Raw genomic sequence first — 228071 nt, 5'->3', positions numbered from 1 at the left:
GAGCCGGCGTCCGGCCGCGTACTCGAACAGGGTCTGGTGGAAGTACGTGTAGCGCTCCGCGGCCCCGGCGCCCTGCCGTTCGACAACACCGCGCGATACGAGCCCCTGGACGTCGTCGACCAGTTCGGCGACGGCGTCCGGGGTCCGGGACGGCGTACGCAGACCGGCGCCGACCTCCGTGGCCGTCAGGTCCAGCCGGCCCTCCTGGAGCATCAGCTGGGCCAGTGCCTCGCCGGACTCGGAGAGGTCGAACGGGCGCGCCGTACCGGGCTGCGGCGCGTCGCCGGCCCGCCGGTCCCGGCCCACGCGGTGGGTCCAGTACAGGTCGTACAGCGTCGTCGCGTCGATCTCCTTGAGCGTCGGCTGCTGTGACTCGAAGGTCTCGAACAGCATGCGCAGGGTGAGGGGAGCGCGGCACACCTCACGCATCGGCAGGCCCCGCACCGCGGCGTTGGCGACGGTGCGGCAGACCTCGGCCACGGAGACCTCGGGCTGTCCCGCGTAGAAGTACCGGGCGTGCGAACGGATGGCCGCGTCCTGCTCGCGCGGGCTGTACGGGCCGAGTTGCTTCCACTCCAGAGCGAAGTCGCTCACGTACGGCCGAAGCGTGCGCGCCTCCCTTTCCCGGCAGGTCATCAGGACCCGTACGGAGTGCTCGGCGGCGATCGTGAGCAGTTCCTGCACCAGGATCCGGCCCGACGTGTCGGAGACCAACAGGTCGGCGGTGTCGAAGAGGAAGACGGCGGGGCCGGGCAGGACACGGCACGCGGCACGCACCGTCTCCAGGGTGAGTCCGGAGCCGGGCACCGTGTTCCAGAGGTCGCCGGCCCTCAGGAAGTAGGGCCGCGGGCCTTCGGGGACCGAGGCGAGCTCGCGGTGGAGCCGCCACAGCAGCGTTGTCTTGCCCGTGCCGGGCGCGCCGGTGACGCACGCCGAGCCTCCCTTGTCCAGCACCCCGAGGAGCGACCATTCGAGGTCTCTGGGGACGGCGAGCGCGGCCAGGTTCAGCGGCTGGGCACCGGCGCCCGAGCCGCCCTGGTGCCCCGCGGCGACGAATGCCGTACGGCTGTAGGCCTCAAGTCGGCGGAGTTCCTCGGGCCGTTGGGTGACGACGGGGTCGGAGCCGGAGCGGCCGTCGGCCCGGGTGTCGGGCGCTCGCCGGGCGTGTTGCGGGTCGGCTCCTGTGCTCGTCGGCGCGGTGATCGGCTGTCCGGTGGGGCGCGGCCGGTCCTCGTGCCGTTTCAGCAGTTCCCCGCCGGCGTGCGCGGCGAGCCGGAAGAACCACCACCGGCCGGTGTCTCCCACGTCGTTGTAGGTGCTGAAGCGCAGGGCCGTGGCCAGGAGGGAGAGCAGGAACTGGTCGGCCCAGACGTCGTACCAGCCGTCGGTGACGGCGTCGGTGCAGGCCTGCCGCACGGCGTGCACCAGGCGGCTCGTCTCCGGCACGATCCGGTCCGGGTGGCTCGTCCGTGGGCTCACGAGGTGGCGCAGCAGGGCGTGGCCGTGCTCGGGCGACTGCGCCTCGCGGACCTGTGGGACCAGGGCGGACAGGAGCAGCGTCGCCACGTCCCGGGACAGGAGGGCGTTCTGCGAGAACGTCGCCGGGTCGATGAGCTCGAACTTCTCGTACTGGGCTCGCCCTTCCCGGTACGGCAGCATGATGTTCTGCAGGTGCAGATCGCCGTGTGCCCGGCCACGTACGACGTCGAACGCCGGGTTGGGGAGCCCGGCGGCACCCGTGGCCATCGCGAGGGGATTGGGCAGGTCCAGGTCGTCGACGCGGATCCAGGGGGTGTTCGCCTCCAGGCCGTCGATCCGCGAGCCGTAGGCGAGGGCGGAGCCGCCGCGGGCGACGAGTTCGCCGAGTTCGTCGCGCAACAGGTCGGCGGCGGCGAGCGTGACGGCCTCGTTGCCGCCCAGGCCGTCGTTCCATTCCGTCAGCAGCCACCTTGTGACACGGGCGCAGGCGTCCGGCAGTTCGTCCGCGTCGAGGCGGGCCATCGTGTCCACGTCGCGCAGGCTCTTGCCCGCCGGGGACTGGAACGTCAGCAGCCGGTCGTCTCCCACCGGCCATGGCGCGAACACCTGCCGGGCCAGGCGTCCGCCCGCGGTCCGCTCGGCCAGGGTGTGGGTCTGCCCCTCGTCCCGTCGGCCGGGCGCCGACACCTTGACCACCACGGCGCCCGGACCGGGGGTGACCAGTACCGCGGCCAGCAGGGCTCCGCTGGCGCTCTTCCCGGACGGCCGCCAACGGGGTGTGAGGGGCCGGACTTTGCCGCCGTGCCCTCCGTATCGGGCCCATGCCTGCAGCGCGCGTGAGGCCGACTCGTCGTCGAACAGGTCCCCGAGGCTCTCGCTCTCCACCGCGCCTTCCCCCGTCCACGCCCGCTTCCGCGCGCAGCCCTGACCGGAAGGGGGCCGGGCCGCGCGCCGATGCGAGCCGGTGCTGACGGCACATCAGTCTGTCAGACCCGCGCCGCCGAGGCATCGTGAGCGGATGCTCAAGTCCGTTGCGGCCGGCCTCCACCAGGGCCCTCCGTGGTCGGAACCAGGTGTGCCTTACTCAGGTGGGGGATCAGCCCGCCGAGCGCCGCCTCGGCCTCGATGCGGGCGAGGGGTGCGCCGTAGCACAGGTGGATGCCGCTGCCGAAGCCGAGGTGTTCGATGTCCGGTCGGGTGAGGTCGAAGCGGTCGGGCTCGTGGAACCGCTCGGGGTCACCCCCAGTCCAGCTCGGGCCCTCGCTTGTCGCCGGGGAAGATCACCAGTGCGCGGCGGGCGCGGTCTGCGCCATCTGTTCGAGCTGCGCCTGTGCGGCTTGGGTGAGTTCGGCGCGGCCGAACAGCAGCGCGTAGCCGGAGGGAAGCTGGTGCAGGATGTCGGTGAGTAGGGCGGGGCCGGCCAGGGCTGCGACGACGCAGAGGACGGATCCGGTGTCCCAGCGGGTGGTGCCCAGGGTGGCGCCGGTGCGGGCGGCGAGGTCCTCGGCGAAGGCCCAGCCGGTCAGCGGCTGGGTGTCGGGGATCTGTGCGGTGAGGATCGTTGCGGCTTCGAAGGGGAGGCGGGCGGCCAGTTCGACGCGTTCGTCGCCGGTCAGCTGGCGTCCGAGCCCTGCGAGGACCAGGCGGACGGCTTCCTCGGCCTTCTCCCGGGTGGGGTATGCGCCTTCGTAGCGGACCTTCTCCAGCATCTGCTCGTACGTCATCACGGGCGTGTGCTGGAGGGGTGGACGCCTGTCGGACATCACTGCGGTGATTGCCTTTCTGTCGTCGTGCCGGTGCGCGGGCACCGGCTGTGTGGGTGGTCCCGTCAGGCGGGCTGGGGGTGGCCGAAGAGGAGGTCGTAGCCCGCGGGGAGCTGGAGCAGGATCTGCCCCAGCAGGTCGTCGCCGGCGGCGTCGGCGACCGTGCTGAGGACGGCGCTGACGTCCCAGGTGGCGGTCTGCTCGGTGGCCCCCTCGATCCAGGCCGCCGTCGCCCGCACGAACCGCTCCGGTGGCAGGGGCTCCCTGCTCTGGAGCGGGTTGAGGAGGATCAGGGCGAAGTCTTCCGGCAGACGTGCCGCCAGCTGGGCGCGGACCTCGCCGACCAGGTGCGCGCCCAGCAGGGCGAGCACCACACGGGCCGCGCGCTCTGCCTCCTGCAGGCTGTTGTACTCGCCGCGTTCGTTCACGCGGTCGAGGAACGCTTCCCATCGCAGGGTCACCTCGGCCGCCACCCTTCTTCCGTCCAGTGGGGGCGGAGGACGGGGTGAGGGGGAGATCAGGTGCCCGTCCTCCGCCGCTGTTCGGCCCGCGTCGCCCGGTTCAGCCGGCGATCTCCTTGCGGTCGGATCCGACGCCGATGGAGATCTTGCGGGGCTTGGCGCGCTCGGCGATCGGGATGCGCAGGGTGAGCACGCCTGCGTCGTAGTCGGCCTTGATGTGCTCGGTGTCCAGCGTGTCGGCCAACACGATCTGCCGGGAGAAGACGCCCAGCGGCCGCTCGGAGAGTTCCATCTGCACGTCGTCGGCCTTCGCGACCGGGCGGCGTTCAGCCTTGACGGTCAGCATGTTCCGCTCGACGTCGATGTCGATCGCGTCCGCGCTGACGCCGGGGATGTCGAAGGCCACCACGTACTCGTCGCCCTCGCGGTAGGCGTCCATCGCCATCGCGGCCGGCCGCGACCAGGTGCCCGGGCCCATCAGCTGCTGAGCCAGCCGGTCGAGCTCACGGAAGGGGTCAGTGCGCATCAACATCACGAAACACCTCCAGCAGGTTCGGGCAGTTGCTGCCAATGCGCTGCACTGAAACCGTTGTAACATGTCATCCAAAGGATGACAAACACAGTGTCGTCCAATGGATGACGAGCCGAGGGAGGTGCCCGTGACAGCAGCCGACCAGCCAGCCTCTTCCAGCGCCGACGCCCAGAGCCCGGCCTCGTTTCTCGCCGCCGCGGCGGCACTGAAAGCCATAGACGACGCCCTGCACGCAGCCCAGCACGAGACGCCCGAGGCCTCCGGCGCTCCCGGCGTCGGCCCGGAGCAGGCCCTGGCCTCCCTCCTGCTGCTGCGGCAGGTACGCGAGCAGCTCGCCGGATGGGAAACCGGCCTGATCGAAACCGCCCGCCACGCAGGCGCCAGCTGGGCCGACCTCGCCCATCCCCTCGGCGTCGCCAGCCGCCAGGCCGCCGAACGCCGCTACCTGCGGGGCAGGCCCGGCCCCGCAGGAACCACCGGCGAACAACGCGTCCAGGCCACCCGCGAACGCCGCGCCGCCAGGCGCACCACCGCCACCTGGGCCCGCCGCAACGCCGGCGACCTGCGCCGACTCGCCGGCCAGATCAGCGCCCTCACCGACCTGCCCACCGCGGCCAGTCACCCGCTCGGCGAACTTCACGCGGCCCTCGCCCACGACGACCCCGCCGAACTCATCCACCCCCTCAACGCCACCCGCCCCCACCTGGCAGCCGCCCATCCCGACCTCGCCGCCCAACTCGACACCCTCACGAACTCCGGCACGTTCCCGGCAGCCCCCGACTGACCGAAGTCCGGACGTGTTCTTGAGCAGCCGTTCACCCGTCATGCCTCAGTTGCACCAGACGCCCCCTCCGTCACTTCGGGCTACCGCCCCTGGCGGAGAGCAGACGGAGAGAGAATGGGAATATGGTCTTCCGTTTCCGTAACGGCGGAGCAATCTCCTGGCGGGTGCGAACCGTATATACGGGTATGTCGAGATTTCGGTTCCCCGTGGGCCGCCTCCCGGATGAGGCTCTGCTGTCCGGGCTGGCCACCGGAGATCCGGAGCTCGCCGTCACCTTCGTCCGGAGGTTCCAGCACACGGTCTTCGGTGTGGCCATCGCCGTCACCGGGGATCCGCAGCTCGCCGAGGACATCGCCCAGCAGACGTTCGAGCGCGCCTGGCGCCACGCACAGATATACGACGCACGGCGCGGCTCGGTACGGACCTGGCTCACGGCGATCGCCCACAACCTCGCCGTCGACGCCGTCCGCTCGCGGCAGCCGGAGCCGGTGGCACCCGAGGATCTCGAGTCGATCCTCGGCGTCGTCAGCGACACGCCGGAGCAGCACGCGCTGGCCGACGAGGCGTCCTCACGGCTGCGGGAAGCCGTGGCGGAGCTGCCGCCCGAACAGGGCCGTGCCCTGGTGATGGCGGGCATCTACGGCATGACCGCCCAGCAGATCGCCGACTCGGAGAAGATCCCGCTGGGCACCGCCAAGACACGCATCAGGACGGCGATGGGCAAACTGCGGTCCACGCTCGCGTCTCCGAAACGAGGCGACCATGTCAAGTGATGTGAGCTGCGAGAAGCTTCGGGAGGTCGGTCCCGAGCTGGCACTGGGCGTGCTGCCCGGCCGTGAGCGGGCCGGGGCCGTGGCCCATCTGGACGCGTGCGCGGACTGCCGGGAGTACATCGAGCAGCTGACCCTCGTGGGCGACGGACTCATCGGGCTGCTGCCGGGAAGCGAACCGCCGGTCGGGTTCGAGACGCGGGTGGCACAGTCCCTGACGCAGGTCACGCCGGTGCATGAGGGGAACGCACGGGAGAACGCCGTCCCGCGCAAGGGCCGCCGTGGACGGGCACGGCTGCGCATCGTCTCCGCGACGGCCGCGGCCGTCGTCGCGATCGGGTTCAGCGGCTGGGCGGTCGGTTCGGCCATCGAGAACGTCGTGGCCGGCCCCTCCACCTCCACCGTGCCGGTCGCGGACATGCTGTCCGGCGATCTGACCTCAGTCGGCGCCAACGGGAAGCCGGTCGGCGAGGTCTATGCCCATGCCGATCCCAAGGGCTGGGTCTATATGACGCTGAACCTCCCCCATGCCGGCACCAGCTACAACGGCAAGGTCGTCTGCTTCCTGGAGCGCAAGGACGGCAGCATGGTTCCCGTCGGCACCTTCTCCATCCGCGACGGCAGCGGCTCCTGGGGTGCCCCGGCCCCCGTCGATCTCTCGGCGCTCTCCGGCGCCCGGGTGACCACGCTCGACGGCACCATGCTCGCGAGGGCGCCCCTGGGCCAGGCCAATCCGAACAGTAGCGAGTAGGGGGTCGGTGGCCTGGCGAGGCCGCGCGGAGGACGGCCCCCCTCGGAGCGCCCTGGCATGCCTTCAGGCTCGGGCGGCCTGTGGCCCCTCGCCGGGGCGCGTCGCGCCGAGGGCCCCGGCCAGTTCGGGGATCGTGAGCCGGGCCGCCGGGTCCGCCCGCAGACACCCGTCGATCGCCGCGGCCAGAGCGCGGGGCAGACGCCGCCGTGACGCGATGGGCGGCACCTCGCCCATCTCCTCGGACTCACCGGCTCCGGCACGGACGAACGTGACATTGCCCGCGGCCACCTCGTACAGCGTGATGCCGATGCCCCATACGTCGGCCGGTGTCGACAGCTCCCCGCCGTGTTCCTGTTCCGGTGCGCGGTAGCAGCGCGTGCCCAGTCCGGCGGGAGCGCGGCCGGGCGGCCGGGCCACGCTGAGGTCGAACACCTTGGCGTGCCCGCGTTCCACCACGACGTTGGACGGCTTGAGGTCCAGATGCAGCAGACCCTGGGCGTGCAGATAGTGAATCGCGGAACACAGCTGCGCGCCGAGGAGCGCCACGTCCGCGGCGGACGGCCGGCGCCGCAACCGGTGGACGATGTGTGCCAGCGTCTCCCCGGTCAGCGTCTCCAGGACGACGAGCGGCTCCGGCAGGGTGAAGGTCTCATAGGCCCGGACCAGGTGCGGATGGCTGAAATCCCGCAGCCACCGGCCCTCGCGCAGCAGGCGGTCGTGCAGGCCCGTGTCGCCGCGCCGGTCCGGCCGCAGTGCCTTGAGCACGCAGCGGCAGGCCCGCTCCTCGCTCCAGGAGTCGTACACGTCCACCCAGCTCGTACGCGTCACATGGCCCAGGACCTGGTATCCGGGAACCGGACGGGTGCCGGGCGCCATCGGCGGGGCGGGTTCCGCTTCCGCGCCGTTCATGACAGCACCGTCCCGGACGGGGCGGACTCCGGCAGGGCGAGGCGTCCGGCCGCGGGGCTCATCCGGTGCAGCCGGGCGTAGGTGCCGTCCCGGGCGAGCAGTTCGTCGTGGGTCCCCGACTCGACGACCCGTCCGCCGTCGAGCACCACGATCCGGGTGGCGTCCCGGACGGTGAGCAGGTCGTGGGAGATGACCACGGTGGTGCGCCCGGCCATGAGGCGGCGCAGCGGGCCCATGATCCTCAGGCCGGACCGTGCGTCGAGGGCGGTGGTCGGTTCGTCCAGGAGCAGGACGGGCGCGTCCCTGATCATCGCGCGCGCGATCGCCAGGCGCTGGCGCTGCCCGCCCGACAGGGTCCGGCCACGCTGGCCGACCACGGTGTCATAGCCGTCCGGGAGCAGCTCGATGAACTCATGGGCGTCCGCGGCACGCGCCGCCGCGACGATCTCGGCCTCGCTCGCCCCGGGACGGCCGTAGGCGATGTTGTCCCGCACCGTGCCGTGGAAGACCAACGTCTCCTGGAGGACCACCGAGACGCTCTCCCGTACGTCGGACAGGAGCAGGGTGCGCACATCCTTCCCGTCGAGACGGACCGCGCCCCAGTCGGGGTCGTAGAACCGCAGCAGCAGTTTGGCGACCGTGGACTTGCCGGCCCCGCTGGCCCCGACCAGCGCCAGCACCTCTCCCGGAGCGACGTGCAGGGACACCTCCGACAGGGCCGGGCGCGCGGTCCCGGGGTAGCGGAAGGACACGCCGTCGAGCTCGATGTCGCCCCGCGCCCGGCCGATCGGCCGCGCGTCGGCGGCCTCGACGACCTGGGGCCGCTGGTCGAGCAGCTCGATGATCCGTTCCGCGGAGGCCGACGCGGCGTAGAAGGTGTTGCCCAGCCGGGACAGTCCGCGGATCGGGCTGTACAGCTTCCCGATCAGGGCGAGGAAGACCAGCAGTCCGCCGAGGGTGAGCTGGCCCTGGGCCAGCTTCCAGGTGCCGAGGCCCATGACGGCGAGTCCGCCGGCCACCTCGATGACCTCGACGAGCGAACCGTAGACGGCGTGGATCCGCGCCGAGGCCATCGTCGCGTGGAACCTGCCGAGGCTCTCCTGCTCGAAGCGACGCTCCTCCCAGTCCTGCCGGTTGTAGGCCTGCACCAGGGTCACATTGCCCAGCGACTCCTCGGCGACCGCGCTCAGCGAACCGCTGCGGCGTCTGCGCTCCCGGGACGCCTCCTTGATCAGCCGGGAGAAGTGCCGGGCGGCGCGCCAGAACAGCGGCACGATGAAGAGCGCGAGGAGCGTCAGGTCCCAGCGCAGATAGAAGAGCAGGCCGACGAAGACACCCAGCCGGACCACGTAGTAGAGGCCGTCCGCCACACCCGAGAGCATGAATGTCTCGACGGCGTCCACGTCGCCCGTGACACGCGAGAGCACGTCCCCGAGCCGCCGTCGTTCGAAGAATCCGAGCGACAGCCCCTGGACGTGCCGGAAGACGTCGGCGCGCACGGCCAGCAGGAACCGCTCGCCCACCCAGGTGGAGGTCACGTCGTCGGCGAACCTGAGAGCGCCGGAGGCGACGACGAGCCCCAGATAGGTGGGCGCGATCCAGATGAAGGGCCGAAGATCGCGCGGTACGAGCACATCGTCCACCACGATCTTGAACAGCCAGAGTTCGGCGGCGTCGGCTAGGGGCCCGATCAGGCTGAAGAGAACAACGGGCACCAGCCAGCGCCGGCGGCCGCGGGTGTAGGGCCAGAAGCGCCGGAACACCTCGCGCGGCGGCAACGGCGGCGCGGCCGCGACAACGGCGTTCGCGGCGTCGTCATCCCCGCCCACCTCCAGCAGGCGCTGCAGAAAACGCCGGGGGACAGCCACCATGGCACGGCTCCGTCGCAGACCGACGGCGGAACGGACCGGCTCCCCCGGTCACCGGCCCGCTCAGCCTGCTTTCACCTGCGGTGATCGGAGTGGTCACCCTTGTGGTGGTCTTCACGACCCTCGTGGTCACGGTTCCTCTCGCCGTGCCCGTGCCCCGATTCCCTTTCGTGGTCGCCGTGGCCGCTGCTGTCACCGTGGTCGCGGTGACTGGCCGGGAAGAGCTTGCTGAAGATTGCCATGCCGTTCCTCCTGTCGAAAAATCCCTCGTATCACATACGGTGTGGGACGGGAATTGGATGGCAGTAGCGGACAAAAGCCGCAAATTTCGCCCTCGGTAGACCTCATGAACACACTGGGTACCGGGTACCGGATGTCACCGGCGCTTCGAACCGGGTTCGCAATGGTCGCACGGCGATCGGGGACACGGAGCGTGCACCCCTTCCGCAGGTCAGCCGTCCGCGCCCTGCAGCAGATCGGCATAGGTGCGGGCCTGCTGGGAGGCATTGCGGTGCCAGTCGGCCTGCATGCGGTGTTCCTCCGCCAACGGGGGCTCGGCCGTGACGAGTTGGTCGTACACGTCGGCGATCTCCTGGTGCACCGCCGCGATGGCGAGCCGGTTGGCGCGCACCGCGTCGGCGTGTCCCCGGTAGGCCGCGATCACCAGCGGGTCCCCGCCGACGGGCGCGGCCGCGGGACCCTGCGCGTGCAGGGTGCCGTACGCGTCGTTCAACCGCGTTGCACGCGCGTCCAGTTCGGTACGACGGCCGTGCAGGGCGGAGCCGCGGGTGCGCAGACTGGCCTCGTACGCATGGGATCCGGGGAAGCGGACCGCGTCCAGGCCTGATGTGACCGCGTGCGGCCGGTCCGGCCGCAGCCTGGCATAACGGGCGTCCGCCTCCGCCGCCACATCGAGCGTCCTCAACTCCGGCGGCAGCGCGCTGCGTCCGGTGGCCGCCCACGCGTGGACGTCGCCGTACCACTTCTCGTGCGCGGACTGCCGTGTCATGCCCGCGGCTTCGCCGATCTGGTACCACGTGGTGCCCCGCTCCCGCTCGGCGACCACCGCCTCGCGTATCACGTCCTCCACCCTGCGCTGCAGCCGAAGTGCCGTACACAGCAGGTCCCCCGGCGCGGGATCCGGCTCGACCGGCACGGCGTCCAGGACGGCGTCGGCGAGTTGACGGAGTGTCAGTGCGAGGGCGACTCGGGCTTCGTCACGGGGTGAGAGCCGGCGGAGCTCGTCCGCGTCCGGAGCGGCGGGGGTGCCTGCGACGTCGGTCATTGCGTCAGGCTATCCCTGACACATCCGATCATGGGACCCCGACAACGACATCCGGGCCGCGGCAGGCAGCCGAGCGGGACGTGGGTCAAAAGGCCGTGTGGGCAAACCAATTGTCGAGCGGCGCGGTGTCTCCCGACACCTCGAAGGCGTCGTCCTGGTACGTACGCCGCCCGTACAGCAGCAACAGCAGGTCAGCTGCCCGCCCGCGCACCACCGACTGCGCCTCGGAAGGTACGGCGTCGGTGGCCGGCCGCGGCATCAGGCGGAAGCCGTCGGGGTCCAGGCGTACGCGCCACTCCTCACCGGTTCCACGTGTGTGGTCCGAGCACTGGAAGGCGATCGTCTCGCCGCCGCCGTGCAGCTTCGTCACGGCCGGGGCGAAGAGACCGGCGTAGGGGAGGTTGACCAGGAACTCGTCGACTCCGTCCGCCGCGAGTACGGGGTCGATGCCGGAGTCCCGGCCCACGGCACGCTCCGCGTCGACCCGGTGCACCAGAGTTTCGAAGAGCATCCGCCGGGCCCAGAACCGCGCGTGCTGGTCCTCGCCCCAGGCCCACATCGGCGCCCGGGGGTCCGTGTCACGCAGCACCGCGGCCACGGCGGGCACGCCCGCCGCCACCCAGTCGGGATACTCCCGCGCGGCTTCCGGCAGCCCCAGCTCCAGCTCACGGCTGCGTGGCGGCTCCTGCACCAGCCGGGTCAGCAGCGTGCTGAACCAGCGCTGGAGCGCGCCCACGTGCCGGGTGAGGTCGGCCAGCGTCCAGTCCGGGCAGGAGGGCACGGCGGTCTCGGGGTCCATGCCTCTGGCGACGTCGGCGAAATGCAGCGTCTCGCGCTCGATCGCCTCACGGTAGGTGTCGTACGGCAGAGGGTGCCCCGCCCCGTTCGTCGTCTCCATCTGCTGCCGCCATTTCTTCCCCAGCACGGATACCGTCGCGATCAGTGTGGATGCTGGAGTGCACTCGAAGGCAAATCCGGGGGCATGCCCGCGGTGCCCGCACGCGGTGCCCGTCCCGCACCCGTCCCACGTGGTCAGGGGCGCCCGGTGGTGCGACGCTGGGGGATGAGAGGTGTCCGAGGAGGGGAACCCGGGAGGGCCGATGGGACGCGACGTCCCGGCGATGGTCTTCACCCGCGAGGACCGGCGCCGGTACCGGATCAAGATGCACGACTGCCTCGACGCGTTCGCGCAGATGCTGCGCGAGGAGCGGTTCGAGTCCGAGCGGCCCCAGGTGGGGCTGGAGATCGAGCTCAACCTGGTCGACGACCGGGCGGAGCCGGCGATGCGCAACAGCGATGTGCTCCAGGCGATCGCGGACCCCGCCTGGTCCACGGAGCTGGGCCGGTTCAATCTGGAGATCAACGTTCCGCCGCGCCGTCTGACGGCGGGCGGTCCCGACGCCTGGGAGTCGGAGATCCGTGACGCGCTGAATCACGCGGAGCAGCGCGCCATGTCGGTCGACGCGCATCTGATCATGGTCGGCATCCTTCCCACCCTGCGGGAGGAGGACATCGGCGAGGCCGCGCTGTCGGAGAACCCGCGCTATCGCCTGATCAACGACCAGGTCTTCGCGGCCCGGGGCGAGGATCTGCTCCTCGAGGTGGACGGTGTCGACCGGCTGCGGACCTACGCGGACACGATCAGCCCGGAGGCCGCGTGCACCAGCACCCAGTTCCACCTCCAGGTGTCCCCGGACGAGTTCGCGGACTACTGGAACGCGGCGCAGGCCATCGCCGGGGTCCAGGTCGCGCTGGCGGCCAACGCCCCGTTCCTGTTCGGCAAGGAACTGTGGCACGAAACCCGTATCCCGCTGTTCGAGCAGGCCACCGACACACGCCCGCAGGAGATCAAGGTGCAGGGGGTACGGCCCCGGGTGTGGTTCGGAGAGCGGTGGATCAACAGCGTCTTCGACCTCTTCGAGGAGAACCTGCGCTACTTCCCGGCACTGCTGCCCCTGTGCGACGAGCAGGACCCCGCGCAGACGCTGGACCGCGGTGACATCCCGGAACTGGCCGAACTGACCCTGCACAACGGCACGATCTACCGCTGGAACCGCCCGGTCTACGCCGTCTCCCACGACAAACCGCATGTCAGGGTGGAGAACCGGGTGCTGCCGGCCGGCCCGACCGTCGCCGACACCCTCGCCAACGGCGCCTTCTACTACGGGCTCACCCGCGCCCTGGTGGAGGAGGACCGGCCCGTGTGGTCGCGGATGTCCTTCTCCGCCGCCGAGGACAATCTGCACACGGCGGCGCGCAACGGCATCGAGGCACTGCTGTACTGGCCCGGCATGGGCGAGGTGCCGGTGCCCGAACTCGTCCTGCGGCGCCTGCTTCCGCTGGCGCACCGGGGGCTGGAGCACTCCGGCATGGACGCGGCCTGGCGGGAACCGCTCCTCGGTGTCATCGAGCAGCGATGTGTCACCGCCCGCAACGGAGCCGTGTGGCAGAAGGAGATGTTCCACCGCATCGACGAGTCCACGCACAGCGGCCGCCATGAGGCCCTGCGCCGGATGACGCAGCTGTACATCGACTACATGCACCTCAACGCCCCGGCTCACACCTGGCCGGTCGACTGAGCCATGGCCGGTCGGCAGAGCCCCGGACGGGCGCCGCCCTCACTCGTCCGGGGCACCGGTCGGGGCGTCTGCCCGCGTCGGCATGCGCGGGCGGCGAAGCGTGCGCAGGCTGATACCGACGGGTCCTGTGACAGCAGTGAGGGGCGATGATCGTATCGGTGGTTTCGATGCCGGAAGGGATCGTCACTCGCACCGACGTGTCGGAGGCACGTGAGCGACTCGCCGTGTCCGACTTCCTGCTCGTCGACATCGAACTGCCGGACGGGGAGACGGCCGACGAACAGCCCGTCGCCCACCAGCTCGGCCTGGAGGCCGAGAACATCCACTGGTTCGGCCGGGCCGGCGAACATGCGCGGGCCGACTTCCTCGGGGACGTGGCAGGCCTCGTCGTGCCCGTCGTCGCAGGCGTACGGGTCAGTCATTTCCATGCCCTGGTGACCGACCGGCATCTGATCACGGTTCACCGGGGGCCGCCCGGACCGCTGGACAACCTCGCCGTGCAGCTGCGGTTCGAGAGCCCCTCCGATGCCGTGGCCATGCTGTTCCTGCTGCTCCAGGACGCCTTGGAGACCTTTCGCCGGGCCGCGGTGTCGGACCTGCTGCTGGTGGAGGAGCTGGAGGACGAGATGTTCGACCGACGGCGTCCCGACCAGGTCTACCGTCTGTCACAACTGCGCCGGCACTCCGCCCTGCTGCATCACTCCCTGCTCCCCTACCTTCAGGTGACGGACGAGATCCTCACCCGGCGGATGCTGAGCGGCACCTTCCCGGCGGAGCGTCAGCGCCTCGCCCGTCAGTTTCAGCACGCGGGCAGGCTGGCTCTCGCGGACATCGAGTCCCTCCAGGACGCCAGCCGTCGCGCCTTCGCCAGCTACTCCTCCCTCGTCTCGGGCGAGCAGAACGGAGTGATCAACCGCCTGGCCATCGTCTCGACGATCTTTCTGCCCCTGTCGTTCCTCACCGGGTACTTCGGCATGAACTTCACGTACATGACCGACGAGTTGGAGAGCTCCGCGGTGTTCTGGCTGCTGGCCGTCGGTCTGCAGGTCGCCGTCGTGTCCGTGGCCCTCTACGTCCTGCACCGCACCAGGATCTGGCGACGGCTCCGGGACGACGAGGGGGTGGAGGACCGGTGAGCCGGGCCGGTGCACGACTGCTCCGACTGCTCCGACTGCTCCGACGGGCCCGAAGCGCCCGCCCGGCTTAGCCTGAACGGGTGGGGGGTCAGGCATCCGGGCACCGTCGCATGCCGGAGCACCGTCGCATGCCGGAAGGGACTCCGTATGGATGACTACCCGATGATCGAGAACCATGGCCTGATCGGGGATCTGCAGACCGCGGCACTCGTGACCACCGACGGAACGGTCGACTGGTTCTGCTGCCCGCGCATCGACTCACCCAGTGTGTTCGGTGCGCTGCTGGACAAGCGCAGGGGCGGGCACTGCACGGTACGTCCCGCGCACGCCACCTACGCCACCAAGCAGCTGTACCTGCCCGACACCGCCGTGCTGGTGACCCGGTTCATGACCGAGGCGGGCGCGGGCGAGGTCGTGGACTTCATGCCGGTGACCGGAACGACGGTCACCGCCCGCCATCGCCTGGTCCGCATGGTGCGTTGTGTGCGCGGCACCATGACCTTCGAGGTCGACGTCGCCCCACGGTTCGACTACGGGCGCCGGCCCCACAAGGTCGAACTCACCGACTACGGGGCGGTCTTCGCGTCGGACGGGCTGGAGCTGACCGTCCACACGGTCCGCGAACCGGACGACGCGCGACTGCCCACGACGGTCGGCGGGGAGAACGACCTGCACCTGTCCGTGACCCTCCAGGCGGGCCAGCAGCGCGGCTTCGTCATCGAGTCGGCCGCCGACGGCCCGCCCCGGCAGATCCGGGTGGCGGAGTTCCAGCAGCTCTTCGAGGACACCATCCGGTTCTGGCGGACATGGCTCAGCCAGTCGCGGTACACCGGCCGGTGGCGGGAGATGCTGGAACGCTCAGCGGTGACGCTGAAACTGATGACCTACGCGCCCAGCGGCGGACTGGTGGCCGCGCCCACCGCCGCCCTGCCGGAGCAGTTGGGCGGAGAGCGCAACTGGGACTACCGGTTCACCTGGATCCGCGACGCCGCCTTCTCCGTGTACGCCCTGCTGGGAATGGGGTTCGTCGACGAGGCGAGGGCGTTCATCGACTGGCTGGCCGACCGGGCCCAGGACAAGGCGGGCTGCGACAGCGGCACCGGACCGCTGAACATCATGTACCGGGTCGACGGCTCGGCCGACCTCGACGAGGAGATCCTGGATCACTGGGAGGGCTACGAGGGATCCGGCCCGGTGCGCATCGGCAACGGCGCGGCGACACAGCTGCAACTGGACATCTACGGGGAGGCGCTGGACAGCATCTCCTTCGCGCACCGGCACGGCTTCCACCTCGGGCACCGGGGCTGGAACTCGATGCGCACCGTCCTCGACTGGCTCGCCGACAACTGGAACCAGGCCGAAGAGGGCCTGTGGGAGACGCGCGGCGGACGCCAGAACTTCACCTACGGACGGGTGATGTCCTGGGTCGCGTTCGACCGCGCCCTACGGCTCGCGCAGGAGAACGGCAGACCGGCGGCGACCGACCGCTGGAGCACCGCCCGGGACCAGATCTACGACCAGGTCTGGACGAAGGGCTGGAACGGCGAGCGCGCGGCCTTCGTCCAGCACTACGGAAGCGAAGTCCTGGACTCCTCGCTGCTGCGCATGCCGACCGTCGGCTTCCTCACGCCCGGGGACCCGGCGTGGGCCACGACCATGGACGCGATGGAGCAGGAACTGGTCAGCGACAGCCTGGTCTACCGGTACAACCCGGAGGCCTCGCCCGACGGGCTGCGGGGCTCCGAGGGCACGTTCTCGCTGTGCACGTTCCTGTACGTCGACGCGCTGGCGCGCGCGGGCCGCCTCGACCGGGCCCGGCTGGTCCTGGAGAAGATGCTCGGGTACGCCAACCATCTGGGCCTGTACTCCGAGGAGATCGACCCGACCGGCCGCCAACTGGGCAACTTCCCCCAGGCCTTCACACACTTGGCGCTCATCGACGCGGCCATCACTCTCGACAGCGCCCTCAACGCCCGGCGTTAGGCGATGCGGGGCGCAGGCCCCCTGCGTCAGGCGTCGTCACCCGCGCTGCTGCGCAGATCGGCGTCGGTGAGGGGTTCGAGTGCGCCATGGGTGTCCAGCCAGTACAGGTAGGCGACGGCGGGGAACACCAGCACCACGGCCACGACGGTGACCAGCATCAGCCAGCGCAGTGTGGTCGTGGCTCCCGCGCCGTCGGCGACGGTCAGCGAGACCGGGACGAGATACGGCCGCTGCGCCAGGCCCCAGGCGAAGACCCCCGCGGCCACCGCGACGACGGCCGAACTGCGCGACCACCGGGCCTCGGCCGTACCCAGGAGCGACCAGCCCGTGGCGAGTGCGGCCACGGCCGCCAGGACGACCAGGGCGAGCCCGACGCCGTGCGTGAGGCCGTGCCACACATGGGGCGCGTCGCCGTGGGTGACGAACAGCATGACCACTGTCAGTACGGCGACGGCGGCGAGGGCGAAGAGCGCACGCCGGCGGAAATGGCCGTCGAGGTCCGGTGCGCCGAAGCGGCGGGCGTCCCCGGCCAGGAACACCGCGCCCAGGAACGCGGTCATGGCGATGGCGAGCAGCCCGAACAGGAGGGAGGTGGGGTTGGCCCAGTTGGCCACCGAAGCCGCGGTGCCCGGGGAGACCCGGCCGGAGGCGATCCCGCCCACGGCCGCGCCCAGGAAGAACGGCGTGAGGAGCGAGGCGATCGCGAACACAGCGCCGTACAGGCGTCGTCCGGCCAGCCGGCGGGCCGGCTTGCGCAGGGCGAAGCCCGCGCCGCGCAGCACGATGCCCACGATGGCGAGCGCCAGGGGCAGCCACATCGCGACGAACACGGTACGGAAGAAGACCGGGAACCCGGTCCACATGATGACCAGGACGAAGATCAGCCAGACGTTGTTGACCTCCCACACGGGCGCCATGGCGTGGTCGATCAGCCACCGGGGGCGTTTGCCTCGCTCGGCTCCGCCCGCGGTCAGATCCCAGAAGCCGGCCCCGTAGTCGGTGCCGCCGGCGCAGGCGTAGGCGGCGATCGCGAGCAGCAGGACCAGGGCGACGACACCGGCGGCGGTCATGACCGGTCCTCCTCGCCGGCGGAGGCTCCCGGCCCCGGGGCGGGGCCGCTGCCCACGAGGGCGGAGCGGGGGCCGTAGGGACTGTCCGTCTCCGGTGCACCCCGCCCCGCCGCGTCCGAAGCGTCGGCGAGCCGCCAGCGGGTGCGCATCTTCAGCAGGACGACGAGGAAGGAGCCGAACACGAACACGTAGACGAGGACGACCAGGCCGAACATGGTCCACAGGGCGGGGGCGCGCGTCGCGGTGACCGCGTCGGCGACCCGCATGTACTGGTAGACGATCCACGGCTGGCGGCCCACCTCGGTGGTGATCCAGCCGCACTCCACCGCGAGCACGGAGGCCACGCCCGCGCATGCCGCGCCCCGGTAGAACCAGACGGAGGCGGGCAGTCGGCGGCGGCGCAGCCACACCAGGCCGTACCAGAGCGCGAGCAGGAGCAGCAGGGAGCCGATGCCGACCATGGTGTCGAAGGCGAAGTGCGTGATGGTGGCCTGGGTGGCGGTGGGCCGGGCATCGGCCGGCACCGAGGTCAGGCCGGTCACCTGGGTGTCCGGGCGGAAGCCGGCGAGGATGGAGTCGAGTTGGGGGACCTTGATGCCGCCGGAGATGGAGCCGTCGGGGTGGAGTCGGCCGTACAGGTACTCCGGCACATGGGTGTCGGTGTTCCAGACGATCTCCATCGCGGCGAACTTCACCGGCTGCTTGTGGTAGACCTGCCGGGCGATGTTGTCGCCCAGCATGAACTGGATCGGTGTGCACACCGCGGCGAGGGTGAAGGGCACGGTGAATCCGAGCCGGTGGTACCGGTCGCGGCGCCCGCGCAGCCGGCCCATGGCGTAGACGCCCGCCACGACATAGCCCGCGGTCATCAGCATGGCGACCACGAAGTGCCAGTACTCCGGTCCGAAGATGGGTGTGAAGACGGCCTTGCGGACGTCCACGCCGGTGGGGTTGCCCGCGGAGTCGAGGACGAAGCCCCGCGGTGTGTTCATCCAGGAGTTGGCCGCCAGGATGCCGAAGGCGCCGAGCAGGGCGGCGGCCGGCAGGGGCAGTCCGAGCAGGAAGTGGGTGCGGGTGGGCAGCCTGCGCCAGCCGTAGAGGTAGATGGCGATGAGGACGGCCTCCAGGAAGAAGGCCCAGGCCTCGATGCCGAACCCGAGGCCGAACACATCGCCCCACCGGCCCATCATGCCCGGCCACAGCAGTCCGAACTCGAAGGACAGCACGGTCCCGGTGACGATGCCGATGGCGAACTGCACCGCCATGACCGCCGACCAGCGCCGGGCCAGCAGCAGCGCGGTGGCGTCGTTACGGCGCAGGCCGTAGCCGTGCATGATGAGGGTGATGAGCGGCAGCGCCACGCCCAGGGGCACCAGGATGATGTGCGCCGCGAGCGTGAACGCCATCTGCGATCGGGCCGGCAGCATCTGGGGTGGTGGGTCCGCCAGCAGGTGGATCATGGTGTGCACAGGTGTCCCCCCGGGGGCCGACAGGGATGTGAGGGTCGGTCAGCCGCCGGTGGCGAAGCCCGGGAAGAGGGTCATGCCGCCGTCCACGTAGAGAGTGGCTCCCACGACGTAGTCCATGAGGTCGGAGGCGAGGCCGACGGCGGCGTGGGCGATGTCCTCGGGCTCACCGACGCGGTCGTAGGGGATGAGCTGCAGCAGGTCGCGTTCGGCTTCCGCGGTCTCCCAGGCCTGGCGGTTGATCGGTGTCTTGATGGCCCCGGGCGCGACCGCGTTGACGCGGATCTTCTTCGGCGCGAGTTCCTGGGCCAGGGTCTGCATCATCATCAGCACGCCGCCCTTGGAGCTGGCGTAGTTGACGTGCCCGGCCCACGGGATGATCTGGTGCACCGAGCTCATGCAGATGATCTTGCCCGCCGAACGTGACACCTCGGGGACCACACCGCGGCGCAGGAACTCCTTGGTCGCCTCGCGGGCGCACAGGAACTGCCCGGTGAGATTGACGTCCAGCACCTTGCGCCACTGGGCGAGGGTCATCTCCGTGATCGGGGCGTCCCGTTGCAGCCCGGCGTTGGCGACGAGGATGTCGATCGTCCCGAACTCCTCGATCATCCGGTCCGTCATGGCGACGACCTGGTCCTCCTGGGACACGTCCGCCTCGTAGGCCGCCGCCTTCACGCCCATCGCCTTGATCTCGTCGACGACCTGCTCGGCTTCCTCGCGGCCGGCCACGTAATTGACGACGACATCGCACCCGGCCCGGCCCAGTCCGATGGCGGTCGCCTTGCCGATGCCCGAGTTGGCTCCCGTGACCAGCGCCTTCTGTCCCTTGAGCAGGTGGGCGGGGATCACGTTCCGCGACGTGCCTCCGGTGGAACTCACGATCGACAGCCTCCTCCGCTGCGGACCCCGGGTCGGCCGTACCGCAACCCGCACAGGTCGAAGGACACGCAATCACCGCGGCGGCCGAGCGGCGCGCGTGACGCCTTGGTCTTACGCCGCCCGGCTGATCATCTTCGCCCACCCGGACGCCCGCCGCGCGTCGGCGCCCGGTCGCGCGCCTGCCGGGGTCACAGGACGGCGATCGGGTTCACCGGGGAGCCCGTGGCCCCGGGCAGCCGCAAGGGGGCGATGGCGCAGAGGAAGGACCAGCGGCCAGCGCTCTCGCAGGCCGGGGCCAGTTCCTCGAACTGGAGGTAGTCCATCAGGTAGATCCCCAGCGCGTGGATCGCCAGCACATGTACGGGGAAACCGATCCCGTCGACGGCGCTGGGGGCGGTGTCGTTGTTCCCGTCCCCGCCCAGCACCGCGACCTCGCGGTCGGCCAGGAACCGTACGGCCGTCGGATGGAGACCCGCGCGTGCCTCGGCCACGTTCCACGCCCCCAGCTCCAGCCGCCTGAGCCGGTGACCGACCCGGACGAACAGCAGGTCTCCCGGCCCGACCCGGACGCCCTGTGCCTCCTCGGCGGCGGTCAGGTCCTCCCGGGTCACATGGTCGCCGGGTTCCAGCCAGGGGACTCCGCGCAGCCTGGGCACGTCCAGGAGCACACCCCGCCCGACGATGCCGTTGCGGACGAGGTCCACGGACAGCGCGCCGGCCCCGTCCGGAGTCAGGGTGTGGGCCGGGACCCCGCCGAAGAGTTCACCGTCGACGATCACATGGCACAGCGCGTCCAGATGGCTGTCCACGTCTCCGTGGACGTTCATCGCGAGCCGGTCGCGGGCGAAGTGCAGGCCTGGCGCGTCGAGGTCGCCGGCGGCCGGCCCGGTCATGCGGTGGTCGGCGGGATCGGGGCTGTCCGGTCCCCGGTGTGTCTCGATGGGGGCGGCGAGCGACAGCGTGCGCCCGGAACGGACCTCGGCCACGGCCGCCCTCACCCGCTCGGGCGTCAGATGACGCAGGGACCCCCCCGGCGGACCGCTGACGGGCCGTGTGTCGGCGCTCAGCCGCTCGTACAGCGCCCGGAACGCCGCTTCACTCATGTGCGGAGCGGACGGGGACCCGGAGGCGGCACAGGGAGGCATGCTGACCTCCTCGCTGTCGGATGGCGGCCGTCGCGGTCGGGTGGCGGCCGGTCCGCCCATGACACCCCGGCCCATTGCAGCACGCGGCGTGCGCGGTCGCAGCCCGGACTCATTCCATACGTTTCCCATAGGAAAACTCCGTACGGTTCACGGCATGGATCTCAACGGCCCGATCATCCTCGCGGGTGCCCTGGTGGGCTTCGCGGTGGGACTCACCGGCATGGGCGGCGGCGCCCTCATGACACCGATCATGGTCATGGTGTTCGGGGTGAACCCCACCGCGGCCATCGGCAGCGACCTGGCCGCGTCGGTGTTCATGAAGCCGTTCGGCGCCCTGGTGCACCAGTGGGCCGGCACGGTCCGCCGGGACATCGTGCGTTGGCTGCTGCCCAGCGCCGTACCGGCCGCGTTCGGCGGTGTCTTCCTGCTGCGGGCGCTCGGCGACGGCGACGTGCTCCAGCAACGCGTCGAGTACGTCGTCGGTACGGCGCTCATGCTCGCGGTCGCCGGCATGCTCGTCCGCCTCTGGCTGGACCGCCGCCGCGCCGCCATGGACGTCGAGGACGCGCATGTTCCCGTACGACCCGTGGCAACCCTCCTGATCGGCGTCGTCGGCGGCCTCGTCGTGGGGATGACCTCGGTCGGCTCGGGCTCGCTGATCATCGTGATGCTGATGCTGGCTCATCCCCGTCTCAAGGCCAACCACCTCGTGGGCACAGACCTGGTGCAGGCCATCCCCATGGTGTCCGCCGCGGCCCTCGGACACCTGATCGTCGGGGACGCGGACCTCGGGCTCGCGGCGACCCTCCTGATCGGTGCGATTCCCGGGGTCGTCCTGGGCGCCCTCGTATCCAGCCGGGTCAGCGGCCCGGCGGTGCGCTGGGCCCTGGTGGTGCTGCTGACCGGATCCGGGCTGGCGATGCTGAAGGCGTCGTCCACCGTCGTCGTGCTCGCCTGTCTCGCCATGGCGGCCCTCGGCACGTTCGCCACCGTGCGCGGCCGGACGCCGCCACGCACGACGAGCACGGCCGAGGAACCGCGGGCCGAGCAGGCCGCCGTGTGAACAAGAACCGTCAGCGGACCGCAACACCGGGGGCTCGGGCCGCTCCCGTGGCCTCGCGCCTGAACGCGGGCTCCATCTCCGGCTCCATCGTGAACCGGAACAGGCGCCGCACGGGCGGCGTGCACAGGACGGTCACCACCGCGGCGGCCACGACGCTGACCGTGGCCACACCCAGCGGCCGGTGCACCCACGCCGGGTCGTACCAGCCCCAGAACTTCGATCCCTGGGCGAGGAAGCCGTGCAGCAGATAGCCGTAGAGCGTTCCCGCGCCCAGCACGGTGAACCACGTCCGGCGCCCCGGCACCCATGCCAGGAAGCAGGCCACCAGGACCACCGAGCAGCCGAAGGAGGCCAGCGCCATGACGGGCCCGTACCAGTCGGGCGCCCCGAGTTCCGCCGCGCTGTCCCGGTGGTAGAACCAGGCCTGGGTCATCCGCGGCACCAGCCAGTACGACACGGCGAGCGCGCCGGCGAAGACGGGTACGGCCACGATGCGCACCGACCGGCGGCGCACCAGCCGGAAGTGCTCGGGCTTCAGACACAGGCCCAGGACGAAGTACGGCAGGAACTGCAGGACCCGCTGCAGGTCGAGGTCGTTGCCGATGGACGGCGCGAGGGTGCCCAGCATGGCGAGGACCAGCGCGAGCGGCAGCGGCCACCGCACGAGCCTCCAGATCGGTGTGGTCAGCCGCCAGATGAACAGCGCGGCCAGGAACCAGGTCAGATACAGGGGGTCCTGCAGGCTGATCTCGCGGTCCGGGACGCCGTCGGTCCACCGGGTGAAGTAGGTGTACGCCGTCTCGAAGACGACGTACGGGACGGCAACGCCCGTGATCAGCCGCTTGATCCGCGCGGGACTCGCGTCGAAACCGCGCGAGAAGTAACCGGAGATGACGATGAACGCCGGCATGTGGAAGGCGTAGACGAGCATGTAGAGCGCGCTGACGGTCCGGCTGCCGTCGCGCAGCGGCTCCCAGGCGTGGCCCATCGCCACCAGCACGATCGCGAGGTATTTCGCATTGTCGAAGAACGCGTCGCGCGTGGGTCCGGGCGACGGGACCCGTGCCTCCTCGGCACTGCGCGACGGCAGCGCGTCGTTCACGATTGCTTCCTGGCGGTACCCGGACAGACCAGAACACCTCATTACGCAGTTGCCGGCGACGGTGGCGAAGCTCACGGTGGCGAAGCTCTTCAGGCGCGACTCACCCGCAGGACGCCGCGTAAACCTCGGCCGCCACGACCGTGACCCGGGCCACACGCCGAGCCTGTGCGGACGGGCTCGCGGCTTGGCGATAGGTTGATCTCCATGAGCGACAACGTGTACTTCGACATCACCATCGACGACCAGCCGGCCGGCCGGATCGTGTTCAACCTCTTCGACGACGTGGTGCCCCGGACCACCAAGAACTTCCGGGAGCTGGCCACGGGTCAGCACGGCTTCGGCTACGCCGGTTCCGGTTTCCACCGGGTCATCCCCGAGTTCATGCTGCAGGGCGGCGACTTCACCGCGGGCAACGGCACCGGTGGCAAGAGCATCTACGGTGAGAAGTTCGCGGACGAGAACTTCACCCTCAAGCACGACCGTCCGTACCTGCTGAGCATGGCGAACGCGGGCCCGAACACCAACGGCTCGCAGTTCTTCATCACCACGATCGTGACGAGCTGGCTGGACGGCAAGCACGTGGTCTTCGGCGAGGTCGTCGAGGGCAAGGACATCGTCGACCAGATCGAGAAGCTCGGCAGCCAGAGCGGCCGCCCCAAGGCCTCGGTCAAGATCGCGGCCAGCGGCACGGTCTGACCGCCCACAGTGAAGGGCGGCGCCACTCCCGGCGCCGCCCGTCGCGGAGGAGTAAACCCGTCGTCGTCGGTCACCTCCACCCGGCACACGGCAGGCAGCACGAAGGACAGTGCGTCCTCGTCACTGCCGAACTCGGCCTCGGCGAGCACCAAGCCCAGGAGCTCGCCGTCGAAGACGTCGATGCCCAACGAGGGCACGCTGAGACGGGTCTTGGACAGGACCCGCGCGGGCAGGGTGGAGAGCACGTCGTATTCGGCCGGCGTCAGGTACATATTGGTGATCAGGCCCTGGACCGCGCCCGGCCGGGAGACCGGCACCTTCTGGGTGAGCCTTATCTCGCAGCGGCCATCGGTGAATTCCACGCGCCGCAACCTCAACAGCAACGAGTACGCACCGATCAGCCTGACGTCATCATGATGAGTTGATGGACCCACTGCTCGACCAACTCCCCACTGCCTACTGGACCGTGCCCTACCGCGGCTCCCGGTTTCCGGGTTCGCCTTCTGTGATGGCTCGTCCCGGGTTGGCGATGGGTGCCAACTGCCAACTGTTCGCGTACGAGGTTCTGCGGCACTTCGGCTTCGCTCCCCCGGCTCTGCGATCGAGTGAGCTGTGGGCCGATACGGAAGCCACGGTTCGGGTGGCGGTTGCTCAGCCGCTCGATCTGCTGCTGTTCAACGCCGGCGACGACGCCTACGGCGCCCATGTAGGGCTCTGGGTGGACGAGGGACGGGTGTTGCACCTGTGCGCGGAGGCAGGCCGCCCGGCAGTCTGGGAGATGACGGAGTTCGCCGCGCGGCCGCGCTACCAGGTGCTCATCGGCATCAAGCGGGTGATGGCGTAGGAGACGAGCGCCTGCCTCCCCGTTGCCTCCATTCGAATGAGGATCCGAGCGGCGCATCGCCGGGCCTGTGGCCGATGTGCTGATGATGTTCGGTCTTCGCGCCTCCCGCAGTCATCCAGCCCATTCCGACGGGCTGCTGTGCCCTGCGCGAATTCGGAAGGAGATGGCTGTGTCCGACCGACAGGACGAGAAGGCGGAGCAGAGCGTCGGAGCGTTCACGCTCGCCGATCCGCTGAGCTCCGCGCCGCCGGTCCCGCTGCCGTATCCGGTCCCGGAGCCGGACGAGGAGTAGCAGCTGCCGCACGGCTTCGCGCATGTCTTCTACGGCGACCGCAACCGTGGCATCACACGACCGGTGATCATGGCCGACGGGTTCAACCTCGGCCGGAGCGACCTGAAGTGGCTGTACGCCGGGCTCGACCGTGACCATCCTTTCCTGAGCGAACTGCGCCGCCGCGGCCGTGACGTCGTCCTCGTGGGCTTCGACGAGCGCACCGCCTCGATCATGACCAACGCCGAGACCGCGATCGCCGCGATCCTGCGGACCCAGGCCGAGCAGCTGGGCGGCGCGTCGCTGACGGTGGGCGGCTTCAGCATGGGCGGCATGATCACCCGCTTCGCGCTGGCCAAGCTGGAAGCGCAGGGGATGGACCACCGCACCCGGTTGTACTTCTCGTACGACAGCCCGCACCGCGGCGGCGTCGTGCCGATCGGCCTCCAGGCGTTCTCGCACTTCATCCCGGTCCCGAACGACTTCGCCCGGCAGATGAACAGCCCTGCCGCCCGGCAGATGCTCTGGCGGCACTACGACCCGATGACCGGCCAGATCGGGATCGCACCGGAGCGCAAGGAGTTCCTCAGGATGATGGAGGAGCTCGGTGGCTGGCCGCGCATCCCCCGCATCCTCGCGCTCGCCAACGGCCGCGGCGACGGCACGGGCCTCGCGATCCCGCCGGGCGGGACCGCGCTCAAGGTCGAGAGGATCTACCCCGGCACCACCTTCTACAGCCAGGCACAGGGCAAGGACGTCGTCGTGGCCGAGCTGAAGCGGCGGTTCCCCGAGGCCGAGAAGACGGTGAAGACGAGCGGCTTCCCCGAGCTGGACGGCGCCCCCGGCGGCACCCTCCGCTCCTACGGCATCCTCGCCGACATGCTGAAGAAGTTCGGCGCCCAGGTCGACCTGCGCCACGAGGAGATCTGCTTCGTGCCCTCCGTCAGCGCGGTCGCGATCCGCGACATCGACCAGCAGAAAGATCTGTACACGGACATCGACAGCCTCGACCCGTCGGAGAGCGAGGTCGACGACTTCATCTGCTCCTCGACGACGACGGCGCACACCGCCATCACCGAGGAACTGTGCGGGTGGCTGCTGGACCGGCTGCCCGACTGAACCCCCGGGCCTCCCGGGGCGGGCCGTCTCACCTGAGCACCGCCTCCTTCGTCCCCGGTTGCGGGGGTGCACAGCTGTCGCAACGCTGGGAGCGGCAGTCCGGGGGTGAGGAGGCGGTGTGGCTCCAGCACGGAACCCGGCACACGGCGCCGAGCCCGGCATGTCGCGTCGACGGCTCCTGTGTCTGTGCGCGGGCGTGGGCCTCGGCGCGGCCGCCTGCGACCATGTGCCCGGCCGTCGCCCGCCCGGCGCCGGCGACGGCAGTCACCTGCCGGAGGCGGAACGCGACGCCGCGGGTACCCCCGATTGGCGGATCGCGTCCCCAGGCCCGCCCGACGCGATAGCGGGGTACGCCGATCGAGTGAGTGTGACACCGGGGCAGGAGTTCGGGCTGTTCGTGTCGACGACGGCGGCCTCCTTTCGGGTGTCGGCGTTCCGCGTGGGCTGGTACGGCGGTGCGCTGGCCCGGCGTGTGTGGACCTCGCCCCCGATCCGCGGCCGCGTCCAGCAGGCCCCGCGGATCGCGCCCGAGACCCGCACCGTCCACGCGAACTGGCAGCGCACCCTGGCCCTCGACACCGCGAGTTGGCCGGAGGGCGCGTACCTGCTCCGGCTGGAGGCGGCCACCGGGCACCAGCGTTATGTGCCTCTGATCGTGCGCTCGGTGCGCGGAACGGGGCGCACGGTACTGCTGCACGCCCCGGCCACCTGGCAGGCCTACAACCGGTGGGGCGGGTCGAGCCTGTACGCCGGTGCGACGGGGTCGTACGAGACCCGGTCCCTGGCGGTGAGCTTCGACCGGCCCTACGACATGGACGGGGCCGAGAAGTTCCGCGTGTACGAGTGGGCCGCGGTCGTGCTGGCGGAGCGGCTGGGCATACCGCTCGCCTACAGCACCGGCCTCGACGTCCATGCCGCCCCGGCGGTGCTGGACGGCGCCGCCGCCGTCGTATGTCTCGGGCACGACGAGTACTGGACACCCCAGCAGCGCGCACATGTCACACAGGCCCGTGACGCGGGCACCAATGTCGCGTTCCTCGGTGCCAACACATGTTTCCGCAGGATCCGCCTTGAGCCCGGCAGGAGCGCGGACGACCGCACCGTGGTCTGCTACAAGTCCGCCTACCGTGCCGACCCCTGCTATCCCGCGCAACCGGCCCTCGTCACCACGGACTTCCGTACCGAGCCGGCCCCGGATCCCGAGTCATCCCTCACCGGAGTGCTCTACGAGGGCTACCCGGTGGACGCCCCCTACGTCGTCCACTCCGCCGGCCACTGGCTCCACGAGGGCACCGGAGTGCGCGCCGGTGACGCCTTTCCGCACCTGGTGGGCGTCGAGTACGACCGGGTCATGCCCGGCGCCGGCACTCCGCGGCTCCTGGAGATCACCGCCCACTCGCCGCTCGTGTGCGCGGGCCGCCCGAGCCACAGCGACTCGGCGTACTACACCGTCCCCAGCGGAGCGGGTGTGTTCGCGTCCGGCACCATGCGCTGGGTGGAGGCGCTGGTGGCGGGCACCGGCGAACTCGGCCGCGACCACGGCATGGACGCCCGCACCCGCGCCTTCGTCACCCGCACGACGGAGAATCTCCTACGAGCCTTCGCCGAGGGTCCCGCCGCCCGACGCCGTCCGGCACCCAGTCCCAACGCCCTTGATTTGTACGCGACTTGACTAGACCGGTGGATCGTTGGAGAGCTCCAGCAGCCAGCGGACGCTTTCCGCGGCGCCGAGGGCGTCGGCGGCGTCCGACGCGGCTGGAAACAGGCGGCCCCAGGAGCAGGCACGGCCGAGTGCACCGAGTCGCCAGGCGAGGCTCACCGCACGTCGTAGGTCCGCGGTTGTCCGGCCGGTGCCCTTCCACGGTTCCAGATAGGCGTCTCGCAGGCGCGGCAGTACGTCGTGCCCGTATCGCTCGCAGGCCGTGCGGGCAGGGACCAGCAGGCTGCAGAAGGGATGGGAGACGGCGGCGTCGCCCCAGTCGAAGAAGGTGAAGCGGCCCGGTTGTGGGTGGAACAGCTGGCCGTCGTGCAGGTCCGAGTGGTCGAGGGTGTCCTCGATGCCGAGGGCCGCCAGCTCCGCGCACCAGTCCACGAGGCGTGGCCTGAGGTCGTCGAGTCTTCTGCGGTCGTCCGGCCGCAGTGTTGAGTTCTCCTCGACCAGCCTGTCGAAGACGTCGGGCAGGGCGGTGGTACGTGCACCGGGGACACCCAGCTGTTCGATCTCCTGTGTGTAGGGGGTCAGGGCGTGCTGCATGTCCGCGTACTGGCCGAGGAACGCTTCCCACGTGCTGGGCTCGACCGGCTCCCTTTCGAGGACGCTCCTGAAGAGCTCACCCCCGTCGGGCAGTAGCGACCAACCGCGGGCGGCGTCGACGGCGATCGGTTCCAGTACATGTTCCGGCACCCATCGCGCCAACGCCGCGGTGAGCGGGCCCTCGAAGGCGCTGGCCGGCGGGTTCGCCTTGAACCAGACCGCGTCTCGCCCCTGGACGGACACCCGCACCAGGACGGACCAGGGCCGCAGCCGTACCCGCAAGTCGCCGGTCATGCGCAGGCCGCGTGCGGCCAGCTCACCCTCCACCCAGCCGAGGGCCGCGTCCCGCCAGGGCTCCTCTTCCCAGGGTGTTACCGCGCTCTGATACTGACCCCGGTCCTCGACCACTGATGACTCATGTCGCATCGCACCATCTCAGCATCGCTCGCACCTTCGACCGGGCAGCAGTTGTTCCCACTGATTCTTTCAGGATGTGTGTCGGCCAAATTGACCGGCCCAGGAGTCCGACAGGGGCTTTCGGCACGGTGCGCCGACAACTACCTTTCAAACAAGTTGAGTTGGCAACATGGTCGCACAGGCAACGCACGCGGCGATGGCATGTTCAGTGCTGTGTCCCCAGTTGAGCCAGGAAGGATCACGGGAGCAACAACTTGCTCCGTACCATGTCTCAAGGCAGGGTGTCTGACCACAGATGCGGCCCGGCACCCGGGAGCACCAGCCGAGGCAGTGCCTTCACGTCCGGCGGCCGCCGCGGTAGGTCCTGGTACACAACCGGGAACCGAAGAAGGGTGAACAGTATGTCCGAGAGCACGGTCCCCGTCACCGAGCTGGCGTCGCAGTACATTGCCCAGGTCACCGGTGACCTTGAGCGCAACATGAAGGAGCAGGAGCGCATCGGCACGGAAATCGCCGCGCTCCAGGAGCAGTTGGCAGTCCTGCAGCACGACCACACGGTGCTGGCGAACATGCACCAGGCGCTCGGTTTCGAGGCCGGTGCTCCGGCGGTGACCGACCCGGCGCCCGACAGTGCCGTCGTGCCTTCTCCCCGGCAGAAGTCCGCCGCCGAGCCCGCACCGAGCAAGCCGGCGCGGGCGCGTAAGTCCTCCGCCTCAGCGGGCCGCACATCACCCCGGAAGCAGGCCGCCAAGAAGAAGCCGGCCGCCCCGTCGGCCTCGCCCGCCCCGTCGGCCCAGCCGACACTGGTCGAACTCGTCCGCCGCCACCTCTCCGAGCAGAGCGAGCCCCGCTCCGCCGCGGAGGTCACCACCGCACTGGATCAGGCACATCCCGAGCGGAGCATCAAGACCACCGTCGTACGGACGACGCTGGAGGGTCTCGTGGCCAAGAACCACGCCCAGCGCACCAAGCAGGGCACGTCGGTCTTCTACACGGCGAGCGAGGCATCGGAGAAGAGCCCGGCCGCGGAGGCCAAGAAGCCTTCCGAGGCCGTCGACAACTGAGCCGACGACAGGGCGGCCGATACAGGGCCGGACGCAGTGAGGGGGAGAGGGCGGGCGTACGGTCGTACGCTCGCCCCTCCCCCACCGCGCGCAAATTGTCCGATCCGCGTATCCCTGCATTCCGGTATGAGTAGGGAAAGAAGCGCGATTCCTGATTGCACCTTTGGCGGCGTATGCCCAAGGTCGGAGGGTGAGCACGTCTTCCGCTCCCCGGTCCGGTCCCGCCACCCAGGACAAGCCCGGCCGCCGCGCCACGACCCGGCGCCCATGGCACGACGCACGCCACGGCCTGCTCCGGGCCCTGGTGCTGTTCGTGGGCGTCCGCCTCGCCGGGGCCGCGGTGACGGTCGTGATGAACCACCTGACTCATCGCCCACTGATGAAGAGCCTGGCTCACTCCTGGGACTCGGACTGGTACCTGCACATCGCCGCACACGGCTACGGGACCCGCATCTGGATCACGCCGTCGGGTGCCGTGCAGACCGACTGGGCCTTCTTTCCGCTCTACCCCGGACTCATCAGGGCCGTGACGACAGTCCTGCCGCTCACACCGGGAGAGGCCGCGCTGCTGGTCGCCTGGACCGCCGCGGTCGTGGCCGCATGGGGTATCTACACGATCGGCCACGATCTCTACGGACGTGGGGTCGCCACCGTGCTCGTCGCCCTGTGGGCCGTACTGCCGCACTCGGTCGTGCTGGGTATCGCGTACACCGAGTCCGTCTTCTCCGCCCTCGCGGCCTGGTCGCTGTACTGCGTGCAGAAGGGCCGCTGGCTGTGGGCCGGGGCCCTCGCCGCCCTCGCGGGACTGTCCCGCCCCAGTGGCTTCGCGGTCGCCGTGGCCGTGGCCGCCGCGGGGGTGCACGAAGCGATCAGACGGCGCGGCCGCGTCCGTCCCGGTGTGTGGGTCGCCGTGGTCCTGGGTCCACTGGGCTGGATCGGCTATGTCCTGTGGGTGGGCGAGCAGACGGGCGATCTCCTGCGGGGTTACTTCAAGGTGCAGGACGCGTGGACCTCGCGCTTCGACTTCGGGGTCGAATCCCTTCACTTCCTCAAGGCGCTGTTCCTCCACGGCGGGCGCTTCGTCTACCCCATGGCCCTGGTGATCGTCGTCATCGGCGTTCTGCTGTTCGGCCTGCTGTGCCTGGACCGTGCGCCGCTGCCGCTGGTGGTCTTCGCCGGCGTCCTCGTCCTGCTCGTCGTGGGTGCCTCGGGTTCGTTCTCGTCGAAGCCGCGCTTCCTGGTTCCGGCGTTCCCGTTGCTCATTCCCTGCGCGCGTGCGCTGGTCCGGGCATGGCGTGCGCGACCGGCACAGGCCCTGCTGGTGGGGGGCACGCTGACCGCGGTGTCCCTGCTGTACGGGGCGTACCTGACGACCGTCGCGCACTCTCCGCTCTGAGCGGGGACACCCCGGGCCGCTCGGTCGGTTCATCGCACCTTTCCTATGGTTCCGTGACATCCATCACAGGTTGTCCGGGAACTAGCCGGGTCGGATAGTAGACGGCGCCCTGGCGACATATGGGATTTGTCCGTCTTGGCGTGGGCGAACATCATGTCTGGATTCGCGGTATTCCGTCCGCGCGGCACTTTCGCCCGTTCTGCGGCCACAGAGGGTTTCTGACGATGCGTCATGGATTCGCCATGGTCGCAGGGTCCCGTCCAGCACGCCCCCACCCCCATGACAAGGATTGCCGAACCTACGAGGCGACCTAGTACGGGAGCCCTTTGCGCTCCATGTGAACGGCTCCTAAGAATGACGGTCCGCAGGGCATCGCCGCAGTTCAGTGGCGGGTTCTGTACAGAGCCAGCCGCACAAGGAGCGCTCGGCGATTACCGGGTGAGGTCACACATGGGTAAGCACCGCAAAAGCACTCAATACCGGCGAATAGTCATCGCTGCCGTTGCCATGGGCGCCGTGGGCGTACCGTCCGTCGCCATGGCCTGCACCGACTGGAACGACGGCGGGCGATCCCACCGCCCCAGCCATCGGGAGACCGAGGCCAAGGGTTGGTGGAAGAACGCCGACTGGGGTCGACCCTGGAACGGCTACCCGGACCAGAGCAGCCAGGCCACCCCGGCACCCGCCAAAACGCCGAGCGCCTCCGCGAGCCCCACGCAGACCACACCGCCGAAGCCGAAGCCGAGGGTCATCGCGCCCAGGCACACGGCGAAGGCCATCGTGCCCTCCCGCACGGTGCGGACCACCGCCCCCAAGGCCAAGATCACCACCGCTCCCAGCGCCCCCAAGGCCACCACCGCCGCGCCCGCGGCCCCCGCCACGCCGAGCGCCCCGAAGGCCACCGCCACCGCGTCCGGGGTCGTCGCCCGCATCGTGCAGCTCGTGAACGCCGAGCGCGCCAAGGTGGGCTGCTCGGCGCTGACGCTCAACGCGACCCTCAGCAAGGCCGCGCAGGCACACAGCGACGACATGGCCGCCCACCAGAACATGTCGCACACCGGGTCCGACGGCTCCTCCCCCGGCGACCGGATCACCAGCGCCGGCTACACATGGAGCGCCTACGGCGAGAACGTCGCGTACGGCTACTCGACTCCGGAGCAGGTCATGGCCGGCTGGATGGCCAGCCCCGGCCACAAGGAGAACATCCTCAACTGCTCGTTCAAGGAGATCGGCGTCGGTCTCGCGCAGCCCAACAGCTTCTGGACCCAGGACTTCGGAACGGCGCGATAGGCGCCGCCCCCGGCCCTGGCCGAATTCCTGAGGACACCCGGCTTCCACTATGTTCGGTCTGAACATCAGACGTACGGAGCCGGTGTGCAGACAACAGACGAACTGGCGGAGGAGGCGGCCACCACAGGCCGCTCCGAAGCCGAGGAAGCGCCGGCGGGCGAATTGCCCCGATTTTGGCCACTCCTGTTGGTGGCGGCGGCCGTCCTTCCCGGCGCGGCGCTCGTCCTCCTGGGCCAGTCGATCAGCAAACCGGCCCTCCAGGCATGGCAGACCGTCTGTCTGTCCGTCACCGTCCAGGCACTGCCGTTCCTGCTCCTCGGGACGGCTCTGTCCGGAGCCATCAACGCCTTCGTCCCGGCGCGGGTGTTCCACCGCATCCTGCCCAAGCGGCCCGTGTTCGCGGTCCCGGTCGCCGGGGCCGCCGGGGTCGTCCTGCCCGGCTGTGAATGCGCGTCGGTGCCCGTCGCCAACAGTCTGATCGGCCGGGGTGTCACCCCGGCCGCCGCCTTCGCGTTCCTGCTCTCGGCGCCCGCGATCAACCCGGTCGTGCTGACCGCCACGGCCATCGCCTTCCCCGGACGTCCCGCCATGGTGCTGGCCCGGCTGCTGGCCTCGCTCGCCACCGCCACGGTGATGGGCTGGCTGTGGCTCTGGCTCGGCCGCGCCGAGTGGCTCAAGCCGGCCGTACGGCACACCGGGCACCACCCCGGGCACAGCCGCTGGAGCGAGTTCCGGCGCGCCTTCCAGCACGACTTCCTGCATGCGGGCGGCTTCCTGGTCGTCGGGGCCATGGCGGCGGCCACCTTCAACGTGGCCGTGCCGCCCTCCGTGCTCGACACCTTCTCCTCCTCGCCCTGGCTGTCGGTGCTGTTCCTGGCCGCGCTCGCCATCCTGCTCGCGGTGTGCTCCGAGGCCGACGCGTTCGTCGCGTCCTCCCTCACCGGCTTCTCGCCGCTCGCCCGGCTGACGTTCATGGTGGTGGGCCCGATGGTCGACCTGAAGCTGATCGCCCTGCAGGCGGGCACCTTCGGCCGCGCCTTCGCGGTCCGCTTCTCCGCGGCGACGACCGCCGTCGCCATCCTGTGCAGCGCGCTGATCGGAGGCATCCTGCTGTGAAGCGGCCCATCCAGGCGATCCTGCTCGTCCTCAGCGGCCTCGGCCTGCTGCACATCTCGCTCTTCACCGACCTGTGCCTGAGGTACGTCAAGGAAGGCATGCGACCGATGCTGATCGCGTCGGGCGCGGTGCTGCTGATACTCGGCGTCGCGGAGGCGTGGAACCAGCGCCGGCCGGGCCGAGGCGACGAAGACGCACCCCACCACGACCACACCCACGACGACAGCGGTCACGGACACGACCACTCCGCCGTGCCCCGCGTCGCCTGGCTGTTGCTGCTGCCCGCGCTGAGCCTGCTCTTCTACGCCCCACCGGCGCTCGGCGCCTACACCGCCGCCCGCCAGGCCCCCAGGGCCGTACCGGAACAGTCGCACTTCGACCCGCTGCCCTCGGCCTCGCCCCTCCCGATGACCCTCACGGACTTCACCACCCGTGTGCAGCAGGACCGCAAGCAGGCCATCAAGGGGCGCAGCATCCAGATGACCGGCTTCGTCACCCCCGACAAGCAGTCCGGCAGCTGGTACCTGACCCGGATCATCCTCACCTGCTGTGCGGCGGACGCGCAGTCCATCAAGATACGGATCTACGGGCGCCCGGCCCTGCCCCCCAACACCTGGGTGAGCGTCACCGGAACATGGCACCCGGGCGGGACGCTGGGCACGAAGTCCGCACCGGTCGCCCTCGACGCCCGTACCGTCAAGAAGATCACCCGGCCGTCCAACGGCTACACGGACAATCTTCCCTTCCCCGCTCCCTGACGGGCGATGGGAGTCGGTCATTCGCCTTGCCGGCCAGGTGAGTTCCGGGGGTCTGTCGCGGAACGTCCGCGGAATTGTCCGTGATCTGTAACAGCGGGATCCCCTGGTCGCCCTACTCCGTCCTGACAGGTGATCGGGATCCCAACGACACGGCAAGGAACGAGGCGGACATGGCGCGGCATGGCGGGCGGGGATGGTACGGCCGGGTGCTCGGGGCAGCGGTCGGAGTGACTGCGCTGGCCGCAGCCACCTCGGTATGGACCGCGCAGGCCGGTCCCGTCGGCGGGCACTCGGCGGCGAAACCCTCCTCGCAGGGCCGCGCGGCGGCGCCGGTGTCGGTGGAGATCGCCCATGCCTCGGACCGCGGTGCCCAGGGTGTCAACATCACCATCGACGACGGTCCGGACCCGGTCTGGACGCCGCAGGTGCTGCAAGTGCTGAAGGACAACGGCGTGAAGGCCACGTTCTGCATGGTGGGCACCCAGGCCCAGGCCCACCCGGACCTGGTCAAGGCCGTGGTGGCGGCCGGGCACCGGCTGTGCGACCACACGGTGTCCCACGACACCACCATGGACAAGAAGTCCGACGCCTACCAGTCGCAGCAGATCATGGACGCCGAGCGCATGATCACCAAGGCGTCCGGTGGTGTACGGCCGCTCTACTACCGTGCCCCGGGCGGCGCCTTCACCCCGTACAGCCGGAAGCTCGCGGCCTCCCACGGCATGCGCCCGCTCGGCTGGAACGTGGACTCCAAGGACTTCGAGCGGCCCGGCACGGCCGCCCTCGTCTCCACCGTCAAGAGCGAGATATCCAACGGCCCGACCGTCCTCTTCCACGACGCGGGCGGCGACCGCTCCCAGACCGTGGCGGCCCTGCGCGAGCTACTGCCGTGGCTGAAGCAGCAGGGCTACTCCTTCGGTTTCCCGGTCCGTTGAGCGCATGACCGGTCGTTGAGCGCATAACCGATTGCCGTGCAGACCCTGCCCCGGTACGGTCCGCACATGTTCACCACGCCCCGTGTCTCTTAGCTCGGACACCAGCTTCGACGCCATCCTTGTGTCCTAGAGCTGTTACGGAGCGTAACTCCCATGAAGACTCCGCGCGGTTCCGGCCTGTTCCGGAACCGGGACTTCTCGCTGCTGCTGAGCGGCCAACTGATCTCCTCCATCGGCGACCAGGCCCAGTCCATGGCCCTGCCGCTGACCGTGCTGGCCCTCACCGGGTCGGCCGGCGAAGCCGGGCTCGTCCTGGGTCTCGGCACGATTTCCTATCTGGTGTTCGGACTGGTCGCCGGCGCCCTCGTCGACCGGTGGGACCGCAAGACCACCATGATCTGGTGCGAGTCGGGCCGGACCGTTCTCACCGCCGGCGTCGCCGTCGCGCTGTGGTTCGAGTCGCTGACGATGACTCAGCTGTACGCGACGGCCGTGCTCGGCGGCATCCTGACCACGCTCTTCCAGGTGGCGAACACGGCCGCGCTGCCCAATGTCGTCGGTCCTCGGCAGTTGTCCGCCGCGCTCGGCCGCTCACAGTCCGCCGCAGGTGCGGTGGGCATCTTCGGGGCCCCGCTCGCCGGTGTGCTCTACGCCCTCGGGCGAACCGTGCCGTACGCCGTCAACGCCGTGTCCTTCGCGGTGTCCGCGGCGTCGCTGCGCCTGATGCGTGCCCGGTTCCAGGTGGACCGGCAGGGGGCGCGGACGAAGGCCCGGGTCACCACCGAGATCCGTGAGGGGCTCGGTTGGCTGTGGCGTCAGCCTGTCATCCGCTTCCTGACTCTGGTGTCGGCGGCCGACAAGGTGCGCTACGGCGCCGGGTATCTGTTGATCATCACCCTCGCGCGGCAACTCGGCGCCTCACCCCTGTGGATCGGCGTCGTCTTCAGCGGAGCGGCACTCGGCGCGATGGCGGGGGCACTGGTCTCGGACCGGGCCACACGGCGGTTCCCGCTCGGGCTGATCGCGGTGGTGATGCTGTGGCTGGAGGCACTCATGTTCCCGCTGTACGCGCTCGCACCCGATCCGCTGACGCTGGCGGCGGTCGCGGCGGCCGAGTCGTTGGTCGCTCCCGTGTACATGGTGGCCATGACGACTCACCAACTCGCCATCACCCCTGATGGGTTGCGCGGCCGGACCACGAGTGCGGTCTGGACGCTCACCACGGGCGCCCTGTCGATCGGTACGCTCGCCGGCGGCGCGCTGATCACCGCCGTGGGCGCAGAGACCCTGGTGTGGCTGTGCGGGGCATGGCTGCTCGCCCTGGCGGTCCTCACCACCGCCAACCGGGCCGTACGCCAGGCACCACCGGCAGGCACGACCGCGCCGCACGGGGAGGCCACCCTCGCGATCGAGACCACGGACGCGGCCCGCTGAGCGGTGCCCGCGTCAGGACCGCGCGTCCCCCTCCAGCAGCCCGGAACGTGCCACGCGGAACCCGACGTCGTCGACGCGGAACGTGGGGTGGCTGCGGCGCCTCACTGAGGCTCGGCAGCTCCAGTGCTCGTCGAACCAGCCGCCGCCGCGCAGTACCCGGTAACTGCCGTAGACCTGGGCGTCGTAGATGTCCCAGCACCACTCCCACACGTCACCGAGCATGTCGTAAAGGCCCCATGGATTGGGGCCCTTGCGGCCGACCTCATGGATCCGCTCGTGCGAGTTGCCGCGGTACCAGGCGATGTCGTCGAGGGGGCCGTAACGCGGTCCCGCCGTACCGGCCCGGCAGGCGTGCTCCCACTCCGCCTCGGTCGGCAGCCGGTACCCGTCGGCAGACGCGTCCCACTCGATGTCCTCGCCGCGGGGCGGCAGGCGGTACGCCGGCGTGAGCCCTTCCCGTTCGGACAGCGCGTTGCAGAACCGCACCGCGTCCCACCAGGAGACGCCCTCGACGGGCAACCTGTCCCCCGTGGAGGTGCTCGGCCGAAGATCGGTGATCCGCGCGTACAACTCCTGAGTGACGGGGAAGGCCCCGATCTCGTACGCCGGGACGCCGACCGCCCAACTGCGCTGCGTCCGCCGGTCCGACAACGTGACCTGCCCCGACGGAACGGCGATCATCTTGTGCTCGGCTGTCGCGTTCATGGAGGGACGATCTTACCGGTGGGGTGTTCCCACGATCCTTCACGCAGGCTCGGGAAGAGGGCGCCTGGGCGGTCGGGTCGGGCGATACGAAGACGCCGCCCGCGGTGACCGCGGCGGCGGGGGTATCCGTACCGGCGGCGGCGCGGGCCCAGCCCATCAGTTCGTCGAGCGGCATGGCACTCATACCGCCATGGCCGTAGCCCGGCGGGCCTTCGTGTGCGACGCCCAGCGTGCACCGGCCGACGATGCCGTCGGGCGCGGCCGGTCATTGTTCGGTGCGTACGAAGACCGGCTTCAGGTGCTTCTCCGGGAGGGCGTCGGGGAGTTGTTCCCAGTCGATGACATGGGAGACGATCCGGGCGGGGTCGACCGTGCCGGAGCCGGCGAGTTCGAGGGCGTCGGGGATGTGTGCGCGTACGTTGTCGCGGGCGATGCGCAGGGTGACGCCGGTGAGGTACATGTCGAGCAGGGGCAGCTCGCCGGGGCGGAAGTGGTTGCCGGCGGACTCGCAGAAGCCTTCCGGTGCCAGGGACTTGAGGGCGAGGGCGAGCTGGTCGACGCGCCCGGTGGCCTCGACGGCGAGGTCGAAGCCCTGGTGGACGGGTTCGACGGCCTCGGCGGTACGGGCGCCGTAGCTCTCGGCGAGCTCACGGTGGTGCGGGTCGGGGTCGACGTACAGGACGTCGCGGGCGCCCAGCGCGCGGGCGATGTCGCACACGTACAGGCCGATGCTCCCACGGGCGACGACCAGGACGCGCGCTCCGGGGCGGGCCTTCAGCTGGGGGGCGGTCAGCCGCCAGGACAGGGACCAGTTGTCGCCGGCGGAGGCCATGGCGACCGGGTCGAGGCCGCTCGGCAGCGGCACCAGCATGGCGTCCGCCCAGGGGACGCGGACCAGGTCGGAGAAGAGCCCGCCCCAACTGCCGCCGATGGGTGCGCCGTACATGGCCATGTGCGGCACCGAGGTGCAGTGCGCGGTCAGTCCGGCGCGGCAGGCGTCGCAGCTGCCGCAGTTGATGGACCAGGGCACGACCACCAGGTCACCGGGGGTCACCCCGGTCACCGCGTCGCCGGTCTCCACGACCTTCGCCACGCACTCGTGGCCGAGGGCGAAGGGCGGGTCGATGAAGCCGTGTCCGGCCAGGATGGCCGAGTCCACGTCGCAGGGGGTCGCGGCGACCGGGACGACGATCGCCTCCTGGTCGGACTGGAGTTCGGGGTCGGGCGCCTCGCGCCACTCGACACTGTGCCGTCCGACAAAGGTCAGTTCACGCATCGTTCCGCCGGCCCTTCGCGAGGGCGACCAGGTCCGCGTGGCGGACGACGGAGCCGCCCGCGCCCCAGGTGCCGTCGGCCTGCTCGTGCACCAGCACCCAGACGCGCAGTGCCTCGTCCGGGCCGAGGCCGGCGGCGTTGAGCACGGTGTGGGTCACCTCCTCGACCAGGCCCGCCCTGCGCCGCTCGGACAGGGCCCCCTCCGGCACCGTGACGTCCACGAGGAACCGCGGCGCGTCGTCCTCCGCGGTGACCTGCGCGCCTTCGGGCAGCTCGACGAGGTAGCTCCACGCCTGGGCCCGGAAGAAGGCCGTGTCGGGCGCGCCCTCCCAGCGGAGCAGCACGGCGGCGAGGTCCTGCTGGACACTGCGGCGGCCTTGTTCGGTGAGGGAACCGACCGGGCTGGTGAGCCGGATCATGGGCATGGCAATACCTCGCTTCGGGTGACTACCGACGCGTCTTATGACGGTCGTTATAGGCGAGTGCCACGGTAGACTATGACGATCGTTATAGCCAGCGGTTGGGGATGTGTGCGGGCGTCACCCGTGTCGCTCAGCGGGCGGCCGCCGAGGCGACGGCGGCCCGGGCCGCGCGCTCCACGAGTGCGACCCCGTCCTTCATCGACTTGCTGCCGTCCGACAGGACGGCGACGAGGTAGTGGTGTCCGCCCGCCGTGATCCGTCCGACGCTGTTGACGTCCCACAGCTCGGTCGTGTTGCGCTGCAGCCAGCCGTTCTTCAACGCGGATCCAGAGCCGGCGGCAGCCGAGACGCCCCAGGACTGCTCGTCGACGACGCCGCCCATCAGGGTGCGGATGTACGTCCGGGACGCCTCGTCGAGCGGGGTGGCGGCCGCGTGTGCGGCCGTGCCGGTGTCGTACACCGCACGCAGCAGCCGTATCTGGTCCCTGGCCGTGGTCCGGGTGAGCCCCCACTTGGCGTCCGGGCCGCCCTTCGTCTCGGTCAGACCCAGTCGCTTGTTCGCCGCGTCCAGGCCCTTGGCCCGGCCGATGGTCCGCCACAGGTGGTTCGCCGCGTCGTTGTCACTGCGCTCGATCATCACCTCGGCGTCGGCGCGCTCCTTCTCGGTCAGGCCGTGCTTGGCGTCCTGCCCCTGGAGCAGTGCCGCGGCGAGGATGTCGACCTTCACGATGCTCGCCGTGTCGTACGGGGTGTCGTCGCCGTACACCGTGGCTTCACGGCCGGTCCCGTCCAGGTCGAGCACCGCCGCGCTCACGCGCTCCTTCCCCTGGGGCTTCACCCGTGCGAGGAAGTCGGCCGTCGCGGCGTCGGGCCGCGTCGCCGCCGTGGCCGCGGCCGCGGGCGTCGGGTGGAGCGCGCCGGCCGAGAGGAGCGTCGCCACGCAGGCCGTGAGAACGCCGAGGCTGACCGCACCGCGCCTGCCGCGGGGGCTCCGGGCGGACATCAGGAGGGACTGTCGATGCTGCATGGTGAGGGGCCTCGGCAGTTCATGTGGGAGGGACACAGAACTGCGAAGCTAAACAAAACGGCCTTATCGCGACGTGACCGCTGCCACGAGAAGACCGATTCCTTCGCATTTGTGCGAAGAGTCACAGCTGTCCGAGTGGCTGGGGTCACACAGGCACAGCGTGCTTCGCTGATGATCGCCGAAGCACCACGAGATGTGGTCCCGGCGGTCCCTGCCTACTCTCGTGGTGTCCGACACCACGGGGGCGCCATGGTTCTCGATCTGCTTCTCATCGCCCTGGCCATCACCCTCGACCCGCTGCCCCTCATGGCCTTCGTCCTGGTCGTGGCGTCGGAGCGGGGCGTGTGGAAGGGCCTGGCCTTCATCCTGAGCTGGCTGGCATGTCTCATCGTCGTGATCGGGATCGTCCTGGCACTGACCGGCGGGCAGCCCCCGCCGCCCCGGTCCCCGCCCTCGACGGCCGTGCTGGCGGCCAAGCTGGCCATCGGTGTGTCGCTCGTCCTCTACGGCGAACACCGGCGCCGGCGGTTCGTAGCCGCCCGGACACGGGCCGATGGGGCCTCGGCGAAGCCGGACCACGAAGCGAACGGCACATCGGGGACGGAGCTGACCTCCCAGATGGACCGCACCACGGCGTGGGCCGCCGCCGGACTCGCCGTGCTCCTGCAGCCCTGGGGCATGGTCGCCGCCGCCGCGACGGCGGTGGTGGAGGCGGACCTGTCCCACTTCTCGTCCTGGCTCGCGCTGTCCGCCTTCTGCGTGCTCGCCACGGCGAGCCTGCTGGCCACCGAGCTGTATGTGGTGTTCGCCCCGACCGCGGCGAAGGCGCGGCTGCTGAGGCTGCGCTCATGGATGCAGGATCACCAGGAGCAGGCCATCGTGACCCTGTGCCTGGTCCTGGGTTTCTGGCTCATGGGAAGGAGCATCTACGAACTCACCGGCTGACGGCGCACCCCGTGCCGATGCCGCGGCCCGCGGACATGCGGGGCCCTTGGGCGCGTGGTGGAATGGGCGCTGGAGGCTGACGACCGCGGGCGGTCAGGCGACCGGTCCCGACTCCCATTCCGCTCCCGAGGAGTGGCCATGAACGATGTCGAAGAAATGGGCCCCGTCGACTACTTGGTCATCGAGTTCCCCGGGAACCGCATGACGGGCGAGGCCTTTCCGCTGTTGGTCGATCTCGTCGAGAGAGGCATCGTACGGATCCTCGACCTGACCTTCGTCCGCAAGGAGGGCGACGGTTCGGTCACCGGGCTGGAACTGCAGGATCTCGGTGACGAGGTCGATCTGTCCGTCTTCGCGGGCGCCTCCTCCGGACTGCTGGACCAAGGTGACATCGAGGAGGCCGGCAACGCACTGGAGCCCGGCAACTCCGCCGCGGTCCTGGTGTACGAGAACGTGTGGGCCGCGCCCCTGGCCCGTGCGCTCAGGCGCAGCGGCGCGCAGCTCGTGGCCGGCGGCCGCATCCCCGTCCAGGCCCTGCTGGCCTCGCTGGACGCGGTCGAGGGCACGACACCGCCGGGTGGATCGGCAGCGGCCTGACGCACACAGCAGGGGAGATGAGAGACCATGCCCGGACTCCTGAGGGGTGTCGCGCGCACCGCAGTCGTCGCCGGAACCGCCACCGCGGTGTCCAACCGGGTGTCCCGGCGGCAGGCAGGGCGCTGGGCACAGCAGGACTACGAACAGCAACAGCAAGCGGCCCCGCAGCAGGCGGCCGCCCCGCCCCCGCCTCCGCCGCCGGCACCGCCGTCCACCGAGGACGACATGACCCGCAAGATCGACCAGCTCAAGCAGCTGGGTGAGCTGAAGGCCCAGGGAGTGCTGACGGACGCGGAGTTCGAGGCGCAGAAGCAGCAGCTCCTCAGCTGACGCCGCTCGACGCGCACCTCGGCGAGCGCGCGGAGCGAAGGCGGCTGTCGCCCCGGGCCGCGGGAAGCGCCCCGGGGCGACAGCCTCCGTGGAGCGGACGGCTCAGGGAGTCAGCTGCCACTGCTCGATGTAGCCGACGTCGAGCCCGGCGCGGTCCTGGACACGCAGGATCCAGGTCCCGGAGACGGGCTGGGCGGAGGCGTCGACGGTGAAGGTCTGGTCGACGTTGTCGGCGGAGCCGCCGCTGCGGTTCAGCAGTGAGTAGACGGTGCCGTCCGGGCCGACGAGATCGACGGTCAGATCACCCCGGTAGGTGTGGACGATCTTGACATAGACCTGGGTGGTGGCCGAGGCGTTGCCGGTCCGGCCGGTGACGGTGATCGGGGACTCCACCGCGGCACCGGCGTCGGGGATGTCGACGCGGGTGGCGTTGGCGTAGATGTTCGCCACCCGCCAGGTGAAGCGCACACTGGCCGACGCGCCCGTGTCGTCGGTGACCGTCACCGTGACGTCACTGGTCCCGACCGTGGTCGTGGTGCCGGAGATCAGGCCGCTGGAGTTGATCGTCAGACCGTCCGGCAGGCCCGTCGCCGCATACGTCAGACCCGCGCCGGAGTTGGTGGTGTACGCGTCCGTCTGCAGGGAAACCGCCTGCCCGACCCCGCTGGTCCGGTCGGCGATCGGGGCCACGTTGACGCCCAGCGCGATCCGGTTCCCCACGTTGATCGCCGCCCAGGCGTCGGCCACGGCGAGGTAGGTCGGGCTGTAGGCGCCGAAGAGGTCGGCCGCGGCCTGGAGCGTCGCGGTGCGGGCGCCCGCGTAGTCGGTGGTCGAGGTCATGTACGTGGTGAGCGCCCGGTACCAGATGCGCTGGGCGTTCCCGATGCCGATGCCGGTCACGGACTGGCCGTCGTAGGTGGGGCTGTCGTAGGAGACGCCGTTGACGGTCTTCGCGCCGCTGCCCTCGGACAGCAGGTAGAAGAAGTGGTTCGCCGGGCCCGAGGAGTAGTGGACGTCGATGCCGCCCAGGGACGAGCTCCAGTAGTCGCGGGAGGCGCCGTCCTTCGAGGGCTTGTCCATGTAGCGCAGCGGTGTGCCGTCGCCGTTGATGTCGATCTTCTCGCCGACCAGGTAGTCGGGGACGTCGGCGGGCAGGTCGGCGTGGAACTCCACCGCGGCGGCGAAGATGTCGGAGGTCGCCTCGTTGAGGCCGCCCGACTCGCCGGAGTAGTCGAGACCGGCGGTCGCGCTGGTGACGCCGTGGCTCATCTCGTGCGCCGCCACGTCGAGCGCGGTCAGGGGGTGCGTGTTGCCCGACCCGTCGCCGTAGGTCATGCAGAAGCAGGTGTCGGACCAGAAGGCGTTGACGTAGTTGTTGCCGTAGTGGGCCCTGCTGTAGGCGGCCACTCCGTCGTTGCGTATGCCGTTGCGGCCGAAGACGTCCTTGTAGTAGTCCCAGGTCGCCGCGGCACCGAAGGCGACGTCCACGCCCGCGGTCTGACGGTTGCTCTGGGTACCGTCGCCCCAGACATCGTTGTCGTCCGTGAACAGCGTGCCCGTGCCGGAGGTGCCCTGGTTCAGGTCGTAGGTGTGGTGTCCGGCGCGGTCGCCGTCGACGAGCTGGTACGTGGAGCCGGAGAGCGTGGTGCCGAGCGGCACCGTTCCGCTGAACTGCCCTGTGCCGGTACCCGTCTCGATGCCCTGGAACCGGAAGAGGGACTTGCCCGAGGCGGCGTCGGTGATCACATGGAGTTCGCTGGGTGTTCCGTCGTCCTGGAAGCCACCGACCACCGTCTCCCAGGCCAGGACGGGCTCCGTGGCGGCGGCCCAGACGACGAGACGCGGAGCGCGGTCCGCCTTGGCCTGCTTGCCGCCGGCCTGCACCGCGACCGCGAGGGCCTTGGCCTTCACCGCGGCCGGGGAGACCTTCGGCGTGGTGGTGGGCAGGGTGAGGGTGGCCTTCGTGGCCCTCGACGTGGTGAGACGGCCGCCCCGGGCGTGGACGACCAGATCGCCGCCGAGGACCGGCAGTCCGGCGTAGGTCCGTTCGTACCGTGTGTGGGTGGTGCCGTCGGCGTCCTGGGAGACGTCCTTGACGACGAGCTTCTCCTTGGCGCCGAGGTGAAGGCTCTTCGCCGTGCTCGCGGTGGCCGCGGCGGCTCTCCTGACCAGCGCGGTGCGCTTCGCCGGCGAGAGCCGCACGGGGGCCGCGCCGGCCCGGGGAGTGGCCTGGATCTTCGCGTGGCCGTGGACGTCGGGGGCCGCGGCGGCGGTGCCGGCCTGGACACCGGCCGCGAGCAGTGCGCTCACCGCGGTGAGCACCAGGGCTGCGGTGTATCGGGGTCGATGGGGGTAACGGTCCTGCCGGAACAAGGCGTTCTCCTTCTGTGGGGTGATCGGACCCGATGGGGTCCGGGAGAGCGGGTCGGGCCGGTGCGGCCCTCCGGCGGCGTGCGGGTGCGAGTGGGATATGTGAGGGATCCGTGAGCATGTGGTGAACGGATGGACAGCAGGGTGATACCCCGGTCGTGGAGTTGTCATGACTGCAACAAAACATCGGCTCAAATTGGCGGTTGCCCGGCCGCGGTTCAGCCGCTCCAGCGGCAGATTTCGGCCGCGAGGCCACTTCACGCACATGGACGGCCAACCGGCATGCATGGCACGGGCGTTGACCCGCGCGACCCACAACAGCAGAATGAGCGCGCACTCTTGAGAGCGCTCTCAGAACCACGGCCCCGCGCCCCGCACCTCCCGAGGAGACCCATGACCGGCAGTCGACGCCAGGCGCTCAGCCGCCGCACGCTCATCGGTGCCGGCCTCGGCATCGGTGCCGCGGCCTTCACCACGGCCGCCGGCTCCGGCACGGCCCGCGCGGCAGTCGCCAAGGGTGCCGCAGGCAACTCCGGCGAACGTCGTGCGTACACCTTCCTCGCGGCCGCCCAGGACGCCTACCCCCAGCACGGAGCGATCCGGCTGGCCCAGAGCTACACCGACCAGGCAGGCCTGTTCAGCACCGCGTTCACCTATGACAACGCCCTCGCGATCCTGGCCCTTCTGGCCGTCCGCACCAAGGACGGCCAGGCCCGGGCCATGGCACTCGGAGACGCCCTCCTCTTCGCGCAGGCCCATGACCCCGGGTACGACGACGGCAGGCTGCGGCAGGCATACAACGTCGGGCCGTACACCTTCTACGACGGCTCGCCGCAGCCCGACGGGTTCGTACGGACGGACGGCAGGGCCAACGTCGGCACCCAGTTCGGCTTCACCGGCACGGCCGTCGGCGACATGGCCTGGGCCGGTATCGCCCTGAGCGCACTCGCCGAGCGCACCGGTGCCCGGCGCTTCCTCGCCGGCGCGCTGCGGATCGGCACCTGGATCGAGCGCAACGGCCGCACCGAAGAGCCCCTCGGCGGCTACAAGTTCGGGGTCGACGGGGCCGGCAAGGCACTGCCCTACACCTCCACCGAGCACAACACCGACCTCATCGGCCTCTTCGGGCGCCTCGCCCGGCTCACCGGGGACCCGGTGTGGCTGGAGCGGCGCGCACGTGCCAAGGCCTTCGTCGGGAGGATGTGGGAGCCCTCCGGAGGTTTCTTCTACACCGGCACGAACGACGGCGTCACGATCAACAGATCACCGATTCCCGAGGACACCCAGACCTGGACCCACCTCGCCCTCGCCTCCCCCGCCCACGCCCGCTCCCTGGACTGGGCAACGTCCGAACTGGCGGTCCTGGACACCGCCGACCGCCGCAACAGCACCGTGCCCGCGGGCCAGTCCTACGAAGGAGTCACCTTCAGCTCCGCCAGTCTCCTGGCCGACGAGGACGCACCGATCGCGCCGAGCCAGCCCAAGCCCGATCGACATGGTGTGTGGTTCGAGGGGACGGCCCACCTCGCCCTCGCCCTGCGCACCCGGCACGCACCGGGTGACGAGGCGCGCGCCCGACGACTGCTCGCCTCCCTCGAAAGGGCCCAGGACCTGCTCGGCCAGGACCAGACCGTCGGCGGCAGGGCACTCACCGCGCGCTGTGGCGTCGTATCGGCGAGCAGCCCGCTCGACACGGGTTTCGGCTTCGGCTACTACCCGTACCGGCACACCGGGGCCACCGCCTGGTACCTCCTGGCAGCGAGCCGCACCAACCCCTTGCGAGCCTGATACCGCCCGGTCGCCGAGGCACCTCGGCACCCGTGCGCCGGACGGGCACCCGTTCCCCTCGGCGACGGACCGGCCCGGGCGCGTTGCACCGCGTCCCCCGCCCGGCGCGCTTACCTTGCTCTAGACATGACCGACAGTCAGAAACGGCGAGGTGGCGTGGGACGTGGTGGCCGGTACGGGCGGTCGATCGGCCGGGCGGGGGCGCGGACGCCGGGCGGGTGACGTGGTGCTGGGCAGCCGTCCGGCGCACTCCGTACGGCTCCCGCCGCGCACGCGCTACGGCCCACGGGACACCGCGCCCCCGATCGGTTCGGTGGCCGAGCGGACCGTACCGTGGCTGCGCGTCGCCGCTGCCTACGCCTGGCGCGTCCTGGTCGTCGGCATCGTCGTCTACGGCGTCTTCACCGTCCTCGGCCGCTTCCAACTCATCGCCGTGGCCCTGTTCCTCGCCTTTGTCATCACCTCGGTGCTGCGCCCCCTGGCCGACCTGCTGAACCGCGTGCTCCCGAGGTCGCTGAGCGTTGCCGTCGCCGTGGTCGGCAGCCTGCTGCTCCTGATGGCCCTGCTCGCTCTCGTGGGCAACGCGGTGGCGGGCGAGTCCGCGAAACTGGCGGGCGAGTTCCGCGGCGGCATCCACCGGATCGAACTGTGGCTCCAGCGACCGCCGTTCCGGCTCAGTCCCGGCAAGCTGGAGGATCTGCAGCGCCAGGTGGTGAACTACCTCAACACGCACCGGGCGAATCTGCTCAGCAGCGCCGTCAGCGGTCTCGGCAGGATCGTCGAGCTGATCACCGGAGCGGTGCTGGCCCTCTTCGCGTCCGTCTTCTTCATCCACTCGGGCGAGCGCCTGTGGCGCTGGATGCGCGACCAGTTGCTGCCCAGTGGCGCCCGCCCGGTGTGGGACCGGACCGGGCGGGCGGCCTGGCGGACGTTCGCCGGGTACACACGCGGCATCATCATCGTGGCCGCCACCAACGCCGTACTCGTCGGAGTCGCGCTGTTCATCCTGCGGGTACCGCTCGCGCTGCCGCTGACCATCCTGGAGTTCTTCGCCACGTTCGTACCGCTGGTGGGCTCGCCGATCGCGCTCAGTGTGGCCACGGTGGTCGCCCTCGCCGGGCGCGGCCCGCTCACGGCGGCCGCCGTGCTCGTGCTCATCGTGGTCATCGGCCAGCTGGAGGGACATGTGCTGCACCCGCTGGTGATGAGCTGGGCGGTCAGTCTGCACCCGCTCGTCGTCGCGGTGTCCGTCATCGGGGGAAGCATCGTCGCGGGCGTGATCGGCGCCGTCGTCGCGGTCCCGTTCATCTCGGTCGTCTGGTCGGTGCTGCGCGCGCTGCGGACCGCACCGACCTAGCCGGCCGTGCGGTGACTGCCCGAGCGGGTTTCTGCCGCGCCGTCACGAGGACGTCGCGGGCTCGTATGCGCTGATGACGTACCGGGCTTCGTCGTCGACGGCGTTCTCGTCCCGGTCCAGCGTGATGCGCAGCGGATGTCCGTCGGCCGCGTACTGTGCCTCCGCCGTGTCCGCGTCGTCGCGCCGCGCCTGCGCGAGTTCCTTCAGCAGTCCACCGATGGTGGGGACGACACCGGGCGAGCGCCGGACCACGCGGCGGCTCTCCTCGTCGAGGCCGACCGCCTTCGCCACCTTCCCGTCGCGCACGGTCACCCGGAAGGTGCCGATGAGGGCCCGCTCTCCCTCGGTCGAGTTCAGCGTGTACGTGTACGAGGCCGGTTCCTCCCAGGCCGTACCGCTCTGCGTGGACGACTTCTCCTCCGCCGCTTCGGTGGACGTGCCCGCTCCCGCACAGGCGGCGGTCGCCCAGAGGAGACCGCCGATCAGGACGACGCGCGGCAGCGAGGAACGAGGAGTGACACGTACGGCTGTCATGTGGGCCCTTTCGTGAGCTCTTTGTCCCTGGACGCCGACGGCGCTGCGAACGTTCGCGGCCGGCCCACATGTCACGGGGCCGCAACGATGGAGAACCGGTGAAACTGCAGCCGACCGTGGATCGTCCCTCCTCCCGAATCGCATCGCCCGCACCAGGGCGGTCACCACCCGAGGGGGGACCCACCATGGCACCGACCACGAAGACCGGCCGTCGCAGACCCGGCGCGCTCCGCCCGACCGCAGCGAGCGTGTGCGCCGCGGCCGCACTGGCCCTGGCGCTCAGCGGCTGCGCCGGCCACGACGGCAAGAGCGCGACTGAGAGCGCGGCGTCCTCGAACACCGCGGCGGACGCGGGAGGCGGTGCCACCGCGGCCGGCGCCAAGCCCGCCGCCAAGTCCTCGGCCGGTACGGGCGGCGGGAGCGCGGCCACCGGGGCCGCACCGGCCGCCACTGCCTCCGCCTCCGCTTCCTCGGCCACGAAGACGCCCATCGCCGCGGGCTCCGGCGGCAAGGACGACGGCTGCGACCACAAGATGCCCATCTCCCCCGACGAGATCGCGGTCTACCGCTACACCCCCGAGGGCGGCTCACTCAGCCTGATCGTCAAGCACGGCAACTGGGGCTGCCCCACGGCGGATTCCGACGGCGCGCCCTTCGTGACCGTCGGCAAGGAGACGTACCTGCCCATGGACCAGGCCGCCTACGTCACCGCCACCAACCCCATCGTGGAGAGCACCGAGAACCAGCGCATCGGCGTCCAGGAGTTCCTGGACTGGATCGAGGCGCACCCGAACAGCGGCCTGGTCTTCAAGTACCACCTCGGTGGCAACGGGGCCATCGACAGCCTCGAAGAGGTCTTCACCCCCTGATTCGAAGGCCGAGGGCTCAGCCGCCGAGGTCGCTGGTGTCCCGCTGCGGGCCGGACGGGCCCTGGCAGTCCGGGCAGAGCTCGAAACGGCCGTGGCGGACGACGCTTCCCCAGCCGAGGCAGGTGTCGCAGTCACGGGCGAGGGCGATGTCGACGAGGTGGGCGGGAGCATGGGGGTGGGCTCCATGGATCATGCTGCGGGCTCCGTGGGTAGGGGACTCGCGTGGGATGAATATGACATATCTCGCATATGTATTCAAGAGGCGCGGAGCCCTTCGCGCCGTCACGCACCGTCCGGAAGCTGCTGCTCCGTCCAGATCGTCTTGCCCGCGGCGCCGCGGCGGGTGCCCCAGCGCTGCGCGAGCTGTGCCACCAGGAAGAGGCCTCGTCCTCCTTCGTCCGTGCTCGCGGCCCGTCTGAGGTGCGGGGAGGTGTTGCTGGCGTCCGAGACCTCGCAGATCAGCGCCCGCTCGTGAATGAGCCGCAGACTGATCGGGCCGTACGCGTGCTTGATCGCGTTGGTGACGAGCTCGCTCACGATCAGCTCCGTGGTGAAGGCCAGGTCGTCCAGACCCCACAGGGACAGCTGCCGGTCGACGTCGTTGCGCACCACGTGCACGGCCGACGGGTCCGCGGGGACGTCCCAGGAGACCACCCGGTCGGGACTCAGCGTGTGCGTCCGCGCGATCAGGAAGGCGACGTCGTCCCGGGGGCGGTCCGGCAGCAGGGTGCGGACCATGATGTCGCAGATCTCCTCCAGCGGCCGGTCCGGGTGGGCCAGGGTGAAGCACAGGCGTTCCATGCCGACGTCGACGTCCCGGTCCGACGCTTCGATCAACCCGTCGGTGTAGAGGGCGATGATGCTCCCCTCCTCCACCGCGATCTCGGCCGATTCGAAGGGCAGGCCACCCAGGCCCAGCGGCGGTCCGGCGGGGATGTCGGGGAACTCGACCGGCTCGGTCAGATGGGCGATCGCGGGGCTGGGGTGCCCCGCACGGGCCACGACGATGGTGCGGGCGACCGGGTCGTAGATCGCGTACACACAGGTCGCCCCGACCACCGTGGGCCCCTCCGCAGCCGCCTCGGCCTCTTCCGAGAGGCGTACGACCAGGTCGTCGACGTGGGTCAGCAGCTCGTCCGGGGGAAGATCCAGATCGGCCAGCGTCTGGACGGCGGCCCGCAGACGCCCCATGCTCGCCGCGGCGTGGAGCCCATGGCCCACCACGTCACCCACGACGAGCGCGACCCTGGCGCCCGAGAGCGGGATGACGTCGAACCAGTCACCGCCCACCCCGGACTCGATGTCGGCCGGCAGATAGCGGTAGGCGACCTCGACCGCGTTGAGCTCGGGCAGGTCGGGCGGCAGCAGGCTCGTCTGCAGGGTCAGCGCCGCCTGGCGCTCCCGGGCGAAACGCCTGGCGTTGTCGACGCACACCGCGGCGCGCGCCACCAACTCCTCGACGAGGAGCAGATCGTCCTCGTCGAACGGGTCGGGATTCTTCCAGCGCAGCAGCGTCACCATGCCCATGGTGATGTCGCGTGCCCGCAGCGGAACCACCAGGTGCGTGTGCACACCCAGGCGGATCAGCCGGTTCCAGCGCACGGGGTCGTCGAGGACCCATGAGGTCGCCGCGTCGACGACCTCGCAGATCGGCTTGCCCGTGGCCAGGCTCCGTTCCTGAGGGGAACGGGCCGGATAGTGCGTGGGGACACCGATCTCGATGACCACCTCGGGGTGGTCCTCCTGGATCGACAGATGGGCGGCGCGGCGCAGCGTCTTCTCACCACCGTGCGCCGCGTCCGAGGACGGGTCCGCGGTCGCCCGTACCGCGTCCAGGAGGTCGATCGCGACGAAGTCGGCGACCCGCGGCACCATGACCTCCGCCAGTTCGCCCACCGTGCGGCCGAGATCGAGCGTGGTGCCGATGTGTTCGCTGGCCTCGTTCAGCAGGGCGAGCCGATCACGCGCCGAGTCCTGGCCGGCGGCGTGGACGGCGACGAGGCAGATGCCCAGCGTTTCGCCCGCGGGGTTGCCCACGGGAAAGAAGGTACGCAGCTCGACACGCCTCCGGGTCCGGCTGTGCGGCATGTGGTGGTGCGGCGGCGAGTGCTCCAGGGTCACCTGCGGCCGTCCGGTGACGAGCGCCCGCTTGGCGTACCGGCTCACCAGGGACGACGCCTCAGCCGTGTCCGTTCCGGCTCCGCCCTCGTCGTCCTCGGCCGCGCCGTACGCCTCCATGTCGGCCAGCGCGCGGTTCGCCCATTTCCGGTGCAGTTGCGTGTCCAGTACGGCGATGCCGATGGGCGACCGCTCCAGCAGGGAGCGCGCGACCGAGTCGTGGAACTCGTACTCCGCCTGTTCCCGCGCGTCACAGGCGACGACGAGCCAGGCATGGCGGCCGCCGGCGGCGACGAGGGGGCACACCCGGACCGCGACTTCGACGAGGTGACCGGCGCGGTGCCGGGCGGCGAGCACACCGTTCCAGCCGTGGCCCGTCCGGCGCAGCCGGGACACGGCGCTGATCAGGTTCCGGTCCGCCAGGACGGATTCCACCGGCTGCCCCACCGCGTCACGGGACGCGTGGCCGAGCAGGCTCTCGGCGCCCGGGCTCCAGTAGGCGATCTGCTTCCTGGCATCGATGATCACCACGGCCGCGGACCCGATGTCGAACGGATCGGCCGGATCTGCACTGCCGAGCGCACCGATGACGCCCATACCTTCGCACCATCCCGGGGCCGGGCCCCACGGAGCCCATTGTTGCACCGAGGGTCACCCACCGCCGCTCCGCCGTTGTCACGAAACCGGGCCCACGGGGGCCGCGCCTCTAGGAAGAACTCGCCCGGTACTCCCTCGCGTACCGGTGGGCCAGTGCGTGGAAGGCCTGCTTGGGTTCCCAGTGCCAGTCGGAGCCGGGGTCGTCGGGATGGTCCTTGATCGTCTTGGTGAGGGAGTAGCTCGCCATGTCGAGGTCGTGGCGCGGGTCGTCGGGGCGGTGCGGGGCGTCCGGGGTGACGAACTCGAACGCCATCGCCGCGTAGAGGTTCATCGACGAGAACACGTCCACCACATGGGCGGCCTGTGTGCATTCGCTGCGCACCGGGTGGCCCTTGATCTCCTCGGGGTGCTTGTCGTGGTCGACGACGTCCCAGGCCATACCGCCCGCCTCGGGGGCGCCGACGTACGCGCAGGTGCCGAACTCGGTGATCGCCAGGGGTTTGCCCCGGCGCAGATACCGGCGCAGCTCCGCGGCGTGGTCGGCGCGGCGACGGAAGTACGAGTAGTAGTCGATGCCCACGATGTCGAAGAGGCTCCAGTCGACCTGGTCGTCCTGGGCAGCGGCGTAGCTCAGAGGGCCCCGGAAGACGGAGCGGCCGGCTGCCGCCGCCTTCCTGGTGAAGCGGTCCAGTCGGCGCTGCGTCCTGGCGTGGTCGACACGTCCCTCCAACAGGTTCCGTACGCGTTCCAGGACGGTCGCCCCCGGGACGATCCCCGGCACGAACAGCCAGAACTCGCAGCCCACGCTGAAGTCGACGCTCGCGCCCTGCCGGCGCAGCCGCTCGGCGAACCGGCCGGTCTCGGCCAGGTGCTCCAGGATGTCCCGTTCCGGGACGTCGCCGAGGGTCGGCTGGAGCCAGATGTGCAGGCCGCGCTCCGCGGCCTCGGCGGCGGTGGCCGTGAGACGTTCCACGCCGTCGCCGGTCACCTCCACGGTGTCGGCGTGCAGCTCGTCGCGGATGACCCGGATGTCCTTGCGCATCCGGGCGGTGCTGAAGGCCGTACCAGGTGTCTCGCCGTCGCCCACGGTGTAGACGACGCCTCGGTGACACAGCCCGCGCCGAGGCTCCGTCGCCCGCGCCGGCCCTGCGGGCAGCAGCGCCGCCGCGAGCCCGGCGGACGCCGTCCCGGCAAGGAACTGTGCCCTGTTGATCCCCTTCGTCTTCTCCCTGCGCTCACTCATGCGCTCACTCTGCCGAGGGGGCGTTCGCTCCGCTGTCCGTCGACGGTCCACGGCAGCGCGACGAAGGGATGGGATCCGGCGTCGAAAGCCGCAAGTTCCGTCGGCCCGGGGCGACTTCAGTGTCCGCGGGACTCGGCTCCCCCTTGGACGGCTTAGATGAAGCTTGTACCACATTGGCGAATTGGCCATCACGGACGATCCCGCGGTGCTAGAAAGTGACCACGCAGGCGCACATCGTGACCCGCCTGTCTCACCTGAACCACACCGCAGACCGCCCCCGTCGAGAGAGTGCCCGGCGAGCGCCGCGCACGAGGCGGTCCGGAAACGATGGGACGACCTTGTCGAACACCTCACCCCCCACCCGTCGTCAGGCCCGCGCAGAAAGCGCTTCCCCCGCCCTGCCGACAAGCGGCCGACGAAGATCCCTGACCCGCAACTGGCGTGTGGGCAGAAAGCTCCGGGCCGTCCTGCTGATCCCGGTGCTCGTCGCACTCGCCTTCGGCGGCGTGCGGGTGAAACGGTCCGTGGACACCTTGCAGGCAGCCGACGAAGCGGTGCGGGTGGCCGAGTTGGTCCAGGCGGCGAACAAGTACGCAAGCGACGCGATCAACGAGCGCGACGTCTCGGTCATCCCACTGCTGGAAGGAAAGAGGGACGCCGGCCCGGTCGTACAGGCCCGCCGGATCACCGACGAGGACGCGAAGGCGTTCGACAAAGCGGTCGGCCGCGTACCGGACACCGCCGGCCTCCTCAGGCGGATCGAGCTGGTCCGCAACGGCGAGAAGCAGCTTGCGACGGTCCGGGCCAACGCGTTCAGCACAAAGGCGTCGGGTGTGCAGACCGAGGAGAGCTACCACCTCGTCCAGCATCCGCTGATGGAGCTGTCGAACGAACTGGGCTTCGGCAGCAGCAATCAGGCCAGCTTCGGCCGGACGCTCTACGCCATCTCCCTGACGCAGGCCGCCGAGTCCCTGATCCGGTCCATCGGCACGCATCTGCTGGTGGAGGACCGCGACTCCCTCGCTCCGGGCGAACTGGAGGCCCAGCTGGCCTCGTTCCGTTCGTACGCCTATCTCGAACAGGTCGCGCTCCAGGAGTACGCGGGCGCCGGCACCACCGGGGACATGGCGAGGCTGCGCAAGGCGCTGGCCGACGCGGAGCAGAAGGGCCGGCGGCAGACCACCGAGGCCGCCCGACGGGCCAGGGCGGCCGGCCGGACCTTCGTCGCCCCGCCCGGCACCGCCAAGATGACCAGCGAGATCGCCTCGGGGAAGACGACCGCCGAACTGGCCGCGGAGGGCATCACCCCCGAATCGTTCTTCGCCGCGTCCACACTCGGCTTCGACGCCTACCGCGGCATCCAGATCCACCTCACCGACAGCGCGCTCACGGACGCCCACGCCATCGCCGACACCGCACGCCGTGACGCGATCACCAATGCCGCGCTGGTCCTCGCGGCCGTGCTCACCGCGTTCCTGCTCGCCGCGTGGGTGGCCCGTTCGATGAGCCGCGGCATGCGCCGGCTGAGCGGCTCCGCCATCGAGATCGCCGAGCAACGGCTGCCGGCCGTCATCACCCAGCTGTCCCAGGCCGTGCCCGGACAGGTCGACACCCGGGTCGCCGCCATCCCCATCACCACCACGGACGAGATCGGCGAGGTCGCCCGCGCCTTCGACCATGTGCACCGCGAGGCCGTACGGCTCGCCGCCGAGCAGGCCGCGCTGCGCGGCAACATCAACACGATCTTCACCAACCTGTCGCGCCGCAACCAGTCACTGATCGAGCGTCAACTGGCCCTGATCACCGACCTGGAGGACCACGAGACCGACCCCGACCAGTTGGAGAACCTGTTCAGGCTGGACCATCTCGCCACCCGGGCGCGCCGCAACGGTGAGAACCTTCTGGTGCTCGGCGGGGAGAAGCCTGCCCAGCAGTGGGACCGCTCGCTGCCGCTGGTCGACGTCATCCGTGCGGCCTCCTCCGAGGTGGAGCAGTACGAGCGCATCGAGTTCGCCGGTGTCCCGGAGGCCGAGATCCAGGGCCGTGCCGTGACCGACCTCGTGCATCTGCTCGCCGAACTCCTGGAGAACGCCACCGCGTTCTCGTCCCCGCGCTCGACGGTCCGGGTGACGGCGACCCGGCTCCCCGACACCAGGATCATGATCGAGATCCACGACGAGGGAATCGGGCTGATGCCCGAGGACTTCGCGGTGATCAACCACAAGCTGGCCAACCCGCCGACCGCCGACACCGATGTGTACCAGCACATGGGGCTCTTCGTGGTCGGCAGACTGGCCGACCGGCACGGCATCCACGTCCAACTGCGGCCGTCCGGTGAGCAGTCCGGTACGACCTCGCTCGTCATGCTGCCCGGCACGATCACGTTCCGGGCCGCGGGGGCCGAGCCCGACGCCGACACCCTCACCCTGGCCGCGGTCGGCACGATTCCCGCGTCGCGTCGCGAGGCCGCGTTGTCCGCGCTGGCGGCCGCGGCCGCCGAGGACCGCTTCAGCTCGTACGAGGCGTGGTCGGACGAGCCGACGGCTGCCGGGGCCCCGGGTGAGAGCGACGGGCCGCCCGGGAAGGGACGCGGCCGTGGGCCCGCGGCGGACGGCGGGCGACGGCAGAAATAGCGCCGAACGCGTCCGGGCCGGCCCGTGCGGGCCGGCCCGTGCGGGCCGGCCCGGACGTCGGGGTCAGACGAGGTCGAACCGGTCGAGGTTCGAGACCTTGACCCACGCCGCGACGAAGTCGTTCACGAACTTCTCCTTCGCGTCGTCGCTCGCGTAGACCTCCGCGAGGGCCCGCAGCTCGGAGTTCGAGCCGAAGACGAGGTCGGCACGGGTGCCGGTCCACTTGACCTCGCCGGTGGCGTCGTCGCGGCCCTCGAAGGTGGTCTGGTCCTCGGAGGTCGCCGACCACGTCGTGCCCAGGTCGAGCAGGTTGACGAAGAAGTCGTTCGTCAGCTTGCCCGGGGTCTCGGTGAGGACACCGAGCGACGTCTGCTGGTGGTTGGCGCCCAGCACGCGCAGACCGCCGACCAGGGCCGTCATCTCGGGCGCGCTCAGGCCCAGCAGGTTCGCCCTGTCGAGCAGCAGGTACTCGGCCGGCAGCCGGTTGCCCTTGCCCTGGTAGTTGCGGAAGCCGTCGGCGGTGGGCTCCAGCGCGGCGAAGGACTCCGCATCGGTGTGCTCGTCCGTGGCGTCCACGCGGCCCGGCGCGAAGGGCACCTCGACGTCGTACCCGGCGTCCTTGGCGGCCTTCTCGACCCCGGCGGCGCCGCCGAGGACGATCAGGTCGGCGAGGGAGACCTTCTTGGCTCCGGAGTTGAACTCTGACTGGATGCCCCCCAGGACACGCAGCACCTGCGCCAGCTCGTCGGGCTCGTTGACCTCCCAGCCGGCCTGCGGCTGCACACGGATGCGGGCGCCGTTGGCGCCGCCGCGCTTGTCGCTGGTGCGGAAGGTGGAGGCCGAGGCCCACGCAGTGGACACCAGCTGCGCGACGCTCAGGCCCGAGTCGAGCAGCTTGGCCTTCAGGGCCGCGATGTCGGCGGCGTCGACGGCCTCGCCCTCGGCCTGCGGCAGCGGGTCCTGCCAGACCAGGGTCTCCTGAGGGACCTCCGGGCCGAGGTACAGCGACTTCGGGCCCATGTCGCGGTGGGTCAGCTTGTACCAGGCGCGGGCGAAGGCGTCCGCGAACTCCTCGGGGTTCTCGTAGAAGCGCCGCGAGATGGGACCGTAGACCGGGTCGAAGCGGAGCGACAGGTCGGTGGTGAGCATCGTCGGGAGGTGCTTCTTCGACGGGTCGTGCGCGTCGGGGACGGTCGCCTCGGCGTCCTTCGCGACCCACTGGTTGGCGCCGGCCGGGCTCTGCGTGAGCTCGTACTCGTACTCGAAGAGGTTCTTGAAGAACCCGTTGCTCCACTGGGTCGGCGTGCTGGTCCAGGTGACCTCCAGGCCACTGGTGATCGCGTCGCCGCCCTTGCCGGTGCCGTAGGTGCTCTTCCAGCCGAGGCCCTGCTGCTCGATCGGGGCGGCCTCGGGGTCCGCGCCGACGTTCTCGGCCGGGCCCGCGCCGTGGGTCTTGCCGAAGGTGTGACCGCCCGCGATCAGGGCGACCGTCTCCTCGTCGTTCATCGCCATGCGGCGGAAGGTCTCGCGGATGTCGCGGGCCGCGGCGATCGGGTCCGGATTGCCGTTCGGGCCCTCCGGGTTGACGTAGATGAGGCCCATCTGCACCGCGCCGAGCGGGTTCTCCAGCTCACGGTCGCCGGTGTAGCGCTGGTCGTCGAGCCAGGTGGTCTCGGGACCCCAGTAGACGTCCTCCTCCGACTCCCAGACGTCCTCACGGCCACCGCCGAAGCCGAAGGTCTTGAAGCCCATCGATTCCAGGGCGACATTGCCGGCGAGGATCATGAGGTCGGCCCACGACAGGCTCTTGCCGTACTTCTTCTTCACCGGCCACAGCAGACGGCGGGCCTTGTCGAGGTTGCCGTTGTCGGGCCAGCTGTTGAGCGGGGCGAAGCGCTGCTGACCGGCGCCGGCGCCGCCACGGCCGTCGCTGATGCGGTAGGTGCCCGCGCTGTGCCAGGCCATACGGATCATGAGGGGGCCGTAGTTGCCGAAGTCGGCCGGCCACCAGTCCTTGGAATCCGTCAGCACCTCGGCGATGTCCCGTTTCACGGCCGGGAGGTCGAGGCTCTGGAACGCCGCGGCATAGTCGAACTCCTCACCGAGGGGGTTCGCCACGGCCGGGTTCTTCGCAAGGATCTTCAGATTGAGCCGCTCCGGCCACCACTGGCGGTTTCCGCCGCCCTGAGTCGGGTGCAGGGCGCGCTCGTGCGCGACGGGGCAGCCGCCCGCGCCCTCCGTCTTCGCGTCTACGACGATTGCATCATGGTTCTCAGACATGGGAATCCTTCCGAACTGGGCGGATCGCATTGCTCAGGAACTGCGGGCGGTGGAACAGTCGGCGCACAGGCCCCAGTAGATGACCTCCGCCTCGACGACCGAGAAGCCGTGGTCGTCGGAGGCCGTCAGGCAGGGGGCCTCACCGACCGCGCAGTCGACGTCCGCGACGACGCCGCACGACCGGCACACGACATGGTGGTGGTTGTCCCCGACTCGTCCCTCGAACCGCGCCGGACTGCCGGCCGGTTCGATACGGCGTATGAGACCCGCGGCGGTGAGTGCGTGGAGGGCTTCATACACGGCTTGCAGGGAAATGTGGCCTACGCGATCCCGCACCCCGGAGGCGATCGCCTCGACACCGAGGTGATCACCGCCCCGGACGGTCTCGAGCAGCGCGACGCGGGCGGCCGTCACCCGCAGGCCGGCACCGCGGAGCTCCTCGGCGGTGGTCGGGGGCTGGGATGCGGTCATGGCCGCCAACCTACCCGCACAAACACGAATGATTCAAGAAAACGAGCAAGCCAAGTCTGGGAGCCCAGGTGAGGCAGGTTTTGTCACATCATGTAGGGACATACCGACCCACCGTGTCAGGCGTATTCCGTCGCCGCGTCCAGCAGCCAGTCCGTGAGGTAGCCGGCGAAGGACGAGCGCACCAGCACCCAGAACCCGGCCCTGGGCTCGTCGCGTGCGACCAGGACGACCTGGCTCCGTGCCAGTGTCGTCTGGGCGCAGCGGCCGGGACCGAAGGCGCGCGGGTGGAGGTCCAGCGCGCAGCCGTGGGAGAGCAGGTCGCGGGCGCGGTGGCCCGTGACGAGAAGTGTGGTGCGCTGGGCGGAGACGTCACAGACGGACACGGGTTCGTCCCCGGCCGCCGAACGGATCCGGCTCTCGAGGTCCCGCTGCGTGCCGGGCCGGCCCACCACCAGCCATTCGTCGGGGCCGAGCCACAGCACGGTCAGCTCCCCGGTGCGTACGACGGTGCCGGGTTCCAGGGGCAGTTGGAGCCCCAGGGCGAGTCCCACCGCGTCCGCGGCCGGTCCCTTGGCGTCGAGGCGGACGTCGACCTGCGCCAGGAAGGGGAGTTCGGCCAGCCGGATCGCGCCCCCGGAGGACCGGGTCACGGCCGCCAGCCGGTGGGCGGTGGAGGCCAGGGGGCTGCGCTGCTGCGCGGTCGGGGCGGTGTCAGCCATCGCGGCGGGCTCCCTCGGGGTCGTAGAGGACGGGGCTGGCGACGGTCACCGGGAGCAGCCGGTCGCCCACGGGTGCGTAGAGACGCTCGCCGATGCGCTCCCGGCCGCCCTTGACCAGGGCGAGGGCGAAGGTCCGGCCCAGTGCCGCGCTGCGGTAGCTGGAGGTGACATGGCCGAGCATCGGGACGGGCGGGGCGGGCAGTTCGCTGTCGGCGACCAGCTGGGTGCCCTCGGGCAGGAAGGCGGCCGGGTCCTCGGGGAGCAGGCCGACCAGGTGCTTGCGGTCGGGGCGGACGGTGTCGGCGCGGGCGTAGGAGCGCTTGCCGATGAAGTCGGGCTTCTTCTTCGACACCGCCCAGCTCATGCCCAGGTCCTGCGGGGTGACCGTGCCGTCGGTGTCCTGGCCGATGATCGGGTAGCCCTTCTCGGCGCGCAGGACGTGCATGGTCTCGGTGCCGTACGGGGTGATGCCGTACGGGGCACCGGCCTCGTGCAGCGCCTCCCACAGGGCGAGGGCGTGCCACGGCGACACATTGATCTCGTAGGCGAGTTCGCCGGAGAAGCTGATCCGGCACACCCTGGCCCCGATGCCCGCCACGGTCGTCTCCCGCCACGCCATGAACGGGAAGTCCTCGTTGGACACGGCCAGTTGCGGCGCCAGTGCGCCGAGGACCTCACGGGAGCGGGGGCCGACCAGGGCGACGGTGGCCCACTGCTCGGTGACGGAGGTGCAGTGGACGCGCAGCCCGGGCCACTCGGTCTGCAGCCACTCCTCCATCCAGTCCAGTACGGCGGCCGCGTTGCCGGTCGTGGTGGTGACCAGGAAGCGGTCCTGGGCGAGGCGGATGACGGTGCCGTCGTCGAAGACCATGCCATCCGGGCGGCACATCACGCCGTAGCGGATCATGCCGACCTTCAGGGTGCTCATCATGTTGGTGTAGAGCAGGTCGAGGAAGGCCGCGGCGTCCGGGCCCTGTACGTCGATCTTGCCGAGGGTGGAGGCGTCCATGAACGCGACGCCCTCCCGGGCGGCGCGGCATTCGCGCAGCACCGCGGCCTCCATGTCCTCGCCGTCGTGCGGGTAGTACCAGGGGCGCTTCCACTGGCCGACGTTCTCGAACAGCGCGCCGTGCGCGGCATGCCAGTCGTGCAGGGCGGTCACCCGGACCGGGTCGTGCAGCGCGCCCCGGTCGCGGCCCGCCAGGGTGGCGAAGGAGACGGGGGTGTAGGGCGGGCGGAACGTCGGCAGGCCCAGCGCGGAGATGTCCACGCCGAGGAGTTCCGCGACGACTCCGCTGGCGAGGACGCCCGCGGTCTTGCCCTGGTCGTTGGCGGTGCCGGCCGTGGTGTAGCGCTTGGTGTGCTCCACCGAGCGCAGCCCGGCTCCGGTCGCACGGGCCAGGTCGTCGACGGTCACATCGCGCTGGAGGTCGACGAAGCGGGGGGCGCCGGCGGGGGCGGGCAGGGTGAACACCTGCATGGCCGGGGTGTCCGGTCCCTTGGCCACGGCGGGCAGGGCGGGCGCCTCGGCGGTGTAGCCCTCGGCCTCGATCGCGCGGGCGCCCGCGGCCGCGCCCTGGGCGAGCACCGCGGCCAGGGCCGGCTCACCGTTCGCGCTGCCCGCGACCTCGACCGCCTGGCGGCAGGTGTCGGGGACGAAGGCGCCGAGCGCCTCGTCGTGGCGGAGCCTGCCGCCCGCCTGGCTGAACAGGTGCGCCACCGGGTTCCAGCCGCCCGAGACCAGGAGGAGGTCGACGGCGAACTCCCGCCGTCCGGCGGACTCGCCGTACGGGGCGACCCGCACGGCGGTGAGCCGTGCCCCGCCGTCCGTGCCGGTCACGGCGTGGCCGGCCAGCACCTCGATCCCGGCCTCGCGGGCGCGGTCGGCCCACTCCCCCGGCTCGGACCGGGTGTCGACGACGGCGGCGACCTCGATGCCTGCCGCGGCCACGTCCAGCGCGGCGGCGTACGCGCTGTCGTTGGTGGTGAGGACGACCGCGCGGCGGCCGGGCAGGACTCCGTACCGGTTGACGTAGGTGCGGGCCGAGGCGGCCAGCATCACTCCGGGGCGGTCGTTGTCCGCGAAGGCCAGGGAGCGCTCGTGGGCGCCGGTCGCGAGGACCACGCGGCGGGCGCGGATGCGCCAGACGCGCTCGCGGGAGACGTTGTCCGGCGCCTCGGCGCCCAGGTGGTTGGTGCGCCGCTCGACGGCGAGGAGGTGGTTGTCGTCGTAGTAGCCGAACACGGTGGTACGACGCAGTACGCGCACCTCGGCGGCGGCGTCCAGGCGGGCCGCGGTCGCCGTCACCCAGTCGAGGTGTTCGCCCGTGCCGAGCAGGCTGCCACCGGGCTCCGGCTGGTCGTCGGCGAGGATGACGCGCGCGCCGGAGCGGGCGGCTGCCGCCGCGGCAGCGAGACCGGCCGGGCCTGCGCCGACGATCAGGAGGTCGCAGTGGGCGTGCACGGCGTCGTAGCGGGCGGGGTCGGGGGTCGTGGCGAGGCGGCCCTGGCCGGGGAGGCTGGTCGCGACGAGGCCGTCGTGGAGTTCGACGGTCGTGGCCGGGAGCATCGGCTCGGGGAAGGGCTCCTCGATCTGGACGACCGCGTTGGGTTCCTCTGCACCTGCCGAGAAGATGCCGCGGGGGCGGCCGAGTCTGATGCTGGTCGCTGCCGCGATGACGCCGTTGGCGAGGAGGGCGGAGGCGAGGGTGTCGCCTCGGTGGCCCTGGTATTCGATGCCGTCGAAGGTGAAGGTGAGGGCGGTGTCGCGGTCTATGCGGCCGCCGGTGGGGGTGCGGAACGTGCGAGTCTCGCCCCCGCCGCCCTTACCCGCTCCCATCCCCAGGGGCTCTGCCCCTTCGACCCCGCTGGGGGCTGTGCCCCCAGACCCCCCTTCGGCCTGAACGGCCTCGTCCTCAGACGCCGGACGACCTGGTGGTGCCGGCCGTGGCCGAGAAGTGACCGGCGCCGGTTCAACCTCGGAAGGACGCGGCTCCCCGGCCCGATACACGGCCAGGACCTCGTTGGTCGCCGTGTCCCGTACCGCGTTGAACCAGCGGCGGCAGCCCGCCGCGTGGCTCCACCGCTCGGCGAACGGGCCCTTCGGGTTGTCGCGGAAGAAGAGGTACCGCGCCCACTCCTCGTCGGTGAGGGCCGAGGGGTCCTCGGGGTAGGGCACATGTGCCTGGCCGCCGTAGTGGAACTCGGCCTCGTCGCGGGGCCCGCACCACGGGCAGGGGATGAGCAGCATGTCGTTCGGCTCCCTTGAGGATCCCTAGTGGGCCACCGCGGCCGCGCCGTGCTCGTCGACGAGCGCGCCGGTGGTGAAACGGTCGAGCGAGAAGGGGGCGTTGAGGGCGTGCGGGGTGTCGTGGGCGATGGTGTGGGCGTAGACCCAGCCCACGCCCGGGGTGGCCTTGAAACCGCCCGTTCCCCAGCCGCAGTTGAGATAGAGGTTGTCGACCGGGCTGAGGCCGACGATGGGCGAGGCGTCGGGGCTGACGTCCACGATGCCGCCCCAGGTGCGCAGCACATGGGCGCGGGCGAAGACCGGGAAGAGTTCGAGTGCGGCGGACATCTGGTGTTCGATGATGTGGAACGCGCCGCGCTGGGTGTAGGAGTTGTACGCGTCGATGCCCGCGCCCATGACCAGTTCGCCCTTGTGGGCCTGGCTGACGTAGACGTGGACCGCGTTGGACATGACGACCGTCGGGTGCACCGGCTCCAGGAGTTCGGAGACGAGTGCCTGCAAGGGGTGGCTCTGCAGCGGGAGTTCGATGCCCGCCATGGCGGCGAGGACCGAGGTGTGGCCGGCCGAGCACAGGGCCACCTTGCCGGCCGCGATCGGGCCGAGCGTGGTCCGTACGCCGACCACCCGGCCGTCGACCACGTCCAGGCCGGTGACCTCGCAGTTCTGGATGATGTCGATCCCGGCGGCGTCGGCGGAGCGGGCGAAGCCCCAGGCCACGTAGTCGTGCTTGGCGATGCCGGCGCGCGGCTGGTAGGTGCCGCCGAGGACCGGGTAGCGCACGTCGGGCGAGATGTTGACGATCGGGCAGACCTCTTCGACCTGCTCGGCGTCGAGCCATTCGGCGTCCACGCCGTTGAGCCGGTTGGCCTCGACGCGGCGCACGCTGTCGCGGACGTCCTGCAGGCTGTGGGCGAGGTTCAGCACACCGCGCTGGGAGAAGAGGATCGGGTAGTCGAGCTCCTCCTCCAGTCCCTCCCAGAGTTTCAGGGCGTGCTCGTAGATGCCGGCGCTCTCGTCCCACAGGTAGTTGGAGCGGATGATGGTGGTGTTGCGGGCCATGTTGCCGCCCGCGAGCCAGCCCTTCTCCAGCACGGCGACATTGGTGATGCCGTGGTTCTTCGCCAGGTAGTGGGCGGTGGCGAGGCCGTGTCCGCCGCCGCCCACGATCACCACGTCGTACGACCGCTTGGGCTCGGGTGTGCGCCACAGCCAGTCCGGGTGGTCGGGGAGGTCGGCGCCGGGAGTGCTGGGGCTCATCGGACGTCTCCGTCTTCCGAAAGGTGCGGGTAGAGCGGGTGCTTGGCCGCCAGTGCCTCGGTGCGGGCGCGCAGCGCGGGCAGGTCGGGTTCGGGCTGGAGGGCGAGGGCGATGACGTCGGCGACCTCGGCGAAGTCCTCCTCGGTGAAGCCGCGGGTGGCCAGGGCGGGGGTGCCGATGCGCAGGCCCGAGGTGACCATGGGCGGGCGCGGGTCGAACGGGACGGCGTTGCGGTTGACGGTGATGCCGATCTCGTGGAGCAGGTCCTCCGCCTGCCGGCCGTCGAGTTCGGAGTGGCGCAGGTCGACCAGGACCAGATGGACGTCCGTGCCTCCGGTGAGCACCCGCACTCCGGCCGCGGCGGTGTCCGGACGGGTGAGGCGGTCGGCGAGGATACGGGCGCCGGCGAGCGTGCGGGCCTGGCGTTCGGCGAACTCGGGCGACGCGGCCACCTTGAAGGAGACCGCCTTCGCGGCGATGACGTGCTCCAGCGGGCCGCCCTGCATGCCGGGGAACACCGCCGAGTTGATCTTCTTGGCGAGGTCGGCGTCATTGGTGAGGACGACCCCGCCGCGCGGGCCGCCGAGGGTCTTGTGCGTGGTGGTGGTGACCACGTGCGCGTGCGGGACCGGGCTGGGGTGCAGTCCGGCGGCGACCAGGCCCGCGAAGTGCGCCATGTCCACCATGAGGAGCGCGCCGACCTCGTCGGCGATGCGCCGGAAGGCCGCGAAGTCGAGCTGCCTCGGATACGCCGACCAGCCCGCGATGATCATCTTGGGGCGGTGTTCCTTGGCGAGGCGTTCCACCTCGTCCAGGTCGACCAGATGGTCGGTCTCGGTGACGTGGTACGGCACGACATTGAACATCCTGCCGCTGTAGTTGATGCGCATGCCGTGGGTGAGATGTCCGCCGTGGGCGAGGTCGAGGCCGAGGATCGTGTCGCCGGGGTTGAGGAGCGCGAAGAAGACGGCGGTGTTGGCCTGGGCGCCCGAGTGCGGCTGCACATTGGCGTATCCCGCGCCGAACAGGTCCTTGACGCGCTGGATGGCCAGGCGCTCGGTGACGTCGACGTGTTCGCAGCCGCCGTAGTAGCGACGGCCGGGGTAGCCTTCGGCGTACTTGTTGGTCAGGACCGAGCCCTGGGCCTCCAGCACGGCGGAGGGCGCGAAGTTCTCGGAGGCGATCATTTCGAGCGTGGACTGCTGGCGGTGCAGTTCGGCGCGGAGCGCGGCGTGGACCTCGGGGTCCAGCTCGGCCAGCGGGGTGTTCAGCGCGTTCATACGGGGTTCGCGTTCCTCTCGGCGGCCTCGACGACGTTGGCGAGCAGCATCGCGCGGGTCATGGGGCCCACGCCGCCGGGCATCGGCGCGAGCCATCCGGCGACCTGGGCGGCGTCCGGGTGCACATCGCCGACCAGCCCCTGGTCGGTGCGGGTGATGCCGACGTCCAGGACCGCCGCGCCGGGGCGCAGCATGTCCTTGGTGATCAGTCCGGGCGAGCCGGCGGCCGCGACGACGATGTCCGCCTCGCGGACGTGCCAGGCCAGGCCCTTGGTTCCGGTGTGGCAGAGGGTGACGGTGGCGTTCTCGGAGCGGCGGGTCAGCAGGAGCCCGAGGGGACGGCCGACCGTGATGCCGCGGCCTATCACGCACACCCGGGCCCCGGCGATCGGTACCTCGTGGCGGCGCAGGAGTTCCACGATGCCGCGCGGGGTGCACGGCAGCGGGGCCTGTGTGCCCAGGGTGAGCCGGCCGAGGCTGACGGGGTGCAGTCCGTCGGCGTCCTTGGCGGGGTTCATGCGTTCCAGGACGGCGTTCGCGTCCAGGTGGCGCGGGAGCGGCAGCTGGACGATGTAGCCGGTGCAGGCCGGGTCGGCGTTGAGTTCGTCGATGACGTCCTCGACCTGCCGCTGCGTCGCGTCGGCGGGCAGTTCGCGGCGGATGGAGGCGATGCCGGCCTGCGCGCAGTCGCGGTGCTTTCCGGCGACGTAGGCACGGCTGCCGGGGTCGTCGCCGACCAGTACGGTGCCGAGGCCCGGCGGCCGGCCGTCGATGGCGGTCAGCTTGGCGACGCGCTCGGCGAGTTCACGGCGGATCTCGGCGGCGGTGGCCTTGCCGTCGAGCTTCTGTGCGGTCACCGGCGGTGTTCCTTCCCTCGAAGCTCGCGCGACGCACTAGCCGCGCAGTCGGGACATGGTCGGGTCGAACAGGGGCTCCTCGGCTACGACCGCCTCGATGCGCCGGTCGAAGTAGCCGATGTGCACGGTGGTGCCGGGTGTGGTGAGTTCGGCCGGGAGCCAGGCGTAGGCGATGCCCTTGCCGATCGTGTAGCCGTAGGCGGCGCTGGTGACGTAGCCGACGGCGCGGTCGCCGTCGTACACCGGCTCCTTGCCCATGACGACGGATCGGGGGTCGTCGATGGTGAGGCAGGTCAGCTTGCGGCGGACGTCGGCCCTGCGGCGTTCGAGTGCGGCCTTGCCGATGAAGTCGTCCTTGTCGGGCTTGACGGCGAAGCCGACACCGGCCTCGTAGGGGTCGTGCTCGTAGGTCATGTCGGTGCCGAAGGAGCGGTAACCCTTCTCCAGGCGGAGGCTGTTGAAGGCGCCGCGGCCCGCGATGACGCCGCCGAGCGGCTCGGCCGCGGCCCAGAGGGTGTCCCAGAGCTTCTGGCCCAGGTCGGCGGTGGTGTACAGCTCCCAGCCGAGTTCACCGACGTACGACAGCCGCATCGCGGTGACGGGGACGCTGCCGATGTGGGCGCGCTTGGCGCGGAAGTATTTGAGGCCGTCGTTGGAGAAGTCGGCGTCCGTGAGCGGCTGCAGGACCTTGCGGGCGAGCGGTCCCCACAGGCCGATGCAGCAGGTGCCGGGGGTGATGTCGCGGACCTGGACCGTGCCGTCGGCGGGGAGGTGGCGGGTGAACCAGTCGAGGTCGAGGTTGCCGTTGGCGCCGACCTGGAAGAGGTCGCGGGCGAGGCGGGCGACGGTGATGTCGCTGCGGATGCCGCCGTCGTGGTCCAGGAGCAGGGTGTACGTCACGGAGCCGACGGACTTGTCGACCTTGCCGGTGGCCAGCCGTTCCAGGAAGGCGGCGGCGCCGGGGCCGGTGACTTCGAGGCGCTTGAGGGCCGTCATGTCGTACATCGCCACGGTCTCACGGGTGGCCTGGGCCTCGGCGCCGACGATGGGCGACCAGTACTGTGCGGCCCAGTCGTTGGGGGTGGGGATGGAGCGGCCCTCGACCAGGCCCGCGTTGGCCTCGTACCACTGCGGGCGCTCCCAGCCGTTCGCCTCCAGGAAGAACGCGCCGTGTTCCTCCTGGCGGGCGTGGAAGGGGCTGGTGCGGATGGGGCGCGGCTTTCCGGAGGGCTGGAGCGGGTGCAGAATGTCGTAGACCTCGACGAAGTTCTGGCAGTCGCGGGCCAGTACGTACTCCGGGGAGAGCTGGTGCGGCTCGAAGCGGTTGACGTCGCACTCGTGCAGGTCGAAGGACGAGCAGTAGCCGTCGACCAGCCATTCGGCGACGGCACGTCCGACACCGGCGGAGTGGGTGACCCAGACGGCCTCCGCGACCCAGAAGCCCTTGACCTCCGGTGACTCGCCGAGGAGCGGGTAGCCGTCGGTGGTGAAGGAGAACAGGCCGTTGATGCCCTCCTCCACCTTGGCCTCCTTGGTCGAGGGCAGGAGGGACCGGGTCTCGGTCCAGGCGTCCTCGAAGTCCTCCTCGGTGAACTTCAGGACCGAGGGCATCTGGTCGGCCTCGTCCACGGAGAGGATGTCGTCGGCGGAGACGGGCATGGGGCGGTGGCCGTAGTAGCCGATGCCGATGCCGTCGAAGCGGTCGCGGTAGTAGAGGTCGGCGTCCTGGTGGCGCAGGATCGGGCGCACCGCCTCCTCGGTCTGGCCGGCGAGGGCCGGAACCGGGCCGGTCCAGGCGAGTTGGTGGGCGAGCGGGGTGAGCGGGAGGTTCATCCCGACCATGCGGGCGATCTTGGGGCCCCAGATGCCGGCGCAGCACACGACGATGTCGGCGGGGATCTCGCCCTGGTCGGTCATGACGCCGGTGACGCGGCCCTCGCTCTGCCGTACGTCGAGGACCTCGTGGCGGGCGAGGAAGCGGACGCCGCGTTCAGTGGCCCGGCGGATCTGGGCCTCTACGGCGAGGACGGCCTTGGCGAGGCCGTCGGTGGGGACGAGGAGGCCGCCGAGGACGCGGTCGCGGTTGACGAGCGGGTGCTGCTCCACGCACTCCTCGGGGGTGAGCAGGCGGGCCTCGATGCCCCAGGCGGTGATCCAGCCGTGGCGGCGGTGGAGTTCGGCGAGGCGCGCCGGGGTGGTCGCCACCTCCAGGCCGCCGACTTGCAGGAAGCAGGGCTTGCCGTCGACGTCGAGGGAGCAGAACTTCTCGACGGTGTAGCGGGCCAGCTCCGTCATGGTCTTGGAGGGGTTCGTCTGGAAGACCAGGCCCGGGGCGTGCGAGGAGGAACCCCCGGTTGCCGGAAGGGGGCCCTGGTCGACCACGGTCACTTCGGTCCAGCCTCGTGCGGAGATCTCGTCGGCGAGGGCCGCTCCCACGACGCCCGCTCCGATGATGACCACTCGGGGTCCCGCCATCGCCCAACCTCCGAACTCGAAGCAGTCCAGTTGCTGTCTACGCAACATGATTCAGGTTGCGCAACTCAATGTGCCTGGCTCCGAGGAGGGGTGTCAAGGGGGTGCAGTACGTCGGTGAACAGCCCGGAAACGGGGGGTGGGAGCGGGGCCGGACGTGCCGGGGCCCGGCGGGCGGTGACTGCACCCTGCCGGGCCTCGAGAAGGTTTTCGCCCCCGCCGCCCCTACCCGTCCCATCCCTGGGGGCTGCCGCCCCCAGCCCCCCGCTTCGGCCCGAACGGCCACGTCCTCAAACGCCGGACGGGCTGAAGGAATCAGCGCGTCCCGGGTCTGACAGGCGGGGCAAGCCCCAGGAGGGGTGCTACGGGGGGCCAAGCCCCGCGAACGGCGGTACAGGGAACACAGCTCCCGCCAGGCGCCGTCGACGGGCCCAGCAGAGCACGCAGGCGAAGCTCGTCCACGAACAAAGTCGACGCGCCCCCGCCAGGGACCGCAGTCCGAGCCCCACCAGAGCAGAGAGGCAACGCCCCACGACGTATCCAGGGGCCACAGTCCCCGCCGTAAGGGCAAGACCCCGGCAGAGCACGGGGGCGAAGGCTCGCGCCGCGTGCAGGGGACACAGCCCCCGCCGGAAACCTCGAGCCAACCTCGACAGGGCACGGGGGCGAACCCGCACCGGATGCAGGGAACGCAGCCCCCGCCGGGATCCGCAGACGGGAGACCCGGCGTGGCACGTGGGCAAAGCCCCTCCAGGGATACAGGCACCCCAGCCCCAAGGGACCACAGGCCACGCCCCGTCAGGGGTGCAGCAGACTCCCCGCTGGCAACCGCGAGCCCAGCCCCGGCAGAGCACGGAGGCGAACCCCGCGCCGGATGTAGGGGACGCAGCCCCCGCCGGGATCCGCAGACGGGAGACCCGGCGTGGCACGTGGGCAAAGCCCCTCCAGGGATACAGGCACCCCAGCCCCAAGGGACCACAGGCCAAACCCCGGCAAGGTACGCCGGCGACGCCCCGTCAGGGGTGCAGCAGACTCCCCGCTGGCAACCGCGAGCCCAGCCCCGGCAGAGCACGGAGGTGATGCCCCACCAAGGGTGGGGGGACCCAGCCCCCGCCAGGACCGCAGGCCGAACCCCAGCGGAGTACGGAGGCCCCCACGAAGAGCGCACGGGAAGCCATCCCCACCGGGAGCCGCAGGCGGAAACCCGCCTGCGTACCCAGGCAAAACCCCGCCAGAGCTACAGGCGACCCAACCCCCACCAGCAGCCACAGACCGAACCCCAGCAGGCCACGCAAGCCACGCCACACCAAAGGCAGAAGTGACCCAACCCCCACCAGGGACCACAGGCCGAACCCCAGCAGATGTACAGACGCCCCCACCAAGAACACACGGGAAGCCATCCCCACCGGGAGCCGCAGGCCGAAACCCGCCCGCGCACCCAGGCAAAACCCCGCCAGAGCTACAGGCGACCCAACCCCCACCAGCAGCCACAGTCCGAGCCCAGCAGGCACGCAAGCCAAGCCACACCAAAGGCAGAAGTGACCCAGCCCCCACCAGGGACCACAGGCCCAACCCCAGCAGGGCGCGCAGGCGGAGCCCCGGCAGGGGTGCAGGGGGCGCAGTCCCCGCCGGGGGTGAGGGGGCGGAGCCCCTGGGGATGGGATGGGTAGGGGCGGCGGGGGCGGAAGAAACGCGCCGCCCGCCCCGGCAGCTACCTCCACCCGTCGAAGTCAGCCGGCCCTACTTCAGCCACGCATCCACCTTGTCTCGGTTCGCCTCCACCCACTTCTTCGCTGCCGCCTCGTCGGACAGCTTGTCCACCGCGATGTACTTGGCCACGGTGTTCTGGTCGTCGTTCGTCCAGTTGAACTTCTTCACCAGGTCGTACGCCGGACTGCCGGACTTGGCGAACTTCGCGCTGACGATCTTGTTCAGGTCGTAGACGGGATAGTCGCACGCGACCTTGGCCGCATCCGCGTCGCAGCCCGTCTTGTACGCGGGCAGGTTGACCTTCACCAGCGGGACCTCGGATAGGAACCACTGCGGCTCGTAGAAGTAGCCGATCACCCACTGCTTGTTCTTCTCGGCCGTGCGGAAGGCCTGGATGAGCGCGGTCTCGCTGCCCGCGTACACCACCTTGTAGTCCAGCTTCAGGTTCTTCACCAGCGCCGCGTCGTTGGTGACGTACGACGGGTCGCCATCGAGCAACTGGCCCTTGCCGCCCGACTCGGACGTCTTGAAGTTGGAGGCGTACTTGTCGAGGTTCTTGTAGTCGGTGATGTCCGGGTGGGCCTTGGCCAGCCACGGCGGCACGTACCAGCCGATGATGCCCTTGTTGCCGGTCTGCCCGGCGTCCACGGCGGTCTTCTGCTGGGTGATGTACTTCTTCTTCAGATCGTCGTGGCCCCAGTTCTCCAGGACGGCGTCGACCTCACCGGTCCCGAAGCCCTGCCAGGCGATCTCTTCCTTCAGGTCCTTCTTGTTGACCGTACAGCCGAGGTCGTGCTGCGCGACGTACGCGACGACCGCCGCGTCCGCCTCGTAGCCCACCCACGGGTTGACCGCGAGGTTGAACGTGCCGCACTTGCCGCCCGAGCCCTTCGATCCGCCCTCGGACGAGCTGTCGCCGACCTTCGCCCCTCCGCAGGCCGTGAGGGTGAGGCCGAGTACGGCCAGGCCGGCCGCGCCGGCTCGCCAGTGTCTTGCCATGGTGTCCTGCTCCTTATGCCCTGGTCCTATGCCCTGGTGCGTCGCGCCGCAGCCTGGGTGATCCGGTCGAACATGACTCCGAGCAGTACGATGGCGAGTCCCGCCGCCAGTCCCTTCCCGTACAGCTCTCCCTGCGAGAATCCGGCCACGACGTCGTAGCCGAGGGCGCCGGCCCCTACCAGGCCGCCCACAACAACCATCGACAGCACGTAGATCAGCCCCTGGTTGGTCGCGAGAGTCAGGGCGCTGCGTGCCATCGGCAGTTGGACCTTGGTGATGATCTGCCAGGTGTTGCACCCGGCGGAGGAGGCCGCCTCCACGGTGGTCTCCGGTACGTTCCGCACCCCGTCCGCGATGATCTTGATCGCGACGGGCGCCGCGTAGACGACGGCCGCGACGATGGCGGTGAAGCGGGTGGCGCCGAAGAGCGCGAGGAACGGCACGAGATAGACGAACGGCGGCATGACCTGCGCCGCGTCCAGCGTGGGCCGGATGACCCGGTCGACCAGCGCGCTGCGGCCCATCCATACGCCGAAGGCGACGCCGAGCAGCATCACCAGTACGGTCGCGACCACGGTCGAGGCCAGCGTCGTCATGCTGTCCGACCACAGGCCCGTACCGACCAGCAGGCCCACGCACACGGCCGCGGTCACCCCGGCGCGCCAGCCGCCGAGCACCGCGCCGAGCCCGACCAGGGCGGCCGCGACGAGCCACCACGGGGAGTCGGTGAGCAGCGTCTGGAACGGGTTGAGCAGACCGTTGGTGATGGCGTCCCGGAAGGCGTTGGTGAGGCCCGAGAGATGGTCCTGCATCCAGGTGGTGGCCGTGTCGGCCGCACTCGCGATGTTGCTTCCGGTGCTGCCCTCGCCGGGGAACTCGGCCGCCCAGATGTAGGTGTGCGAGAGATAGACCAGGACGGCCGCGGCGACTCCGCCCGCCGCCAGCAGCGGCCGGCGCCACTTCAGGAAGCGGTCGCCCGAGCGCCGGGCCGCCTCGTCGCGTGCGGCCGCCGCCGTGGTGACCCGGTCCAGGACGATGGCCATGACGACGATGGCGAGACCGGCGTTGAAGGCCGTACCGACATCGAGCGACTGCAGTGCCTGCACGACGGTCTTGCCGAGTCCGGGAGCGTCGATCAGGGCGGCGATGGTCACCATGGCCAGGGCGGCCATGATGGTCTGGTTGATGCCCATGACCACGGTGCGCTTGGACAACGGCAGCAGAACCTTCAGTAGTTGCTGGGTTCGCGTCGTGCCCAGTGAGTCGGCCGCCTCCGCGGTGGTCTGCGGTACGGAGCGGATGGCGTGCGCGGTGATGCGGATGGCGGGCGGTGCCGCGTAGATCACCGTGGTGATGGTGGCGGAGGCGCCGCCGATGAGGAAGAACAGGGTCAGCGGGGCGAGGTAGACGAAGGTCGGCATCGTCTGCATGAAGTCCAGGAAGGGCGTCATGATCCGGTTGAACCGGTCGGAGAGGCCCGCCCACACGCCGAGCGGGATGCCGATGAGCAGGGCCACGAAGACCGCCGACAGGGTCAGCGCCAGTGTGTCCATGCTCTCCTGCCACAGGCCCTGGAGCCCGAGGAAGGTGAAGCCGGCCACGGCCAGCAGGGCGACCCTCCAGTTGCCCACGGCCCAGGAGACATAGCCGGTGAGTCCGACGACGCCGAGCCAGCCGATCTGCGGGACCGGACGGCCGTCGGTGGGCTGGGAGATCAGCGACTGGATGAAGGTCACCAGGTTGTCGATGACCAGGCGGATCTCATTGAAGAAGTAGAGGAAGAGCGGGTTGGAGTCGCGGTTGGCGCCGATCGTGTCGTTGACGTCGTTCAGCCAGCGGTGCAGACCCGTGAGGTCGGCGGCGGCGAGGGTCATCGTCTGCCGGCCGCGCAGCGCGGCGAACAGCACCAGCCAGACGAGCAGGATCGCCGCCAGCACCATGGGCCGGCTGACCTTCCTGCGCAGGTGTGCGACCGGCGCGGTCGCGTCGGCGGCGACGGCCATCACGCACCGCCCTGCTGACCGGCGACGACGGCGAGGATCTCCTCGTCGCCGACGATGCCGAGCAGTTTGCCGTTCTCGACGACCTTGACCGGCTTCTCGGCGGCCAGGACCGCGCGGGTGGCCTCGCGCACCACTACGTCCGGGCCCAGTTCGGGTCCGTCGAGGGCGTCGTCCGGCTCGGCGCGGCGCATGATCCAGCGCAGGGTGAGGACGTCGCCGCGTGGCACGTCCTGGACGAAGTCCCGTACGTAGTCGTCGGCGGGGGCCCCGACGAGTTCGTCGCCGGTGCCGCACTGGACCATCTTGCCGTCGCGCATGATGAGGATGCGGTCGCCGAGCTTGAGGGCCTCGGAGAGGTCGTGGGTGATGAACACCATGGTCTTGCCGACCTCGTGGTGCAGCCGGATGACCTCGTTCTGCATGTCGCGGCGGATCAGCGGGTCGAGCGCGGAGAACGGCTCGTCGAAGAAGAGGACGTCCGGGTCGCCGGCGAGGGCGCGGGCGAGGCCGACGCGCTGCTGCATACCGCCGGAGAGCTGGTCGGGGTAGGAGTTCTCGTATCCGGCCAGGCCGACCAGTTCGACGACCTCCATGGCCCGCTTGATGCGCTCCGCCTTGCCCATGCCGCGGATCTCCAGGCCGAAGGCCACGTTGTCGACGACCCTGCGGTGGGGCAGCAGACCGAAGTGCTGGAAGACCATGGAGAACTTGTTGCGCCGCAGTTCGCGCAGCCGCCCGGGGTCGGCGCCGCGGATGTCCTCGCCCTCGAAGACGATCTCGCCCGCGGTGGGTTCGATCAGCCGGGTGAGGCAGCGCACCAGGGTGGACTTGCCGGAGCCGGACAGACCCATGACGACGAAGACCTCACCGGGCGACACCTCGAAGTTCACATCGCGCACGGCGGCGGTGCATCCGGTGCGGTCCATGAGCTCGCGGCGGGTGAGGCCGCACAGTTCCTCGGAGTCCGGCACCTGGTCGGCCTTCGGCCCGAACACCTTCCACAGCCGGCGCACGGAGATGACCGGGGTGCGGTCCTCGGGGTCCTGGGACGTGTCGCGCCGCTGCGACACCTCGGTCTGTGCTGGGGTCACGATCGACCTCTTTTCGGCGTTCAGCCGCGGAACCAGTGCTGCGGCCGGGGTTGGATGTTCTGCCAGACGTGCTTGGGCTCTCGGTATTCGTCCAGACCGGTCGGTCCCAGCTCCCGGCCCACGCCCGAGTGCCCGAACCCACCCCACTCCGCCTGCGGCACATAGGGGTGGTAGTCGTTGATCCACACGGTGCCGTGGCGCAGCCTGCGCGCGACCCGCTGGGCCTTGCCCGCGTCCTGCGTCCAGACGGCTCCGGCGAGTCCGTATTCCGTGTCGTTGGCGATCCGGACGGCGTCGTCCTCGCCGGAGAACCGCTCGACGGTGAGCACGGGACCGAAGGACTCCTCGTGCACCACGCTCATGTCCTGCCGGCACTCGTCGAGGACGGTGGGCGGGTAGTAGAAGCCGTTCGCCAGCGCGGGGTCGTCGGGGCGCTCGCCGCCGCAGCGCAGTACGGCGCCCTCGGCGAGGCCCGCCGCGACGTAGGCCTCGACCTTCTCCCGGTGCTGTGCGGAGATCAGCGCACCGGTCTCGGCCTCGGCGTCGAAGGGCCCGCCGAGGCGGATCTGCCGGGCGCGGCGTACGAGTTCGTCGACGAAGTCGTCGTGCAGGCGGTCCTCGACGATCAGCCGGGCGCCGGCCGAGCAGACCTGCCCGGAGTGCAGGAAGACCGCGGTGAGCGCGAAGTCCACGGCGGTCTCGAAGTCCGCGTCGGCGAAGACGACGTTCGGGTTCTTGCCGCCGAGCTCCAGCGCGACCTTCTTCACCGTCGCGGCGGCGGTGGCCATGATGTGCCGTCCGGTCCGGAGGCCTCCGGTGAAGGACACCATGTCCACGGCCGGGTCCTCGGCCAGCGGCGCGCCGGCCTCGGCTCCGGCGCCCAGCACCAGATTGGCGGCGCCGGCCGGGAGTCCGGCCTCGTGCAGGGCCCGCATCAGCAGGATCGAGGTGGAGGGCGTCAGCTCGCTGGGCTTGAGCACGATCGTGTTGCCGGCGAGGAGGGCGGGGGCGACCTTCCAGGAGGCCTGCAGCAGCGGGTAGTTCCACGGGGTGATCAGTCCGCAGACGCCGACGGGCTCGTAGGTGACCCGGCTGAGGGCGTCGTCGCGGCCGGTGTCGACCACCCGGCCGGAGCTGGTGCCGGCGATGCCGCCGTAGTAGCGGAAGCAGGAGACGACATCGGCGATGTCGTACTCGCTCTCCACCAGACGCTTGCCGGTGTCGAGCGACTCGGCGCGGGCGAACTCCTTGGCGTCCCGCTCGATGAGGTCGGCGGTGCGCAACAGCAGTGCGCCGCGCTCACGTTCGGGGGTGTGCGGCCAGGGGCCCTCGTCGAAGGCCCGGCGGGCCGCGGCGATCGCGGCCCCGGTGTCGGCGCGGGTCGCTTCGGACACCGTCGCCACCAGCGTGCCGTCCGCCGGACAGCGGATCTCCCGGTGGCCTCCGGCCACCGCTTCGCGCCATTCTCCGTCCACATACAGGTCTGCCACGAGCGGAGCCCTTCGACCGAAATTCGTTGCGCATCGTGCATCGAATTGCTTGTGGGGGAACCCTGACCGACGCTGAGAGATACGTCAAGGGGTCCCGGCGTTTTCGCAAGGGCCGAATGCCCCTCTCTTGACCGCCGACAGTCCCAGGCTGAACTATGTTGCGTATCGCTCACCCAGTTGTGTATTACGCATCAACGGAGGCCTGCGTATGTCCCCTAGACCGCAATCCGGCCGTGAGTACGTCCTCACCCTCTCCTGTCCCGACCGGGCCGGACTGGTCCACGCAGTGAGCGGCTACCTCGTCAGGAACTCGGGAAACATCCTGGAGAGCCAGCAGTTCGACGACCGGATCCAGGGCCGCTTCTTCATGAGGGTCCACTTCGACGTGTCCGATCCGGACACCCGCCTGGAACAGTTGCGTTACCGATTCGGGCCCGTCGCCGAGGCCTACGGGATCTCCTGGACCCTCCGGGACGCCGCGACGCCGACCCGGACGCTCATCATGGTGTCCCGGTTCGGACACTGCCTGAACGACCTGCTCTTCCGCTGCCGCACCGGCGCCCTCAACATCGAGATCCCGGCGATCGTCTCCAACCACCGTGACTTCGAGTCCCTGGCGGAGACCTACGGCATCCCCTTCCACCACATCCCGGTGACCCGGGAGACCAAGCCCGAGGCGGAGGCACGCCTGCTGGAGCTGATGCGGGAGCTGAACGTCGACCTCGTGGTGCTGGCCCGTTACATGCAGGTCCTCTCCGACGACCTGTGCAAGGAGCTGGAGGGCCGCGCCATCAACATCCACCACTCCTTCCTGCCGAGCTTCAAGGGCGCGAAGCCCTACCAGCAGGCGTACGAGCGAGGGGTGAAGCTGGTCGGCGCGACCGCGCACTATGTGACGCCGGAGCTGGACGAGGGCCAGATCATCGAGCAGGACGTGGTCCGGGTGGACCACTCCCTCGACCCGGACGACCTGGTCACGGTCGGCCGCGACGTGGAGGCACAGGTCCTGGCCCACGCGGTGAAGTGGCACACGGAGAGCCGCGTGATGGTCGACGGGAACCGCACGGTGGTCTTCCGCTGAGCGGCGGCGCGCGCACACCGGGCGGGGCTGGAATCACCGGATTCCAGCCCCGCCCGGGCGTTCGTACACAGGTGCCGGCCCTCAGCCGAGCCGGTCGAGCAGGGCCCGGCGCCACCTCTCCGTCTCCGCGACCTGGTTGAACGTGAAGACGTGCAGGCCCGCCACGCCCGCCGAGGGCGCGGCCAGCGCGTCCGCGCCGCGCTCCAGGAGCCGTTCGGGCACATAACCCCCGGGTGTCGCGAACCGCAGGAACCACGACGCGTGTCTGCTCAGGAAGCGTGCGGACTCCCCCACCCCGATCTTCGTCGCCATGGACAGCAGCTTCGCGCGCTGCACGGGCCCGGCGACGCCCACGTACAGGGGCAGCGTGACGTCGCGGCGCCGTATCCGGGCGATCCAGTCGCCCAGCACGCGCGGATCGAAGCACAGATTGCTGACGATGTACGTGGCGTGCGCGCGCTTGTCCCACATCGCCTGGATGGTGATGTCGTCGTGGATGAGCGGATGGCTCTCCGGGTAGCCGGTGATCCCCAGCCGTGCGAAGGGGCTGCCCAGTTCGCTCAGTCTGCGCAGCGCGGGCAGCGCCCCGTCGTACGGCCCGGCGGGCGGGTCAGCGTCGCCCGCGGGCACGAAGACGTCGTCGACGCCCGCCGCGAGCAGCCGCTCCACCGTGTCCTTGAGGTGCGTGTCGTCCCGCAACAGCCGCGCGGGCACGTGCGGGACGACCCGGTAGCCGTGCGCCGTGAGCCGCTCGGTGAGGCCGAGCGTCGGCTCCAGGCCCTTGACCGGCGACGCCGTGACGGTGACGACGACCTCGCGCGGGACATGGGCAAGGACCTTCTCCTCCGTCGCCCTGGCCGGCAGCACCTCGTAGCGGACGCGGTCCAGCAGCGTCCGCAGGACCTCGGCGCCCAAGGCCTACCCGGCCTGCTTCTGGGCGTCGCGGTGGCGGTAGTAGGCGGCCTTGGAGGGCGCCGCCGGCTCCTTGCCGAGGATCAGGTCGGCCGCCTTCTCCGCGATCATCATCACCGGCGCGTAGATGTTGCCGTTGGTGACGTAGGGCATGACCGAGGCGTCGACGACCCGCAGCCCGTCGAGGCCGTGCACCCGCATGCTCAGCGGGTCGACCACGGACATCTCGTCGGTGCCCATCTTGCAGGTGCACGAGGGGTGCAGGGCGGTCTCGCCCTCCTTGGCGACCCAGGCGAGGATCTCCTCGTCCGTCTCGACGGAGGGACCGGGCGAGACCTCGCCGGCGTTGTACGGGGCGAGTGCGGGCTGGTCGAGGATCCGGCGGGCCACGCGGATCGCCTCGACCCACTCCCGGCGATCCTGCTCGGTGGAGAGGTAGTTGAAGCGCAGCGCGGGGTGCTCGCGCGGGTCCTTGCTCTTGATCTTCACGGAGCCGATGGCATCGGAGTACATGGGCCCGACGTGCACCTGATAGCCATGGCCGCCGGCCGGCGAGGAGCCGTCGTAGCGGACCGCGACGGGCAGGAAGTGGAACATCAGGTTGGGGTAGTCGACGTCCTCGTTGCTGCGGGCGAAGCCGCCGGCCTCGAAGTGGTTGGTGGCCGCCGGGCCCTTGCGCAGCAGCCACTGGAGCCCGATGAAGGGGGCGCGCCACTTCGCCATGTACGGCTGCATGGAGACGGGCTGCTTGCAGCCGTACTGGACGTACACCTCCAGGTGGTCCTGCAGGTTCTCGCCGACGCCCGGCAGATCGTGCACGACGTCGATACCGAGGGCGGACAGTTCGGCGGCGTTGCCCACACCGGAGAGCTGGAGCAGCTGCGGGGAGTTGATGGCGCCGCCGCACAGGATGACCTCACGGGCCCGCACCTGCTGCGGCGCACCGCGTCCGCGCCGGTACTCGACGCCGACGGCACGCTTGCCCTCGAAGAGGACCCGGTCGACGAAGGCGCGGGTCTTCACGGTGAGGTTGGGCCGCTTGCGGACCGGCTTCAGGTACGCCTTGGACGCCGAGAGACGCCGTCCGCGGTGGACATTCCGGTCGAACTTCGCAAAGCCCTCCTGGCGATAGCCGTTGACATCGTCCGTGGGCGCGTAGCCCGCCTCCTCGGTGGCCTTGAGGAACGCGCCGAACAGGGGGCTGGTGGCGGGGCCGCGCTCCAGGACGAGAGGGCCGTCGTGACCGCGGAACTCGTCGTCGGGGTCGGCCGCGAGACAGTTCTCCATGCGCCGGAAGTACGGCAGACAGTGGGCGTAGTCCCAGGTCTCCATGCCGGGGTCGGCGGCCCAGCGCTCGTAGTCCATGGGGTTGCCGCGCTGGAAGATCATGCCGTTGATGCTGCTGGAGCCGCCCAGCACCTTGCCGCGGGCGTGGTAGACGCGCCGGCCGCCCATGTGGGGTTCGGGCTCGGACTCGTACTTCCAGTCGTAGAAACGGCTGCCGATGGGATAGGTCAGCGCCGCGGGCATGTGGATGAACACGTCCCAGGGGTAGTCCGGCCTCCCCGCCTCCAGGACCAGCACCCGGTTCGCCGGGTCGGCCGAGAGCCGGTTGGCCAGTGCGCTGCCGGCTGATCCACCGCCGACGATGACGAAGTCGTAGTGCAGAGGAGCCATGGTGCCTCGTCTCGCTCGCTCGCGCTGTCAATACGCGAGGCATGCTAATACGGGTGTCGCTATACGCACCAGGTTGCGAACAACGCAACTTGCAGGCTCCGTGTTTCCGCACGGTTAGTTGCAAGACTGTTGTTTACTGCGCGTATAGTTTCGCTATGAGCAACTACAGTCCAGATACCGAAACAAACGGTGCGCCGGCCGGCGGGGTGCAGTCCGTCGACCGCGCCATCAGCGTCCTGGAGATCCTGGCCCAGCGCGGCGAGGCGGGCGTCAGTGAAGTGGCCGCAGAGATCGATGTTCACAAGTCCACCGCGTTCCGGCTGCTCGGCGCCCTGGAGGCGCGCGGGCTGGTGGAGCAGGCGGGCGAGCGCGGCAAGTACCGGCTCGGCTTCGGCATCGTACGCCTGGCCGGTGCCGTCACGGGGCGACTCGACATCACACAGCAGGGCCGCCCCGTCTGCGAGCGGCTCGCCGAGGAGATCGGCGAGACGGTGAACATCGCCGTGATGCAGGAGCACTACGCGATCAACCTCTACCAGGTACGCGGCCCGTCCGCCGTCGCCGCACACAACTGGGTCGGTGAGCTGACCCCGCTGCACGCCACGTCCAGCGGCAAGATCCTGCTCGCCCATCTGCCGGCCCAGGAGCGCGCCACGCTGCTGTCGGAATCCGGTCTGAAGAAGATGACGCCCCACACCCTGACGGCCAAGGCGAAGCTGGAGAAGAACCTCGCCGAGGCCCGGGAGCGGGGCTACGCCGCCACGCTGGAGGAACTTGAGATCGGACTGCACGCCATGGCCGCACCGGTGCGTGACCGGGACGGCGAGGTGATCGCCGCGATCAGCGCCTCCGGGCCCTCGTACCGGTTCACCGAGCAGCGCATGCACGAACTCGCCCCCGTGCTCCTCAAGGGCGCGGAGGAGATCAGCCACCGGATGGGCTACCTGGGCTGAGCGGCCCGCGCCTGCTCCGGACCTCGGGGCCGGAGCGCAGGCCGCGGGCCCACGCCCTTGCGTCACTGCGGCCGGTGCGTGCCGAGGCGCTCGTGCACCCAGTCGTGGAAGGCGCCGATGTGGTGCTCGCTGGGCACGAGGACACCGCCCTTGGCGTACAGCCGTGAGCTCATGCCGGGCTGGGTCCGCTCGCAGGCGTCGAAGTCCTGGCGGTTGACCCGGTCGAAGAGCTCCACCGAGCGGCTGACGTCCTTGCCGCTCTCCACCACCCCTGGCAGATAGAGCCAGTCGCACTCGACGACCGTGCGGTCGACGGCCACCGGGTACATACGGTGGAAGATCACATGGTCGGGCACGAGGTTGATGAAGACCTGCGGCTTGATGGTGATCGCGTAGTAGCGGCGGTCCTGGTCCTGGGACACGCCGGGGATGCGGTCCAGGCCCTCGGAGCCGTCGACCGTGAAGCCCTGGACCTCCGCACCGAACTCGGCACCGTGGCCCACGTAGTACTGGGCGGCGTAGCCGTCGGCGAACTCCGGGAGCACCTCGGTCAGTTCGGGGTGGATCGTGGCGCAGTGGTAGCACTCCATGAAGTTCTCGATGATGAGCTTCCAGTTCGCCCTGACGTCGTAGACGATCCGCTTGCCCACCGCGAGGTTGTCGATGTCGTAGTGCTCGATCGACTCCATGTCCCCGAGGCGGTTGACGACCTCGCCGAGGACGTCCTCCTCGAAGGAGGGCGGGTTCTCCGCCAGACAGACCCAGACGTAGCCGAGCCATTCGCGCACCGCCACGCCCACCAGGCCGTACTCGGTGCGGCCGACGTCGGGCATCTTGGTGAGGTTGGGCGCCGCGACGAGCTTGCCGTCGAGGTCGTAGGTCCAGGCGTGGTACGGGCACTGGAAGGCGCGCCTGACCTCGCCGGTCTCCTCGGTGCAGAGCTTGGCTCCACGGTGCCGGCACACATTGAAGTAGGCCCGGATCGAGTGGTCGCGCGCCCGGGTGACGAGGATGCTCTCGCGGCCCACGTCGACGGTGCGGAAGGCGCCGGGCTTCGGCAGATCGGAGGCTCGGGCGACGCAGAACCACATCGTCTCGAAGATGCGCTCCTGCTCCTGGGCGAAGATGCCCGGATCGGTGTAGGAGGAGCCGGGGAGGGTGGCGATCAGGCTGTCCGGCAGGTTTGTCGAGGTCACGCTGCACTCCTCGGGAACGTCGTGGATCGGTCATTCACCCGCCGGGAAGAGCGACTTCGGACGGCGTTGGGTATCGGGCGTCGGGTGTGGTCAGGGCGCGGCGGCACTGAGCTGCTTGCGCCAGCGGGTGAACAGCCGGGGCTGGTTCATCCCGAGTGCGGCGACCGGCCGGCCGGCGCGCCGGTAGACGGCCAGGAAACTGCGGTCGTCGGTGGCGCCGTCCTCGACCGTGACGCTGTCGGCACCGGCGGCGTGGCCGACGAACTGGATCTTCACGCCGTACTGGTCGGACCAGAAGTACGGCGGCCGGGGCACGCCCGGTTCCGTCGCGCCGTGCGCGAGCAGCGTGGCCACGGCGGCATCGGGACGTTCCAGCGCGCCGGTCCAGTGCTCGACGCGCCGGTGGGTGCCGGTGTACGGGTCGTACCAGTTGGCGCAGTCGCCCACGGCAACCACACCGGCCAGGCTGGTGCGGCCGTCGGCGCCGCACTTCACCCCGTTGTCGAGCTCAACGCCGGATCCCTCCAGCCAGTCGACACAGGGGCGCGCCCCCACCCCGACGACGACCGTGTCGGCGGGCACGCTGCGGCCGTCCTCCAGCAGTACGGCGTCGACGCGCCGTTCCCCGCTCAGGCCCTTGACCCCGACACCGCACAGCAGCCGTACGCCGTGGTCGGCGTGGAGGGCGGAGACGATGCCCCCCATGACCTCGCCGAGCGGCCCGGCCAGCGGTGTCGGCGCCGCCTCGACGACCGTGACGTCGAGTCCGAGCGCGTACGCGGTGGAGGCGACCTCGGCGCCGATGAAGCCGCCGCCGATCACCACCAGGCGGCCGCCCCGGGCGAGTTCGTCGCGCAGGGCGCGGGCGTCGTCCAGGGTGCGCAGGACGTGCACGCCCGTGAGGCCTTCGGAACCGGGGAGCGTGCGCGCGGCGGCGCCGGTCGCGAGGACCACGCCGTCGGCCCGGATCCGGCGGCCGTCGGCGAGCCGGATCGCCCGCTCGGTGCGGTCGAGGCCGGTGGCGCGGGTGCCGAGCACCCACTCCGCCGCCAGGTCCTCGTCGTCCCGCTCCAGCGCCAGATCCGCTTCGCCGATGGCGCCGGTCAGGAACTCCTTGGACAGGGGCGGCCTGTCGTACGGGCGGTGCGGCTCGTCGCCGATGAGGACGAGCCGTCCGTCGTACCCCCGCTTCCGCAGCGAGCGCGCGGCCGACAGACCGGCCAGCGAGGCGCCCACCACGGCGACGGTCCTCACGCGGGGCCTCCGGCCAGGCGGGAGGCGACGCAGGGCGGCAGGTTGGGAGCCTCCGTGGACACCCGCACATAGATCATGCCGTCCTCGACGACGACCTCGTGGGTGCGGACCGGGAGCTTGGCCGGCGGGGCATCGACGGCACCGGTCCTCAGGTCGAACTTCGAGGCGTGCAGCGGGCATTCCACCTCGCAGCCCTCCAGCCAGCCGTCGGCGAGCGAGGCGTCCTGGTGGGTGCAGGTGTCGTCGATGGCGAAGAGCTCGCCGTCATCGGTGTGGAACACCGAGACCGGCGGGTCGATGTCGAGCCGGTGGGCCTCGCCTCGCGGCAGATCCGCGAGTCGGCACGCGGGAATCATCATGACACCTCGGTGCGTATAGCGAAACGGATTGCGATTAGCGCAACGCCAGTCTGCGGGCCGCGCTGAACCCTTGTCAAGGTGTCCAGGGACCGGTTCGAGGCGGTTGCGAGGGCCTGTTTCCGGGCATGCCGAAGCACCCCGGACAACAGGGCTGAGCAGGCGGAACGGGCGCCGCGCAGGGGGTGCGACGGCGGTCAGAAGCCGCGGTCGATCCACTCCTGGAGGTGCGGCGCCTCGGCGCCGACGGTGGTGGTGTCCCCATGGCCCGTATGGACGACGGTCTCGTGCGGCAGCGCGAGCAGGCGCTCCCTGATCGAGTCGATGATGGTGGGGAAGTCGCTGTACGACCGTCCCGTCGCCCCGGGTCCGCCCGCGAAGAGGGTGTCGCCGCTGAACAGCGCCATCAGGTCGGGCGCGTACAGACAGACGGCTCCCGGGGCGTGACCGGGGGTGTGCAGCACGGTCAGCGGTGTCCCCGCGACCATGACGGTCTGCCCGTCGGTCAGTTCACCGTCCGGCGCCCGCTCGGGGTGGGTCTGCTTCCACAGCGGCAGGTCGCCGGCGTGCAGCAGGATCGGGGCGCCGGTGCGGGCGGCCAGCTCGGGTGCGGCGTCGATGTGGTCGTTGTGGGCGTGGGTGCACAGGATCGCGCGCAGGGCGCGTCCGCCGAGGGCCTGCACGACGGCGTCCGCGTCATGGGCGGCGTCGATGACGACCGCCTCGCTGTCGTCGCCCACGATCCACACGTTGTTGTCGACGTCCCAGGTGCCGCCGTCCAGGGCGAACGTCCCCGAGGTGATGAGGCGTTCGATGCGCGCGGCGGCCATCAGAAGACCACCACCGAGCGCAGGACGTCACCGTGGTGCATGCGCTCGAAGGCCTTCTCGACCTCGTCCAGGGCGATGGTCTCCGTCACGAACGCGTCGAGGTCGAGGCGGCCCTGCAGATGGAGGTCGATGAGCATCGGGAAGTCACGGGAGGGCAGGCAGTCGCCGTACCAGGACGACTTCAGCGACCCGCCCCGGCCGAACACGTCCAGCAGCGGCAGTTCCAGCTTCATCTCCGGGGTGGGCACGCCGACGAGCACGACCGTGCCGGCCAGATCGCGGGCGTAGAAGGCCTGCCGGTACGTCTCCGGCCGCCCCACCGCCTCGATCACCACGTCCGCGCCGAAGCCGCCGGTCAGCTCACGGACCGCCTCGACCGGATCGGTCTCCTTGGAGTTGACCGTGTGGGTCGCGCCCAGCCTCCTGGCGGTCTCCAGCTTGCGGTCGTCGATGTCCACGGCGATGATCCTCGCCGCCCCGGCGAGCCGCGCCCCGGCGATGGCGGCGTCCCCGACGCCGCCGCATCCGATGACGGCCACGCTGTCACCGCGTCCGACGTCGCCGGTATTGATCGCGGCGCCGATGCCCGCCATCACCCCGCACCCCAGGAGCCCGGCGACGGCAGCGGACGCCGCCCGGTCCACCTTGGTGCACTGCCCGGCCGCGACCAGCGTCTTCTCGGCGAAGGCCCCGATGCCGAGGGCCGGCGAGAGTTCCGTGCCGTCGGTCAGGGTCATCTTCCGCTCGGCGTTGTGCGTGTTGAAGCAGTACCAGGGCCGGCCGCGCAGACAGGCCCGGCACTGGCCGCACACCGCTCGCCAGTTCAGGATCACGAAGTCCCCCGGCGCCACCTCCGTGACCCCTTCGCCCACGGACTCCACCACGCCGGCCGCCTCGTGCCCCAGAAGAAAGGGGAAGTCGTCGTTGATGCCGCCCTCGCGGTAGTGCAGATCGGTGTGGCAGACGCCGCAGGCCTCGACCTTGACCAGGGCCTCCCCGGGGCCGGGGTCGGGCACGACGATCGTCTCCAGGCTGACAGGGGCGCCCTTGCCCCGCGCGACAACGGCACGAACCTGGTGGGTCATGGCCACTCCTCGGCTGATACGAGTCGGGATGTTGCTCATTACGGCACACATCTCACGTGTCGCAACACAGCATCGTGGAGCACCGTGCCCCGGTCAAGGATCGGGATGCGCCTCTCGCAAACGGGCGCCCGGACGTGGCCCGCAGCAACCCCGTGCCTACGATCCCGGTATCGGGAAGGGGATCAATGGACCGGGACATCCGCACCGTGGAGGACGTACTCAGGCTCCTGGACGGCCTGTTCGCGTCGGAGGCCGACCGCTGGACCGCCCGGGCGGCCTCCTGGTGGGACGGCTTCTACGCGGACCGGAGCAAGCCGGTGCCGTTCTTCGCGACGAAACCGGACGAGAACCTGGTCTCGTACCTGGACCGCGGCCTGATCGCCCCAGGTCGCGCCCTGGACCTGGGGTGCGGCCCGGGCCGTAACGCGCTGCATCTCGCCTCGCTGGGCTTCGCGGTGGACGCGGTCGACCTCTCCCCGGCGGCCATCGCCTGGGCCCGCGACCGTGCCCACGAGACGGGTGCCGACGTCCGCTTCCACTGCGGCGACGCCTTCGCCTCGACGGGCGCCGCGCTCGACGGCCCGTACGACCTCATCTACGACTCCGGCTGCTTCCACCACCTGCCGCCGCACCGCCGTATCAGCTATCTCGCCCTCCTGGACCGGCTCCTCGCACCCGGCGGCCTGTTCGCCCTCACCTGTTTCGCGGCTGGTGCCATGGGGTCCGAGCTGTCCGACACCGAGCTGTACCACCGCGCCGGCCTCCAGGGCGGCCTCGCCTACACACCGGAGTCCCTGCGCTGGGTCTTCTCCGACCTGGCGGCCGTCGAGCTGCGCCGCATGCGCGACGAGCCCTCCGACTCCCCCCGCTTCGGGGAGCCCTTCCTCTGGACGGCACTGTTCCGCCGCGACGCGCAGCCGTGCGCGGACGCGGACGCGGGCCGATGGTCGATCCGATGACCGCTCTCGCTGTCGATCCGGGACGATGGCGGTTACCTGCCGGGTAATCGCCCACGCGGCCACGCCATGACACGATCTTCGGTGTACGGAGCCCGACCGACCGGAAGGACACCATGCCCGCCTACGCGATAGCCCACCTCCAGGAAGCCACCCCGAACCCGGAGATCGCCGAGTACATCGAGCGGATCCCCGCGACCTTCGAGCCGTACGGCGGCCGCTTCCTCGTGCACGCCGCACAGCACGAGGTGAAGGAGGGCAGTTGGCCGGGGCACGTGGTGGTGATCGCCTTCCCCGGCATGGCCGAGGCGCAGGCGTGGTGGGACTCACCCGCGTACCAGGAGATCGCACCGCTGCGCTCCCGCCACATCGAGGGCGACATCATCCTCGTCCCGGGCGTCCCGGAGAACTACGACCCGGCGACCACCGCCAAGGCGATGCGCGAGGCGATGGCCGCCGAGTAGCCGACGGATCATCCGGGGGCCCGTTCCGGCCCCCGCCCCCGTGGGTCAGACGCGGTCCAGCGGCCGATGTGGTTCGTCCGGCAGCTTCGCCTCGATCGTGTCGCCCGGGCGCACCACACCGCCCTGCTTCACGATGCTCATGATTCCGGCCTTGCGCACGACGTTGCCGGCATCGTCGCGGCCGACGACCCGCTTCAGCAGCCCCTGGCGGAAGTTGTCGATCTGTACGCACGGGTTGCGCAGGCCGGTCACCTCGACCACCGCCTCCTCGCCGATGCACAGCAGTGTGCCCACCGGCAGGCTCAGCAGGTCGATGCCACGGGTGGTGACGTTCTCACCCAGCTGACCGGGCGCCACCTCGAAGCCCGCCTCACCCACCTCGTCGAAGAGTTCCTCGTGAATGAGGTGGACCTGGCGCAGATTCGGCTGCGTGGGATCGACCGCGACGCGCGAGCGGTGCTTGACGGTCACGCCTGCGTGCACATCTCCCTCCACACCGAGCCCGGCGAGCAAGGTGATGCTCGCGCGGTTCGGCTTCGTGAACGAGTACTGACCGTTGCTGCTGACCGCTGCCACGATTCCGTTCAACTCCGGACCCCCTCCTCGAAGTGTCGACCTTCAAGATCCTAACGAGGGCCCGCGACCAAATCCCTTCCATCTCCCACGTCGTGAACAACACACGGCACTCATGCGCCCCCGGTCACATCTGCGCAGGAGCGTCACACAGACTGCACACAGCCCCGCGAAAGCCTCGCTAGCGTTGCTGATCGATCGATTCCCACGTGCGAACACGACCAGGTCGCGGCCGAGCGGGCCGACGGCGCAGCCAACCCAGGAAGACCGCAGATGGACTACTGCTCCTCGTGTCGTCGGCATCTCAACGGCGCCCTGGTGTGTCCCGGATGCGGCGCCTATGCGCCGGACATAGCCCCGCCCTCGGCCCCGCGTCCCGCCGTCCCGTCGTGGGAGAACCCGGCCGCGGCCCATGACCGGCCGGACTTCGGCCCCGGTGACACGGCCCCCGTCGCGGCCCCTGCGGACGAGATCGCGGCCGACACGGCCGCGGAGGCACCCGCCGCGGCGCAGGGCCGGGCCGCGCGCCGTCGCCAGCTGGCCCGGTGGAAGAAGAACAAGCGCCGGGCCGCCGTCGCCACGGCCGTCGCGATCGTCGGCGGCGGCCTGACCGTCGCCTCCCTGGACCGTCACGCCGCCGACCGGGCACAGGCCGCCACGGCACCGGAGAACAACCCGACCGGTTCAGCCCAGAAACCGACCGTGGAGCAGAGCCGCCCGGCGTCGACGCCGCCGCCCGGCAGGCATCGGTCCGCGCACCCCACACCCCCCGCACAGCCGCTCCCCGTCAACACCCCGCACCAGCAGTCCGCCGCCGGACCGGACCGCACCTCGCCGACGATCACGCGTCCGGACGCCGCCACCACGCCCCGGTCGGCGACCACATCGGCTCCGAAGGCGCGGTCCGCCTCTCCGGCCACCGGCTCGGCGACGACCGGAGACACCGGCACCACGGCTCAGCAGCCGTCCACGCCGGCTCCCACGAAGACCGGCGGCAGCGGCTCGGGCACCTCGCAGACGAGCCCTTCACCGGCGGCGACGTCGCCCTCCGAGCTGTGTCTCCTGGTGGTGTGCATCGGCTGAGGCGGGCGCCTCCTTCTTGCTCAGGAAGCGCTTGAGCCGTGTCCGGGGCCAGGTGTTGATCACGTCGTCCTCGGTGAGCCAGCCGCGCTGTGCCGTGCCCACCCCGTAGCGCATGTTGGCCAGGTGGAGGGCGGCGTGGGCGTCGCTGTCCACGGCGAACTTCACCCCGTACCGCCGGGCCCGCAGGATGTCCTCGTCCCGCAGGTCGAGCCGGTGGGGGTGGGCGTTGATCTCCAGGGCGGTGCCGGTGCGCGCGCAGGCGGCGAAGATCTCGTCGAGGTCGGCGTCGACGCCCGGCCGTTTGCCGACGATGCGGGTGGTGGGGTGGCCGATGATGTTGACGTAGGGGTTCTCACAGGCCCGTACGATCCGGCGGGTCATCGCCTCGCGGCCCTGGTTGAAGTGCGAGTGCACCGAGGCCACGCACAGATCGAAGCCGGCCAGGAACTCCTCCGGCCAGTCCACCCCGCCGTCCGGGTCGATGTTCAGCTCCACACCGTGCAGCAGCCACATCCCGCCCCGCCGCCCCCGCGCGCCGTAGCCGTCGAGCTCCCGTACGCGCTCGCGCTGCGCCAGCATCCGCTCGTCGGTCATGCGCTGCATGTACAGGTTCGGTCCGTGATCGGTGATCGCGTAGTAGGCGTAGCCGCGCTCGGCGGCCGCCGCGACCATCTCCTCCAGCGGGGCGAGACCGTCGGTGAGGTCGGTGTGCGTGTGCAGGTCGCCCCGGATGTCCGCCTCGCTCACCAGGTCGGGCAGTTCGCCGCGCAGTCCGGCCTCGATCTCCCCGCGGTCCTCGCGCAGTGTCGGCGGGATCCAGGGCAGGCCGAGCCGGGCGTAGACGTCCTCCTCCGTCTCGGAGACGATCTTCGCTCCGCTCTCGGCGTCGAAGAGCCCGTACTCGGAGAGCTTCAGTCCCTGGTGCACGGCCAGTTCCCGGGTGCGGATGTTGTGCGCCTTGGAGCCGGTGAAGTACTGCAGCGCGGCTCCCCAGGAGTCCGGCGGGACGACGCGCAGATCGACGGAGAGGCCCTTGGTGGTGCGGATGGACGTCTTGGTCCCGCCGTGCGCGATGACCTCGGTGACGTACGGCAGCTCGGTGAACGCCCGCATGAGCGGCGCCGAGTCCTCGGCCGTGGCGAGGACGTCGATGTCGCCGATGGTCTCGCGGACGCGGCGCAGCGAGCCGGCGTAGGCGCAGCGCCGGCAGCCGGTCACCTCGGACAGCGCAGCGGTGATCTCCTCGGCGAGGTCCATGGCGACGTCGAGCAGGACACGGTCCCCGGTGGAGTGCAGCAGCTCTATGCCGTGGAGGATGTTCTCCTCCGTTCGCGGTCCGAAGCCCTTGAGGTCGCGCAGCCGCTCGGCGTGGATGGCCTCGGTGAGCTCGTCGACCGACGAGATGCCCAGCTCCTCGTAGAGCAGGTGCGCCTTCCTCGGTCCGAGGGTGGGAATGGCGGTCAACTGCCGTACTCCGGCCGGGATCCGCGCCCGTAGCTCCTCCACGGCGGAGATGCGGCCGGTGCGGAAGTACTCGACGACCTTCTCGGCGATCGACTTGCCCACGCCGGGGATGTCCCGCAGGCCCTTGGCGTCGAGGCCCCGGACGTCGGCGTGGTGGCCGCCGATCGCGCGGGCAGCCTTCTCGTAGACGCGTGCCTTGAACGCGTCTCCTCCGGTGATCGAGATCAGGTCGGCGTACTCCTGGAGCAGCGCGGCGACCTCGTCATTGGACCGGGCCACTCCTCCAGGGTAGGCACGGTCGTCCTACCGTGGAGACATGAACGGCGGCGGCACGGTGACGCTGTTCCTGTGCGGCGACGTGATGCTGGGGCGCGGAGTGGACCAGATACTCCCGCACCCGGGCGATCCGGCCCTGCAGGAGGGATACGTCGGCGACGCCCTCGGCTATGTCCGGAGCGCGGAGGCCGTGAACGGCCCGATCCCCGCTCCCGTCATCCCCGCCTGGCCGTGGGGCGAGGCGCTCGGGGTGCTGGAGGAGGAGTCACCGGACGTCCGGATCGTCAACCTGGAGACGTCCGTCACCCGCAGCGACGCGTTCGCCCCGGGCAAGGGGGTCCACTACCGCATGAGCCCGGCGAACATCCCCGCGCTGCTGGTGGCCCGGCCCGATGTCTGTGTCCTGGCCAACAACCACGTGCTGGACTTCGGGCGGGCGGGGCTGACGGAGACCCTGGACACCCTCTCCCGCGCGGGGCTGCGTACGGCGGGCGCCGGGCGGGACGCGCAGCAGGCGCGCGCTCCCGTGGCGGTCCCGGTGGGCCGTGGCGGGCGCGTGCTGGTGTTCGCGCTGGGCGCGTCGTGCAGCGGCATCCCGTCCGACTGGGCGGCGGGCCCGGACCGGCCGGGCGTCGCGTTCGTCCCCGCGCTCACCCGGGCCCAGGCCGACGGGGTCGTGGAGCGGGTACGCCGGGTCAGGCGCCCGGGGGACATCGTCGTCGTCTCCGTGCACTGGGGCTCCAACTGGGGTTACCGCGTCCCCGAGCGGCAGGTCCGCTTCGCGCACGCCCTGGTCGACGGCGGTGTGGACGTGGTCCACGGTCACTCCTCGCACCATCCGCGTCCAGTCGAGGTGTACCACGAGCGGCTGGTGCTGCACGGCTGCGGCGACTTCGTCGACGACTACGAGGGCATCACGGGGTACGAGGCGTACCGCGACGACCTCCGGCTGGCGTTCCTGGTCTCGGTCGACGCGGCCACCGGACGCCTCACCGGCCTGCGCATGGTGCCGCTGCGGGCCCGTCGGATGCGGCTGGAGCCCGCTTCCCTTGAGGATCGCGACTGGCTGCGCGAGACGCTGGAGCGGGTCAGCAAGGGTGTGTCCATCGCCGTGGCGGCCGACGGGGCGCTGACGCTGGAACTCCCGGGCCGGTCCGCTCTGGACCGGGGGCCCGGCGGGGCGCAGCCTGAGGAGTAGGGGCAACGACGGGGGGATCAGCCGCACGGAGGTGATCACGGTGGAAGCGAAGCAGTGGACCGTGGAGATCTACATCACCGAGGAAGGCGACGACACGCAGGCGCGTGCCGTGCTGACCACCCGCGACACGTCGACCGTCACCGGCCGGGGTGTGGCGCGGCGGAATCCGGTCGACCGGCCGGTGCCGGAGATAGGGGACGAACTGGCCGCCAGCCGCGCGCTGGAGGACCTCGCCATCCGGCTGCACGACGTGGCCGCCGACGACATCGTCCAGCTGGCCGGTCCCGTCGAGGCGTGAGCGGGCATTGGGTCCCGTCGCGGGTCCCGCCCGGTGCTGTCGGCCGTGCGGGAGCCGCGACCGGCCGCCGCGGCTGAGGGCCCGGCGGGCGTCACGCGTGGGGCACGACGGCCACGGGGCAGTAGATGTGGTGGATGGCGGAGTGAGTGGTGGGCCCGGTGCGCGGGCCGATCCTCCGCTGGGTGAGGTGGTGCCCCACGACCAGGAGGCTCGCCCCGGTCGCCGCGCGCAGGAGTGCGTTGGCGGGCTTGTCCTCGACCACCGTCTCCAGGACCTCCACCTCGGGATACTTGTCGCGCCACACCTGGAGCACCGCCTTGAGGAAGCCGAGCCACTCCTCGGCCCGCCGGGGATCGTCGATCAGACCGATGTCGCCCTCGCCCAGGCCCAGCGGCCCCGGCGGCTGCCAGGCGTGCACCGCCCGTAGCCGGGCCCGCCGCAGCCGGGCCGCCTCGAAGGCGAACTCGATGACCTCGTCGCACGGCTCGCTCAGGTCGACGCCCAGCACCACGTCCCGGTATGCGGTCGTGGTCGAGGCGCTGCCGTCGGGGGCGGGCAGATGCTTGTCCGCGGTCTCCTCACCGGCCCGCACCAGGACCACCGGCCGCAACGCCCGCGCCACCACACCGAGAGCGACCGAACCCACCAGGAACCCGGTGAAGCCGCTCAGTCCCCGCGATCCGAGCACCAGCAGTTCGGCCCCCTCGGCCGCCTCCCGCAGCACCTCGACCGCGGGGCCCTCGACCAGTTCGTCGTGCAGCCGGACCGCGGGACACGCGGCGCGCACCCCTTCCTCCGCCTGACGCAGTGTGCGCTGGGCGAGGTAGCGGCGGCCGGCGGCGGCCGTGGCCTCCTCCTTCGCGCTCGGCGGCGGGTTCCAGGCATGGACCAGACGCAGTGGCCGCTCGCGGCGTGCGGCCTCACGGGCCGCCCATTCCGCGGCGGCAAGGCTCTCGGCGGATCCGTCCACTCCGACGACGACGGGCGGAAGCATCATGCCACCTCCAGGTGTTGGGCCTGCTTCCCGATGCCAGCGTCCTGCGTCCGGCGCCGGACCGGGAGGGGCTGTCAGGGCCTCATCGGGGACCAACCGGCCCACGTCCGGGTTCTGTTGGCAGCCAGCAGGTCTCCCCGGGCTGCAACCGGACCGAGCGGCCGGGCAGCCGGAGGTCGATCGGGGCGCGGTCGGACGACGGCACGGTGACCTCCAACTGGCGGCGCTCCAGCCGCAGTCGTACGCCCCAGTGGCCGTGGAAGCGCAGGACGAAACCGTACGACGACAGCTCGGGCAGCGGCACGGGGTCGAGCCACAGCGCCCCGTCGCGGGTCTCCAGGCCGGTCAGGCCGCGCTGGACCAGGTCGAGGGTGCCGGCCATGGCGCCCAGGTGGATGCCCTCACCGGTGGTGCCGCCCTGCAGATCGGCGATGTCGCCGCGCAGGGCCTCCTGGCAGTACGCCCATGCCTCGGCCCGTCGGGCACGCGCCAGGATCCAGCCGTGCACCAGACCGCTGAGGGTCGAGCCATGGCTGGTGCGGCAGAGGTAGTGGTCGACGGTGCGCCGCCAGGTCTCCTCGTTCAGCCGGTAGCCCAACCGGTCGAAGAGGGACCGGAGTTCGGCTGGTGAGAAGAGGTAGCCGAGCATCAGTACGTCGGCCTGTTTGGACGCCCGGTAGCGGTTGACCGTGTCGCCCTCCGCCTCCAGGATCCGGTCCAGGCGCCGGATGTCGCCGTAGTGCTTCCGGTACCCGTCCCAGTCGAGTTCGGCGAGATCGCCGTAGCCGTCGAACTGGCTGATGACGCCTTCATGGAAGGGCACGTGGAGAGTGCGGGACACGTCCTCCCACTGCTGGAGTTCGGCGTGGTCGAGGCCGGTGCGCTCGACGAGTTCGAGGCGGCGCGGCTCGGGCAGGGTGCTCAGCAGTTCCAGGGCGCGGGCGAGCACCCAGGCGGCGGTCACGTTGGTGTACGTGTTGTCGTCGAGTCCGGGCTCGGGCCGGTCGGGGTAGGCGTCGTGGTACTCGTCGGGGCCCATTACGCCCCGGATCCGGTGCCGGCCGAGACGGTCGTCGTAGAGGGCCGAGTCAGCCCAGAAGCGCGCGATCTGCAGCAGCATCTCGGCGCCCTTGGTGTGCCGGAACTCGGCGTCGCCGCTGGCCTCGCAGTACTGCCAGACGTTGTACGCCACCGCCGAGCCGACGTGCCGCTGGAGCCGGGAGTGGTCGGGCAGCCAGCGTCCCGAGCGGGGGTTGAGATGCAGCGCCTGTGTCTCCTCGCGCCCCTCGCTGCCGCTCTGCCACGGGTACAGCGCGCCACGCCGGCCCAGGGCAGAGGCCGCGGAGCAGGCCTGGTCCAGGCGGCGGTGGCGGTAGCGGAGCAGGGCGCGGGAGACCTCGGGGAAGTGCAGGTTGAGGTAGGGCAGGACGAACAGCTCGTCCCAGAAGACATGGCCGCGGTAGGCCTCGCCGTTGAGCCCCCGGGCCGGTACCCCGACGTCCAGGTCGGCCGTGTGCGGGGAGAGGGTCTGGAGCACATGGAAGAGGTGCAGCCGCAGGATGCGTCCGGCCTCCCCGGGGACGTCGAGTTCGGCCCTGCGCCACAGCTGGTCCCAGGCCCTCAGATGGGAGTCGAGCAACTCGTCGAATCCGGGCGCGGCGCCCACCCGGTCGACGGCGGCGCGCAGGGGGTCGCTGATCGCCGGGTCGCGCGAGGTGTGGAGGGCGACGGTCTTGTCGACGGTGACGGTGCGGCCCGCGGTGAGCGGCAGCGTCAGCCGCTGGACGGCGCGCGGAGGTTCGTGCCGGTCCGACACCGGTGCCAAGGCGGTGAGACGGGCCGCCATGCCGATGCGGATGTCCGAGGTGCGGGTACGGCAGCGCAGCCACACCGTGTCGGGCGCGGCCGTGCCCGTGTCCACATGGATGAGGTGACGGCCGTCCAGGTCCCGGTAGCGCGCCACCCCGGCGTTGGTGACACCGCCGTCCAGCGCGGCCTCGACCTCCAGCTCACCGGTGAAGCCCTCGGCGGTGAACTCGGTGCGCAGGGCCGCCAGGTGCGGGTCGGCCATGTGGACGATGCGCAGCTGGCGCACGCGCAGGGCCCGCCCGTCGCCGAGCCCGTAGCGGGTCAGGCGTTCCAGCAGGCCCGAGTCCAGGTGGAGGACCATCCGGTGGTCGAGGACCTCGGCGGTGTCCGGCGTCAGCCAGTCCGCTCCGGTGGGCCACTGTGGCCCGGTGGGGCGAAAGCGCAGCGGCAGCCAGTTCGGGAGGTTGACCATGTCCTCGTTCTCGACGCGGCGTCCGGCCAAGTCCGAGGTGAGCCGGTTGTAGCAGCCGGCCGCATAGGTGCCCGGATAGTGCACGTCGTCCGCGGCGCACTCGGGCAGCGCCCCGCGCGTGGCGGCATAGCCGTTGCCCAGTGCGCACAGCGACTCCCTGAGACGCTCGTCCGCGGGCTCGTAGCCGTCGTACTCCCACGTCCAGCCCGTCACGCCGGCGGTCCCCCTTCGGCTTGTCGTGCGAGGTCGGGTACGACGGTGCCGGCGCGACGGCGCGCGGCGGGAATTCCGCGCCCGCAAAGCGTCCGGTTGGCACCTGTCGTGGGGCCGCGGTCCACGAGACAGTGGAGACAGGAGCGGCACCGATCCCCCGCGGTGTCGCTCCGCCCGTGCGCCCCGTCGAAGCGGGGCAGGACCCGGCTCAGACGCTGATCCTGCGGCCCGTGACCGTGTCGGGGGCGATGCGCACCCACAGGTCGCGCGGGCCGCCCGTCCACGGTGTGCTGTAGGCCTCGGCATCGAGCCGGCTCCGCTCGTCGGGGTCCGTCACCGTGCGCGCCCGTCCACGCACGAGCACGCTCCAGCCGCGGCTGAACGCGTCGTCGATGCGGTCGACTTCGAAGGCGACCTGGTGGCCCGCCGCCAGCGACGGCGTCGTACCGGCTCCGGTCCTGAAGACGACGGCGCCGTCGACGACGCTGTAGTTGACGGGCACGATCACGGGCCCCGACTCCGTGGACACCGCGAGCCGGCCCACGCCGTGGGTCGACAGCAGCTCCCCGCACTCGCGCGGTCCCAGTTCGGTGAACTCGGGTGCGCGCCCGGCGCGTCCGGGACCGGGAGGCAAGTCGGTGTCGCCGCCGGTGAGTTCGGACACCGTGGTCTCCAGCACCTCGGCCAGCCGGACCAGGAGGCCCGAGCCCGGTGCGGCACCGGGTTGCCCCTCCAGGTATCTGAGGTAGCTGGGGGCGACGCCCGCGCGTTCGGCCGTCTCCGCGCGGGTCAGGCCGAGTCGGGTGCGCCGGGCGACGAGCCGGCGGCCCAGGTCGCCGACCGGCGCTCCTTCCGGCCCGTTCGCCTTCGTGCGTTCGGCCATCAGCGCTCACATCCTCTCGTCGGGTCGCCTCAGTCCGTGCGCACGGCCACTTCGTGCTGCTCCCCGCCGAGGACCACCTTGAGCGCGCCGGTCTCGGCGGCCCCGGCGAAGACCTCGTACGCCTCCTCCATGCGGTCGAGCGGGAAGATGTGGGTGACCATCTGCTCGGTCGGCAGCCGTCCGGCGGCCGCCATCCGCAGCAGGGTGGGGGTGGAGAACGTGTCGACCAGCCCGGTGGTGATGGTCACGTTCTTGATCCACAGTTCTTCGAGGTGCAGGGTCGCGGGCTTGCCGTGCACACCGACGTTGGCCACGTGCCCGCCCGGCCGCACCATGCGGGTGCACAGCTCGAAGCTCTCCGGCACGCCGACCGCCTCGATGACGACGTCCGCGCCGAGCCCGTCGGTGAGGTCGTCGACCAGCTGTCCGGGGGCCTCGTGGACGTCGGCGACGGCATCGGCGCCGAACCGCCTGGCCGCCTCCAGCCGGGCGGGTGCCAGGTCCACGGCGATGATCCGTTCGGGCGCGAACAGGCCCGCCGTGGTGATCGCCGCGAGCCCGATCGGGCCGGCCCCGACGACGGCGACGGTGTCCCCGGGGCGTACGTGCCCGTTGAGCACGCCCACCTCGTAGGCGGTCGGGTAGATGTCCGCGAGCAGGACCGCGTCCCTGCTCGCCACGCCGGCGGGCAGCGCGTGCACGGACAGGTCGGCGTAGGGGACGCGCACGTACTCGGCCTGGGTGCCGTCGATCAGGTGCCCGAGGATCCAGCCTCCGCCGCCCCGGCACTGGCCGTACGAACTCTCACGGCAGTAACGGCAGCGGCCGCAGGCGCTGATGCAGGACACCAGGACCCGGTCTCCGGGCCGTACGGTCCGTACGTCGCTGCCCACCTCGACGATCTCACCGACGGCCTCGTGCCCCAGCACGGTGCCGGGCTGCACCTCGGGTACGTCGCCCTTGAGGATGTGGAGGTCCGTCCCGCAGATGGTGACCTCGCCGATCTGCACGATCGCGTCGGTGGGCTCCTTGATGGCGGGGTCGGGGACCTCCTCCCAGGCGGACTGTCCCGGGCCGTGGAAGACGAAGCCTTTCATGACGCCCTCACCCTCCTTTCCGGTCGGGCGGTACAAGGGCAGGGAAAAACCTCTTTGCCCCGTAGATCCAGCTTGCCCTGCCCTGACGGGTTCCGCTTGGGCCGTACGGCCCCCAGGGCCCGCCGGACGGGGCCCACCCGGCGCCTGGTCGGCCCATGTCGTACCGCCGCGCGTGCTGTCACCTTCGGAACTGTCACGAGGAACGTGAGGACGAGGAGGGGGTGCGCGGCGATGCGCGAAGGCAGATCCGCACGGCGGCGGCGGTGGCTGTGGCGCTGGCGGAGCAACCCGTTGCGACGGCACGACGACATCGTCGAGGCCTGGATCGTGCTGGCCGTATGGACGCTCGTCGTGCTGGGCGGCGCGGTCGCCGGCCTGGTGACGGCGCATGCCGCGGACGAGGTGTTCGCACGGCAGCGCGCCGAGCGGCAGCCCGTGCGGGCTGTGCTCCTCGCCGACACCCCCGCCGGCACGCTTGCGACCTGGGGCAGGGGCGACCGGGCCTGGTCCACGGTGCGCTGGACCGCGCCGGACGGCACCACCCGTACCGGCCGGACCCTGGTGGGCACCGATCTGGCCGCCGGAGCCTCGGTCACGATCTGGCAGGACCGGCAGGGTGGGCTCACCGACCGGCCGACCGATCGTACGGAGGCGTCCGTCGAGGCCGGCGTCCTCGGGGCGGGGGCCGCGTTGGCCCTGACCGGGGCCGTCGTCGGCGCCGGCGCCGTCGTCCGGTGGCGGCTCGACCGGCGGCGTATCGACGCGTGGGGCCGGGAGTGGGCTCTGGTCGGCCCGCGCTGGGGGCACAAGACGGGCTGACCCGTCCCGCTGCCGACTCGGCCCGATCGCGCTGCAATGGAAGGGGGCGGTTCACCGCCGGCGGCTGGTGTGAGGAGGTGCCGTATGCGATTCGACGACCGTACGGACGCCGGGCGCCGCCTGGCCCGGCGACTGGAGAATCTGCGCGGCGCGGACGTGGTGGTGCTCGGGCTGCCCCGGGGCGGGGTCCCGGTGGCGTACGAGGTGGCGCGGGCGCTCGGCGCGCCGCTGGACGTGCTGGTGGTCCGCAAGCTGGGCGTGCCGTGGCAGCCGGAGCTGGGCTTCGGCGCGATCGGCGAGCAGGACGTCCGGGTGCTCAACGAGGACGTGATCCGCGACACCGGGCTGGAGCCGGCCGAGCTGGCGGCCGTGGAGGCGGACGAGCGTATCGAACTGGAGCGGCGGGTGCGCGAGTACCGGGCCGGCCGCGATCCCGTACCGCTCGCCGGACGGACCGTCGTGGTCGTGGACGACGGACTGGCCACCGGTGCCACCGCGCAGGCCGCGTGCCGTGTCGTACGGGGCAGGGGCGCGGCCCGGATCGTGCTCGCCGTCCCGGTCGGGGCGGGGCGGGCGCTCCCACTGCTGCGTGCGGTGGCCGACGAGGTCGTGTGTCTGCACAGCCCGGCCTACTTCGGCGCCGTCGGCGCCTGGTACCGCGTCTTCGACCAGACCGGCGACGACGAGGTCACCGCCCTGCTGTCGCGCACCGCGTCCGGCTCGCCCGCCCCTCCCGACGCGCCCGCGCCGAACCGCGAGGTCGAGGTGCCGGCCGGGCGGGTACGGCTGGCCGCGCGCTTCGTGCTTCCGGAACCGGCCGGGGCCGTGGTGGCGTTCGCGCACGGCAGCGGCAGCGGCCGGCACAGCCCGCGCAACCGGTACGTGGCCGCCGTGCTCAACCGGGCCGGTCTGGGCACGCTGCTGCTCGACCTGCTCACCGAGGACGAGGAACGCGACCGGCGGAACGTGTTCGACATCGACCTGCTGGCCCGGCGGCTGCAGGCCGCGGCCCTCTGGCTGCGCCGGGAGACCGACCTGCCCGTGGGCTACTTCGGCGCCAGCACGGGTGCCGGCGCGGCGCTGGAGGCCGCCGCCGACGACTCCGGCATCGGCGCGGTCGTCTCCCGAGGCGGCCGCCCCGACCTGGCCTCCCCCGCCTCGCTGGCCCGGGTGCGGGCACCGACGCTCCTCGTCGTCGGCAGTCTCGACACCCAGGTGCTCAGCCTGAACCGGCTGGCCGCCGACCGGCTGCAGTGCGAGCACCGCCTGGCGGTCATACCCGGCGCGAGCCATCTCTTCGCCGAGCCGGGCACTCTGCCTGTCGTCGCCGGACTGGCCCGCGACTGGTTCACCACCCATCTGACGTCCCCGGACGGAACCGGTCCGGAACACCCGGACGAAACCGGCTGACGCGCTCCGCACGCGCAGGACCCTGGCCCCAACTGCCCACGGTTCGGGGCCGTTCGGCCCCTGAACCGGCACGGCGGCAGGCGTCAGGGTGGAGGGCGCGTGGGGGGACACGCTCCCTCGTGGCGGAGAGGTGGACGGTCATGCAGCGAGTGATCCTTGCCGGAGTCGATCCCGCGGCGGGCGGCCGGGCCGCGGCGAACTGGGCGGAGGACGAGGCGATACTGCGCGATCTGCCGCTGCGCGTGCTCCGCGCCGGGCCTCGGAACCCGGGCGAGGCCGGGGTGACCGTCACGGGCCCGGGCCTCGGCCCGGAGGACATGACAGCCGACGCCGAGACTCTGACCCGCCCACTGATCCTGGTCCCGGACGCTCCGGCCCGCTCGAACCACACCGGCGGGGTCACGCTCGGCGTCGACGCCCGCCGTCCGGCCGACGCCGCGATCGACTTCGCCTTCGAGAGCGCCCGGCTGCGAGGCCTGCGGCTGCACGCCGTGCACGCCTGGGCGCTGCCGCCGAGCGCCGCCGAGTTGCTCTTCGCCGTACCGGAGGAGGACCGCGCCACCTGGGAGGACCACGAGGTCCAGCTGCTGGCGGACGCTCTGCGCCCCTGGCGCGCGAAGTACCCGGACGTACCCGTGCTCCAGGACGTCGTCCTGTTCACCCCGTCCGAGGCCCTGCTCCATCACTGCGCACACGCCGCCCTGGTCGTGGTGGGACACAGGCGGGGCTCCGCGTGGGGAGACACCACGCGGAGCCTGCTGCGGGCCGGCACGTGCCCGGTCGCCGTCGTACCGTCCTAGGCGCTGCCGGGCGCCCCTGCCGACGCACCCGCCCGCTCAGTCGGTCAGGAGATCCGGTCGGACCAGGGTCCCCGACCTGCCGTGGGCGATCTCGTACGCCGCGTCCAGCGCTCCGATCGCCGCCAGTGCGCCGGTGTTCTCGACGAACCGGGCGACCGCCTCCGCCTTGGGGCCCATGGAGCCGTCGGGGAAGCCGCCGCGGCGCAGCTGGAGGGGGGTCACGTCCGAGAGGGGCCGCTGCTCGGGGGTGCCGTAACCCTCGTAGACGTACGGCACGTCGGTGAGGACGAGCAGGAAGTCCGCCTTCAGGTGCTCGGCGAGCAGGGCCGCGGAGAGGTCCTTGTCGACGACGGCTTCGACGCCGGTGAGCGCGCCCGTGACGGGATCGGCGGTGACGGGGATCCCTCCTCCGCCGGCGCAGATGACCAGGGCGCCGCCGCCGAGCAGTTCGTGGATCGTCTCGGTCTCGACGATCCGCCAGGGGTCCGGTGAGGGCACGACCCGCCGCCAGCCCCCCGTGTCCTCGGCGATGTGCCAGCCCCGCTCGCGGGCGAGGGACCGGGCCAGGTCACCGGGGTAGACCTGGCCGACGAACTTGGTGGGCCGGTCGAAGGCCGGATCGTCGGCCCGTACCAGGGTGTGGGTGACGAGGGTGGCGATCCGGCGGCCGGGCAGGGCGTTGTGCAGGGTGCAGGCCAGCAGCGACCCGATCATGCCCTGCGTCTGGGCGCCGAGCAGATGCAGCGGGTACGGGGCGCTCAGGTCCGGGTCGGCGGCGCTCTCCATGGCGAGCAGGCCGATCTGGGGGCCGTTGCCGTGGGTGATGACCAGCTCGTGCTCATGGGCGAGGGCGGCCAGCGCGGTGGCGACCCGGTCGATGTTGGCCTGCTGGACCGCGGCGTCGGGGCGTTCGCCACGGTGGAGCAGGGCGTTGCCGCCGAGGGCGACGACGATGCGCATGGCTTCAGTCCTCCAGAGTGGCGACGAGCACGGCCTTGATGGTGTGCAGCCGGTTCTCCGCCTGGTCGAAGACGATCGACGCCGGAGAGGAGAAGACCTCGTCGGTGACCTCCAGGCCGTCCAGTCCATGGGTGTCGAACAGGTCCCGGCCGAGGCGGGTACTGCGGTCGTGCAGCGAGGGGAGGCAGTGCATGAACTTTACGTCCGGGTTCCCGGTGAGGGCGAGCGTCTTGCCGTTGACCTGGTACGGGAGCAGCAGCTCGATGCGCTCGCCCCAGGTGTCGGCGGGCTCGCCCATGGAGACCCAGACGTCGGTGTGGAGGAAGTCGGCACCGCGTACGGCGGTCGCGACGTCCTCGGTGAGGGTGATGCGGGCGCCGCTGCGGTCGGCCAGGGTGCGGCAGGTGATGACGAGTTCCGGGTCGGGCCACAGCTGCCGGGGAGCGGCGATGCGTACGTCCATGCCGAGCAGGGCGCCCATGGAGAGCAGGGAGTTGCCCATGTTGTTGCGGGCGTCGCCGAGGTAGCAGTAGGCGATGTCCGGCAGCGGCTTGGGGCTGTGCTCGTGCATGGTCAGCACGTCGCACAGGCTCTGGGTGGGGTGTGCCGTGTCGGTCAGGCCGTTGTAGACGGGCACGCCGGAGTGGGCGGCGAGTTCGGTGACGATCGACTGGGCGGAGCCCCGGTACTCGATGGCGTCGAACATGCGGCCGAGGACGCGGGCGGTGTCGGCGATGGACTCCTTGGCGCCGATGTGGGTGTCGCCGGGGCCGAGGTAGGTGGTGGCGGCTCCCTGGTCGGCGGCGGCGACCTCGAAGGCGCAGCGGGTGCGGGTGGAGGTCTTCTCGAAGATCAGCGCGAGGTGCTTGCCGGTCAGCCGGGGCCGCTCGGTGCCCGCGCGCCTGGCCGCCTTGAGGCCGGCCGCGAGGTCGAGGAGGTGGTGGATCCCGGCGGAGGTGAAGTCGAGTTCGCTCAGGTAGGAGCGGCCTCGCAGGTCGACGGTCATGGTGGTTCCCCTTGCTTGATCGGTGCTCGATCAGACGGCCGGGTCGCGTTCGATGGGGCAGCTCATGCAGCGCGGGCCGCCGCGGCCGCGGCCGAGTTCACCGCCGGCGATGGTGACGATCTCGAGGCCCTGCTTGCGCAGATAGGTGTTGGTGGTGACATTGCGCTCGTAGCCGACGATCACTCCGGGGGCGATCGCGAGGAAGTTGTTGCCGTCGTCCCACTGCTCGCGTTCGGCGTTGCGGATGTCCTGGGGCGCGCAGAGCATGCGGACCTTGTCCAGGTCGAGGGCTTCGGCGAGGGCGCTCGCGAGGTCGGAGTTCGCCGCGACGTCGAAGCCGGCCTCGCGCGTGTCGCTGGGTGTGAGCGTCCACGAGCGCAGGGAGTCGGCGAGGCCGGGATAGATGGTGAAGGCGTCGCGGTCGACCATGGTGAGGACCGTGTCGAGGTGCATGTAGGCGCGTGCGGACGGCAGTTGGACGGCGATCAGCCGTCTGGCCGTGCCGCCGGCGAAGAGCCGTGCCGCCAGGTTCTCCACCGCCTGGGCGGTGGTGCGCTCGCCCATGCCGACCATCACGGCTCCGTTGCCGAGGACGTGGACGTCGCCGCCCTCCAGGGTGCCCACGACGCCGTCGAGGATCGGTTCGGTGATGTGGCCGGCGAACCTGGGGTGGAAGCGGTAGATGGCCTCGGCGTGCAGGCTCTCGCGCCGGCGGGCGGTCTTGGCCATCGGGTTGACCGACAGACGGTCGTACATCCAGCACGAGTTGTCGCGCGGGAAGAGATGGTTGGGCAGCGGGGTGAGTGCGAAGTCGTCCCGGTCGAGGGCGTTCCAGACCAGGCTGTGCGGTGCGGCGATCGGCAGGTCGCTCATGAGGAGCCCGCCGATGAGATAGCCGGCCAGGGTCTCCCCGTCGAGGTCGGCGCACAGCGCGCGCACCGGGTCGATCAGGGCCGGGCCCACGGTGGCCGGAGTGATGGCGCGGTCGAGCAGCCAGTCGCGGGCCTCGGGGACGTCGAGGGTCTGGGCCAGCAGGTCGGAGAAGTAGTGGACGCGTGTGCCGTAGTCCCTGAGGACCTGGGCGAAGGCGTCGTGCTCCTCGCGGGCGCGCTTGGCCCACAGGATGTCGTCGAAGAGCAGGGCGTCGACGTTGCGCGGGGTGAGGCGGGAGAGTTCGAGGCCGGGGCGGTGCAGGATCACCTGGCGCAGGGGGCCGACCTCGGAGTCGACGTGGAAGGTGTTCATGGTGGGAGTTCCTTTGTGCTGTGGTTCGGTCAGTCGTGGTGGCCGAGGCCGTTGCGCTTGCGGGTGCCGCCGGTACGGTTGGTCCGGAGCCCGCGGGAGATCCGCTGGGTGGGCGGGGGTGTCTCGGGTGCCCGGTCCTCCTGGGCCGGGATCGTCACGGCCGTGGGGACGGTCGGCTCGCCGTAGCTGCCCTGGCCCCGCTTGAGCCAGACGTAGACCGGGATGCCGAGCAGCAGGACGAACAGGCCGTAGTAGACGGTCTGGTAGCCGCTGCCCTGGATCGACCAGTACGAGAAGACGAGGGCGAGCGAGGCGATGGTGATGTCGCGGGCCAGCCGGCCGGGGCTGAGGCTGTCGCGGCCGCGGACCAGCAGCCAGTACAGCTGGGCGGCGGCGGAGAACAGGTAGGGGATCACGGCGGTGAGCACGCTCAGCAGCACGATCTTCGTGAAGACGTCCTCGAAGCGCGTGTAGCTGAACACGGTGATCAGCGAGGCCAGCACGGTGGAGGCGATGATGCCGAAGGCCGGGACCCCGCTCTCACCGCGCAGCTTGGCGAAGACGCCGGGGAAGAGGCCGTCGCGGGCGGCGGCGTAGGGCATCTCCGCGCACAGCATGGTCCAGCCGTTCAGGGCGCCGATGCCGGAGATGATGGCGGCCGCGGCGACGATGTCGCCGGCCCAGGTGCCGCCGAAGATGTTGTTCGCGGCGTCGGTGAACGGCGCGGTGGAGGAGCCCAGATCGGCGTGCGAGACGGTGCCGAACACCGCGAGGGTGCCGAGGATGTAGATGAGGGCGCAGGCGAGCGTGCCGTACACGGTGGCGCGCGGCACGTTGCGTCCGGGCTCGCGGACCCGCCCGGCGACCACCGAGGCCGCTTCCAGGCCGAGGTAGCTGAACAGGGCGATGGCCCCGGCCGCGGAGATCGCGCCGAGCGCCGACTGGCCGCTGGCGTTGAAGGCGCCGAAGTTGCCGGCGTCGATGAAGAGCAGCCCGACGGTCGCCATGAAGACCAGGGGGACGAACTTCAGCACGGTCGTGATCACCTGGAAGGCGCCGATGTTGCGCACACCGGTGAGGTTGATCGCGGCCGGTATCCACAGCCCGATCAGAGCGATGAGTACCGATATGCCTGTTCTGTGGCCGGTGTTGACGAAGACCTCGACATAGCCGACCCAGGCCACCACGATCGCCGCGTTCCCGGCCCATGCCGTGATCCAGTAGGACCAGGCGTTGAGGAACCCGGCGAACTCACCGAAGGCCTCACGGGCATAGACGTACGGTCCGCCGCTCGCCGGGACGCGCTTCGACAGGGCCCCGAAGGTGTGTGCCAGCGCGAGGGCGCCGAGGGTCACGACGACGAAGGCGACGAGGGAGATGGGGCCGTAGGGGGCGAGCGCGGAGGGGAGGGCGAACACTCCGGTGCCGATGATGCTGCCGATCACGAGCGCGGACGCGGCCGGCAGACCGAGGGCGGCCGTGGGCGCCGCTCGGTCTCCTCTGCGCGTGGTACTGGCCATGGCTGTGCTCCTTGTGCGGTCCGATACGGAGGGGTCGGCCCAACAGCCATGCTTCTGTGGCGCGCAGAGGTGCGGACAGCGGCCGGATGGCCCGGAGGGGGTCCGATGGTCCTCTTGTACCGGGCCCGCTCAGCCCAGGTGAGCGTGCGGTCGTCCGGGTGTCAGTAGCTGCTGCCGAGGGTCCGCGTCGTGTAGGCGCACTCCGTGTAGATGTAGCCGGAGCGGAGCTTGGCGGTGTCGGAGGCGGGGGTCGCCGTGCTGAGGTCCCGCGGCTTGTGCACGAAGTAGGTGGTGCCGGGCGGCAGGCTGATCGTGCGCTGTGGGTAGTGCCTGCCGCTGTCGCTGCAGGGCTTGAATCCGATCGTGATCGAGGCGGCGAAGGAGTAGGCCTTGCAGCTGCCGCAGGCCTTGAGCGAGAAGCTTCCGGTGACCGGGCCGGTGTAGTAGACCGTGATGGGGTCGGGACTGTCGTTCTTGACGGTGACGGAGATGCTGCCGCCGGAGGCGGTGGTGGGCAGCCGTTTCCCGGCGGCCGGCAGTGTCTGGGCGACCTCGGCCGCGATGGAGATCTTCTTCGCGCGGGCCCGGTTCTTGTCGTTCTTGTTGTCGGCGACGAACTCGTCCATGGTCTTCTGCGCCGCCTCGAAGTCGCCGTCCTTGTACTGGTCGACTCCGCAGGCGTACTCCCCCGAGTCGGCGCTCCGGCCGGCCCGGTCGGCACTCTTCGTCAGATCAGCTGCGGCGTCACCCGCGCTCCCCGAGAGGTCGGTGATCCGGGTGGTCAGGCCGCGCAACCGCTCGACGGCGGCGCAGGGGTCGGAGCCGCGTACGTCCTTCTCCGTGCCGGTCACCGCGAGGTCGACGGCGGGCGCGACCTTCGTCGTCTGCTCGGACCGGGGGAAGGTGCTCAGCAGTTCACCGAAGTGGGTGACCCAGTCCGCCTCGCCGGAGGACAGGCTGCTCGATCCGCACTCGTAGAGCGAGGTGGCCAGCCGGTCGTCGGGCCACCGGGTCAGCGCGCCGAGCTCCTCCTTCGGCATGGTGCGCGGCACCGTACGCAGGTACTTCAGCGGTGCGATCGCCTCGCAGTAGCGCTTGTGGCCGTAGTCCGCACCGACCGTCGCGTAATAGGTCTCCATGCTGCCGGGGACACGGTCGGCCGCGCGGGAGCCGGAATGGTGGGCCGCGAGGTCCTCGTAGACGTCCAAGGCGGTGCCGTAGTCGGACCTCGCGCTCTCGAAGGACCGTCGGCCGCTCTGCGCCACCAGCTGGTCGGCCTTGTGGAGCCGGTCGAGGAGCTGTTGCTGGATCGCTTCCTCGCGGGCGTCGTCGTACAGCACCGTGCCGCCGACCGGTGCGGCGAGGAGAAGCACCCCCAGCAGCAGCGCGAGGGACGGCCTTCCGGGCCAGGCCAGCGGGGTGCGCAATCCTGCGAACGCGCCGTGGACGGCGGCCAGAGCGAGGAACACGAGGTAGACGGCGAGCGCGAGTCCCGGGACCCCGTCCGCGTCCGCGGGCAGGGCGACGAGCAGCAGGACGGCCGTCGCCGCCCAGCACACGGCCATCAGGACCCAGCGACGGACGAGGGCGTAACCGAGGCCGAGACCGCTGAGATTGAGCAGGGCGACCGCCGCCGCCCGCCAGGCGTCCGGCGGTGCGGGCGGCGGGCTCGACGGCATGGGCGGAACGACGAAGCCATGGCTGGGGCCGTACGGATCACCGGACATGCGGGCTCCCCCCGTCAACACGACCCATATGTCTGCGAGTTGGCAGTGTACGGCCAATGGTGGGGGTTCGACAGGGCTCCCAGCACCCTCGGCGCGGCACGGGCGCGGGGTGTGGCACGGAGGTCAGCACCGCGGAGACGACGCCCTTCGGCGACGCCATGACGTCGGTCACGAAACGCAGCCGTCCGACGCGGAGTTGACTGAGACCGGCGCCGTGGTCGGTGGCCACCGCGAGCAGCACCAGCAGTTCCGTGCCCAGCCCCAGCAGCCGCCGGAGCCGTGCGAAGACCTTGTCGCTCCAGCGGCCCGCGAGCGTCGGCATGCCACCGGCGGCGGGCAGGCCGGCCGGCAGACGGGCGCGGTCCTGTCCCGCGGTGACGAACAGCCGTACCACGTCGGCGTATTCGGGGTTCCCGGCCGCCTCGGCCGTCCCGTCGACGGAACCGTTCCCGCGGGACCGCCGGGGGCGTCAGCCGCCCAGTGCCGTCAGCACCACCGACTTGGCCTCCTCCTGCACCCGGGCGAGGTGGTCGGGGCCGAGGAACGACTCGGCGTAGATCTTGTAGACGTCCTCGGTGCCCGAAGGCCGTGCCGCGAACCAGGCGTTGGCGGTGGTCACCTTGATGCCGCCGATCGAAGCGCCGTTGCCGGGAGCCTCGGTGAGGACCGCGGTGACCTCCTCTCCCGCCAGGCTGCGCGCGGTGACCTGGGCCGGCGAGAGCTTCGCGAGGAGGGCCTTCTCCTCGCGCGTGGCCGGCGCGTCGATGCGCGCGTAGGCGGGCCGGCCGAAGCGGGCGGTGAGTTTGGCGTAGTGCTTGGACGGCGTGCGCTCGGTGACGGCCGTGATCTCGGACGCGAGGAGCGCGAGGAGGATGCCGTCCTTGTCCGTCGTCCACACCGAGCCGTCCCGGCGCAGGAAGGACGCCCCGGCCGACTCCTCGCCGCCGAAGCCGAGCGACCCGTCGAGCAGCCCGTCGACGAACCACTTGAATCCCACGGGCACTTCGACCAGTTCACGGCCGAGGTCGGCGGCGACGCGGTCGATCATCGAGGACGACACCAGCGTCTTGCCGATCCCCGTGCCGGCGGGCCACTGCTCGCGGTGCTCGTAGAGATAGGCGATGGCGACGGCGAGATAGTGGTTGGGGTTCAGGAGACCCGCGTCCGGTGTGACGATGCCATGGCGGTCGGCGTCGGCGTCGTTGCCCGTGGCGATGCGGAAGCGGTCGCGCCGCTCGATGAGCGAGGCCATGGCGTACGGCGACGAGCAGTCCATGCGGATCTGGCCGTCCCAGTCCAGCGTCATGAACCGCCATGTGGGGTCGGTGTGCGGGTTGACCACCGTCAGATCCAGGCCGTGCTGCTCGGCGATACGGCCCCAGTAGGCGACGGACGCCCCGCCCAGCGGGTCGGCGCCGATCCGCACACCTGCCGTGCGGATCGCGTCGATGTCCAGCACACCGGGCAGGTCGGAGACATAGCTGCCGAGGAAGTCGTACCGCTCGGTCGTGGGTGCGGCGAGCGCGCGCGGGTAGCTGATGCGGCGTACGTCCTTGAGACCGCCGGCGATGATCTGGTTGGCCCGGTCCTGGATCCAGGAGGTCGCCTCGGAGGCGGCCGGGCCGCCGTTCGGCGGGTTGTACTTGAAGCCGCCGTCGGCGGGCGGGTTGTGCGACGGGGTGACCACGACGCCGTCCGCGAGGCCGGTGCCACGGCCCCGGTTGTGGGTGAGGATGGCGTGCGAGACCGCCGGGGTGGGGGTGTAGCCGTCCTCGCTGTCGATGAGCACGGTCACGTCGTTGGCGGCGAACACCTCAAGGGCGGTGACCCTCGCGGGCTCCGACAGCGCATGCGTGTCGGCTCCGAGGAAGAGGGGGCCGTCGACGCCCTGGCCGTCGCGGTACTCGCAGATGGCCTGGCTGGTGGCGGCGATGTGGTCCTCGTTGAACGCGGTCGCCAGCGACGATCCGCGGTGTCCGGAGGTGCCGAACGCCACCCGCTGTCCGGGCTCGGCCGGGTCGGGGTGCAGTGCGTAGTACGCCGTGACCAGCCGGGCCACGTCGACAAGGTCCTCGGGACCGGCCGGCTTGCCCGCTCGCTCGTGCGGCATGGGTCCGCTCCTCCGCATCGGTTGATCCGTCGCTCGACGTCTCATCATTCCCCTTCACGGCCGGGGAACGCGAGTGGGCCACGACCTGCTCGCTCCGGCGTGGGGGCACGACCGTGTCCGGCCGTTGCTCATCGTGGAGCGGGCGTGCCCGAGGCGGTCGGCGTCTGGACTCGGGCTCGCACCGCGCACGCGGCGGGCTCCGCCGGCCTCGGCCGCGGCACGCCTTCCGCTCCCGCGCCGTTCGGCGTGGCACCGCGGACCGCGAGGAGCGCCGCGCCCAGGTCCGCCGCCGTTCGCGGGTCCGAGAGGGAACGGCCCGTCAGTTCCTCGATACGGCGCAGCCGGTAGCGGACGGTGTTGGGATGGACGAACAGGCTCCGGGCCGCGTCGGCGGCGGAGCCGGCCGCGGCGAACCAGTGCTCCAGGGTCTCCAGCAGACGGGCGCGTTCCGGCGCCGGGAGGTCGAGGACGGGTCCGAGGGTGACCGTCACCAGGTGAGCGGCTTCCACCGGGGCGGCCGCGACGACCATGGCCAGGGGGTTGTCGTCGAAGCGCGCGACGCCGGGGCCGGTGCCCGGGAGGCCCGCCAGGGCCAACCGGGCGAAGCGCAGGGCCTGCGGGGTGTCGCGCAGTGCGTGGAAGCCGGGGCTGATGCCCACGCGGGCGTGTGTGCGGCGCAGGATGCGCAGACCGGTGCTCTCCGCCGTCGGCGTGGCCAGGGCGACCAGACCGATCTGCTGGTCGGGCAACAGCCGCCAGGCGGACGGAAGCTGGGCCTGGCGCAGCGCGGTCTCGATTCCGGCCAGCGGCTCCGTACCCGGCGCCGTGGACTCGGCGGCGACCACGGCGTAGGGTCCGCGCTCGGGCAGGCCCAGTTCGCGGGCGGCCTCCCACAGGGTGGTGCGGTCGGCGATGGCGCCGGTGAAAAGCGCTTCCACCAGTGCGGAGCGGCGGGCTTGGCGTTGCAGGGTCAGTTCGGCGGTGGTCTCCCGGTGGGCCTCGGCCACGGCCTCGGCAAAGAGGCCGAACAGCGACCAGATCTCGGCGGAGCGGGCCACCAGTTCGGCGTCCGGCACCTCCGGATGGGTGCCGGCCTCCTTGACGATCTCCGACCACAGGAACTCGAAGCCGACCCGGTAGGCGTGCAGGGTGTCGGCGAGGGGCATGCCGTGCTCGGCGCGGATGCGGCCGGTCTCACGGGCGGGTCCGGGGTCCGGGGCGCCCGGGCGGAGGAAGTGTCTGAGGACCAGGTCGGCGTTGGCCGTGCACGAACGGCGCAGCGAGTCGAAGGGGATGAGCGCTTCATCCCCATATGCATCGATGTCGGAGCGTATGCGCTCCGCCAGCCGCTCGCCCAGTTCCGGAAGCCGTGCGTGGATCGCCGCGGCGACACCCGAGAAGTCCATCGGCGCAGTGTAGCGCCCGGTTTTTGTTCCCAGGAACAACGCGGTGAAAGGGAAGCTGTCGCCCCTCCCATAGGTCGTCGCCCTCGGCGGCAGCACCATGTCGTCAACGTGAACGGCGGATTTCGACGGTGACATTCGTGGAGGCGGGGCATGCCCAATCTGGCGGAGTTCTTGGTACGGACGGCGGAGCGGCAGCCGGAGCGGGACGCGCTGCGTCTGGGAACGCAGGTCACCACCTACGCCGAACTGGACGAGCGCAGCGCCCGGGCCGCGGCACTGCTGCGGGCCGAGGGCGTACGACCGGGTGACCGGGTGGCCCTGATGCTGCCGAACGTCCCCGAGTTCGTCGTGCTGTACTACGGCGCGCTGCGCGCCGGGGCGATCGTCGTGCCGATGAACCCGCTGCTGAAGACCCGGGAGACCGAGTACCACCTGAACGACTCCGGGGCGGCGCTGCTGTTCGAGTGGCACCAGGCACCCGGTGAGGGCGCCCAGGGGGCGGCCGCCGCCGGCGTGCGGCACATCGCGGTCGAGCCCTCCCACTTCGCCGGACTGCTGGCCGGTCAGGAGCCGCTGACCGAGGTGACGGAGACGGCCGCCGACGACGTGGCCGTGCTCCTGTACACCTCCGGCACCACGGGACGCCCCAAGGGCGCTGCGCTCACCCATGGGAGCCTGCGGCACAACACCGAGGTCAACGCCGTTCATGTGCAGCGCATCACGTCCGAGGACGTGGTCGTCGGCTGTCTGCCGCTGTTCCACATCTTCGGCCAGATCTGCACGATGAGCGTGGCCGTCCGCAGCGGGGCCTCGCTCACCCTGATCCCGCGCTTCGACCCGCAGGCCGTGCTGGACGCGATCGCCCGCGACCGGGCCACGGTCTTCGAGGGCGTGCCGACGATGTACGCGGCGCTGCTGCAGCATCCGTCGGAGGCGGACGTGTCGACGCTGCGGATGTGCGTCTCGGGCGGAGCCTCGCTGCCCGTGGAGGTGCTGCACGGCTTCGAGCGGCGCTTCGGCTGCATGGTGCTGGAGGGCTTCGGCATGTCCGAGACGAGCCCGGTGGTGTCCTTCAACCACCCCGACCGGCCGCGCAAGCCGGGGTCGGTCGGCACTCCGATCCTGGATGTGGAGGTCCGGCTGCTGGACGAGAAGGGCCAGGACGTGGGCCCCGGCGAGGTCGGCGAACTGGCCGTGCGCGGACCGAACGTGATGAAGGGCTACTGGAACCTGCCCGAGGAGACGGCGACGGCGATCCCGGACGGCTGGCTGCGCAGCGGCGATCTCGCCCGGCGGGACGAGGACGGCTATCTGTACATCGTCGACCGCAAGAAGGACATGATCATCCGCGGTGGCTACAACGTCTACCCGCGCGAGATAGAGGAGATCCTGCACGAGCACCCGGCCGTCGCGCTGGCCGCCGTGGTGGGCCTGGCGCACGAGCATCTCGGCGAGGAGGTAGCGGCCGCGGTCGTCCTGCGCAAGGGCGCCGAGGCGACGCCCGACGAGCTGCGCGAGTTCGTCAAGGACCGGGTGGCGGCGTACAAGTACCCGCGATCGGTCTGGTTCGTGGACGCGCTGCCGACAGGCCCCAGCGGCAAGATCCTCAAGCGGGAGATCACCGCGCCGGCCGGGTGACGACGGTCCGCGCACGCCGAACGCCGTCAACCCCCGCTCCGACCATCAGGGCGGGGGTTCCCGGCGTTCAGGGGGCTGCTCGTCGGCCTCGCCCGCGTCGGCCTCGCCCGCGTCGGCCTCCCCTGTGGCGGCCTCCCCTGTGGCGGCCTCCCCTGTGGCGGTCTCCCCTGTGGCGTCGTCGGTCGGCGCGCGGTTCGGCGGGGTGTCGCCCGCGGTCAGGTGTTCGAGCACCTCGACGAGTTCCTGGCAGGCCTGTTCCACGGACAGCCTGGTGTTGCGCTGCTCGGTGATCACGGCCGACAGGAGCAGGGCGGTCAGGGCCATGGTCCCGTTGAAGGCCTGGAGCTTCATCATGACCTCGACGGGGGTCAGCCGCGCGAACGGCCCGAGGTGCTCCGTCGCCGCGATGGTGGCCAGGACGGACGTGAGGAGGGCGCACAGGATGCTGCCCACGAGCCGGAAGCGCAGCGCCGCCCAGACGAGGAGCGGATAGACCAGGAACAACAGGCTGACGGAGCTGCGCGTGGCCAGGGGTACGAGACCGCAGGCGACCAGCGTGACGACCAGGGCCTCCTTCCACCGCGTCATCCTCAGGGGCCAGGTGATCCTGTGCAGTATCAGCAGGATCGGGGTGACGATCAGGACGCCCATCGCGTCGCCCACCCACCACGCCAGCCAGATGAGTCCGGAGTCGTGCAGGGGGAGCTTGCCCACGAGGACGAGGAGACCGACGCCGACGGTCGCGCTGAGCAGCATGGCGGCCAGCGCACCGAGGAACACCAGTGCGAGGCCGTCCCGTAACCGGTTGAGCTCGGTCCGGAAGCCGACGTGGCGCAGCATGAAGTACGCGCACAGGGGTGCGGCGGTGTTTCCCGCCACGATGCCGGCCGCGTCGCGGCCCGGCGGGCTGATGGAGGCGATGACGAGGAAGGCGCCGAGCGCGATACCGGGCCAGATGCCCACCCCGAGGAGCAGCAGACTGGCCACCGCGAGGCCGGTCGGCGGCCAGATGGGGGTGACCACGGCTCTTTCGACGACGAGCTGGCGAAGGAGTCCGAGCCGCCCTGCCGCGTAGTAGCAGACAGCGACGGCCAGCACCTTGAGGACGTAGACGGCCGTCCGGCGCAGCTCCTGGGTACCCACCACAGCTGCCATCAGACACCGATGCCGCGCCGTCGGCGAGGCGAGAAACGCGGCGACGGGCCCTATGGCCGAAGGCCGGGCCCCTCGTGGCCCACGACGAGCACGGCCGCGTCGTCCTCGTGCCCGACGAGCTCGGCGCCCTTGATCACGGCGGCGGCCAGCGACTCCGCGTCCAGACCCGCGACGGCCGCGCCGCCGGCGAGCCGTACCACGTGGTCGAGCCCCTCGTCGACGCTCAGCCGGGGCCCCTCCACGACGCCGTCGGTGAGGAGGATGAAGACTCCGCCCGTGCTGAGCCGGAAGCGGGCCACCGGATATTCCATGCCCTGCTCGATACCGAGCGGCGGTCCCCCGTAGTCCTCGGCGATCCCGGACCTGCCGTCCGGCGTGGCCCAGACGAAGGGGATGTGGCCGGCCCGCGCGCTCTCCAGCAGCCCGGTGGACGGGTCGAGCCGCACAAAGGTGCAGGTGGCGAAGAGGTCGCTGCCCAGGGACAGGAGCAGGTCGTTGGTGCGGCCGAGCAGCTCGCCCGGCTCGCTGGTGACGGAGGCGAGCGCCCGCAGCCCGGCCCGGACCTGGCCCATGAAGGCGGCCGCCTCGATGTTGTGGCCCTGGACGTCGCCGATGGACAGGCCGATGCGGCCGTCGGGCAGCGCGAAGGCGTCGTACCAGTCGCCGCCCACGTTCAGGCCGTAGCAGGCGGGGGCGTACTGAACGGCCAGGCGGAAGCGGGGGTCGGTGGGCAGGTCCCTGGGCAGCATGCCGCGCTGCAGGGCGATGGCCAGCTCGACCTGTGAGCGCTGCAGCTCCGCGCGCTCGCGCGCCTGCGCGGTGAGCCATCGGAGTCTTTCCAGCAGCTCGTCCGCGTCGGGCATTGAGCGCTTGCGGGGCATGATCACTCCGGCGAGACACTAGTCCCTCGAGACAGCAGTCCCGTATGGATAAACCCCTAGATTTTACCTTTATACGGTCATACGGAACATAAGGGGTGAATCGGCAGAGCTCAGGGGCACCGGGCATCGACACCCGGTACCGGGAGCGCCCTGGCCGGCTCAGGTCCGCTCGGAGCCCGTGCGGGGCGAGGTGCGCAGCGTGCCGACCGTCTTCAGCAGCCGGTCGGCCGGCTCCCGGAGCCGCGGATGGGCCAGCACCGTGTTCCGCAGGCCGCGCACGGGCCTGCGCCACAGCCGGTACCCCGCCGCCACCGGGTGGGTCCGGGCCGCGAACCCCTCCCCCACGCGCAGCTCACGGGTCTTGAGCCAGTCCTTGTACTCCTTGTCGCCGCGCCCCAGGTCGACGAGCGTCACCCCGTTGCGGGCCGCCGCCTCCGCCGTCCGCAGATGCATCATCAGGCCGGGCGAGTAGTAGTGGAGTTCGGGGTCGTACGCGGTGAACCAGGCGGCGAGCACCGTGCTCGAACGGGGCCCGAAGTGCGCGGCGACCGGCCGGTCGCCGGCGTACAGCACGGACAGCACACCCGTGAAGTGCTCCTCGCGGACATGGAACAGATGGTCGACCACATCGACGATCCACGGTCTGGCGAACCGGTCCATCCGTCCGGTCCTGCGGTACTGGGCGGACTTCCAACGCATGAGCGTGCGCAGCATCCGCGGGTCGCGCTCGTCGAACACGAACCGCACCTCGCCCACGTCGCGCCCGATACGGCGCTCCTTCTTCAACGTCGTCTTGGCCAGCCCCGGGTAGGTCCCGCGCAGCCACTCCGCATAGCCGCCGTCGCCCGGCTTGACGTCGATCACCGGCGAGGCGAACCGGCCGGTGACATGTCTGGCGAACGGTCTCTGCTCCTCCACGAGGTGGTCGAACTCGAAGATGGACAGCCCGCATGCGCGCAGCAGGTCCTGGGCGTCCCAGGTGACCCCGGGGCGGTGCACCAGGGCCTGACAGTCCGAGAGACCGAGGCCGATCGCCCGGCCGACGCCCAACGCGTCGCGCTCGTACGGGAAGAAGCCGACGGGCTCCCCCGCCTCGCGCAGGACCGCCACCCTCGCCCCGCCGCGGTGCCTGCCGATCCCGATCGCGAACTCCGGTGCCAGGAAGGGGTTGGCGTACTCCGGTGACTCGTCCATCGCCCGGTGCCAGTCCCGGCGCAGCGACTCGGTCAGCTCGCCCGGCCTGTGGATCGTGACGTCCACTCAGATCGACCGCCCTTCCGCAGCATCCGCGTCGGACGCGACCATGGCGGCACGGGCCGGCCAGGCGTGTAGATCATGGCTGTTGGATCGCATCGGCGACCGCTCCCCCCTATGACGCGATGTCCGCGTCCTGCCACTTCTTGCTGCCACTTCGTTGGAATTCCGACTCCGCATTGCCGGGGCAAGGCTCAAACGTCGCGAAACAGTACGCACGCTGTCAAGGGTGCCTTCCGGAACGGGAGAATGCGGGGCGTTCGAGACGCTCGCCGTCCACGACGATGTCGACAACTTCGTTGTAGAAGGCGAGGAGTCCGCCGACCGCGGCCACCGCGGGAAGCGGATCCGGGTAGCTCCATACGACATCGGGCGGCACGTCGGCCTCGCCGCGCCAGGACCAGTACTCGGCCGTCCCCTTGTACGGGCAGCCGGTGCTGTGGTCGGTGGGGACGAACAGGTCGAGGCGGACGTCCTCACGGGGGATGTAGTAGCGGGTGGGCAGGCCGGTCTCGAACACCAGCACCGGGCGGCGGGTGTCCGCCACGACCGTGCCGTCGATCTCCACCACGACATGGCGGCTGCTGGGCAGGGCGTCCACGCGCTTGTGCGGGTCGCGAGGGTGGACGAAGATCTCTTCCGCCTCCTCGTACCAGTGGTCGAGGCCGCGGCCGGTGCGCTCGAACCACTCGAAGGCGATGTGGCCGGCCAGGTCGGCCGCGGGGTACGTCCAGGCCGCGTTCTCGATGAGGTCGCCGTCCACGTCGAGGTCGTAGAAGAGCCGCGACCCGGTGTGGGTGCCGGCCGGCGGGTTCTTCGCCGGGCGGAGCAGGTCGGTGCGGACCTCCTCGCGCGGGAAGGCGTACAGCGGCACGGGGAGGCCGGGCTCCCAGACCAGGACGGGGTGCCGGCTGTCCACGACGGTGACCTCACCCTTGTTGCCACGCACCCAGCGTTCGCTCGGTTCCCACAGAAGGCCCTCGGGGGTGGCACGGACGGTTGCCGCGGTGCGGAGTGTGGTCATGGCCCGCTCTCCCTTCCGGTACTCCGGCAACGCCCTCGGCCGCCCGACACGTTCCCACCCATTGGAAATCCAATGGCAGACATGTGATTCCTCATTGGAAACGTATGACATGCGGATCTACCTTCGAGGACGTCGCCACGCTGACGATCTGCCTCCGCGGTGTCAGCAGGCTTCCCAAGGCCCTTAGTTCTCCTGGAGAAACAGCATGTCGAAGATCCTCTTCGTGATGACCGGCGCCGACCACTGGACGCTCGCCGACGGCACCCAGCACCCCACGGGCTTCTGGGCCGAGGAGGCCGTGGCCCCGTACCGTGCGTTCAAGGCCGCCGGCCATGACATCGTCGTCGCGACGCCCGGCGGCGTGGTCCCCACCGTGGACAAGAGCAGCCTGGCCCCGGAGGTCAACGGCGGCCAGGAGGGCGCCGACGACATCGTGAACGGACTCGCGGCGATGACCGAGCTGCAGCACCCGATCACGCTGGAGGCCGTCGACCTCGGCGAGTACGCGGCCGTCTTCTACCCCGGCGGTCACGGCCCGATGGAGGACCTCGCCGTCGACGCCACCTCCGGCAGGCTGCTCGTCGACGCCCTCGGCTCGGGCAAGCCGCTCGGCGTCGTCTGCCACGCCTCGGCCGCGCTGCTGGCCGCCGTCCACGAGGACGGCTCCAACGCGTTCGCGGGATACGAGGTGGCCGCGTTCACCGACGCCGAGGAGACCCAGGCGGGCCTCGCCGACCGGGCGAAGTGGCTGCTGGAGACCCGGCTCGTCGAGGCCGGCGTGCACGTCCGCGCGGGCGAGCCGTGGGCCCCGAACGTGGCCGTCGACCGCAACCTCGTCAGCGGCCAGAACCCGGCCTCGTCCGCCCCGGCCGCGGTGGAGGTCCTCAAGCAGCTGGCCGGCTGAGCGCCTGCCCGTACGGCCCGTTGTGTCACCGCCGTGTCACAGGTGATCCACAGCGGAAACCCGCTGTCCAGGACCCCTGTCTACCTGGGCGAGTGGCCGGCGACGGGCCGGCCCGGGCAATCCGAATTCGGGGGACGTCATGCAGTACGGAATCGGCATCCGCAGAACGGCGATGGCGATGGCGGCGATCTCGGCCGCGCTGGTGGTGACCGCATGCCACAACGGCAGCGACGATTCCGCGGCCACGTCGCCGTCGAAGTCGCAGTCTCCGAGCAACGCGGCGACCTCCTCCCCGGTGGCGGGCACCCCGGCTGCCAAGCCGTCCGGCGCCGGCACGCCGAAGGCCCCCGCCACGAGCGCGTCCGCCGGATCCGGCTCAACGGCGAAGGCGTGCGCGGCGACCGCGCTGAAGGCGACCGCCTCCCAGGCCGCCAACCGTCCCGACGGCACGGGAGTCGGAGCGGCGATCGTGGAGTTCACGAACGTCTCCGCACAGGCGTGCGTCCTGCAGGGACATCCGTCGGTGGCCGGGGCCGGCAACGGTTCGCCGGAGCGCAACAAGCCGCTGGCAGTCACCCCCACGGGCACTGCCGTGCCGGTGACGGTGGCGCCGGGCGCCAAGGCATGGGTGAAGCTGACCTTCGTCCAGGTCCAGGGCGAGGGCGACGGCTACTGCGAGTCCGGCGCCAAGCCCGTCGCGTATCCGACACTGGTGGTCGGCCTGCCCGGTTCCGGCGCACACCAAGTCGCCATGAGCGACGGCAGTCTGTTCGCGGAGTGCGACAACAAGGTCACCGTCACCGCGGTGTCGGGGGTCAAGCCTTCCTGAGCCGGACCGCGTCACCGGGCCGATCACGTGCAGCGGTCGGCCCTGCCGCGTTTCGAGGTCAGGGTGTGGTGAGGTGTTCGTCCTGGACCTGGGCGGGGGTCGGAGCCACCGCCGGTCCGCGGTCCGGGTCAGGCCTCGGGCCAGTTCCGCAGCAGGGCGTCCAGGGCGTCCAGGATTCGCGACCAGGTCTCCTGTGTGTCGGGGGCGCTGTGGCTGAAGCCCCCGCCCATCTCCAGGCTGACGTAGCCGTGGAAGACGCTGCCCAGGAGCCGGACCGCATGGGTCTGGTCCGGCTCCGTGAGGTCGTAGCCCCGCAGGATGGCGCGGGTCAGCCGGGCGTGCCGGCCGCCCGCGCTCGCGGCCGCCGTCTGCGGGTCGAGCCGGAACTGGGCGGCGGCGTAGCGTCCGGGGTGCTCGCGGGCGTAGTCGCGGTAGACGTTCGCGAGTGCGGTCAGGGCGTCCTTGCCGGCCCGGCCCGCCACGGCGTCCGCGGCCCGGTCGGCGAGTTCCTCCAGGGCCAGCAGGGCGATCCTGGTCCTGAGGTCCTGGGAGTTCTTCAGGTGCGAGTAGAGGCTCGCGACCTTGACGTCGAACCGTCTGGCGATCGCGGAGACGGTCACCTGGTCGAAGCCGACCTCGTCGGCCAGTTCCGCCCCCGCCCGGGTCAGGCGTTCCGTGTTCAGTCCTGCGCGCGCCATGACCTTCCTCCCGCTAGCCATAGACAATTATGCGTTTGCCTACAACCTTTAGGCAAATTAGCGTGGCCCCTATGAAACCTCTGACCGAGCAAGAGATCCGTGCCGCGTTCGTCAACTGCACCAAGGGCGAGGCGAAGCGCCTGTCCGTCCCGCGCGACCTGGCCGAGCGCCCCTGGGACGACCTCGACTTCCTCGGCTGGCGAGATCCCCAGGCCCCCGACCGCGCCTACCTCGTCACCGAGCTCGACGGCCACCCGAGGGCCCTGGTGCTGCGTGGCTCGGGCCACCCCGTCGCCGGGCAGACGAGGCGCAGCATGTGCTCGATGTGCCTGACCTCCCACACCGGCGGCGTCAGCCTGATGGTCGCGCCGAAGGCGGGGAAGGCCGGGCAGCAGGGCAACTCGGTCGGCGCCTACATATGCAGCGACCTCGCCTGCTCGCTGTACGTCCGGGGCAAGAAGGACGCGGGCGCCGGCGCCCGGCTGCACGAGTCGCTCACCCTGGAGGAGAAGATCCAGCGAACGGTGGCGAACCTCGCCGCCTTCATCGCCAAGGTGACCTCCTGACCGCCGCCTCCTGGAGGCGGCGTCCCTCGACGGCCGCGCGGGCCGTCGTGCTGCGCATCGGCCTCGCGCACCACATGGTGGTGGTGGGACATGCCGTACCGGTACGACGACCCGCTCCGGCAGACTGCTCGGCGACCGGTTGCCGACGACGCCTTCGACATGGAGTCCGCCATGACCACAGCACGGGACCTGTTGATCACCACCCTGGACGTCGCCTCCGACCGTCCCGTCGAGCAGGGCGACCTCTCGCTGACCCTGGCCGGAGCCGAACTGATCGACCTCGTCGAGGCCCGGGCCGTCACCCTGGACGGCGACCGCATCGTTCCCGGCGCGCCGCTGGACATGGGTGACCGCCTGCTGGACGACGCGGTGTCGTCACTCACCCGGCAGGCACCGTACGAGTCCGTCGAGGACTGGCTGTGGCGCCGCGGGCGTGGGCTGTCGGCGGCCTATGTCTCCGCCCTGGAGGCGAAGGGCGAGCTCACCCGGCAACACCGGAGCTGGTTCCCGCTGCGGAGCGACCGGACGGCTCCGGCGGATTCGCCCGGCCTCCACCACGCGACCGAGCGCCTGGCCTCGGGCGACCCCGTCCTGGTCGGCCTCGCGGCCGCCGTCGGCATCCACGACGAGCCGACCGAGAACCTGGAGGGCCTCACCGACGACGCGATCGTGACCGTACTGGCCGCCGTCAACGACGCGGTGACGGAGCTGACGGCCGTACGGCAGCGGCGGGAGATCGAGGACGCGGCCTTCGACAACATCTGGCGGGCGCCGTGACCTCGTAGGAGATCGGTCTGGACGGGTCTAGACGCTCGTCGAGGCGCGCTGCAGCGTCTTCAGGACCGTCTGGCCCCACTTCACGTTCGCCCGCTCCAGGGCCAGGCCGCCCAGCAGCGTCAGGTACGGGCCGACGCGCTCGGCGGTGGCGAGGAACTCCTCTTCGGTACGGCCGGCCAGCAGACGCTCCCGCATGCGCTCGAAGCGGGCCAGCTTGGCCGCCGACCGCTCCACCCGCTCGGTGATCCCGGCCCGTACGGCCGCCAGGTCGCCGACGTCGACGCACTGGACCTTGACCATCAACTCGTCCCTGATGGCCATGGGTTTGCTGGAGGCCTCGGCGGTGTAGGCGCGCACGGCGTCACGGCCGGCGCCGGTGAGGGAGAAGAGCCGCTTGTTCGGCCTGCGTTCCTGGTGGACCAGACGCGCGGAGACGAGCCCCTCGCTCTCCATCCGCTCAAGTTCCCGGTAGATCTGCTGCGGTGTGGCCATCCAGAAGTTGGCGACCGAGGCCTCGAACCCCTTCGCGAGGTCGTATCCGGACGCCTCGCCCTCCAGGAGTGCCGCCATCACCGCATTGCGCAGAGCCATGAACTCAACCTAACAGCTCGTTGATCAGTGATTGGGGCGAGCCGGACGGAGCACGGTCAGGACGCTTCCTCGGCGAGCGCGGCCACCGGGAGCAGCGCGGGCCGCTTGGCCCGGCGGCCGTCGCCGGACGAGCGGCCCTGGATCCGGCGGACCAGCCAGGGTCCCAGGAAGGAGCCGGCCCAGCGGAGTTCGGCGCCCGCGGCCCCTAGCGCCGAGAGTGTCTCCCGGTCGGGAAGGGGGCGCGTCCAGCTGTCGTCGCTGCCAGGCAGTCCGAGGGCGTGGGCCATCGCCGCCGCGATGCGTTCGTGGCCGAGGGGGCTTGCGTGGAGCCGGTCGGGGCTCCACAGCCGGGGGTCGGTCACCACCGCAGGGTGGGAGGTCTCCGCGAGTACGACGCCGTGGCGCCGGGCGGCCTGCCGGATGCGGTCGTTGAGGGCGAGCACCCGGTGGGCGAGGGGGCGGGCCAGCGGGGTGATGCGGGAGACGTCGGGGAAGGTGAGCGTCGCCACGCGGGTGCCCTGTCCGGTCAGTGCGGCGAACATCGCCTCCAGGTGGGCGGCCACCTCGTCGGCGTCGAAACGGGGACGCAGCACGTCGTTCACTCCGGCGACCACGGTCGCGAGGTCCGGCCGCATCGCGAGCGCCGGGGCGAGCTGCTCGGCCCGTACCTCCGCGGCCACGCGTCCGCGCACGGCGAGGTTGGCGTAGAGCAGATCCGGGCTTCCGCCGGCGATCCGCTCGGCCAGCCGGTCGGCCCACCCCCGCAGACCACTGGCGTCGTCCCCGTCACCGAGGCCCTCGGTCTGGCTGTCACCCAGGGCGACGTACCGCAAATACTCCCCGACCGGCATCGGACGACCGCCTCCCCACGCCTTAGTCACTTAGGCACTTATGTGCAAAATTGACTATAGCAGGAGGGCGCAGATCGGCGGCCGGACCGATTCCTGCCGGTCCGGCCGCCGAAGGGGGCGGCTCAGGAGAGCTCGACCAGGAGGTCTCCGCCCTCCACCTGCTGGATCCGGTTGATGGCCAGCCGCGACACCCTGCCGCCCTTCGGGGCGGTGATGGTGGCCTCCATCTTCATCGCCTCGATGGTGGCGACGGTGGCCCCCGCCTGCACCTCGTCGCCCTCGGCGACCGCGAGGGTCACCACGCCGGCGAACGGTGCCGGCACATGGCCGGGGTTGGCGCGGTCGGCCTTCTCGGTGACCGGCACGTCGGAGGCCGCCGCGTTGTCACGCACCTGGATGGGCCGGAGCTGGCCGTTGAGGGTCGACATCACGGTGCGCATACCGCGTTCGTCGGCCTCGCCGATGGCCTGAAGCTCGATCAGGAGCCGTACGCCGGGCTCCAGGTCGACGGCGTACTCCTTGGCGGGGCGCAGACCGTAGAAGAAGTCCTTGCTGTCCAGCACGCTGGTGTCGCCGAAGGCCTGGCGGTGCGTGTCGAAGTCGCGCGTCGGGCCGGGGAACAGCAGCCGGTTGAGGGTCGCGCGCGGCGACTTCTCCAGGCCCTCGTGGTCCTCGGCCGCCAGCTCCTGCACCGGCTTGCCGTCGGCGCGCCCCTGGAGCGCCTTGGTGCGGAAGGGCTCGGGCCAGCCGCCGGGCGGGGTGCCCAGTTCGCCGCGCAGGAAGCCGATCACGGAGTCGGGGATGTCGTACTTGTCGGGCGTCGTCTCGAAGTCCGCCGGCTTCACTCCCGCGCCGACCAGGTGCAGCGCGAGGTCACCGACGACCTTCGAGGACGGGGTGACCTTCACCAGGCGGCCCAGGATCCGGTCGGCGGCGGCGTACATCGCCTCGATGTCCTCGAAGCGGTCGCCGAGGCCCAGGGCGACCGCCTGGGTGCGCAGGTTGGACAGCTGGCCGCCGGGGATCTCGTGGTGGTAGACGCGTCCGGTCGGGGAGGCGAGGCCCGCCTCGAACGGCGCGTAGATGCGGCGGACGCTCTCCCAGTACGGCTCCAGGTCGCCGACCGCCTGGAGGTCGAGGCCGGTGGGGCGCTCGGTGTGGTCGGTCGCGGCCACGAGCGCCGACAGCGACGGCTGCGAGGTCGTCCCGGCCATCGAGGCCACGGCGCCGTCCACCGCGTCGGCGCCCGCCTGGATCGCGGCGAGGTAGGTGGCGAGCTGGCCGCCCGCGGTGTCGTGGGTGTGCAGGTGCACCGGCAGGTCGAACTCCCGGCGCAGCGCGGAGACGAGCTTGGCCGCGGCCGGGGCGCGCAGCAGTCCGGCCATGTCCTTGACGGCCAGGACGTGGGCGCCCGCCGCCACGATCTGCTCGGCCAGGCGGAGGTAGTAGTCCAGGGTGTACAGGCGCTCGTTCGGATCGGACAGGTCGGAGGTGTAGCAGAGGGCGACCTCGGCGACGGCGGTTCCGGTCTCCCGTACGGCGTCGATGGCGGGCCGCATCTGGCCGACGTCGTTGAGGGCGTCGAAGATCCGGAAGATGTCGATGCCGGTGGCGGCGGCCTCCTGCACGAAGGCGTCGGTCACCTCGGTCGGGTAGGGCGTGTAGCCGACGGTGTTGCGGCCGCGCAGCAGCATCTGCAGACAGATGTTGGGGACCGCCTCGCGCAGTGCGGCCAGCCGCTCCCAGGGGTCCTCGGCGAGGAAGCGCAGGGCGACGTCGTAGGTGGCGCCGCCCCAGCACTCCAGGGACAGCAGCTCGGGCAGGGTCCGCGCGACGGCCGGGGCGACGGCGAGCAGGTCCTTGGTGCGCACCCGGGTGGCGAGCAGCGACTGGTGGGCGTCGCGGAAGGTGGTGTCGGTGACTCCGATGGTCGGCGACTCGCGCAGCCGGCGGGCGAAGCCCTCCGGGCCGAGGGCGACGAGGTGCTGCCGGGAGCCTGCGGGCGGCTCGCCCGCGGGCAGCGGCGGCAGCTTGGTGAGCGGGTCGAGCAGATCGGGACGCTCGCCGTGCGGCTTGTTCACCGTGACGTCGGCCAGGTAGGTGAGCAGCTTGGTGCCGCGGTCGGCGGAGGAGCGGGCGGTGAGCAGGTGCGGCCGCTGTTCGATGAACGACGTGGTGACCCGGCCGGCCTGGAAGTCCGGGTCGTCGAGGACGGCCTGCAGGAACGGAATGTTCGTGGCCACACCGCGGATGCGGAACTCGGCGACGGCACGCCGGGCCCGGCCGATCGCGGCCCGCAGGTCCCGGCCCCGGCAGGTGAGCTTGACCAGCATCGAGTCGAAGTGCGCGCTGATCTCCGTACCCGCGTGCGTGGTGCCGCCGTCGAGGCGGATGCCGGAGCCGCCCGGCGAGCGGTACGCGCTGATGCGGCCGGTGTCCGGGCGGAAGCCGTTGGCCGGGTCCTCGGTGGTGATACGGCACTGCAGCGCGGCTCCGCGCAGGGTCACGGTCTCCTGCGAGAGACCGAGGTCGGCCAGGGTCTCACCGGAGGCGATGCGCAACTGGGCCTGCACCAGGTCGACATCGGTGACCTCCTCGGTCACCGTGTGCTCGACCTGGATGCGCGGGTTCATCTCGATGAAGACGTGGTTGCCTTCCCGGTCGAGCAGGAACTCCACGGTGCCCGCGTTGCGGTAGCCGATCTCGCGGGCGAAGCGCACCGCGTCGGCGCAGATCCGGTCGCGCAGCTCCGGGTCGAGGTTGGGCGCGGGGGCGAGCTCGATCACCTTCTGGTGCCGGCGCTGCACCGAGCAGTCCCGCTCGAACAGGTGGATGACGTTGCCGTCCCCGTCGGCGAGGATCTGCACCTCGATGTGGCGGGGCTCCACGACGGCCTTCTCCAGGAAGACGGTCGGGTCGCCGAACGCGGACGCCGCCTCGCGCGACGCCGCCTCGATGGACTCGCGCAGCTGGGCGGGGTCCTCGACGCGGCGCATACCGCGTCCGCCGCCGCCGGCGACCGCCTTGACGAACACCGGGAAGCCGATGTCCTCGGCGGCGCGCACCAGTTCGTCGACGTCGTTGGAGGGGGCGGAGGAGCCGAGCACCGGGACGCCGGCGGCGCGGGCCGCGGCCACCGCGCGCGCCTTGTTCCCGGTGAGCTCCAGGGTGTGGGCGCTCGGCCCGACGAACGTGATGCCCGCCTCCTCGCAGGCGCGGGCCAGTTCGGGGTTCTCGGACAGGAAGCCGTAGCCCGGGTAGACGGCGTCCGCTCCCGCCCGGCGGGCGGCGCCGACGATCTCCTCGACGGAAAGGTACGCCCGCACGGGATGGCCCGGTTCCCCGATCTCATAGGCCTCGTCGGCCTTCAACCGGTGCAGCGAATTGCGGTCCTCGTGGGGGAAGACGGCAACCGTCCGTGCCCCCAGCTCATAGCCTGCGCGGAACGCGCGAATCGCGATCTCGCCACGGTTGGCGACCAGCACCTTGCGGAACATCCTCGATCCCTTCAGCCTGCCGGCGACGAACACCATGGTGTCGGCCATCCCCCTGCCGTGCCACGCGGCCACGTTAGGGGTGTGCCCGTGGCTCGCTGAAGGCGGGAAACATCACATTGACATCGGGGCCGGGGACGGCAGGGGGCAACTGGGCAGGCCCGGTCGGGTGAATTCGGCACGTTGAATACCGACCCCGGCTTCTCGCACAAAGGCGCACTTCGCGACCCGTCTCGACCTTTGCATATGCCAATGGGATGCCCGTCGACGCCGTTACGTCAACCGCGTTCCGGGCGATTGATTCGCTGACCCCCGCCCCCACCCTGCCCGGGAGCACCCGCATGCCCCACAACGCCCCCGACCCCCGAGAAATCTTCACCGACCTGTCCGTCGCCCTCACCGGCTTCGACCGTGCGGAGCTGGCCGGCACCGGCCTGCTCGACACCTACTACGCCACCGTCCTGCGCATCATCGGCGAGCGCGAGGCCGGACAGCTGCTGCGCGCCGCGGCCGACGCCCTGGCGACCGACCGGCAGAACAAGGACGGCAAGGCCCTGCGGGACAACGTGATCGACAGCCCGCGCTTCGGTCCGGTCGCCGTCAGCCTGATCAAACTCTGGTACCTCGGCAGCTGGTATCCGCTCCCCGGGAGCTACCGCGACATCAACGGCTCGACCGCGAACGACGTCGAGCACGTCGTCTCCCCCCAGGCCTATCGCGAGGGCCTGGTCTGGGCCGCCGCCGGAGCCCACCCCATGGGCGGCAAACCCCCGGGCTTCGGGTCCTGGGCCGAACCCCCCTATCTGCCCCCGATCCTCTGAGCCCCCCGAAGCCCAGGAAGCCCGAGACAACCCGAGGAAGCACCATGAGCAACGAGTACGACCTGGTCATCGTCGGCGGTGGCATCGCCGGGGCGACCGTCGCCAAGACGGTCATCGAGAAGGCCGCCGGGATGAACCCGCCCCGGTACCCCCGCATCCTGATCCTGGAGGCCGGACGGGCCACGGCGATGAGCGCCGACAAGTACGACACCTATGTGGAGGCCTATCAGGAGGCCCTGTTCAAGGTCCCCAACGCGCCCTATCCCGCGAGCGGTTCGGCCCCGCAACCGAACGTGCTCGACATCCGGCGCCCGGAGCCGGGCCGCCCGGTCGACAGCGGGTACTTCGTCCAGATGGGCCCGATGCCCTTCGGCAGCGACTACGCCCGCTCGCTGGGCGGCACCACCCTGCACTGGCTCGGCACCTGTCTGCGGATGCTCCCCAACGACTTCAGGATGAGGTCGGCCTACAAGCGGGGCGTCGACTGGCCGCTGACCTACGACGAGCTGAAGCCGTACTACGAGCGCGCCGAGTGGGACGTCATCGGCGTCGCGGGCGACGTGGACGACCAATGCTACCCGGGCATCGAGAAGGGCGACCCCAGGAAGTTCTTCAAGTCCGCCGACAAGAAGAGGTTTCCCAAGGGGGAGTACCACTTCCCCATGCAGCGGATTCCCAACAGCTATCTCGACGACTACATCGCCAAGATGACCGACGGCCTGGTGATCAAGCTGACCGACGGGAAGAACAAGAAGCACGAGTTCCCCGTCATGATCAGCAACACTCCCGCCGGCCGCAATTCCACCCCGCGCCAGGGGTACCAGGTCATCGGCGCCGTCGGGAACGCCGACCGGGGCCAGCGGTGCGAGGGCAACTCCAGCTGCATCCCGATCTGCCCCGCGCAGGCCAAGTACAACGCGCTCAAGACGCTGTACGAGCTGATCATCAAGTACCCCGACCAGGACTCCGGCGTCGACAAGGCCAGGGCCAGGGTCACCGTGCGCAGCCAGTGCGTCGTCATGCGGGTGAACCACGACCAGAAGAAGGGCAAGAAGGGGAAGGTCACGGGGCTGACGTACAAGACGTACCACGAGGACGGCAGCGCGCCGGTGGAGCGGACCGTGACCGCCGACGTCTACGTGCTGGCCGCCAACGCCGTCGAGAACGCCACCCTGCTGCTCGCCTCCGCGCCGGCCGCCAACAACAGCGACCAGGTCGGCCGCAATCTGATGGACCACCCGCTGCTGCTCACCTGGGGCCTGCTCAAGGACAACGCCGGCGCGTTCCGCGGGCCCGGCTCCACGTCCGGCATCCCCGCCTTCCGGGACGGCTCCTTCCGGGCGGAGCGTACCGGCTTCCGGGTCGAGATCGGCAACTGGGGCTGGAACTTCCCGGAGAACGCCCCGTACGACACGGTCCACGACCTGGTCGGCGGCGGCGAGGCCGGCAAGGCGCAGCTCTACGGCAAAGCGCTGCGCAAGCGGCTCGGCGAGATCCTGCCCCGCCAGTTCCGGATCGCCTGGGAGCTGGAGCAGGACCCCGTGGAGACGAACCGGGTCACCATCAGCGACCAGTACAAGGACGCGCTGGGCAAGCACCGTCCGGTCATCCACTACGACCTCTCCGAGTATGTGCGCGCTTCGCTGCCCTGGGCGGCCGAGGCGAGCAAACAGCTCTTCAAGGCCCTCCAGATCCCCAAGAAGGTGAGGCGTCCCACGTACGAACCCGGCGACTACACCCACTACGAACCGGGCGACCCGGCCGAGGTGACGTACGACGGCCGGACCTACTGGGTGCGCGGCGCGGGGCATGTCGTGGGCACCCATCGGATGGGCAGTGACGCGAAGGCCTCGGTCGTCGACAGCCACCAGCGCAGCCACGACCTGCCCAACCTCTACATCGTCGGCTGCGGCAGCCTGCCGACCCTGGGCACCTCCAACCCGACGCTCACCATGACCGCGCTGGCCATCCGCACCGGCGACCAGATCGCCGAGGAGCTGAAGGGGAAGAGCAAGTGACGCAGCCGATCTCGAACCAGAAGGACCTGAAGGCGGCCCTCCAGCTGGCCATCGGCCTGGAGCTCAGCACCATCCCGGTCTATCTGACGGCGCTCTACTCCATCAAGGACGGGTGCAACACCGATGCGGCCCAGACGATCCGCAGCGTGGTCATGGAGGAGATGCTCCATATGACGCTCGCGGCCAACGTCCTCAACGCCCTGGGACAGGTCCCGAGTCCCGACCCGGTCGAGTTCCAGGGCCGCAGGAATCTGAGCCCGATCCCCGACTACCCCCTCAACAGCCCGCTGATCTCCGGCATCGGCACGCTGGAGCTGCTGCCGTTCTGCCCGGAGGCCGTGGCGGGCTTCGTCGAGATCGAGCACCCGCTGCACGGTGCGGCCAACCTGGCCGACATCGACATCGCCGGGTGCAGCTACCGCACCATCGGCGAGTTCTACGAGGCGATCCTCACCGCCCTGAACGACAAGAAGATCTGCAAGGACTCGGACTTCGCCAAGAACTCCGCCCAGATCCCGGACAGCGAGTACTACGGCGGCGCCGGTCATGTCGTCGAGGTGACGGACCGCGCCTCCGCCCGCAGGGCGATCCAGAAGATCGTCGACGAGGGCGAGGGCCTGCCCGAGAAGTGCCTGCGGCAGGAGGCGAAGAAGGTCACCGACGAGGACCGGCTGCACTCCGGGTGGCAGATGTACTCGCACTACGCGCGCTTCCGCGAACTGCAGACCGGCCGCCGCTTCCGCACCCATCAGCTGGCCAACCAGGTCCCCGAGGGTGCGCTGCTGCTGGTGGACTACAGCGCCGTCCACCCGGCGCTGTACACCCGGCGCAACGGCACCACGGGCGGGCCCGAGGCGGTCGCGCTGAACCAGTTCGACCTGACGTACTCGCGGCTCGTGGACGACCTCTATCTGGCCTTCGCGGGCGTCGAGAAGGTCTACGACAACAGCGTCAGGGTGCCCGCGACCGCGCTGCAGTCGGCCGTCCACGGCATGTACGCGCTGAAGAACAGGGCCGTCGCGCTGATGCGCACCCCGGACCCGGCACACCCCGGCCACACCCTGTGCCCCCGGTTCTCCTATGTGCCGCCGGGCGGCGAACGCGACAAACTCAGCGCGCTGACCCAGGAACTGAGGGAGCAACAGGGGTAAAGAAATCGTATGGTCTAGTCCAAAGTGAAATTTGGACTAGACCAACCTATTGACGTGGCCGCAACAGCTCCCGGAGGCTGGGGCAACTCTCCCCCCACCCCTCTGGAGGCAGGCAGTGAGACGTCTTCGCACATGTCTGGGTGCGGCGGCCGCCGTCGGGCTCGCCGCGGCGGGCACGACCGCGCTCGTCGCGGGCAACGCCTCGGGCGCGACCACCGCACTGAGCAACCGGTGGTACGCCGCCGCCCCGTATCTGATGCCCCTGGACAACGACCCGCCGGACCCGGCGGCCATCATGGACGCCACCGGTCTCAAGGCGTTCCAGCTGGCCTTCGTCCTCGCCCCCAACGGCGGCGGCTGCTCCCCCACCTGGGGCGGCACGGCGCCCGTCTCCTCGGACACCGCCGTCCAGTCGGTCGTCAACACGATCCGCGCCAAGGGCGGCGACGTCTCCGTCTCCATCGGCGGATACGGCGGCACCAAACTGGGCCAGGTGTGCTCGGACGCGGCCGCCACGGCGGCGGCCTACCAGCAGGTCATCACCAAGTACGGGCTGCACGCCATCGACTTCGACCTGGAGGAGCCGGAGTACGAGAACACGGCGGCGATCAGGAACGAGATCGGCGCCGCCAAGATCCTGCAGCAGAACAACCCCGGCCTCTACGTCTCCGTCACCACGGCGGGCACGGCGGACGGCACCGGCTGGTTCGGCAAGCAGATGCTGCTGGAGGCGAAGTCGCAGGGGTTCACCCCGAACAACTTCTCCATCATGCCGTTCGACGGCGGGTTCAACGGGGCGGCCGCCCAGACCAGCGCCCTCACCAACTTCAACTCCATCCTGCAGTCCACCTTCGGCTGGGACCAGGCGACCGCCTACGCCCATGAGGGCTTCTCCGGCATGAACGGCCGCAGCGACACCGGCGAGTACTTCTCGCAGGCCGACTTCCAGACCGTCCTGGACTACGCCACGAGCCACAACATGGACCGCTTCACCTTCTGGTCCCTCAACCGCGACCGCCAGTGCACCCCTGCCGACAACGGCGGCCGCACCTCCGGCACCTGCTCCAGCGTGGCCCAGAACTCCTGGGACTTCGCCAAGTACTCGGTGAAGTTCGCCGGAGCCACCCCGCCCACCTCGCCCCCGACGCCCACCCCCACACCGACGCCGCCGGGCACCTCGTGCAAGCCGGCCTGGAGTGCCACGGCTGTCTACACGAAAGGCAACGAGGTCTCGTACGGCAAGCACAACTGGAAGGCCCAGTGGTGGACCCAGAACGAGGTGCCCGGCGCCGCCCAGTGGGGTCCCTGGCTGGACGAGGGCGCCTGCTGAGGCGGTCCGGCCGTCAGGGCACGTCGCCGCGCCAGTCGTAACGGCGGCCGTCGCTCGGGCGGGGCGCGTACAGGGCCCGGCCGCCGGGGCCGTAGCGGCCTATCTCGGTCACCAGCGCCACCTGCTCGCCCGGCACCCCGCCGGACCGGTCCGTCATGTCCAGCAACAGTCCGTCCAGCGGGCCCCCGACCAGCTGCACATAGGTGTGGCCCGGCCGGGGGCCCGCGTCGTCGTGATCGGCCCCGTACACCCTGCCGCGCATGAACTCCTGCTCATCCATGGTGTGCAGGGTCGCAGGCAGCACTGACAACGGGCACCGGGGCGAGCCGTGCCCGCGCTCAGGAGAAGATCACTACGTCTTCGACGCACCACCGAGGGCCGGCCTCGGCAGGGTGTTCGGTGCGGTCCCCGGCAGCCACTCACGGCGTCCGTGATACAGCCCCAGGACGATCGCCGCGCCCACCGCGATCAGATGCTCACGGCCGGCCAGGTTGGGCACCGCGATCGACTCCCACACCATCGACCCGCCGGTCAGGGCGAAGACGACGGGCGCGCGCCGGATCACCGCGATGTAGGTGAACAGGCCCACCACCGCCGCGGACGGCCCGGTGTCGAGCACCTTCCCGCACTCGGGCGGCAGCCCGAGGCCCCACCAGCCGGGACCGAGCGCGACCATCGCCCGCGCGGTGAGCGTGCCGGCCAGTGTGGTGGCGTACGCGACGAACAGGGTTCTGGCCCGGCCCAGCGAGAGTTCGGCCAGGGCGAAGGCCAGGAACAGCTGGGTGATGCCCGCCCACACCGGCAGATCGAGCGCGGGCACGTACAGCGACACCGGGGTGCGCAGCAGGGACAGCCATAACGGCAGGTCGGCGGTGACGCCCCCGAGCAGCCACACCGCTCTCGCCCCGGCCGGATGCTGGGCGATGTCATGGAAGAAGATGACGCCGAGCGCGGCCACGAACGCCAGGCAGAGCCCGGACAGCCTGCGTCGCAGCAGTTGTCGCACGGGCTCGACGACGATGCCCCGCCACTCGTCCCGCAGCACACGCAAGACCCACGACACGATCCGCGAGACCGCGGAAGCCGGCTCCCCATCCACTCCAGCACTCATGAACTCCCCCTGGCAGGGGCTGTCCACCGGTCGCCGTAGCCTCCCGCCTCCGTATAGACGTGTGGATCACCCATCGGGTTGACTCATGTCCCGTCAGGACTGTCATGTCCTCAAGGTGCAGGCGACCAATTGGTCCCATAACGTGGTATTCGGAGCGTTCCAGGGTCCTCTCTCCCGTGTCGCGAGGTTCGGCGGTAGATCCGTCACCGCAGGAATCACCGCACCCCCTGGAGACAACATGGCCACGGATCTTGCCGTCCCCCGCCCTGCCGCGGTCTACGCACTCGCCGCCGTACGGCTGGTCAACGGTGCCGCGGGGCTTCTGGCTCCGGACCTCCTCATCCGTCGCCTCGACCCGGGCCGCGAGCCGCCCAGCCCGGCCGCCGTCTACGCCTTCCGGCTCTTCGGGATCCGTACGATCCTGCTCGGCCTCGCCCTGCTGGCCCACGACGACGAACAGCTGCGGCAGGATCTGTCCGAGGGCGTGCTCATCCACGGCAGCGACACCGCGACGGCGGCGATGCTCGGCATCGGCGGCCAGATCCCGCCCCGCACCGCGGTGCTGACCACGCTCGTCTCTGCCGCCGACACCGTGCTGGCCGCCGTCTCGCTCACCGACCCCGTCAAGTGGAAGCGGAAGTGACCACGGAGCCCGGGGCCGCTCCGGCCGCCGAGACGGGCTTCGACTATGTCGTCATCGGGGCCGGCGCGGGCGGCGGGCCGCTCGCCGCCAACCTCGCCGCCGCGGGCATGCGCACCCTGCTGCTCGACGCGGGTGGCGCCGAGGAGAACGACAACTACCTGGTGCCCGCCTTCCACGCGGACGCCTCCGAGGACCCCGTGCAGTGCTGGAACTACTTCGTACGGCACTACGCCGACGAGCAGCAGCAGCGGCGCGACAGCAAGGCCGTCCCGGGCAAGGGCATCCTGTACCCGCGCGCCGGGACGGTCGGCGGCTGCACCGCGCACCACGCGCTGATCACCATGTATCCGTACAACCGCGACTGGGACGCCATCGCGGCGGAGACCGGTGACCCGTCCTGGCAGAGCGCCGCCATGCGCCGCTACTTCGAGCGGCTGGAGCGCTGCACCTACCGGCCCAGGCCCAAGGAGCTGCCCGAGAGCCCGGGGCCGGCCGCGTTGCTCAGACACGTGCCCTTCGTGGCCGCCCGCTACCGCAACGACGCCCGGCACGGCTTCGACGGCTGGCTGCCGACCACCCTCGCCGACCCCGAACTGGCCGTCCAGGACAAGCAGTTGCTGAAGGTCATCCTCACCGCGGCACAGGACACGCTCGCCGACCTCCTCGACCGGCCGCTCTCTGCGCCGGAGGGGCTCGGCTCCTTCGACGACCCCAACGACTGGCGGGCGCAGACCCATGCGCTGCAGGGCCTGTGGCAGATCCCGCTCTCCACGGCGGACGGACGGCGCAGCGCCGTGCGCGAGCGCGTCCGGGCCGTGCAACGCAGCCACCCCGGCCGGCTGGTGGTGCGGACGAACGCCCTGGCGGCGCGCGTCGTGCTCGACGCGAACAGCGCGGCGACCGGCGTCGACTACCTCGACGGGGCACACCTCTACGGAGCCGACCCCGCCGCCCGGCCGGTCGCCGGAGCGCCGGTGCCGCGCAGGGTCCTCGCCGCCCGCGAGGTGATCCTGGCCGCCGGTGCCTTCAACACGCCCCAGCTACTGATGCTCTCGGGCATCGGACCGCGTGCGGAGCTGCAGGCACACGGCATCCCGGTGCGCGTGGACCTCCAGGGCGTGGGCGCCCATCTGCAGGACCGTTACGAGGTCTGCGTGGTCAGCCGGCTGGACCGCGAGTTCCCGGTCCTCAAGGACTGCGCCTTCCACGGACCGCGGCCGGGAACCGAACCCGACCCCTGCTACCGGGCCTGGCAGCACGGCGAGGGCCCGTACACGACCAACGGCGCCGTCCTCGGCATCACCCGCAAGTCCCGGCCCGAACTCGACGTACCCGACCTGTTCATCCTCGGCGGGCCCTTCGACTTCCGGGGCTACCGTCCCGGTCACTCGCTCGACCGGACGGTCCACAGGGACCGCTTCACCTGGGCCGTCCTCAAGAGCCGCACCCACAACACCGGGGGCCGGGTGCGCCTGCGCTCCGCCGACCCGCGGGACACCCCCCTGGTGAACTTCCACTACTTCGACGAGGGCACGGACAAGGCCGCACTGGACCTCGAAGCGGTGGCCGGTGCCGTGGAGTTCGTACGCGCCATGAACCGCAGGGCCGGGTCCGTGATCCTCAAGGAGCTGTGGCCCGGCGAGGAGGTCGAGAGCCACGACGACATCCGCCGCTTCGTCCGGGACGAGGCCTGGGGCCACCACGCCTCCTGCACCTGCCGGATGGGACGCGCGGACGATCCGGCGGCCGTCGTCGACAGCCGCTTCCGGGTGCATGGGGTGAAGCGCCTGCGGATCGTCGACGCCTCGGTCTTCCCCCGTGTTCCCGGCTTCTTCGTCGCCGCGCCCATCTACATGATCAGTGAGAAGGCGAGCGACGTGATCCTCACCGACGCGGCCCGCACCTGAACCGGCGCGGGCTCCGGATCGGGCTCCGGCAGAAGAACCTGCACGACACCAAGCCGGCCCGTGTCGTTGGGCCTCGCGGGTGACGGTCGGGAGCGGACGCGAGTCCACCCGCCGTGCGCATGATCGCCCGTTAGGCTGGCGCCGCCCCACCGGTCCCGATCTTCCCGGAGGACAGGCCTGGTAACGATCAACCGCGAACGCCTCGTCAGAACGCTGACGTTCTGGCTGCGCCCTGACTTCGCGTTGCGCGTCATCAACCGGTTCCAGAAGATCGTGGGTTTCGACCGCTCGATGGCTCTGGCCTCCAGCGCGCTGACGGCGCTGATCCCGCTCGCGATCATCCTCGGTGTCGTCTTCGACAACCTCGCGAACGGCAACGGCATCGCGAACCGCATCATCACCCGCTACCACCTCACTGGGGGCGGCGCCGAGGCGGTCACCGCCCTCTTCACGCCCGCCGGGCAGGGCAGTTCGAGCGGGGGCGTGTTCGGGCTGGTGTTCCTGACCATCTCCGCGCTGAGCTTCGCACGGGCCTCGCAGCGGCTGTTCGAACAGACCTGGGAGATCAAGCCGCTCAGCGTGCGCAACACCCGCAAGGGCCTGTGGTGGATTCTCTCCCTGGGTGTCTTTCTCGCGGTCACCGGCTGGCTGAACGCGAACCTGCCGCAGGGCCGCGTGGGTCTGGTTCCCGCGCTGTGCGACGTGCCGGTGACCGCAGTCTTCCTGCTGTGGAGCGGCCGGCTCCTGTCCGCGAACCGGATCGGCTGGGTCGACCTGTTCCCGTTCGCCATGACCGCGTCCGTGCTGGCCGGGGTCTATCAGATGGGCGCGACGGTCTACATGCCGCGGCTGTTCAACTCCTACGCCTCGCGGTACGGCTCCGTCGGAGCCGTGTTCGCGATGATCTCCGGTCTCTTCGGCTTCATGATCGTCATCGTCGGGTCCTCGGCGATCGGGCGTGAGGTACGGGACGAACTCGGCCGGATCCGACGGGGGCAGCGCCCCTCGGAGAGGGAGGTCCGCCGCCAGTGGGACAGCGTGGTGGCACAGGCACGCTCACGCTGGCAGTCCGCCCGGGAACAGATCCCGCACCGTCGGGCCAAGGAGCAGGACTAGGGGGCGTCGTTTGGATCAGGCCGGCCGTGACCAACGGTGGGGTCCGGCCGACCCGAGCGGGGTCGTGGGGGTGCCCCCTGGTCGAGCGAAGCCGAGAGCTTGGGGGAGAGTGACGACAACGCGGCTGGGGTCCCCCCTGCTCGAAGAGCTTGGGGGAGTGCGTGCCAGACCCCGCGACGCCGGGATGATCCAAACGACACCCCCTAGGGAAGCAGGTCGTCGAAGGCGACGGTCAGATGGCGCGGGCCACGCAGCACCGCGTTCGGGCGGTACGGCGGTGGGTCCTCGACCAGTCGGGGGTTGCCGAGCCGGCGGGCCAGTTCCGACAGGGCGATCTGGGTTTCGAGGCGGGCCAGCGGGGCGCCGAAGCAGCTGTGGATGCCGCTGCCGAAGCCGAGGTGCTGGATGTCCCCGCGGTCCGGGTCGAAGCGGTCGGGGTCCTGGAAGCGCTCCGGGTCCCGGTTGCCCGCCGCGAGGACGAGCCAGATGCGGGAGCCCTTCGGGATGGTGACCCCGCGCAGCTCGATGTCGGCGATGCAGGTGCGCTGCGGCACGAGCTGTACCGGTGGCTCGTAACGCAGCAGTTCCTCCACGATGTTGACGGACAGTCCGGGATCGTCGCGCAGGCGCTGCAGGACGTCCGGGTGGCGCAGCAGCGTGAGCATGCCGTTGGTGATCAGGTTGACGGTGGTCTCGTGGCCCGCGATGAGCAGCAGCACCGCCGTGCTGAGCACTTCCATCATCGTCATGGCGCCGTCCGGGCCACGGTTGGTCGCCAGGTCGGTCAGCATGTCGTCGCGAGGATTCTTGGTGCGCTCCTCGACCAGTCCGGCCAGATACATGCCCAGCTGCATCCGTGCTTCCTGCGCGGACTTGCGGAACTCGGCGGTGGCGCTCTCGCGGGTGTCCGGGTCGAGGGAGGCGACGAGCGGGTCGACCCAGGCGCGGAAGCGCGGCTCGTCCTCGCGCGGCACCCCGAGCAGCCGGCAGATCACGGTCACCGGGAAGGGGTAGGCGAACTGGTCGACCAGGTCGATCTGCCGCTGGTCCCCGAGGCCGTCGATCAGGTCGGAGACGATCTGGGCGAGGTCACCGCGCATGGAGTCGATCCGGCGGGGCTGGTGCGGCGGGCCGAAGGCGCTGTTGGCCATGCGGCGCAGCCGGTCGTGCTCCGGCGGGTCGAGCCTAATGAAGCTCGGCGGCAGCCCCGTCTCCTCGACCCCCGCCTGGTCGTCGCCCGCGGCGGCGAGGTTGGCGGCGTCGGAGCTGATCCGCGGGTCGTGGAGCAGGCCCTTGATGTCCCAGTACGAGCTGACGACGTAGGGACCGCCCTCCTCGTCCTGCAGCACCGGCGTCTTGTGCAACTCCTTGTACAGCGGATACGGGTTGGCGCGATTGGCGTAGTCGGTGATCTGCCGCAGGATCGAGGCTTGCGTCATGTGGGGTCCTTGGGCGTGCAGGTCCGGGCGGACGTCGAGCGGGGCCGGCCCTCGGTCAGTGCCGGGCCGGGGTGAAGACCAGTTGTCGGTCGGCCGGTGAGTAACCGCTGAGGGTCACGGTCGGGCCGTGTGTCGGCAGCGACGGGTCGGGGAAGTCGGCCGGGACGGGCGTGCGGCCCTCGGGACGGCGGTCCACCGTGGAGAACTCCACCGGGAACGGCGCGCCCGTCTCGATCATCCGCTCGTAGAACCCCAGCCACCGCGTGTTGTCGAAGCTCACGGCGGCGATGATCCGGCCCTGGTAGCCGTACACCCCGACGAAACGGCGCTCGGCCAGCGAGCCCTGCGTGATCATGAGCTGTTCGCCCATGGGCGGTACGCCCACCGACTTGATGTTCACGCCGAACTGCGACGACCAGAAGGCGGGCATCCACAGGTGCGGCCGGCGATCGCTGCTGGGGCTGATCATGTTGTGCGCGGCGGTCTCGGCCTGCGCGATGGCGTTGCCCCAGTGTTCGAGGGAGAGGAACTGGTAGCCGAACAGCGCGTGCGGGGAGCGTGCTACGTCGCCCGCGACGAAGATGTCGTCGGTGACGATGCCCCGGAAGTCGAAGGCACGGCAGCCCGCGTCGCAGGCGATGCCCCGGGGGCCCGCGCCGAGCCCGGATCCGGCCAGCCAGTCGGTGTTGCGGGTGGCGCCGAGCGAGACGACCACGACGTCCGCCTCCACGACGCTCTCGTCGGACAGATGCACGGCGCGCACCCGGCCGACCGTGTCGCCCTCCAGGGCGGTGACCATCACACCGGTGCGCAGGTCCACGCCGTTCTCGCGGTGCATGTCCGCGGCGACGGCACCGATCACCCCGCCCAGGGCACCCGCCAGGGGCGCGCCCGCCCGCTCCGCGAGGGTGACCGGGATGCCCTGGTCCCGGCAGGCGGAGGCGATCTCCGAACCGGTGAACCCGGCACCGATGACGAACACCCGGCGCGGACCGGCCTTCATCCGCCGGTGCAGCCCGACCGCGTCGTCCCGGGTGCGCAGCACGAAGACGCCGTCGAGCTGGGCCTCCGGCTCCTTGGGCCAGGGCCGGGCCCGTACGCCGGTCGCGATCAGCAGGCGGTCGTACTCGACCTCGTCCCCGTCGGCCAGCCGGACCCGCTTGGCCGTCATGTCGAGGCCGGTCGCGGGGACACCGAGGCGCCACTTGGCGTCGACCTCACGACACCGGGGCAATTCGGTGTGGCGCGGGTCCGCCTTGCCCAGCAGCACCGCCTTGGACAGCGGCGGCCGGTCGTAGGGCTCGTACGGCTCGTCGCCGATCAGGGTGAGCGAACCGGTGAAGCCCTCGTCGCGCAGCGTCTCGGCGGCTCGCAGTCCGGCGAGCGAGGCGCCCACGATGACGATCCGGCCCTCGCGCCGGAGCCGGTCCAGATAGTCAGCTGCCATCGGAGGACTCCCGAGCGGCTTGTGAGGGCGCGCCACCCATGCCGTCCAGCCCGTCGGCCGTGATCGCCTGCACCGGGCAGGCGGCGACCGCGCGTGCGAGCCGCTCGCGTTGCTCCTCCTCGGCCCGCGGGTTGTAGACGAGTGACTCCTCGCCGTGCATGGCGAAGACATCCGGTGCGAGGAACGCGCACTGCGCGTACCCCTGGCATTTGTTGAGATCGACGACAAGCCTCATCGACGCTCCGCCCTTTCGGCGGCCAGGTCCGTCGGCGCTGCGCCCGCTCGGCGGGCACTCGCCTCGGGACGGCGGTCATCTCCCGCACGCCAGCATGGAAGCCGGGATGTGGCCGCGCGCGCCGGGACATGCCGATCGGGTGACGTCCCGCGGCGCCGTCCTCAGCCGACCGTGACGGCCTGCCGCCGGCGACCGTTCACCGCGAGGATGTATACGCTCAGCAGCAGCGACCACCCCGGGAACACCAGCTCGGACCAAGGGACGTTCGGCGCGACGAAGAGCAGCGTCAGTGAGGTGAGGAAGCCCAGCAGGGTGAGCCACCGGGGCAGGACTCCGAGGCGATGCCCGAGCACCGACAGCGAGCCCGCGAAGACGGCAGCCATCCGCATCGCGTACCCGGTCATCAGCGTGTACGCGAAGTGGCGGCCGAAGTTCCAGGTGGACAGCTCGGGGGCGCCGCCGGAGGGCTGCTGGGTGGCGAGGACGGCCCAGGCCGCCGCGGCCGCGCCGAACATGGTGGCGGTGAAGACCAGGCCGCTGCCGAGGAAGACGGTGGCGAGGAACTTGTCCTCGGCGTTGCCGACATGGGCACGTACGGCGCCGACGAACCACAGGAAGAAGATGCCGGCGAACGGCACGAGATCCAGGGCCGCGCGCACCGCACCGCGTCGGGCCGAGTCGGTGAACCCCGGGGCGGTGACCGCGTCGGCGCCCTGGGGAATCCCGAGCCGGATCAGGACGATGGCGGCCGCGAGCAGCAGCGCGAAGACGATCCCCGCGAGCCCGGCTGCCCGCGGGGTCTGCAGGGCCTGCTCCCCCGGCCCGATGTTCTGCATGCGCGGCTCGCTTCCTCTCCGGAGGTTCCGGCGGTCCCCGCCACCAGCAAGCCTGCTCCCCGGGAGCCCCGCCACCGGGAGACACCCGAACGGCACACCGCGCGATCCGTCACCTGCGGGGTTCCGGGGCGGGCCGGCCGTTGAACCGCCGAGCTTCGGCGTCGTCGGCCGGCTCGGCCGTACGGTCCCCGGCCAGGCGCCGCTGGGCTTCGGTCAGGTGCCGCAGCGTGGCTGTCGGGCAGTTCGGGAGTCATCGAGCGGCGGGCCGCGGCAAGGCCCGAGTTGTCCCAAGGCCGGCGGGTCCGTTGAAGACGGCGTCCAGGAAGTCGTCGGTCAGGCGCCTGCGTTCGGCTCCGGTCAGCTCGGCCAGTTGGGCATGCGTGCCATCTCCTCGGGGGCCGGCTCCCGTTCGGCCACGGCCGTCAGCACCGCCCGGCGCACCCGCCTCGGCCCGCCCAGGGGCACCCGCTCACCCCCGCCGCCGCCCGAACTCGTCGGCCGACGTCGTCATGTCCTGGGTTCCGATGACCGAGAGAAGCTCCAGCTGGGCGGCGCCCTCGGTGCCGGGCGGGGCGGTGAACCAGAGCAGGCGCTGGCGGCCGTCCTCGCTGAACAGGCTGTGGCAGTCCAGCTCGATGACGCCGAGCGCGGGGTGGACGATGCGCTTGTGGTCCGTCCGGCGGAGCGCGACGTCATGGGTGTCCCAGAGGGCGGCGAACTCCTCGCTGCGGCGGCGCAGCGAGGCCACCATCCGGGTCACCTCGGGATCGCTGCCCCGCTTCGCGGCGACCGCCTGGAGGTCGGCGACGAACACCCGGGAGTGATGGGGGTGGTCCTCCCGGGGGTAGAGCCCGCGGGAGGCGGGGTCGGTGAACCAGCGGTACACAAGGCTGGCCGCGGGTCCGCTCACCGCCGGGGGCGGGCCGACGAGCGCCGCGGCGAGGGGGTTCTGCACCAGGGTCTCGTGCAGGTCGGTGATGACCTGGGCGGGGGTGGTGGTGAGCCGGTCCAGCAGCCCGAGCAGGGCCGGCTGGACATGGGCGGCGGGGCCATGGGTCGCCGGGGGCAGCGGCCGGTCGGCGAGGTGGAAGAGGTGGTCGCGTTCGTCGCCGTTCAGCCGTAGCGCGCGGGCCAGCGCGGCCAGGACCTGGGTGGAGGGCTGGGCGCCGCGACCGCGTTCCAGCTCGGTGTAGTAGTCCGCGGACAGCCCGGCCAGCTGGGCGACCTCCTCGCGGCGCAGTCCGGGCACCCGGCGCCGGGGACCGGTGGGCAGACCGACGTCGGCCGGGCGGATCCGGTCGCGGCGGGACTTCAGATAGGCGGCGAGCTCCGACTGGTTCACTCGTCCATGGTCACGCCTGACGGCGGGCGGAACCAGGGGTCGCCGACCCCAGGGTGGACACAGCCGTGGTTGTCGCGGGAACTCCGGCCGAGGGTGGGGAGGCAAGCAGGGCAACACCGGGTCGCCCGGCGCCACGGACCACGCGTCGTGGCGCCCTCGTACGACATCTTGCGCAGGAGTCACCATGTCCACCCAGGAATCCGCCGCGGCCCCCACCAGGTCCGAGGCGCCCCGCGTCGCCGTCGTCACCGGCGGCTCGCGCGGTATCGGCCGCGAGACGGTGCGCCGGCTGGCCGCCGACGGATACGCCGTCGTGGTCGGGTACGCGGGCAGCCGCGACCTTGCCGAGGCCGCCGTGAAGGAAGCCGTCGCGGCCGGTGGCCGGGCGGTCGCCGTCCGGGCCGATGTCGCCGACGAGGAGCGGGTGGCCGCGCTGTTCGCCACCGCCGGGTCCGAGTTCGGCGGGGTCGACGTGGTCGTCCACGCGGCCGGCCGGATGTTTCTGGCCCCGGTCGCCGAGCTGGATCTGGCCGAGCTCGACGCGATGCACCGCACCAACATCCGCGGCACGTTCGTGGTCGCCCAGCAGGCCGCCCGTACGCTGCGCGCCGGCGGGGCGTTCATCGCCTTCTCCACCTCCGTGGTGGGCCTGGCCTTCCCCGGGTACGGCGCGTACAGCGCGAGCAAGGGCGCGGTCGAGGCGCTCACCATGGTCCTCGCGCGGGAGCTGCGCGGCCGAGACGTCACCGTCAACGCCGTCGCCCCCGGTCCCACCGCCACCGACCTCTTCCTGGAGGGCAAGGACGAGGAGACCGTCGCCCGGCTGGCCGCCCAGCCCCCGCTGGAACGGCTCGGCACCCCCGCGGACATCGCCGAGGTGGTGGCCTTCCTCGCGTCGCCGGCCGGCCACTGGGTCAACGGCCAGGTCGTACGCGCCAACGGCGGCATCGTCTGACCGACGACGGCATCACCCGACCGACAGCATCACCACACAAGGAGAGACCCCACCATGCCGTTCGCGAACTTCAAGGTCCCCGCGGGAAGCCTCGACGAGAAGCAGAAGGAGCTGATCGTCACGCGCACCACCGAGCTCTATGTCGAGATCTACGGTGAGCGCGCCCGCGCCGGCACCATGGTCCTGGTGGAGGAGGTGACCGACGGAGGCTGGGGCATCGGGGGGCATGTGCTGACCCTGGCCATGCTCCAGCAGTCGCCGGACCGCTGACGGACCGGCTCGGTCTCCGTGCTAGAACGCTTCGTCATGGAGACCGAGCCGATCACCCTGTCCACCCCGCGGCCGGTGCGGCGGCCGACGCTCGTCCAGGGCTGGCACGAACTGGCCTTCCTGCACTGGGCGGTGGAGCCGGACCGGGTGGCGGGTCTGCTGCCTGCGGGCACCCGTCCCGACACGCTGGACGGGGTCACCTACGTCGGCCTGGTCCCGTTCCTGATGCGCGGCGTGGGCCTGGGACCGGGGCCGGGCCTGCCGTACCTGGGCACGTTCTGCGAGACGAACGTCCGCCTGTACTCGGTGGACGAGCACGGCCGGCGCGGTGTCGTCTTCCGGTCCCTGGACGCGGCCCGGCTCATACCGGTGCTGGTGGGACGGCTCGGCGTCCGGCTGCCGTACGTGTGGTCCACCATGCGCCTGCGCCGCGAGGGGGACGTGATCACGTACAGCTGCCGCCGCAGGCGCCCGGGCGGCCGGAGCGAGGCGAGCCGAGCCGTCGTGCGGGTCGGCGAGCCGATCGCCGAACCCACGCGGCTGGAGCGGTTCCTGACCGCACGGTGGGGTCTGCATGTGTCATGGCGCGGCCGCACGGTGCATCTGCCCAACGAGCACGCGCCGTGGCCGCTGCACCGGGCCCGGCTGCTCGATCTCGACGACGACCTGGTCACGGCCGCCGGGCTGCCGCCCCTGACGAGCCCGCCGGTCAGTGTGCTCCACTCCCCCGGGGTCAACGTCCGGTTCGGGAGCCCCACCCTGCTTGCATAGGCGCGCTCGGGGATCAGGCGGGCTCCTCGGTCCTCGCCACGCACAGGGCCCAGATGACGAACCCCGAGATGGCGATCATCAGGATCGACCAGACGGGGTAGTACGGCAGGGACAGGAAGTTCGCGACGACGATCAGCGCGGCGATGGCGATGCCGCCCATCCGTGCCCAGAAGGACGCCTGGAACAACCCGAGGCCGATCACGACGGCGATCGCGCCGAGGACGAGATGGATCCAGCCCCAACCGGTCAGGTCGTACCGGAAGACATAGCTGGGCGTGACGAGGAAGACGTCGTCCTTGAGGATCGCCATGATGCCGCGGCAGATGCCGAGCACTCCGGTGATCATCAGCATGACGGCGGCGAACGTCATCAGGCCCGCGGCCCATGCCTGCTTCGTTCCGGTCTGCGTGCGGGGGGTGGTGGTCATCGCTCCGCCTCGTTTCGTCTGGTCCGGCCGTGGTCGTCGTCCGGCCGTGGTCGTCGTCCGGCAGTGGTCTGTGTACGGCGTGCGGCGGTCAGCTCAGGACCTTCGCCTTCGCCCGCTGGAACTCCTCCTCCGTGATGTCACCCCTGGCGCGGATCTCGGACAGCTTGGCGAGCTGGTCGACGCTGCTCGGCTCGGCCGTGCCGCCGGCGGTCTGCCGGATGTAGGTGTCGAACTGCTCCTTCTGCGCCCGCGCGGATGCGAGTTCACGGCCGCTCATGCCCCTGCCCCGCGCGATGACGTAGACGAAGACACCGAGGAAGGGGAGGAGGATGACGAAGGCCAGCCAGCCCGCCTTGCCCCAGCCGCCGAGCGAGTCGTCGCGGAAGACGTCGAGGATGACCTTGAAGAGCAGGATGAACCACATGATCCACACGAAGAACCAGAGCATCGTCCAGAACGCGCTCAGGAGCGGATAGTCGTAGGCGAGGTACGTGTGTACGGCCACTTGTCTCCTCCTCCGTTCGGGGTGGACGCCCTCGTGGCGGCCCGTGCCCAACTCAGCGTGTCCGCCGCGCCGGCCGTGCGCCTCACCCGATGAGGGTGATCGGCGGGCCGAGGCTCACACCGTGTCCTTCTGAGCCCTGCGGATCGCGGCCCGGAGGGCGAACGCCATCACCAGCTCCGCCAGTCCGAGCAGGACCAGCCACAGGCCCAGCAGCCGGGTCAGAACGACCGCGGACTCGGTCGGCAGCGCAAGGACCACGATCCCCGCGACGACGCCTAGCGCACCCACGCCGGCGAGGACGCCCCGGTGCGGCAGGCCCTTGACGGCGACGGCGGTGTAGAGGGTGAGCATGCCGGACACGAGCCAGGCCACACCGACGATCAGGGACAACGCGGCGATGGTCTGCAGGGGGTGACGCAGGCACAGCACACCGGCCACGACGAACAGCGTCGCGACCAGGACCCGGGCGAACCGCTCGCCCTGAGCCTCCCGGGCGAACGCCGAGACGAATCTGAGCACACCGCTCACCAGCAGATACAGGCCGATGACGACCGCCACCACATGCAGCGTCCCGTGCGGCCACACCAGGATCACGATGCCCGGAATCAGGGTGACGAGCGCCGAGGTCAGCGCCCAGCCCCAGGAGGCGCCGAGAGCGGCCATCACCTCCAGGGGATCCCCCTGCGACCCCAAGGACGTGCCGTAGGGGTCCTGGTCCGGTCCGGCACCAGGTCCCGAATGCGACGGTACGGGCATGGCTCCTCCTCACTCCGGCAGCTGGCGCATCTCCAGGACGTGCAGCCCCAGCGACTGGCACCTGGCCAGCAGTCCGTAGAGGTGCGCCTCGTCCACGACCGGGCCGAACAGCAGCGTCTGATCCGACACGACGACATGGTCGAGCTCGGGAAAGGCTTCGACGAGCGTCTCCGACAGGTGTCCGTCGATGCGGATCTCGTACCGCATGAGCTGCTCTCCCCGCGGGTGGAGTGTGGCGCAGGCGAACTGTGGCTTCCTGCCGATCCTCCGCCGTGACGCGCCGCCCGGCCTCACCCGGCAGAGGTGATACGGCGGGCCGCGGGGTACCGGGACAGTGCGGCGCACCGGACCGCGCACCGCGCCCGACCAGCGCCTTCAGGCCCCGAATGCGGCGGCTTGCGGCACGGGGCACGCTGGGAGATGCGCGTGAGCCCCGGAGGTGGTTCCTGTGGCGTACAGCCGTCCCGGCCGGCAGGTGGACGAGAGGGCTGCCTCGATGGTGGAGGCGCTGTTCACCCAGTCACCGGTCGGGCTGCATCTGCTGGACACGGAGCTGCGCGTCGTGCGCGTCAACACCGCTACGCCTGCCATGCGGAACATCCCCATGGACCAGGTGATCGGACGCCCGCTCCGCGAGGTGTACGACGTCGTCGACGACCAGGAGGAACTCGAGGCCGAAGCGCTCAGGGTGCTGGAGACCGGGGTCCCGATGCGGGACCGCGTCGTACGGGCGCGCGTCAAGGGGGACCCGCCGCGGGTGGGCCACTTCGAGATCACCGTGCTGCGGCTGGAGAGCCCTTCCGGCGCGGTGATCGGGCTGGCCGTCACCGCGGTCGACGTCACCGAACGCGAGCGGAACCGGGCCCGCGTCGAGGTCCTCGACTCGGTGCGCCGGAGGGTGGGGCGCATGCTGGACGCGGCGGTGACCGGTGAGGAACTCGTCGAGGCCCTGGTGCCCATGTTCGCCGACGTCGCCGTCGTCGAAGTGGTGGACGCCGTCATCCGCGGCGACGATCCGCCGCTCGCCCCGCTGCCCCGGGGCACGCCGCTGATGCGCACCGCGTTCCGCGCCACGAGTTCGCACCCGCCGAAGGCGCACCCGGTGGGTGACGTACGCCGGCTGCCGGCCCCCACTCCCTTCTCCCAGGCCCTGACCGACCTGCTCCCGCGGGTGGTCCCCCTGGAGCGCGACGCCCCGTGGCTGGCCGTCGACCCCCCGCGCGCCGAGGCCATCCACTCGTCGCGCGCCCACACCCTGCTGGCGGTGCCGCTCACCCTGCGCGACACGGTCGTGGGCCTGGTGAGCCTCTACCGCGTGGGGGAGACACCCCCCTTCGACGAGAGCGACAGACGACTCGCGGTCGAGCTGGCCGCCCACACGGCCCTGTGCATCGACAACGCCAGGCGCTTCGTCCGGGAGCACACCGTCGCCGCGACGGTCCAGCGCCAGCTGCTGCCCCGTACACCGGAGAGCCACGCGTCCCTGGAGACCGCCTATCTGTCCGTCACCGGTGCCGATCCCGGGTCCTGGTACGACACCATCGCCCTGTCCGGCGCCCGGACCGCGCTCGTGGTGGGGAGCGTGTCCGGGCACGGCCTCAACGCGGCCGCGACCATGGGCCAGTTGCGTACGGTCATCCGCGCGCTGTCCGCGTTCGACATCGCCCCCGACGAGCTCCTGGCCCGGCTGCACGACACGACGACCCAGCTGGCCGCGGAGCGCGCGAATCTCCCGCTGGGCGATCCGCTGCGCCGCGAGACGCTCGCCGCGGACTGTGTGTACGCGATCCACAATCCCCTGACCGGCACCTTTGCCATCGCGGGAGCGGGCCGGCTGGCACCTCTCCTGGTACGGCCCGACGGCACCGTCGGCATCCCGGACCCGCCGACCGGACCCCGGCTGGGCACGGACGCGGACGCGCCGTTCACGTCTGTCGAGTTCGAGGCGCCGGAGGGCAGCGTCCTGGTCTTCACCAGTGACCCCCTGCTGACCTCGTACCTCGCGGACTCCCCGGGACCCCTGCACTCGTCCCCGGAGTACCTCGACCGCCCGCTGCAGGAGCTGTGCGACGCGGTCGTGTACGCGCTCCCGGCGGGCCTCGGTGCCGGCGACGCCGCGGTGATCGTCGCGCGGGTCCGCTCCCTGCCCGCCGACCGTGTCGCCTCCTGGTACCTGGACGCCGATCCCGCCGCGGTGGCCGAGGCCCGGCATCGCGTCCGCTCGCAGCTCACCGCCTGGAAGGTGGACGACGAGACCGCCTTCAACACCGAGCTCATCGTCAGCGAGCTGGTCACGAACGCCATCCGGTACGGGGACCCGCCCCTGGAGCTGCGGCTGATCCATGACCGCAGCCTGACGTGCGAGGTCCGCGACGCCGGTGCCGCGGCGCCGCATCTGCGTCACGCCCGCACGGTCGACGAGGGCGGACGGGGTCTGTTCATCGCCTCGCAGCTGGCCCACGCATGGGGCACGCGGTACGGGGACGAAGGCAAGACGATCTGGACGGAACAGTCCTTCGCGTCGCGGAAGGACTCCCGCTGATCAGGCTGTTTCCTGTCCTGGCGGGCCCGGCGCCGACGGCTGTCCCTCGGCCTCCGCGCGGCCGCTCGCGGCCAGCAGAGCGAGCAGGGCCAGTACGGCGAGCAGCACGAGCACCAGGAGCAGGACCGTCAGAACCGTCGGATGGTTCCACAGGGCGAAGACCAGGGCCACGATCAGCAGCGTGGCGAGTGTGATCGCCCGGCGGTACGACTGCGCCCACTCCCCCGCCCGGCCCGTACGGATGTGGTGGTCCGCCGCCCAGCGGGCCGTGGCGTCCGCGGTGCTCTCGGACCTGCCGCGCACGGCAACCGGCAGCCTTCCCGGGCCGATGAAGTAGGCGCCGAGCGCGATGACGACGCCCAGGACGATCGCCGTGCGCAGGCTGACGCGCAGAAAGCGCACGAGCGTGTCGAAGATCGCGGAGGCCGCCGCCTTCGACTGCACCTCGGGCGGGAGGTGGTCCAGGTAGTAGTCACGGGCGACGATCAGCGCGACGGCCACGACCAGACAGGCGAAGGCCGCGCCCAGCGCGGTGCGGGCCAGGGCCCGCCGTCGCCCGCGGGCCAGCAGCACGCCGCCGACGCCGATGAGCACGACGATGACGGGGAGCCAGTTGCCGAGCGCGTCCAGCAGCCGGGCGCCCTTGCGGGCCTTGGCGAGCTCGTCGGAGTGGAAGAGCACCAGCTGCTTGTTGACCGTGGGGATGTACTTCGCCGGGGAGAGTCCGGCGTCGACCAGCTGTTTCTTGACCTGTTCGACGGCCTCGCCCACGTCGAGGGTGACGGTGCCGCCGGAGACGCCGACCGAGCCGCGGCCCTTGCCGGTGAGCGCGTGCACGACGGCGTTGTGGGCGGCCCGGTTGGCGTCCGTCCACACCTTGGCGAAGACGTCGCTCTGCACCACCCGGGTGGCCACCTTGGTCACGGCCTGGTCGACCGCGGAGTTCAGCTGCGGTCCCAGGTTCTTCAGGGCGTCGCCGGCGCGGGGCGGCAGTCCCTGGGACTCCAGCCAGGTGGCGATGTCCCCGGCAACCTGCTGCCCGTCGACATGCACGGCCACGGCCTCGGTGATCCGGTGCACCGCCGCGTCCTGGACGGCCGGATCGGTGGCGAGGGGGGCGACGGTGGAGACGTACCGGTCGTTGTCGAGCACGATGTCGTGCACCCAGGTCGTCAGCAGGGCGACGGGGACCAGGATGCAGGTGAGCACGATGAGCACGGCCGAGGCGACCTTGCGGGCCACCCGGCCGGCCGCGGTTCCCTGGGCCGTCCCCGGACCGCCCGGGGCCGGCGGGGTGCCTTCCGGGCCTTGACCTCGACCGGGAGAGGAGCCGGGGTCGTGCGCATCGCTCATGGGACCTCCGGCCGGGTGCGTGTCTGTCCACCCATTGCGTCAGCGTGCGGGCACCGGGGCACGCCGACGGCGTCCATCCGGGCGAGGAAGCGGGAGATCGGGCCCGTGCCGGAAGGCGTCCGTCGGCCATGGGATGGCCAGTCCACCGGGCGTGGGGCACGCTGGAGAGGTGGGTGCGCGGCAGGGCCTCGTGGGTCTGCGGCAGTCCTGGCAATCGAGTCACGCGCTGCTGCTGCTTCCGATCGCGCTCATCGTGGTCATCACCGTGGTGGACATCCGCACCCCCGCGGACGTCCATCTGGGACCCGCACTGGTCATCGCGCCGGCGCTGACCCCGTCCTTCGCCGGGCCCTGGGCGACCGCGCTGGTGGGGGCGCTCGCGGTCGCGGCCCAGACGGTCATCGCCGTCTTCCACGGCGGGCTGACCACCACGAACCACATCATGCAGATCGCCACCCTGGCCGTACTCACGGCGCTCGTCGTGGTCTACTGCGCGGTCCGCGACCGGCACCGTGCCCAGCTGGCCCAGGTCCGGTCGGTGGCCGAGGCCGCCCAGCACGTGCTGATGTGGCCGCTGCCGGAACAGATCGGCCATCTGCGGATCGCCTCGCTGTATCTGGCCGCCGAGGACGAGGCCCAGATCGGCGGGGACCTGTATGCGACCACCCGGGTCGACAACACCGTGCGCGTACTGATCGGTGATGTGCGCGGCAAGGGTCTGTCCGCCATCGGCGAGGCAGCGCTGCTGCTCGGCGCCTTCCGCGAGGGCGCCCACCGGCACGCGTCCCTGCCGGACCTCGCCGCCACGCTGGAGCAGAGCGTGACCCGCTACACGGCCGACTTCGAACCGCCCGAGGAGGCCGGGGAGCGCTTCGCCACCGCCCTGCTGGTGGAGATCCCCGAGGACGACGCGGTCACCCGGATGACCAGTTGCGGCCACCCTCCGCCGATGCTGCTCAGCCCCGGTCACGCGGTCTCGGTGCCGAGCCTGCATCCGGCACCGCCCTTGGGGGTCCACATGTCGAAGCCCGGGGACTACACGCTGGACGTGTTCTCCTTCGAGCCCGGCGACACCCTGCTGCTGTACACCGACGGTGTGATCGAGGCCCGTGACGCGGGCGGCCGCTTCTACCCGCTCGCGGAGCGCGTCGCGCAGTGGACCGAGGCCAGCCCGGAGGCGCTCATGCACCACATCCGGCGCGATCTGCTGGCGCACTGCGGCGGACGCCTCGACGACGACGCGGCCCTCATCGCCCTGCACCGCACTGCGGCCGTCCATCGCCGGCACCATGGACGACTGATCCATTCCGACGCGCATCCGGGCACCGGCTGAGACCCGGGACCAGGGAGGCTCTCCCCGGCCCCGGCCCCGGACCCGGATCCGGCCGCGGACCCGGCCGCGGTCACGGCTTGCGGGCGACCGCCCCGTACATCGCGATGTCCTCGTCCCGGATGTTCTGCTCGCCCGTGCCGTCCGGGTGCCACTTGTGGACCTGGACGATCCCCGGTTCGGTCAGCTCCAGGCCCTCGAAGAACTCATGGGCCTCGTCGATGGTGCGCAGCCGCATCGGCATGTTGCGGGCGGCGTACTCGCGGGCGACCCGGCCCACCTCCTGTGGTGCGAACTCGGCGGTGCCGATGGACATCGCCAGATAGCTGCCCGAGGGGAGCGGCTCCAGGAGGCGGCGTACGACGCCGACCGCGTCGTCCTCGTCGAGCATGAAGTGGACGATGGCGATGACGGTGAGCGCCACCGGCTGTGTGAGGTCGAGGGTCTCGCGCAGTTCGGGTGCGTCCAGGATGGCCGCCGGGTCGCGGAAGTCGGCCTCGATGTACGACGTCCTCCCCTCGGGCGCGCTGGCGAGCAGTCCCTGGGAGAGGGTGAGGACGATGGGGTCGTTGTCGACGTAGACGACCCGTGACCCGGGCGCCACCGACTGGACGATCTCATGGAGGTTCGGCGAGGTGGGGATGCCGGTGCCGATGTCCAGGAACTGGCGCATCCCCGCCTTCTCGGCGAGCCAGCGCACGGCACGGTTCATCCAGTCCCGGTTGGCGCGCATATGGATGGGGAGCGCGGGCCACTCCCGGGACATGGCGTCGCCCGCCTCCTTGTCAGCGGGGTAGTAGTCCTTTCCGCCGAGGATGTAGTCGTAGATCCGCGCGGAGTGGGCGTTCTCGGTGTCGATCCGGTCGGCCGGCCATCCGTTGTCGGGCAACGTCATGTCTCCCATTCGGTCGGGGCTGCGGGGGTGGCGAGGTCAAGTCCAACTCTCAGTGTCAGCCGGGTGGTTCAGAGGAGGAAGTCGGCGTCACCCGCCTTCACTCCCGCCAGGAAACTCGTCATCTCGCGGGGTGTGAAAACCAGCGCGGGCCCGTCGGGATCGGTCGACTGGCGCACGGCGACCCGCCCGTCGGCGAGCTTCTTCACTTCCACGCAGGCGCCTCCGGCGTCGTCGCTCCACGGTTTCGTCCAGCCGCGAGCGCCCAGTTGCCGGGACGGCATGCCGTTGCGTATGGGGTGGTGCACGTCAGAGCTCCTTGCGAATCGCACCGAGGAGGGCCTCGGTCTTCTTGGCGGGCGCCGCCTGGGCACCCAGCCGGTCCAGGGCCTCGCGGTACACCACGACGTCATCGCCCTTGTCGAGGTAGACCGCGCCGACGAGGCCATTGAGGTAGACGATGTCGGGCAGTTCGGGGGCCCGGAACCGGAACAGATGGAAGGCACCGGCCCGCATGGCCGGGTGCGGGCCATTGGCGAACGGCATGATCTGCAGGGTCACCTGGGGCAGCCGGTTGACCTCGATCAGATGGTCGATCTGCGCGCGCATCACCTCGGCGCCCCCGACCGGCCACCGCAGCACCGTCTCGTCCATCACGACCCAGACGCGCGGCGGCCCGTCGCGCGCGAGGAGTTCCTGGCGGCGCATGCGCAGGGCGACCCGGCGCTCCGTGGCCTCCCCGGGGGCGTGCGGATTGCCCGCGGTCAGCAGGGCGCGCGCATAGTCCTGTGTCTGCAGCAGCCCGTGGACGAACTGGTTCTCGTAGGCGCGGATCTGCAGCGCCGCCTGCTCCAGGCTCAGATAGGCGGCGAACCAGTCCGGCATGACGTCGCGGTACGTGTGCCACCAGCCGCGCCTGTTGGCCTCGCGGACGGACTGCAGGAACGTGTCGATCTCCTGCTGGTCCGTCACACCGTAGGTCTGGAGCAGCTTTTCGGCGTCCGCGAGCCTGAGCCGGGCCACCTTGGCGGCCTCCATACGGCGGATGGTGGAGTGGCTCACGCCGATGGCCGCGCCCGCCTGCTCGTACGTCAGACCGGCCCGGGTCCGCAGTTCCTCCAGCTGTCTGCCGAGGATCATGCGCAGGACGGAGGGGGCACCACCCCAGTCGGTCTCCGCCGTCACGACTACCCCCTCCCATCTGGCTTCAGGGTCACCGTCTCACGCGCTCGCTTTTTGCCGGGCTCATTCGATCACTTCTTGACCGAAGCAGAATGCACATCGCCCATTGCAATTTTCAACTTGCAGGTTGCGAGCGGTTGTTGGCAGATGCCACAGTGGACTCACTGCTCCGACCGACCGAAGGAGCGGGCGAGACAGTCCGGTTGGGGGAGATTGGGCTGCGATCCGGCGCGTGCGGCGCGGGTCGTCGTCTGCTCCTGCCGTGGGCGGGGGCACGCGACACCGACGCCCCCCACTGTGCGAGGCCGGACGAAAGGCGTACGGCAATGGCACCACCCTCCCTCCCCCAGCCGCTGGAGCGACGGCCCGAGAACCGGCTCCCGACGGCCCCCAGACCACCCGGAGGCGAGTACGCCGGTCGACTCCCCGGGCCCCACGGCCCCGACCGCCTCGCCTCCGGGGCCGAACCGCCCCGCCGGACCCATGTGTTCGTCCTGCCCGCGACACCGGCGTCCGTCGGCACGGCCCGCAGAGGCGTTCACCAGGTGCTCACCGACTGGGGTACCGGCGAGGACGCCTGCGACGACGCCGCCGTCATCACCTCCGAGCTCGTCACCAACGCGGCCACGCACTCCGCCAGTGAGCGGATCGTGTGCCGGCTGCACACCACGGCGCACCGGATCCGCATCGAGGTCGAGGAGCAGAACCGCGGCCCCACGCTCCCGACGCCCCGCCGTCCGGGTCCCGAGGACCAGAGCGGGCGCGGTCTCTTCCTGGTCGACGCCCTGAGCAGCGGCTGGGGAGTCACCGCCGCCCCGCACAGGTCCGGGCGGATCATCTGGGCGGAGTTGTCTCCGCGGGCGGACACACCCCCGGCAGCGACCCCGGCTCCCGAACGGCCCGTCCCCCACCCGGCCGAAGGACCCTCACCGCATGGACGCACACACCCCTGACCCGCGCCTGCCGCACTCCGTCCCCCTCACCGTCCGGCCCCGCGGTACGAGCCCGTCGCGGAGACCGCACCGGGCCCTCGTCGGTGTCGGTCACGGACATCGCCGTCGGGCCCGGTGCCTGGACTCAGTAGCCGATGGAGAAGGTGGCGTCCGCCTTCTCAGTAGCCATGGAGACGGGGTCGATGCGCAGGACGTAGTTGGAGTGCCTGATGTAGCGGGTGGGGAAGTTGTACGAGCGGAACGACGTCCAGGTGGCGTCGGCGAGGCCCGCGGTCCCGTAGAACGTGGCGTCCTGGGCGAACGTCGACGTGCCGTCGTCGGTGTCGAGTTGCAGTTGGTAGTTGTAGTGCCGCAGATAGCGGGTCGGGTAGTTGACCGACTGGAAACGCCCGCGCTGTCGGCCAGACCGGGGTACGAGCTTCCACTGGGAGTCGGTGTACGGATCGAAGGGGTAGGCGTCGATCCGGCCGACGTAGTTGGAGTGGCGGACGTAACGGTCCGGGTGTGACCACGGGGTTGTTCTGGTTCAGCGGCATCCAGTGCAGCGAGTCCGTGCTGACGGCCAGATGGAGGCCGTAGTGGGTGCCGGTGCCGTTCGGTGACTCGGTGAAGTACCCCATGACGTAGGCCGAGTCGGCGGCGTGCGCGGGGCGCGCCCCGAGTGTCATCGGTTGCCGCGGCCAGGGGCACGGCCGCCGCCCTGCTGAGGAAGAGCCGCCAGGTGTCGCTTGTGACCGGCAGCGTGAACGGCTGGTTCAGCACGCCCCGTTCAGCTTCCCTGGGCCAGTGCCGTGACCTCGGCGGCCGTCAGTGTCCTGCCGTACACACGGAAGTCGTCCACCGCCGCCTTCAGATACGGATCGGGATACTGGGACCTGCCGATGTAGCCGTTGCGGATGTGGTTGCCGAAGTAGCGTGGTTCGACCGTGACCGCCGCGTTCCGGCCCGCTTCCCGGCCGTCCACGTAGAGCACGGCGGTTCCGGCGCCGTACGTCACGGCCACGTGCACCCAGCGGTCGGTGGGCAGGGGGTCGGCGTCGATGCGCTGCTCGGCTCCTCCGCCTCCGGCGGTGATGGCGTACCGGAGGGTGCCGGCGTCGCTGCGCGGGGTCAGGAACATGTTGGCGCTCACACCGGTGCCGAAGTCGAACACCCGGCTCCAGGTCGCCGGCTGCCCGGTCAGGCTGACCCAGGTCGCGACCGAGTACGCGGACGCTCCGGCCAACAGGTCCTCGCCGAGGGTGACATGACCGTCGTTGCCGTCCAGCGCCACGGCACCGGCGATGTGGCCCCGCGTCCAGGACGCGCCCCCGGCGAGCGACGCGGCCTTTCCGCTGCCGGTGGCGTCGGCGGCCGTCGTGCCGGAGGTCTCGTCGAAGGGGTGCCAGACCGCGAACTCGGGGGGTGCGGCGGGTGGTTGGCCGGTCAGCCAGTAGACGTTGTAGTGCTGGTGATGGACACGGGCGATCGGCAGCAGGGGGACGGTCCTGCCGTCGGCGGTCGCCGTCAGGCGCAGCGGGTCGGCCGATGTCCGGCGGATCGAGGCGAGGTCGAGCCGCGGCATCCAGGGGTTGGCGGTGTCTCCGTAGGCGCCGGCCAGGACCACGGGTCCGTACAGGACGGCCCGAACGTCGGGGTCGTCGGGTGTCGCCTCCACGGTCGGCCGCATGGGCAGTGTGACCTCGACGCGGTCGCCGGTGCGCCAGGTGCGGTCGAGGGTCAGCCGACTGCCCGCCGCCGGGCGGTCGGAGAGGGTGCGTCCGTTGAGCTTCACCCGAGCACCCGAGGCCCAGGCGGGGACGCGGACCACCAACTGGTGTGCGGCGCCTCCGGCGGCCACGGTGAGCACGGTCGAGGAGGCGTCGGGCAGGCTGGTGGTCTGCCGCCAGGTGATGCCCTTCTCCCGCCAGTCGACCTGGGACGGTATGAACAGGTTGACCAGCAGCCGCTGTTCGTCGTGCGTGTAGATCGTGTCGGCGAACTTGGCCTGGGTCTCCATGCCGGTGCCGTGGTCGCAGGAGAAGTTGTCGTAGTCGGTGGAGTAGGCGTCGGGGTCGGTACCCATGAACGAGGGCTGCTGCTTGAACGCGCCGGGCGCGAGACCGGTGTAGTAGATGTTGAAGCCGTGCGCGGAGTCGGGGTCCTGCTCGCCGAGCATCTGGTTGAGCAGGGTGCGCTCGTAGTAGTCGAGGAGGTCGGTGCGGTCCGGGGCGTGGAGGTGCAGCAGCCTGGTCAGCTTGAGCATGTTGTAGCTGTTGCAGTTCTCGCAGGTGCCGTTGGACAACTGGCCCGCGATGACGTCCGGTTCGTGGAAGGCCTCGCCGTTGCTGTTGCCGCCGATGACATAGGTGTGGTGATCGGTGACGATCCGCCAGAAGTTCTCGGCGATGGTGCGGTAGCTGTCGGGCAGGCCCTCCTGCCACAGCCGCATCGCCCCGACCATCTTCGGGATCTGTGTGTTGGCGTGCAGTCCGGCCAGCCGGTCCTCGTTCGCGGCCAGCGGGTCGAAGACCCGCGCATGGGTGAAGCGCTCGGCGACTTCCAGCCAGACGGTGTCGCCGGTGATCGTGTGCAGATCGGCGAGTACATCGTTCATGCCGCCGAACTCGGTCTCCAGCACGCGCTGCATCTGATCGTGGCTCAGCCTGGCGGTGCGCCGGTCGACCCACGCGCCCATGCCGAGGACCACGTCCAGGGCCTGGCCGTTGCCCGCCAGCCGGTACTGGTCGACGAGTCCCGCCATGATCTTGTGCAGGGTGTAGTACGGGGCCCAGACGCCCGTTCCGGCCTCCAGCCGGTCGAAGAAGCTCTCCGGAAAGGCGGACAGGTAGCCCTTGCCGAAGCCCGCCGACGACGACGCGGCCTGGCACGCGGCCAGCGCGGCGACCAGTTGGCGGCCCTTGTCGCGCAACACGGTGTCCCCGGTGTTGGCGTGGGTGAGGGCGAGACCGGAGAGCAGATGGCCGGTGGAGTGTCCGCGCAGCTCGACCGAGGGCCCTTCCCAGCCGCCGCAGGGCTGGGCGGTACTGGGCAGACCGACGTTGCGACGGAAGGTGTGCAGCAGGCGGTCGATGTCGACGAAGCGCAGATAGGCGGTGTTGCGGCTCTGGTTGTCCTTGAACGGCCCGGTCAGCAGGGAGACCGCCCCGAGGGGGAAGGGCTGCACCTGTGGGGCGTTCACCGGGCGCGCGTCGGTGGGGCGTTGTGCCGCGTGGGCCGCGGGGCCGCCGGTCAGGTTCAGGGCCGCGGCCGCACCTGCAGCGGTGAGGAAGGTCCGTCTGCCAAGAGGTGGGATCACGAAGTCCTCCGCATGTCGATGACGCGGGGCGGAGAGTCCCATTCCCCGCCCCACTGGCGCTTGTTCGAAATATCGAAGACTGTGCGACATGCTGTGCGGGCTCTACGGTAGGGGACTGACTCCTGATGTCAATGACACCCGTGAGACGTACTGAGCCGGACTCACGCGTCCGGGCCGGGACTTGTTGTGGTCGTGGTCATGGCGCACCCTGTTCCGGGCACGAGTCATGATCGTGTGGACCGGACAGTGCAGACCGAAGAACGGGGAGGAAGCCATGGGCGACGGGATGTCGCGGGCGATGTGGGAGCGGTACGAGCCGGTGCACGACCTCGTCTACTTCACTCCGGAGGCACGTGAAGCCGCGGACGGGCTCGGGATGCGCGGCTTCTGGATGGGGTACTTCGCGCTGCGCGCCGCGCCGCTCGGCGCGGTGCCCGCCTCCGTCGTGACCGGATCCTTCTTTGTCTTCCATCCCGACCGCGTGGCGCGGGCGCTGCCCGACGCATGGGGATTCGCGGGCCCGGCCGACGCCCTCGCGGCGCGGCAGCAGGCGATGGACGCCGCGATGACCCGGCTGTTCGGCGCGGACGTCGTCGGCTCGCCGGAGATGACGGAGGCCGCCGATCTGGCCTGGGAGGCGGCCACGGCCGCGGACACTGCGGGCCGTGTGCTCGCCGCCGCCAACCAGGCCCTGAACCGTCCCGCGCCGGCGCATGTGCGGCTCTGGCAGGCACTGACCACGCTCAGGGAGCACCGGGGCGACGGGCACTTCGCGGTTCTGGTGGGTCAGGGGCTGGGGCCGGTCGAGGCGATGGTGCTGAAGGCGGCCGCCCGTGAAGGGGACCGGGAGATACTGCGGGACACCCGCAAGTGGGAGGCCTCGGCATGGGAGGCGGCCGAGAGCGCACTGCGCGAACGCGGGTGGCTCGGGGAGGACGGGGCCCTGACCACGGCGGGCGCCGCGGCGCGAGCGGCCGTCGAGGCGCAGACCGACGCAGCCGCCGAGCGACCGTGGACCGCTCTGGGCGCGGACCGCACCGAGCGCCTCGCCGACCTCCTCGAACCACTGGCCCGGACCGTCTGGGACTCCGGGGTGCTGCCCTCCGGCAACCCGGTCGGCGTGCCCCGCACCCCCGGCCGCTGGGGGTTTGGCGAAAAACAGTCGTAGTAACCGTCGAAGTGCCGTGTAATTCAGACGTCTTCGGGATGCCGGAGATGACATTGTGCCGTCCGGGCCCGTCCGGGCCACAGGGGGAGGTAACACCACAGTGAATCGCATGCGCACGTCCGCCACGGTCCTGGCCGCGGTCGGAATCGTCACCGCCGCTCAGCTCGGCCTCGCGGGAGCCGCGTCCGCGCAGACCTCGGCGTCGACGAGCTCCGGCTGCCCGATCGACCTCGTCTATCCGAGCCGCTTCTACGTCGACTCGCACGGCTGGGTCACCAACGGCGGCCTGTACTTCGGGCTCAAGAACAAGAGCACGACCAAGAGCTTCTCGAAGGTCACCTTCACGGTCACCGACGTGAAGAACATCCGCTTCGGCACGGCCAAGCCCACGGGCGGCAAGATCACCAAGAACACGACCAAGGTCGTGTCGGTGTACACGCTGACGCTGAAGAAGAAGGCCGGCCTCGGCGTCAAGGTGCCGACGCACCTGCTCAACACCCACACCTACAAGGTGAAGTTCACCCTGAAGGGCACGGGCTGGAACTGTGCCTCGGACCAGGGGACCTGGGGCAGCTGATCCCCTCGGACCGTACGCTGGTGACCGTGGTCGAGCGCGGCGAAACAGCGGGCGAGGGGCCGGGCACCGCGGTGTCCCGGCTCACCGGTCGTCCGGTCACCAGTGTGCGGGCGTTGTCGGGGAACCTTGCCGAGGTAGTGCTCGACGGTGGCCGGGCCGTGATCGCCAAGCGTGGTGATCACGGCCCGGGCGCCGTACGGGCCGAGGTGGCCGGGCTGCGCTGGCTGGCCGCCGCCGGGGCGGTCCGCACAGCGCATGTGCACGGTCACGACGAGCGGTGGATGGTGATCGACCGCGTCCCGGACGGGCGGCCCGGCGCCGAGGCGGCGCTCAGTTTCGGCCGTGAGCTGGCCGTCCTGCACACCGCCGGGGCACCGGCGTTCGGCGCCCCGCCGCCCGACGGCCCGGTGGAGGCGTACATCGGTCTCGCCCCCATGCGCAACGTCCCCGGCACCGACTGGCCGCGCTGGTACGCCGAGCACCGCGTGCTGCCGTATCTGCGCGACGCCGTCGACAACGGCACGGTCCGCCCCGGCGAGGCCACCGTCGTCGAGCGCGTCTGCGCGCGGTTGCCGGAGCTCGCGGGACCCGCCGAGCCGCCCGCCCGGCTGCACGGCGACCTGTGGAACGGCAATGTGCTGTGGGGAGCCGACGGTCATGTCTGGCTCATCGACCCGGCCGCGCACGGCGGACACCGCGAGACCGACCTGGCGATGCTGCACCTCTTCGGCTGCCCCCACCTGGACCGCGTACTGGAGGGCTACCGGGAGACCGCGCCCCTGGCCGAGGGCTGGGAGGAGCGCACCGGCGTGCACCAGCTGTTCCCGCTGCTGGTGCACGCGGTGCTGTTCGGCCGGGGATACGCGGAACGGGCCCTCGCGGTCGCCCGCCGGGCCGCGGCGGCCTGACCGGACCGAGTGGACGGCTGTACTACTCCCCCGCGTCCGGGAGCTGGATCTGGCCGGACTTGATGTAGCGGGCCAGGTTGAGGTGGTCGCCGTGCTCCTCGCGCAGCCCCTCCGCCCACAGCACGCTCTGGGTGCCCTCGTGCTTGACCATGCCCGGACTCACCCCGATCCGGAAGCCACCGGGCAGGGGCTTGCCGTCCTTGTAGGGCAGGAAGTCGAGTGGCCCGGGCCCGTCGGAGGCGTACACCGCGCAGTCGGACAGCACCGCCACCGGGTACTGCCCGGTCGTCCGGGCGGTGGCGAGCATCTTGCGGTGCATGTTGATGCGGGCCTTGGAGATGACGGCGGCACGGATGTCGGGCCGCCACGTGGGCCGTTCCAGTGCCGGCCAGCGCTCCCCCGGACGCCATCCGGTGCGGGCCCGCTCACGCAGCTTGCCGATGCCGCCCTTGACCGTGGCCTTGATCGCCGCCAGCACCAGGGCCAGCTGCGGATCCCGGTCCTTGTGGCCGTCCATCGCGGCCAGGAACTCCTCGGGCGTCATGCCGGAGCTCACGCCGAGGTCGGCCATGGTCGCGACGTACGCGTCACGCAGACGGGTGTACCAGGCGTCCAGGTACGGGCCGTGCTCGGGACGGACGTACGCCTCCAACGGGGCGACCTCGTAGCCGAGTTCCTGCGCGTACGCCACGGTCGGCGTCGCGTACCAGGCCGGGCCGAGCGGCGCGTCGCCGTCCGGGGTGAACGGGCTCGGCAGGCGCGGGTCGAGCCGGATGTGGGAGAGGTCGACCAGCCAGGAACCGGGCAGCGACGGGTCGAAGGCGGGGTTGTGCGCATGGACCGGCGCGCCGAGGCCGACGACGGTGCGGTTGGCGGCCGCCGCGAAGGCCATGTTGACGTCGATCCCGACGAGGTACGGCTGCATACACTCCTCGTCGGTCAGCGGCCGGGCCCAGTCGTAGGCCTCCTCGCGCAGGATCTCGGCCGGGGTGCGCTGGTGGAAGCGCGGCAGATGGGCGAGGAGGGGATGGCCGTCGGGGGCCTCGCACGGGGCGCAGTCCACCGCCCGGGTCAGCGCGCCCGGGTTCGGGGCGGACACCCACTGGTCGTGGTCGTCCTTCACCGCGCGAGTGGGCGGGTGCAGCGCGGTCATCAGCTCCAGGCCGGTGACGGCGGTGGAGCCGCGCGGGGTGAGGACCCGGTCGGCGTAGGTGCCGAGGACACGGGCGAGTTCGACGGGCGGCAGTTCGGCGGCGTCGCCCCAGTGCCGGGCGTCCAGGGCGTGCCAGGCGGGAATGCAGAGCTGGACGCAGTTGCGCCGACCGCCCTGGGCGGGCCGGTAGATACGGGCCCATGGGCCGAATCCGCGCTTGGTGAGCTGCCAGTCGGCCTTCTTCAGCTGCCGGACCACCTTGTGGGACTCCGGGATACGGCCCGCCAGGCGCTCCTCGTCGCTCAGTTCGGCGGGCAGCCCGTAGCGCTCGCAGGCCGCCGCGGTCAGTACGACGAGGGGGTCCGCGTCCTTGCCCGAGCGATGCAGCCGCGGCTGCCCGAGCATCGCCTCGGCCAGCGTCCACTCCACCAGCGCCGGGAGCGACTTCGCGGGCACATCGAGGACCAGCCCGCCCACGCAGTACGCGTTGACCTCACCGTCGGCCGCGTCGACCACGGCGAGGGGGCCGTGCACGAAACGGGGGTCGGCGGTGTCGCCAGGGGCGGACTTGGGGGTGTTTCGCGGGGTGATCCGGGGCGTGTCCCGGGGGACTTTGGCCGCGCCCTTGCTCGCGGCCGGACGGCGCGACGCCGAAGCCGGTCCGCGCCCGGCCGCTCCCGACGCCGGGCGCACGCCGGACGACTCCCCGCCGGATGACTCCCCGCCGGACGGGCCGGCTTCGGCATCGTCCCCGGCGGGCCGCGGCCCGGCGCACGCGCCACCGGCCGCACCGCGCCCGGCGGACGGCTGCTCACCGTCCCTGGCCGACGCCGGATGCCCGACGGCCGTCTCTCCGGCGCCATCCTCGTCCTGTGGCGGCTCTCCGTGCGCATGCGGGACTCCGGGAACCGCGCCCGTCGCCGGTGCGGGAGGCGGTTCGGCCGGATAGCGGTGGGCCAGGCCGTCGAGGAGCCGGCGGTAGGCCTCCAGGCGTTCGCCCTTGGGCTCGGCGCGGCCCGCCTCCCAGGCCTGGATGCTCGGCACCCGTACCCCGAGCGCCTGGGCCACGGCGGCCTGCGTCAGCCCGGCCGTCTCGCGCAGCCTCACCCGCTCCACGGGAGCGGGAAGCACGGTGCCGCCGTCGACGGCGGCGAGCAGGGAGTCGACAGCCGCGAACAGCTCATCGGGCTGGTCCGTCATTTCCACATCCGTCTTTCTACCTGACGCCCTGGCGGATCTCTTCGAGCCGGGTCGTCAGCCGCTGATGGCGCTGCGAGGCGGCCTGGGAGGAGTTCAGTCCCTGGTACCCGGCGATCTGCCGCCAGTCCATGCCGCGGCGCCGCGCCTCCATGACCACCTGGCTCTCCAGCCGGTCCAGTTGATGGCGCAGTTCGTCGAAGAGGCTCAGAGCCGCGCCGACGTCGTCCACCGTCACCTCCGGCACCGGGGTGTCGGCGGCCGTCAGCAGCCGTCCGAGCAGTGCCGCGTCCCGGGCGAGCCGGTGTGCCGGGGCACCGTCATCGACGGGTCGGTCCCCCAGGGCGGACAGCCGCCTGCGGGCCTCGTCGTCCTGGGCGTCATGTGCCATGCGGGCATGCTATCTCAGCCATCCAACGAAACAACGTTCTGTTGGTTCCTTAACGGCGGCTTAAATCGGGCTGAGATTACTCAGAGTAAGGAAACCAACCAGGCGTTCGATTCGTATAAGTGCATGGAAGCTTTGAACAGGGAGAGACCATGCAACCGTTCACGCTCAACTACGCGCGCCCCGCAGTGCAGTTGGAAGTCACCGCTCCGTACGCGTACGACTCCGGACTGCAGTTGAACGTGTTCCCCGATGGCCGGATCGCTGCGACCGATCACGCAACGCTAAGAGCGCTGGGGACCACGACCTCCACGGCCGGTTCCAAGACGCACTTCGACGACTGACCGCGGATCCCCCGATGACCGTGCTCATCCTGACTTCCGACGAGGACGTGACGGCGGACATGGTGGTCCTCCGGCTCAACGAGGCCGGTGTGCCCGTGGTCCGACTCGATCCCGCCGATCTCACCAGCCGGGTCGCCCTCTCGGGCGAGTATGTGCAGGGCGTCAGCCGTGGACACCTGTCCATCGCGGGCCGCCTGGTGAGCATGAACGGTCTGCGCTCCATCTGGGTGCGCAGACCGGGAGTCGCGGCCGCCCGGGCCGCCCACCCGACCGCCTGGCTGACCGAGGAGTCCTCCCAGGCGCTGTACGGCATGCTGCGCTCCACCGACGCCCGCTGGATGAACCATCCCGACGCGGCCCGGCGGGCCCGGCACAAGCCCTGGCAGCTGAAGCTGGCCCAGCGCAGCGGACTGCCGGTGCCGGCCACCCTCATCACGACCTTTCCACAGGCGGCCCGGGAGTTCGCGGAGCGCTTCCCGGACCTGGTGGTCAAGCCGGTCTCCGGCGCGCATCCGCAGGAGCCGCCCCGGGCGGTGCCGACCAGCCGGGTCGCGCCGGACACCGACTTCTCGGCCGTCGCCTTCGGGCCGACCCTGCTGCAGCGACGGGTTGGAAAGCGCGCCGACATACGGCTCACCGTCGTCGGCGACCGGCTGCTCGCCGCGCGCAAGCCGGTCGCCGCGGACGCCGACCCCGACGACGTGGACGTGCGCTTCGCCCCGTCCGCCTCCCCCTGGGTTCCCGTGGACGTGCCCCCACGTACCGCGGAAGCCGTCCACACCTATATGAAGCAGGCCGAAATCGCCTACGGGGCCTTCGACTTCGCGGAGGACGCCGACGGGATCTGGTGGTTCCTGGAGTGCAACCAGTCCGGCCAGTTCGGCTTCGTGGAGATGGACACCGGGCAGCCGATCGCCCGCTCCATCGCGCAGTGGCTGGCGCAGGACGCCGAACCGGTACGGCCATACGTCAACGGTGGCAGGAGAATGACCCCTTGACCGAACCGGCAACGACATCAGGAAGGGGCCACCGTATGCGCGTGGGACTGCTCGGGACCGGACCGTGGGCGCAGGCGGCGTACGCCCCCGCGCTGAGCGGCCACGGTGAACTGGACTTCACCGGGGTGTGGGGCCGCCGCCCGGAGGCCGCCTCGGCGCTGGCCGAGCAGTACGGCACGCGTGCGTACGACGACGTGGACGCCCTGCTCGACGACGTGGACGCGGTGGCCGTGGCGCTGCCGCCGACCGTGCAGGCGGACCTGGCGGTGCGCGCGGCCCGGGCGCGCTGTCATCTGCTGCTGGACAAACCGCTCGCCCTGGACGTCGCCGACGGACGGGCGGTGGTCGAGGCGGCCGAGCGGGCCGGTGTCGCCTCCGTGGTGTTCTTCACCACACGGTTCCAGCAGGAGCCGCAGGCCTGGATCGACGAACAGGCCGCCGTCGCGGGCTGGTTCACCGCCCGGGCGGAATGGCTCGGCGCGGTGTTCACCAGCGACAGCCCGTTCGCCGCCTCGCCCTGGCGCCGGGCGAAGGGCGCGCTGTGGGACGTGGGCCCGCACGCGCTGTCCGTGCTCCTGCCGGTCCTCGGCGACGTCCGCGAGGTGACGGCCGCGGCCCACGGTCCCGGAGACACCGTCCACCTCGTCCTCGACCATGTCACCGGCACGTCGAGCACCCTGACCCTGAGCCTCACCGCCCCGCCCGCGGCGGCCGGGGCGGTGGTCGAACTCCGGGGCGAGGCGGGAGCGACCCTGCTGCCGCGCAGCTCGGAAGGGGCGGTCCCGGCCCTCACCCGAGCCGCCGACGCCCTCCTCGCGGCCGCCCGCACGGGCCGCCCGCACTCCTGCGACGCGGCGTTCGGCCTGCGGGTCACCGAGATACTCACGACGGCCGAGACCCGCCTCAACGGCAGGACCGCATAGACCGCATCCGTTCAGTCCTCGTCGAACGGTTCGTCACTCCACCGGAACCAGGCCCGGTCCCCCTCTATGTGCAGCAGGAACTCGGGGACGGGCCCGTCCGGCGAGGACAGGGACACCCGGCGCCGTATCTCCTCGTACGCCTCCTCCCACAGCTCCCAGTCGTCGTCCCGGTCCGCCAGGGCGAGTTCACGGGCGAAGAGCTCTCGCACGGAGCCGAAGGCGGGGCCGGGCGTGAACCTCCCCGACAGCCAGGGGAAGTCCATGTCGTCGATCAGGATCTCGCCCACGGCCTCCCCGCCACTGCGCACGCGCCACACCGAACCGTCGAACGCCATGCCCGCCCCCTCCGCCGCCCGCTGTCGATCACCGCGCTGTCAGCATGTCACCCGGCACTGACATCCGGAGCCGACCGAAAGGTGCGGCGGCAGGGTCGGGCCTGGTGTCACACGGTGAGCGGGCGCGTACGCACAGGTCGATCGGTGTCTCGCGGACGGGCCCGGATCCGTGCGGGGGCGTAGCTTGGGCTTGTGAGGACGGTGGGCGGGCGCTGGTCGCGCCAGTACCGGGACGAGCGCAGCTGGCTACGGGGCGCTCCTCCGCCGCGGTGGGTACGGGTGCTGCCCGTCGCCCTGCTCGTGGGCGTCATCGCGGCCACCGCCGCCAGCCGCAACTACCTCGACCTGGGGTTCCTGCTGGGCGCGATTCCGCCGCTGGCCGTCCTGTCCTACGGCCCGGCGGCCACCGCGCTGCTCGGGGCCATGGTCATCGTGGTGCTGCACATACCGGCCACCCATCTGAACCGGCCCGGCAACACCGATCTGCTCACCATCATCTTCGTCGCCGTGCTGAGTGTGTTCGTGTCCTATGTGCGAAGTCACCGCGACGCCCAGCTGATCACGGAGCGGACGGTCGCCGAGGTGGTGCAGCGTGCTGTCGCGCCGCCGCTGCCGGAGCGGGTCGGGCGGATCAGGTGCACGGGGCTGTACCGGGCCGCCCAGCACGGGACTCTGGTCGGCGGGGACTTCTTCGACGTGCGCGACGGGCCGTACGGTGTCCGGGCGGTGATGGGCGATGTGCAGGGGCACGGGCTGTCGGCCGTGGCGACGGTGGTGTCACTGCTCGGAGCCTTCCGGGAGGCGGTGCTCGACCAGCCCGATCTGGAGTCGGTGGCGGCCCGCATGGACCGCAGACTGACGGTGGACTCGGCGGGGGTGCGGCATGCCGAGCTGTTCGCCACTGCCATGCTGCTGGAGTTCTCCGGCGACGCCCGCTCGGTACGGATCGTGGCCTGCGGGCATCCTCCTCCGCTGCTGCTGCACGACGGGCGGGTCCGCGAGGTCGGCATCGAGTCGGGCACGCCCCTGGGGCTCGGTCTCGTCGGTATCGATCCGCCGAAGGAGGTCACGGTGGCGCTCTCTCCGGGCGACCGGCTGTTCCTGGCCTCCGACGGGGTGTGGGAGGCACGGGACGACTCCGGCGACTTCTATCAGCTGCCCGAGCGGCTCGCGGAGCTGGCCCGTGACCGCTCGACCGCGCTGACGAAGCTGGTCTGGTGGGATCTCGTACGGCACTGCGGCACCATCCGGGACGACACGACGATGCTCGTCCTCGCCCCCGACCTGCGCTGACCGGGTCAGCCCACGTCCCACAGGAAGCGGTGGGTGTGGATGGCGAAGTACGGGAAGGACTGGACCTGCCCCACGCCCTCGATCTGCCGGACCACGTCGTTGACGAAGTCCAGCAGGTCCTTCGGGCCGGGGGTGACCACCTCGGCGAACAGGTCGAAGCCGCCCGAGGTGAGCACCGAGTAGACGACCTCGGGGCGGTCGGCCAGGGCGTCGGCGACGGCGCGCGGGTCGCCGTCCACGCCGATGCCGAGCAGTGCCATGGCCTGCCCGCCCATGGCCATCGGGTCGGTGACGCCGACGACCTGCACGGCCTTGGCATCCAGCAGCCGCTGCAGCCGCTGCCGGGCCGCGGAGGCCGACAGGCCGACCTTCGGACCGAGGTCGGCGTACGCGATGCGCCCGTCGGTCTGCAGTTCACGCAGGATGGCCCGGTCGATCTCGTCCACGTGCTTCCTCTCCGCCCCTGGCCTGCTTGGGTCAACCCTAGTGGCGTGGCTCAGGCGTTCAGTTCGGCGAGGGCGGCGGCGAAGAGCCCGGTGTGCGTGTCCACGTCCTGCTCGGTGGTGTCGGGGCACATCAGCGCCATGTTGTGGAACGGGGTCAGCAGGATGCCCCGGTTGGCCAGGTAGAGGTGGAGGAAGTCCTCCAGCTCCGGGTCGGCGGCGGACTCGGACTCGGTTCCGGTGCGCGGCGCCGGGTCGGCGAACCGGTACTCGGTGCGGGCGCCGAGGCGGCTGACCGACCAGGGCAGTGCGTGGGCCGCGATGCCCGCGCGGACGCCGGCCTCGAAGCGCTCGGAGAGCTTGGCCATGTGGTCGAACGCCTGGTCGGTGAGGACGTGCTCCAGGGTGGCTCGCATCGCGGCGACGGAGAGCGCGTTGCCCGCCAGGGTGCCGCCGACCCCGCCCATGTCCACCAGGTCCAGGTCGTCGCGGGCGAGCAGCCGCTCGGCCAGGTCGGCCGAGAGGCCGTAGGCGCCGGCCGGGATGCCGCCGCCGATGGCCTTGCCGATGGTCAGCAGGTCGGGTTCCAGGTCCCAGGCGGCGGTGCAGCCGCCCGGCCCGGCGGAGAAGGTGTGCGTCTCGTCGTTGATGAGGAGGGTGCCGTACTGCCGGGTGAGAGCGCGTACGCCGGCCAGATAGCCGGGTTCGGGCAGCACGATGCCGATGTTGGTGAGCGCGGGTTCCATGAGGACGGCGGCGACATCTCCATGGGCGAGCTCGCGCTCCAGCTGCGCGAGGTCGTTGAACTCGGCGACCCTGCTGGTCAGGGTGACGTCGCAGGGGGCGCCGACGTTGCCGGGGCGGGCGGTGCCGCGGCCGTCCGGGCCCACGACGATCAGCGACTCGTCGACGCTGCCGTGGTAGCTGTAGCTGTTCACGAGGATCTTGGACCGGCCGGTGACGGCCCGGGCGAGCCGGATCGCCCAGCGGTTGGCGTCGGTCGCGGTCAGCGAGAAGCTCCAGCGTGCGAGCCCGAAGCGGCGGGTCAGCTCCGCGCCGACCCACTCGGCGTCCTCCGTGGGGAGCATCGCGGTGGCCCCGCCCTGCTCGGCGAACCGGCGGTGCACCGCCTCGGCCACCACGGCGGGCGAGTGGCCGGCCATGGCACCCGTGTCACCGAGGCAGAAGTCGATGTACTCGTGCCCGTCGATGTCGCCGACCCGGGCTCCCCGGGCGGTTGCCAGATAGCGCGGGAAGGCGCCGGCGGTCTTGTTCATCCAGGTCATCGGCACCCGGCCGAAGAGGTGGTCGGCCCGCGCGTAGGCCGCCTTCGAACGCGGGTTGCGGCGCTCGGCCTCGGCGCTCTCGCGGGCCAGGAGGTGGTGGAGACGGGTGCGGTCCATGGAATTCCCCAGTGGCGACGGCAGTGACGACGGAACACCGGGAGCGTACGACTGAAGCAGCTGAGTCATCAAGGTTTGACGCTCGATTCGAGCGTCCACGTGCTCGAATCGAGCGTCCGTGCCGTCACCAGAAGTAACGATTACTCTCCCGACACCCCGAATCCGTGCTCAAATTTCCAGCGCCGGCCGTGAAACGCCAGGGTGCGCCACCCCTTCCGCCAGGTGCATTTATCTACCAGCATGCCTATCCGGTGTTGGCGTGAAGTCGCACGAACTGCACGGTGACCGACGCCGCGCCCACGCCCGTGTCAGGCGAGCGGAGATCACCCGGAGCGGTGCATGATGAACCCGATGTGGATGCAGGGCGTGGAATGGCTGGCCGCGGCGGCGGCGAACCCCCGGGCGTGCAAATGGGAGTGGGACCACGGTGAGGGCATCGCGCTGCTGGAGGCCGGACGCTTCTGGGACGTGCTGAGCGTTCCCGACCGGCTCGGTCTGCTCACCCTGGACCTGCTGTGGCGGCCCTCGCTGCCCGTTCCCGGGCCGACCCTGGTCGACACCACGGCGCACCGGGTCGGCTTCTTCCTGCCGCCCGACCCGTCGGGACAGTGGGTCGGCGCCGGGCTGCGCTACGCGACCAAGGGCTCCTGGGTCGCCGTACCGCCGCCGTACCGGTCGGCCCGCTCGCTGGAGTGGCTGGTCCCGCCCGACGGAACCGGCACGCTGCACGGTCCCGGCACCCTGGAAATGGCCCTGCGCCAGGCCAACGGCACGCTCGCGGTCCTCGGGCCCCAGGCCGACGAATAGTGCCTCACAGACGCTCGACGCCGGGCCGGATGCGCGCCGGAAGTCCGGCGAGGAAGGTCCACTTCAGGTCCGGGTCGGCCGGCACGGACCGGCCCTCGGCGCGCCACTCCGCGACGAGTTGCGCGTAGATCGGCTCACGGGCCCGCAGTGCGGCGGTCGGCCGTGCGGGGCGGGGCGCGGCAGGCTCCGGGTTCTGTGAGCGTCGGAAGGCGACGGAGGTACGGTCCATGCCGGAGCAACGCGCGCTGTGCGCCGGTGGTACGCGCGCACCCGGGCGCTCACCGGGTGGGGTGAGTGCGCCGCCCGATCGGGGCACCCGCCGGTACGACAAGCATCCGGAACGACGGGTGCCCCGGTCCGGTCAGCAGATCCTCGGCAGCTGCTCCCCCAGGGGCATGTCGACGACCCGGGTGCCCCCGAGGCCGGTGCGGGCCACCACCATCCCGGGGTGTTCGCGCACCGCCTCGCCGATGATCCTCGCCTCCTTGCCCAGCGGATGTGCCCGCATCGCGTCCAGGACGGCGTCGGCATGCTCGCGCGGCACGAAGGCCACGAGCTTGCCCTCGTTGGCGACGTAGAAGGGGTCGAGGCCCAGCACCGCACAGGCGTTGGCCACCTCCGGCGGGACCGGGACGTCCCGCTCGGTGACGACCACGCCCGTCCCCGAGGCGGCCGCGATCTCGTTGAGCGAGGCCGCGAGTCCGCCGCGGGTGGGGTCGCGCAGCACATGCAGATCCGGGGTGACGGCCAGCATGGTCTCGACGAGACCGCCGAGCGCGGCGCAGTCGCTCTCGATCTCCACCCCGAACTCCAGGCCTTCGCGCACGCTCATGATGGCCACGCCGTGCACCCCGATCGCACCGCTGACGATCACGACGTCGCCGGGGACGACCCGCTGCGGCCGCAGGTCGACGCCCGCCGGGACGAGGCCGATGCCGGCGGTGTTGAGGTAGATCCCGTCGCCGTGGCCGGCCTCCACCACCTTGGTGTCGCCGGTCGCCACCTCGACGCCCGCGGTCCGCGCGGCCGCGCCGAGCGCCTCGGCGACCCGTGAGACGGTCTCCAGCTCCACGCCCTCCTCCAGGATGAATCCGCAGGAGAGGTAGGCGGCCCGGGCCCCGCTCATCGCGAGGTCGTTGACCGTGCCGTTGACGGCGAGGTCGCCGATGCTGCCGCCGGGGAAGAACAGGGGCCGTACGACGAAGGAGTCGGTGGAGAAGGCCAGACGCACACCGCCCAGGGAGAGCGCGGCCGCGTCGCCCATCTGAGCGAGGACCTCGCCCCCGAAGGCGGGCGCGAACACGTGCTGGACCAGTTCGGCGGAGAGTGTGCCGCCACCGCCGTGGCCCATGACGATCCGGGGCTGGTCGCGCAGTGGGGCCGGGCAGGTCCACCCGCTCAGGTCCAGGGTGTCGGAGGTGCTGTCAGGCAACGGGGCTCGCCTCCCGGGCCGCGGGGGTGATGTCCAGGCGCCGGTAGAGGTAGTACGCGGCACAGGCGCCCTCGCTGGAGACCATGGTGGCTCCGAGCGGGGTGCGGGGGGTGCAGCGGGTGCCGAACGCCTCGCACTCGTTCGGCTTGAGCAGCCCTTGCAGGACCTCACCGCTGCGGCACTCGGCCGGCTCGCAGGTGCGGATGCCGTCCACGGCGAAGCGCGACTCAGCGTCGTACTCGCGGTACTTGGCGGACAGCCGCCAGCCGCTGTCGGGGATCACGCCGATGCCCCGCCAGGCGCGGTCGGTGACCTCGAAGACGTCCTCCAGCATGGCCCGCGCGGCCGGGTTCCCCTCGGCGCGGACGGCGCGGGGGTAGGCGTTGTCGACGGTGTGCTCACCGCGCTCCAGCTGCGCCACGGTCCGGCGCACGCCCTCCAGGATGTCGAGCGGCTCGAAGCCGGTCACGACGATCGGGACGCGGTGGCGCTCCGCCAGCTCCGGATACTCGTCCATGCCCATCACGGTGCACACGTGCCCGGCGGCCAGGAAGCCCTGCACCCGGCAGCTCGGGGAGCGCATGATCGCCTCGATGGCGGGAGGCACGCGGACGTGCGAGACCAGCAGGCTGAAGTTGCGGATGCCCAGCTTGCGGGCCTGGTGGACCGTCATGGCGTTGGGCGGTGCGGTCGTCTCGAAGCCGATGCCGAAGAACACCACCTGGCGGTCAGGGTTCTGCTGGGCGATCCGCAGGGCGTCGAGCGGAGAGTAGACGACCCGTACGTCGCCGCCCTCGCCGCGCACCTGGAACAGGTCCCGTCCGGTGCCGGGCACCCGGAGCATGTCGCCGAAGGAGCAGAAGATCACCTCCGGCCGGGAGGCGATCTCCAGGGCCTTGTCGATGACCTCCAGCGGGGTCACGCACACGGGACAGCCCGGACCGTGGATCAACTCGACCTGTTCGGGCAGGAGTTGGTCGATGCCATGACGGATGATGGAGTGTGTCTGCCCGCCGCAGACCTCCATCAGCGCCCAGGGCCTGGTCACGGTGGCGTGGATCTCGTCGAGGAGCCGCCGTGCCAGCGCCGGGTCCTGGAACTCGTCGATGTACTTCACTTGCGCGCCTCCTCGGCGACGTGCGTCGCTCCCGCGCCCGCGGCAGCTTCCCAGGGATCGCCGAACTCCTCCTGGAGCATGCCGAGTTCGGCAAAGAGTTCGAGCGTCTGCCGGGCCGACTCCTCGTCGAGCCGCTGCAGCGCGAACCCGACGTGCACGATGGCGTACTCGCCGACCCGCAGGTCGGGCAGGTACTCCAGGCACACCTCCTTGACCACACCGCCGAAGTCGACGGTGGCCAACCGGGTGCCGTCGCGCTCCTCGATGTCCAGGACTCTGCCGGGTACCGCCAGGCACATGGGCCTCTCCTCGCTGTGGGGTGGTTCGTCAGTCGGGGACCGGGGTGCGCGCGGCCACCATCAACTGGCCGAGCGCCAGACCGCCGTCGCCCGGCGGGACCAGGTGGTGGCGCAGCACCGTGAAGCCGTCCGCGTCCAGTGCCCTCGTACAGGCCGAGGAGAGCGGGGAGTTGAGGAACACTCCGCCGGTCAGGGCGACCGTGTCCACTCCGTACCGCTCCCGCGCCCGCAGGCAGACGCGGTGGACGAGATCGGCGACGGCCCGGTGGAAGCGGGCCGCCACGCTCGCCGGATCGGCACCCGCGCGCAGCTCGGCCATGATCGCCGAGAGGACGGGTCCCGCGTCGGCCCGCACCGGTTCGCCGTCCAGCAGGGCGAACGCGTAGGCGGCGGTGTCCTCGCGGGGTGCCCGAAGGGCCGCGGCCTCCAGTTCGACGGCCGCCTGGGCCTCGTATCCGGCCAGCTGGCACACCCCCGCGAGCGACGACACGGCGTCGAAGAGCCGGCCCATGCTGGAGGTGGGAACGCAGTTCAGGTTCCGCTCCAACTGCCGGGCCAACACGGACAGTTCGCCAGGAGGGCAGTGCGCCACACAGGCCAGGTCGGCGGACCAGTCGATCCCGGCGGCGCGCAGGTGTGCGAGGGCCATGCGGTAGGGCCGGTGCACCGCCGCGTCTCCGCCGGGCAGCGGTACGTAGGCAAGGTGTCCGAAGCGGGTGAAGCCGTCGTAGTCCGCGAGCAGGAACTCCCCGCCCCACACGGCCCCGTCGTCGCCGTAGCCGGTGCCGTCGAAGGCGACACCGAGCACCGGCCGGCTGCCGTCCAGGCCGTGTTCGGCCATCGCGGAGGCCACATGGGCGTGGTGGTGCTGGACGCGGACGACGGGCCGGCCGTCGGCGTTCGTGGTCGCCCACCGGGCGGAGCGGTAGCCGGGGTGCCGGTCGGCGGCCAGCAGGGTCGGCCGTACCGGGGTGATCGACTGCAGCTGCCCCACGGCGCGCTCGAAGGCCCGCTGGGTGGCCAGGTCGTCCATGTCACCGATGTGCGCCGACAGCCAGGCCCGGCGTCCCTCGCCGAGGCAGAGGGTGTTCTTCAGGTCGCCGCCGACCGCGAGGGCCGGCCGCACGGGGACGGGGAGGTCGAGGGGCAGGGGCGCGTAGCCACGGGCGCGGCGCACGACCAGGGGCCTGCCGTCGCACACACGCACCACGGAGTCGTCGCACGGCACATGGATCGGCCGGTCGTGAGTGAGCCAGGCGTCGGCGAGCGCGGCCAATCGCTCCAGCGCCTCCGCGTCGTCGGTGACGATCGGCTCGCCGGAGACATTGCCGCTGGTCATGACGAGGAGCCGGGTGCCCTCGGGGTCGCCGGGCAGGCCGAACAGGAGGTGGTGCAGCGGGGTGTACGGCAGCATGATGCCGAGGTCGGGGCTGCCGGGGGCGACGGTCTTGGCCGGCCGGGGCCTCGCGGGATCGGTGTGTGTGCGGCGGCGCAGCAGGACGATCGGGCGGCAGGCGCCGGTGAGCAGAGCGCGCTCCTCGGGGTCGAGGCGCACGAGGTGCGCGATGTCGTCGAGGCTCCGGGCCATGACGGCGAACGGCTTGTCACCCCTGGACTTCCGGTCGCGCAGCAGGGCGACCGCGCCGGGGTCGGTGGCGTCGCAGGCGAGGTGGTAGCCGCCGAGTCCCTTGACCGCCACGATCGCGCCGCGCGCCAGCAGAGCGCGGGCCTCGGCGACCGGGTCGGCCGCGGTGACCGGGACCGGCCGGCCTCCGGGTTCGGCGGCGCGCACCAGCAGTCGCAGGCGCGGCCCGCAGGCCGGGCAGGCGACCGGCTGGGCGTGGAAGCGCCGGTCGCCGGGATCGGCGTACTCGCGGGCGCAGTCGGGGCACATCGGGAAGCCGGCCATCGTGGTCTGTGCCCGGTCGTAGGGCAGGCCGGTGACGATCGTGAACCGCGGGCCGCAGTGGGTGCAGTTGACGAAGGGGTGCCGGTGGCGCCGGTCGGCGGGGTCGGCCAGTTCGCGCAGGCACTCCGCGCAGGTCGCCGTGTCCGGGGGGATCAGTGTGCCGGCGGGTCCTGCCGTGCGCGAGACGAGGATGCTGAACCCGCTCTCGCCGAGGGCGGGCACGTCCTGGTGGTCGACCAGGTCCACACGGGCCAGGGGCGGTGCGTCCGGTGCGATCCGGGCGCAGAACCGGGCGACCGCCTCGGGCGCGCCCTCGACCTCCGCCACAACGCCTTCCGGGGTGTTGGTCACGTGCCCGGACAGGTCCAGTGCGGTGGCGAGGGTGAAGACGTACGGCCGGAAGCCGACCCCCTGCACCACACCGCGCACGGTGACCCGGCGCCGCAGGCGGGTGAGGCCTTCGGCTTCGAGGGGTGGAGGCAGGACGCTCACGATCGGGACGGAACCGTGGCGTGGTCGTGGTGATGGTCGTGAAGGGGCTGACGGGCCATCACGGGACTGTGCGGCGGGGTGCCCTCCGCGGCCGCCAGGGCCCGGTCGAGCAGGGTGCCGAGTCCCTGGTTGCCGCGCACCGAGGTCAGCAGCACCTCGACGCCGGGATTGACCCGCTCGACGTTCGCGCGGAAGGCGGCCTCGTCGAAGCCGACCGCCTCGGCGATGTCGGTCTTGGTGACCACCACCAGCTGGGCCAGGCCGAAGGCGGTGGGGTACTTCAGCGGCTTGTCCTCGCCCTCCGTCACGGAGGCCAGCACGACGCGGAGCGTCTCCCCGAGGTCGTAGGAGGCGGGGCAGACGAGGTTGCCCACGTTCTCCACGAACAGCAGCCGGGTCGGCTCGGGCAGCCATCCGTCCAGGTGCCGGGCGAGCATCCCCGCCTCCAGGTGGCACAGTCCGTCGGTGAGGACCTGCTTGACCGGGACGCCCGAACGCGCCAGCCGTGCCGCGTCGTTCTCGGTGGCGAGGTCGGCGGTGAGCGCCGCGACCGGCACGGACCGCTCGCGCGCCAGCGTCAACTCGTGTTCCAGCAGTGCGGTCTTGCCGCTGCCGGGGCTGGAGAGCAGATTGACGACCGTGGTGCCGCGGGCCGTCAGTTCGGTGCGCAGGGCGTGTGCGGCCTCGTCGTTCCGGGCGAGGACCGCCTGTTGCAGATCGAGCACACGGCACATGGTTCAGCGCTCCTGGACGATCGGTTCGCGGGTGGCCGAGGGCGCGCCGTCGTCCCACCGCACACGGGTGACGCGCAGTTCTCGGCCCGACAGCAGTTCGGTGGTCCCGCCGGCGCACCGTGGGCAGGTCAGCGAGGGCGGCATGCCGACGGCCCATTCGTGCGCGCAGGGGGCGCAGCGTGCCCGCCCCGGGACGGTGTCGGTGACCAGTTCGGCGCCCTCGAGCACGGTGCCGGCACAGGCCAGTTCGAAGCAGAAGGACAGGGAGTCGGCCACGACACCGGCGAGTTCGCCCACCTCCAGGTGCACCGTACGCACGGCGGTGACGTCCCCGGCCCGCTCGGCCGCTTCTTCCACCTGTCCGATCACCGCCAGCGCGATGGACATCTCGTGCATCGGTCTCCGTCCTGGCGCGTGGAGTACGCGCCGGTCACCGGCCCCCATTACAGGCGCGGCAGCGCGGGCGGGCGGCTCGGCACGCCGTCGCCGCCCGGGCACGTACGCCGTTCGCCGCAACGAGACGCGGGCGGACGGGACCGTGTCTCACATCCGGCTGATCTTCAGGTAGCGCCTGATGTCGGGCAGCGACTGCACGACCAGGGCCGCGACGGCGGCGGACAGCACTCCCAGCGCGATGTTCTTCTTCATCGTGTCTCTCCTAGGTTGACGGCTTCGGCGGCCCGGGGCGGCGCCCCGGACTCCGGGGGCGCGGCCAGCAGCTCTTCGATCAGCCGGACGGCGTGCGGTACGGCGTCGGACACCGGCCCGCTGAGGCCGATCCCCTCCTGCACACAGGCCGGTTCGCAGCCCACGACCAGGGTGCGGCGCGGGGGCCGGCCGCCGGTGCCGGCGCACAGGGTGCCCAGCAGGGCGAGCACGGCGTCGGGGGTCATCCGGTGGCCGTCGAGCGGGGCGTGCTCCGTGCCGTCCGCGCCGATGTCGTCGTGCTCGATCACATACAGGGTGCCGGGGGCGCCGCCGCGGGCCGTGGCGTCCACCAGGATCAGGGTGTCGTAGCCGTCGAGGAGCTGGTAGGCGAGGTGCACGCCCCGCACTCCGATGTCCACGGCCTCGACATGGCCGGGCAGTTCACGTCCCGCGAGGGCGCGCACGGTCTCCACGCCGAAGCCGTCGTCGCCGAGGAAGATGTTCCCGATGCCCGCCACGAGCACCCGGCCGTCATGGCCCCGCTCCGGGGAAGGGCTCATGCGTCGTCCTCCAGGGGGGTCAGTTCATCGGGCTGGAAGTACAGATAGCGGCCCTGTTCGCGACGCAGGTCGGCACCGGGGTCGCCGTCCACCGTCACCGCGAGGTGCACTACGCCGTCCACGTCGTGCAGCACGGCCTCGACCGTCGCGGTGCGCCCGCGCAGGAACAGGTCCTGGGCGTCGGAGCGGCGCAGGCCGGGGTTCAGGACGACCCGGCTGCCGGCGCCCACCGGCCGCCCGCCGACCGTGACCCGGTCGCGGGCGGGGTCGAAGCCGGCGTCGGCCGCCGGGTCCCACCAGGGCACGTCGGGCTGTGGTACGCCGTGCTCGTCGGGGATGCCCGCGGCGGGCGCGGGCCGTGTCACCTCGCGCAGTCCGCGCACGGTGCCGTGCAGGCGCTCCAGTACCTCCGGAGGCAGCGAGTCGGCCAGGTCGATCACGGCGGCGGCCCGCTCGTCGGTGCCCCGGGCCTCGCGCTTCTCCTCGTCGGTGAGGGCGGCGGTGCGCAGGGCGAGGATCTCGTCGATCTCGGTGGCGTCGTACAGAGTGCCGGGGCTTTCGGGCGCGATGGCCGGGTGGTCCTCCAGGATGATCGGCGAGGACAGTACGACATCGGCGCGGCCGGGTTCGCCCGCGAGCACCGGCCAGGTGTGCAGATTGCGGCAGGAGGCGATCGCGGCCTTCGCCCACTCGGGGGGATCGGTCATCGACAGGAACGACCCCTCGCTCAGCGCCATCAGGAGGTGGGCGGCCACGAGGGAGCGCGGGAGTGCCGCGTCCCGGTCGGCCGCGTGTCCGGACGGCGGCAGCCAGCTGCTGGTGTTCTCGGCGACGGCGGTGAGCCGCACGACCCGGTAGGGCCCGTCGAGTTCACGCGCCGACAGGCGCAGCAGTCCGCCGAGTTCCTCGTAGCGGTGGATCGTCCGGCCGACGGTGCGGCCGTCCTCGTCGAGGACGGGCTCGCTGTCCTCGCCCGCGGGGCGGTCGAAGGGGATGGTGACGTCACCTGCGAGGAGGTCCGCCACGGGCACGACCGCCTCGACGCGTTCCTCGACGCCCTCGTCCCAGGGGACCAGGACCCGGTCGGCGAGCCGGAGTTCGGGGACCGTCTCGAACCCGCCGTCCGCGAGAGCCCGTTGGACGGTTCGCCGGCGGGCGCGCAGGAAGCGCAGTTCGACGGCGAGGGTGGCGCCCGACCGGGGTTCCATCAGGCACTCGGTGTGCTGGAAGGCGTGCTCCTCGCACTCGGCGCCCCAGCCGGGCGGCACCAGCACACCGAACTGCCAGCGCAGCCGGTTCTTCGCGGAGGAGGCCCGGTACGGGTAGAGCACATAGCCCTCGAAGAGCACGGCGTCGGCCACCTGCCGGGCGAGGGCGAGCCGCGCCTCGGTCTCGGGCGCGAACGTGGTCACGCTCACGAAGCGGTCCTTCCGGTGATGAGGGCGCCGGTGCCGGACGCGCTCCGTGTCTCGTCCAGCAGGGCCCGTACGGTCGCCTCCCAGGAGGGCAGTGCCCTGCGTGAGCGGAAGGCGAGCAGGGCGACCATGGTGTCGCGGGGCAGCCGGATCCAGCCGCAGCCGGGGAAGTGCTGTTCGACCATCTCGCGCCAGGTCGCGACGGGCATCCGGAACGTCGCCTCCCGGTCCCAGGGCACGGGCTCGACACGGAAGCCGCCCTTGCCGGTGAAGGCCGTGCCGGAGAAGAGCATCAGCAGCGGGACCTCGCCGCCGCTGAGGGCGTCGAGGTAGCGGGTCGCGGCGATGTCCATGTCGTAGGTGCAGGGCACGACCAGGTCCGCCTCGGTCTCCCGGGTGAAGCCCGTGACCATGAGCGGGACCTGTGCGAACTGCACCGGCTGGAGGGTGCTGCCCCAGCGGGAGCGCTCGCCGAAGAGGTCGGTGAGCGCCTCGGCCTCGCCGCCGTCGTAGCCGCGCCGGGCGGGCTCGATGCGGAGCTGGCAGTTCAGCAGGAGGGCGTGCACCGGTTCGTCGTCGGGCTTGGTGATGCGCAGCCGGAACACCAGGGTGGGTCCGGCCGCGTAGCGGTCCGCGCGTACGCCGGTGCAGGCGAAGGAGAGTGCGGTCACGGCCGGTCCTCCTCGCCGACGGGCCGGGCGAGGGCCGCGACCCGTGCGAAGAACGCGTCCAGGGCGGCGCGGGCCTCGGCCCCGCCGTCGAAGCCCTGCCACAACAGGCGCATCCGGCCGACCAGTTCGTAGCAGAGGTCGATCGGGACGAGATGGCACTCGACATCGGCCCCGGTGCGGCGCAGCAGGAGCGCCTCGACGTCCGGTTCGAGCAGCCGGGCGAGTTCGGTGGCGGCGAGGACTCCCGTCCAGGCCTCCGGTTCGAGCTCGCTCTCGGTGGCGCCGGCCGGGCTCGGGTAGAGGGCCACCAGCCGGTCGAGTGCGGTGTTGCGGAAGAAGAACGCGACACCGACCGGGATGCGCAGCGTGTCCCAGGCGTTGTCGTCGAGGCGGTGGTCCGGGTCGGTGAGGCAGCGGGCCGGGACCGGCCGGAAGCGGCCCGCGCCGGCGCCCGGCCGCTCCATCAGCAGGAAGCAGGACGGGCAGGCGCACACCAGCGCCCGCTGCTCGGTGTCCACGAGGTGGCGGTGCTCCCCCTCGGCCACGACGAGCGAGCACAGTCCGCACCGCTCGGGCCGCGGCGGGCGTTCGGTGAGGAATCTGCGCAGGCCGGACGCCGGGGCCGACGTAGCGGTCATCCGCGGGCCCCGGGCCGGGTGCCGATCTGGAGCAGCGCGGGCTCGCCGGGTGTGTCGGCGGTGCGCACCTCGACGGCCGTGACCTCCGGTACGAAGCAGGTGAGGGCGTCCTCGGCCGCCTGCCGCACCGCCGACGCGGTGGCGGCGCAGCCGCAGCCCGCCCCGGCCGCCGCCCGCAGCCGGAGCCTGCCCGTGGGTTCGTCGAAGTCCTCGACCTCCAGGCCCTGGTCGGGAACGGTGGCCAGGGCACGGGCGATACGGGCCTCGCGGTCCTCGGGGTGGAGGTCGTGGAGCACCAGCAGGCCGGCCACCAGTTCGTCGCCGAGCAGGGCCTCGACGGGGGCGCCCGCGGACAGCAGGTCCACGATCCGGGCGAGCCCGGCGCCGTAGAACTCCATGAGGGACCGCACCAGTTCCTCCGCCGCGGCGACCGCTGCGGTGTCGCCGGTGGCGCCCAGGCGGTCGAGGACGTCCTCGATCCGCCGCCCGGCCTCTTCCGCGCTCATCGGGCGCGTGGCGGCGGCCGCCGTGGGCGCGCTCATCCGCCCAGTCCGCTCAGGCCGGTGGGCACGTGCATCTTCTGCACGGTCCTGCCGCCGCCGACGTACATGTGGACACCGCAGGGCAGACAGGGGTCGAAGCTGCGCACGGTGCGCATGATGTCGATGCCCTTGAAGTTCTCCGGGGAGTTCTCCTCGAAGATCGGGGTGTTCTGCACGGCGTCCTCGTACGGGCCGGGGGTGCCGTAGGAGTCCCGGACGCTGGCGTTCCACGGGGTGGGCGGGTAGGGGTGGTAGTTGGCGATCTTGCCGTCGCGGATCACCATGTGGTGGGAGAGGACACCGCGGACCGCCTCGGTGAAGCCGACGCCGATGCTCTCGTCGGGGACCTCGAACTTCTCCCAGGTCTGGGTGCGTCCGGCGCGGACCTCGTCCAGGGCCTGTTCGGCGAAGTGCACGGCGAGGGCGGCGGTGTAGGCCTGGAAGTAGCTGCGCGCGCGGTTGCGTTCGAGCGCGTTGCTCCACTGCGGGATCTTCCACTCGAAGGTGGTCTCGGGCTTGGTCATGGTCCGCGGCAGGTTGATGATCACGCTGTGGCCGGTGGCCTTGACGCCGCCGGTGTCGACGAGTCCAGCCAGGGCGGTGGTCCACAGGCGGGCGAGGGGGCCGCCGCCGGTGTCCAGGGCGAGATGCTCCTTGCCGTCGAACCAGCGGGGGGACATGACCCAGCTGTACTTGTCGTCGAAGTCCCGCTTCTGCGGGGCCGGGATGGTGTGCTGGTTCCAGGGGTGGCGCGGGTCGACCGGGTTGCCGAGCGGGTCGTGGGTGACGAAGAGGTCCTTGCCCTCCCAGTCCTCGTAGTACGAGCTGCCCAGCAGGATGCGGATGCCCAGGTTGATCTGCGTGAGGTCGGTGGTGACCAGCTTGCCGTCGAGCACGATGCCGGGGGTGACGAACATCCGCCGGCCCCAGTCCGTCATGTTGGCGTAGGTGAAGTCGCAGTACTCGGGGTCGTTGAGCGCTCCCCAGCAGCCGAGCATGACGCGGCGGCGGCCGACCTCCTCGTAGCCGGGCATGGCCTCGTAGAAGAAGTCGAAGAGGTCGTCGTGGAGGGGGACGACCCGCTTCATGAACTCCACGTACCGCATCAGCCGGCTGAGGTAGTCCGTGAAGAGCTGGACGGAGGCGTTGGTGCCGACGCCGCCGGGGTACAGCGTGGAGGGGTGGACGTGGCGGCCCTCCATCAGGCAGAACATCTCGCGGGTGTAGCGGCTGACCTGCAGCGCCTCGCGGTAGAACTCGCCTTCGAGGGGGTTGAGGGACCGCATGATGTCGGCGATGGTGCGGTAGCCGTGCTCCGCGGCGTGCGGGGCCTCGGTGCGCTCGGCGAGTTCGAGGACGCCGGGGTTGGTCTCCTTGACCATCTTCTCGCAGTAGTCGACCCCGACCAGGTTCTCCTGGAAGATGTTGTGGTCGAACATGTACTCGGCGGCCTCGCCGAGGTTGATGACCCACTCGCCGAGGTGCGGGGGCTTCACGCCGTAGGCCATGTTCTGCGTGTACACCGAGCAGGTGGCGTGGTTGTCGCCGCAGATCCCGCAGATGCGGCTGGTGATGAAGTGCGCGTCGCGCGGGTCCTTGCCGCGCATGAAGACGCTGTAGCCGCGGAAGACCGACGAGGTGCTGTAGCACTCGGCGACCCGCTTCTGCTTGAAGTCGATCTTCGTATGGATGCCCAGGCTGCCCACGATCCGGGTGATCGGGTCCCAGGACATCTCCATCAGGCCGCTGCCGTCGCCGGCCGCCTTGGTCTTCGGGGTCATGGTCTGTGTGGTGTCCTTCGTGTGCCGGGGGTCGGAAGGTGGGCGGAGGTGGGGTCAGGCGTGCCGCGGGTTCACCACGGACGCCGGTATCCGGTGGTGAGCTTGCGGCCCTTGTGGCGCCACTTCGGCTCTTTGTCGACGGTGTGGAGCGTGACGGAGCGCAGCCTGCGGATCACGGCTCCGTAGGCGCCGCTCGCGGCGGTGGAGAGGGTCGCGCCGGGGGGCTGGTCCATGAAGGGCATGAACTTGTCGGGGAAGCCGGGCATGGTGCAGGCGATGCAGATGCCGCCGACGTTCGGGCAGCCGCCGATGCCGTTCATCCAGCCCCGTTTGGGCACGTTGCACTTGACGACCGGGCCCCAGCAGCCGAGCTTGACCAGGCACTTGGGTGAGTCGTACGTCGAGGCGAAGTCGCCCTGTTCGTAGTAGCCGGCGCGGTCGCAGCCCTCGTGCACGGTGGCGCCGAACAGCCAGGACGGGCGGAGCTTGTCGTCCAGCGGGATCATCGGGGCGGAGCCGGCCGCCTGGTAGAGCAGATAGGTGAGCGTCTCGGCGAAGTTGTCGGGCTGGATCGGGCAGCCCGGGACGCACACGATGGGGATGCCGGCCTTGGACTTCCAGTCCCAGCCGAGGTAGTCGGGCACGCCCATGGCACCGGTCGGGTTGCCCTCCATGGCGTGGATGCCGCCGTAGGTGGCGCAGGTGCCGGCGCAGACGACCGAAAGGGCCTTGGGCGCGAGCCGGTCGATCCACTCGCTGGTGGTGATCGGCTGGCCGGTGGCCGGGTCGTCGCCGAAGCCGCACCAGTAGCCCTCGGGCTTGATGGCCTCGTTCGGCACGGACCCCTCGACGACCAGCACGAAGGGGTCGATCTCGCCGCGCTCGCCCTTGAAGAACCACTCGATGAACGTGTCGGCACCGCCGACCGGACCGCATTCGAAGTCGATCAGGGGCCAGTGGACTTCGATCTTCGGCAGTCCGGGCAGCACGCCGAGCGCGATCTGCTCGATGCTCGGCTGCATCGCGGCCGTCAGCGCGACCGAGTCACCGTCGCAGCTCAGTCCGGCGTTGATCCAGAGGATGTGGATCGTGGGCGTCTCGTCCGCGGGCGCGCCCGCGGTGTGCGTCGTGCCGGCCGTGTCGGGCGTCGCCGGTGTCATGGGACCGCCTCCTCGGGGAGGTAAGGGACTGAGGCATGCTTTTCGATTAGTGGATTCCTCGTATTTCTTGCTACCAGTGGTCCGGTGGCGATGAGACGCGGACTGCGTCCGTTCCAGTGACGCCGCCGACGTCCGTTCCGGTGACGCCGGCCCCGGACGGGTCCGGTCCCGCGGCTCCCCGGGCGCCGGGGCCCGCGGCGAGGTGCGGCGGTGTGCCCACGGGCCGCTCCTTGCGGACGAACGCGCGGCGCAGCGCGTGGTACGGGGCGCCCGGGTCGTCGAAGGTCCGGCGCATCCGGGCCAGCTCCCGCTCCCGGAACGCGGCGAGGGGTTCGGTGCTCTCCTGGCGGTCCAGCGACTCCTTCTTCGCCGCGATGCGGGACGGTGTGCCCGGCAGCGAGGCCAGCCGGGCGGCCAGAGCGCCCACCTCGGCGGTGAAGTCCCCGGGCCCGCAGTCGATCACCCGGTCGACGAGGCCCAGGCTCGCGGCGCTCGCGGCGCTCATCGGCAGGGCCTCGCGCATGAGCCGGCCGGCCGTGGCGGGGCCGACCCTGCGGGGCAGCGTGTACGTCCAGTACTCGGAGCCGTACAGGCCCATCAGCCGGTAGTGCGGGTTCAGTACCGACCCGGCCCGGCACCACACCTCGTCGGCCGCCAGGGCGAGCATCACGCCGCCGGCCGCGGCGTTGCCTCCGACGGCGGAGACGACGAGCCGGTCGGTGGTCGTCAGGACCGCCTCGACCAGGTCGTCGATGGCGTTGATGTTCGCCCAGGACTCCGCGGCGGGGTCGGCGGCGGCCTCGATGACGCCCAGGTGGATGCCGTTGGAGAAGAAGTCCCGCTGCCCGCCCAGCACCAACACGGCCGTCGGGCGTGCGCACGCCTCGCGGTACGCGGCGAGCAGGCGCCGGCACAGGGTGGTGCTCATGGCACCGCCGGGGAAGGAGAACGACAGGAAGCCGACGTTGCCCTCCTCGCGGTAGCGGATGTCCGCCCAGTTCTTCCCGGCCAAGGCCGGTGACGCGGACAGCTCCGGCAGGTGCGGAAGCCGGTCGCCGAGAGCGGTCACCGCAGGCTGCTTGAACGTGGGCGGCTGCCCCTGAACGCGCCGGCGCCGCAGTTCCGGGATCCAGACGGAGCCGTCCCTCGTGGCCCGGCAGATCGCCCCCGCCCGGGTGGCCAGCAGCGCTCCCGGGGCGCCGTGGAGTCCGGCCTCGGGGTGGCCGCCGTGCAGATACCACTCGTCGCCGAGCAGGGCGTCGAGCACGCCGGGCTGCGAATCCGCGGCGCGGAGCTTTCGGACGACGGTCTCGGTGGAGTCCGCCGCCCAGTCGATCCGGCGCACGCTCTGGTCGAGGTACGGGAGGGTGCGCCCGGCGTCCTGGCGCAGCGGGGTGTGATTCCCGTCGGCGAAGCGGTCCACGGCGAGCAGCACGGCCGACAGCGCGGCGTCGGCGATCTCGCCCCGGTACAGGTCGCTCTTGGACACGGGCGGGACCGGGCAGCGCACGGACGCCCACACGGCACCGGCGTCCATCTCCTCCTCCGCCTGAAGAACCGTCACTCCCCAGTGCTCGACGCCCTCCTGGACGGCCCAGTCGAGCGAGGACGGCCCCCGGTCCCCGACCGGCCCCGGGTGGACGACGAAGCAGGGCCGGGCGGACCACACCTCCCGGGGGATCGCCGTCTTCAGCATCGGGGCCAGGACCAGCTGGGGGGCGTGCCGCTCGACGGCCCGCGCGAGCGAACGGCCCGGCAGGGCGAGCTCCACCGCGACGGTGTGGCCGCGGTCGCGCAGCTCGGCGTGGACGCGCTGGGTCAGGCTGTTGAAGGCGCTGGCCACGAGCAGGATGTGCACGGCGTACTCCCGGCGGACGACGCGCCGGGCAGTCGTGCCCGGCCGACTGCGATGCTGCGTCACGGGCGGTCCTCGCACCGGCCGACAAGCGGCGGGGTCACCCGAAAGCGGTGGTCACGCCGCCACCCGGCCGTGTGGACATGGCAATTCAGACAGTCCACACAGAAGCGAGCAGATCCAGGGTCGATTCAAAGAGAGTTCTCGCCCAACCGTGCGAGTTCGGTCGATGACAGTGTGTACTGTGCTGCGAGCGCCCTCAGTGAGCGCCACGGACTCCCCCCTGCCCGACTTCCCGCACAGTTCCCTGCCCTGTTTCCTGCCCGACTTCCTTGGAACCCTTTCGATGATGGACATACCGGACCTGGTCGTCGGCGGTCTCGCCGCCGGCACGCTGTCCGCGCTCGCACTCGGCGGCGGTCTGCTCCGGTCCCGGCGCCAACGGGCGTTACTCCGGGCCGAGTTGACCGAGACACGGGCCCGCCTGGACAGTGCCCAGCAGGCGTTCACCGCCGAGGTCGAGCACCTCGCCGCGCGGCGCGTCCCGGCCGCCGCCCAGCAACTGGCGCATCCCCACGTCGTCGTGCCGGGCCCGGCCCGGCAGGAGACCGCCCATACGCCCGCGGGGATCGCGCTGGAGCACACGCTCACGGCGGTACGGGCCGAACTGACGGCGCAGCGCACCCGGATCGACGCGGCCGCCCAGGCGGGCCTGCGCGGTGCCACCCAGGAGATCCAGGCGGCCCTGTACCGGCTGCAGGACGCGCTGCGCAGCCTCCAACAGCGGTACGACGACCCCGAGTTGACCCAGACTCTGTTCGCCCTGGACCACGAGAACGAGCAGTCTCTGCGCCGGGCGCAGGTCGCCGCGGTGGTGTGCGGGGCCTGGGTGGGGCTCGCGCGTGAGGAGTCCCATCTGGTGGACGCGGTGACGGGCGCTCAGGCCCGGCTCGCGGGCTACCACCGGGTCCGCGTCCACAACCATCTGGAGCCGGGCACCGCCCTGGTGTCGCACGCGGTCGAGCCGAGCGCCATCATCGTCGCCGAGCTCCTGGACAACGCGCTGCGGCACTCCGCGCCGGAGACCGACGTCGTGGTCAACCTGGAACACGTCCACCACGGGGTGTGCGTCACCGTCGACGACGCCGGCCTGGGCATGACGCAGGACGAACGGGCCCGCGCCCAGCGGATGGTGGCCGGCGACGACCCCATCCTGCTCACCGACCTCGGTGACCCGCCCCGCATGGGCCTGGCCGCGATCGGCCGGCTGACCCGGCAGTTCGACCTGGGCGTCGACGTCTCCTCCCCCTCGCCGTACGGCGGTGTGCGCGCGGTGCTGCGCGTGGAGAGCCATCTGCTCAGCCGCGTCGACCCCATCGAGCAGCCGCCGGCGGCCAGCGCCCCGCGCTCGACGCGCAGGAGCACCGCCGCCGAGACCGCCGCGTCGCCGGCGCCGGCGCGGGCGAAGGCCGTACGGGACGCTGCGGCCGCCGCACCGAGCCGCGACGCCGCCCACGGGTACGGCACCGATCACCAGGACCCCGGGTCCGCGCCGGGGCACCAGGGCCCACGGGACGCGGACGGTCTTCCGCAGCGGCGGCGCCGTACCCGGGCCGCGGCCCCGGCCGCACCCGCGCCGCGCACTCCGGCCCGCCGCCCGGAGGACGCCGCCGCCGCGCTCGGCGCGCTGCAGCACGGCACCGCGGCGGCGCGCAGCTCCGCGGAAGCGGGCCGCACCGAGTCCGAACCGGCGCCCGCACAACGGGCCGCCGACACCGAACAGACCGAACACGAAGGGGGAGCGGCTCGATGACCAGCCGCGATGCAGGCGACACGGCGTGGGTGCTCGAACCGATCCTGCAGGTGCCGCACGTCGTAGCCGCCGTCCTGCTCACCCGGGACGGACTCGTGACGGGATACACCGACGCGCTGTCGCAGCCCTCGGCCGAGCGGGTGGCCGCCATCACCAGCACCGTGCAGGGTGCCTGCCGTAGCGCCGCGGCCGCGTTCGCCGACCGGGACCGGGCCGAGGTACGGCAGGTCGTCATCGAGTCCGACCACGGGTACGTGCTGATCGTGCCCACGGACCACGGCACGTGTGTCGCCGCGTACGGCGACCCCGAGGTGCGTCTCGACCTGCTGGCGCACCGGGTTCACTCGCAGGTGGCGCGGCTGGGCGAGAAGGCGATGGCGGCCGCGCCCAGAGCCGCCGGAGGCGGCGCGCCGGCATGACCGGCCGCCGTGGCGGCCGTCCCCTGGTTCCCGCGTATCTGTCGACCGGCGGTGTGGCCCGGCCGAGCCGCCCGTACCTGGAGCGGCTTTCGGTGCTCACCGCCGGCGGGGAGCCGGTGCCCACGGGGCTGCCCGCCGCCCAACTCGCCCTCCTGGACCTCCTGGACGGCGGGTCGCTGACGGTGATGGAGGCGGCGGCCCTGCTGGAGCTGCCCGTCTCCGCCGTACGCGTGCTGGCCGCCGAACTCGTCGACCGGAACCTGGTCCTGGCCCGCGCGCCGATCCCGCCCGCCGAACGGTTCGACCCCGACCTGCTGAAGAGAGTGGCCGATGGCCTCCGCGCCCTCAAGCACCAGTGACCGCCGCGGCACTGGTGGCATGCATCTGCCCGACACCGCCCGCCACCTGGTGAAGATCCTGGTCACGGGCCCCTTCGGGGTGGGCAAGACCACCCTGATCGACTCGGTGTCGGAGATCCGGGCCCTGCACACCGAGGAACACCTCACCGAGGCGTCCGCCCAGGTGGACGACCTCGACGGGGTGCGGGACAAGGCGACGACGACCGTCGCCATCGACTTCGGCCGGATCAGCCTGCCGGGCGGGGTGGTGCTGTATCTGTTCGGCACACCCGGCCAGGAGCGGTTCCGGCCGCTGTGGGAGGACATCGCGTACGGGGCGCTCGGTGCCCTCGTGCTGGTCGACAGCCGCCGGATCGACGCCTCCTTCGACGTGCTCGGCCTCGTGGAGGAGAGCGGGCTGCCGTACGCGGTCGCCTTCAACGCCTTCCCCGACGCCCCGAGCCACTACACCGGCGAGCAGCTGCGCGCGGCCCTGGACCTGGAGCCGGGCACACCCATGGTGACGTGCGACGCACGCGATGCGCACTCCTCCGTCGACGCGCTGCTCGCCCTGGTCCAGCACCTGATCGACGACCACGAAGCGGAGAACCGGTGACCACCCAGCCGACCGACCGGCGGTCCTCCACCGTTGCCGCGCCCGTGCGGCTGTGGGAGGACGGCTTCGCGAAGGACCCGCACCACTACTACGCGGCCCTGCGCGCCCAGGGCCCGGTGGGCTGGGCGGAGCTCGCGCCGGGTGTGCCGGCGTACGTCGTCACGGAGCGCGAGGCGGCGCTGGAGGTGCTGCGCGACACCGACGCCTTCTCGCACGATCCGCGCGCGTGGGAGGCCACGGTCCCCGACGACTCGCCGGTGCTCGCCATGATGCGCTGGCGGCCCAACGCCCTGTTCTCCGACGACGGCGCGCATGTCCGCTACCGCACCACGCTGATCGACGTCTTCGACCTGGTGGAGCCGCACGATCTGCGGGCCCGGGTGCACCGGGCGGTGCGGCTGCTGGTGAACCGCTTCGGGCCCCGGGGCGAGGCGGACCTGGTGGGCGAATTCACCCGGCCTCTGATGGCGTTGACCTTCAACAACCTGTTCGGGCTGCCGGACAGCCAGGGCGACCGGCTGAACGAGGGCCTCGGCAAGATGATGGAGGGCGGCGCGCAGGCCGCCGAGGGCGAGGCGGAGTTCGCCGAGTACGTGCTGAAGCTCATCGCCGCCAAGGTCGAGCGGCGCGGCGAGGACCTGCCGAGCCGGCTCCTGGACCATCCGGCCGGACTGACCGCGGAGGAGGTCACCTGGCAGGTGTTCCTCACCCTCGGCGCCGGCTACGAGCCGACCGCGAACCTGCTGTCCAACGCGCTGTCCCGCATCCTCGGCAATCCGCTCTACTACTCCACCCTCACCAGCGGCGCCCGCCCGGTCATGGACGCGGTGATCGAGGTGCTGCACCACGAGACCCCACTGGCCAACTACGGCATCTACTACGCCCGCAGACCGGTGTCGTTCCACGGGACGTGGGTCAGGACCGCGGTGCCGGTGGTGGTCTCCTTCGGGGCCGTCGGGCTGTTCGCCGAGCAGCGGGCGACCGCCGTCCGGCACCCGGCGGACGCCTCGCACCTGTCCTGGGGCGCGGGCCCGCACGCCTGCCCGGTCAGACACCACACGCTGCTCATCGTGACCGAGGCGATCGAGCAGCTCACCCAGTGGCTGCCCGACCTCGAACCCGTCGTGCCCCGGGACCGCCTCGACTGGCGGCCCGGCCCCTTCCACCGCTCACTGACGTCCCTGCCCGTACGGTTCAGCCCCCGCTCCCCCGACCAGCCAGGAGAGTTGTCTTGACCGTGACCGACCGCATCGACCGCTTCGCCATCGACCCGTTCGGCGCCGACATCCACGCCGAGAGCGTCCGGCTGCGCGCGCTTGGCCCCATCGTGCCCGTCGAACTGCCCGGCGGCATCCCCGCCTGGGCCCCCACCGGCTACGACGTCCTCAAGGAACTGATCCTCGATCCCCAGGTCAGCAAGGACCCCCGGCTCCACTGGCGGCTGTTCCCCGAGATCGGCGCGAACCCCTCCTGGGCCTGGATCCTGGGCTGGGTCGGCGTGGTCAACATGCTCTCCACCTACGGCCCCGACCACACCCGGCTGCGCAAGCTGGTGGCGCCGAGCTTCACCCACCGGCGCACCGAGGCGATGCGGCCGCGGGTGGAGGCGATCACGGCGGAGCTGCTGGACGCTCTGGAGGCCGCGGGCGCCGACGGCGAGGCGGTCGATGTGCGCCAGGCGCTCGCGCACCCGCTGCCGATGCGGCTGATCTGCGAACTGTTCGGTGTGCCCGAGGCGATGCGGGAGGACACCGCCGAGCTCATCGCGGCGATCATGGACACCTCGGACCCGACCCCGGAGCACGCCGCGTGGGTGCAGGAGCGGATCGGCGCGGTGCTGGGCGGGCTGATCGCGTACAAGGTCGAGCACCCGGGCGACGACATGACCACGGAGCTGATCCGGGTCCGGGACGAGGACGGCGACCGGCTCAGCGACGAGGAACTGCTCTACACGCTGCTGCTGGTGATCGGCGCCGGTTTCGAGACCACGGTCAATCTCATCGGCAACGCGGTCGTCGCCCTGCTGCGCGACCCCGGGCAGCTGGCGGCCGTCCGCTCCGGTGCCGTCTCCTGGGACGCCGTGATCGACGAGACGCTGCGGGTGCACCCCTCCATCGCCTCGCTCCCGCTGCGCTTCGCGGTCGGCGACCTGAAGGTCGGGGACGTCACCGTTCCGGCCGGGGACGCGATCATCACGACGTACGCCGCCGCCGGACTGGATCCCGCGCACTACGGGCCCGAGGCCGCTGTCTTCGACGCCTCCCGGGCGGCCGACGACCATCTCTCGTTCGGCATCGGCGTGCACCGCTGCATCGGCGCGCCGCTCGCCCGGGTGGAGGCGCTGACCGCGCTGCCCGCGCTGTTCGAACGGTTCCCGGATCTGCGGCTCGCCGTCACGGACGACAAACTGCGGCAGGTGCCGTCCTTCATCGCCTTCGGCTGGCGGGAGATCCCGGTCCGGCTGCGGGGCTGAGTGCGACAAGGGGCGCGACCGGTCCCCCGTTCCGGTCGTGCCCCCGCAGCAGGTGAACTTACGTGCAGGTGGAGCCGTTGGGTATCGCGGCCGTGCCCGTTTCGGGGCACGGAGGACTCACCCGTGCACAGGTGCGTCCGAATCACCCGGTTACGTACCGTGGAGTGCGGGTTCGGCGAGGTCACCGACCGCCAGCAGGGCCAGTACGACCTCGTACAGGTCGGTGCCCGCGGCCAGGAGCTGGCGCTCCAGCACGGGTTCGGCGCTGCGGACGTGTTCGCGCACGGTCTGGGCATGGACGCCCAGGTCCTGGGCGGCGCGCTCGGCGTTGCCACCCGCGGCGATCCAGGCGCGCAGCGTGCCGCGCAGGTCCCGTCCGTCCCCGGTCAGCCGCCCGAGCAGCTCATGGGCCCAGGTGCGCAGCACGGTCCCGGCGAGCAGGTCGCCGATCCGGACGGCACCCGGCCGCGGGTCCGTGCCGTACGCGGCGCTCTCCGCGCAGCCGGCCTGGGTGTTCAGGGCGAGATGGACGACGGCGCGGACGGTGAGATCGGAGAAGTCGGTGTCCAGCAGGCCTTCGACCCGGTCCATGCGGGCGCGTACGGTGTTGCGGCTGACGCCGAGCACCTTGGCGGCGCTCACCGCGGTGAACTCCAGGCCCAGCCGGGTGGTGGCCAGCAGTTCGGCGCGGGTGTGGTGGGGCAGGGTGTCCAGGGGGCGCAGCAGGTCGGCGGACCAGGCGCACAGCGGGGCGAAGTCCATCAGCCGCTCCGGATGGGTCCGTTCGGCGTAGACGGCCGCCTGGTCTGGGTGGAAGTGGGCGACGGCGAGCGCGCTGATGGCCTGGCCGTAGGCGGTGGCGGTCTGGGCGAGGCTCTGCCGGGTGCTGCCGCCGAGGAAGATGCCGGGGCGGCCGCCGACGAACGAGCGCAGCCGCTCCCCCGCCGCGGCCACGGGGCTGACGACGATGACGTGCCCGTCCATGGCGGGGCAGCGCACGACCAGTGCCTGACCGTCGGTCACGTCCAGGCATTCGTCGGCGAGGCTGTCCCGTTCCTCGGCGGTCCCCTCGACGACGTACACACTGGCCGTGTCGGTGTCGAGCAGTCCCGGCCACAGGCCCGCGGCGACCCGGCGGGCGGAGACGGTGTCCTCCACCATCAGCAGTTGCAGGATCGCCAGCCGCAGATCGGCCGCGGCGCGCCTGAGCCGGTGGCCGGCGGCGGTCAGCTCGCGGTCCCTGAGCAGCAGTTCGACGACCGCGGCGGTCCGGGTGACGATCTCGGCGGCGCGCCGGTCGAACGGGGCCTCGCGCGCCACGGCCAGCAGGCCCGTGGACGCCGGGCGCGGGCCGGGGTGCCGCACGGCGACCAGGCGCACGTGCCGGCCCGCGTCCTCGACGGCCGCGGAGGAGATCCGCCCGGTGACGACGCCGGTGACGAGCGCGTCGTCGAGCGTCATCCGCTCTCCGGCGAGCAGGACACCGTCGGCGCCCTGGAGGCAGGCCGTTCCGCGCACGGCCTGCGCGAGCCAGGCGACGACCCTGCGCAGGTCGCGCCCGGTGGGGCGGAGATGATCGAGCAGTTCCTCGGCCCACAGGGCGTCCGTGTCGTACGGCGTCTGTGAGCGCGGGTCCTCGTCCGCTCTGCGACCCACTGCTGCCCTCTCCTCGTCCATCGCGTTGACCTCGGCATTCGGAGGTGGACGTTACCCGACGGACGGTCGCGGGTCGCGGGGCTCCCGCCGTCGGCGGACCCTCCCCCGGGACCACCTGCGGAGCCGCTCCTGAACGGGCGGGCCGCACGGGGGAGTTCGGGGCGTCACACGATCGGCCGTGCCCGCCTCGCTCCGGATCGGGCACGGGTACCGGACCCCGCCTGCGTCGCGGGTGCCCGGTGACGGCATAAGCTCGGCGGATGGCGAAGTACTTCGACGTGCACCCCGAGAACCCGCAACCGCGCAGCATCGCCCAGATCGCCGACGCCGTGCGCTCGGGCGCGCTCATCGCATACCCGACCGACTCCTGCTACGCGCTGGGGTGCCAGCTCGGCAGCCGTGACGGCATCGACCGGATCCGTTCGATCCGCCGGCTCGACGACCGGCACCATTTCACCCTGATGTGCCGCGACTTCGCGCAGCTCGGCCAGTTCGTGCGCGTGGACAACGACGTGTTCCGGGCCGTCAAGGCATCGACCCCGGGCAGCTACACCTTCATCCTCCCGGCGACCAGGGAAGTGCCGCGCAAGCTGCTGCACCCCAAGAAGAAGACCGTCGGGGTGCGCATCCCCGACCACACGGTCACCCAGTCCCTGCTCGCCGAGCTCGGCGAACCGCTGCTGTCCAGCACGCTGCTGCTGCCGGACGAGGAGGAGCCGATGACGCAGGGGTGGGAGATCAAGGACCGGCTCGACCACGCGGTGGACGCGGTGGTGGACTCCGGGGACTGCGGCACCGAACCGACCACGGTCATCGACTTCTCCAGCGGCGAGGCGGAGGTCGTCCGGAGGGGAGCGGGCGACACGGCACGCTTCGAGTGACGCGCGAGGGCCGGTGGGCCGGGAGCGGGAAGGGTGATCTTGCGTGACACCATGACCGTGTACCCGCCGCGTCACGGAGGTCCCCCTCCGAACGACGATTCCTCAGGGAGGCTCTTGCGCCATGACCGCCGTACAGGGAACCGCCGTGGACATCCCGACCGAGGACGGCACCGCCGACGCCTATCTGGCCCACCCCGGCGACGAACGTCCCCGTCCGGCCGTCCTGTTCTACCAGGACGCCTACGGACTGCGCCCGTGCCTGAGGTCGATGGCCGACCGGCTCGCCGCGGCCGGCTACACGGTCCTGGTGCCGAACGTCTTCTACCGTCAGGGGCGGACACCGGTCGTCGAACTGCCCGAGTTCATCGATACGGGCGCCGACCCCACCATCTGGCAGCGGATCGGCCCCCTCGTGCAGTCGCTGACGCCCGATCTCGTCGCGCGGGACGCGGGCGCCTATCTGCGTTGGCTGGCCGACAGCCCGCTGGTCGCCGACGGCCCGGTCGCCGTGACGGGCTACTGCATGGGCGCCCGGCTGGCCCTGCTGACCGCCGGCACGCACCCGGACCGGGTCGCGGCCGCGGCCGGATTCCACGGCGGACGGCTCGCCACCGACACCCCGGACAGCCCGCACCTGGTCGCCGAACACATCACCGCGGAGCTGTACTTCGGCCACGCGGACCATGACCCGTCCCTGCCCGAGGAGCAGATCGAGCGGCTGGAGAACGCGCTCACGGCGGCGGGCGTACGGCATCGCTGCGAGGTCTACCCGGGTGCCCGGCACGGGTACACGCAGTCGGACACCCCGGCGTACGACCGCGAGGCCGACGAGCGGCACTGGGCGGCGCTGCTCGACCTGCTGGACCGCACCTTCTGAAACGCACCTTCTGAACCGGGCCGTAAGGTGCCCGCCGTGCGACGGGCACCGCACGGACTCCGTCCAACTCATTGACATGCACGCGCCCTGGCGCAACCCTGAGAGCGCTCTCAAACTGGTCCGGACCAATATCCGCACCACCCCGACCCCACACGGAGGTGGAGAGTGCTCGCAAGACTCACCCGTTCCGCGCTGCCCTGTGCGGCCGCGGCGACCCTGGTCGGCGCGCTGCTCGCGCTGGCCACGCCCGAACCGGCCGGTGCCGCCGTGCCGGACACGATCCCCCTGAAGGTGACCAACAACTCCGGCCGCGGCGAAGCGGTCTACATCTACGATCTCGGCACCCAGCTCTCGACCGGACGGCAGGGCTGGGCGGACGCGAACGGCACGTTCCACGCCTGGCCCGCGGGCGGCAACCCGCCGACACCCGCGCCCGACGCCGCGATTCCCGGTCCCGCCGCCGGGCAGTCGAAGACGATCCGGATCCCGAAGTTCTCCGGCCGGATCTACTTCTCCTACGGCCGAAAGCTCGACTTCCGGCTCACCACCGGCGGGTTGGTGCAGCCGGCCGTGCAGAATCCGAGCGACCCCAACCGTGACATCCTCTTCAACTGGTCGGAGTACACCCTCAACGACTCCGGGCTGTGGCTCAACAGCACCCAGGTCGACATGTTCTCCGCGCCCTACGCGGTCGGGGTGCAGCGCTCCGACGGAAGCGTGAGCAGTACCGGGCACCTCAAGCCGGGTGGCTACAACGGGTTCTTCAACGCGCTGCGCGGACAGCCGGGCGGCTGGGCCAACCTGATCCAGACGCGGTCCGACGGGACCGTCCTGCGGGCGCTCGCACCGCTGTACGGGGTGGAGACCGGGGCCCTCCCGGCGAACGTCATGGCCGACTACGTCAACCGGGTCTGGCAGAAGTACGCCACGACGACGCTCACCGTCACGCCGTTCACCGACCAGCCGAACACCAAGTACTACGGACGGGTGTCGGGGAACGTCATGAACTTCACCAACTCCTCGGGAGCGGTCGTCACCAGCTTCCAGAAGCCGGACGCCGACAGCATCTTCGGCTGCCACAAGCTGCTGGACGCCCCCAACGACGCCGTGCGCGGACCCATCTCCCGTACGCTGTGCGCCGGTTTCAACCGCTCGACCCTGCTGGTCAACCCCAACCAGCCGGACACCTCGGCGGCGAACTTCTACCAGGACGTCGTGACCAACCACTACGCGCGCAAGATCCACGCGCAGATGGCGGACGGCGAGGCGTACGCCTTCGCCTTCGACGACGTCGGGAACCACGAGTCGCTGGTGCACGACGGAAACCCGCAGCAGGCGTATCTGACGCTGGATCCGCTCAGCTGACACGGTGAGGTCCCGCACCCGGAGGGCATCCGGGTGCGGGACCGTGTCATTGCGAGATCAGCCGGTCGTCAGGGCGGTGTCGTCCACGACGAAGCTGGTCTGGAGCGAGGAGTCCTCGACTCCGTTGAACTTCAGCGTGACCGTCGAGCCCGCCAGCGAGGACAGGTCGAAGGACTTCTGGCTGTAGCCGGAGGCCGCGTTGAGGTTCGAGTAGGTCGCGAGGGTCTTCGAACCGGCGGTCACCGTCAGCTTGTCGTACTGAGTGCTGCTGGTGGTCTCCGAGGTGTCGATGTGCAGGTAGAAGGTCAGGGTCGCCTTGCAGCCCGCGGGGATCGTCACCGACTGGGACAGGGTGTCGGTGTGCGAGGTGCCGTACCCGTCCAGCCAGGCCTTGTAGGAACCGCTGTGGGACGCCTCACCGCTGGCGGTGGTGATGACCCCGCTGGTCGCCGTCCAGCCCGTGCTGCCCGACTCGAAGCCCGGGTTGCTGAGCAGCTGGGTCGACGAGCAGCCGCCGCCGGTGGAGCTGACGGTCCAGCCGAAGGTCGCGGTGCCGGTCGCGCCGGTGGAGTCGGTCACCGTGACCGTGGTGCTGGAGCTGCCCGCGGTGGTGGGCGTGCCGGAGATCAGGCCGGTCGAGCTGTTGATCGACAGACCGGCCGGCAGACCGGAGGCACTGTAGGTGAGCGCACCGCTGTTGGTGCTGCTCGCCTGTATCTGCAGGCTGACCGCCGTGCCGACGGTGGCGGACTGGCTGCCCGGGTTGGTGACCGTCACGCCGCTGCTGGGCGGGTTGATGTGGCTGCCGACGTTGATGCCGGCGAAGGCGTTGCCCACGCCCGCGTACTGGGTCGAGTTGGTGCCGTACAGGGCCGCCGCCGCGTTGAGGGCCGCGGTGCGGGCACCGGCGTAGTTGGTGCTCGACGTCATGTACGTCGTCAGCGCCTTGTACCAGATCTGCAGGGCCGCGGCCCGGCCGATCCCGGTGACGGCGACGCCGTCCGAGGTCGGGCTGTTGTAGGTCACACCGTTGATGACCTTGGTGCCGCTGCCCTCGGAGAGCAGGTAGAACATGTGGTTCGCGGGGCCCGAGGAGTAGTGCACGTCGAGGTTGCCGACACCGGAGTACCAGCTGTCGGCGGAGCCGCCGTCCTTGCTGGGCTTGTCCATGTAGCGCAACGGGGTGCCGTTGCCGTTGATGTCGATCTTCTCGCCGATGAGGTAGTCGCCCACGTCGGAGGAGTTGTTGGCGTAGAACTCCACACCGGTGCCGAAGATGTCGGAGGTGGCCTCGTTCAGGCCGCCGGACTCGCCCGAGTAGTCCAGGCCCGCGGTGTTGGAGGTGACGCCGTGGCTCATCTCGTGGCCGGCCACGTCCAGCGAGGTCAGGGCGTGGGTGTTGCTCGTGCCGTCGCCGTAGGTCATGCAGAAGCAGCTGTCGTCCCAGAACGCGTTGACGTACCCGCTGCTGTAGTGGACGCGCGAGTAGGCGGCGACGCCGTCGTTCTTGATGCCGCTGCGGCCGAAGGTGTTCTTGTAGAAGTCCCAGGTCTCCTGGGCTCCGTAGGCCGCGTCGGCGCCGGCGGTCTGGGTGTTGGAGCCGGTCCCGTCGCCCCAGACGTCGTCCGAGTCGGTGAACAGGGTGCCGGTGCCGGAGGTGCCCCGGTTGAGGTTGTACGTCTTGTGGCCGCCGCGCGTGGTGTCGTACAGCTGGTACGTCGAACCGGAGAGCGTGGTGCTCAGCGAGACCGTGCCGCTGTACTGGGTGTTGCCGGTGCCGGTCTTGATCGCCTGGTAGCGGTACAGCTCCTTGCCGCTGGTGGCGTCGGTGATGACGTGCAGCTGGCTGGGCGTGCCGTCGTCCTGGAAGCCGCCGATCACCGTCTCCCAGGCGAGCTTCGGGGTGCCGTTGCCGGCCCAGATGACCTTGCGGGCGCTGTCGGTCGAGGGCTTCTCGGCGTCAAGTGCCCTGGCCGTCCTGAGGGCCTTGGTCTCGGCGGCCGCCTTGGTGAAGGTCGCGGTGGTGGAGGCGACCTTGATGGCGTGCTTGTTGTTGAAGGTGGTGCTGACCGTGCCGGCGGCCAGCGAGGCCGGCGGGGTGTGCACGACGAGGTCGCCGCCGAGGACGGGGAGCCCGGCGTAGGTGCGCTCGTAACGGGTGTGCACGGTGCCGTCGTTGTCCTTGGCGACGTCCCGGACGACCAGCTTCTCCTTGGCGCCGAGACCGATGGTGCGGGCGGTCGTGGCGGTCTTCTGCTGGGCGCTCTTGATCAGCGCCTTGTGCTGGGCGGGACTGAGCTTGGCCTCGAGACCGCCCGTGCGCAGCGGGCTGGGGTGGGGGGCGGCGGGCTTGGCGCTCGCCGGGACGGACTGGATGCCGACGGCAAGGAAGGCCGCGGTCGAGACCAGGGCGACTGCGACCGCGGAACGTCTGTGGGGAAGGCGTCTCACTCGAATTCCTCCTGCTGCGGCCGCCGGTTCGCGGCCGGTGACAGACCGGACAGACGGGGTGTGCTGTCCGGGACGAGCTCAGTTGTGCGGGAGCGTGGTCCGTGAACAGACCGGGGAGGAACGGTGTGGGGGGTCGCAGGGAGAATCGCAGCTTTGACCCGTCCATGTCAGTACTGCCGGTAACATTCAAGGGTTTTCCCTATGACGGCCCGCCCGACGGATCCACCGGCGGCTCAGGGGCCTCGGCAGGGACACGGTCAACGGACCTGCGCAGGCGAGCCGTTGGTGGGCTTCGCACCGGACATTGCTACGGTTCACGCCGTGTCTGACTCCTCACGCGATACCGCAGAAGGCGCCGGCTGGGGCACCGCCGAACGGGGCGCCTACAAGCAGCTGATGCCGGACCATGTCGAGAAGCTGTCGTGGCTCAGCCCGAAGACGCTGTGGGCCGCCCGCAACGGGGTGGTGGCGTCCTGGTTCGGGGACCCGACGGGCCGCACCCGCAGCCGCTGGGCGGCGCAGCGCACGGCCGCCGGTGCCGCCGCCGACAAGGTGGTCCGGCGGAACGATCCGGACCGTTTCTCCTTCATGGTCATCGGTGACACCGGAGAGGGCGACGACTCCCAGTACGCCGTCGTGCCGGGCTTTCTGAAGGCCAGTCAGGACACGTCGTTCGCGGTGATCGCGAGCGACGTGATCTATCCGGTCGGCGCCACCGACGACTACGGCACGAAGTTCTTCCGCCCGTACCAGGACTACCCGGCACCGATCTACGCGATACCCGGCAACCACGACTGGTACGAGGACCTCGGCGCGTTCATGCGCGTCTTCTGCGACGACGCCCCGCCCCTCGCCCCCGAACCCGCGCCCCGCCCCCTCACCCGCGCCTGGTGGCGTGCCCTGCTGTGGCACAGGCCCCGCCCGACGGACGAACAACGCCTCACCGAGGCACGGAAGTTGCGCTCGGCTCCGGCCCAACAGACCGCACAGCCGGGCCCGTACTGGGCCATCGACGCCGGACCGGTGCGGATCATAGGCATCGACACCGGTCTGCTGGGCACGATCGACGCCGAACAGGGCGCCTGGCTCCGCGAGGTGTCACAGGGACCCCGCCCGAAGATCCTCGTCACCGGGTCACCGCTGTACGTGGACGGCGAGCAGCACCCCTGCGCCATCGAGGGCGGCGGCACCGTCGACGACATCGTCCGCGACCCGGCTCACCACTATGTCGCGGCGATAGGCGGCGACATCCACAACTACCAGCGCTATCCGGTCGACGTGGACGGCCGCACCATCCAGTACGTGGTCTCGGGCGGCGGCGGAGCCTTCATGCACGCCACCCACACCATCCCGCGCGTGCAGATCGCCGACGTCACCGAGGACGACTTCCGCTGCTACCCGCTGCGCGGCGACTCCCTCGCCTTCTACAGCCGGCTGTACGGCCGGCGGCTGCGGCTGCGCCGCTTCTTCACGCTCACGGAGGCCGAGGCCGCGGCCGTCATCGCCGAGCGGCTCGGCATCAGGCCCGGCCGCGCCCCGGGCCCGGACACGCGCGTCACCCGGCGCACCCGGCTGGTCGCGAGCCTCCTGGGAGCCGGCGGCCGCCCCGACCGCACCTCCCGGTTCCGGCTTCCCGTGCGGAAGATCTACACGCAGCTCTTCTCGCCGGGCTCGGCGACCTACAGCCCGCCCTTCTTCAAGTGCTTCCTGCGTCTGGACGTCACCCCGCAGGCGGTGCGGCTGCGCTGTTTCGCCGCGACCGGCAATCGCGCGCAGGAGCTCGACCCGCCGGTCGAGGACGAGATCACCATCCCGCTGGTCTGATCACACGGACGCACTGTTCACCTGCCTGAGCCAGGGCCTGTCGCGAAAGTCCCGCCTGCCGGGCGGCGGCCCGGCGCCGGTCACCAGCGGCCCGGCTCGGTGCCGGTGAGCGCCTCCGACGCTCTGCCGTCCACGCCGACGGGCACCTCGCCGGTGAGCATCACCCGGTGCATGGTCCGGGGGAAAACGAGGTGGGCGTTGTCGCTGGGGGCCAGATGGATGGTGGCCCGGTTGTCCCAGAAGGCGACGCTGCCGGGCTCCCAGCGGAAACGGACCGTGTACTCGGGCCTGACCGCCTGCTCCAGCAGCAACTCCAGGAGCGCCGCGCTCTCCGGCCGGGACACCTCGGCGATCTGCTCGACGTAGTAGCCGTTGACGAACAGCACCCGCTCCCCCGTCTCCGGATGCACCCGCACCAGCGGGTGGACGGAGGCGACCTGATGGTCCAGCAGATGCCTCAGATACGCGTCGTCACCGGCCCGCGGCTGATAGCCGACGCCGAGCCGGTGTTCGGCCCGCAGCCCGTCGACGAACGCCCGCACGGGAGCCGACAGCCCGGCGTACGCGGCGGCCAGATTGGACCAGGTGGTGTCGCCGCCGTACGGCGGGACGGTCTCGGCGCGCAGGATCGTCGCGGCCGGCGGGTCGATGCGGGCTCCGTGGTCGCAGTGCCAGCCGCGCAGCAGTGTGTGCCGGCGGCGGCACAGCCACTCGTCGTGTTCCATGCCGAACCGTCCGCCCAGCTCCAGCCGGTCGGCCGTGGTCTCCACCTCGGGGAAGTCCGGCGGGGAGGCGCTGCCGCGCCGTCCGGGCACGACCGGTTCGCCGAACCGGCGCGCGAACGCCACATGGGTGGCGTGGTCGAGTTTCTGGTCGCGGAAGAAGACCACCTTCCAGCGCAGCAACGCCGCCCGGATCCGGGCGACCACCGCGTCGTCGAGCTCCTCCGCGAGGTCGACCCCGGTGATCTCGGCTCCGATGTGGCCGGCGACCGGCTTCACCTCGATCCCCGCGCCGCGCCGTGCCGTGCCCCTGTCCGTCGTCATGCACGCTCCGATCCGGTGCCGTCGTCGGCCGGGCCGCTCCGTTCTGCGGTTGATCACCACTCACCCTATCCATGACGCTGGGTGTACGACACAGCCGAGGAAAGGTCCCGCCTTGATCAGCATTCCGGCGCACCGGCTCAACGACGGTACGACGATCCCCGCCATCGGGCTGGGCACCTGGCCCCTGAACGACACGCAGGCGGAAGGGGCCGTACGCGGTGCGCTCGGCCTCGGTTACCGGCTCGTCGACACCGCGGCCAACTACCGCAACGAGGCCGGTGTCGGCCGGGGGATCGCGAGCAGCGGGATGCCCCGGGAGGAGCTCGTGGTGACCACGAAGCTGCCGGGCCGCCATCACGGCTACGAGGAGACCCTGGCCTCGTTCGAGGAGTCCCGTCGGCTGCTGGGCCTGGAGTACGTCGATCTGTATCTGATCCACTGGCCGCTCCCCCGCGTCGGCAAATACGTGGACTCGTGGAAGGCGATGATCAGGTTGCGCGAGGAGGGGCTCGTGCGGTCGATCGGCGTCTCCAACTTCACGCCGGAGCACATCGAGCGCCTGGAGCGGGAGACGGGCGTCTTGCCGTCCGTCAACCAGGTGGAGCTGCACCCGCTGTTCCCGCAGGACGAGCTGCGGGTCTTCCATGCGGGCAAGGGCATCCTGACCGAGAGCTGGAGCCCGCTGGGCCGGGGCAGTCTGCTGCCGGCCGATCCCAAGGTCGTCGCCGTGGCCGAGGCGCTGGGGGTGACCCCCGCGCAGGTGGTGCTGCGCTGGCACGTCCAGCTGGGTGCCCTCCCCATCCCCAAGTCGGCCGATCCGGGCCGGCAGCGCGAGAACCTCGACGTGTTCGGCTTCGAACTGGGCCCCGCCCAGATGGCGGCCATCTCCGCCCACCCCCGCACACGGCTCGGCGGGGACCCCGAGGTGCACGAGGAGTTCTGACCTACGACTCCTCGACCCGCTCCTGGGCGGTGTCACTGCCGGGCCCGGGCGCGGTGAGGCTGCCGAGGATGTCCAGCAGTTCGGCGTTGCGGGTGCCCGGCTCGGCGTGGAAGACGACGAGGGTCAGGCCGTCGCTGCCGTCCACGGACAGCTTGTCGGAGTGCAGGTCGAGGTCGCCGACCTGCGGGTGGGTCAGATGGCTCACCCGGCCGCGCCGGGGCCGCACATCGTGCCGGGCCCACAGGAGACGGAAGCGCTCGCTGCGCACGGACAGGTCTCCGACCAGGTCCCGCAGCCGCGGGTCGTCCGCGTCCGGCCCGGCGTGGGCCCGCAGGGTGGCCACGCCCTCCTCGGTGAGGTCCGCCCAGTCACGGCGCAGTTCCCGCTCGGCCGGGTCGAGGAACACGGCCCGCAGCAAGTTCACACCGGGCCGGTAGTTGGGGCTCAGCGCCCGGGCCAGGGTGTTGGCGGCCAGGCAGTCGGTGTAGCGGTTCTGGACGTAGGCGGGGTTGCGAGTCCAGCCGTCGATGAGCCGGCGGATGCTGACAGGCACCTGTTCCCGCGTGCGCGCCGGGCGCGTCCGGCGGGCCGGGCGCCGTGTGCCGCCGGGCCGCTCCCGGGCCAGGCCGACGAGGTACGCGGTGGCGTCCTCGTCCAGCCGCAGCACGCGCGCGACGGCCTCCAGCACCTGGACGGACGGGTTGCGGTCGCGGCCCTGCTCCAGTCTCAGGTAGTAGTCGGAGCTGATGCCGGAGAGCATCGCGACCTCCTCGCGGCGCAGTCCCGGCACCCGGCGCAGACCGCCCCCGGGCAGCCCCACGTCCTGCGGCCGGACCAGCGCCCTGCGGGCCCGGAGGAACTCCCCCAGCGCGTTCGTTCCGTCCATGCCACCACCGTACGGCCGGGCCCGGCCGGGTGACCGGCCCTGTCACTCCCAGGAACGCGGGGGCACTGCCGACGCCAGCGGGACCGGCGCAGGGTGGAGGTCGAGGGCGGGCCGCGGGATCGCCGGCCCGCCGGAAACGGACAGCACGAGAGGTACGACATGTCTGCGACGCTCGGCGGAACCTTCACCCCGGCCGGCGGTCCGGCCCTCACCCGTATGGGCTACGGCGCCATGCAGCTCGCCGGACCGCATGTCTTCGGTCCGCCCAGGGACCGGGACCGGGCCGTCGCGGTGCTCCGCGAGGCGGTGGCGGCGGGCATCACGCACATCGACACCGCCGACTTCTACGGGCCCGTGGTGGTCAACGAGATCATCAAGGAGGCCCTGCACCCCTACCCCGAGGGCCTGCACATCGTCACCAAGGTCGGGGCGCGCCGTGCCGTCGACGGCGGCTGGATCATGTCCCGGCACCCCGAGGATCTGAAGGCGCAGGTCCACGACAATCTTCGGCACCTGGGCCTGGAGACCCTGGACGTGGTCAATCTGCGTCTCGGTGACATGGACACCCCGAACGAGGACTCGATCGCCGACCAGTTCGGCGCCCTGGCCGAGCTGCGCCGACAGGGCCTGATCCGCCATCTCGGGCTCAGCGCCGCCTCCGCCGGGCAGCTCGACGAGGCGCTGGCCATCGCGCCCGTGGTCACCGTGCAGAACCGGTACAACCTGGCCGACCGGCAGGACGACGCCCTTGTCGGGCGCACGGCGGCCGAGAACATCGCCTTCGTGCCGTACTTCCCGCTGGGCGGCTTCACCCCGCTGCAGTCCGGGACACTGAGCGACGTCGCCTCCCGGCTGGACGCCTCGCCGCAACAGGTCGCGCTGGCCTGGCTGCTGCACCGCTCACCGAACATCGTCCTGATCCCCGGCACGTCCTCGCCCGAGCACCTGCGCGAGAACATCGCCGCGGCCGGCCTGGCCCTGCCCGCCGAGGCGATCACCGAACTGGACGGCATCGCCAAGTGACCGACGGGCAACTCATTTCCTGAACACGCGGATTGACGGGTTCCGCCCCCAACTGCCCCACCGGGCCTTTATGTTCACGGCGGTGCTCGATCGTCGTCCGTCGTCTCAGGAGGCTGCTCCTCATGCGCAACGCGCTCCGTACCGCCCTCACCGCGGTCGTGGCCGCCGGAACCCTGTTCACCTGTGGTACCGCACAGGCCACCCCGGCCGGACCGGGGGTCACCGCCCGGCTGATCAGCCAGGCCACCGTCGGCAACACCGACTACATCCTGCGGGAGATCACGATCCCGGCCGGGCAGGCCACCGGATGGCACTACCACGACGGGCCGTTGTACGGCTGGGTGAAGCAGGGCACCCTCAGCCACTTCGACTCGACCTGCGCCCAGGACGGCCTGTATCCGGCGGGCAGCGCCATCCGGGAGCCAGCCGGGCCGGGGAACGTACACATCGGCCGCAACCTCGGTGACACTCCGGTCGTGCTCGACGTGCTGTACGTCCTGCCGTACGGCGCACCCTTCTCCGAGGACGCCCCGAACCCGGGCTGCCCCTTCGAGTGATCACGTCTCGGGCAGCGGCTGTTCGGCCCAGATGGTCTTGCCGCTGCCCGTCTGCCGGCTGCCCCAGCGCTGGGTGAGCTGGGCGACGAGCAGCAGCCCGCGGCCTCCTTCGTCGAAGGCGTGCGCCCGGCGCAGATGCGGTGAGGTGGAACTGCCGTCGGAGACCTCGCAGATGAGCGCACGGTCGCGGATCAGCCGCAGCTGGATGGGCGCCACGCCGTAGCGGATGGCGTTGGTGACCAGTTCGCTGACGACGAGTTCGGTGACGAAGGCGGCCTCGTCCAGCCCCCAGACGGCCAGTTGCTCGATGGCCGCCTGGCGCGTGGTGGCCACGTGCGCGGGGTCGGGCGGCACGTCCCAGGTGGCCACCCGGTCAGCGCCGAGCGCCCGGGTGCGGGCAAGCAGCAGGGCCACGTCGTCGCCGGGCTGCTCCGGCAGGACGGCCTTCAGCACATTGTCCCCGAGCACCTCCAGCGAGTCGGCGGGCGCGGTCAGGGCGCGCAGCATCTCGTCCATCGCCCGGTCGAGGTCACGGTCGCGGCCCTCGACGAGGCCGTCCGTGTAGAGGGCGACGACCGCTCCCTCGGGCAGCTCCAGTTCCGTCGCCTCGAACGGCAGGCCGCCCACGCCGAGCGGTGGGCCCGCCGACATGCCGACGAGTTCGGCGGTGCCGCCCGGCAGTACGAGGGCCGGGGCCGGGTGGCCGGCGGCGGCCAGGCTGAGGCGGCGCGAGACGGGGTCGTAGACGGCGTACAGACAGGTGGCCCCCAGCTCGGCGGTCTCCGCACCGCCGTCCCCGGCGGCGAGGTGCGTGACCAGGTCGTCCAGGTGGGTGAGGAGTTCGTCCGGGGGCAGGTCCACGTCCGCGAGGGTCCGCACCGCCGTCCGCAGCCGCCCCATGGTCGCCGACGACTGGATACCGTGCCCCACCACGTCGCCCACGACCAGCGCGACCCGGCTGCCGGACAGCGGGATCACGTCGAACCAGTCGCCGCCGATGCCGGCCAGCGACCCGCACGGCAGATAGCGGTGGGTCACGTCGACCGCCGCCTGGCCGGGCAGTCCCTGCGGCAGCAGGCTGTGCTGCAGGGCCAGCGCGGTGGTCCGCTCCTTGGCGAAACGGCGCGCGTTGTCGATGCAGACGGCGGCGCGGCTGGCCAGTTCCTCGGCGAACACGGCGTCGTCGGCGACATAGTCGTCCGGGTGTGCCCTGCGGACGCACACCGCGACCCCGAGGGTGGTGCCACGGGCCCGCAGCGGCACCGCGATCATGGAGTGGACGCCCCGGCGGTAGGCGCGGCCGGCGGGCGCGAGCGCGTTGCGCTCCTCCAGCCACTGGACGAACTCCGGCTCCCCGGCCTGGCTGAGGACGGCCCGGCCCTCGCGCAGCGCTCGCGCCGGCGGCGAGGAGGGCTGGTAGACGTTCACATCACCGAGGTGCACCGCCGCGCCCGGGTTTCCCTCGGTGGTGGAACCGTGGGCCACGCGCCGCAGGAGGACGTCCTCACCCGCGATCACCGGCAGCTCGTCCGCCCCGAGGACCCAGTCGAGCAGGTCCACACTGGCGAAGTCGGCGTACCTCGGCACCAGGAGTTCCACCACTTCCTCGGCGGTGCGCACCACGTCCAGGGTGGTGCCGACGGCGGTAGCCGCGTCGTTGAGCAGGGCCAGCCGCCGCCGGGCCCAGTACTGGTCGGTGCTGTCGAACGCGGCCAGGGCGACCGCGGTCAGCTCACCGGCGGAGTCCCTCAGGGGCCACATCTCGATGCTCCAGGCGTGGTCCCGGTGCAGGGTGGGCGCGCCGGTGAAGCTCTCGTAGCGGACCGGTCTGCCCGTCTCCACGACCTGGCGCAGATGGCTCAGGAAGCCCTGGCTGTGCTCGGTGTCCTTGAGGCTCTCCCGGTAGGCCCGGCCGACCAGCGTCTCCTCCGGAACACCCATCAGCCGGCAGGCCGCGTCGTTGAGCCGCAGATAGCGCTGGCTGGTGTCGAAGACGGACATCGACATGGACGCCTGCTGGAAGACCTGTCCGGCCAGGGTGGGCTCGGCCCCGCCGGGCCGATGGGCGATGACCACATTTCCCAGGGGCATTCCGTCCGGGCCGACCACGGGGCATGTGGTCAGCCTGAGCTCGACGCGGTGGCCGTCCCGGTGGCGCAGGGCGACGACGCCGGTGCCCGCGGCGACGGTCTTCGCCGGCACCGCCCCGTCGAGCAGGGCGGCGGCCGGCCGCCCCACGACATCCCCCGCCGGGTGGCCCGTCAGCAGCCGCGCGCCCTCGCTCCACCCCTGCACGATGCCGTGGGCATCGATGATCGCCGCGGCCGCGACATGCTCCATATGCCCCAGGATGATCCCATTGGCTCGGGGCATCAAGCGCGCGGCGGCCCGCCTCAGCCCCGGTGACCGCGCAGTACGGCCAGGGCACGGTCGGCGTGGGTGTTCATGCGCAGTTCGCTGCGGACGACCTCCAGGACCGTGCGGTCCTGGGCGATGACGAAGGTGACCCGCTTGGTGGGCGCGATGGAGAAACCGCGCTTCACGCCGAAGAGCTCACGGACCGATCCGTCGGTGTCGGACAGCAGCGGCATGCCGAGGGTGTGGCGTCCGGCGAACTCCTGCTGGCGCTCGACGGTGTCGCCGCTGATCCCGACGGGCCGGGCGCCGACGGCGGCGAACTCGGCCGCCAGGTCGCGGAAGTGGCAGGCCTCGGCGGTGCAGCCGGCGGTCAGGGCGGCGGGGTAGAAGAACAGCACGACGGGTCCGTCGGCGAGCAGCTCCGACAGCCGCCTCGGCGTGCCGGTCTCGTCCGGCAGTGCGAAGTCCTCGACCTTGTCACCGACGTCGACACGCTCGCTCATGACCGGCCCTCCCCGTTCCGTGCGACACCGCGGGCCCACAGCACCAGGGGCACCTGGAGCGGCAGCCGCGCGACGGCCGCCGCCCTCAGCGGTGCGGGGCGGTGCCGCCAGTCCACGGCCATCTTCACGTTCGCGGGGAACACCCCTACGAAGAAGGCGGCCGCGGCCCGCGCGGCCACCGGCCGGGTCCGCCGCGTCACCAGGCCCGCGGCGAGGGCCAGCTCCACGGCCCCGCTCGCGTACGTCCACGTCCGGGCCGAGCCCGGCAGCATCTTCGGAATCGTCGCGTCGAACTGCCGGGGAGCGGCGAAGTGGGCGACCCCTGCCGTGGCCAGTAGACCGGCCAGCAGCAGGGGTGAGCGTTCGGACCGGGGCACGGTTCCTCCTCTGACGACCTGTCGCCGGATATTACTCGACGGTAGGCCGCAGTGGATCGCCGGGATCGAGTCGGGGCCCCTCGATGAAGGCCGGGGCTACTCCATGTAGAAGGTCGCGTCCGCCTTGTCGAGCGCGGTGCTGATCGTCTGGACGTAGAGCAGATTGTTGTAGTGGCGGATGTAGCGGCCCGGGTAGTTGTACGACTCCAGGGAGACGCCGGCCGTCGCGTCGGCGAGGCCGGAGCGCCGCTGGAAGGAGGCGTCGCTGCGGAAGCCGGCGGTGCCGTCGTTCTTCTCGACCCAGACCTCGAAGTTCCTGTGGCGCAGGTAGTAGCCGGGGTAGTTCGTCGACTCCAGGGAGATCGTGCCACTGCCCGCGAGGCCGGTGACGACCCGGAACTGGGAGTCGGCGAGGTTGGTGACGTTCGCCTCGATCTTCGCGCGGAAGTCCCAGTGGCGGATGTAGCGGTCCGGGTAGTTGTACGAGGAGAGACGGACCGGGGTGACGCCGTCGGCCACCGGGATGCCGAAGTCGGGGGTGCCGTCGGCCTTCCAGTAGACCTTCTGCAGCCGGGTGCGGCGGTTGGGGTCGTTGAGCGGGTCGCCGGTGATGTCCTTGTAGTTGCGGTCGTGGTAGACGAGGATGTCGGACTTTCCGTCCTCGGAGACCGTGAACGAGTTGTGGCCGGGCCCGTACTGCGAGGTCGCGGCGTTGCTCTTGAAGACCGGCTGGGGGCTCTTGCTCCAGGAGGAGGCGCTGAGCAGATCACCGGAGGCGGACGCGGTGAGCATGCCCAGGCAGTAGTTGGCGTCGGTGGCGCTCGCCGAATAGGTCAGGAAGACCTTGCCGCCGTGCTGGATGACCGCGGGGCCCTCGTTGACCTTGTAGCCGATGGTCTCCCAGGACAGGGTGGGCTGCGAGATCTCCACCGGAGTGCCGCTGATGGTCCAGGGGTTGGCCATCCTGGCGATGAACAGGCTGGTGTTGTTGTCCTCGGCGGGATTGTGCTGGGCCCAGGCGAGATACCGGACTCCGTTCACGACGAACGTGGTGGCGTCGAGCGAGAAGCTCTCCCACTGCGTCGTGATCTGTCCCTTCTCGGTCCAGGTACCGGTCAGGGGGTTGGCCGCGCTCGTCTCCAGGACGTACATGCGGATCGCCCACACGTCGCTGGTGGAGCCTGCGGCGAAGTAGACGTACCACTTGCCGTCGATGTAGTGAATCTCGGGCGCCCAGATGTGCGCGCCCATGACCCCGCTCGCGTGCTTGGTCCAGATGGTGGTCTCGGGGGCGGTGGCGAGGCCCTGGAGGGTGGTGGCCCGGCGCAGCACGATGCGGTCGTACTCGGGCACGGTCGCGGTGAAGTAGTAGTAGCCGTCGGTGTGCTTGAAGATGTGCGGGTCGGCGCGCTGTTCGGCGAGGGGGTTGGTGAAGGTCACGGCGGGTGAGGCGGGGGCGGCGTGCGCGGGGGTGGCGGTGACGAGCAGGGCGAGTGCGGCGAGGAGGGCTGTCAGCACCCGTCCGACGAGGCCTTTCACGGCGATCGGTCTTCCTCTCTGTGGGTGGAGCGGTCAGGTGGTGGGCGTCGGGCGCCATTGCTGGCAGGTGTTGTTCAGCCAGGTCCACTGGCGTACGTCGATGCCGTCGGCGGTACCGCAGTTGGCGACGTCGGCGACCTTGCCGCTGTTGGCGTTGACGATCCGGACGTAGTCACTGCCGGTGTAGGCGAGGCGGAACTTCTGGCAGTTGTTGCCCAGCCACGACCACTGCCGGAGGTCGGCGCCGTCGGCGGTGGAACAGTCCGCGGTGCCCAGGACCTTGCCGGTGGCGACGTTGACGAGACGGCTGGTGTCGCTGCCCTGGTCCTCGATGCGCCACTTCTGGTTGGCACCGCCGTTGCACGTCCACTGCAGGACGTCGGTGCCGTCCGCGGTGTTGCCGCCCGCGACGTCCAGGCACTTGCCGCTGTTGCGGTTCACCAGCGTGTACGCCGTCGGGGTCGTGGCGCTCTCCCCGGCCGGGCCGGCCGGCGTCGTCCCGGTGGCCACGGGGGTGCCGAAGTTCGGCGTGCCGTCGGCGTTCCAGGTGAACTTCTGGGCCCGGGTGGTGCGGGCGTTGCCGCAGCCGCCGCTCGCCGAGCTGTTGGCGTGGTAGACGATCCAGCTCTCACTGCCGTCCGGCGAGGTGAAGAAGCCGTTGTGCCCGGGGCCGTACACGCCCTTCGCGTCGTCTCGCTGGAAGACCGGGGACTGCGACTTCGTCCAGGCGGCGGGGTTCAGCGGGTCGCTGCCGGTGAGTTCCAGCAGGCCCAGCTTGTAGTCGGCGGTCTGGCAGTAGCTGGCGGAGAAGGTCAGGAAGGTCCGGCCGTTGTGGTACCGCGGCTCGGGGCCCTCGTTGACCGGGGCTCCGGACGTCTCCCAGCTCAGTGTGGGCCGGGAGATGATCGTGAAGGTGGAGCTGCCGAGGGTGTAGGGATTGCTCATCGGCGCGATGACCAGGCTCTGTGCGCTGCCGCCGACGGAGCCGCTGCCGACCAGGTACAGCTTGCCGCCGTACTCCAGCACGCTGGGGTCGATGAGCCAGCCGCCGGGGTTGAGGTTGGAACCGGTGAGCATGTTCTTGTAGGTGTACGGCCCCATGGGGTCGGAGCCCGCGCTCTCCAGCACATGCGTGCGCTGGGTGTCGCAGCAGGCGGCACCGGCCTGCCCGGCGACGTAGTACAGGTACCAGTGGCCGTTGAAGTGGTGGAACTCCGGCGCCCACATGTTGGCGTTGCGCCCGGCGGTGGAGTCGGCCCACACCTGCACGCTCGGGGCGGTGGCCAGCCCGGCGAGCGTCGGGGACTTCCGCATGGTGAGCTCGCCGGTGAAGGTCGTGTTGATCAGGTAGTAGTTGCCGTTGTAGTACTCCAGCCAGGGGTCGGCGCCCTTCTGCGCCTTGACCGGGTTGGTGTACGGGCGGCCCTCGGCCGCGGCTGCGGGCTGTGCGGTCACGAGCGACGCGAGCACAGCCGGCAGTGCCGCTCCGAGCACGAGCCAGTGGCGGGTGCGGAACACGGTCGGTAGTCCCTTCCGGCGGCCTCATGTCCGAGACGTGCGAGATACGAGATGCGAGTCGTTCGGTATTTCGAACTCTGTACGGAACTTCGACCAGAAGGTAAGGGTGTGGCAATAACACGTCAACGGGTCGGGCGAGTTGAGTTCTGATTTCCGGCCGCGGGCCGGGCCGGAGGCCACGGGATCACGGGTACCGTGCGACGGCCCGACGGGCCGGCCTGCCCGGCCAGTTGGCGCGGACGACGAAGGACACCGTGATCAACAGCGCCCAGGAGACCCACTTCGACATCGACACCGGCTCCCAGCCGTGGAGTTGGTAGGGATACCGCCAGGCGCCGAGGTACGTGGCCACGTTCTCCGCCAGCCACAGGAAGAAGCCGACCAGCGCGAAGGACAGGGCCAGCGGCATACGGTGGCGCCGCTCGCCGACCGTGAAGTACATCCAGGTGCCCCAGGTCGCGCACAGCAGCAGACCGCCGAGGACCCAGCGCAGGTCCGGCAGCCAGTGGTGCGTGAGGAAGTTGACGTACAGGAAGGCGGCCACCACGGCGGTGACCCGGGCCCGGTAGCCGGTGAACGACAGCTCCAGCAGCCGCCAGGTCCGGCAGCCGTAACTGCCGACGGCCGCGTACATGAACCCGCCGTACAGCGGCACACCGGCGACCTTGGTCAGTGCGGGCTCGGGATAGCTCCATGCGCCCACATGCACCTTGACCAGCTCGAAGACGAGCCCGAGAACATGGCAGACGGCGACGACCGCGAGATCCCGGCGGGTCTCCCAGCCCAGCAGACGGCACACGACCGTGAGCAGCACGCCGTAGGCGAGAAGGAGGTCGTAGCGCGCCACGGGGAGCGGCGGCAGCATCCGGACCGCCGCCATACCGCCGAACAGCGCGACCGCGAAGGCACAGCAGCGGGCCTGCACCCAGCCGAACAGAGCGATCTGGCGGACGAGCGTCCCGGCCTGCTGCTTGATCTTGTGCATGCCAGGAAGACGACTGTTCGAAGCCGATGGTTGCAGTCCTGCCGGAGCCCCGGCGGCGAAGGGGCCGGGCCGTTCAGCCCGCGCCCACCGGCGAACCCGCCTCCTGGCCGGGCTCGTCCTCGACGGCGTACGCCAGGAAGTCGTCGACCATGCGGTGGAACAGGGTGGCCAGCTGTCGCAGTTCCTCGGGCTTCCACTCGCCGAGGGCGAGCTGCATGCCGCGGGCCCCGGTGTCCCGGACCCGGTCGATGGCCCGGCGGCCCGCGTCGGTGAGCTGGATGCGCTGGGCGCGGCGGTCGTCGGGGTCGGGGATCCGGGTGACATAGCCGGACTTCTGCAACTGCTGCACGGTGCGGGTCACATGGGAGGCCTCGACACCCAGCCGCTGCGCCAACTCCCCCGGCCGCAACGAGTCGGAGTCGGCGACCTGACGCAGCAGCGCCACCGCGGCCCGGTCCAGCGGCACACCGGCGAGCGCCATCAGCCGCTCGTGCTGCCGGGCCCGCGTGCTCAGATACGTGATGCGCGTGAGGGCACGCTCGATCTCGACGACTTCCGGGGAGGCGACGGGGGCGACGGGCAGCGGTTCCGTGGACATACCCCCAGTTTACCATATCGTTGCGTAACTCAAGTAAATGAGAAGATCCGTCCCCGGGGACGTCCCCCGCGTTCCACGGGACGCGGGGACGGCATCCTGGCCGTTCGGCACGGAAACGCTGGGTCTCGTGATCACGCTTCGTGGTCACGAGATCGACAGCCCGGAGGTTTCGATGATCCGACGGACCGTGAAGAGCGGCCTGCTGGCGACGATCGCGGTGCTCGCGCTCCTGCCCACGGCAGCCGACGCCGCCGAGACGGACCACACCGTACCGCTCCCCGCGCCCAACGTCTCGGTGCAGTACACCACCCCCTCACTGCTCCCCGCTCCCGCACCGCACCGGCAGGCCAAGCACCGCACGACGCACCACAAGTCCCGCCGCGCACACCGCATCACGCACCGTGTGCACCGCGTCCGCCACGCGCACCGCACCACGCACCACTGCACGCACCGGGTCCGCCACGTCGTCCGTTCGGCCGGGTACCGCCGCGGGCTGCCCGTCGTGGGGCGTGTGACCACGCACCGCCTCGCGCTGAACGTCCGCTCCGGTCCGGGCACCGGTTACCGCGTGGTCGGCCACCGGCACCCGAACCGGCTCGTGGCACTCACCTGCCGGACGAGCGGGTCCCGGGTGCGCGGCAACCACACCTGGTACCGGCTCTCCCACCACAGGGGCTATGTGTCCGCCCACTACGTCCGGGTCGGCACCGCCACCCCCTGGTGCTGACCGCTCCGTCCCGTCGTACGCGCTGACCCCGAGGCCTGTTCGGGAACCTCTCGTTCCCGAACAGGCCTTCGGCGTGTACGCACTTCACGTGCCTCATACCTCACAACAGGTTGCACTTTCCCCTTCCCCGGGAAGCCATTCCGACAACAGGGGGCGAAACGCCCATAGCGTAACCGGAGTCGAGGAACGCACCATGCGGCAGCCCGCAGAACCGACCACGCCGGACGAGCCGTTGATGGTGAGACTGCGCGAACTGAAGGACCGTACGGGGCTGAGCCTGGCGGCGCTGGCCGCCCGCACCCCGTACAGCAAGTCCGCCTGGCACCGCTATCTGACCGAGGGCAAGCGGCCGCCCCGCTCGGCCGTGGAGGCGCTCGCTCGGATCGCCGGCGTCGACCCGGCCCCGGTGCTGGCCCTGTGGGAGGCGTCCGGCAAGCAGCCGGCCGGCAACCCGCCCGACGAGGCCGCCCAGGAGGATCCGGCGAGGCGCCGGCTGCGGCGGCCCGCGGTGCTCGCCCTGCTGACCGTGACGGCCGTCGCGGCGGCCGCCCTCGCCCTGCCCGCCCGGCACGGCTCGCCGGGGAAGCAGGCCGTCGGGGCGGCCCCCCGCTGCCACGGGAAGTCCTGTCAGGGCCAACTGCCCGACCCGTCGGCCTGCGCGCGCGACGCGCAGACCAAGAGCACGGTCACCGACCCGGACTACGACGTCCGGCTGCGCTACTCACCGGCCTGCGGCACCGCCTGGTCGGAGGTGCGGGTGCATTCCCCGCACGCCCGGGAGATCACCGTACGCGCAGGCGAGAACATGCTCTCGGCCACCTATCCGGCCGACGACTCCACCGGCTACACCAGCCCCATGCTCGCCGTGATGTCGCCGCGGGGCGTGGAGGCGTGCGCCGAGGTGGCCGGGCAACTGGCCTGCACGGGGCTGGACCCCGACAACCCCGCGGAGTCCATCGAGCAGCCGTGAAGCGGGCGGCGCCGCACGCCGTGCGACGGCCCCGGGCGCCGAACGTTCATCCCGCCCGGTACAGGTCACTGAGCAGCTCGATCACCGCCTGCTGGGCGGGGTGCGGATCGTCCCGCCACCAGGCCAGGCGGACCGCGACCGGCTCGGCGTCGCGCACCGGCCGGTAGACGATCCCGGGCCGCGGGTACTGGTTCGCGGTGGACTCCGCCGTCACGCCGATGGCACGACCCGCGGCGATCACGGTGAGCCAGTCGTCGACGTCGTGCGTCTCCTCGGTGACCGGGCGGGAGTCCGGGGGCCAGAGCTCCGGCGTGGTGGTGCCGGTCCGGCGGTCCACGAGCAGGGTCCGGCCCGTCAGTTCGGCGAGCCGGACCGAGCGGCGCCGGGCCAGGGGGTCGTCGGCGGCCAGGGCGCACAGCCGGCGTTCGAGTCCGACGATGGCCGAGTCGAACCGGCGGTCGTCCAGGGGCCTGCGCAGCACCGCGAGGTCGCAGGCCCCTTCGGCCAGGCCCGCGGAGGCCGAGTTGACGCGCACCAGATGCAGGTCGGTTCCGGGGTGCGCGGCGCCCCAGCGGCGCTGGAAGGCGACGGTGTGCCGCCCCAGGGCCGCCCAGGCGTACCCGATCCGCAGCCGGGTGTGACCCGAGGTGGCCTCCTCGACCAGATCGGCCACGTCGGCCAGCACCCGCCGGGCCTGCGCCACGACACGCAGCCCCGTCGCGGTCGGGGTGACCTCCCGCGAGGTCCGCCTGAGCAGCCGCGCGCCCAGGGCCCGTTCGAGCGAGGCCAGGTTGCGGGAGACCGCCGCCTGGGAGACGCCGAGAGCGATCGCCGCGTCGGTGAAGGTGCCCTCGTCGACGATGGCCACGAGACAGCGCAGCTGCCGCAGTTCCACATCATCCATGCGTCCAGCGTATGGGTGGAGCAGTGCATGCATTTTGCGCAAGGGGCGTCGCGGCGCACCATCGCCGTATGCGACAAGCTCCCGAACACCCCACGGTCACGGTGTCCCCGGCCGCACCGGCCCCGGTTCCCGGGCGGCGGCGCCTGGCCGGTGTGGCCACCATGTTCGGCAGCGGCCTGTCCAACCAGACCGGCGCCGCGATCGGCTCGCTGGCCTTCCCCGTCCTGGGCCCCCTGGGCGTCGTCGCGGTACGTCAGTACGTCGCCGCGCTCGCGCTCGTGGCCATAGCCAGGCCGCGGGTGCGGACCTTCGCCTGGCCGCAGTGGTGGCCGGTCCTGCTGCTGGCCGCGGTCTTCGGCACCATGAATCTGACCCTGTACAGCGCGATCGACCGGGTCGGCCTCGGGCTCGCGGTGACCCTGGAGTTCCTCGGCCCGCTCGCCGTCGCGCTGTCCGCCTCGCGCCGCCGGCTGGACGCCGGGTGTGCGGTGCTGGCCGCCGCGGGGGTCGTCGTCCTGATGCGCCCCCAGCCGTCCACCGACTACATGGGCATGGGCCTCGGCCTGGTGGCCGCCTGCTGCTGGGCGTCGTACATCCTGCTGAACCGCCTCGTGGGCCGGCGCATCCCGGGTGCGCAGGGATCGGCGGCCGCCGCGGGACTGTCCGCCCTGACCTTCCTGCCGATCGGTGCCGTCGTGGCCGTACGGCACCCGCCCACGGCCGGAGCCGTGCTGTGCGCGGTCGCGGCCGGGATCCTCTCCTCGGCCGTGCCGTACCTCGCCGACCTCCTCACCCTGCGCAAGGTCCCCGCCCAGACGTTCGGGCTGTTCATGAGCGTCAATCCGCTGCTCGCGGCGGTGGTCGGCTGGATCGTACTCGGCCAGGGCCTCGGCCTCCCGGAGTGGGCGGGCATGGCGGCGGTCGTCGCGGCCAACGCGGTCAGCATCCTGACGACGCGCGACTGACCGACCGGCGCCGCGGCGGCGTCGGTCGCGATCCCAGTAACTTGCTTGACTCAAGTAACCCACATATGCTTGCCTAACTCAAGTAAGTCGCCCAGACCGGGGGCCGCCCTGAGCGGGGGTGGCCCCGCGCGCCGTACCCGTGGGGACGGGGACCGGTGCGGTCCCCGGGCCCGGCCGCCGGTTCAGTCCCCCCTCCGGCACCGGCCCGGGGACACCTCCTTCTCCGTGTCATCGAGACGGAAGAGACAGGACGCCTCCATGAAGAACTCCGTGCGAGCCGGGCTGGCCGGGGTGCTCGCCTGCGGCGTCATCGGCGCCGCGATCGGTATCGTCCGGGACGACGGCGGCTCCGGTGACGACCCCACACCGCCGAAGGGTCCCTACGTCGCGCTCGGCGACTCCTACACCTCGGGTCCGAGGATTCCCTACCGGACCGGCACACCGGCCGGCTGTGACCGGTCCGACCGCAACTACCCGACCCTGGTGGCCCGGCGACTCGGCCTCGACGCGGCCGACTTCCGGGACGTGAGCTGCAGCGGCGCCACCATTGCCGACCTCTCGGCGGCCCAGTCCACGAACGACGGGGTCAACCCGCCCCAGCTGTCGGCACTGTCCGCGCGGACCCGGCTGGTCACCGTCGGGATCGGCGGCAACGACATCGACTTCATCGGCCTGATCAAGCGGTGTGTGACCGCGGGGGTGGCCTACTTCGCCTCCGGTCGTGGTGGCGGCAGCAGAAGCGGCACCGGCGGCGGCAAGGACCTCCTGGGGGACGCGCCCTGCCGCGGGCAGTACGTGTTCGGGGACAGCGACGAGGTGCGGCAGAGGACCGGGGCGGCGGAGCGGAAGCTCTCGCGGACGCTGGGCGAAGTGAAGCGGCTCGCACCGCACGCCCGCGTGTACGTCGTCGGCTACCCGGCGATCCTGCCCGCCGACGGACACGGCTGCGGGCGCGAGTTGGGCCTCGCGCCGGGTGACGTCACCTTCCTCCGCGAGAAGGAGCAGCAGCTCAACGCCATGCTGCGGCGGCGGGCCGAGGCCGCCGGAGCGAGCTACGTGGACACCTACGAGCCTTCCGAGGGGCATGACGCCTGTTCGGCCTCCGCCACCCGCTGGATCGAACCCCTTTTACCCACCTCCCCCGCGGCCTCCGTCCACCCCAACGAACGCGGCGAGCGCGGCATGGCCGACGCCGTCCTGGACGTCATGGGTGCCATGGGTGCCATGGGTGCCTAGGTCGGGCGTCGTCCCTCTCCCAGCAGTTTCCGGCACATCAGAAGGTGAGAGTCAACCCATGACCACGATGAAGTCCGTCAGGACCGCAGGCGTCGGCAGGATCGACGTCGTGGACGTCGAGCGTCCCGTCCCCGGTCCGAAGGACGTGCTGATGAAGATCCGTGCCTGCGGCATCTGCGGCACCGACGTCACCTTTCTGCACATGGGCGGCATGCCGGCGCGTGCCCACCTCGGCGGTGACCTGGTCCCCCTCGCCCTGGGCCACGAGCCGGCCGGCGAGATCGTCGAGGTGGGCGCCGAGGTCACGGGCCTGAAGGCCGGGGACCGCGTGGTCGTCAACCCGCAGGAGGCCCCCAGCGGCATCATCGGCTGTGGCGGCAGGCACGGCGCCATGAGCGAGTACCTGCTCATCGAGAACGCCGAAGTCGGCAGGAGCGTCGCGGTGTTCCCCGACACCGTGCCGTTCGACGTCGCGTCCCTCAACGAGCCGATGGCCGTCTCCCGGCACGCCGTCAACCGCTCGGAGGCCCAGCCGGGCGACAAGGTGGTCGTCTTCGGCGCCGGGCCGATCGGCCTGGGCGCGGCGATCTGGCTGAAGCTGCGCGGAGTCGAGCACGTGGTGGTGGCCGACGTCATCCCGGGACGGCTGGAGAAGGCGCTGGCCGTGGGGGCGGACGCCGTCATCGACTCCGCCCAGGAGGATGTGACCGCGCGCCTGACCGAACTGCACGGGCAGAGCGCCAACGCCCTCGGCCAGCCCCGGCCGGGCACCGACATCTACGTCGACGCGGCCGGTGCGGCCGCCGTCTTCAACACCGTGGTCGCCAACGCCAAGTGGCACGCCAAGCTGGTCATGGTGGCGGTGCAGAAGAGGGGGGCCGAGACGGACCTCGGCGGCATGCTGCGCAGCGAGCTGACCCTGGTCGCCTCCCAGGGCTACCCGACGGAGATCTTCGAGGTGACCCCCGAACTCGTCGAGCACCACGAGCGCTTCGCGAAGCTCATCAGCCACCGCGTTCCGTTCGCGGAGGCCGAGCGGGCCTTCGAGCTCGCGCTGACCCCGGGGGCCGCGGAGAAGGTCGTGGTGACTTTCGAGGCATAGCGGCGCGGGGCGTCGTGGACGTGGAGACGCGGGGCGTCTGAGAAGCGGATGCAGTCGTGCCCAACTCGCCGTGACGGCCCATCAGTCGGGGCTGCTGCGGGCCGCGCCCGCAGTCGGCCGCCCCGTGGCGGGCAGCGTGCGCCGAGCGGCGGCCGTTCAGGGGAACCGCTCCCGAAACGGGCGTGACCGCGTCCGGTGCGGTCGACAACTTCTGCCGTGAACCTGCCGCTGATCCCGCCGATGCTCGCCACTCCCGGAAAGCTGCCGCCCACCGCCCAGGACGCCCGGTGGGCCTACGAGACCAAGCAGGACGGCCAGCGCGCGGTGGTCTATCTGCCCGGCGACGGCACCGTGCTGCTGCGCGCCCGCTCCGGCGAGGACATCACCGCCGCCTACCCCGAGCTGCGGCCGCTGGGCGGTGCCCTCGGCAGCACCCCGGCGATCCTGGACGGCGAGGTCCTCGCGCTCGACGCACACGGTCGAGCCGACTTCCAGCTGCTGCAGAGCCGCATGGGCCTGGCCCACGCACCGGCACGCGCGGCGCGCCGTGCGGCCCAGGTCCCGGTGCACCTCGTGCTGTTCGACGTGATGCACCTGGGCGGCTCCCTGCTCGCCCTCCCCTACGCCCAGCGGCGGGCACGGCTGGAGCAGCTGAGCCTCGACGGGCCCCACTGGTCCACCCCCGGCGCCGTCATCGGCCACGGCGCCGAGGCCCTGCGGGCGACCCGCGAGCACGGTCTGGAGGGAGTGGTCTGCAAGCGCCTCGACTCGGTCTACGAACCCGGCGTGCGCTCCCGCGCCTGGATCAAGATCCGCAACATGCGCAGCGAGGACGTGATCGTCGGCGGCTGGCTGCCCGGCAAGGGCCGGCTCACCGGACTGCCCGGTGCCGTGCTGGTCGGCCAGCGGGCCGCCGGGCGCCTGCGGTACGTCGGCGGTGTGGGCACCGGCTGGAGCGAGGCCGAGCGCACCGAACTGGCCGCGTTGCTGCGGGCCGCCGAGACCGGCGTGTGCCCCTTCGACCCGGTCCCGCCGGTCTCCGGCGCCCACTGGGTGCTGCCCCGGCTGGTCGGCGAGGTCGCCTACAGCACCCGTACCCGGGCCGGACTGCTGCGCCAGCCGTCCTGGCTCCGGCTGCGCCCCGACCTCGCACCGGAGGAGTCGTCGGCGGACATCCCCGATGAACCGATCTGATTCCGGCCCCGTCTTCTCTGACACTCCGTCAAGATCCAAGAGTTGGGCCCTCCTTCACCACCGGTACGTGTGTGACCCCTTGGCCCGGAGTTGAAAACCGGGGAAGCTGAACTCCCTTTGCCCCCACAGCCGTTGGGCTGCGCCCAAAGAGGAGGACGCAGTGTCGTCACCGAAGTTCAAGGCACACCGCAGAAGATGGCTCACCGGTCTGGCGGGAGCCGCCGCGCTCGTCGTCGCCACCGCCACCGCCGCGTACGCCGCCCCGCCGCCGGCGCTCCCGGCCAACGCCGAGCCGTCGGAGCTGACGTACCAGCCGGCCTTCGACTACGACACGGACGGCTGCTACTCCAGTCCGGCCATCGGCCCCGACGGCACGATCAACGGCGGTCTGAAGCCGACCGGTGCCCTCAACGGCTCGTGCCACGACGCCTCCGACCTGGACAACACGAACAGCTACTCGCGCTACAAGTGCAACAACGGCTGGTGCGGCTATCTGTACGGCCTGTACTTCGAGAAGGACCAGGCTCTGCCCGGAATCAGCCTCGGCGGCCACCGGCACGACTGGGAGCACGTCGTGGTGTGGGTGCAGAACGACCAGATCAAGTACGTCTCCACGTCCAACCACGGCTCGTTCACCGTGCACCCGGTCTCCGACGTCCGCTTCGAGGGCACGCACGCGAAGATCGTGTACCACAAGGACGGCATCAGCACGCACTGCTTCCGGCTCGCGAACTCGAACGACGAGCCGCCGGAGAACCACAAGCACACCTGGCAGTACCCGCCGCTGGTCGGCTGGAGCGGCTACCCGGCGGGCCTGCGCGACAAGTTGAGCACGTACGACTTCGGCAGCGCCCACTTCGGCCTCAGGGACGACAGCTTCGCCTCGCACCTCTCCTCGGCCAAGCCGTCCGGCATCCCCTTCGACCCCAACGCCTGAGCCGCCTCGGGTTCCCTGCCGCCCCGGGCGCGGCAGGGAACCCTTGGACGCCCGCCGGTCGGCGCCGCATCATGGCCGGATGGATCTTCACGGAGAACTGCCCTCCGCGGTGGACGCGGACGGTCTGCTGGGGCTCGCCGAGGGCCATCACGACCGCACCGTACGGCCGGCCGGGACCCGGGAGGCCGCCGGGCACCTGGTGAAGGTGTACGCACTGGAGGCACCGGGGCGCACGGTCACCGAGGCCGGCACGGACGCGGCGCTGGAGCTCGCCGGGGCGCATCTTGCGCTGGGGCGGCTGCGCGGCTCGCTCGGGCTCTCGGTGCTGATCGTGCACTCGGGCGGCGACGGGGACTACGTCCTGGTGCACACCTGGATCGAGGGCCACATGTCCGACCTCGCCGTATTCACCGGCCCGGCAGGCCGCCCCGAGGAGCTCCGGCCGGGCCGGAGCGGGCTCGCGCCCTGTGTGTGGGAGGCGGCCGTCCTCGCGCACGAGCGCGAGGCGTTCTCCCGGCACGTCCTGGGCGGCACGGGCGCCCTCCCGGACCGGCTCGCGGCCTGGAGCGCGGACACCGCCGAGGGACCGGTCCATTGACCGGCACTCCCCCGGTGCGTCACGCCGAGCGCGCCGAACTGGCCGCACAGCACGCGGAGTACGAGCGCGCACCACGGCTGCGCTGTCTGGTGGCCGAGACTCCCGACGGCGAGATCGTCGGCTACGCCACCTGCTCGCCCGAGCCGTCCACCTGGGAGGGCCGCGAGTTCCTCCACCGCTCACCGGCCAGGGGCCCGACTGACCACCGGACCTGTTTCCCTTCGGCCGGCACATGGAGTCATGACGGTACCGGTACTCGCGGCGCGGCGGAGCAATGCGGGCGATCGGGGCGGATGTCCGTCGTCACGGTCTATCGTGTCCCCATGTCCGTCCCGGAACTGATCCGTATCGTCTCCCGCGACTCACCGATGGCACTCGCTCAAGTGGAGCGTGTCCGCGCCGAGTTGGCTGTCCTCCATCCGCAGGTGCGCACCGAGGTCGTACCGGTGAAGACCACCGGCGACAAGTGGCTGGGCGAGCTGTCGAAGGTGGAGGGCAAGGGGGCGTTCACCAAGGAGGTGGATGCCGCTCTGCTGGCCGGGGAGGCCGACCTCGCGGTGCACTGCGTCAAGGACGTGCCGGCCGACCGGCCGCTGCCCGCGGGCACCGTGTTCGCCGCGTTTCTGAAGCGGGACGACATCCGTGACGCGCTCGTCCACCCGGGCGGACTCACCCTCGACGAGCTGCCGGCCGGCACCCGCATCGGCACCTCCGCGGTGCGCCGTGTCGCCCAGCTGGCCGCCACCCACCCGCATCTGCGGTGCGTGCCCTTCCGCGGCAACGCCAACCGCCGTCTGGAGAAGCTCGCGGCCGGCGAGGCGGACGCACTGCTGCTGGCGGTCTCCGGTCTGGAGCGGATCGACCGGCGCGAGGTGATCAGTGAGGTGCTGTCCCCGGAGACGATGATGCCGCCGATCGGCGCGGGCATCCTCGCCCTGCAGTGCCGGGAGGGCGACGCCGAGCTGATCGACGCGGTCAGCGGGCTCGGCGACCCGGACACCTACCGGGAGGCCGCGGCGGAGCGCATGTTCCTGCATGTCCTGCAGGGGCACTGCAACAGCCCGATCGCCGGTTACGCCCGCGTGGACCGCAGTGGTGAGCTGTCCCTGCGCGCCTGTGTGTTCACCCCGGACGGCAAGACGCGACTGAACGCCCACGAGTGGGCGGGCCGGCTCGACCCGGCCACGCTCGGCACCTCGGTCGCCGTGTCCCTGCTGCGGCAGGGTGCCCGCGAGATCATCGACGGCATCCCGCACTGACCGGCCGTGGCGGCCGTCAGGCGGTGCCCGGCTCCGTCTGGTCCTCCAGGTCCTTCAGGAAGACGCTCACCTGGTGGGCCAGGCTGCCCGGTCCGGTCGCCGCGGAGGCGGCGGCGAGCGGCTCCTCCAGCAGCCCGATGCCGCCCGCCCACAGCCGGCGGTCGGTCCACTCCTCGTCGACCCGCAGCTGGATCTGGACATCGACCTGGGTCAGCGCCGCCTCCGGCCCCGCCGCGTACACCACGGCGGTGGCCCGGCGCAGCGGGTAGACGTCGAAGCCCTCGATGAACTGCGAGTTGCGCCAGTCGATGAAGGCGCCCTCCCCGTCGGGGCCGACCCGTACGTCGATCTGCCCGTCCTCCAGCTGGACGCTGAAGTGGCGCGCGCCGCGGTTCTCGATGGTCACCCGGACACTGAAGTACGTCAGCCCGACGGCCGCGTCGTCGCGTCCGCGCGGCGGCTCGGCCGCCTCCAGGCTGTGGACGCGGACACGCAGACCGGCATGCTCGTCGTGCTCCTGCCAGTCCCCGACCACGTTCGGTTCGTACACGGTGCCCCTCTATCGACCTCGGAGAGCTGCTGTCTATCTGTGCGCCGAGCGCACTGTCAAATGAGCAGAATGCGCTGTGGCCAGGGGATTCGCCCGCTTTGATCGCTGATCAAGCGCTGCGCAGCGGGAATCCCCTCGGCGGGCCTCCGGGCGGTGTCCGGGTGCGTGCCGCACATCACGTCCGGGCAAGATCAGCGGGCGAGCCGGCCCAGCAGTGAGGAGGCGACGGTGATGCCGAGTGCGGCGGCCACGGCAAGGACGGCGAAGTCGGCGGCGAGATGCGCCGGCGTGCCGAGCAGAAGACCGCGCAGGGCGTCGACTTGGTAGCTCAGAGGGTTGGCCTTGCTGACCGCCTGGAGCCAGCCGGGCATGATGGAGACGGGATACAGGGCGTTGGAGCCGAAGAACAGCGGCATCGTGATCGCCTGTCCGATGCCCATCAGACGGTCGCGGTTGAGGACGATGCCCGCGATGGTGATCGACAGGCAGGAGAAGAAGGCGGAGGCGAGGACCACGGCCGCCGCGACGCCGAGCAGACGCAGCGGGTTCCAGGTCAGTGCGACGCCGAGCAGGCCGGCGATGACGATGACGACGACCGCCTGGATCAGCGACTTCACTCCGGCCGCGAACGCCTTGCCGGTGATCAGCGCCGAGCGCGGGGTCGGCGTGACCAGCAGTTTGTTGAGGATGCCGGCGTCCCGCTCCCAGATGATCTGGATGCCGTAGAAGATGGCGATGAACATCGCGGACTGGGCGATGATGCCGGGCGCGAGGTAGTCGATGTAGGGGATGCCGCCGGTGGGTATCGCCCGGATCCGGGTGAAGGTCTGGCCGAAGATCAGCAGCCAGAGGGCGGGCTGGATCGCCCTGGTGTACAGCTCGGTGCGGTCGTGGCGCAGTTTCTGCAGTTCGACGGTGCACATCGCGACGACCCGGGCGGGCAGCAGCCGCCAGCCCGCGCGGGGCCGGGGCGGCCGCAGCAGGAGGTCATTGTCCGCCGTGGGGACGGGATCAGCCGACGCGGTTGGCGGTGCGGCGGGTGCTTCGGACATCGCGGAAATCTCCTGACTTCTCGTCGAGACCGCTGCCGGCGACGTCGCGGAAGACGTCCTCCAGGGTGGGCAGCGTGTCCGTGGCCGGGGCGCCCGCGGCGCGACGGCGTTCACCGAGTCCCTGCCTGAGTTCGGCGGGGGTGCCGAGGGCGCGGATGCGGCCGTGGTGCATCAGGCCGACGCGGTCGCAGTACTGGTCCGCCTCGTCCATGTAGTGGGTGGTGACCAGGACGGTCATGCCGGTGGCCGCGCGGACGGCGTTGATGTGCTCCCAGACACCGGTCCGGGCGATCGGGTCGAGGCCGATCGTCGGCTCGTCGAGGATCAGCAGGCGGGGCGCGCTGACCAGGGCCTGGGCGAGCTCCAGTCGGCGGACCATGCCGCCGGAGTAGGTGCCCACCAGCCGGTCGGCGGCGTCGGCGAGGCCCACGGCGGCCAGGGCCTGCGCGACCCGGGCGGCCCGCTCGCGGCGGGGGACGTCGAAGACCCGGGCGAAGAGGGCGACGTTCTCCCGTCCGGTGAGCCCGCTGTCGGCGGACAGTTGCTGCGGGACGTACCCGAGGAGGCGTCGTACGGCCATGCGGTCGCCGGCCGTGTCATGACCGAAGACGCGGACCATGCCCGCGGGGACGGGCAGCAGCGTGGTGATGCAGCGGATCGCCGTGGTCTTGCCGGCGCCGTTGGGGCCCAGCAGCCCGAAGACCTCGCCCTCCCGCACGGTCAGGTCGAGCCCGTCCACCGCGTTGGTCTCCCCGAACGCGTAGGCGAGCCGTGTGCAGGTGACGGCTTCGGCCGCGCCGGCGGCGGTGTCCCACGCTTCGACTGCCGTGTCCCGCGTCATGGTTCCAAGGCCTCCTCGTGCAGGGTGACGGCCAGCTTGCGCAGCGCCGGGAGTGCGGTGCGCAGCGCCTCCCGGTCCGCCGCGTCGAGCCGGTCCACATGGCGGCCGACGAGGTCCGCCCGGCGCCGCTGCCAGTCCCGCAGCCGGTTGCGGGCGGCCTCGGTGAGCTGCAGGCGGGCGGCACGCCGGTCGGCCGGGTCGGTCTCCCGGATCAGATAGCCGTCCTTGGCGAGCTTGTTGACGAGGGTCGAGACGGAGTTGCTCGCCAGGTACAGCTCCTTGGCGGCGTCCGAGATGCCGATGCCGGGCCGGGCCTCGACCAGGCGCAGCAGTTCCACCTCGGCGCCGCGCAGCCGCGGCGCGGTCAGCCCGCTGCGCAGCCGGCGGCGGATCAGCCGCTGGATGCCGACCAGGGTGTCCGCCAGTTCCTCCGGGAAAGCCTCCGGCTCCCTCGGTTCCTTCGGTAGCGGTCCCTCGGGTTCCACACTTGGAGATTACCTCTGTGTCAGAGGTATCTCTCCCCAAGGAACGGTCAAGTCGGACACTCGGGCCCTTGATGGCTTGGTGCTGTCACCATTTCGGGTGATTTGTTTCGGCATGTCCAGTTCGGGGAATGCTAAGGCAGTGCTTCGGACAGGAGGCACGTCCGTGGGAGCCGGTTCGCCGGGCCCCGGGTGTCCCCTCAACGGTCCCAGCGCGTCCCTCTCCTCCCATGGTGTCTGTCCCATCCAGCACCCGCTGAGGGAGGTGCGCACCCGTCATGGGTACCACCACCAGAACGAAGCCCCATCCGCACGACGACGCCCCCGACACGGCCGAGGCGTTCGAACGGCTTGTCGAACTGCCGGACGGCCCGGAGCGCCTGGCGCTGCGGGACGAGCTGGTCCGGCTATGGCTGCCGATGGCCGAGCGGATCGCCGTCCGGTTCCGTGACCGCGGGGAGACCCTGGAAGACCTCTACCAGGTCGCGGCCCTGGGCCTCGTCAAGGCCGTCGACCACTACGACCCGGCACGCGGCCGCGCCTTCGAGGCGTACGCCGTACCGACCGTCACCGGTGAGATCAAGCGCCACTTCCGTGACCACATGTGGACGCTGCACGTGCCGCGCCGGGTCCAGGACCTGCGCAACCGGGTCCGGAGCACCGCGAAGGAACTCGCGCAGACGATCCCGGGCCGGGCGCCCACGATCGCCGAGATCGCCGAACACGCACACCTGACCGAGGACGAGGTCCGCACCGGGGTCGAGGCGCTGGAGTGCTTCTCCGCACTGTCCCTGGACGCCGAGATGCCGGGCACCGAGGGTTACGCCCTGAGCGACGCCCTCGGGGACAGCGATCCCGGCTACGACCTCGTCGTCGACCGCATCGCCGTCAAGCCCTTTCTGGAGGCTCTGCCCGAGCGTGAGCGCCTCATCCTGTATCTGCGGTTCTTCCGGGGGATGACGCAGAGCAGGATCGCCGAACAGCTCGGGATCTCCCAGATGCATGTCTCGCGGCTGCTCAGCGGCTGCTTCGACCGGCTGCGCAAGGATCTGCTGGCCGAGACGCGCTGAGCCTCACAGCGGCGGTGTCCCCGGAACCTGTGTCGGACCGTGCCGGTCGAGGGCGTCCTCCAGCTCGGCGCGGATCTCCGGGGGCATGTCACCGGTGCGTCCCCAGATCAGGATGAGTTCCGCGACATTGCGCAGCTTGATGTTCGTGTGCTGGGAGACGTCCTTCAGCACCGCCCACCCCTGGTCGGGCGTCACCCGGCCCAGGGCGACCACCATCCCGATCGCCTGGTCCACCACGGCGTGCGAGGCGACCGCCTCCTTCAGCTGGTGCACTTCTTCCTGCAGCTCGAAGATGCGATCGGTCTCGCTCTCGTAGGGCTCGCCCATCCATCAATCGTGTCACTCGTCCGGCCGTATGCCACCGGGGTGCTCGGCAGGCGCCCGGACCGCTTCCGGTTGGACACTGGTGGAAGACCGGTGGCCACCGGTCCCGGACACCAGGACGCGAGTGCGATGAACCATGACATGACCCTCCCCGGCGGCGCGAAGAAGAAGGAAGTCGTCTCCACGCACTCCGTCTTCGGCGCCCCCTGCTGGGTGAGTCTGACCAGCCGTGACCTCAAGGCCACGGAGGAGTTCTACGGGGCCGTACTGGGCTGGCGATGGCGGAACGCCAAGCTCGGTGATCATTTCCGGATCGCGCTGGCGGGCGGGGTGCCGGTCGCCGGGATCGCCGCGGTCGCCGCCATGTGGCAGATGGCGGTGACCTGGACGCCGTACTTCGCCGTCCCGAACGCGGACGAGGCCGCGGCCCGGGTCCGGGAGCGCGGCGGCACCGCGGCGGTCGGCCCGCTCTCCTTCCCGCCCGGGCGCGCGGCGCTGCTCGCCGACCGGGACGGGGCCATCTTCGGCATCTGGGAGGGCGAGCTCATCTCCAACTGGGAGACCTGGCGGCGGGCGGCGCCGACGTTCATCCGGCTGCACACCCGCAACGCCTTCGACGCCGCCCTGTTCTACGGCGAGATCCTCGACTGGGCCACGGACCGGCCCGGCTGCTGCGAGGTCGAGTACGAGGCCGGCGAGGTGGTGCTGCGCAGCCGGGGCGACGTGGTGGCGCGCATCGACTCCGGCGCGGTGGAGGCGGCGCCCGATCCGTCGGTCCGGCCGCACTGGCAGATCCACTTCGCCGTGGCCGACGTGACGGACTGCGCCCGCGCGGCGGAGAAGCACGGCGGCAGCGTGCTGCGCGAGGAAGAGGAGGAGGCCGTACTGCGCGACCCCGACGGCGCGCAGTTCACGGTGACCTCCCGCCGCGAACACTGACCTCCGCTGCATCACGGGCGCCGCGTCCTGGCCGGGCCTCGGCCCTTTTCAGGGCCCTGGCCGTCGGCGCGGGACGGGCGGGACAGCAGGACGAGGCTGCGGGGCTCGACCCGGAGGCCGGTGGCCGCCTTGTGCTCGCGTTCGTCCGGGATTCCCTCCGGGTCGGCCGTGTCGATCAGGGTGGTCCAGCGCTCGCCGTAGGTGTCGTCGGGCAGTCGGAAGTCGACCGGTTCCCAGTAGCTGTTGAGCAGCAGCAGGAACGAGTCGTCGACCACGCGCCGGCCGTACGGGTCGCGTTCGGCGATGGCGTCGCCGTTGAGGAACACGCCGACCGAGTGCGCGTCGGGGCGCTGCCAGTCGCGGCCGGTCATCTCGCGTGCGTCGGGCAGCAGCCAGACCAGGTCGGGCAGGCGTTGCCCGGCGTGGGTCACCGTAGCGCCGCGGAAGAAGCGGCGGCGGCGCAGTACGGGGTGGGCGGCGCGCAGGGCGATGACGTGGCGGGTGAAGTCCGTCAGCGTCCGCTGCTCCCCGGTCGGGGACCAGTCGATCCAGGAGACCTCGTTGTCCTGGCAGTAGGCGTTGTTGTTGCCGCGCTGGGTGCGGCCCAGCTCGTCACCGTGGCAGAGCATCGGGATGCCCTGCGACAGCAGCAGCGTGGCCATCAGGTTGCGCTGCTGACGGGCGCGCAGTTCCAGGACCGCGGGGTCGTCCGTCTCGCCCTCGGCGCCGCAGTTCCAGGACCGGTTGACGCTCTCCCCGTCCCGGTTGCCCTCGCCGTTGGCCTCGTTGTGCTTGTCGTTGTACGAGACGAGATCGCGCAGGGTGAAACCGTCGTGCGCGGTCACGAAGTTGACGCTGGCCCGGGGCCTGCGCCTGCTGTGCGCATAGAGGTCGGAGGAGCCGGTGAGCCGGGAGGCGAACTCGCCGAGCGAGCCCGGTTCCGCCCGCCAGAAGTCCCGTACCGCGTCCCGGTATCTGCCGTTCCACTCCGACCACAGGGGCGGGAAGTTGCCGACCTGGTAGCCGCCCTCCCCCACGTCCCAGGGCTCGGCGATGAGCTTGACCCTGCTGATCACCGGGTCCTGCTGGATCAGGTCGAAGAACGCGGACAGCCGGTCCACCTCGTGGAACTGCCGGGCGAGCGTGGCCGCGAGGTCGAAGCGGAAGCCGTCGACGTGCATCTCGGTGACCCAGTACCGCAGCGAGTCCATGATCAGCTGGAGTACGTAGGGATGCCGCATCAGCAGGCTGTTGCCGGTGCCCGTGGTGTCGTAGTAGTGCGCCCAGTCGCCGTCGACGAGACGGTAGTACGAGGCGTTGTCGATGCCGCGGAAGGACAGCGTGGGACCGTACTGGTTGCCTTCGGCGGTGTGGTTGTAGACGACGTCGAGGATGACCTCCAGGCCGGCCGCGTGCAGCGCCTTCACCATCGCCTTGAACTCGTTGACCTGCTGCCCGCGGGTGCCGAAGGCGGCATAGGCGTTGTGCGGGGCGAAGAAGCCGATCGTGTTGTAGCCCCAGTAGTTGGACAGTCCCCGGTCCTGGAGCACGCCGTCCTGCACGAACTGGTGCACCGGCATGAGCTCGACCGCGGTCACCCCGAGCGAGGTCAGATGCTCGATGACGGCCGGGTGCGCGAGGGCGGCGTAGGTGCCGCGCAGCCGGGACGGCACCTCCGGGTGGGTACGGGTGAGTCCCCGTACGTGCGCCTCGTAGATCACGCTGTCCGCGTACGCCCGCCGGGGCGGGCGGTCGTCGCCCCAGTCGAAGTACGGATCGGTGACCACACCGAGCATGGAGTGCCCGGCGCTGTCGGCCGGGGAGGCACCGCCCGGATCGCGCTCGTAGAGCGAGGCGTGGTTGTCGATCTGCCCGTCCACGGCCCGTGCGTACGGGTCGAGGAGCAGCTTCGCAGGATTGCACCGGTGGCCGAGGTCGGGGTCCCACGGGCCGTGCACCCGGAAGCCGTAGCGCTGGCCCGGTCCGGTCCCGGGGACATAGCCGTGCCAGACGAACCCGTCGACCTCGGTCAGCGGCGCGCGGGTCTCGGTGCCGGCGTCGTCGACCAGTACCAGGTCGACCTGCTGGGCGACCTCGCTGAACAGGGCGAAGTTGGTGCCCTGTCCGTCGAAGGCGGCGCCCAACGGGTAGGGGTGCCCGCTCCACACGGGCACCCCTTTGCGTTTCGGTCGTGCCGTCACCGGGCGGCCTCCACCGGGTCCGCCGAGGTGGCCAGTGCCGCGACGGGCATCTCCCGGGGCACCTGGCGCACATATCGCAGGCTGGGCTCCGGGGCCGTCGGGACCAGCGGGACGCGCTCGCCGCTGCGGGCGCGCTGGGAGAACCAGATGATCTTGCTGCCGGTGTCCGAGGCGCAGCATCCCCAGCCGTCGCTCGTCGCGGCGATCTGGGTCAGGCAGCCGCGCAGGTCCTGGTCGGGGCGCAGATCGCGGTCGTCCTCGCCCACGGCGGTGATCAGATGCTGGCCGTTCCACCACATCTCGATGGATGTGTGCTTGTCCGTCGCATGCTCGTCGATGGCCCGCAGCAGCAGTTCGGTGCCGCGGCAGACGGGATCCACGAGGTTTTCGAGGTCCCAGTGGCGGAGGTGGGCGGCCAGGATGCGGCTGACCTGTCCGACCCGTTCGGGGCTGACTTCCACGTCGAGGTGGTAGTAGCAGGGCACTGCGGTCTTCATCGTCGCTTGCTCCTCACCGGCGAAGCTGCCGCTCGTTCTCGCCCCCGCAGGCAATGGCCCCGATCACTGAGCGTCGAGCACCGATCGCTCCTGAGTCAGATCCACAGTGCGGGTACTACGCCATTCGTGCAACACGAGAGCACTCGAGTGGTGGTTGAAGATCCAACAAGACGCTGAGTCGTCACACGTGCACCATGAGTGAAAGTGCCTCGATCGCCGTAACGGTTCCGTGCCTCTCCGTGCACGGAGACCACCCGACCGTCGGGAAACGCGCCCAGTCGAGAGCGTGGAGGGTGAAGAGGGCCATGCTGCTACCCGCTAAGGCCGAAGTGGCCAGGCAGTTGCGGCGGTACCGGGCGTGGGAACGTGTGATGCTCGCCGCTCCGGCGGACCGCGAGGTGCGGGCCACGTTCGAGGACTCGGGCTACACGCTGTGCGTGCTGATGGGCAAGCGGTGCGCCCGGGAGGCCGCCGACGCCGCCGAGCGCTATCTGCGCTCCAGTCTGGGCAGCTACCTGCAGGAGCAGGGCGGGCGGCCCCATGGGAGCGGCGCGGCGCGACGGGCTCCGCCGTGGGACCGGCGTTCCAGCGCCAGGAGGCACTGACCTTCCGGTGTCATTCGGATTCCGAGCCGGGCCCGGGGCCCGGCTTCGCGCACGGCGGAGGTGAGACCCATGAGTTCGACCCCGGCCATCGGCCGAGTTCCGGTCCGCGACGTCCGGCCGGCCGTGGACTGCGGCAGGCGCCCGGCGAAGGCGGTGACCGGGGAGACGTTCCAGGTCACGGCCACCGTCTTCCGTGAGGGACACGACGCCGTGGCCGCCAATGTCGTACTGCGGGACCCCGAGGGCCGCCCCGGCCCGTGGACGCCGATGCGTGAACTCGCCCCGGGCACCGACCGCTGGGGCGCGGAGGTCACTCCGGACGCGACGGGCCTCTGGACGTACTCGGTGGAGGCCTGGAGCGATCCGGTGGCCACCTGGCGCCGGACCGCCCGCATCAAGGTCCCGGCGGGCATCGACACCGGGCTGGTGCTGGAGGAGGGCATGGACCTCCACACCCGGGCCGCCTCCGGGGTGCCCGAGGGCCCCGAGCGCGAGGCGGTCCTGGCCGCCGCCCGGGCGCTGGGCGACGACTCGCTCTCCCTGGAGGCCCGTCTCGGGGCGGCGTTGGCGCCGGAGGTGGACGGGGTGCTGGCGCGGTATCCGCTGCGGGAGCTGGTGACCGCGTCGGAGCCGATGCCGCTGCTGGTGGAGC

Annotated in this window: 208 protein-coding genes and 2 pseudogenes (1 of these 210 running past the window's edge); 88 read left to right on the top strand and 122 right to left on the bottom strand. The window is 71.2% G+C overall.

Features of this window, described 5'->3' with window-relative positions; genetic code table 11:
• The 5 genes and pseudogenes from AB0I54_RS11485 to AB0I54_RS11465 all read right to left on the bottom strand — a co-directional run.
• A protein-coding gene (locus AB0I54_RS11485) for a hypothetical protein (RefSeq protein WP_363295720.1) crosses the window boundary here: on the bottom strand, nt 1-2364 show its 5' portion. 2586 nt of this gene lie to the left of the window's left edge; only the first 2364 of its 4950 coding nucleotides appear in the window; its start codon is at nt 2362-2364; the stop codon falls past the left edge of the window.
• Nucleotides 2365-2573: 209 nt separating this feature from the next.
• Nucleotides 2574-2717, bottom strand: a pseudogene (locus tag AB0I54_RS11480) (cytochrome P450); the annotation flags it as partial.
• A gap of 42 nt (nt 2718-2759) precedes the next feature.
• Nucleotides 2760-3242 (bottom strand): DUF2267 domain-containing protein, encoded by a 483-nt coding sequence (locus AB0I54_RS11475; RefSeq protein ID WP_363295719.1) that lies wholly within the window; start codon nt 3240-3242, stop codon nt 2760-2762.
• A 65-nt stretch (nt 3243-3307) separates the two neighbouring features.
• Complete coding sequence (locus AB0I54_RS11470) at nt 3308-3703, bottom strand: DUF2267 domain-containing protein (RefSeq protein ID WP_363295718.1); 396 nt, start codon at nt 3701-3703, stop codon at nt 3308-3310.
• Between the two features lie 100 nt (nt 3704-3803).
• The gene (locus tag AB0I54_RS11465; protein ID WP_363295717.1) at nt 3804-4235 is read right to left on the bottom strand and encodes an Hsp20/alpha crystallin family protein; all 432 of its coding nucleotides are present in this window, start codon (nt 4233-4235) and stop codon (nt 3804-3806) included.
• A gap of 127 nt (nt 4236-4362) precedes the next feature.
• Here AB0I54_RS11465 and AB0I54_RS11460 point away from each other — a divergent pair, with 127 nt between their 5' ends.
• From AB0I54_RS11460 to AB0I54_RS11450, 3 genes are all read left to right on the top strand, one after another.
• Nucleotides 4363-5019, top strand: a complete 657-nt coding sequence (locus AB0I54_RS11460) for a type III effector protein (protein WP_363295716.1) — start codon at nt 4363-4365, stop codon at nt 5017-5019.
• A gap of 185 nt (nt 5020-5204) precedes the next feature.
• Nucleotides 5205-5792 carry a sigma-70 family RNA polymerase sigma factor gene (locus AB0I54_RS11455; protein WP_363295715.1) on the top strand — a complete coding sequence of 196 codons (588 nt, stop codon included), beginning with the start codon at nt 5205-5207 and terminating at the stop codon, nt 5790-5792.
• Nucleotides 5782-6540, top strand: coding sequence for a hypothetical protein (locus AB0I54_RS11450; RefSeq protein ID WP_363295714.1), 759 nt, complete (start codon nt 5782-5784; stop codon nt 6538-6540). Before AB0I54_RS11455 ends, AB0I54_RS11450 begins: the two co-directional genes overlap by 11 nt.
• 63 nt (nt 6541-6603) lie before the next feature.
• On the opposite strand, the gene AB0I54_RS11445 is transcribed toward AB0I54_RS11450, so the two are convergent.
• The 5 genes from AB0I54_RS11445 to AB0I54_RS11425 all read right to left on the bottom strand — a co-directional run bounded on the left by AB0I54_RS11445 (nt 6604) and on the right by AB0I54_RS11425 (nt 11500).
• Entirely contained in the window at nt 6604-7449 is an 846-nt protein-coding gene (locus AB0I54_RS11445; protein ID WP_363295713.1) for a serine/threonine-protein kinase, read from the bottom strand.
• Entirely contained in the window at nt 7446-9320 is a 1875-nt protein-coding gene (locus tag AB0I54_RS11440) for an ABC transporter ATP-binding protein (RefSeq protein WP_363295712.1), read from the bottom strand. Before AB0I54_RS11440 ends, AB0I54_RS11445 begins: the two co-directional genes overlap by 4 nt.
• A 71-nt stretch (nt 9321-9391) precedes the next feature.
• Nucleotides 9392-9559, bottom strand: coding sequence for a hypothetical protein (locus AB0I54_RS11435; RefSeq protein WP_363295711.1), 168 nt, complete (start codon nt 9557-9559; stop codon nt 9392-9394).
• A 209-nt stretch (nt 9560-9768) separates the two neighbouring features.
• Complete coding sequence (locus tag AB0I54_RS11430; protein ID WP_363295710.1) at nt 9769-10602, bottom strand: hypothetical protein; 834 nt, start codon at nt 10600-10602, stop codon at nt 9769-9771.
• An 85-nt stretch (nt 10603-10687) separates the two neighbouring features.
• Entirely contained in the window at nt 10688-11500 is an 813-nt protein-coding gene (locus AB0I54_RS11425; protein WP_363295709.1) for a maleylpyruvate isomerase family mycothiol-dependent enzyme, read from the bottom strand.
• A 202-nt stretch (nt 11501-11702) separates the two neighbouring features.
• Between AB0I54_RS11425 and AB0I54_RS11420 the strand changes: the two genes are divergently transcribed.
• From AB0I54_RS11420 to AB0I54_RS11410, 3 genes are all read left to right on the top strand, one after another.
• A complete protein-coding gene (locus AB0I54_RS11420; protein ID WP_363295708.1) occupies nt 11703-13181 on the top strand; it encodes a glutamate--cysteine ligase in 1479 nt (492 codons plus the stop codon).
• 167 nt (nt 13182-13348) lie between these two features.
• Complete coding sequence (locus AB0I54_RS11415) at nt 13349-14317, top strand: CorA family divalent cation transporter (RefSeq protein WP_363295707.1); 969 nt, start codon at nt 13349-13351, stop codon at nt 14315-14317.
• A 147-nt stretch (nt 14318-14464) separates the two neighbouring features.
• Complete coding sequence (locus tag AB0I54_RS11410; protein WP_363295706.1) at nt 14465-16300, top strand: glycoside hydrolase family 15 protein; 1836 nt, start codon at nt 14465-14467, stop codon at nt 16298-16300.
• A 26-nt stretch (nt 16301-16326) separates the two neighbouring features.
• Here AB0I54_RS11410 and AB0I54_RS11405 read toward each other — a convergent pair whose 3' ends face one another.
• From AB0I54_RS11405 to AB0I54_RS11390, 4 genes are all read right to left on the bottom strand, one after another.
• The gene (locus tag AB0I54_RS11405) at nt 16327-17370 is read right to left on the bottom strand and encodes a cytochrome d ubiquinol oxidase subunit II (RefSeq protein WP_363295705.1); all 1044 of its coding nucleotides are present in this window, start codon (nt 17368-17370) and stop codon (nt 16327-16329) included.
• Nucleotides 17367-18830, bottom strand: a complete 1464-nt coding sequence (locus AB0I54_RS11400) for a cytochrome ubiquinol oxidase subunit I (RefSeq protein WP_363296070.1) — start codon at nt 18828-18830, stop codon at nt 17367-17369. The genes AB0I54_RS11405 and AB0I54_RS11400 overlap by 4 nt, the downstream gene beginning before the upstream one ends.
• Before the next feature lie 48 nt (nt 18831-18878).
• Nucleotides 18879-19673 (bottom strand): SDR family oxidoreductase, encoded by a 795-nt coding sequence (locus tag AB0I54_RS11395; RefSeq protein WP_363296069.1) that lies wholly within the window; start codon nt 19671-19673, stop codon nt 18879-18881.
• Nucleotides 19674-19906: 233 nt separating this feature from the next.
• A complete protein-coding gene (locus tag AB0I54_RS11390; protein WP_363295704.1) occupies nt 19907-20821 on the bottom strand; it encodes a cyclase family protein in 915 nt (304 codons plus the stop codon).
• 196 nt (nt 20822-21017) lie between these two features.
• On the opposite strand from AB0I54_RS11390, the gene AB0I54_RS11385 reads away from it, so the two are divergent.
• Nucleotides 21018-21926 carry a sulfite exporter TauE/SafE family protein gene (locus AB0I54_RS11385; RefSeq protein ID WP_363295703.1) on the top strand — a complete coding sequence of 303 codons (909 nt, stop codon included), beginning with the start codon at nt 21018-21020 and terminating at the stop codon, nt 21924-21926.
• A 10-nt stretch (nt 21927-21936) separates the two neighbouring features.
• Here the strand turns inward: AB0I54_RS11385 and AB0I54_RS11380 are convergent, their stop codons facing one another.
• A complete protein-coding gene (locus AB0I54_RS11380; RefSeq protein WP_363296068.1) occupies nt 21937-23016 on the bottom strand; it encodes an acyltransferase family protein in 1080 nt (359 codons plus the stop codon).
• Nucleotides 23017-23232: 216 nt separating this feature from the next.
• On the opposite strand from AB0I54_RS11380, the gene AB0I54_RS11375 reads away from it, so the two are divergent.
• The 5 genes from AB0I54_RS11375 to AB0I54_RS11355 all read left to right on the top strand — a co-directional run bounded on the left by AB0I54_RS11375 (nt 23233) and on the right by AB0I54_RS11355 (nt 27630).
• Nucleotides 23233-23724, top strand: coding sequence for a peptidylprolyl isomerase (locus tag AB0I54_RS11375; protein ID WP_363295702.1), 492 nt, complete (start codon nt 23233-23235; stop codon nt 23722-23724).
• A gap of 424 nt (nt 23725-24148) precedes the next feature.
• Nucleotides 24149-24568 carry a hydrolase gene (locus AB0I54_RS11370; protein WP_363295701.1) on the top strand — a complete coding sequence of 140 codons (420 nt, stop codon included), beginning with the start codon at nt 24149-24151 and terminating at the stop codon, nt 24566-24568.
• A gap of 169 nt (nt 24569-24737) precedes the next feature.
• Complete coding sequence (locus tag AB0I54_RS11365) at nt 24738-24860, top strand: hypothetical protein (RefSeq protein WP_363295700.1); 123 nt, start codon at nt 24738-24740, stop codon at nt 24858-24860.
• Between the two features lie 69 nt (nt 24861-24929).
• Nucleotides 24930-25958, top strand: coding sequence for a hypothetical protein (locus tag AB0I54_RS11360; RefSeq protein ID WP_363295699.1), 1029 nt, complete (start codon nt 24930-24932; stop codon nt 25956-25958).
• Nucleotides 25959-26118: 160 nt separating this feature from the next.
• Nucleotides 26119-27630, top strand: coding sequence for a N,N-dimethylformamidase beta subunit family domain-containing protein (locus tag AB0I54_RS11355; protein WP_363296067.1), 1512 nt, complete (start codon nt 26119-26121; stop codon nt 27628-27630).
• On the opposite strand, the gene AB0I54_RS11350 is transcribed toward AB0I54_RS11355, so the two are convergent.
• Entirely contained in the window at nt 27631-28638 is a 1008-nt protein-coding gene (locus AB0I54_RS11350) for a phosphotransferase (RefSeq protein ID WP_363295698.1), read from the bottom strand. It abuts the gene before it with no gap.
• Between the two features lie 392 nt (nt 28639-29030).
• Here AB0I54_RS11350 and AB0I54_RS11345 point away from each other — a divergent pair, with 392 nt between their 5' ends.
• From AB0I54_RS11345 to AB0I54_RS11315, 7 genes are all read left to right on the top strand, one after another.
• Nucleotides 29031-29693, top strand: coding sequence for a BlaI/MecI/CopY family transcriptional regulator (locus AB0I54_RS11345; protein WP_363295697.1), 663 nt, complete (start codon nt 29031-29033; stop codon nt 29691-29693).
• 190 nt (nt 29694-29883) lie between these two features.
• Nucleotides 29884-31089, top strand: coding sequence for a glycosyltransferase family 39 protein (locus tag AB0I54_RS11340; RefSeq protein ID WP_363295696.1), 1206 nt, complete (start codon nt 29884-29886; stop codon nt 31087-31089).
• Nucleotides 31090-31596: 507 nt separating this feature from the next.
• Nucleotides 31597-32379, top strand: coding sequence for a CAP domain-containing protein (locus AB0I54_RS11335; protein ID WP_363296065.1), 783 nt, complete (start codon nt 31597-31599; stop codon nt 32377-32379).
• 84 nt (nt 32380-32463) lie between these two features.
• The gene (locus tag AB0I54_RS11330; protein WP_363295695.1) at nt 32464-33495 is read left to right on the top strand and encodes a permease; all 1032 of its coding nucleotides are present in this window, start codon (nt 32464-32466) and stop codon (nt 33493-33495) included.
• A complete protein-coding gene (locus AB0I54_RS11325; protein ID WP_363295694.1) occupies nt 33492-34253 on the top strand; it encodes a TIGR03943 family protein in 762 nt (253 codons plus the stop codon). The genes AB0I54_RS11330 and AB0I54_RS11325 overlap by 4 nt, the downstream gene beginning before the upstream one ends.
• Nucleotides 34254-34423: 170 nt before the next feature.
• Nucleotides 34424-35188: a polysaccharide deacetylase family protein gene (locus AB0I54_RS11320; protein ID WP_363295693.1), complete on the top strand. Its 765-nt coding sequence runs from the start codon at nt 34424-34426 to the stop codon at nt 35186-35188.
• A 153-nt stretch (nt 35189-35341) separates the two neighbouring features.
• On the top strand, nt 35342-36622 hold the full coding sequence (locus AB0I54_RS11315) for an MFS transporter (RefSeq protein ID WP_363295692.1): 1281 nt from the start codon (nt 35342-35344) through the stop codon (nt 36620-36622).
• 12 nt (nt 36623-36634) lie between these two features.
• On the opposite strand, the gene AB0I54_RS11310 is transcribed toward AB0I54_RS11315, so the two are convergent.
• The 4 genes from AB0I54_RS11310 to AB0I54_RS11295 all read right to left on the bottom strand — a co-directional run bounded on the left by AB0I54_RS11310 (nt 36635) and on the right by AB0I54_RS11295 (nt 40027).
• Nucleotides 36635-37327: an SUMF1/EgtB/PvdO family nonheme iron enzyme gene (locus AB0I54_RS11310; RefSeq protein WP_363295691.1), complete on the bottom strand. Its 693-nt coding sequence runs from the start codon at nt 37325-37327 to the stop codon at nt 36635-36637.
• Between the two features lie 265 nt (nt 37328-37592).
• Nucleotides 37593-38603 (bottom strand): alcohol dehydrogenase catalytic domain-containing protein, encoded by a 1011-nt coding sequence (locus AB0I54_RS11305; RefSeq protein WP_363295690.1) that lies wholly within the window; start codon nt 38601-38603, stop codon nt 37593-37595.
• Nucleotides 38596-39027: a tautomerase family protein gene (locus AB0I54_RS11300; RefSeq protein ID WP_363295689.1), complete on the bottom strand. Its 432-nt coding sequence runs from the start codon at nt 39025-39027 to the stop codon at nt 38596-38598. The genes AB0I54_RS11305 and AB0I54_RS11300 overlap by 8 nt, the downstream gene beginning before the upstream one ends.
• A gap of 127 nt (nt 39028-39154) precedes the next feature.
• Nucleotides 39155-40027: a serine hydrolase gene (locus tag AB0I54_RS11295; RefSeq protein ID WP_363295688.1), complete on the bottom strand. Its 873-nt coding sequence runs from the start codon at nt 40025-40027 to the stop codon at nt 39155-39157.
• Between the two features lie 273 nt (nt 40028-40300).
• Between AB0I54_RS11295 and AB0I54_RS11290 the strand changes: the two genes are divergently transcribed.
• From AB0I54_RS11290 to AB0I54_RS11280, 3 genes are all read left to right on the top strand, one after another.
• Nucleotides 40301-40996 carry a GAP family protein gene (locus AB0I54_RS11290; RefSeq protein ID WP_363295687.1) on the top strand — a complete coding sequence of 232 codons (696 nt, stop codon included), beginning with the start codon at nt 40301-40303 and terminating at the stop codon, nt 40994-40996.
• A 138-nt stretch (nt 40997-41134) separates the two neighbouring features.
• Nucleotides 41135-41593: a DUF6325 family protein gene (locus AB0I54_RS11285; RefSeq protein ID WP_363295686.1), complete on the top strand. Its 459-nt coding sequence runs from the start codon at nt 41135-41137 to the stop codon at nt 41591-41593.
• Between the two features lie 27 nt (nt 41594-41620).
• Entirely contained in the window at nt 41621-41923 is a 303-nt protein-coding gene (locus tag AB0I54_RS11280) for an SHOCT domain-containing protein (RefSeq protein WP_363295685.1), read from the top strand.
• Between the two features lie 102 nt (nt 41924-42025).
• Here AB0I54_RS11280 and AB0I54_RS11275 read toward each other — a convergent pair whose 3' ends face one another.
• Nucleotides 42026-44296 carry a M4 family metallopeptidase gene (locus AB0I54_RS11275; protein WP_363295684.1) on the bottom strand — a complete coding sequence of 757 codons (2271 nt, stop codon included), beginning with the start codon at nt 44294-44296 and terminating at the stop codon, nt 42026-42028.
• 390 nt (nt 44297-44686) lie between these two features.
• Here AB0I54_RS11275 and AB0I54_RS11270 point away from each other — a divergent pair, with 390 nt between their 5' ends.
• Together AB0I54_RS11270 and AB0I54_RS11265 are read left to right on the top strand one after the other, a co-directional pair.
• The gene (locus AB0I54_RS11270; RefSeq protein ID WP_363295683.1) at nt 44687-46081 is read left to right on the top strand and encodes a Tat pathway signal sequence domain protein; all 1395 of its coding nucleotides are present in this window, start codon (nt 44687-44689) and stop codon (nt 46079-46081) included.
• A 151-nt stretch (nt 46082-46232) separates the two neighbouring features.
• Complete coding sequence (locus AB0I54_RS11265; protein WP_363295682.1) at nt 46233-47438, top strand: AI-2E family transporter; 1206 nt, start codon at nt 46233-46235, stop codon at nt 47436-47438.
• 42 nt (nt 47439-47480) lie between these two features.
• Here AB0I54_RS11265 and AB0I54_RS11260 read toward each other — a convergent pair whose 3' ends face one another.
• Nucleotides 47481-47972, bottom strand: coding sequence for a DUF6174 domain-containing protein (locus tag AB0I54_RS11260; RefSeq protein ID WP_363295681.1), 492 nt, complete (start codon nt 47970-47972; stop codon nt 47481-47483).
• Nucleotides 47973-48157: 185 nt separating this feature from the next.
• On the opposite strand from AB0I54_RS11260, the gene AB0I54_RS11255 reads away from it, so the two are divergent.
• On the top strand, nt 48158-48841 hold the full coding sequence (locus AB0I54_RS11255) for a hypothetical protein (protein WP_363295680.1): 684 nt from the start codon (nt 48158-48160) through the stop codon (nt 48839-48841).
• A 16-nt stretch (nt 48842-48857) separates the two neighbouring features.
• On the opposite strand, the gene AB0I54_RS11250 is transcribed toward AB0I54_RS11255, so the two are convergent.
• From AB0I54_RS11250 to AB0I54_RS11240, 3 genes are all read right to left on the bottom strand, one after another.
• Nucleotides 48858-49034, bottom strand: coding sequence for a hypothetical protein (locus AB0I54_RS11250; RefSeq protein ID WP_363295679.1), 177 nt, complete (start codon nt 49032-49034; stop codon nt 48858-48860).
• 89 nt (nt 49035-49123) lie between these two features.
• Complete coding sequence (locus tag AB0I54_RS11245) at nt 49124-51556, bottom strand: SpoIIE family protein phosphatase (RefSeq protein ID WP_363295678.1); 2433 nt, start codon at nt 51554-51556, stop codon at nt 49124-49126.
• Nucleotides 51557-51665: 109 nt separating this feature from the next.
• Nucleotides 51666-52799 carry an abortive phage infection protein gene (locus AB0I54_RS11240; RefSeq protein ID WP_363295677.1) on the bottom strand — a complete coding sequence of 378 codons (1134 nt, stop codon included), beginning with the start codon at nt 52797-52799 and terminating at the stop codon, nt 51666-51668.
• A 443-nt stretch (nt 52800-53242) separates the two neighbouring features.
• Here AB0I54_RS11240 and AB0I54_RS11235 point away from each other — a divergent pair, with 443 nt between their 5' ends.
• The gene (locus AB0I54_RS11235) at nt 53243-55432 is read left to right on the top strand and encodes a nitrate- and nitrite sensing domain-containing protein (protein WP_363295676.1); all 2190 of its coding nucleotides are present in this window, start codon (nt 53243-53245) and stop codon (nt 55430-55432) included.
• Nucleotides 55433-55495: 63 nt separating this feature from the next.
• On the opposite strand, the gene katG is transcribed toward AB0I54_RS11235, so the two are convergent.
• The 12 genes from katG to AB0I54_RS11175 form a co-directional block, all read right to left on the bottom strand.
• A complete protein-coding gene (katG, locus tag AB0I54_RS11230) occupies nt 55496-57712 on the bottom strand; it encodes a catalase/peroxidase HPI (protein WP_363295675.1) in 2217 nt (738 codons plus the stop codon).
• Nucleotides 57713-57745: 33 nt separating this feature from the next.
• Complete coding sequence (locus tag AB0I54_RS11225) at nt 57746-58183, bottom strand: Fur family transcriptional regulator (RefSeq protein ID WP_363295674.1); 438 nt, start codon at nt 58181-58183, stop codon at nt 57746-57748.
• A 116-nt stretch (nt 58184-58299) separates the two neighbouring features.
• Nucleotides 58300-58902 (bottom strand): sarcosine oxidase subunit gamma family protein, encoded by a 603-nt coding sequence (locus AB0I54_RS11220; protein ID WP_363295673.1) that lies wholly within the window; start codon nt 58900-58902, stop codon nt 58300-58302.
• On the bottom strand, nt 58895-62152 hold the full coding sequence (locus AB0I54_RS11215; RefSeq protein ID WP_363295672.1) for a sarcosine oxidase subunit alpha family protein: 3258 nt from the start codon (nt 62150-62152) through the stop codon (nt 58895-58897). Before AB0I54_RS11215 ends, AB0I54_RS11220 begins: the two co-directional genes overlap by 8 nt.
• Before the next feature lie 24 nt (nt 62153-62176).
• Nucleotides 62177-63409, bottom strand: coding sequence for a sarcosine oxidase subunit beta family protein (locus tag AB0I54_RS11210; protein ID WP_363295671.1), 1233 nt, complete (start codon nt 63407-63409; stop codon nt 62177-62179).
• On the bottom strand, nt 63406-64689 hold the full coding sequence (gene glyA, locus AB0I54_RS11205) for a serine hydroxymethyltransferase (RefSeq protein WP_363295670.1): 1284 nt from the start codon (nt 64687-64689) through the stop codon (nt 63406-63408). The genes AB0I54_RS11210 and glyA overlap by 4 nt, the downstream gene beginning before the upstream one ends.
• Nucleotides 64686-65546, bottom strand: coding sequence for a bifunctional methylenetetrahydrofolate dehydrogenase/methenyltetrahydrofolate cyclohydrolase (locus AB0I54_RS11200; protein ID WP_363295669.1), 861 nt, complete (start codon nt 65544-65546; stop codon nt 64686-64688). Before AB0I54_RS11200 ends, glyA begins: the two co-directional genes overlap by 4 nt.
• 36 nt (nt 65547-65582) lie before the next feature.
• Nucleotides 65583-68021 (bottom strand): FAD-dependent oxidoreductase, encoded by a 2439-nt coding sequence (locus AB0I54_RS11195; protein WP_363295668.1) that lies wholly within the window; start codon nt 68019-68021, stop codon nt 65583-65585.
• Between the two features lie 1737 nt (nt 68022-69758).
• Entirely contained in the window at nt 69759-70727 is a 969-nt protein-coding gene (locus AB0I54_RS11190) for an ABC transporter substrate-binding protein (protein WP_363295667.1), read from the bottom strand.
• A 26-nt stretch (nt 70728-70753) separates the two neighbouring features.
• The gene (locus tag AB0I54_RS11185) at nt 70754-72730 is read right to left on the bottom strand and encodes an ABC transporter permease subunit (RefSeq protein WP_363295666.1); all 1977 of its coding nucleotides are present in this window, start codon (nt 72728-72730) and stop codon (nt 70754-70756) included.
• Nucleotides 72730-73821 carry a glycine betaine/L-proline ABC transporter ATP-binding protein gene (locus tag AB0I54_RS11180; RefSeq protein ID WP_363295665.1) on the bottom strand — a complete coding sequence of 364 codons (1092 nt, stop codon included), beginning with the start codon at nt 73819-73821 and terminating at the stop codon, nt 72730-72732. The genes AB0I54_RS11185 and AB0I54_RS11180 overlap by 1 nt, the downstream gene beginning before the upstream one ends.
• A gap of 20 nt (nt 73822-73841) precedes the next feature.
• Nucleotides 73842-75311, bottom strand: coding sequence for an aldehyde dehydrogenase family protein (locus AB0I54_RS11175; RefSeq protein WP_363295664.1), 1470 nt, complete (start codon nt 75309-75311; stop codon nt 73842-73844).
• Nucleotides 75312-75519: 208 nt separating this feature from the next.
• Between AB0I54_RS11175 and purU the strand changes: the two genes are divergently transcribed.
• Nucleotides 75520-76392, top strand: coding sequence for a formyltetrahydrofolate deformylase (purU, locus tag AB0I54_RS11170; RefSeq protein WP_363295663.1), 873 nt, complete (start codon nt 75520-75522; stop codon nt 76390-76392).
• An 81-nt stretch (nt 76393-76473) separates the two neighbouring features.
• Here the strand turns inward: purU and AB0I54_RS11165 are convergent, their stop codons facing one another.
• Both AB0I54_RS11165 and betA read right to left on the bottom strand, forming a co-directional pair.
• The gene (locus AB0I54_RS11165; protein ID WP_363295662.1) at nt 76474-77307 is read right to left on the bottom strand and encodes a 5,10-methylenetetrahydrofolate reductase; all 834 of its coding nucleotides are present in this window, start codon (nt 77305-77307) and stop codon (nt 76474-76476) included.
• A 3-nt stretch (nt 77308-77310) separates the two neighbouring features.
• A complete protein-coding gene (gene betA / locus AB0I54_RS11160; RefSeq protein WP_363295661.1) occupies nt 77311-78981 on the bottom strand; it encodes a choline dehydrogenase in 1671 nt (556 codons plus the stop codon).
• Between the two features lie 155 nt (nt 78982-79136).
• Here betA and AB0I54_RS11155 point away from each other — a divergent pair, with 155 nt between their 5' ends.
• A complete protein-coding gene (locus AB0I54_RS11155; RefSeq protein ID WP_363295660.1) occupies nt 79137-79934 on the top strand; it encodes an IclR family transcriptional regulator in 798 nt (265 codons plus the stop codon).
• A gap of 62 nt (nt 79935-79996) precedes the next feature.
• Here the strand turns inward: AB0I54_RS11155 and AB0I54_RS11150 are convergent, their stop codons facing one another.
• The 5 genes from AB0I54_RS11150 to AB0I54_RS11130 form a co-directional block, all read right to left on the bottom strand.
• The gene (locus tag AB0I54_RS11150; protein WP_363295659.1) at nt 79997-81130 is read right to left on the bottom strand and encodes an aromatic ring-hydroxylating dioxygenase subunit alpha; all 1134 of its coding nucleotides are present in this window, start codon (nt 81128-81130) and stop codon (nt 79997-79999) included.
• 90 nt (nt 81131-81220) lie between these two features.
• Entirely contained in the window at nt 81221-82384 is a 1164-nt protein-coding gene (locus AB0I54_RS11145) for an FAD-dependent oxidoreductase (protein ID WP_363295658.1), read from the bottom strand.
• Nucleotides 82381-82743: a bifunctional 3-phenylpropionate/cinnamic acid dioxygenase ferredoxin subunit gene (locus tag AB0I54_RS11140; protein ID WP_316764487.1), complete on the bottom strand. Its 363-nt coding sequence runs from the start codon at nt 82741-82743 to the stop codon at nt 82381-82383. The genes AB0I54_RS11145 and AB0I54_RS11140 overlap by 4 nt, the downstream gene beginning before the upstream one ends.
• 194 nt (nt 82744-82937) lie before the next feature.
• Entirely contained in the window at nt 82938-83570 is a 633-nt protein-coding gene (locus tag AB0I54_RS11135; RefSeq protein WP_363295657.1) for an MBL fold metallo-hydrolase, read from the bottom strand.
• Nucleotides 83570-84655: an S-(hydroxymethyl)mycothiol dehydrogenase gene (locus AB0I54_RS11130; RefSeq protein WP_363295656.1), complete on the bottom strand. Its 1086-nt coding sequence runs from the start codon at nt 84653-84655 to the stop codon at nt 83570-83572. Before AB0I54_RS11130 ends, AB0I54_RS11135 begins: the two co-directional genes overlap by 1 nt.
• A gap of 185 nt (nt 84656-84840) precedes the next feature.
• Here AB0I54_RS11130 and AB0I54_RS11125 point away from each other — a divergent pair, with 185 nt between their 5' ends.
• The gene (locus AB0I54_RS11125) at nt 84841-85614 is read left to right on the top strand and encodes a class I SAM-dependent methyltransferase (protein WP_363295655.1); all 774 of its coding nucleotides are present in this window, start codon (nt 84841-84843) and stop codon (nt 85612-85614) included.
• 113 nt (nt 85615-85727) lie between these two features.
• Nucleotides 85728-86075, top strand: coding sequence for a DUF1330 domain-containing protein (locus tag AB0I54_RS11120; RefSeq protein ID WP_363295654.1), 348 nt, complete (start codon nt 85728-85730; stop codon nt 86073-86075).
• A 45-nt stretch (nt 86076-86120) separates the two neighbouring features.
• Here the strand turns inward: AB0I54_RS11120 and AB0I54_RS11115 are convergent, their stop codons facing one another.
• The gene (locus tag AB0I54_RS11115; protein WP_363295653.1) at nt 86121-86663 is read right to left on the bottom strand and encodes an MOSC domain-containing protein; all 543 of its coding nucleotides are present in this window, start codon (nt 86661-86663) and stop codon (nt 86121-86123) included.
• A gap of 258 nt (nt 86664-86921) precedes the next feature.
• Between AB0I54_RS11115 and AB0I54_RS11110 the strand changes: the two genes are divergently transcribed.
• Nucleotides 86922-87731, top strand: coding sequence for a hypothetical protein (locus tag AB0I54_RS11110; protein ID WP_363295652.1), 810 nt, complete (start codon nt 86922-86924; stop codon nt 87729-87731).
• Here AB0I54_RS11110 and polX read toward each other — a convergent pair.
• Nucleotides 87675-89474, bottom strand: coding sequence for a DNA polymerase/3'-5' exonuclease PolX (gene polX, locus AB0I54_RS11105; protein ID WP_363295651.1), 1800 nt, complete (start codon nt 89472-89474; stop codon nt 87675-87677). The genes AB0I54_RS11110 and polX overlap by 57 nt on opposite strands.
• Nucleotides 89475-89511: 37 nt before the next feature.
• On the opposite strand from polX, the gene AB0I54_RS11100 reads away from it, so the two are divergent.
• Nucleotides 89512-90669 carry a CapA family protein gene (locus tag AB0I54_RS11100; RefSeq protein WP_363295650.1) on the top strand — a complete coding sequence of 386 codons (1158 nt, stop codon included), beginning with the start codon at nt 89512-89514 and terminating at the stop codon, nt 90667-90669.
• A 31-nt stretch (nt 90670-90700) separates the two neighbouring features.
• Nucleotides 90701-90967, top strand: a complete 267-nt coding sequence (locus AB0I54_RS11095; protein WP_363295649.1) for a DUF1876 domain-containing protein — start codon at nt 90701-90703, stop codon at nt 90965-90967.
• Between the two features lie 91 nt (nt 90968-91058).
• Here AB0I54_RS11095 and AB0I54_RS11090 read toward each other — a convergent pair whose 3' ends face one another.
• The 4 genes from AB0I54_RS11090 to AB0I54_RS11075 all read right to left on the bottom strand — a co-directional run bounded on the left by AB0I54_RS11090 (nt 91059) and on the right by AB0I54_RS11075 (nt 96435).
• Nucleotides 91059-91961, bottom strand: coding sequence for a universal stress protein (locus AB0I54_RS11090; RefSeq protein WP_363296064.1), 903 nt, complete (start codon nt 91959-91961; stop codon nt 91059-91061).
• A gap of 82 nt (nt 91962-92043) precedes the next feature.
• Nucleotides 92044-94455: a glycosyl hydrolase family 65 protein gene (locus tag AB0I54_RS11085; RefSeq protein WP_363295648.1), complete on the bottom strand. Its 2412-nt coding sequence runs from the start codon at nt 94453-94455 to the stop codon at nt 92044-92046.
• Nucleotides 94456-94663: 208 nt separating this feature from the next.
• Nucleotides 94664-95338 (bottom strand): pyridoxamine 5'-phosphate oxidase family protein, encoded by a 675-nt coding sequence (locus AB0I54_RS11080; protein ID WP_363295647.1) that lies wholly within the window; start codon nt 95336-95338, stop codon nt 94664-94666.
• A gap of 29 nt (nt 95339-95367) precedes the next feature.
• Nucleotides 95368-96435 carry a zinc-dependent alcohol dehydrogenase family protein gene (locus tag AB0I54_RS11075; RefSeq protein ID WP_363295646.1) on the bottom strand — a complete coding sequence of 356 codons (1068 nt, stop codon included), beginning with the start codon at nt 96433-96435 and terminating at the stop codon, nt 95368-95370.
• Nucleotides 96436-96666: 231 nt separating this feature from the next.
• Here AB0I54_RS11075 and AB0I54_RS11070 point away from each other — a divergent pair, with 231 nt between their 5' ends.
• The 3 genes from AB0I54_RS11070 to AB0I54_RS11060 all read left to right on the top strand — a co-directional run bounded on the left by AB0I54_RS11070 (nt 96667) and on the right by AB0I54_RS11060 (nt 99464).
• Complete coding sequence (locus tag AB0I54_RS11070; RefSeq protein WP_363295645.1) at nt 96667-97254, top strand: hypothetical protein; 588 nt, start codon at nt 96667-96669, stop codon at nt 97252-97254.
• Between the two features lie 84 nt (nt 97255-97338).
• Nucleotides 97339-98664, top strand: a complete 1326-nt coding sequence (locus AB0I54_RS11065) for a phosphoribosyltransferase (protein ID WP_363295644.1) — start codon at nt 97339-97341, stop codon at nt 98662-98664.
• 140 nt (nt 98665-98804) lie between these two features.
• Nucleotides 98805-99464 (top strand): universal stress protein, encoded by a 660-nt coding sequence (locus AB0I54_RS11060; RefSeq protein WP_363295643.1) that lies wholly within the window; start codon nt 98805-98807, stop codon nt 99462-99464.
• A 36-nt stretch (nt 99465-99500) separates the two neighbouring features.
• Here the strand turns inward: AB0I54_RS11060 and AB0I54_RS11055 are convergent, their stop codons facing one another.
• The 8 genes from AB0I54_RS11055 to AB0I54_RS11020 form a co-directional block, all read right to left on the bottom strand.
• Nucleotides 99501-100424, bottom strand: a complete 924-nt coding sequence (locus AB0I54_RS11055) for a carbamate kinase (protein ID WP_363295642.1) — start codon at nt 100422-100424, stop codon at nt 99501-99503.
• 4 nt (nt 100425-100428) lie between these two features.
• Nucleotides 100429-101430, bottom strand: coding sequence for an ornithine carbamoyltransferase (gene argF, locus AB0I54_RS11050; RefSeq protein ID WP_363295641.1), 1002 nt, complete (start codon nt 101428-101430; stop codon nt 100429-100431).
• Nucleotides 101431-101460: 30 nt separating this feature from the next.
• Entirely contained in the window at nt 101461-102675 is a 1215-nt protein-coding gene (locus AB0I54_RS11045; RefSeq protein ID WP_363295640.1) for an arginine deiminase, read from the bottom strand.
• Nucleotides 102676-102704: 29 nt separating this feature from the next.
• On the bottom strand, nt 102705-104195 hold the full coding sequence (locus tag AB0I54_RS11040; protein ID WP_363295639.1) for an amino acid permease: 1491 nt from the start codon (nt 104193-104195) through the stop codon (nt 102705-102707).
• Between the two features lie 161 nt (nt 104196-104356).
• Nucleotides 104357-105922 carry a hypothetical protein gene (locus tag AB0I54_RS11035; RefSeq protein WP_363295638.1) on the bottom strand — a complete coding sequence of 522 codons (1566 nt, stop codon included), beginning with the start codon at nt 105920-105922 and terminating at the stop codon, nt 104357-104359.
• Nucleotides 105912-106316, bottom strand: a complete 405-nt coding sequence (locus tag AB0I54_RS11030) for a hypothetical protein (RefSeq protein WP_363295637.1) — start codon at nt 106314-106316, stop codon at nt 105912-105914. Before AB0I54_RS11030 ends, AB0I54_RS11035 begins: the two co-directional genes overlap by 11 nt.
• A 75-nt stretch (nt 106317-106391) precedes the next feature.
• A complete protein-coding gene (gene pgm, locus AB0I54_RS11025; protein WP_363295636.1) occupies nt 106392-108032 on the bottom strand; it encodes a phosphoglucomutase (alpha-D-glucose-1,6-bisphosphate-dependent) in 1641 nt (546 codons plus the stop codon).
• Between the two features lie 128 nt (nt 108033-108160).
• Nucleotides 108161-109438: a helix-turn-helix domain-containing protein gene (locus AB0I54_RS11020; RefSeq protein ID WP_363295635.1), complete on the bottom strand. Its 1278-nt coding sequence runs from the start codon at nt 109436-109438 to the stop codon at nt 108161-108163.
• A gap of 150 nt (nt 109439-109588) precedes the next feature.
• Between AB0I54_RS11020 and AB0I54_RS11015 the strand changes: the two genes are divergently transcribed.
• Nucleotides 109589-111076: a long-chain fatty acid--CoA ligase gene (locus AB0I54_RS11015; RefSeq protein WP_363295634.1), complete on the top strand. Its 1488-nt coding sequence runs from the start codon at nt 109589-109591 to the stop codon at nt 111074-111076.
• A gap of 45 nt (nt 111077-111121) precedes the next feature.
• Here the strand turns inward: AB0I54_RS11015 and AB0I54_RS11010 are convergent, their stop codons facing one another.
• From AB0I54_RS11010 to AB0I54_RS10995, 4 genes are all read right to left on the bottom strand, one after another.
• Nucleotides 111122-112231 (bottom strand): MASE1 domain-containing protein, encoded by a 1110-nt coding sequence (locus AB0I54_RS11010; RefSeq protein ID WP_363295633.1) that lies wholly within the window; start codon nt 112229-112231, stop codon nt 111122-111124.
• Nucleotides 112232-112281: 50 nt separating this feature from the next.
• Entirely contained in the window at nt 112282-113112 is an 831-nt protein-coding gene (locus AB0I54_RS11005; protein WP_363295632.1) for a PP2C family protein-serine/threonine phosphatase, read from the bottom strand.
• 159 nt (nt 113113-113271) lie between these two features.
• Nucleotides 113272-114372, bottom strand: a complete 1101-nt coding sequence (locus tag AB0I54_RS11000) for a GNAT family N-acetyltransferase (protein WP_363295631.1) — start codon at nt 114370-114372, stop codon at nt 113272-113274.
• A gap of 217 nt (nt 114373-114589) precedes the next feature.
• Nucleotides 114590-115390, bottom strand: coding sequence for a DUF427 domain-containing protein (locus AB0I54_RS10995; RefSeq protein ID WP_363295630.1), 801 nt, complete (start codon nt 115388-115390; stop codon nt 114590-114592).
• A gap of 205 nt (nt 115391-115595) precedes the next feature.
• Here AB0I54_RS10995 and AB0I54_RS10990 point away from each other — a divergent pair, with 205 nt between their 5' ends.
• Together AB0I54_RS10990 and AB0I54_RS10985 are read left to right on the top strand one after the other, a co-directional pair.
• The gene (locus tag AB0I54_RS10990; RefSeq protein WP_363295629.1) at nt 115596-116294 is read left to right on the top strand and encodes a type 1 glutamine amidotransferase domain-containing protein; all 699 of its coding nucleotides are present in this window, start codon (nt 115596-115598) and stop codon (nt 116292-116294) included.
• A 139-nt stretch (nt 116295-116433) separates the two neighbouring features.
• Nucleotides 116434-117123, top strand: coding sequence for a DUF4232 domain-containing protein (locus tag AB0I54_RS10985; RefSeq protein ID WP_363295628.1), 690 nt, complete (start codon nt 116434-116436; stop codon nt 117121-117123).
• A gap of 128 nt (nt 117124-117251) precedes the next feature.
• On the opposite strand, the gene AB0I54_RS10980 is transcribed toward AB0I54_RS10985, so the two are convergent.
• On the bottom strand, nt 117252-117821 hold the full coding sequence (locus AB0I54_RS10980; protein WP_363295627.1) for a WHG domain-containing protein: 570 nt from the start codon (nt 117819-117821) through the stop codon (nt 117252-117254).
• Between the two features lie 71 nt (nt 117822-117892).
• Between AB0I54_RS10980 and AB0I54_RS10975 the strand changes: the two genes are divergently transcribed.
• Both AB0I54_RS10975 and AB0I54_RS10970 read left to right on the top strand, forming a co-directional pair.
• A complete protein-coding gene (locus tag AB0I54_RS10975) occupies nt 117893-118387 on the top strand; it encodes an FBP domain-containing protein (RefSeq protein ID WP_363295626.1) in 495 nt (164 codons plus the stop codon).
• 171 nt (nt 118388-118558) lie between these two features.
• Nucleotides 118559-119164: a GPP34 family phosphoprotein gene (locus AB0I54_RS10970; protein WP_363295625.1), complete on the top strand. Its 606-nt coding sequence runs from the start codon at nt 118559-118561 to the stop codon at nt 119162-119164.
• Between the two features lie 27 nt (nt 119165-119191).
• Here AB0I54_RS10970 and AB0I54_RS10965 read toward each other — a convergent pair whose 3' ends face one another.
• From AB0I54_RS10965 to AB0I54_RS10955, 3 genes are all read right to left on the bottom strand, one after another.
• On the bottom strand, nt 119192-119755 hold the full coding sequence (locus AB0I54_RS10965) for a PadR family transcriptional regulator (RefSeq protein WP_363295624.1): 564 nt from the start codon (nt 119753-119755) through the stop codon (nt 119192-119194).
• A gap of 56 nt (nt 119756-119811) precedes the next feature.
• Nucleotides 119812-120606 carry an SGNH/GDSL hydrolase family protein gene (locus AB0I54_RS10960; protein WP_363295623.1) on the bottom strand — a complete coding sequence of 265 codons (795 nt, stop codon included), beginning with the start codon at nt 120604-120606 and terminating at the stop codon, nt 119812-119814.
• A 122-nt stretch (nt 120607-120728) separates the two neighbouring features.
• A complete protein-coding gene (locus AB0I54_RS10955; RefSeq protein ID WP_363296063.1) occupies nt 120729-124103 on the bottom strand; it encodes a pyruvate carboxylase in 3375 nt (1124 codons plus the stop codon).
• 338 nt (nt 124104-124441) lie between these two features.
• Between AB0I54_RS10955 and AB0I54_RS10950 the strand changes: the two genes are divergently transcribed.
• The 4 genes from AB0I54_RS10950 (at nt 124442) to AB0I54_RS10935 (ending at nt 129420) form a co-directional block, all read left to right on the top strand.
• Nucleotides 124442-124921 (top strand): hypothetical protein, encoded by a 480-nt coding sequence (locus AB0I54_RS10950; RefSeq protein WP_363295622.1) that lies wholly within the window; start codon nt 124442-124444, stop codon nt 124919-124921.
• A 44-nt stretch (nt 124922-124965) separates the two neighbouring features.
• Nucleotides 124966-126939, top strand: a complete 1974-nt coding sequence (locus AB0I54_RS10945) for a GMC family oxidoreductase (protein WP_363295621.1) — start codon at nt 124966-124968, stop codon at nt 126937-126939.
• Nucleotides 126936-128090, top strand: a complete 1155-nt coding sequence (locus tag AB0I54_RS10940; protein ID WP_363295620.1) for a ferritin-like protein — start codon at nt 126936-126938, stop codon at nt 128088-128090. Before AB0I54_RS10945 ends, AB0I54_RS10940 begins: the two co-directional genes overlap by 4 nt.
• A gap of 115 nt (nt 128091-128205) precedes the next feature.
• Nucleotides 128206-129420, top strand: a complete 1215-nt coding sequence (locus AB0I54_RS10935; RefSeq protein WP_363295619.1) for a carbohydrate-binding protein — start codon at nt 128206-128208, stop codon at nt 129418-129420.
• A 13-nt stretch (nt 129421-129433) separates the two neighbouring features.
• On the opposite strand, the gene AB0I54_RS10930 is transcribed toward AB0I54_RS10935, so the two are convergent.
• Both AB0I54_RS10930 and AB0I54_RS10925 read right to left on the bottom strand, forming a co-directional pair.
• The gene (locus AB0I54_RS10930) at nt 129434-129700 is read right to left on the bottom strand and encodes a hypothetical protein (protein ID WP_363295618.1); all 267 of its coding nucleotides are present in this window, start codon (nt 129698-129700) and stop codon (nt 129434-129436) included.
• Nucleotides 129701-129772: 72 nt separating this feature from the next.
• Nucleotides 129773-130531: a hypothetical protein gene (locus tag AB0I54_RS10925; RefSeq protein WP_363295617.1), complete on the bottom strand. Its 759-nt coding sequence runs from the start codon at nt 130529-130531 to the stop codon at nt 129773-129775.
• Nucleotides 130532-130769: 238 nt separating this feature from the next.
• On the opposite strand from AB0I54_RS10925, the gene AB0I54_RS10920 reads away from it, so the two are divergent.
• The 3 genes from AB0I54_RS10920 to AB0I54_RS10910 all read left to right on the top strand — a co-directional run bounded on the left by AB0I54_RS10920 (nt 130770) and on the right by AB0I54_RS10910 (nt 134197).
• Nucleotides 130770-131174, top strand: a complete 405-nt coding sequence (locus tag AB0I54_RS10920; protein ID WP_363295616.1) for a hypothetical protein — start codon at nt 130770-130772, stop codon at nt 131172-131174.
• A complete protein-coding gene (locus AB0I54_RS10915; RefSeq protein ID WP_363295615.1) occupies nt 131171-133081 on the top strand; it encodes a GMC oxidoreductase in 1911 nt (636 codons plus the stop codon). The genes AB0I54_RS10920 and AB0I54_RS10915 overlap by 4 nt, the downstream gene beginning before the upstream one ends.
• Nucleotides 133082-133324: 243 nt before the next feature.
• Entirely contained in the window at nt 133325-134197 is an 873-nt protein-coding gene (locus AB0I54_RS10910) for a YhjD/YihY/BrkB family envelope integrity protein (RefSeq protein WP_363295614.1), read from the top strand.
• A gap of 203 nt (nt 134198-134400) precedes the next feature.
• Here AB0I54_RS10910 and AB0I54_RS10905 read toward each other — a convergent pair whose 3' ends face one another.
• The 5 genes from AB0I54_RS10905 to AB0I54_RS10885 form a co-directional block, all read right to left on the bottom strand.
• A complete protein-coding gene (locus tag AB0I54_RS10905) occupies nt 134401-135636 on the bottom strand; it encodes a cytochrome P450 (RefSeq protein ID WP_363295613.1) in 1236 nt (411 codons plus the stop codon).
• Between the two features lie 55 nt (nt 135637-135691).
• Entirely contained in the window at nt 135692-137083 is a 1392-nt protein-coding gene (locus AB0I54_RS10900; protein ID WP_363295612.1) for an FAD-dependent oxidoreductase, read from the bottom strand.
• Nucleotides 137073-137318 carry a ferredoxin gene (locus tag AB0I54_RS10895; RefSeq protein WP_363295611.1) on the bottom strand — a complete coding sequence of 82 codons (246 nt, stop codon included), beginning with the start codon at nt 137316-137318 and terminating at the stop codon, nt 137073-137075. Before AB0I54_RS10895 ends, AB0I54_RS10900 begins: the two co-directional genes overlap by 11 nt.
• A 161-nt stretch (nt 137319-137479) precedes the next feature.
• Nucleotides 137480-138154 (bottom strand): hypothetical protein, encoded by a 675-nt coding sequence (locus tag AB0I54_RS10890; protein ID WP_363295610.1) that lies wholly within the window; start codon nt 138152-138154, stop codon nt 137480-137482.
• Between the two features lie 469 nt (nt 138155-138623).
• Nucleotides 138624-139496 carry a helix-turn-helix transcriptional regulator gene (locus tag AB0I54_RS10885; RefSeq protein WP_363295609.1) on the bottom strand — a complete coding sequence of 291 codons (873 nt, stop codon included), beginning with the start codon at nt 139494-139496 and terminating at the stop codon, nt 138624-138626.
• Between the two features lie 184 nt (nt 139497-139680).
• On the opposite strand from AB0I54_RS10885, the gene AB0I54_RS10880 reads away from it, so the two are divergent.
• The 3 genes from AB0I54_RS10880 to AB0I54_RS10870 are packed head-to-tail and all read left to right on the top strand — an operon-like array spanning nt 139681 to nt 141492.
• Nucleotides 139681-140451 (top strand): SDR family oxidoreductase, encoded by a 771-nt coding sequence (locus tag AB0I54_RS10880; protein WP_363295608.1) that lies wholly within the window; start codon nt 139681-139683, stop codon nt 140449-140451.
• 54 nt (nt 140452-140505) lie between these two features.
• Nucleotides 140506-140721 carry a 4-oxalocrotonate tautomerase family protein gene (locus AB0I54_RS10875; RefSeq protein ID WP_363295607.1) on the top strand — a complete coding sequence of 72 codons (216 nt, stop codon included), beginning with the start codon at nt 140506-140508 and terminating at the stop codon, nt 140719-140721.
• Between the two features lie 36 nt (nt 140722-140757).
• The gene (locus AB0I54_RS10870; RefSeq protein ID WP_363295606.1) at nt 140758-141492 is read left to right on the top strand and encodes a DUF2071 domain-containing protein; all 735 of its coding nucleotides are present in this window, start codon (nt 140758-140760) and stop codon (nt 141490-141492) included.
• Between the two features lie 13 nt (nt 141493-141505).
• On the opposite strand, the gene AB0I54_RS10865 is transcribed toward AB0I54_RS10870, so the two are convergent.
• The 4 genes from AB0I54_RS10865 to AB0I54_RS10850 form a co-directional block, all read right to left on the bottom strand.
• Complete coding sequence (locus AB0I54_RS10865) at nt 141506-141919, bottom strand: hypothetical protein (RefSeq protein ID WP_363295605.1); 414 nt, start codon at nt 141917-141919, stop codon at nt 141506-141508.
• An 88-nt stretch (nt 141920-142007) separates the two neighbouring features.
• Nucleotides 142008-142424 carry an SHOCT domain-containing protein gene (locus tag AB0I54_RS10860; protein WP_363295604.1) on the bottom strand — a complete coding sequence of 139 codons (417 nt, stop codon included), beginning with the start codon at nt 142422-142424 and terminating at the stop codon, nt 142008-142010.
• Between the two features lie 114 nt (nt 142425-142538).
• Nucleotides 142539-143180 carry an HdeD family acid-resistance protein gene (locus AB0I54_RS10855; RefSeq protein ID WP_363295603.1) on the bottom strand — a complete coding sequence of 214 codons (642 nt, stop codon included), beginning with the start codon at nt 143178-143180 and terminating at the stop codon, nt 142539-142541.
• A gap of 9 nt (nt 143181-143189) precedes the next feature.
• The gene (locus tag AB0I54_RS10850) at nt 143190-143387 is read right to left on the bottom strand and encodes a hypothetical protein (RefSeq protein ID WP_363295602.1); all 198 of its coding nucleotides are present in this window, start codon (nt 143385-143387) and stop codon (nt 143190-143192) included.
• Between the two features lie 241 nt (nt 143388-143628).
• Here AB0I54_RS10850 and AB0I54_RS10845 point away from each other — a divergent pair, with 241 nt between their 5' ends.
• Nucleotides 143629-145722 carry a SpoIIE family protein phosphatase gene (locus AB0I54_RS10845; RefSeq protein ID WP_363295601.1) on the top strand — a complete coding sequence of 698 codons (2094 nt, stop codon included), beginning with the start codon at nt 143629-143631 and terminating at the stop codon, nt 145720-145722.
• Here AB0I54_RS10845 and AB0I54_RS10840 read toward each other — a convergent pair whose 3' ends face one another.
• Nucleotides 145723-147075 (bottom strand): hypothetical protein, encoded by a 1353-nt coding sequence (locus tag AB0I54_RS10840; protein ID WP_363295600.1) that lies wholly within the window; start codon nt 147073-147075, stop codon nt 145723-145725.
• Between the two features lie 169 nt (nt 147076-147244).
• Here AB0I54_RS10840 and AB0I54_RS10835 point away from each other — a divergent pair, with 169 nt between their 5' ends.
• Nucleotides 147245-148408 carry a PP2C family protein-serine/threonine phosphatase gene (locus AB0I54_RS10835; protein ID WP_363295599.1) on the top strand — a complete coding sequence of 388 codons (1164 nt, stop codon included), beginning with the start codon at nt 147245-147247 and terminating at the stop codon, nt 148406-148408.
• Between the two features lie 70 nt (nt 148409-148478).
• On the opposite strand, the gene AB0I54_RS10830 is transcribed toward AB0I54_RS10835, so the two are convergent.
• The 3 genes from AB0I54_RS10830 to AB0I54_RS10820 form a co-directional block, all read right to left on the bottom strand.
• Nucleotides 148479-149294 carry an SAM-dependent methyltransferase gene (locus tag AB0I54_RS10830; RefSeq protein ID WP_363296062.1) on the bottom strand — a complete coding sequence of 272 codons (816 nt, stop codon included), beginning with the start codon at nt 149292-149294 and terminating at the stop codon, nt 148479-148481.
• A 74-nt stretch (nt 149295-149368) separates the two neighbouring features.
• A complete protein-coding gene (locus tag AB0I54_RS10825; RefSeq protein WP_363296061.1) occupies nt 149369-149581 on the bottom strand; it encodes a DUF397 domain-containing protein in 213 nt (70 codons plus the stop codon).
• A 25-nt stretch (nt 149582-149606) separates the two neighbouring features.
• Nucleotides 149607-150482, bottom strand: a complete 876-nt coding sequence (locus AB0I54_RS10820; RefSeq protein WP_363295598.1) for a helix-turn-helix transcriptional regulator — start codon at nt 150480-150482, stop codon at nt 149607-149609.
• Nucleotides 150483-150805: 323 nt separating this feature from the next.
• Here AB0I54_RS10820 and AB0I54_RS10815 point away from each other — a divergent pair, with 323 nt between their 5' ends.
• Entirely contained in the window at nt 150806-151432 is a 627-nt protein-coding gene (locus AB0I54_RS10815) for an ATP-binding protein (protein WP_363295597.1), read from the top strand.
• 124 nt (nt 151433-151556) lie between these two features.
• Here the strand turns inward: AB0I54_RS10815 and AB0I54_RS10810 are convergent.
• Together AB0I54_RS10810 and AB0I54_RS10805 are read right to left on the bottom strand one after the other, a co-directional pair.
• Nucleotides 151557-151943: pseudogene (locus tag AB0I54_RS10810) on the bottom strand (AbfB domain-containing protein); the annotation flags it as partial.
• 258 nt (nt 151944-152201) lie between these two features.
• A complete protein-coding gene (locus tag AB0I54_RS10805) occupies nt 152202-154730 on the bottom strand; it encodes a beta-L-arabinofuranosidase domain-containing protein (RefSeq protein ID WP_363295596.1) in 2529 nt (842 codons plus the stop codon).
• A gap of 274 nt (nt 154731-155004) precedes the next feature.
• Here AB0I54_RS10805 and AB0I54_RS10800 point away from each other — a divergent pair, with 274 nt between their 5' ends.
• The 3 genes from AB0I54_RS10800 (at nt 155005) to AB0I54_RS10790 (ending at nt 157383) form a co-directional block, all read left to right on the top strand.
• On the top strand, nt 155005-155898 hold the full coding sequence (locus AB0I54_RS10800; protein ID WP_363295595.1) for a hypothetical protein: 894 nt from the start codon (nt 155005-155007) through the stop codon (nt 155896-155898).
• Nucleotides 155899-156007: 109 nt separating this feature from the next.
• Nucleotides 156008-156475 carry a hypothetical protein gene (locus tag AB0I54_RS10795; RefSeq protein ID WP_363295594.1) on the top strand — a complete coding sequence of 156 codons (468 nt, stop codon included), beginning with the start codon at nt 156008-156010 and terminating at the stop codon, nt 156473-156475.
• Nucleotides 156476-156495: 20 nt separating this feature from the next.
• Nucleotides 156496-157383: a fructosamine kinase family protein gene (locus AB0I54_RS10790; RefSeq protein WP_363295593.1), complete on the top strand. Its 888-nt coding sequence runs from the start codon at nt 156496-156498 to the stop codon at nt 157381-157383.
• A gap of 22 nt (nt 157384-157405) precedes the next feature.
• Here the strand turns inward: AB0I54_RS10790 and AB0I54_RS10785 are convergent, their stop codons facing one another.
• Together AB0I54_RS10785 and AB0I54_RS10780 are read right to left on the bottom strand one after the other, a co-directional pair.
• Complete coding sequence (locus AB0I54_RS10785; RefSeq protein ID WP_363295592.1) at nt 157406-159736, bottom strand: helix-turn-helix transcriptional regulator; 2331 nt, start codon at nt 159734-159736, stop codon at nt 157406-157408.
• A gap of 16 nt (nt 159737-159752) precedes the next feature.
• Complete coding sequence (locus tag AB0I54_RS10780; protein ID WP_363295591.1) at nt 159753-160124, bottom strand: hypothetical protein; 372 nt, start codon at nt 160122-160124, stop codon at nt 159753-159755.
• Between the two features lie 149 nt (nt 160125-160273).
• On the opposite strand from AB0I54_RS10780, the gene tgmA reads away from it, so the two are divergent.
• The 3 genes from tgmA to AB0I54_RS10765 are packed head-to-tail and all read left to right on the top strand — an operon-like array spanning nt 160274 to nt 162386.
• On the top strand, nt 160274-160465 hold the full coding sequence (tgmA, locus tag AB0I54_RS10775; protein WP_263205316.1) for a putative ATP-grasp-modified RiPP: 192 nt from the start codon (nt 160274-160276) through the stop codon (nt 160463-160465).
• A 14-nt stretch (nt 160466-160479) separates the two neighbouring features.
• Nucleotides 160480-161463 (top strand): ATP-grasp ribosomal peptide maturase, encoded by a 984-nt coding sequence (tgmB, locus tag AB0I54_RS10770; RefSeq protein ID WP_363295590.1) that lies wholly within the window; start codon nt 160480-160482, stop codon nt 161461-161463.
• Nucleotides 161464-161498: 35 nt separating this feature from the next.
• Entirely contained in the window at nt 161499-162386 is an 888-nt protein-coding gene (locus tag AB0I54_RS10765) for a Gfo/Idh/MocA family oxidoreductase (RefSeq protein WP_363295588.1), read from the top strand.
• 11 nt (nt 162387-162397) lie between these two features.
• Here the strand turns inward: AB0I54_RS10765 and AB0I54_RS10760 are convergent, their stop codons facing one another.
• The gene (locus AB0I54_RS10760; protein WP_363295587.1) at nt 162398-162721 is read right to left on the bottom strand and encodes a hypothetical protein; all 324 of its coding nucleotides are present in this window, start codon (nt 162719-162721) and stop codon (nt 162398-162400) included.
• A gap of 192 nt (nt 162722-162913) precedes the next feature.
• On the opposite strand from AB0I54_RS10760, the gene AB0I54_RS10755 reads away from it, so the two are divergent.
• A complete protein-coding gene (locus AB0I54_RS10755) occupies nt 162914-164014 on the top strand; it encodes a PP2C family protein-serine/threonine phosphatase (RefSeq protein ID WP_363295586.1) in 1101 nt (366 codons plus the stop codon).
• Between the two features lie 5 nt (nt 164015-164019).
• Here AB0I54_RS10755 and AB0I54_RS10750 read toward each other — a convergent pair whose 3' ends face one another.
• Entirely contained in the window at nt 164020-164460 is a 441-nt protein-coding gene (locus AB0I54_RS10750) for an Lrp/AsnC family transcriptional regulator (RefSeq protein ID WP_363295585.1), read from the bottom strand.
• A 50-nt stretch (nt 164461-164510) separates the two neighbouring features.
• Entirely contained in the window at nt 164511-165860 is a 1350-nt protein-coding gene (locus AB0I54_RS10745) for a transaminase (protein ID WP_363295584.1), read from the bottom strand.
• Nucleotides 165861-166199: 339 nt separating this feature from the next.
• On the opposite strand from AB0I54_RS10745, the gene AB0I54_RS10740 reads away from it, so the two are divergent.
• On the top strand, nt 166200-166667 hold the full coding sequence (locus AB0I54_RS10740; RefSeq protein ID WP_363295583.1) for a hypothetical protein: 468 nt from the start codon (nt 166200-166202) through the stop codon (nt 166665-166667).
• Nucleotides 166668-166671: 4 nt separating this feature from the next.
• On the opposite strand, the gene AB0I54_RS10735 is transcribed toward AB0I54_RS10740, so the two are convergent.
• The 15 genes from AB0I54_RS10735 to AB0I54_RS10665 form a co-directional block, all read right to left on the bottom strand.
• Entirely contained in the window at nt 166672-166896 is a 225-nt protein-coding gene (locus AB0I54_RS10735; RefSeq protein WP_363295582.1) for a hypothetical protein, read from the bottom strand.
• Between the two features lie 132 nt (nt 166897-167028).
• Complete coding sequence (gene hypE, locus AB0I54_RS10730; protein WP_363295581.1) at nt 167029-168099, bottom strand: hydrogenase expression/formation protein HypE; 1071 nt, start codon at nt 168097-168099, stop codon at nt 167029-167031.
• On the bottom strand, nt 168092-169216 hold the full coding sequence (gene hypD, locus AB0I54_RS10725) for a hydrogenase formation protein HypD (RefSeq protein WP_363295580.1): 1125 nt from the start codon (nt 169214-169216) through the stop codon (nt 168092-168094). Before hypD ends, hypE begins: the two co-directional genes overlap by 8 nt.
• The gene (locus tag AB0I54_RS10720) at nt 169213-169515 is read right to left on the bottom strand and encodes a HypC/HybG/HupF family hydrogenase formation chaperone (protein WP_363295579.1); all 303 of its coding nucleotides are present in this window, start codon (nt 169513-169515) and stop codon (nt 169213-169215) included. Before AB0I54_RS10720 ends, hypD begins: the two co-directional genes overlap by 4 nt.
• Nucleotides 169516-169543: 28 nt before the next feature.
• A complete protein-coding gene (hypF, locus tag AB0I54_RS10715) occupies nt 169544-171916 on the bottom strand; it encodes a carbamoyltransferase HypF (protein ID WP_363295578.1) in 2373 nt (790 codons plus the stop codon).
• Nucleotides 171913-172650, bottom strand: a complete 738-nt coding sequence (gene hypB, locus AB0I54_RS10710) for a hydrogenase nickel incorporation protein HypB (protein ID WP_363295577.1) — start codon at nt 172648-172650, stop codon at nt 171913-171915. Before hypB ends, hypF begins: the two co-directional genes overlap by 4 nt.
• 3 nt (nt 172651-172653) lie before the next feature.
• A complete protein-coding gene (locus tag AB0I54_RS10705; protein ID WP_363295576.1) occupies nt 172654-173046 on the bottom strand; it encodes a hydrogenase maturation nickel metallochaperone HypA in 393 nt (130 codons plus the stop codon).
• Between the two features lie 248 nt (nt 173047-173294).
• The gene (locus tag AB0I54_RS10700) at nt 173295-173858 is read right to left on the bottom strand and encodes a hydrogenase maturation protease (protein ID WP_363295575.1); all 564 of its coding nucleotides are present in this window, start codon (nt 173856-173858) and stop codon (nt 173295-173297) included.
• A complete protein-coding gene (locus AB0I54_RS10695) occupies nt 173855-175276 on the bottom strand; it encodes a hypothetical protein (protein WP_363295574.1) in 1422 nt (473 codons plus the stop codon). The genes AB0I54_RS10700 and AB0I54_RS10695 overlap by 4 nt, the downstream gene beginning before the upstream one ends.
• Complete coding sequence (locus tag AB0I54_RS10690) at nt 175273-175944, bottom strand: DUF6084 family protein (protein WP_363295573.1); 672 nt, start codon at nt 175942-175944, stop codon at nt 175273-175275. The genes AB0I54_RS10695 and AB0I54_RS10690 overlap by 4 nt, the downstream gene beginning before the upstream one ends.
• The gene (locus AB0I54_RS10685; RefSeq protein WP_363295572.1) at nt 175941-176582 is read right to left on the bottom strand and encodes a DUF5947 family protein; all 642 of its coding nucleotides are present in this window, start codon (nt 176580-176582) and stop codon (nt 175941-175943) included. The genes AB0I54_RS10690 and AB0I54_RS10685 overlap by 4 nt, the downstream gene beginning before the upstream one ends.
• Nucleotides 176579-177124 (bottom strand): hypothetical protein, encoded by a 546-nt coding sequence (locus tag AB0I54_RS10680; RefSeq protein ID WP_363295571.1) that lies wholly within the window; start codon nt 177122-177124, stop codon nt 176579-176581. The genes AB0I54_RS10685 and AB0I54_RS10680 overlap by 4 nt, the downstream gene beginning before the upstream one ends.
• A complete protein-coding gene (locus AB0I54_RS10675) occupies nt 177121-178905 on the bottom strand; it encodes a nickel-dependent hydrogenase large subunit (RefSeq protein WP_363295570.1) in 1785 nt (594 codons plus the stop codon). The genes AB0I54_RS10680 and AB0I54_RS10675 overlap by 4 nt, the downstream gene beginning before the upstream one ends.
• Nucleotides 178906-178976: 71 nt before the next feature.
• Complete coding sequence (locus tag AB0I54_RS10670) at nt 178977-180065, bottom strand: hydrogenase expression protein HypE (RefSeq protein WP_363295569.1); 1089 nt, start codon at nt 180063-180065, stop codon at nt 178977-178979.
• A gap of 70 nt (nt 180066-180135) precedes the next feature.
• Nucleotides 180136-181923, bottom strand: coding sequence for an enoyl-CoA hydratase-related protein (locus tag AB0I54_RS10665; RefSeq protein ID WP_363296060.1), 1788 nt, complete (start codon nt 181921-181923; stop codon nt 180136-180138).
• A gap of 343 nt (nt 181924-182266) precedes the next feature.
• On the opposite strand from AB0I54_RS10665, the gene AB0I54_RS10660 reads away from it, so the two are divergent.
• From AB0I54_RS10660 to AB0I54_RS10635, 6 genes are read left to right on the top strand one after another with little or no spacing between them, the layout of a single operon-like run.
• Nucleotides 182267-183733 (top strand): ATP-binding protein, encoded by a 1467-nt coding sequence (locus tag AB0I54_RS10660; RefSeq protein WP_363295568.1) that lies wholly within the window; start codon nt 182267-182269, stop codon nt 183731-183733.
• The gene (locus tag AB0I54_RS10655) at nt 183730-184152 is read left to right on the top strand and encodes a roadblock/LC7 domain-containing protein (RefSeq protein ID WP_363295567.1); all 423 of its coding nucleotides are present in this window, start codon (nt 183730-183732) and stop codon (nt 184150-184152) included. Before AB0I54_RS10660 ends, AB0I54_RS10655 begins: the two co-directional genes overlap by 4 nt.
• The gene (locus tag AB0I54_RS10650) at nt 184149-184511 is read left to right on the top strand and encodes a DUF742 domain-containing protein (protein WP_363295566.1); all 363 of its coding nucleotides are present in this window, start codon (nt 184149-184151) and stop codon (nt 184509-184511) included. The genes AB0I54_RS10655 and AB0I54_RS10650 overlap by 4 nt, the downstream gene beginning before the upstream one ends.
• On the top strand, nt 184483-185106 hold the full coding sequence (locus tag AB0I54_RS10645; RefSeq protein WP_363295565.1) for an ATP/GTP-binding protein: 624 nt from the start codon (nt 184483-184485) through the stop codon (nt 185104-185106). Before AB0I54_RS10650 ends, AB0I54_RS10645 begins: the two co-directional genes overlap by 29 nt.
• Complete coding sequence (locus tag AB0I54_RS10640; RefSeq protein ID WP_363295564.1) at nt 185103-186341, top strand: cytochrome P450; 1239 nt, start codon at nt 185103-185105, stop codon at nt 186339-186341. Before AB0I54_RS10645 ends, AB0I54_RS10640 begins: the two co-directional genes overlap by 4 nt.
• On the top strand, nt 186338-187579 hold the full coding sequence (locus AB0I54_RS10635) for a cytochrome P450 (protein ID WP_363295563.1): 1242 nt from the start codon (nt 186338-186340) through the stop codon (nt 187577-187579). The genes AB0I54_RS10640 and AB0I54_RS10635 overlap by 4 nt, the downstream gene beginning before the upstream one ends.
• Nucleotides 187580-187729: 150 nt before the next feature.
• Here the strand turns inward: AB0I54_RS10635 and AB0I54_RS10630 are convergent, their stop codons facing one another.
• Nucleotides 187730-189256: a helix-turn-helix domain-containing protein gene (locus AB0I54_RS10630; RefSeq protein ID WP_363295562.1), complete on the bottom strand. Its 1527-nt coding sequence runs from the start codon at nt 189254-189256 to the stop codon at nt 187730-187732.
• A gap of 239 nt (nt 189257-189495) precedes the next feature.
• Between AB0I54_RS10630 and AB0I54_RS10625 the strand changes: the two genes are divergently transcribed.
• The 3 genes from AB0I54_RS10625 to AB0I54_RS10615 all read left to right on the top strand — a co-directional run bounded on the left by AB0I54_RS10625 (nt 189496) and on the right by AB0I54_RS10615 (nt 192358).
• Nucleotides 189496-190116, top strand: a complete 621-nt coding sequence (locus AB0I54_RS10625) for an L-threonylcarbamoyladenylate synthase (RefSeq protein WP_363295561.1) — start codon at nt 189496-189498, stop codon at nt 190114-190116.
• A 121-nt stretch (nt 190117-190237) separates the two neighbouring features.
• A complete protein-coding gene (locus AB0I54_RS10620; RefSeq protein ID WP_363295560.1) occupies nt 190238-190993 on the top strand; it encodes a dienelactone hydrolase family protein in 756 nt (251 codons plus the stop codon).
• Nucleotides 190994-191158: 165 nt separating this feature from the next.
• Entirely contained in the window at nt 191159-192358 is a 1200-nt protein-coding gene (locus tag AB0I54_RS10615) for a glycoside hydrolase family 64 protein (RefSeq protein WP_363295559.1), read from the top strand.
• A gap of 57 nt (nt 192359-192415) precedes the next feature.
• Here AB0I54_RS10615 and AB0I54_RS10610 read toward each other — a convergent pair whose 3' ends face one another.
• On the bottom strand, nt 192416-194809 hold the full coding sequence (locus AB0I54_RS10610; protein ID WP_363295558.1) for a M4 family metallopeptidase: 2394 nt from the start codon (nt 194807-194809) through the stop codon (nt 192416-192418).
• Between the two features lie 321 nt (nt 194810-195130).
• Between AB0I54_RS10610 and AB0I54_RS10605 the strand changes: the two genes are divergently transcribed.
• Entirely contained in the window at nt 195131-196633 is a 1503-nt protein-coding gene (locus tag AB0I54_RS10605; RefSeq protein ID WP_363295557.1) for a metallophosphoesterase, read from the top strand.
• A gap of 80 nt (nt 196634-196713) precedes the next feature.
• Here AB0I54_RS10605 and AB0I54_RS10600 read toward each other — a convergent pair whose 3' ends face one another.
• Nucleotides 196714-197679 (bottom strand): TauD/TfdA family dioxygenase, encoded by a 966-nt coding sequence (locus AB0I54_RS10600; protein WP_363295556.1) that lies wholly within the window; start codon nt 197677-197679, stop codon nt 196714-196716.
• Nucleotides 197680-197791: 112 nt separating this feature from the next.
• Between AB0I54_RS10600 and AB0I54_RS10595 the strand changes: the two genes are divergently transcribed.
• Nucleotides 197792-198622 (top strand): aldo/keto reductase, encoded by an 831-nt coding sequence (locus AB0I54_RS10595; protein WP_363295555.1) that lies wholly within the window; start codon nt 197792-197794, stop codon nt 198620-198622.
• Between the two features lies 1 nt (nt 198623).
• On the opposite strand, the gene AB0I54_RS10590 is transcribed toward AB0I54_RS10595, so the two are convergent.
• Complete coding sequence (locus tag AB0I54_RS10590) at nt 198624-199508, bottom strand: helix-turn-helix transcriptional regulator (protein ID WP_363295554.1); 885 nt, start codon at nt 199506-199508, stop codon at nt 198624-198626.
• A gap of 159 nt (nt 199509-199667) precedes the next feature.
• Between AB0I54_RS10590 and AB0I54_RS10585 the strand changes: the two genes are divergently transcribed.
• Together AB0I54_RS10585 and AB0I54_RS10580 are read left to right on the top strand one after the other, a co-directional pair.
• Nucleotides 199668-200531: an oxidoreductase gene (locus tag AB0I54_RS10585; protein WP_363295553.1), complete on the top strand. Its 864-nt coding sequence runs from the start codon at nt 199668-199670 to the stop codon at nt 200529-200531.
• 122 nt (nt 200532-200653) lie between these two features.
• Nucleotides 200654-201088, top strand: a complete 435-nt coding sequence (locus AB0I54_RS10580; RefSeq protein ID WP_363295552.1) for a cupin domain-containing protein — start codon at nt 200654-200656, stop codon at nt 201086-201088.
• Here the strand turns inward: AB0I54_RS10580 and AB0I54_RS10575 are convergent, their stop codons facing one another.
• From AB0I54_RS10575 to AB0I54_RS10545, 7 genes are all read right to left on the bottom strand, one after another.
• Nucleotides 201089-203428 carry a SpoIIE family protein phosphatase gene (locus AB0I54_RS10575; RefSeq protein ID WP_363295551.1) on the bottom strand — a complete coding sequence of 780 codons (2340 nt, stop codon included), beginning with the start codon at nt 203426-203428 and terminating at the stop codon, nt 201089-201091.
• 53 nt (nt 203429-203481) lie between these two features.
• Nucleotides 203482-203949, bottom strand: coding sequence for a peroxiredoxin (locus tag AB0I54_RS10570; protein ID WP_363295550.1), 468 nt, complete (start codon nt 203947-203949; stop codon nt 203482-203484).
• Nucleotides 203946-204326, bottom strand: coding sequence for a MauE/DoxX family redox-associated membrane protein (locus AB0I54_RS10565; protein ID WP_363295549.1), 381 nt, complete (start codon nt 204324-204326; stop codon nt 203946-203948). Before AB0I54_RS10565 ends, AB0I54_RS10570 begins: the two co-directional genes overlap by 4 nt.
• A gap of 96 nt (nt 204327-204422) precedes the next feature.
• The gene (locus AB0I54_RS10560) at nt 204423-205865 is read right to left on the bottom strand and encodes a family 43 glycosylhydrolase (RefSeq protein ID WP_363295548.1); all 1443 of its coding nucleotides are present in this window, start codon (nt 205863-205865) and stop codon (nt 204423-204425) included.
• Nucleotides 205866-205898: 33 nt separating this feature from the next.
• Entirely contained in the window at nt 205899-207383 is a 1485-nt protein-coding gene (locus tag AB0I54_RS10555) for a family 43 glycosylhydrolase (protein WP_363295547.1), read from the bottom strand.
• A 184-nt stretch (nt 207384-207567) separates the two neighbouring features.
• Complete coding sequence (locus tag AB0I54_RS10550; protein WP_363295546.1) at nt 207568-208368, bottom strand: DUF817 domain-containing protein; 801 nt, start codon at nt 208366-208368, stop codon at nt 207568-207570.
• Between the two features lie 73 nt (nt 208369-208441).
• The gene (locus AB0I54_RS10545) at nt 208442-208966 is read right to left on the bottom strand and encodes a MarR family transcriptional regulator (protein WP_363295545.1); all 525 of its coding nucleotides are present in this window, start codon (nt 208964-208966) and stop codon (nt 208442-208444) included.
• A 172-nt stretch (nt 208967-209138) separates the two neighbouring features.
• Here AB0I54_RS10545 and AB0I54_RS10540 point away from each other — a divergent pair, with 172 nt between their 5' ends.
• Nucleotides 209139-209693 (top strand): SH3 domain-containing protein, encoded by a 555-nt coding sequence (locus tag AB0I54_RS10540; protein WP_363295544.1) that lies wholly within the window; start codon nt 209139-209141, stop codon nt 209691-209693.
• 193 nt (nt 209694-209886) lie between these two features.
• The gene (locus tag AB0I54_RS10535) at nt 209887-210663 is read left to right on the top strand and encodes a DUF2690 domain-containing protein (protein WP_363295543.1); all 777 of its coding nucleotides are present in this window, start codon (nt 209887-209889) and stop codon (nt 210661-210663) included.
• A 46-nt stretch (nt 210664-210709) separates the two neighbouring features.
• On the opposite strand, the gene AB0I54_RS10530 is transcribed toward AB0I54_RS10535, so the two are convergent.
• The gene (locus AB0I54_RS10530; RefSeq protein WP_363295542.1) at nt 210710-211567 is read right to left on the bottom strand and encodes a LysR family transcriptional regulator; all 858 of its coding nucleotides are present in this window, start codon (nt 211565-211567) and stop codon (nt 210710-210712) included.
• Between the two features lie 161 nt (nt 211568-211728).
• Here AB0I54_RS10530 and AB0I54_RS10525 point away from each other — a divergent pair, with 161 nt between their 5' ends.
• The 7 genes from AB0I54_RS10525 (at nt 211729) to hemC (ending at nt 218858) form a co-directional block, all read left to right on the top strand.
• Nucleotides 211729-212532: an EamA family transporter gene (locus AB0I54_RS10525; protein WP_363296059.1), complete on the top strand. Its 804-nt coding sequence runs from the start codon at nt 211729-211731 to the stop codon at nt 212530-212532.
• A gap of 258 nt (nt 212533-212790) precedes the next feature.
• Nucleotides 212791-213768: an SGNH/GDSL hydrolase family protein gene (locus AB0I54_RS10520; RefSeq protein WP_363295541.1), complete on the top strand. Its 978-nt coding sequence runs from the start codon at nt 212791-212793 to the stop codon at nt 213766-213768.
• Between the two features lie 58 nt (nt 213769-213826).
• Nucleotides 213827-214870 carry an alcohol dehydrogenase catalytic domain-containing protein gene (locus AB0I54_RS10515; RefSeq protein WP_363295540.1) on the top strand — a complete coding sequence of 348 codons (1044 nt, stop codon included), beginning with the start codon at nt 213827-213829 and terminating at the stop codon, nt 214868-214870.
• Nucleotides 214871-215086: 216 nt separating this feature from the next.
• Nucleotides 215087-216064 carry an ATP-dependent DNA ligase gene (locus AB0I54_RS10510; RefSeq protein ID WP_363295539.1) on the top strand — a complete coding sequence of 326 codons (978 nt, stop codon included), beginning with the start codon at nt 215087-215089 and terminating at the stop codon, nt 216062-216064.
• A gap of 160 nt (nt 216065-216224) precedes the next feature.
• Nucleotides 216225-217001: an NPP1 family protein gene (locus AB0I54_RS10505; RefSeq protein WP_363295538.1), complete on the top strand. Its 777-nt coding sequence runs from the start codon at nt 216225-216227 to the stop codon at nt 216999-217001.
• Between the two features lie 79 nt (nt 217002-217080).
• Nucleotides 217081-217599 carry a hypothetical protein gene (locus AB0I54_RS10500; protein WP_363295537.1) on the top strand — a complete coding sequence of 173 codons (519 nt, stop codon included), beginning with the start codon at nt 217081-217083 and terminating at the stop codon, nt 217597-217599.
• A 323-nt stretch (nt 217600-217922) separates the two neighbouring features.
• The gene (gene hemC / locus AB0I54_RS10495; RefSeq protein WP_363296058.1) at nt 217923-218858 is read left to right on the top strand and encodes a hydroxymethylbilane synthase; all 936 of its coding nucleotides are present in this window, start codon (nt 217923-217925) and stop codon (nt 218856-218858) included.
• A gap of 16 nt (nt 218859-218874) precedes the next feature.
• Here hemC and AB0I54_RS10490 read toward each other — a convergent pair whose 3' ends face one another.
• The 4 genes from AB0I54_RS10490 to AB0I54_RS10475 form a co-directional block, all read right to left on the bottom strand.
• Nucleotides 218875-219408 carry a hypothetical protein gene (locus AB0I54_RS10490; protein ID WP_363295536.1) on the bottom strand — a complete coding sequence of 178 codons (534 nt, stop codon included), beginning with the start codon at nt 219406-219408 and terminating at the stop codon, nt 218875-218877.
• Between the two features lie 191 nt (nt 219409-219599).
• Nucleotides 219600-220460, bottom strand: coding sequence for an ABC transporter permease (locus AB0I54_RS10485; RefSeq protein WP_363295535.1), 861 nt, complete (start codon nt 220458-220460; stop codon nt 219600-219602).
• Nucleotides 220420-221301 (bottom strand): ATP-binding cassette domain-containing protein, encoded by an 882-nt coding sequence (locus AB0I54_RS10480; RefSeq protein WP_363295534.1) that lies wholly within the window; start codon nt 221299-221301, stop codon nt 220420-220422. Before AB0I54_RS10480 ends, AB0I54_RS10485 begins: the two co-directional genes overlap by 41 nt.
• Nucleotides 221298-221786, bottom strand: a complete 489-nt coding sequence (locus AB0I54_RS10475; protein WP_363295533.1) for a MarR family transcriptional regulator — start codon at nt 221784-221786, stop codon at nt 221298-221300. Before AB0I54_RS10475 ends, AB0I54_RS10480 begins: the two co-directional genes overlap by 4 nt.
• Nucleotides 221787-222061: 275 nt before the next feature.
• Between AB0I54_RS10475 and AB0I54_RS10470 the strand changes: the two genes are divergently transcribed.
• Complete coding sequence (locus tag AB0I54_RS10470; protein WP_363295532.1) at nt 222062-222853, top strand: SigB/SigF/SigG family RNA polymerase sigma factor; 792 nt, start codon at nt 222062-222064, stop codon at nt 222851-222853.
• A 3-nt stretch (nt 222854-222856) separates the two neighbouring features.
• Here the strand turns inward: AB0I54_RS10470 and AB0I54_RS10465 are convergent, their stop codons facing one another.
• On the bottom strand, nt 222857-223180 hold the full coding sequence (locus tag AB0I54_RS10465; protein WP_363295531.1) for an ANTAR domain-containing protein: 324 nt from the start codon (nt 223178-223180) through the stop codon (nt 222857-222859).
• A gap of 126 nt (nt 223181-223306) precedes the next feature.
• Here AB0I54_RS10465 and AB0I54_RS10460 point away from each other — a divergent pair, with 126 nt between their 5' ends.
• Complete coding sequence (locus AB0I54_RS10460; protein ID WP_363295530.1) at nt 223307-224116, top strand: VOC family protein; 810 nt, start codon at nt 223307-223309, stop codon at nt 224114-224116.
• A gap of 11 nt (nt 224117-224127) precedes the next feature.
• On the opposite strand, the gene glgX is transcribed toward AB0I54_RS10460, so the two are convergent.
• Both glgX and AB0I54_RS10450 read right to left on the bottom strand, forming a co-directional pair.
• On the bottom strand, nt 224128-226317 hold the full coding sequence (gene glgX, locus AB0I54_RS10455; RefSeq protein WP_363295529.1) for a glycogen debranching protein GlgX: 2190 nt from the start codon (nt 226315-226317) through the stop codon (nt 224128-224130).
• Nucleotides 226314-226814 carry a pep a2 gene (locus AB0I54_RS10450; RefSeq protein WP_363295528.1) on the bottom strand — a complete coding sequence of 167 codons (501 nt, stop codon included), beginning with the start codon at nt 226812-226814 and terminating at the stop codon, nt 226314-226316. The genes glgX and AB0I54_RS10450 overlap by 4 nt, the downstream gene beginning before the upstream one ends.
• A gap of 305 nt (nt 226815-227119) precedes the next feature.
• Here AB0I54_RS10450 and AB0I54_RS10445 point away from each other — a divergent pair, with 305 nt between their 5' ends.
• Together AB0I54_RS10445 and AB0I54_RS10440 are read left to right on the top strand one after the other, a co-directional pair.
• Nucleotides 227120-227419, top strand: a complete 300-nt coding sequence (locus AB0I54_RS10445) for a DUF5133 domain-containing protein (RefSeq protein ID WP_363295527.1) — start codon at nt 227120-227122, stop codon at nt 227417-227419.
• 69 nt (nt 227420-227488) lie between these two features.
• A partial coding sequence (locus AB0I54_RS10440; RefSeq protein ID WP_363295526.1) for a maltotransferase domain-containing protein occupies nt 227489-228071 on the top strand: 583 nt, incomplete at its 3' end.

The sequence above is a fragment of the Streptomyces sp. NPDC050625 genome (assembly GCF_040654755.1).
Classification (GTDB): Bacteria; Actinomycetota; Actinomycetes; order Streptomycetales; family Streptomycetaceae; genus Streptomyces.
Note: the sequence above shows the minus strand (reverse complement) of the source record. Positions and strands in the feature narration are given on the sequence as shown.

Coding starts and splice junctions, on each gene's coding strand:
- AB0I54_RS10980 (WP_363295627.1), bottom strand. CDS start 117,821: ATGGCGCGCGCAGGACTGAACACGGAACGCCTGACCCGGGCGGGGGCG.
- AB0I54_RS11410 (WP_363295706.1), top strand. CDS start 14,465: ATGGATGACTACCCGATGATCGAGAACCATGGCCTGATCGGGGATCTG.
- AB0I54_RS11255 (WP_363295680.1), top strand. CDS start 48,158: ATGGCACCGACCACGAAGACCGGCCGTCGCAGACCCGGCGCGCTCCGC.
- AB0I54_RS10485 (WP_363295535.1), bottom strand. CDS start 220,460: ATGTCCGAAGCACCCGCCGCACCGCCAACCGCGTCGGCTGATCCCGTC.
- AB0I54_RS11190 (WP_363295667.1), bottom strand. CDS start 70,727: ATGGCAAGACACTGGCGAGCCGGCGCGGCCGGCCTGGCCGTACTCGGC.
- AB0I54_RS11475 (WP_363295719.1), bottom strand. CDS start 3,242: ATGTCCGACAGGCGTCCACCCCTCCAGCACACGCCCGTGATGACGTAC.
- pgm (WP_363295636.1), bottom strand. CDS start 108,032: ATGCCGCACGAGCGAGCGGGCAAGCCGGCCGGTCCCGAGGACCTTGTC.
- AB0I54_RS10575 (WP_363295551.1), bottom strand. CDS start 203,428: ATGGAGCATGTCGCGGCCGCGGCGATCATCGATGCCCACGGCATCGTG.
- AB0I54_RS10930 (WP_363295618.1), bottom strand. CDS start 129,700: ATGGATGAGCAGGAGTTCATGCGCGGCAGGGTGTACGGGGCCGATCAC.
- AB0I54_RS10590 (WP_363295554.1), bottom strand. CDS start 199,508: ATGGACGGAACGAACGCGCTGGGGGAGTTCCTCCGGGCCCGCAGGGCG.
- AB0I54_RS10650 (WP_363295566.1), top strand. CDS start 184,149: ATGACCGGCCGCCGTGGCGGCCGTCCCCTGGTTCCCGCGTATCTGTCG.
- AB0I54_RS10905 (WP_363295613.1), bottom strand. CDS start 135,636: ATGACGCAAGCCTCGATCCTGCGGCAGATCACCGACTACGCCAATCGC.
- AB0I54_RS11260 (WP_363295681.1), bottom strand. CDS start 47,972: ATGACAGCCGTACGTGTCACTCCTCGTTCCTCGCTGCCGCGCGTCGTC.
- AB0I54_RS11360 (WP_363295699.1), top strand. CDS start 24,930: ATGGCCGACGGGTTCAACCTCGGCCGGAGCGACCTGAAGTGGCTGTAC.
- AB0I54_RS10840 (WP_363295600.1), bottom strand. CDS start 147,075: ATGAGCGATGCGCACGACCCCGGCTCCTCTCCCGGTCGAGGTCAAGGC.
- AB0I54_RS11210 (WP_363295671.1), bottom strand. CDS start 63,409: ATGAGCCCCAGCACTCCCGGCGCCGACCTCCCCGACCACCCGGACTGG.
- AB0I54_RS10545 (WP_363295545.1), bottom strand. CDS start 208,966: ATGTCCACGGAACCGCTGCCCGTCGCCCCCGTCGCCTCCCCGGAAGTC.
- AB0I54_RS11065 (WP_363295644.1), top strand. CDS start 97,339: ATGCGATTCGACGACCGTACGGACGCCGGGCGCCGCCTGGCCCGGCGA.
- AB0I54_RS10785 (WP_363295592.1), bottom strand. CDS start 159,736: ATGACGGACCAGCCCGATGAGCTGTTCGCGGCTGTCGACTCCCTGCTC.
- AB0I54_RS11375 (WP_363295702.1), top strand. CDS start 23,233: ATGAGCGACAACGTGTACTTCGACATCACCATCGACGACCAGCCGGCC.
- AB0I54_RS10795 (WP_363295594.1), top strand. CDS start 156,008: ATGCGCACGTCCGCCACGGTCCTGGCCGCGGTCGGAATCGTCACCGCC.
- AB0I54_RS10900 (WP_363295612.1), bottom strand. CDS start 137,083: ATGGCAGCTGACTATCTGGACCGGCTCCGGCGCGAGGGCCGGATCGTC.
- AB0I54_RS11450 (WP_363295714.1), top strand. CDS start 5,782: ATGTCAAGTGATGTGAGCTGCGAGAAGCTTCGGGAGGTCGGTCCCGAG.
- AB0I54_RS10825 (WP_363296061.1), bottom strand. CDS start 149,581: ATGCCGTCCCGGCAACTGGGCGCTCGCGGCTGGACGAAACCGTGGAGC.
- AB0I54_RS10535 (WP_363295543.1), top strand. CDS start 209,887: ATGCGGCAGCCCGCAGAACCGACCACGCCGGACGAGCCGTTGATGGTG.
- hemC (WP_363296058.1), top strand. CDS start 217,923: ATGTCCGTCCCGGAACTGATCCGTATCGTCTCCCGCGACTCACCGATG.
- AB0I54_RS10740 (WP_363295583.1), top strand. CDS start 166,200: ATGATGAACCCGATGTGGATGCAGGGCGTGGAATGGCTGGCCGCGGCG.
- AB0I54_RS11455 (WP_363295715.1), top strand. CDS start 5,205: ATGTCGAGATTTCGGTTCCCCGTGGGCCGCCTCCCGGATGAGGCTCTG.
- AB0I54_RS11310 (WP_363295691.1), bottom strand. CDS start 37,327: ATGAACGCGACAGCCGAGCACAAGATGATCGCCGTTCCGTCGGGGCAG.
- AB0I54_RS11125 (WP_363295655.1), top strand. CDS start 84,841: ATGGACCGGGACATCCGCACCGTGGAGGACGTACTCAGGCTCCTGGAC.
- AB0I54_RS10970 (WP_363295625.1), top strand. CDS start 118,559: ATGACCACAGCACGGGACCTGTTGATCACCACCCTGGACGTCGCCTCC.
- AB0I54_RS11080 (WP_363295647.1), bottom strand. CDS start 95,338: ATGGCCGAACGCACGAAGGCGAACGGGCCGGAAGGAGCGCCGGTCGGC.
- AB0I54_RS10645 (WP_363295565.1), top strand. CDS start 184,483: ATGGCCTCCGCGCCCTCAAGCACCAGTGACCGCCGCGGCACTGGTGGC.
- AB0I54_RS11335 (WP_363296065.1), top strand. CDS start 31,597: ATGGGCGCCGTGGGCGTACCGTCCGTCGCCATGGCCTGCACCGACTGG.
- AB0I54_RS11465 (WP_363295717.1), bottom strand. CDS start 4,235: ATGTTGATGCGCACTGACCCCTTCCGTGAGCTCGACCGGCTGGCTCAG.
- betA (WP_363295661.1), bottom strand. CDS start 78,981: ATGGCTCCTCTGCACTACGACTTCGTCATCGTCGGCGGTGGATCAGCC.
- AB0I54_RS10855 (WP_363295603.1), bottom strand. CDS start 143,180: ATGCCCGTACCGTCGCATTCGGGACCTGGTGCCGGACCGGACCAGGAC.
- AB0I54_RS10525 (WP_363296059.1), top strand. CDS start 211,729: ATGTTCGGCAGCGGCCTGTCCAACCAGACCGGCGCCGCGATCGGCTCG.
- AB0I54_RS10895 (WP_363295611.1), bottom strand. CDS start 137,318: ATGAGGCTTGTCGTCGATCTCAACAAATGCCAGGGGTACGCGCAGTGC.
- AB0I54_RS11350 (WP_363295698.1), bottom strand. CDS start 28,638: ATGCGACATGAGTCATCAGTGGTCGAGGACCGGGGTCAGTATCAGAGC.
- AB0I54_RS11445 (WP_363295713.1), bottom strand. CDS start 7,449: ATGAACGGCGCGGAAGCGGAACCCGCCCCGCCGATGGCGCCCGGCACC.
- AB0I54_RS11140 (WP_316764487.1), bottom strand. CDS start 82,743: ATGATGATTCCCGCGTGCCGACTCGCGGATCTGCCGCGAGGCGAGGCC.
- AB0I54_RS10585 (WP_363295553.1), top strand. CDS start 199,668: ATGTCTGCGACGCTCGGCGGAACCTTCACCCCGGCCGGCGGTCCGGCC.
- AB0I54_RS11070 (WP_363295645.1), top strand. CDS start 96,667: ATGCGCGAAGGCAGATCCGCACGGCGGCGGCGGTGGCTGTGGCGCTGG.
- AB0I54_RS10500 (WP_363295537.1), top strand. CDS start 217,081: ATGGATCTTCACGGAGAACTGCCCTCCGCGGTGGACGCGGACGGTCTG.
- AB0I54_RS10890 (WP_363295610.1), bottom strand. CDS start 138,154: ATGCAGAACATCGGGCCGGGGGAGCAGGCCCTGCAGACCCCGCGGGCA.
- AB0I54_RS11130 (WP_363295656.1), bottom strand. CDS start 84,655: ATGACCCACCAGGTTCGTGCCGTTGTCGCGCGGGGCAAGGGCGCCCCT.
- AB0I54_RS10580 (WP_363295552.1), top strand. CDS start 200,654: ATGCGCAACGCGCTCCGTACCGCCCTCACCGCGGTCGTGGCCGCCGGA.
- AB0I54_RS10995 (WP_363295630.1), bottom strand. CDS start 115,390: ATGACCACACTCCGCACCGCGGCAACCGTCCGTGCCACCCCCGAGGGC.
- AB0I54_RS11320 (WP_363295693.1), top strand. CDS start 34,424: ATGGCGCGGCATGGCGGGCGGGGATGGTACGGCCGGGTGCTCGGGGCA.
- AB0I54_RS10875 (WP_363295607.1), top strand. CDS start 140,506: ATGCCGTTCGCGAACTTCAAGGTCCCCGCGGGAAGCCTCGACGAGAAG.
- AB0I54_RS10955 (WP_363296063.1), bottom strand. CDS start 124,103: ATGTTCCGCAAGGTGCTGGTCGCCAACCGTGGCGAGATCGCGATTCGC.
- AB0I54_RS11015 (WP_363295634.1), top strand. CDS start 109,589: ATGCCCAATCTGGCGGAGTTCTTGGTACGGACGGCGGAGCGGCAGCCG.
- AB0I54_RS10705 (WP_363295576.1), bottom strand. CDS start 173,046: ATGCACGAGATGTCCATCGCGCTGGCGGTGATCGGACAGGTGGAAGAA.
- purU (WP_363295663.1), top strand. CDS start 75,520: ATGTCCCCTAGACCGCAATCCGGCCGTGAGTACGTCCTCACCCTCTCC.
- AB0I54_RS10625 (WP_363295561.1), top strand. CDS start 189,496: ATGGCGAAGTACTTCGACGTGCACCCCGAGAACCCGCAACCGCGCAGC.
- AB0I54_RS10960 (WP_363295623.1), bottom strand. CDS start 120,606: ATGCCGGTCGGGGAGTATTTGCGGTACGTCGCCCTGGGTGACAGCCAG.
- AB0I54_RS11370 (WP_363295701.1), top strand. CDS start 24,149: ATGGACCCACTGCTCGACCAACTCCCCACTGCCTACTGGACCGTGCCC.
- AB0I54_RS10745 (WP_363295584.1), bottom strand. CDS start 165,860: ATGGACCGCACCCGTCTCCACCACCTCCTGGCCCGCGAGAGCGCCGAG.
- AB0I54_RS10925 (WP_363295617.1), bottom strand. CDS start 130,531: ATGAGTGCTGGAGTGGATGGGGAGCCGGCTTCCGCGGTCTCGCGGATC.
- AB0I54_RS11010 (WP_363295633.1), bottom strand. CDS start 112,231: ATGGCAGCTGTGGTGGGTACCCAGGAGCTGCGCCGGACGGCCGTCTAC.
- AB0I54_RS11430 (WP_363295710.1), bottom strand. CDS start 10,602: ATGACCGACGTCGCAGGCACCCCCGCCGCTCCGGACGCGGACGAGCTC.
- AB0I54_RS11135 (WP_363295657.1), bottom strand. CDS start 83,570: ATGGCCGCCGCGCGCATCGAACGCCTCATCACCTCGGGGACGTTCGCC.
- AB0I54_RS10530 (WP_363295542.1), bottom strand. CDS start 211,567: ATGGATGATGTGGAACTGCGGCAGCTGCGCTGTCTCGTGGCCATCGTC.
- AB0I54_RS10870 (WP_363295606.1), top strand. CDS start 140,758: ATGGAGACCGAGCCGATCACCCTGTCCACCCCGCGGCCGGTGCGGCGG.
- AB0I54_RS11240 (WP_363295677.1), bottom strand. CDS start 52,799: ATGAGTGAGCGCAGGGAGAAGACGAAGGGGATCAACAGGGCACAGTTC.
- AB0I54_RS10480 (WP_363295534.1), bottom strand. CDS start 221,301: ATGACGCGGGACACGGCAGTCGAAGCGTGGGACACCGCCGCCGGCGCG.
- AB0I54_RS11290 (WP_363295687.1), top strand. CDS start 40,301: ATGGTTCTCGATCTGCTTCTCATCGCCCTGGCCATCACCCTCGACCCG.
- AB0I54_RS11075 (WP_363295646.1), bottom strand. CDS start 96,435: ATGAAAGGCTTCGTCTTCCACGGCCCGGGACAGTCCGCCTGGGAGGAG.
- AB0I54_RS10675 (WP_363295570.1), bottom strand. CDS start 178,905: ATGACCCCGAAGACCAAGGCGGCCGGCGACGGCAGCGGCCTGATGGAG.
- AB0I54_RS11385 (WP_363295703.1), top strand. CDS start 21,018: ATGGATCTCAACGGCCCGATCATCCTCGCGGGTGCCCTGGTGGGCTTC.
- AB0I54_RS10515 (WP_363295540.1), top strand. CDS start 213,827: ATGACCACGATGAAGTCCGTCAGGACCGCAGGCGTCGGCAGGATCGAC.
- AB0I54_RS11415 (WP_363295707.1), top strand. CDS start 13,349: ATGCCGGAAGGGATCGTCACTCGCACCGACGTGTCGGAGGCACGTGAG.
- AB0I54_RS11285 (WP_363295686.1), top strand. CDS start 41,135: ATGAACGATGTCGAAGAAATGGGCCCCGTCGACTACTTGGTCATCGAG.
- AB0I54_RS11420 (WP_363295708.1), top strand. CDS start 11,703: ATGGGACGCGACGTCCCGGCGATGGTCTTCACCCGCGAGGACCGGCGC.
- AB0I54_RS11405 (WP_363295705.1), bottom strand. CDS start 17,370: ATGACCGCCGCCGGTGTCGTCGCCCTGGTCCTGCTGCTCGCGATCGCC.
- AB0I54_RS10660 (WP_363295568.1), top strand. CDS start 182,267: ATGATGGACATACCGGACCTGGTCGTCGGCGGTCTCGCCGCCGGCACG.
- AB0I54_RS11215 (WP_363295672.1), bottom strand. CDS start 62,152: ATGCTGCTCATCCCCTGCCCGTGGTGCGGGCCCCGCGACGAGGCCGAG.
- AB0I54_RS10465 (WP_363295531.1), bottom strand. CDS start 223,180: ATGGGCGAGCCCTACGAGAGCGAGACCGATCGCATCTTCGAGCTGCAG.
- AB0I54_RS10945 (WP_363295621.1), top strand. CDS start 124,966: ATGAGCAACGAGTACGACCTGGTCATCGTCGGCGGTGGCATCGCCGGG.
- AB0I54_RS10865 (WP_363295605.1), bottom strand. CDS start 141,919: ATGACCACCACCCCCCGCACGCAGACCGGAACGAAGCAGGCATGGGCC.
- AB0I54_RS10850 (WP_363295602.1), bottom strand. CDS start 143,387: ATGCGGTACGAGATCCGCATCGACGGACACCTGTCGGAGACGCTCGTC.
- AB0I54_RS11270 (WP_363295683.1), top strand. CDS start 44,687: ATGACCGGCAGTCGACGCCAGGCGCTCAGCCGCCGCACGCTCATCGGT.
- AB0I54_RS11045 (WP_363295640.1), bottom strand. CDS start 102,675: ATGAACACCTTCCACGTCGACTCCGAGGTCGGCCCCCTGCGCCAGGTG.
- AB0I54_RS11090 (WP_363296064.1), bottom strand. CDS start 91,961: ATGCTTCCGCCCGTCGTCGTCGGAGTGGACGGATCCGCCGAGAGCCTT.
- AB0I54_RS10800 (WP_363295595.1), top strand. CDS start 155,005: ATGGGCGACGGGATGTCGCGGGCGATGTGGGAGCGGTACGAGCCGGTG.
- AB0I54_RS10680 (WP_363295571.1), bottom strand. CDS start 177,124: ATGAGCGCGCCCACGGCGGCCGCCGCCACGCGCCCGATGAGCGCGGAA.
- AB0I54_RS11390 (WP_363295704.1), bottom strand. CDS start 20,821: ATGAGTGAAGCGGCGTTCCGGGCGCTGTACGAGCGGCTGAGCGCCGAC.
- AB0I54_RS10550 (WP_363295546.1), bottom strand. CDS start 208,368: ATGCACAAGATCAAGCAGCAGGCCGGGACGCTCGTCCGCCAGATCGCT.
- AB0I54_RS10880 (WP_363295608.1), top strand. CDS start 139,681: ATGTCCACCCAGGAATCCGCCGCGGCCCCCACCAGGTCCGAGGCGCCC.
- AB0I54_RS11315 (WP_363295692.1), top strand. CDS start 35,342: ATGAAGACTCCGCGCGGTTCCGGCCTGTTCCGGAACCGGGACTTCTCG.
- AB0I54_RS10460 (WP_363295530.1), top strand. CDS start 223,307: ATGAACCATGACATGACCCTCCCCGGCGGCGCGAAGAAGAAGGAAGTC.
- glyA (WP_363295670.1), bottom strand. CDS start 64,689: ATGAACGCGCTGAACACCCCGCTGGCCGAGCTGGACCCCGAGGTCCAC.
- AB0I54_RS11040 (WP_363295639.1), bottom strand. CDS start 104,195: ATGGCCAGTACCACGCGCAGAGGAGACCGAGCGGCGCCCACGGCCGCC.
- AB0I54_RS10655 (WP_363295567.1), top strand. CDS start 183,730: ATGACCAGCCGCGATGCAGGCGACACGGCGTGGGTGCTCGAACCGATC.
- AB0I54_RS10670 (WP_363295569.1), bottom strand. CDS start 180,065: ATGACACCGGCGACGCCCGACACGGCCGGCACGACGCACACCGCGGGC.
- AB0I54_RS10450 (WP_363295528.1), bottom strand. CDS start 226,814: ATGAAGACCGCAGTGCCCTGCTACTACCACCTCGACGTGGAAGTCAGC.
- AB0I54_RS11355 (WP_363296067.1), top strand. CDS start 26,119: ATGTCGCGTCGACGGCTCCTGTGTCTGTGCGCGGGCGTGGGCCTCGGC.
- AB0I54_RS10630 (WP_363295562.1), bottom strand. CDS start 189,256: ATGGACGAGGAGAGGGCAGCAGTGGGTCGCAGAGCGGACGAGGACCCG.
- AB0I54_RS10975 (WP_363295626.1), top strand. CDS start 117,893: ATGAAACCTCTGACCGAGCAAGAGATCCGTGCCGCGTTCGTCAACTGC.
- AB0I54_RS11425 (WP_363295709.1), bottom strand. CDS start 11,500: ATGGAGACGACGAACGGGGCGGGGCACCCTCTGCCGTACGACACCTAC.
- AB0I54_RS10815 (WP_363295597.1), top strand. CDS start 150,806: ATGGCACCACCCTCCCTCCCCCAGCCGCTGGAGCGACGGCCCGAGAAC.
- AB0I54_RS11300 (WP_363295689.1), bottom strand. CDS start 39,027: ATGCCCATGATCCGGCTCACCAGCCCGGTCGGTTCCCTCACCGAACAA.
- AB0I54_RS11020 (WP_363295635.1), bottom strand. CDS start 109,438: ATGGACTTCTCGGGTGTCGCCGCGGCGATCCACGCACGGCTTCCGGAA.
- AB0I54_RS10720 (WP_363295579.1), bottom strand. CDS start 169,515: ATGTGCCTGGCGGTACCCGGCAGAGTCCTGGACATCGAGGAGCGCGAC.
- AB0I54_RS10735 (WP_363295582.1), bottom strand. CDS start 166,896: ATGGACCGTACCTCCGTCGCCTTCCGACGCTCACAGAACCCGGAGCCT.
- AB0I54_RS10780 (WP_363295591.1), bottom strand. CDS start 160,124: ATGGCACATGACGCCCAGGACGACGAGGCCCGCAGGCGGCTGTCCGCC.
- AB0I54_RS11035 (WP_363295638.1), bottom strand. CDS start 105,922: ATGTCCGGTGATCCGTACGGCCCCAGCCATGGCTTCGTCGTTCCGCCC.
- AB0I54_RS11250 (WP_363295679.1), bottom strand. CDS start 49,034: ATGATCCATGGAGCCCACCCCCATGCTCCCGCCCACCTCGTCGACATC.
- AB0I54_RS11155 (WP_363295660.1), top strand. CDS start 79,137: ATGAGCAACTACAGTCCAGATACCGAAACAAACGGTGCGCCGGCCGGC.
- argF (WP_363295641.1), bottom strand. CDS start 101,430: ATGACCGTCGACCTGCGAGGCCGCTCCTACCTGAGCGAACTCGACTTC.
- AB0I54_RS11100 (WP_363295650.1), top strand. CDS start 89,512: ATGAACGGCGGCGGCACGGTGACGCTGTTCCTGTGCGGCGACGTGATG.
- AB0I54_RS11120 (WP_363295654.1), top strand. CDS start 85,728: ATGCCCGCCTACGCGATAGCCCACCTCCAGGAAGCCACCCCGAACCCG.
- AB0I54_RS10990 (WP_363295629.1), top strand. CDS start 115,596: ATGTCGAAGATCCTCTTCGTGATGACCGGCGCCGACCACTGGACGCTC.
- AB0I54_RS11305 (WP_363295690.1), bottom strand. CDS start 38,603: ATGCGTGAACTGACCTTTGTCGGACGGCACAGTGTCGAGTGGCGCGAG.
- AB0I54_RS10600 (WP_363295556.1), bottom strand. CDS start 197,679: ATGACGACGGACAGGGGCACGGCACGGCGCGGCGCGGGGATCGAGGTG.
- AB0I54_RS11110 (WP_363295652.1), top strand. CDS start 86,922: ATGGACTACTGCTCCTCGTGTCGTCGGCATCTCAACGGCGCCCTGGTG.
- AB0I54_RS11005 (WP_363295632.1), bottom strand. CDS start 113,112: ATGCCCCGCAAGCGCTCAATGCCCGACGCGGACGAGCTGCTGGAAAGA.
- AB0I54_RS11435 (WP_363295711.1), bottom strand. CDS start 9,559: ATGGCAATCTTCAGCAAGCTCTTCCCGGCCAGTCACCGCGACCACGGT.
- AB0I54_RS11185 (WP_363295666.1), bottom strand. CDS start 72,730: ATGGCCGTCGCCGCCGACGCGACCGCGCCGGTCGCACACCTGCGCAGG.
- AB0I54_RS11245 (WP_363295678.1), bottom strand. CDS start 51,556: ATGGGCGTCATCGGTGCGCTCGGCAGTGCAGATCCGGCCGATCCGTTC.
- AB0I54_RS10620 (WP_363295560.1), top strand. CDS start 190,238: ATGACCGCCGTACAGGGAACCGCCGTGGACATCCCGACCGAGGACGGC.
- AB0I54_RS11055 (WP_363295642.1), bottom strand. CDS start 100,424: ATGCGCATCGTCGTCGCCCTCGGCGGCAACGCCCTGCTCCACCGTGGC.
- AB0I54_RS10445 (WP_363295527.1), top strand. CDS start 227,120: ATGCTGCTACCCGCTAAGGCCGAAGTGGCCAGGCAGTTGCGGCGGTAC.
- AB0I54_RS10760 (WP_363295587.1), bottom strand. CDS start 162,721: ATGGCGTTCGACGGTTCGGTGTGGCGCGTGCGCAGTGGCGGGGAGGCC.
- tgmB (WP_363295590.1), top strand. CDS start 160,480: ATGACCGTGCTCATCCTGACTTCCGACGAGGACGTGACGGCGGACATG.
- AB0I54_RS11295 (WP_363295688.1), bottom strand. CDS start 40,027: ATGTCCGCCCGGAGCCCCCGCGGCAGGCGCGGTGCGGTCAGCCTCGGC.
- AB0I54_RS11225 (WP_363295674.1), bottom strand. CDS start 58,183: ATGACCGCATCCCAGCCCCCGACCACCGCCGAGGAGCTCCGCGGTGCC.
- katG (WP_363295675.1), bottom strand. CDS start 57,712: ATGTCTGAGAACCATGATGCAATCGTCGTAGACGCGAAGACGGAGGGC.
- hypB (WP_363295577.1), bottom strand. CDS start 172,650: ATGTGCCGTGTGCTCGATCTGCAACAGGCGGTCCTCGCCCGGAACGAC.
- AB0I54_RS10470 (WP_363295532.1), top strand. CDS start 222,062: ATGGGTACCACCACCAGAACGAAGCCCCATCCGCACGACGACGCCCCC.
- AB0I54_RS11345 (WP_363295697.1), top strand. CDS start 29,031: ATGTCCGAGAGCACGGTCCCCGTCACCGAGCTGGCGTCGCAGTACATT.
- AB0I54_RS11440 (WP_363295712.1), bottom strand. CDS start 9,320: ATGGTGGCTGTCCCCCGGCGTTTTCTGCAGCGCCTGCTGGAGGTGGGC.
- AB0I54_RS11220 (WP_363295673.1), bottom strand. CDS start 58,902: ATGGCTGACACCGCCCCGACCGCGCAGCAGCGCAGCCCCCTGGCCTCC.
- AB0I54_RS10920 (WP_363295616.1), top strand. CDS start 130,770: ATGGCCACGGATCTTGCCGTCCCCCGCCCTGCCGCGGTCTACGCACTC.
- AB0I54_RS10985 (WP_363295628.1), top strand. CDS start 116,434: ATGCAGTACGGAATCGGCATCCGCAGAACGGCGATGGCGATGGCGGCG.
- AB0I54_RS10570 (WP_363295550.1), bottom strand. CDS start 203,949: ATGAGCGAGCGTGTCGACGTCGGTGACAAGGTCGAGGACTTCGCACTG.
- AB0I54_RS10685 (WP_363295572.1), bottom strand. CDS start 176,582: ATGACCGCTACGTCGGCCCCGGCGTCCGGCCTGCGCAGATTCCTCACC.
- AB0I54_RS11400 (WP_363296070.1), bottom strand. CDS start 18,830: ATGATCCACCTGCTGGCGGACCCACCACCCCAGATGCTGCCGGCCCGA.
- AB0I54_RS11060 (WP_363295643.1), top strand. CDS start 98,805: ATGCAGCGAGTGATCCTTGCCGGAGTCGATCCCGCGGCGGGCGGCCGG.
- AB0I54_RS10950 (WP_363295622.1), top strand. CDS start 124,442: ATGCCCCACAACGCCCCCGACCCCCGAGAAATCTTCACCGACCTGTCC.
- AB0I54_RS11195 (WP_363295668.1), bottom strand. CDS start 68,021: ATGGCGGGACCCCGAGTGGTCATCATCGGAGCGGGCGTCGTGGGAGCG.
- AB0I54_RS10965 (WP_363295624.1), bottom strand. CDS start 119,755: ATGGCTCTGCGCAATGCGGTGATGGCGGCACTCCTGGAGGGCGAGGCG.
- AB0I54_RS10540 (WP_363295544.1), top strand. CDS start 209,139: ATGATCCGACGGACCGTGAAGAGCGGCCTGCTGGCGACGATCGCGGTG.
- AB0I54_RS10520 (WP_363295541.1), top strand. CDS start 212,791: ATGAAGAACTCCGTGCGAGCCGGGCTGGCCGGGGTGCTCGCCTGCGGC.
- tgmA (WP_263205316.1), top strand. CDS start 160,274: ATGCAACCGTTCACGCTCAACTACGCGCGCCCCGCAGTGCAGTTGGAA.
- AB0I54_RS10700 (WP_363295575.1), bottom strand. CDS start 173,858: ATGAGCCCTTCCCCGGAGCGGGGCCATGACGGCCGGGTGCTCGTGGCG.
- AB0I54_RS11280 (WP_363295685.1), top strand. CDS start 41,621: ATGCCCGGACTCCTGAGGGGTGTCGCGCGCACCGCAGTCGTCGCCGGA.
- AB0I54_RS10765 (WP_363295588.1), top strand. CDS start 161,499: ATGCGCGTGGGACTGCTCGGGACCGGACCGTGGGCGCAGGCGGCGTAC.